This is a genomic window from Acetobacterium sp. KB-1 (genome assembly GCF_003260995.1).
GTDB lineage: Bacteria > Bacillota > Clostridia > Eubacteriales > Eubacteriaceae > Acetobacterium > Acetobacterium carbinolicum.
Genome location: NZ_CP030040.1, coordinates 922,742 through 1,153,427, shown reverse-complemented (window position 1 = coordinate 1,153,427; position 230,686 = coordinate 922,742). Strand labels below are relative to the sequence as shown.

Sequence of the window (230,686 nt, the reverse complement as noted above, 5' to 3'; positions counted from 1 at the left end):
GATTAAGACCACCAGGGTGGTCATCAAAAGTAGTGCAATCAATTTGCTCAGCAAAATTTTCCACCGCGGTACCGCCCGGGTTAACAAAACCTTGATGGTTCCGGTTGAAAATTCACCAGAGACCAGATCGGCTGCGAGGATCACGATGATCAGGGGAATCAGCAGTGAGATGCCCTGTTCGACAAAATCGACGCTGAACTTAGCGGCGCTGGGAGTAATCGGGTTAATATCATTATCGATAAAATAACGCAGTTGCTTGATCTCAATTTCAATGGAGGCAATGCCGTCCTCGGGAATATAGGGGCTATCAAGGCGCTTTTCAAGATCCTCAAGTTGCTGGTTGGCCAGGCTTTTCCAATCGTAATTGCCAGTGTCTGAGAAATTATTGAAGCGGTCAATATTTTTCTCATAGGTATATTGCTGGCCATAGGAAAGCAGGGTAATGAAAATCATCAGCAAGCCGATAATCAGAATCAGTTTTTTCTTAAACAACAGCTTGGTGACTTCATTGCGAATGAGGTTTAGCATGATTTTATCCTTTCTATTGAATGGCTTTATGGTTGGTTAGGCTGAGGAAGAGTTCTTCTAAGGTCGTATTTTTAGCCGCGACTGTTTGCAGTTCCAGGCCGGAGGCGATCAGGATAGCATTGATTTTAGGCAGTATTTCCAGATCGATGGCGGCAATTAGCTCGTTTTGAACCGTGATTCGGGATTCCAGCTTAAACTGCTCACTGAGGATTTTTTGCCCCTGGGCGGGATTGTTTAAAACCCATACGATTTCACCGGTCGATAACATTTCTGACACTGTGCCGTCCCGAACAATCATCCCCTGATTGATAATACAGACTCGGTCACACATCAATTGGACTTCACTGATTAAGTGTGAAGAAATAAGGACTGAAATCCCTTTATCTTTAGCCAGAGATTTGACAATTTCGCGAAATTCATGGATACCCTGAGGATCAAGGCCGTTGGTAGGTTCATCAAGAATCAGTAAATCAGGTTGATGAATCAGGGCCTGAGCTAAACCGATCCGTTGTTTCATGCCCATCGAATAAATACTCACCTTATCATGGATGCGCTTTTCCATACCGACCAGTGCGATGGCATCATCAATCGCGGCCTTGGTAACCTGCTTTGACATGGCGCCCAAGAGTTCCAAGTTTTTATAGCCGCTTAGATACTCGTACAGATCAGGGCCCTCAATGATGCAGCCCACATGTGACATCGCATCGACATAATCATCACGAATTGAATGCCCACAGATTGAAATGGTCCCACTGCTGGGCCGCGACAAGCCGACTAGCATTCTTAACGTTGTCGATTTGCCGGCACCATTGGGTCCTAAAAAGCCTAAGACTTCACTCTTATTAAGCTGAAAACTGATGTCTTTAATAATTTCTTTCTTCTTAATGCTTTTGGATAGGTTTGTAACGTTTAAAACTGGCGTATCCATAAAAACCTCTCTTTATAGCAGATGATTGGAATGTTTCTAATTAACTATATGCCCGGAAAGAGGGCTTTCAAACAACGAAGTTTAGAATACTTTGATGAGATCCCTGCCAGATCGTGGTTAAAGCGAGTCCCATCGCTTTAGCAACAAAAACCTCGGCAATCCTGTTGTCGAGGTCCTTTAGTCGTGGCCATTAAAACGAGATCATTTTTTATTTCCTTCCTAGTATGCTCTCAGTTGATAAGTAAATACTCTTTTCCACTCAGTTAAAAAAATTATATCAACAGCGCGTCACAATTATTAACCAAGACCTGCAGCAGCTCCTGTGTTAAATGTCAAAATGAATTAGTAAGAATTACGCTTAAAATTCCCCATGTTGTCCCGAGCATTGCGCCTCCGAGGACATCCCGTGGGTAGTGCATGCCGACATAAATACGCGTGATCCCAACAAACGATGCCATCAGATAGATAGCCAACCAGATAAAAAAATTGGTGTGATCATAGGGTAATAGAAAAGTTGCCATAAAGAAGGCCTGACTGGTATGTCCGCTTGGAAAAGAACTGCCTCTGGCTTGGGACCCGACAATGCGACTGTTTTCAATCTTTTTATATGGTCGGGTACGATGGATAAGCACTTTTATTGATTCAACCACTAACCACAATGATAAGGTACCTAGTGCAAAGGCATACGCAAGGAAATGACGCCCTGAAAAATATAAAATAATGGCAACACTCATTGCAAAAAGGCCATTGCCAATCTGTGTAAAAAAAAGCATGATCCAATCAAGCCAGACGGTTCGGTGTCCATGCATATTAAAATAGGTAAAAACCCAGACATCAACACGCTGACCAATTGACCATACAAGTGAAATGGCTGTTAAACTAAAAATCAGTACCAGGATAATCAGAGATTTTTGGTTTTTTACGGTCCCTAAAAAAACGATCCATACGTAATCAGGAATGAACAAAAGAAACGAAAAAAAGACAAGGGCTACCATAATTAACCAATAAATAGGTGGAATTCGATGCATTCCAGTGATGAATTTTTGCCATACGTCGTGAATTTTAACCACCGGCAAGGGGACTTTTCTGGTTTTTTTAGTGCCTTTGCCTCTTACGGGCTTATCCGGATTTTTACCCTTCATTTTGCTCTAGAACCGGTATTAAAAATGAGTTTAAGGCGTTTTGGTAACAGATTTGTTTTTAAAATTTTCATTGTTTATTCCTCCAAGGTTTCAGTTTTTTTCATTTCGTTTATCATTTCATCCAACAACATTTTGTCTTCGGTTTTCTTCTTTACCATTAGTCTAAGCGTTTTCTCTAGAAATTATATCATAGCCAACTCAATCCAGCCAACTTACAATATGTTAAGAGATCAAAACCTTTGCAAGACGAAAGTGTTGAGCAGAAAAAGGAAGCAAAATTGTCGGAGCGATTGTGATCGATGAAGTCGTCAAACAGATAAACGAACCAACCGATTAACGATTTAAACTTGTTGTTACACGATCCTAATGCTAAAATAGGTTATTGCTTCTTGCAACCGCAAGCCACCTACAATTGTAATGAGAACTAATAGTCAAAGCTGGATATGGCTAAAGAGCAGGCTCAAATAGGAGGAAACACGAATGAAAGATTATCTAAAACAGGGAGAATTTACTGAGATCGCAGAACTTAAGGATATCAAAGACATTCAGATCACCCAGGAGGTGCGTGATCGTTGTGCCGATAATTATTGCGGATTTTATGGTAAGAATCACATGTGTCCACCGGCAGTGGGAAATCTGGATCATTATCGCCAGATGATTAAACAGTATGATCACGGATTGGTCTTTTCGAAAGCCTATCCGATCAAGTCACGCAGTGATTATAAAGGGATGGTAGCGGCTGGAGTTGCCTTTCGGGAAATCATTCAGGAAATTAACAGGAAGGCAAAAGCAGATCATCAGAATGGTGTTTTTTTTACAGCGGGAACCTGTGGAATCTGTGAAAAATGCGCCATTCTTGATGATGAGCCATGCCGGTTCCCAGATGAGGCGATTCCATCTCTGGAAGCAGCAGGAATTGATGTAGTCCAACTGAGTCGAGATCTGGGAATGAAGTACAACAACGGTGCAGATAAGGTGACGTATTTTGGGCTGGTGGTATATCGGGAAGGATCGGCAAGATGATTTTAAACACCGGCAATCGCACCGATATTCCGGCATTTTATAACGCGTGGTTTTATAATCGTATCCGGGCAGGTGATGTCATGGTTCGCAATCCCTATTATCCCCAGCAGGTCATCCGATACCGCTTGAGCCCGGAGGTGGTCGATTGTCTGGCTTTCTGCACCAAAAATCCGGCTCCGATGCTTGACCGGCTGGCGGAAATCAGTATTTTTAAACAGTTCTGGTTTGTGACTATTACCCCCTATGGCCGGGACATTGAACCCCATGTGCCGGACAAGGTCCAGGTCATTGAGTCCTTTAAACGACTGTCCGAGGCGGTGGGGATTCGGGCCGTGGGTTGGCGCTATGATCCGATTTTTATTTCGGAACAATATCCGATGGAATTCCATTTGGAAAGCTTTGAGCAAATGGCCGCCAGCCTCAGCGGCTATACTGATCAGGCGGTGATTAGCTTTATCGATCTTTATAAAAAAACCCGGCGTAATTTTAATGGTGTTCAGGCGGTCACGGCAGCAGAACGCATTCAAATCGGACAGACTTTTGCCGCTATCGCCGGAAAAAATAAGATGACGCTGCGGACCTGTTGTGAAGGAACGGAGCTGGAACCCTATGGGGTTGACTGTTACGGCTGTATGACAAAGGCTGTGTTGGAGCGCGCTATCGGAGTCAGTTTGAAAGTACCCAAAAACCGTCATAATAGTCGGACAGGCTGTGACTGTCTGCTGGGCAGCGATATCGGGGTTTACAATACCTGTGGTCATGGTTGTCGATACTGTTATGCCAATCACGATGACCAAACGGTTAAGTACAACATGAAAAACCACGATCCAAGTTCGCCTTTTTTAATTGGCAATGCCATGTCAGAAGATGTTATCAAAGAAGCCAAACAGGTATCCTATCTGGATCGGCAGCTGTCATTATTTTTATAAATTGGTTCAGAAATGTTTTTTTCGGTCATTAGGGATTCCTTTTAAATTATAATGGATACTTACTATCATTTTGGGTAGTAAGTGACTAATACGTGTATACTTGTATTTTTGAAAATCATTGGTAAAATGATAACATGAATAGAAGTAAGACATATGCAATCACAAAATTACAATTATAAAATTATTGGAGGAAAAAAATGAGTGCAATTTTTAGTCGAACCAGTGTTAGAAAGTATGAAAATAAAGAAGTGGAAGGGGAAAAAATTGATGCGATTCTAAGAGCCGCGATGGCCGCCCCATCAGCTGCCAATCAACAGCCCTGGGAGTTTTATGTGGTTAAAAAGAAAGAAACCATGGCGGCGCTGGCTGATTGTAGTCCCTATGGTGGATGCATCAAGGATGCCGCCATGGCGATTGTACCAGTTTACCGTAAAGAAATGATGATGCCGGAATTTGCCGATATTGATATGGCTGCTTGTACCCAGAATATACTTTTGGAAGTCACCGAACTGGGTCTGGGTGCTGTCTGGATTGGTATTGCACCGTTGGCAGACCGGATGGAAAATGTCCGAAACGTGTTAAAGGTACCGGATCATCTGACACCCTACGCCATTATTCCAATTGGTTACCCGGTTGCAGAAGCTGATCAGAAAGACCGGTTTGATGTAACCCGAGTCCATTTCGAATAAGTCCAGAAAATTACTATCAAACGATCAAAAGCCGTAGCAACCCCAAAAGGTTGCTGCGGCTTTTTTAGAATTTGCGGATGATCGCCAGAGCCCATCATCGCTATTTTTTAACATACTAGCTATTGACACCGTGGTAAAAAAGTTATAAAATTTAAAAAGAAAACCATTACAATAGAATAGTGTTGGACAAGAGTTTAAGAGATGTCCGTATGATACTGAGGATGAAGCAAACAGGATTGACTGGATTGTGTCCTTTGTATGATGCGGACTTTTTTCATGCTTAGCAAAGAAAAAAGAGAGTCTTTAATGAAAGAAACAGGTGAAATTTATGGTCACAAATAAGTCTGAGACATTACGGTTTAAATCGGTCATTCCTTCTGTACATCAACGGAAAGAGTTACTCTATGCCATGGAAAAAACCGACGCTGATTGGATTATGCTCAAATTGGGAGATGTCAATACTTTGCCCCAATTAGTTAGTCATATCCATCGTTCCGGAAAAAAAGTGATGGTCCATCAGGATTCAATCAAAGGAATTGCCCGAGATAAAATGGGTATTCAGTATATGGCTAACTGTGGTGTGGATTGTGTCATTACGATGAAATCCCCCTGTGTGAAGTATATCAAAGAAACAGGATTGATTTCAGCGTTTGGATTTTTTGTGATCGATTCAAATGCGTGTCGAACTGGCCTTGTGAGCATCAAAGAACATGAACCCGATGTGGTCATTCTAATGCCGGGAACTATTCCGGAAAGAATTATTGGTGACATAAAAAAAGAAACTCAAGCACCAATTATTTTAGGGGGATTAATGACAACTTGTGAGCAGATCAGCGCTGCCATCAAAACAGGGATTGCGGCTGTAGCTACCAGTAATTGGGAACTCTGGAATCTGGAATGCTGAAGCCATTATAATTGGTATCAAAAATTTATATAAGTGGAGGAAAAACGAATGAAAAATGTGATGATTTTTGGTGACTCAAACACCTGGGGGTGGGATCCATCCAATGACCTGGTTTCAGTGATCAAGCGGTGGCCAGATGAAGTTCGGTGGGCAGGAGTATTGCAGGCAGAGTTGGGCAATGACTATAAAGTGATCCCGGAAGGTTTAAATGGTCGGACCACCGTTTGGGATGATCCCATTGAAGAATATCGTTGTGGAAAGCACCATATTATTCCGTTGCTGGATTCCCATGCCCCGCTGGATTTAGTCATTATTATGATTGGTACCAATGATTTAAAATGTCGTTATACCGTTACCGCCCAGGATATTGCCAATGGCGCCAGCATTATTCTGGATAAAACCTTGGCACAGATCGGCGCGTTCGGTGCCAAGGGACCAAAGGTGTTATTCATTGCACCGCCACCACTGGGCCCGATCGAAGATGGTCTTTTTAAGTATATGTTTGAAGGAAACCGAGAAAAATCGGTTCAAATGGCACAATTTTATAAAGGTGTGGCAGAAAGTCGGGGAGTAGCCTTCTTTGATGCTGGAACAGTTGCCAAAGTTAGCGCTATTGATGGTTTGCATCTGGATGCAAGTGGCCACTCGACATTGGGAAAAGCTGTCGCAACTGAAGTTAAAAAGATACTCGAATAGATAAAAAAACAGGCGACCTCGTGTCGCCTGTGATAGTTAAAACCATATTGAACAGAATGAGGAAGGAGTCGGCAATGGAAAATAAACTTGCCCTCATTAATGGAGTTGGTATCACCATGGATAAAGAGCAACCTCTATGCCAGGGTATTTATATCAGCGATGGAATAATTACAAAAATCGGAAGTAGTCAAGAAATAAAAAAACTGGCCGTCCAGGAAAAAGCAGAGATGATTGATCTGGAGGGAAAAACATTTTTGCCCGGTCTTCATGATTGTCATGTTCACATGATGAGCACCGGCTTGTCAGCTTTAGGCATCAATTTGTTTGACTGTCAATCCATTAATGAAGTGATAACAAAACTGAAAAAATCAGCCAAGAAAGAAAATTGGGTATTTGGCTACGGACTGGATGAATCCCGGTTGATTGAGAAAAGGCCACCGAATGCTAAGGAACTGGATGTATTTTTTGGTGAACGGCCTGTGTATCTCATTGATCGGGGATTACATTATACCCAGGTGAATACCCTGGCCATGGAAATCATGGCGTTTACTGGAAATGAAGAAGGGCTGAGCAGGGATAATAATGGGAACCTGACGGGAAGACTTCATGCGTTGGCCAATGCCCATGCCCGAAAATATTTTTTTGATAAGTTAACCTGGGAACAGCGGGAAGAGGCCATTCGTCATACTGCAAAAATGGCGGTGGAAAAGGGTGTAACCACGATTCATGCAATGGAAGGCGGGGATTTGTCGTCAGATGAGGATATTCCAGTATTTTTAGAAATAATAAAAAACTTGCCGATTCATGTGGTACTCCACTGGTGCACCACTGCGGTGGAAAATGTGGTGGAAAAAAACTTGAAAATAATCGGCACCGATATTCTTTTGGATGGTTCTATCGGTTCACGAACGGCTGCTTTTAATGAACCCTATGCTGACGATCCTAGTATCCTGGGTGAACTCTATTACTCCGATGGGTGGATTATCAACTATATTGAATCCGCTCATCGAGCTGGCTTGCAAACGGGTTTTCATGCCATTGGTCAACGGGCGATTGCCCAGGTTTTAAATTGTCTGGAACAGGCGCTGCTTAACTACCCGGTCACTGATCATCGCTTTCGGATTGAACATTTTGGGTTTCCTGATGAACAAGACATTAACCGGGCGGCTGCTCTCGGTGTGGTGATCTCTACTCAGCCAGCCTTTACCTATTTGCGCGGAGGACCGGGTAGTGTTTATGAAAATCGGGTAGGACCAGAACGAAACCAACGGGCCTACCCGATTCGCGATTTTATTACTGCTGGCATCACTGTTAATGGTGGATCGGACTCAAATGTGACGCCAATTAATCCGCTTATGGGGATCCATGCGGCGGTGAATCCACCATATCGCCAGAATGCCATCACTCCCTTTGAAGCAATCCGGTTATTCACCATTGATGGTGCATTTACCGCAAAAGAGGAAAAAATACGCGGTAGCTTAAGCCCCGGAAAAAGTGGGGATGTCACCGTTTTGAATCGAAATCCGCTGGAAGATTCACCCGAAACTATCAAAGATATTGGTGTTGAGATGACAATTTTTAGAGGGAACGTTGTCTACAAAAAATAAAGGAGGATCAGATGAAATATATTTTAGGGATTGACGAAGGAACAACTGGTATAAAGGTGATGATCTTTGATCAGGCAGTTAATATTATTTCACAGGCTTATTCAGAATTTACCCAGCATTTTCCTCAATCCGGCTGGGTTGAGCACGACGCCAATGAAATTTGGGAGGTTACCTTGAAAATGGTAGCTGAGGCACTAAAAAATGGGAACATCAAGCCAGAAGACCTTGAAGCCATCGGTATTACCAATCAGCGCGAAACGACCGTGTTTTGGGATAAAAATACAGGTCAGCCAGTTTGTCGGGCGATTGTCTGGCAGGATCGACGGAGCTTGGCTATTTGTGAAGCATTAGAAGCCAAAGATGGAGCCGGTATTGTGGATCGAACCGGGATGATCATTGTTCCTAATGATGCAGCAACTAAAATTAGATGGCTTCTGGACAATGAGCCCAAGGTTAAGGCCGGAGTCGAAAAGGGCGAATTGCTTTATGGAACCATTGACACATGGCTGGTCTGGAAGCTTACCGCAGGCCGTGTTCATGTAACGGATTATTCTAATGCATCAGTTACTCTGCTACAAAATGCCAGAAACCTTGACTATGACGAATGGATTCTCAATGAATTGCAGATACCCAAAGAAATATTGCCAGAACTAAGAACCTCCAGTGAGGTGTACGGGCTGACCGACCCCACTGTTTTCTTTGGGGCCGAAATTCCGGTCGCCGGGATTTTAGGTGATCAACAGTCGGCTGCCTTTGGTCAGGGATGTCTGGAAAAAGGCATGGCTAAAAACACTTATGGCACCGGGTCTTTTATGGTAATGAATACCGGAGATACTTATGTTCCCCCTTCCGACGGTCTTTTCTCACCGGTTTTATGGAGTGCTAAAGGAAAAACGGATTATGGCTTGGAAGGAATGGCAGATGTTTCAGGTGCGGTGATCCAATGGCTGCGGGATGGTCTGGGCATAATAAATGACGCAAAAGAAGCGGAAGAACTGGCGCTTCAAGTGGAAGACAGTTTAGGGGTTTATTTTGTACCGGCGTTTGTGGGGCTAGGGGCACCCTATTTTGATTCCTATGCCAGAGGTACCATTATTGGTATTTCCAGAGGCACCACCAAGCATCACATTGCCCGGGCGGCTTTGGAATCGATGGCGTTCCAGGTGAAGGATGCTTTTAATGTGATGGAGAAGAAATCCGGCTTTAAACTAACAAAACTCAGGGCTGACGGCGGTGGCGCAAAAAGTGACTTTTTACTTCAGTTTCAAGCCGATATCTTAGGAATTCCTGTTGAGCGGCCAATCATTACCGAAACCACTACCCTGGGGGCAGTTTATGCTGCTGGTTTAGCAGTCGGCTATTGGGATAGTTTTGAAGAAATAAGCGAGTTCTGGAAAATTGAAAAACGATTCGAACCACAAATTGGTGAAGAAAAGCGTCAGGAACTATGTGCGTTCTGGGATAAAGCCGTTAAGCGCTCAATGGATTGGTTGGAATGAGTTTTTTAACAATCTAAACGATGGAAATGAATCACATGAATCAGAAAGCAACTTAACGACCGAAATAAGTAAATACAACGAATTATGAGCATTGAAAAATAAAATTAGGTAAAACGAAGCCGTATTCAACCAGCATTTTGTTGAATACGGCTTTTTAGGCTTTCTTCATGCGCTGAAGCTAAAAGAAAGAAAAACCAGTGTTTTTTTGTCACAAATAACCAGTCTGATTAAAAAATATGGGCATAGTGACCGGCTTTCGTTATCGCAATATTTGTTTTGGTAAGGATTTCTTTCATGTCGTTATAAAAAGACAATCAACTGGAATCAGATCTACTTTTGGTTTGCTTTGGGCAGACAGCCTTAGCTTTTCTTCCAGGGTATTAATCTGTGAGTGACAATTGGCTAGGTGACAAACAAATATTGCGTAGTTCAGGAAAAATTCAAGGTTTGTAGCCATAAGTAGACTCTTGTTAACACTGAACACGTTGACAGAAAAATCATGATGTAATATAATACACTAAATTTAACCGGTAAAATAAATGTGATAAATGAAATTATCGGGTGAAGAAACGTTATTATTATTGGGAGGAAGTTTTGGAAAAGAGAAAAATTAAACTTGCAATTCTGTCGATATCATCATTATTGATGATATCGATGACCGCTTCAGCAATTCTGGCTGATATTCAAGCTTATTTTGTGGGGGTGGACCCGTCGCTGATTTCGATGGTTTTAACCATTCCAGCATTGATGGGGCTGGTGTTTGCCTTTGCATCAGGGCCCTTATCGCTGCGTCTGCCAAAGAAAAACCTGGTGATTTTTGGTCTGGTCTGCGGCCTGGCCGGGGGGATGATCGCCCTGTTTTTTGGTTCAACCAGTATTTATGTGCTGCTGGGCTGCAGTTTGCTGTTGGGGGTTGCTCAGGGGATGAACGCCACGATGTCGATGGCATTAATAGCGGAATACTTTGTGGCGGAGGAAAGTGGTGCTCTGATGGGTCTTCAGTCAGCCTTTGTCAATGGTGGTAGCATGGTACTTCTATTTAGCTCCGGGATGCTGGCTGGGGTTTCCTGGCAAATGTCCTATCTGGTTTATCTGATTTTTATTCCGGTAATTGTTATTGTCATGAAAAATCTGCCTAAAGATAATCCGCCAGCTCATGTCGAAGAAAAACACATCCAAAAAAGTGCCAAGCTTAATGCCCGAGTTTATTTCACAGCCTTGACCATGTTTTTGTTTGGAGTCTTTCTGTTTGTCTTTCAAACAAATATTGCCCTCTATGTCGCTGGTAAGGGTTTGGGAGATGCCTCTACCAGTGGACTCATCAACACCGCGATGTCGGCATCGGGAATGCTTACTGGTATATTTTTTGGACGGATGCAGCGGGTTTTAAAAAAGTTGGTGATTCCGGCATCCTTACTCGTCGGTGGAACGGGGATGTTACTGATCTTTGTCCTGGGCAATCTGCCATCACTGTTTATTGGAGCCATGTGCTGTGGTTTTTGTCTGGCGACCATCAACCCGGCGGGAACCTTTGCTGCAGCCAATGCGGTACATCCTTCTATTAGTTCATTAGCGATTGCGATTGTCACGGCTTCGACTAGTGTGGGGATCTTTGTCTCACCCATCGTTTCTAATGGGGTCGCTAATTTTGCTGGTGGCAACATTGAAATTAAATTTTTGTTGGCGGCCGTCGGGCTCGCTTGTGTAGGGGTGATGTCATTTATTGGTAATGCCATACTGGATCGGAAACAGCTAATTTAACTCACTTGAACGTAAAAAACTCTCGGATTCGATTGTGAATCCGAGAGTTTTTTGTGGTTATGACTAAGTGTTACTCAATTTGGAAATAAGGCTTGAAGGAAAAGGGAACCTGTCTGATGACCTCTTTACTTTCTGCCAGAATGGCATCAATCCGAGCTTTATCAATATGCATCAGTATGAAGTTGAGTCGGGCGATATAATCCAGACAATCTTCCTGGGTGCAATTAAATTCACCACGATCGTAGGCCCATAAAACCGAAAAGGAGGCGCCTCGGGCGGCATTGGCAATCATTGCCAGCTCATCGGTATCATCATGAATATCCAGATGATAACGGCGATCATGAATTTTGTAGAGTCGGATGCTATCTTGACTAAACAGATCTTCATATTTGTCGTCAGCTAGTTCTTTCAAAAACCGCATAGCATTAGGATCGGTGAGAAACATCAGGTTATAGAGCCGAATTTCTACCGCGGTACTGACTTGAAGATCAGCCTTTCGTCCTTTGAAATAATCGGTATATAGTTTAAAAGCGATTTTATTTTTTAGTTCAAACAGGAAAGTATCACTGACTGCCCGGGCTAAGCTGGATTTTGATTTAAAGTAATAAGAAATTAAAGGTTTGGTAATTTCACAGATCTCGGCAATTTGATCCAGGTAGGTTTTTTTATAACCCTGCTCATAAAATAATTGGCTGGCCACCTGGAGAATTTGTTCTTTCTGGTTATTCATGGTCATCTCTCTCATGTTGTTATTTAAAGCTATTATTTAATTTTAACGTTTTTAGTTGATGGATGCAAGTATAATTTAATGAACCGGTTCAAATTAAATTAATTTAAAATATGTTGACAATTCGTAAAAAACCGATTACAATACAAATACTGAACCGGTTAAAATATTTAAACCGGGAGAATTAATCAAAGATAATCCTCGTTAAAATGGGAAATATGTTGTTATTATGCACTTAAATGGTAACAACAAAAGAAATGGAGGTAAAGGTGAGGACTTGCTTTGTTAGTCTCATTTCGTAAAAACATTAAGTATGTTTAAGAGGAGGAAAAAAATGAATCAAACAGTAAAACCTATCTCAACCTTTGCAATTTTGGCCATGGCATTTTTTGGAATGGGTGTCGGCACCATTACCCCTGCCCTTAATGCAATTTTTGTGCAGTTTTCGGATTTACCCATTACCACGCTTCTGCTGGTATCCACCTTACCCTCATTAACTGTTATTCCAGCTACCCTGATTGCCGGATCCGTAGCCGGTAGCAAAGTAAAATACCGGACTTTGGCAGTTTTTGGGATGTCGCTTTTTGTACTCGGCGGTGTAGCCCCCTTTTTTGCAACTGACTTTACTGTAATATTGCTAGAACGTGCCATCTTCGGGATAGGTCTTGGAATGGTGGTGCCTTTGGCTAATTCATTGGTTATGGGGGTATACGAAGGCGACAAAGTCGCAACGATGACAGGAATGGTTACACTCTCTATGAACATTGGCGGAATGGTACTCCAATTCTTGGGCGGTTATTTTGCTGGGATCGGCTGGAACTATAGTTTTTTACCGCATGCACTGGGTATTGTTTCACTGATTATTGTAATCTTTTTCCTGCCAGAGCCACCATCAATTCCAGTTACAGCTGAAAGTCAGGCGGCTCCCAAAGAAAAATTGCCGGTTAAACTGTTTATTATCGTACTGGTATTTGGCCTTTACATTTTGTCAATTTATCCCATGTTGGTTAATATGTCCACGCTGATTGTTGAACGGGGATTAGGAGACACGGCAACTGCAGGGATTGTCCTAGCACTTTTGACCATTGGTGGGATGATCGCTGGCTCGATTTTTGGAAAAGTATTTAAGGTTTCCGGCCGCTTTATTCTGGCGGTGGGCTATGCCTTCGGTTTTGTCGGATTGGCTATGGTCGTATTTGCCTCAAATATATTTATTTTGACACTTGGTGTCTTTCTTGAAGGGATCGCCATGTCGACACTGATACCGGCCAACATGATGATTATTTCGATGACAGTTAAACCGTCTCAAATGGCTTTAAGTGTATCAATGATTATGGCTAGTATGAATTTGTTTGGATTTTTATCAACCTACTGGATCGGCGCCATTGCAGCCATCACTGGGGACGCTGTAACAGCTCCGATCATGGTGGGGACGGTTGTTCTGGGCATCTTCTGTGTTCTATATCTGTTTATAAATCCACTTAAACCGAGTGCACCAGAAGTGGTAAAAGGTGTATGAATCATTAAGAATAGAACGGTTTTCTTAAAAGATAACCAATTAAAGCCTCCCATTATTACAAAATGGGGGGCTTTTACGTGGAATATTGAGTGAATTGTTGATACTTCTACTTAATGCAACAAGAAAGAGAAGGCTTTAAATAGTGATCTATGAAAAAGCTATAAATAGTGATCGTAACTGGAAAATGATTCTTTAATTTTACCATCGCCAAAGTCATTCATGGCCAGGTTGTAGTTAAAAAGAGATAGTTGCTCAAATGCAGATAGTTTATGTTTACTGGCCTTGAGGCATTCATGACATTGAGCGTCATTGGTTTCGGGAATCAAAATATCCTCGGTTCGTTTGACCGTATCAAAATCAATAGTTGTCAGTTTACAGTGACTTTCAATATCGACTTCTGTCCAGATGCTTTTTAAGAATTTCATGCAGGTTTTTTGCGGTTGTTCAAAGAGTTGCTTAATCTGTGATTGATTAAGATTAATCACTTTTTTTTCAAGTTCAGATAGAGAAAATAAGTTGTTTGAAATTAACTGATTCATTTGTAGTCTCCTTTTTTTTTTATATCCGCCAAATCGGTTTGGCTATTATTTTAGATTTTTATTTCCGGTAAAGTCCAGGTGACTGACTAAAGGACTAATTATTTATATTGGGGTCAATCGTCTCTCATTGATAGGGAATCGATTGAATGAATTAATAATAACAGATGAATGTGAATTTTATGTTAACAGATGCTTACGATTTTATGAAGATTTCGTGGCAGTTGTTAAATTTTGAGGATAAGTAGCATTGAGCATGCAAAAATAATTGGCTGGAGCAATTATTGGAATGAAGTTGGCAAAAATAAAAAGAACCATCTCGGGAAAAATTGTTGAAAAATCCCAAAATAGTTCTATAAAATAAGTGTAAAAACATTATATTAGGGGTCTAATCCCTATTAATCGGTGTAAATTCCAATGGCATCGCTCATAAACTGGGCCAAGCCCTCAGCATGGGTGTCAATGTTTTTCTTGAACCGGTCGTCATGAATGTACATCAGCCCCAGTCCGGATAGAATTTCTTTAGTACAGTCGTAGTAGTGCCGGGAGATGTGGGCCTGCCACTGGGCGACCAGATCCTGAACCGCCGGGTCTGAGGATTTCCTGTCCATATTTGCGACAAAACCGGCATAAATGGCTTCTGCTTCGTTGTGGATTGCTTCCCAGTTTTCAGGGGTATAGTTTTTGGTTCTTTTCTGACTTTGGCTGTAGGCGTCAGTTTTGCCCCAACGCTGTTTAACCTCGGTTTCATATTGCTTCTTGTTCGCGTCAATTTCGGTCATATCAAATGGTTTGAAATTCATGGTTTTTGCTCCTTCTAATTTTTGCTCCAGCAAGGCAATCAGTTTGTCCAGACGGCGTCGTTTAAGCATCAGCAGGTGGCGCTGTTTTTTAAAAGCATCCATTTCATCATAATCGGGATTGGCCAGAACTCCTTTGATTTCTTGAATTGAAAAATCCAGCTCCCGTAAGAACAGGATATTCTGGAGCTGCGATAAATTGGTTGCGTCGTAGTATCGATACTTATTTTGTGTGATCTCACTGGGAATCAGAATTCCCTCACGATGGTAGTAGTGAAGGGTGCGCACACTGACTCCGGTAAGCGTTGCCACTTCCTTAACCGTCATTTTCATTTTCGTCTCCTTGCTGAATGTTTTCGGTTTGGCTTTGCCTTACCTGATTCTATCATAAACTATGACCTTAGGTTAGAGTCAAGGGATAAATTAAAAAAGATTTCATTTTAATTCGAATTTCTCAACGATCAAGATTGATTTTTTTCAGGTTTATTGATCTATTTACAGCTTTGTGTCATAATAGATAGTATTCATATTGAAATTAAGAAAGCTTTCATAAGAAGGAGATTAAAATGGGTAAGACAATAGCAGAAAAAATATTTGATGCACATCGGGTAGATGAGCCGTTTCCAGATACACATGTATTAAAACTGGACCGGGTTTTCTGTCACGAAATCACTACTCCAATTGCCATCACCGATCTCATGGCTCGAGGGATAGATCGGGTTTTTGACCCCACCAAGATCAAGGCCGTCATTGATCATGTAACCCCAGCCAAAGATTCAAAAACCGCGGCACAGGGAAAGATCCTTAGGGACTGGGCCAGACGACATGAGATTAAAGACTTTTTCGATATCGGCAAAAATGGCGTTTGTCATGCGATTTTCCCGGAAAAGGGATTTGTCCGGCCAGGTTATACGATCATCATGGGAGACTCCCATACCTGTACCCATGGAGCCTTTGGGGCCTTTGCTGCCGGGATTGGTACGACTGATCTGGAAGTTGGGATCTTAAAAGGAGTCTGTGCCTTCCATTTTCCTAAAACCATTAAAATTGTCCTCACTGGTACATTAAAACCCGGCGTTTACGCCAAGGATCTGATCCTTTTTATCATCAAAGAACTGACTGTTAACGGCGCTACTAATATGGTCATTGAATTTACTGGTCCAGTGGTAGATGCGATGTCGATGGAATCACGAATGACCCTTTGCAATATGGCCATCGAAGCTGGTGGCACCTGCGGGATCTGCTATCCGGATATGACGACAGTCGATTATCTCTGGGATTTCATTCAGGACGAATTTGCCACCAAAGCAGACGCCCTGGCTGATTATTCCAAATGGGTTTCCGATGTTGATGCCGAGTACGAACGGGTGCTGGAATACAATGTTTCGGAACTGCAACCGATGGTTACCGTTGGTTTCAAGCCCGATCAGGTCAAAACTGTGGCTGAGGTGTCCGGCACCAAAGTCGATCAGATCTACATCGGCAGTTGCACCAATGGCCGGATTGAAGATCTGCGCATCGCTGCTGAGGTTCTAAGAGGCAAAAAAATCAGCGATAACGTCCGTGCCATTGTCAGTCCGGCTACTCCAGCTATTTATTCGATGGCCTTAAAAGAAGGCATCATCGAAATTTTCCAGGATGCCGGTTTCTGTGTTACCAATCCCACCTGTGGTGCTTGTCTGGGCATGAGCAACGGGGTGCTGGCTGAAGGTGAAGTCTGTGCTTCCACCACCAACCGTAATTTCAACGGCCGAATGGGTAAGGGCGGGATGGTTCATTTGATGAGCCCAGCATCCGCGGCGGCGGCAGCCATTGCCGGAACGATTGTAAATTCTTTATTATTCAAGGCTTAGAAAGGGGGAACGACATGAAGACATTTAAAGGAAACGTATTATTTTTAGATCGCAGCGATATTAACACCGATGAGATTATCCCGGCCAAATACCTGACTGAAATTACCAAAGAGGCTCTAAAACCGAATCTGTTAGAGGATCTGGTGCTGCCAGGCTTTGCCCGGGCTGACACCCAGGATAAGGCAGTGATTGTGACCCGCGAAAACTTTGGTTGTGGTTCGTCGCGCGAACATGCACCCTGGGCCCTGGAAGTCAATGGCATCAACGTGGTGATTGCCGAAAGCTTTGCCCGAATATTTAGGCAGAATATGTACAACTGCGGGATGTTCGCTATTGAACTGCCCAAGGAAACCATCGACAATTTGTTTTTAAACTATGCCGGCAAAGAAGTGACCATGGCAGTCGATGTAGATAGTAACCAGATTGTCATTCAAGCTGATGGTAAATCCGAAACCATTGATTTCAAGGTTGGCGAATTTGACAAAACCCTGGTTAAAGAAGGCGGCTGGGTTGGCTATGCTGATAAGAATTATTAAACTCACCTGACACGCGATTATGTGATTTTACTAAGGACTGCAAAGGATAATCTTTTGCAGTCTTTTTATTTATAGCGGAAATTGCGAAAAGAAAATGCTGTCGTCTGCTTGAAAGGTCATTTCATACTATCACATAGTGAATTATGGTGATATAATAAAAGAAAAAGTAGCGATCATTGCAGAATAGGGGGAAGAAAGATGCAAGAAAAATATAAAAAAATATTTATCAGTCTGATCATCATTTATGCCGTGGTCTATCTGCTGACCTTTCCGCTGGGGAACCATGCTCTGGTGATACTGCTAAAGCCTGGGGCGGCCCTTTTTGCCTGGTTATCGATGCGTTTTTTTGCACCGCTGATTGAAGTAAACCAATCAGTGAAAAAAATTGTTTCTTATGGTTTTTTAGCCTGGTTCTTAGCTGATGTCTTTGCCATGATGGGGGAAATGGTTGTTTTCATGGGAAACTATCAACAAATCGCTTTGTTTAGCCTTGAAGTCGTATTTTTTGCCATCAGTCGTATTTTGATTCTAGCCACCATTGCCGGACTTTATGGTTTTGTGACAAAGAAAACCAGCCAATTTCAGGTCATCGCCGATTTAATGACGGTCGTTGTCTGTATGGGAATTAGCTTCTGGTTGATATTTTTTAAACCCGAGCCTGGTCTACCTTGGTCGCTGATGATTTCTGGAGATCTGGCGACGATTTTCTCTTTTTTTTATTTAGGACTCAGCCTTTTTGTTCAGGGATTTTTGCTTTTAAACTGGCTTTATTTTAAAGAACGGGCCATTACCATTGGTCATAAAATAAGCCTGATTGGTTTTGCCATTGTTAGTTGGACAGATTTAATCAGTGCCATCTATTCCAATATGATTTATCAGGGTGATTTAATCGAACTGGCCTATCAGATAGGTGTGCTTATGATTGCCATTGGGGGCGTTTATTTTGATCATAATTCGGTCACCCAATTGACCGCCAGAAAAGAAAAAAAGAAAACGGCTACCTGGAAGAATGGTCTCTACTTTCTGGTATATCCGCTATTTGCCTGGTATATTATTGGTTTTGATATTGACATTTTAATTTATTTTTTAGCGATCGCCTTCTATATGGTCAGCTGCTTATACACCCGACAGATTGAAATGACCAAAATTGTACTAGAAAAGGAAATTGCCAGTAATAAAAAATTGAAAGACCAGCATTATTTTACAAACCAGTTACTAGATGCTATGCCCGGTGGTATATTCTATGTATCCCGGGATGATCAGCTGCTGGGAGTCAACAACAAGCTTTCCCGCCACTATGGCCCAGAAGTCGAAGATTATTTAAACCGAGATTTTTCAGAATTTCCCCATATGTCTAAAGCTGACTATCGGGAGTACTGTAAAATGAAGGAAGAAGCACTGTCAACCAGAAAGCCTTCTGTGCGCCAGTCGTCAGTTTTAAGTAGCGGTGGACGAGAGGTGTCGTTATTTAGTCTCAACGTCTATTATCTGGCAGACGGCTCGGTGGGTGGTTTTCTCGGCGTTTTTACGGATATCTCTGAGATCAAAGAAAAAGAAAGAGAACTCAAAGTAGCACTTAAAAATGCCAATGCCGCCACTGAGGCCAAATCGTTATTTCTGGCCAACATGAGTCACGAAATCAGAACCCCGATGAACGCGATTTTAGGGATGTCCCACCTGGTCAAACAGACTGATCTTGATGTTAAGCAGGAAGATTATATCAACAAAATTCACAGTGCGGCCACCTCGTTATTGGGGATTATTAACGACATTTTGGATTTTTCTAAAATTGAATCCGGCAAGTTGGAAATGGAAATCATTGATTTTAATCTAAAAAAGGTAATTAATGATACCATCTTGTTATTTACTGAAAAAATATCCGAAAGGAAAATTGAGCTCTTAATTAATTTGCCGCCACATTTACCACAGTGGTTTCGAGGTGACCCACTGCGATTAGGTCAAGTGCTCACTAATTTAGTGGGAAATGCTGTGAAGTTTACCAGCTCTGGAGAGATTGAAGTAGCAATCAGTCAAGAAGAACACCGGGGAAATATGCAGCAACTTAAGTTTTCTGTCCGCGATACGGGGATTGGGATTGCTCAGAAAAATCTGGAGCAATTGTTTGAGCCCTTCACCCAAAATGATAATTCCACCACCCGTCACTACGGTGGTACAGGCTTGGGTTTAAGCATCAGCCGTAATCTGATTGAAATGATGGGTGGTAAGCTTTGGGCAGAAAGTGATCTGGGGGTTGGTAGCACCTTTAGTTTTACGATCTGGCTGACGAAATCGGTACAACAAGTTAGTGGAAGAGAAACCGCATCGAATCGGGACAAAAAAAAATCGGTATGTCTTGCTGGGCTTAAGATTCTAGTAGCAGAAGATAATCCTGTGAATCGTCAGATTGCCGAAGAATTTCTGAAACAGGAAGGCGCTCTGGTGGACTCTGTAGAAAATGGGGAAGTAGCCTTAAATCGGATTATAGATGCCAATTACAAGGATTACTACGATCTCATCCTAATGGATATTCAGATGCCAGTGATGGATGGGTTCGAGGCAACCCGTAAAATCAGGGTTCTTAATGCGAACATTCCCATTTTGGCTATGACCGCCCGAACCATGTCTTCTGAACGCGATGAATGTCTAAAAAGTGGCATGAACGACCATATTTCAAAACCCATTGATCCCCAGGCATTGTGTCATGTCATTTTGAAATATGTCAAACCGAAATCAAAAGATGGGGTGTCAGATGCCGCAATAGAAGCGAGTGAGCCACCAGTGACGAAGGAAGAAAAATCTGACGCAATCAGAGCTGAAGCAACTAAGATTTTAGAAATCAACTGGGAAATGCTCACAAACCGATTGGGGGATAACCAGGATCTGATTTTAACCTTGCTGACGGTGTTTGCCGAAATCCATTCGGGTATGGCTGATGAGATGGAAACGGCCCTGGAAACACGAAATGAAGCGCTTCTCAAACAAAAGCTACATACCAATAGGGGCGTCTTGGGCAATATCGATGCGACTAATCTTTATCAGCAGGTTTGCAAAATGGAAGCAGAGCTATTTAAATCGGGAATGAATGCCATCTTACAACAGGATCTTATCACGTTTAAAGCGGACTTTAACCATTTTTATGCAGCCATTATGAACTTTCTTGACACCCAGTCGCAAGCGACCAGATAAATTCAAAACAGCTGCTTTTTTTGTCGTGCAGTTTATGCGCGTTATTTTTCACCCCCTTTCTTCATATTCTTTCCTCTTATCAATAAAAGCAAAAGATTTAAAATGATTAAATCATCGTTCATAAACGGAGCGATCAAGTTCGCAAATTATTTAATTTTTGGCAATAGATAGAGTCTACCTATCCCGTTTCTTCGCCATCATTCATGTCAATCAAACCATCGACATAGCCTTCAAGTTTTGTGATGATTTTATCTTGCAATGTTTCATCTTTTATTTTGTTAAAGATCTCAAGCAATTTCTTTTCTTTTTCTGTCAGAGTAGCTGAGATATTCATAAACCTTTTTTTCGAATTAAAAGAATCACTTGATCTTCCGTAAAGATAGTCTAAAGAGACTTCAAAAAAATCAGCGATTTTGTTGATCGTTACGCTGTCTGGTTCACGCTTATTAATTTCATATAGTGAAAGTGACGATCTTGAAATTGACAATCGAAGCGACAATTCAGCTTGAGTTAAATTTTTATCTTTTCTAAGTTTCTTTAGTCTTGTGCCAATCATTTTTTCACCTCTCTGATGCCATTATATCGGTTCGTTTAGTTGCAAACAATGCGTGCATCATAATGTAGCATAATTATACAAAATACCATTGACTTGCTACGTAAAGTAGCATTATAATTGTAATATGATGCACATTGGGTAATGTTTATTGAGAAAAAATAATTGTATGAGGGAAAAGCAAGAAGTATGCTGCGTATAACACTCTAATGTATCGAACTGTCTTGCTGTGGAGAAGATATGAATTGCGAACGTTCAGGAAGAAATGAATTTGATGATCATCAAAAATTAGTCAAGAAAATTGTTCATCTTACCGATTGTTTAAATACGAGTAATATTAAGGCAGCAATGAGCATTCTTGATCAATTAATCCCAATTTGTATGGAGCTTGATTTTAACAGACTAAGGTTACCCGAAATTAAACTGACAGACCGAAAATTATACCGTGAATTAAAACATGCCAAACGTGTTAGCATACATGCCCGTGAATTGGCAAAATCGTTGGCTTGTACGCAAGAGGCGATTAAGGATATCGAAATCGGTGGTTTTGTACACGATGTTGGGAAATTAATAATCGATGAGCTTGTTCTTTACAAAAAGGATCGTTTAAGTCCTCAAGAATGGAAGACAATTCAAGGACATGCATTATCAGGCGGAAAATTACTATCTTTTTCAAAGCAGTTTGCACGTTTTATTCCAATCGCAGAGCAGCACCATGAACGATGGGATGGAAGTGGTTATCCAAAAGGGATAAAAGGGTCGAAAATCCATTATTCAGCCCGATTGATTTCCATTGTTGATGCATTCGATGCCATGACTTGTAATCGTTCTTATCACAAATGTATCCCGCCGCTTCTCGCAATTGAAGAAATAGCCCGTTGTTCAGCCACCCAGTTTGATCCATATATGGCAGAAGTATTCATTAGTCAAATTTCAACGCATCAGAGTTACAATGAAGCATTTTTAGAGAAGCCTAGAATCTATAAACAATCAGATGGGTAAGTCGAGGTATTAAGTGTTGCTATCATCATACGCACTTTTGTTCAAGATATGACTGTTAAGTTTGGCCAAAATTACTTTTGACACCCAAATTTAGAGCATTTTTATTTGAGAAAACTGAAAGGAAGATATGAAATGAAAGTACAAAGAAATGATTCAGTGAACAATCAGAATGAGCACATTGTTATAAAAATGCGCTTAACCACAAAGCTCATCCTGTTAACAGTGTTAACCTTGGCGGCAGCCATTATTACTATGGGGATTTTAGTGGTCAATACTGGAGCAGCGATTATTGATCAGGCAACTGAAGCAGATGCGCTGGAATATGGAGAAGAATCGGCCAGACATATTGGTGCTGTTATCACAGGCAATTTGGAAACTCTGAACGAAATTGCTGTTCGGGAACGCACCGCCAGCATGGATTTTGGGATCCAGGTGGCTTCTATTACTGGTGATGTAGAACGATTGGGGTATCAGGATATGGCTGTGATAGAGACGAATGGTCATGGCAAATATATTGTCGGCGGTGGTGAGTTTGATGTGCTAAATGAGATCTGGTATCAGGAGGCGCTCAAGGGAAAGCCTTACGTGTCAGATGTTTCCATCAGTCAAGTGACTAAACAGCCCGCAGTTTTTGAAGTGGCACCCATTAAAAAGGAAAATCAGGTTGTGGGAGTCCTTTTAGGACGGCGGGATCCTACTTTTTTAAACGCCATCACCAATACGCTCGGTGACGGGAAAATTAAATACGGCTATGTGATTAGTGCCAACGGGACAATAATGGCCCACCCCAGTGAACAGCTTGTTCTGGATCAGTCCAACGTGTTTGACAATATGGAAAAAGATGGACCCCAGGGATTTGCTGCCATGTTCAAAGCACTCGATTCAAATGAAGTTGCTGATTTTGAGTATGAATACGATGGCGATACTAAACTGGCCTTTGTGGCACCAATTCAGGAAACAGATTGGACCCTGGTTATTACCGAATCCAAAACAGCTATGCTGGCACCGATTGTGCAATTGCGTAACACAATTATCATGTTTGCTTTGGTCATTCTGGTTGTCGGAGCTGTCGTCTCTTACATTATTTCCCGACGTATTGCGAAACCGGTGATGGCAGCCAATCTGTTGATCAAAGAAATCAATGCCGGACATCTGAGTGATCGTCTGCCGATTGTTTCTAAAGACGAGGTTGGAGAATTGACCCAGTCGCTTAATCAGATGGCTGATAATCTTCAGAATACCATTATCAGTCTAATGAGGAAGATTTCCAATGGTGATGTCTCAACAGACTTAGTCGTTGTAGATCCCCAAGACGAAATCACCCCGGTGTTGAAACAGACCGTGGAAACTATTCGAGCATTGATTGGTGAAGCGACCATGCTGTCTCATGCAGCCCTGGCCGGTCAGTGGGCGACCCGAGGTGATGAAACGGCTTTTGAAGGCGGTTTTAAAGAGATCGTTCAGGGCGTTAACGCCACTCTGGATACTGTCGTGGATAAGATGGTCTGGTATGAGGCGATTATTGACTCAGTGCCATTCCCTCTGCATGTTACCGATAATGACATGAAATGGGCATTTATGAACAAGGCTTTCGAAGATCTGATGATTGACAGTAAAGTGATTAAAGATCGGAAAGTCGCAATTGGGATGGATTGCTTCAATGCTGGGGCAAGTATCTGTCAAACCGAGAACTGCGGTATCCGTCAACTTGTGGATCACGGCAATGGAGAAAGCTTCTTTGAATGGTATGGACGGAACAATAAGCAGGATACGGCCTATCTAAAAAATGCTAAAGGCGAAAATGTCGGTTTTGTGGAAATCATAACAGATCTGACACCGATGATTCGGGTAAGCAATTACACGAGTCATGAGGTAGCGAGACTGGCCAATAATCTGACTTGCCTATCTCAGGGAAATCTGAACTTTGATCTGCAGATTGGAGCGGCGGATGAATATACATCTGAAGTGAGTGCCCAATTTGCCGAAATCCACAACAGTTTGTCAGACGTGAAAGACTCGGTGGATAAACTGATTGCGGACGCCACCATGCTGGCCCGGGCCGGAATTGAAGGAGAACTGAATACCCGGGCAGATGCCAGTCTGCATCAGGGCGATTTTGCCAAAATTATCGACGGCGTCAACGCTACTCTGGACGCTGTAGTCGCGCCAGTGCAAGAAGCATCGGCCACACTCAAAGAACTGGCTCAGGGCAATCTTGACACGGGTATGGTCGGCAATTATAACGGTGATTATACCCAAATCAAAGACGATATGAATCAAACGGTAGTCTTTTTGAAACGTTATGTCGATGAAATTGCCGACACTCTAAAAGAAGTGGGTGAGGGTAATCTGGATCTGGAAATTACTGGAGAATACCTGGGGGATTTCCAGGCCATTAAAACGGCACTCAACGAGATCACAAACAAGCTCAGTACCACCATGGCGGATATCAATGAAGCAGCCACTCAGGTGGAAGCCGGTGCGATCCAGATTTCAGACGGCGGCCAGGCATTATCTCAAGGAACAACCGAACAGGCCAGTTCCATCCAGGAGTTAACTGCATCAATTGAAGAAGTGGCCAGAGAAACCAAGCAGAATGCTCAAAATGCCAATAATGCCAATGAATTGGCAACTGAGGTTAAAACCAATGCTGAGGTAGGTAACGTTCAAATGGCCGAGATGGTCACCGCCATGATTGACATCAATGAGGCGTCCAGCAATATTTCCAAAATTATCAAGGTCATTGATGACATTGCTTTCCAGACCAATATTCTGGCCCTTAATGCCGCAGTTGAAGCGGCCCGAGCTGGACAGCATGGCAAGGGCTTTGCCGTCGTGGCCGAAGAAGTGCGAACCCTGGCAGCGCGAAGCGCCGAGGCCGCCAAAGAAACAACAACGTTGATTGAGGGCTCGATTTCGAAAACCGAAGCGGGCTCAAAAATTGCCGACCAGACAGCAGACAGCTTAAAGGAAATTCTTAATCAGATCGAAAAGGTGACCGGTCTGGTTGGGGATATTGCTCAGGCATCCAATGATCAGGCTTCAGAAATTGCGCAGATCAATCAAGGGATTGAACAGGTTTCACAGGTGGTGCAAACCAATTCCGCCACTGCCGAAGAAAGCGCCGCTGCCAGTGAGGAACTTTCCGGTCAGGCTGAAATCCTAAAACAGATGGTGGGTGCCTTCCGTCTCAAAGGAAAGAGCTTAAGCAGCATGGAAACGGCGGTACAATCGGCACCAAAGCCGGTAAGCTCATCACAGATTGATATACTCCTGGATGAAGCGGATAAATATTAATTAAATAAATTAAAAAGCAACTTGGGCGCTTAATACGTCCAGGTTGTTTTTTATCAGTGAATTAAATCTTTCAAAATTGCCAGAACCGCCTCCGGTTCCTCAAAAATAGGGCTGTGGGCAGAGTCTTCAAAAAGATAGAAATGTTTTTTCGGGGCCTTGATTTCTTCCAGATAAATTTCCGACAGGTGATAGTTAACGGTGTAATCATAGACCCCGGAGAAAAAGATAACAGGTATCTCCAGCCGGGTAACAAGATCACTGAGATTGGCTTGACGGAATTCTTCGTTAAGCATCGAGCGTTTAGAAAATGCTTTGCCCTGCCAGATCTGAAACTTTTCCTTTAGCATATATTCCCGATTTTTCATCACAGCCAGAAAAATTCCGGTAACCACTGAGTACATCGTGTGGGTGGTACCGATCCCGGCCTCGTGCATGACTCGATCCCGGATTCGTTCGTAGGCAGCGGTACCGTAGGGGGATTTTTTTAGTTGCTCCCGGTTTTTTTTATCATTTGCATAGAAGTTCAACATAAATTCATATGCCAACTCTTCCGATAACGCCAGGTTGACCGACTGTGCCACCCCAATATAGGCACGATAGAGCTCTGGTGCCCGGGCAGCTGCCTGAATACCGATATAGGTGCCAAAGGAATGAGCCATCAGATAGATCTTTTCCTTTTGAAACCGCTGGCACAGATACTTGGTGACTGAAATAGTATCGGCCACCATCTGCTCAGTGGTCATGGTCTCCGGAGGGATCGCAGCACTATAAGACAGACCGGCGCCCCGTTGATCCCACCAGACCACGGTAAACAGTTCTTCAAGGTGGGACGGATGGCTTTCGTTAAGCCAATATTCCGGCATCCCCGGACCCCCATGGATAAAGAGCAGCACCGGACGGGTTTGGTCCCGGGTTTTAATGATCATGCCCATTTCCACCCCGTTGATAGGTATCCAGAATTTTTCTGATAGGCTGTCTGGCTGCACCTGCCCGTTGGCGTCAGTATAGGGAATCATTTTGCCAGAAAAGAAGACCATCAGCAAGGTGGTGACAATACTGATTAAACAAAGTAGCAGAATGAAAAACAAGGCCATGGCTTTTCCCCCTTTCATAAGAAATAGTGATGACGCGGCGATACTTAGGCAACCATCAGTGTGATATTAGGATGTTTCGATTATATCGAAACAATTTGATGGCGTCAAGCGAGAAGGTCGACCGACAGCGTTTTGAGAGCGGGGTTCGCTTAAAACGATACATTAAGGTTTCTAATATTTGCTTACCAATTCGTAAAGATGATGGTATAATTATGACATAAAATTTAGTAATGCGAGATAAAAAAAACGCCTTTTGTACATAACCAAAGATGAATTAAAAATCGACTGCTTCGGTTAAAACGCATAATCGAGTAACAGGGAGATGGCCAATGGAACCATTGCGAAAAAAATACCGATTGATACTAATGGTTATCATTTTAATCCTTGGGGCACTGAGTAGCCTAGCTTTTCTGCTGCTGTCCTTTCAAATGGAGAGTATCTATGAAAGAAATATTGAACGTAGTATTATCGAGGTGAAAAAGACTTTTTTAAAAGACAATGTGGACAATTTGATTTTAAATATTGAGCAGGAACACCAGACGCAGAAAACCTTATTTGTCAGACTCAATCAACTGGCCGAAATCGCGCTGGATGGTTACAATAGCTATAATCCTGAGGCTTTTCTGGAGCAAGCCATCCTTTATTTTGAGGACCCTATTCGCCAGACTTATTTAACGGTGCTGATTACCGATTCGGCCACTGAAAGAATCCTTTATTCTGAAAATATTTCGGATCTGGATCAAAGTCTGTCTTTTTCAGAACAAACAAAACGATTGATACCGCTGATGACATCATCAGTAAAAAAGGATTATGGCGAGTACCAGGTATTTTTTGGGGTGCGTGAAAGTCGGGTTGAAGATATTGTCGAAGAGAATATCCGGGACTTGATTCATGCTTCCCGGTATTCTAACGACGCTTATTTTTGGGTAAATGAGGTAGTCAATAATGAAGGTGGAGATAACTACGCCATCCGTCTTATTCATCCCAATTTAAAAGACACTGAAGGACAGCTGCTATCTACCAATATGACTGATATTAAGGGAAATTACCCCTATCTGGAGGAACTGGAGGGGGTTAAAGCATCAGGCGAGATTTTTTATACCTATTTTTTCAAAAAAATGAATTCGGATGTGGTTTCAGAGAAACTGACTTATGCCCGGCTGTATCCAAACTACAATTGGATTGTGGCCATGGGTGTGCACCTGGATGATATTAGCACCTATGTTACGGCTTCCACTGAAGAAAGTAACAAAAATATTATGTGGATGTTGCTGGCCCTCGCCGGGTTTATTTTTGTCCTGATCGGAATTTTAACGATTGTCATGAACCGGATCGAAAGCTGGTATTACCAGAATTCTGAGCAGGAACTAAAGGCCGCAGTTTATCGGGATCCCCTAACTCACACCTATAACCGGCGGGCAGGAAACGAGTGCCTGGAAAAAACATTCAGAGCCTATAAAATCTCTGGGGAAAGCCCTGCCTTTATTATGATCGATATTGATGATTTTAAAAAGGTTAATGATGAGTGTGGTCACGATGTGGGCGATGCGGTTTTAATTAAGTTGGCAGCAGTTATTAACCAGCGTATCCGTAACAATGACAAACTTTTTCGCTGGGGTGGTGAAGAATTTCTATTGGTCTGTCAAGGGCTTAAAGAGGATAATATTGATGACTTTACCAGAAAACTACTCGATACCGCTGCATCGGTTGATTATGATTGTTGTGGCCAGTCCGGAAAGATTACTATATCCATGGGTGTTTCCTACTGCATCCCCGGTGATGTCGATGAAAAGGATGCGATTAAACGGGCGGATCAAGGACTTTACGAAGCAAAAAGAACAGGCAAGAATCGGAGCTGTTATATCCGGCCCTAGACTTACTGATAATGGCGTTGGAGGCATTCTTAAAGAAACCGTCGGCGATGCGGTAACCGGAGGCTGGTATAACGCCCTCAATGGTGAAAATATCGACCTCAATCAGATGACCCGGATCGTCGGGGAAGAGCTGTCCAGGCTGTGCGGTGAAAAGGGACTGCTTAAAACAGCGTAGGTTGATGTCAAACTCAAAAAAGGATGTAACGCGGAAGCTTTATTATTACAAAATCAGGTTAAAAACTTTTAGTATTGATTGACAGCAGACATTAAAATCCCCCTGACGCCGATAGTGGCTTCAGGGGGATTTTTTCAGGGATGAAACCGGATAATATGAGAGGGACATTTTGCCACGGCATCTTTGATGGCCTGGCCATCGCCGGGAGACAGGGTTTGACTGATAATCGCCGCTTTTTTGTCGACCATTGTAAAATGGCGGGGTGCGATTTTGGTACAAAGGCCACAACCCACACAATAGTCCGGATTCAGCAAAACGAGGCCATCAACAGAACTTGCTGTTTCATTGTCTACAGGAAGATCCTCGGGCTTAACAAACCGGGAGGTGATATAGCCCATCAGAAAAATGGCCAAGGTGGTCAGAATCCAGCGGACGATCATAAATTCTGGGCCGAGAAATTTGCTTTCAGTAATCAGCATGGGAATTTTGATCACTGCCCAGGTGGACAGAATTATGACAATGTTGGCAATGCTGGCTCCTTTGCTAAGCAGCATTTTACAGACTGGAAAGGCGGCGTAAATGGGACCGGCGGAAAAACTACCCAATAAAAAAGCAAACAGTGAACCTTTTATCCCTGAGTTTTTGCCAAAGGCATTTTCGATTGTTTCTTTTGGTACCCAGGCCGAAATCAGCGAAGTTAACAACAGGATCACCGGCATAATCATTAGCATTTCCTTGACATAATACCAGGTGTTGTCAAGGGATGGCAGAAATTTGCTAGGGGCGAATAGGCCAACTGCCACATAAGCCAGAATCACAATTATTAAAAAACGATTGTTTTTGAGTTGGCTTTTTAAAAATGTCATAGAATCACCCCCATAGCAAGAGCAATTGCCAAGGCAAAAGCAAAACTAAGAGAGTTGCGGACCAGCGTGAATTTCAGACCGAACTCTCTTTTTTCAAGCGGAAAGGTCACCACTCCCACCATTGTCAGAGTGGTCAGAAATGCGACAATCGGAACGATACTGGCACCGGCATCCACCAGTGAGGCCACTAGCGGAAAGGCGACAAAGGCGGGGATCAGGGTAATGCTTCCGAGAAACGCAAAAAGTACTGTAGAAACAACTTCGTTAGCTTGGCCGATAGTGCCTTTGATGGCTTCCGGCGGCACAAAAGTAAGAATCAAACCAATTAACAGCAAGATACCAAGGATGTCCCCGGCGATCCCTTTCATCATTCCCCCGGACATCTTAATAGCCTTCAGGGTTTTGTCCTTGTCTTTTTTTAGTGAAAACCCCAGCCATACCAGGGTAATTACCCAGAAAATCAGTGTAAAAATATCCATACTTTAACCTCCAAAGTGATAATGCGAATCGCAGCTTCAAAATTCGAATTTTCTATAGTATACTGTAGATCAGTAAAATAAAAAGTTACCATGGTAACATTTAGGAGATTTATATGAATCACCCGGATTTAATCGCTGTTTTATCGTGTCATGGACTTTTCTTGGATTTTTCAGAAGAAGAGCTGAATCAGGTTTTTAGGGCACATTACTATGAGAAACGAGAGTATGAAAAGGATCAGGTGATCCATTTTCAGAACGAATGCTGTCGAACGATGGATCTGATTCTCAGCGGTCGGGTGGCCGTGCAAAATCTGGATTGCGAGGGGAATGTAATGACCATCAATATTTTTCAAGACGGGGATGTGCTCGGTGCCAATCTGATTTTTTCCAGCCGAAATAATTATCCTATGACGGTATTGGCCCAGTCTCAGGTGGTGATCCTCCATCTTCATAAGGAATTGATTCTGGAACTGTGCCAGATGAATCGTACTTTTATGATCGGTTTGATGAAAGCTATCTCTGATAAGACTTTGATTCTAACTGACAAGATTAGTGCCATCTCGATGAAAAGCATCCGACAGTGTATCATTGATTTTTTACGGTATGAGTCTCAAATTCAAAAAAGTCAGGTGATTCAACTCCCGTCATCAAAAAAAGAGTTAGCCCAGCGTTTTGGTATTCAGCGTTCATCCTTGAGCAGGGAGCTCAATAAAATGCGGCAGGACCAAATGATCGATTTCAATACAAAAACGATTACGATCAAAAATATAAACGGCTAGAACAGGTAGATAAGTGATTTATTAATTGATTATGTTGGGTTAAATTTGAAATTATCTTGACAAAAGAAGAACCTTCGGATAGACTAAAAAAGTCCGAATGCGGACTAAATGGAGGAACTGTGGAAGAAAAAATGCTAATCGAAGAAGAATTGGCCGACTATAATCATATTTTTAAAGAAACTGGGGCCGTATACAATGAACTGGCCAGGCTTAGCAGTTTGCCAACCAGCGAATATTGGGTACTTTATTATCTCTTCGCTTCAAAAGGTCAGTGTACCCAAAAAGATATCTGTGATCAGTATTGCATGAGTAAACAGACGGTCAACACTGCCCAGAAGCATCTTGAGTCAAAGGGTTATCTTAGGCGGCGAATCGATGTTAATGACAAACGAAGTAAGCAGATGATGTTGACTGAAAAGGGCCATGCTTTTGCCAATGAAAGAATCGCACCGGTACTTAAGGCCGAAAATCAGGTGTTTTTGAGAATGGGCGAGGCGGGGCGTCGGCAATTAATTGAAGGTTCCCGGCTCTATCTTAAATTTCTCGAACAGGAAACAAGGGATTTAATCGAATCGGAAGATCCGTTAGGATCGAATCATAACAACGGAAGTTAGAAGTATTTAATAAAAGGTAAGAGGTCATTATGCATATTCAATTGTCAGAAAAATTTACAACCAGAAAACTCCTGCGTTTTACTATGTCATCGATACTGATGATGGTATTCATTTCTATCTACAGTGTTGTGGATGGTTTATTTGTGGGACGTTACGTCGGCAGCAATGGCCTGGCGGCAGTAAACATTGTGTTTCCGTTAATCATGACCATTGGCTCCTTCGGCTTTATGTTAGGCACCGGGGGCACAGCAGAGGTAGCCCGAGCCATGGGGGAAAAACGTGATCAAGCGGCTAATCAGTATTTTTCATTTTTAACTCTGGTCACAGTTCTTATTGGAGTGTTTTTATCTCTGCTCGCCTTCATTTTCATGGAGCCTCTCTGCTACCTTATGGGTGCGAGTGAACGCATTATTGGCGACAGTGTGACCTATGGACGGATCTGTACCCTGGGTACTGTTTTTTTTATGCTGCAGGGTTTTTTCCAGTCCTTTTTTGTAACGGCAGAGCGGCCCAAAATGGGCTTTTATCTCAGTATTCTTAGCGGTGTCATTAATATTTTTCTCGACTGGCTACTGGTTGGGGTTTGGGGAATAGGCTTGCCTGGTGCGGCCATTGCTACGGTTTGCGGATTTATGATTAGTGGGTTAATACCTATTTTTTATTTTTTTTATAAAAACACCAGTCGACTTCAATTTGCAACACCTGTGAAGGATGTGTCAATGCTGTTACGCAGTATGAGCAACGGCGCCTCAGAGATGGTCACGAACATTTCCCGATCGTTAATTACTGTGCTTTTTAATGTTCGGCTGATGCAACTGCTTGGAGAAGACGGAGTTGCAGCTATTTCGGTGATGTTATATATCGAATTTATTTTCACAGCCGTATTGATTGGTTTTTCAATTGGTGCGGCACCAGTGATTGGTTATCATTTTGGGGCCCGAAATGGCGATGAGCTAAAAAAACTTCACCAGAGTTGTTTGAAAATTGTGGGGATGGTGTCAATCGTGATGTTCATTTTATCTGAACTGGCGGCTTCTGTGCTGGTGTCCATTTTCATAGTCAATAATCCGACACTGATCGAGTTGACGGTGCAAGGTTTCCGGATTTTTGCAATATCATTCTTATTTTGTGGGATCAACATTTTCGCCTCAGCCTATTTTACAGCCTTGGGCAATGGTCGAGCTTCGGCGATGATTTCCTTTATCCGCACCCTGTTCTTACAAGTGATTATGATTCTGGTATTACCCCAATTTTTAGGCATTCAAGGGATCTGGATGGCGCTGCCTGTTGCCGAGGCTTTGACCCTGGGTCTGACTTTTTGGTATTTCAAACAGCAGCAGAGCATCTTCAAAATCCGTCCAACGGATCGATAAGTGTTCAAAAGCAATAGCCGAAATGTTGCAAGAATCTATTTTTACCAAAAAAGAACTAGAACCGATTCCGCCATTTAACCTGTGAAACCGGTTTAGTTCACAATCTCAGTCGTCATCCGTTTGGACTCCTTCTTTTGATTTTATCAAAAACCTTCTTTTTCACTTTTCAGTTTAAACATTACTCACTTGAAGGGGTTCCGTCTATAAAAAGATTGCTCTTTTAATAGTTGGAAGATCTGTCTTGATGCAGATCGCTTGCCCGGCTACTTAATCAACTTATTTCATCAGGGTCAAATTTTCACCTTCAACCTCCGGTCGGTTCATTGATTTTATTGCCAGTATCGTAATTGCTTTTAAGTGATTGATACATTGACTCATATCACACATTACTGAAAATGATTGAGTTGATTTTTGATATGAACCTATTATATCACAGTACAAAGAAAAGTAAATAGACAAAATGTAAACGTTTGTATAAAATTCGTATACGCTTATGAACAATATTTCGCTAACAGGGATTATCCTAATTCTGATTTGGTGGATCGTTCTGATGAACAATTGTATGCTGATAAATTGCGACATCAAAAAGCATTTATGATGCTGAAGAGAAAGGCATCTGGATTGGATGGACGGGGTAGCAGTGGAATTTCACTGCTACCCCAGTCTTAGTCGGTAACTTCTTCTTGCATTTCAACTTTATTTTTCTGTCCATTACCGTTGTTCTTGCCTCCCGATCCCTGATCGTTGGTTTTTGAACTCCAGATGCCCAGAGCCATCGATCCGACAATTCCACCGATAAATACAGTCAGCATTACAATCGCCACTACGGCAATGGAAACCTGGGGGCTTTTTTGGGTGGCCTGAACCAGCAGGGTTTCGGCTTTGGGACAATTCCGGTCTGAGGTGCATTCATAACAGCTGATACAACTGAGATTGGAGACTGTTTCATTCCGGCAGACATCAATATTCATCGGACAGCTGCGGCTACATTTCTGACAGCTGACACAAGTCTCTGTTTTCCGGCGAATTTTAAAGATGCGGATCTTGTTAAAAAGACTCAGCAGGGCACCGTAGGGACAGGTATATTTACACCAGGGCCGCTCCACAAACAACGAACCGATGGTGATAAACACCAGCAGAATAAGGGCTGGTAGCGCCACCGTTCCGGTCCAGAATTTAAATAATGCGTGGTAGGGATCGAGATTGGCAAACAGTAGCGTGCCAGAGACTGCCGTTACTGTCAGTACCCAGACCAGCACTCCATAGCGCAAATAGCGCAACACCTTATCCACCTTTGTGGGGACAAAATGGTTATAGCGTTTCTTAAAAAGCTTTTTTCCGATTTTTCCGATCCATTCCTGAAAAGCCCCTAAGGGACAGACCCAGCCACAGAAAACCGGACCAAAGAGCAGCGCCAGCAGAAACACCAGACCCATCAGAATCACCGCAGAGATCTGAGTTTTTGGAATAAACAATCCCGTTGTGACCAAGGAAAAAAAGGTCTCCACCCCGCCGAAGGGGCAAAGAGCATGAAGAGAAGCCGTAGACAGGAAGGGAATCCCCATTCCTGTAGCGGCCAGGGTTTTATTAACCGAAATCAGGGCGATAAGGGTAAAGAAAAAGATCTGCACCATTAGACGCAGGTTGAATTTTTTAGGTTTAGCTATGATGACCACCTCCAATCATTGTATGCCCATTATGATAATCTTTAATCATGTCAAAATGGTGTCAGATTATTGGGACAATAATGCTTCATGGTAATTGATCCAAAAAATCATCAACTACCGCATTAAAAACAACGGGATTATCAACATTTGCATTATGACCGGCGGAGGGGATGATTTTCAGGGGGTATCTGGTTTTGGCGGCCCAGGCCCAGTTGTATTGGGGGACCTTGCCGGTTTTGTCATATTCGCCCAACGTTAGTAGGACTGGAAACTTAAAAGCCGCATCCTGGTTTTCACGGAGAAAGCTGGCATAGGCGATCCCCATGATGCGGCAGAGTTCCGTTTTGCCATAAGGTTTTAGCATCGCCATCATGTTATCATAACCTCGCTTAGTATGGGTGGCCCCTTTAGCAATGGCTGACAGCAGTTGGTCATGAGGATAGCAACGGGACATCCACTCTACCTGCCGCAACCAGAAGCGGTCAGATTGGGAATAGTAGGTAAGACCAAAGGGCGAGGTGTCCACCCCGATAAAGGCCAACACCTTTTCCGGGAAATCCAGGGCATACTGCTGGCTGGCATAGCCCCCCAGCGACTGGCCAATCAGCACTGCCGCTGAGATGTTTTCCTGGGCCAGGATAGCGTCCAGATCGGTAGCGGTGTGATGAAACGAAAAATCCATATAGGGGCGGGAAGCCCCATGGAGTGGCAGGTCCCAGGTGATGACGGTGTAGTGCTTTTTAAAATAAGCAACCTGATGTTCAAACATCAGATGATTGGCAGTAAGCCCGTGGGTGAACACCAGACATATTGCCTGGGGATCGCGGTGTCGGGCGATCCAATAATGAACAGTGCCCCGGGGTGAGGTGATTGTTTTTTCCAGCACAGTAACGACCTTCTTTCGTAGATTTTACCGTTCCAGTGAAACGGGTCTTTTTTTAAAGTTTACCGATAAAAAAAGGGTTCGTCAATGGAAGAATTGTAAAGTCTGGCTGAAATTCGGAGTCAATCTGATTGGGCAATCGCTAAAAATAGCAATTTTATCTTTCAAACTCAAAAAAGAACGAGAACCGATTTCGCCATTTTATATCACGGCGAAGAAGAAAGTAAATTGATAAAGCATAAACGTTTGAATAAAATTGTGTAGAGGCGTATCATAATCCGTTTATAAGTTGAGAAACTAGCGTTCATGATGACAGGTTTTGATTGATCTTTCTCGGGCAATCCTTTAGAATATAGTTAGAATAAACTAACTAGTGTCGAAAATAGCAAGACCAGAATTCAAATGAAAGCAAAGGAGACAGATAATGAGACTGAGCAGAAAAGAATGGGGACTCCAAATCTTAAAAGAGGATGGCCCCGAAACTGTGTATGCCCTGGACCAGCAGCATTCCAGAAGTCGGATCACAGCGTATTCCCTATATGAAGGCATTGAGATACAGTTTATGGACTTTAAAGAAGCCTATAGCTGGTCCGGTGAAGTTGCGAATATGCCCAGATTCTATCAGATTTCATTTTGCGATCAAGGCATTTATCAAATGGAATTAAAAAAGAATGTTTTTACCTATGTGTCACCGGGGAATATCGGAATTTTTAACAATTGTCGCTCCAGCCTGTCTTCAAAAATGATTGAAGACAGCATGCGGGGGTTTAACATTTTAATTTATCCAGATTCGCTGTCGCCAAAGTTAATGGATTTATGGCAAAAAGAATACAACCTGGATTTGCAGCTTTTATTTGATCAAATCGAAAAAATAAATAGCGTCCAGATTTTTTCCTACGGAGAGTATCTATTCAGCACTTGCAAGATGATTAATGAAGGAATGGAAACCCTGGGATTGGGTTTTATAAAGCTAAAACTAACAGAGCTTTTTATGATGATTATTCATGAAGATTTTAGGGTTTTTAGTCAGCGACGCTGTTTTTCAAAAGAACAAATTGACAAAACAAAGGCCATTAAAAAGATGATTGAAACAGATCTGTCGGTGCATCACCCGATTTCAGAGCTCTGCTTAAGCCATGGTGTCTCAACAACGATCTTCAAAGAGTGTTTTAAAGAAATGTTTCAATTTACGCCGTATGAGTATTTGCGAAAGATGCGCATGAATCAGGCTGCTCACAATCTCATCAATACGGACTTATCCATACTGGAAATCGGCCTGATGCTTGGATATGAGAACGCCAGCAATTTTACTCGAGCTTTTAAAAAAAATTATGGGCTGCTACCGAAAGATTTCAGAAAGAAAAATCATCAGCAAGAAAAATGTCCAGCATGACTATTCGGAGTCTGAAAGAGTAGAAGTGAAATAGTGTCAATGATAAAATGCGTATGTTAGAATTATCTAACATACGCATTTTATTTGGAGGTTAGTATGAAAAAGAAATTATCAACAAAAGAGTTGATTCTGGCAGGTGCTTTCGCGGCTATTTTTGTTATGGGGTTAATCGCGATGGCGGTGATTACCGGGTTTACGCCGATTACCTTTTTAATGGTGGCATTTTTAACGGGCATTGTGCTGGGCCCAATTTATATGCTCTATATCAACAAGGTCCCCAAAAGAGGCGCCATTTTGATTCTTGCGGCATTGTGCGGTCTGGTGATGTCGAGTACCTCGTTTTATCCCCTGCTTTTTTCGCTACTCTGCGGATTAGCGGCGGAGGTGACATCGGGTCTGGGGAATTTCGAATCGCCAAAGCACAATGTACTGGGATACGGCTTTTTTTCGTCAATGTTTGTAGGGCCATTTTTGTCGATCATTTTTGCAAAAGAAGCGTTCTTTAAGTCCATGACCCAATATTACGGCGAAGCCTATGTTGCAAATTTTGCCAGCCTTGCTCCCGAGGGGATCATCCTGGGATTAATTCTCTCCGGATTTATCGGCGGCATAATCGGTGGGGTACTCGGAAACAAAGCCCTGAAGCATCACTTTAAACGAGCAGGAATTGTCTAATGCCTGCCATTACACTGCAGTCAAATTCAGTGGTGAAAATTGATCCCCGAACCAAACTGGTTCTATTTGTCCTGATCAATATCATGATGATGGGGAGAAAACCGATAATGGTTGAAGTGCTGCTGGCCGGAATTTCCTGCTTGCTTCTACTTAATGGAAGGTTGATTAAAGAGACCCTGCTTTATGGGGGTCTCTTCTTTCTGCTACTAGCCATTGACAGCGGCTATGGACTACAGGTGTCCACTCCGATTGGCCAGGGTTTGATCATCGCCAGTCGGATGATTCGCCTTTTTTTACCAATGGTGATGTGCTTTACCGTGCTGATGAAAAACACCACGGTAAGTGAATTTATTGCAGCTTTTCAAAAAGCGCATCTACCGATGGGCTTTATCATTCCCTTTGCGGTGATGGTACGCTTTGTGCCAACCGTAAAAGAAGAGTACCAGGCCATCGTTCAAGCCATGTCTTATCGGGGCATCCCCATGGGGATACAAGCAGTGTTGTTTAAACCGTTTATGACCCTGGAATATGTGATGGTGCCCTTGCTGATCTCATCGGCAGGCGTGATGGACGAGTTGGCCGCAGCAGCTATGACCCGGGGCCTGGACCGGGATTCAGTCCGGTCCAATCTGGCGGATGTTAAATTAAGGTTACCGGACTACACCCTGATGGCAGGTGTCATTATCATTTTTATTTTAATGAAGAAAGGATGGCTAGGATGATTCGGCTAAATAATATCTCAGTTGCTTATGAAGGTGGACAAGACAACCCCAGTCATCAAAATGCTCTGGACAATATTTCCCTCACCATTGAAAAAGGCGAATGTATTGTTTTGTGTGGCAAAAGCGGCTGTGGCAAAACCACAATTACTCGGCTGCTCAACGGCCTGATTCCGATGTTTTATCCCGCCGGGCTACAAGGCGAGGTGATGCTAATGGGGAAAAACACTCTGGATATGACCATTCGGGAGATCTCCCAATTTGTGGGCAGTGTTTTTCAGAATCCCAAATCTCAATTTTTCAACGTCGATACCACCGGCGAACTGGCCTTTGGCTGCGAGAATCAGGATTTAAGCCGGGATGCAATCCACCATCGTCTAAAGCAGAGCGTCCAGGATTTCAGCTTGGAAAAGCTCATCAACCGCGATATTTTCAGGCTCTCCGGAGGCGAAAAACAGCGGATTGCCTGTGGTTCGATTTACGCCATGAACCCGGATATTTACGTATTGGATGAACCCTCATCCAATCTGGATCTCCAGTCGATCGGACAGCTTCACAACATTTTAAAACAGTTGAAATCCCAGGGTAAAACCATTATTATTTCAGAACATCGGCTTCACTATTTAAAGAATCTGGCGACCCGATATATCTTTCTTGAAGATGGAAAAATCCTAAACGAATATCGTCCCGCAGAGCTTGAAGCTGTTTCAGAGGCCGATAAACGGAAAATGGGCCTGAGAACCCTGGACTTCGACCAGGTTGACTCAAAAAGAGTCGCAAAGCAACCGCTTAAGGAAGTGGCCATGGGCTTTCAGCAGCTTTTGGTGCGCCGTAACAAGCAGACGATTTTGAAGATGGCGAATCTTCAAATCAGAAAAAATACAGTGCTGGCCATTGTAGGCGAAAATGGCGTCGGCAAGTCGAGTCTGATTGCCTGCGTCATGGGCTTCTTAAATTACCAGGGCGATATCCTTTTAAATGGATCTAAAAAAAATAAGCGGGCCAGACAGGCTGAGAGTTTCCTGGTGATGCAGGATGTAAACAGTCAGCTCTTTGCCCGAACGGTTCTTGATGAAGTGCTGCTTGGGGTTAAATCCCCGGATGTAAAGAAAGCCCATGCCATCCTCGATCAATTGGGGCTGAGCGACCTGTCCCAACGCCATCCGGCTTCTCTTTCCGGAGGGCAAAAACAGCGCTTAGCGATTGCTTCCGCCATTTACGGACAAAAGAAATACCTTTTTTTTGATGAACCCACAAGCGGTTTGGATCGCCAATCAATGGAAGCATTTTGTCAACTGATTCTAGAAAATCGGGAGGTGGTCGATGTCACGGTGATTATTACCCATGATCTGGAGCTGATTCTAGGTTGTGCCGATGAGGTGCTGCTGCTTAATCGGGATTTAAGCATGGATCTTTACCCGCTAGATGAAGCTGGCATAAAAAAAACCAGAACCCTATTTATTAATCTCTATGAGAAACAATTGCAGAAAGAAGGTTTATATGTTTAAAAGAATCATCATTTATGCCGAAGACCAGAAAACGAAAATGCTGTTTGCCACTATTCTTCTAATCCTAAGTGTTCTGGCTGGCGTGTTTCCATTTTTAATGGTCTATCAAATCATTACTCCGTTAATTAATGGCGATACCCTGGCAACCAGCGTCATTCTGATTCGGGTCGGCATGGTATTGTTTTTTCTTGTTTTCCAGGCCGTATTTATGGGGGTTGGATTGGATCTTTCCCATAAAGCCGCTTATGGCACCTTAAAAAACATCCGGATCTCTCTTCAGGAAAAAATGGAAAACTTGCCCCTTGGCGTGATTGAACAAAAAGGCACCGGCCGACTGAAAAAACTCTTTGTGGACGATGTTGACAGTCTCGAAACACTGTTGGCTCATGCCATCCCTGAGGGATTTGCCAACGTGATGGTTCCGGTGGTCATCTACGGCGCTCTGATTATCGTAGACTGGAAATTGGCACTCATGGCGATGGCCTCGGTACCACTAAGCTTATTGGCGATGATGGCCATGTACAGCATTGGTATGAATCGAATGGGGGAATATTTTACCGCTGGTCAAACGATGAATAACACCATCATTGAATATATCAATGGTATGGAAGTAGTCAAAGTGTTTAACCGGGAAGGCGAATCTTATCGACACTTTAAAACCGATGTAAAAAATTACCGGGATTTTACCTTAAAGTGGTTTAAAGCCTGCTGGCCATGGATGGCCGTCTATGGCTGTCTGTTGCCCTATACCCTGATTCTGACCCTGCCGCTGGGATCTTATTTTGTCCTTCAGGGCTATTCCACCCTGCCGGATCTGATCCTTACGATGTGTATGTCGATGGCTCTGGGGATCCCGCTTTTACGGGCGCTGTCGTTTATGTCGGCATTACCACAGCTCAATTATAAACTTGCTGAAGTTGAAAGTGTTATCGATGCAACGCCGCTAAAGGCCGGGACGGCGTCTTTTTTAGGAACCGATCATTCCGTTTTATTTACCGATGTAAGCTTTGGTTATCAGGATGCTACGGTGATTCATCACATCAACTTAGCGGCCAAACCAGGTGAAACCATTGCGTTGGTGGGCGAATCCGGTTCAGGGAAAAGCACTCTGGCCAAATTACTGGTCCATTATTACGATGTCAATGATGGTGAAATTAGCATTGGCGGACAAAATATCTGTACCATGAGTCTGGAAGCTTTGAATGATTGCATTTCATACGTAGCCCAGGATCAGTTTTTATTTAATACCAGTATCCGGGAAAACATCCGTCTGGGCAAACCGGAGGCTGGGGATGAAGCGATTCTACTGGCCGCTGAAAAAGCCCAGTGCCTGGAATTTATCCGGCAGTTGCCAAACGGCATCGATACCTTCGCCGGGGATTGCGGTAATCAGCTATCCGGCGGGCAGAAACAGCGGATCACCCTGGCCCGGGCGATTCTTAAAAATGCGCCGATTCTGGTGCTGGATGAAGCAACCGCTTTTGCCGACCCGGAAAACGAGGAAAAAATGGAAGCTGCCTTGTCAGCGCTGGTGCACGATAAAACAACCTTTGTTATTGCCCACCGACTGACTTCTGTAATGGGTGCCGATCAGATCTATGTGCTTGAAAGTGGTTCCATTTCAGCCCATGGCACCCATCAGGAATTACTTGAAACTTCTTCTTTGTATCAAAAATTATGGATGCATAATCAGAAAAGTGCGGACTGGCAGATGAAAGAGGTAAAAGATAATGATTAGAAAAATGATCAAGCGGATTATCAAGCTGTCCGGAAAATACAGCTGGCGCATCAAAGGCGCTTTTGTTTTCGCCGTGATTGAGGCCATTCTTTCAAAAATGCCCATCTACTACGGTTTTATGTTGTTATCCCGATTCTATGATAACAGCATCACTGCTACCGATTGTCTTTATGTGGGGATTGCACTAGTGGTGACACTGCTGATTCAGATGATTGTTCATCGGGTAACCGACGAATTGCAAAGTGGCGCCGGCTATCTGCTGTTTGCGGATAAACGGATTGAATTGGGGAATCATCTTCGTAAAATGCCGATGGGATATTTTACCGAGGGGAATATTGGTAAAATCAGCTCGGTTTTAAGTACTGATATGGCGTTTATTGAAGAAAATATTATGCATAAGCTGGGAAATATCATGAGCTTTATTTTTTCAGCCGCAGTAATGCTGCTCTTTATGTGTCTGCTTGACTGGCGCCTGGGTGTTATCGCTCTGGTCACCACCGGTGTTGCGGTGGTAGTGGGAGAGCAGATGCAAAAAAAAGTATCGGCCCAGGAGTCAGTTTTGCGTCAGCAACAAAGTGAATTACTTACTGATGCGGTGCTAGCCTTTGTTGAGGGGATTGCCGTGATTAAAAGCTATAATCTTCTGGGTGAAAAATCCGGGGAGCTTCGTCAGAATTTCAAGCGCTCCATGGACAAAAACATTGACTTTGAAAGTGCCATGTCCCCCTGGATTGTTGGTTTGTTTGTTGTCCTTGCCATTGGCATAACCGGGGTATTCGGGATGTCAATTTTCCTCACCGTCAATGGTGAGCTCGGTTTGCCTTATCTGTTGGGAGTACTACTTTTTGTCTTTGAGATGTTTGGGCCCCTGAAGGCGTTGTACCTGGAAGCTCCGGTACTGAATATTATGAATTGCTGTCTTGATCGCATTGAAGCGGTACTCGATGAACCGGAACTGGATGACGGCGGCCAGCAAACCCTCCCGCAGCAGGCCGCCGATGGCATTGAAGTCGCATTTAAGAACGTCCGCTTTGGCTATGGTGAGGAGCTGGTATTGGACGACATTTCCTGTGAGTTAAAAAGCCAGACCATGACTGCACTGGTTGGCCCGTCAGGCGGTGGAAAAACAACCGTGGCCAATCTGCTGGCACGGTTTTGGGATGTCAGACAGGGCGAAATTATGATCCGGGGCGTGGATCTAAAAACGGTTCCCCTCGCGCAATTAATGGAACAAATCAGCATGGTTTTTCAGCGCGTTTATTTATTCAAGGATACCATCTACAACAATATTGCCATGGGTCGCCAGGACGCAACCCGGGAAGAGGTGACAGAAGCCGCCAGAAAAGCCCGCTGTTATGATTTTATCATGGCGCTGCCCGATGGCTTTGATACCCTGGTGGGCGAAGGTGGAGCCAGTTTGTCCGGTGGTGAAAAACAACGTGTTTCGATTGCCCGGTGTATTCTCAAAGATGCTCCGATAGTTATTCTGGATGAAGCAACTGCCAGTGTTGACCGGGACAATGAACGCTATATTCAAGAAGCCATCAGTGAACTGGTCAAGGGAAAAACCCTGCTGGTCATTGCTCACCGCATTCATACCATTAAGAATGCCGATCAGATTCTTTTAATTGCTGACGGGCGGATTGTTGAAAGGGGAAACCATCAGCAATTGTTACAGGGCAACGGGATTTATGCCGGCTATGTAAAAACGCTCAATAAAAAGCAACAGTGGCAGATTAAAAGAAGCGTTGTTTAAGACTTAAAATAATAAAGAAGCTGTTTAGTTCATCTTTAAACGGGTACAATTATATTAAATCAATTTAATATTGGTTAAACGATATAGAATACCAGGAGGTTTATGATGGCAAAAATTGGAATTATTTTAGGTAGCACCCGACCAGGACGAAATGGGGAAGCGGTTGCTAAGTGGGTTGAAAAACTGGCACAGAAGCGATCAGACGCCACATTTGAGTTGGTGGATATTGCAGACTATAATCTACCGCTTTTGGATGAGCCATATCCGGCCATGATGCAACAATACACAAAAGAACATACCAAAGCGTGGTCAAAAAAAATCAGTGAATTTGATGGTTTTATCTTTGTATCTGCAGAATATAATCACAGCATCCCCGGCGCATTAAAAAATGCGATTGACTATTTGAATGTGGAATGGAAAAATAAAGCCGTTGGATTTGTAGCATATGGCAGCGCCGGTGGGACGAGAGCCGTTGAAGCGCTCCGCCTTGTTGCCGGGGAACTCCATATGGCCGATGTCCGGGCTCAGGTGATGCTAAACCTGTTTACCGATTTTGAAAACATGAGCGTTTTCACCCCTGACCCACGTCATGAGGAATCGCTTAATGATGTCTTTGATCAGGTGATTACCTGGAGTGGTGCATTAAAAACCTTGCGGGTTTAGTACAATCATTTTATAAAACGATAGCAGTTTGGTCGCTAAGGTTATAATCTAAAAAGCTGACATCCGAGAAATACACCTCGGATGTTAGCTTTTTTAACGATTATAATTGCGGGCCGAGTGTTCTTAAGATAGAATAAGAAAGGCAGCGAAATGGACATGGAATTTCTGCGGATCACACACTTTTCGAAAAGCAGATCAATTTTTAAAAAGAGAGGAAAAAAATGAAGAACATTATTACGAAAAACCTGGTGTTAAGACCCCTGACCCTGGATGACACCAATGACGTTTTTGATTATTCCAAAAATAAAAATGTCGGTCCGCGGGCCGGCTGGAAACCCCACGAAACCATTGAAGAAACAGAAGTGATCATGGAGACAATCTTTGTTGGTCAGGAAAATATCTGGGGGATTGAATATAATAAAAGGATTATCGGTTCAATCGGGTTGATTGAAGATCCCCATCGCCAAAACGATCAGGCACGGATGCTTGGCTATGCACTGAGCGAAGATTATTGGGGGCAAGGCATTATGACAGAAGCGGCTAAAGCGGTGCTGACATACGGTTTTGACACTCTGGGTCTTGATCTGATCTCGGCAGTACACTACCCGTTTAACCTGGGATCCCAGCGTGTTATTGAGAAATGCGGTTTTCTTTATGAAGGAACAATCCGCCAGGCAGAAAAGATATACACGGGTGAAATCCGCGATGTTAAGGCTTATTCCATTACCAGAGAAGAATTTAGGTAAAGAAAAATCGGAAAAATTGGATTCCGGGAAATCCTATCATAAGAATATTGATTTATGAGTGAAAGTGAGAAAAAATGGGAACGGATGAAAGCTATCAAAATAGTGCAAAGATTTATGATGTATTGGACCGAACCTACTTTAGAAAGGCCGTCTCAAGCCCTCGGAATGCCGTTATTTCGTTATTGGGGGATGAACTATTAACGGTTTTGGATATGTGTACCGGAACAGGGACCAATGCGATTGCCATTGCCGGGACAAGAAGCAATGCCAAAGTGATCGGGATTGATATTTCGGATGCAATGTTACAAAAAGCAGCAGCTAAAGTGGAGAAAGAGGCGATACCCAATGTCAAGCTGATTCATATGGATGCGACAAAGATGTAGTTTCCAGGCGAGAAATTTGATGTGGTACTGATCTCTCTGGTTTTGCATGAGTCAAGTCCTGATCTGGCAGAGCAACTGCTTTTGGAAGCTCGAAGAGTGTTAAAAACAGCCGGAAAAGTGATTGTTGTGGAGTGGGAAGAACCTGCCAGTTTGCTAAAAAAAATCCCGTTTTATCTCATTAAAAAAACGGAACCGATCGGCTTTGAGGATTTTCTAAAGTGCGAAATGCATCGGTATTTTTTTCGGTTTGGTTTTGAAATAACTCAAACAATTCATTGTGATTACAGTAAGGTGATGGTCTTGAAAAAGAATGATCACATTTAATAAACAGAGTTATAAAAATTAATCATGACTAAAATAAATAGAAATCGCTTTCATGAACAAGTCTGATAAAAGTCAGTTGCCTTTTTATTTGATCTGTTATAAGATATAAATAAATATCAATTCAAGACATGAGATGAGTGCAAAGAAGCCGCGAGTGATGGTTTTTTTTGCGCTCTTTTTTTGTTCTGCTTTCTAAGAAATAAGTAAATAGCATAATTGTTAAATAAAAGTAAAAATTGTCTCACAATGAAAACGAGTCGATCAATTTATGCTAGGATACCTACAATAGTTATAAGTAGGTAAAAAAACACATCTTAAAGAAAGGTAGAAATGATATCGAGGGATATCATAAGTGAATGAGAATGAATAATAAGAGAGGTTTACTTGTCCGAATGTTGTTAAGCATCGGGCTACCGGTGGCAATTATTTTTGCAATTGTCGCCGGAATTGTGCTGTATGTTGTGGATCAGGCCATTGCAGAGATTAAAGTCAACGAATTATCAGCCCAGTCTGAATCGGTTTCAAATCAAATTGAGACATACTTTACAAAATATCTGGAGGATGCCAGTCAATTGGCGACAAACCCGGAAATTCAGAGTCTGTTTAATCAGGTGACACCAGGGGTCGGCATTACATCGACAGCTAACTTTCCGGAGATCAAGCAACATTTAGATAATGTGGCTGCGACCGACCCGGAGAACATTCAGGTAACCTGGATTGCTGATGTGGACTCCAGTCAGTTTACCCAATCAGATGGAGTGGTTTCGGACCCATCCTATGACATTAATGTCCGGCCCTGGTTTATGGAACTGGTAGCAAAAAAGAAGGCTTTTATTTCGGAGCCTTATGTGGATATTACTACCCAGAAAATTATCGTCAGCGTCGTTGCTCCGGTGTTTAAACCGGGAACCCAAGAGTTGGTGGGGGCCACCTGTGTGGATGTCTCTATCGATCGGATTAAGGAGATTGTTGCTGAGAATAAAATTGGTGACTCCGGGTTCTTTGTGGTTTCTACCGATAGTGGCATGGTTTTTGATCATCCTAATCCAGATTATAATAACGGTCTACTCAGCGATACGGATATGTCAGAGAATATTATTACCGCACTGATGGACAAAGTTGCTGGACCAATCTCCTATTCAACTGGAGGTACCGAAAGCAGGGGGTATGTTGCTGAAATTGGCGATACCGGGTGGGTACTGGCCACAGGATTGCCAACAACCGAATTCAACAGTACTTTTGCCGGAATTCTCACCATGATGTTACTTATTTTTGGACTGGGACTCATTATCATTGTGGGAATTCTTGTAATTTCCACCGGTAACTTCGTCCGACCCATAACCCGACTGGCCAAAGCGGCTGATCGTCTGGCATTGGGAGATGTGGACATCGATCAGTCGATGGCGCAGGATGTTAGAGAAGATGAAATTGGTGATCTGACACGATCCTTTGTGAATATGGCCGAAAACATCAGGGAACAGGCTGAAGCCGCTCAATCTTTTGCCAAAGGTGATTTGTCCATCGACATTCAGCCTAAATCGTCAGAGGATGTTTTGGGCAACAGTATGGTTTTAATTAAAGAGTCAATTGGTAACCTTGTCTCAGACACCATTATGCTTTCGGACGCTGCCATTCGTGGCGATTTCACCAGACGAGCAGCATTGGACAGACACTCTGGTGAGTATGCCCAAGTTATTTCCGGTGTCAATCAAACCCTCGATACTGTGGTTGACAAGATGTTCTGGTATGAAGCCATCATCGACGGGATTCCATTTCCGGTTCATGTTACCGACAATGATATGAAATGGACCTTTATGAACCGTGCGTTTGAAGATCTGATGATTGAAAACGGCGTAATTAAGGATCGCGTTTCTGCCTGTGGAATGGACTGCCATAATTCCAGAACCAGCATTTGTCAAACACAGAGCTGTGGAATCAGGCAACTAGTGGATCAGGGCGTGTCGGAAAGCTACTTTGACTGGGTTGGCCGCAGCAACAAACAGGCGACCGCTTACCTCAAAAACAGAAATGGGGAAAACGTTGGATTCATTGAAGTAGTTACCGATTTAACACCGATGATTCGGGTCAGTGACTATACCAAAGCAGAAGTAGCTCGTCTGGGTGAAAACCTGATGCGCCTGGCAGAAGGAAATCTGGACTTTGACTTAAATTGCAATGCCGCGGATGCCTATACCTCAGAAGTCAGCGCTCAGTTTAATGAAATCAATAACAGCCTGATGCTGGTCAAAGAATCAATTGGCACCTTGATTGATGATGCCACCATGATTACCAATGCCGTCATAGATGGAAATCTCCAAATCAGAGCCGATGCCAGTAACTTCCAGGGAGCATGGCGGCAAGTGGTCGGCGGCATGAATGCCATTCTGGAAGAACTGAACAAACCACTGGGCGAAGTGATGGAAGTCATGGCCGCCATCTCTAATGGTAATCTTCAGGTACGGATTAATGGTGAGTATCGGGGGGATGTGGATTTACTCAAACAGAGCGTCAATTCCACTGCCACACTGTTGGATGGCGTCGTCGGGGAAATTACTGAAAAAATCGAACAATTATCCCAGGGGAATCTGGATATTGAAAATGCTCAAGCTTTCAGTGGCGATTTTGTGACCATTTCCAACGCCCTGAATGTGATTATTCATTCGCTCAATGAAGTTATGGGTGATATCAATATCGCCGCTGAGCAGGTGAATGTCGGCGCCAATCAGGTGTCAGACAGCAGCCAGGGATTGGCTCAGGGTTCGACCGAACAGGCCAGCTCAATTCAGGAACTGACCGCTGCCATTACTGAAATTGCTGATCAGACCAAAAATAATGCTGTTGATGCCAACAAAGCCAGAGAACTGGCTACTGATGTGATGGGCAATGCAGAAAAAGGGAATCGCCAGATGACCGAAATGCAGCAATCGATGGTGGAAATCAATAAATCATCCGAGGACATTTCCAAAATTATCAAGGTTATTGATGACATTGCTTTCCAGACTAATATCCTGGCGCTCAATGCTGCGGTCGAAGCTGCCCGGGCTGGACAGCATGGCAAGGGTTTTGCGGTAGTTGCCGAAGAAGTTCGAACCTTAGCGGCCAGAAGCGCCGAAGCTGCCAAAGAAACCGCGATTTTGATTGAAGGTTCGATCAACACTGTTCAGGAAGGGACAAAAATAGCTGACGATACTGCTGGCGCTCTTGATGAAATTGTTTCGGGAATTGGCAAGGTTACCAGTTTAATTGGCAATATTGCCGGTGCTTCCAATGAACAGGCCACCGGCATCGCCCAGATCAATATGGGGGTTGAACAGGTCGCCCAGGTGGTCCAGCAGAATTCGGCCACTGCCGAACAAAGTGCCGCCGCCAGTGAAGAGCTTTCTGGCCAGTCGGTTCTATTAAAACAGATGATTGATCAGTTTAAGATTAGAAAGGGCTAGCCGTCTTTTATAAAGATAATCTAATTTTAATCAAACAGAGACCACCTTTTACAAGGTGGTCTCTGTTATTGTCAGACCGTTTATGCTATCATAGACATGGTTAAATAATAACCGCTGAAAGCTTAAGATAAGGCCAGTTTATAAGGAGAAAAATCGTGAAAATAATATGTTTAGGGGACAGTCTGACCTTTGGTTATCAGGTGTCCCGGGAAGAAAAATGGCATGTAATTGCAGAAGAAAAAACCGGAATCCGGATGATCAATCGCGGGGTTAGCGGGGATACCACTGACGGGATGCGAAACCGAATCCAGAAACAGGTCTTTAATGCAAAACCTGATGGGGTGATCCTGATGGGTGGCTATAACGATATCTTTTTTAATCACAGTTGGGAGTGTGCCGCCCAAAATATGATCACCATGGTTGATCAGTCCAGCGCTAATGGTCTTCAGGTCTTTGTTGCCATCCCGCCACCGATTCATCTGCTGGTGACCTTTAAAGAAGGGGGGGTGGTAGTCGATTTTAAAAAATCGGCGGGGATGATCGAGGCTTACTGCCAGTGGTTAAGAGATGATCCGGCATTATCCCGGATCAAAGCTCTGGATTTCAGAGCTGCCATCGACTGGACCGACAAGGATCTGTATCTGGATGGGATTCATCAGAGCCCGGCGGGCCATCGGCAAATGGCAGACAGGGTAATCTCATTTTTTAAAATGGGATAAAAGATCAAAACGGCTATTAATAAAATCAGAAGTATAAGTTCATTGCGACTCAGGATTAATTATTTAATGCGATAATCGGTATTAATACAGATAACATAAAAAAGGAGATGGATGACCGTTTGATTAGATCATCCGAAAAGTAAGATGAAGCAAGTTGCAAAATGGTGTTTCTATTTTTTATTTGCATTCGTACTTAGCATCGGGATTATGCCTAATAATATATTGGCCGCCAGCACCCCAAATGTCAGTTATCGCACCCATGTTCAAAATGTAGGCTGGCAGGATTTTGTGTCAAATGGCAAGATGAGTGGAACCTCTGGTTTAAGTCTGCGCCTGGAGGGGATTGAAATCAAACTTGATTCCCCCGTAACCGATTTGGGGATTACCTATCAAACCCATATTCAGAATATCGGCTGGGAGGCCGATACCGCCAGAGGCTGGAAAAGTAACGGGGGAATGAGCGGAACCTCCGGCCAAAGCCTTCGTCTGGAAGGGATCCAGATCAAACTCACCGGGGCGGATGCCGAGCAGTTTGACGTTTACTATCAGGTTCATGTCCAAAACTATGGCTGGCTGGATTGGGCAAAAAATGGTGAAAGTGCAGGTTCCCAGGGTTATTCTTATCGCCTTGAAGGGATTTATATTGTTGTTCAGCCCAAGGGAACCGCTGCTCCGGGAAAGACGGATACGCCATTTATCGAGGCAACCACGCCTTCTTTTGAAGCTCAGGTGATCGCTCTGGTCAATCAGGAACGGGCTTCCAGAAATCTTGGCCTGGTAAGCAGTGAGGCCACTTTAACACGGGCAGCGCAAATCAGGGCAGAAGAAATTATCCAGTTATTCTCACACACTCGACCAAATCAAAGCAGCTGCTTTACCGTCCTGACAGAACTAGGGATTAATTACCAGGGCGCTGGTGAAAATATTGCCGCCGGTTATTCCAGTCCGGAAGCGGTTATGAATGGCTGGATGAATTCAGAGGGCCATCGAGCGAATATTTTAAATCCGGGATTTAACAAGCTAGGAGTAGGTTATGCCCAATCAGGTTCTGGATACAGTCATTACTGGACCCAAATGTTTATTTCGAATTAAAACGGTGGATGGGATCGATTGACAGCGATTAATGCGGTCAATCCTTTCCAAACATCGGAAAGGATAACATGAAAGACTATACTATTCGGGAAATTAAACCTTCAGAGATACCATTGCTTGCTGATTTTTTATATGAGGCCATTTTTCAGCCAGACGAGCAAAACCGACTGCCAAGGGATGTGATCAAGCAGCCGGAACTGCAGGTTTACATCGAAAACTTCGGCGGAACGGATGACTATTGCCTGGTTGCCGAGTGTGATAATAAAATTGTTGGTGCCGTGTGGACCCGCATCATAGCTGGAGCGGTTCGGGGATTTGGAAATGTGGATGACGAAACACCGGAATTTGCGATCTCACTGTATCCGGAATACCGTAATAGTGGCATCGGCACCGCACTCATGAAACAAATGCTGCAACACTTGACAATAAAGGGCTACCGACAGGTGTCGTTAGCCGTGCAGAAAGACAATTATGCTCTGAGTATGTATCAGGCGGTTGGCTTTTTTGTGATTGATGAACTAGATCAGGAATATCTGATGATCTGTCAATTAGACGGTGAATCTATTCTCAAAGTTTAATACGCTCGATTATGTCTGATTGGGAAAGAAATCTCATGAATTAAAAATAGAAAGGATTAAGGCTAGGATGAGTGCGTTTGAAATAATAGACTTGACTCCCGATAATATTGCGGACTATGGAGTATGCGGTTATAAAGATATCAAGAAACATGTGGAGCTACGAAATAAAATTCAGTGGTTTACCGATTATTATTCGAAAGGTCTGAGAATCAAGGCGGTGCTGAGTGATGAAGGGGGCTACCAGGGGATGATTGAGTACATTCCCGGAAGTTATGCCCATCGACCCGTTGAAGCAGATGGGTATTTGTTTATTCACTGTCTTTATGTTGGGCTGAAAAAACAATATAAAGGGAAAGGTTATGGGACAGCGTTGATTCAGGCCTGTCTCGAGGATGCGAAAAAAACTGAAAAAAAAGGTGTGGCGGTGGTGACTCGAAAAGGTTCATTCATGGCAAATGATGCGATTTTCTCAAAAATGGGATTTGAAGTTGTGGATCAAGTAAAACCAGATTTTCATTTAATGGTCAAAAAGTTCGATGTTAAAACAAATGATCCGAAATTCAAGGAAGCTATGCAGGAAAATCTGAAAAAATTCGGATCAGGCTTAACAATTTTACGTTCACCACAATGCCCCTACACAGAGAAAAATGTTAACGAGATAATGGCAACAGCCAAGGATCGATTCCATTTAGAGGCACAGTTAATTAATCTTTCTGATGCGGCGACGGCACAAAATTCGCCCTGCCCCTTTGGAACATTTGGCATTATTTTTGACGGGAAACTCATTAGTCATCATCCCATCAGCAATACGCGATTTGTGAATATTCTAGAGAAAATAATTAAAAATGTATAATGAAAGGCAAAAATAAAAGCGTTAATCAATAGTTGGTGATTAGATGGGTATATCCTATAACATAGGCGCTTGCAAAATACTGTAAAAAAAGAGATGTTTTGGGATTCCCTAATTGTATGATAGAAAAAAGGAGGACAATAAAATGGTGGAACAAATTTTTAAACTGTCGAGAGGTAATGATAAGGCGGTGGAGAAAGTAATATTTGATGAGAACGTTCATTATCTGCATATGGTATTTAATAAAGAGGAAGGACTTCCTGAGCATTTTTCCAATTCCAACGTCTACATGACTGTGGTCAGAGGAACACTCTCAATTGGACTTGACGATCAGGAGGTTCATGAATACGAAGCAGGAACGCTATTAAAAATACCACTTCAAACCAAAATGAATGTCAAGAATATGCACACCGAAACATTAGAACTAATTGTTGTGAAAGCACCAGCACCAAACAATGCGAAACATTAACTAACGACTCAGAATTAATGATTATCTGCCATATTCATTTTATTATATGTAACTATGAAAATAGTCAAAGTGACATTGGCTTTGGTTGGTTTGTACGATGTTTTTTGAATAACGATGGATTTATGGTATAATATAAATAACGTTAAAACCATGATTAAGGTTAATTTTGACAGTTTGGGGAGGGTGATTATGCTGGGTGCAGCGATTGGGGACAGTGCCAGTTCCCGAAGGATGATAATTAGAGAAGCAACAAAACAGGAACGGGAATTTCTATTTCGCAAGGCGTATCAAGTCTGGCATAAAAGCAGAACTCTGGAAGAGTACATCAAGGATAATTCAAAAGAAGATGCCTTTGGAACACGTTTTGTCATCGATCAAGACGGGCAGCTCGTCAGCTCATTGATTGTGTTGAAATTAGAACCGATTATGGGGAAAAAGGTTTACGGTATTGGTTCGGTTCTCACACCAAAACCCCACACTGGCAAAGGCTACGCGACCATTCTTTTAGAAAATCGTATTTCTAAGATCGAAAAAGATGAGGACGCATTTATTTTTCTTTACTCAGATATTGATCCGGATTTTTATCGTCGACTGGGATTTCGATTACTTCCACAAGAACTTCAGAAAAAAGTGCAAAGCCCATGTATGGTCAGGTGCGGGGAGATGTGTTGGGATAAACTGATCAGGGTTTCGATTGATCGGATTCCGGAATATTTTTAGTCATTGTCACACAATACGTCTTCAAGGGAGGAATCATGAGAATAAACAGAAAAACGGCCGGCAAGGGAATTATTGCCTTGAACATTTTCACAATGTTTGTCTTTCTGTTGGTGATACTAAAAATTCTTCCCTATGAATTCATCAGTGGTGGACTACTGGAAAGTTATGATGCGGCCGTTCAAGCAGCCTCCACCAGCATAATTATGTTGATCTATGGGATCCCGGTAATTGCCGCGGCATCCGGGCTGATCCGAGTAAAAGACTATAGAAACTTCTATAAAGGCTGGCTCTTTTTTGCATTGGTGTTAATTGTCGTTCTTATTTATGAATCTTCGATCACGGGTGTGATTGTGGTGTGTTTCGGCATCCCCCTGATTGCTGTGGCAGCAGGTGCCATTGACGATAAAGAGTTTAACCTGTTTTCGAAAGTTTATCTTTGGTTATCCTTTATGTTTGCCTGTTTAAATACCCTGGGAAATCTGTTGGGGGCCACCTGGTTTGAGAAAATAATTATGGGGTTGGTAACCTTGATGCAGGCAATTCTCTACTTTAATATAGCTACAAGCAAACGAAAAAGAAGACCAAAGAGTAATAATCAAAGGGTCAAAAAGCGGACGAATAAAAAATAAATGGTTTAATATGAAGCTGTGAAACTGACCAGGCAGTCTGGTATAATCATCGGGCATATGGGGTATACTATAATGCAAGAATCGTAGGATAAATAAAACACTTCCTGATCTGCACCACAAATCTGGAAGTGTTTTTAATTGAAAAAATAAGAAATGGAGAATAAATGAGTATTTTAAATGTCGAGAATCTTTCTCACGGTTTTGGTGATCGGGCGATTTTTAATCAGGTATCGTTTCGGTTATTAAAGGGAGAGCATATCGGTTTAATTGGACCAAACGGAGAAGGTAAGTCTACCTTTATGAATATCGTTACCGACAGGCTGATGCCAGATGAGGGCAAGGTGGAATGGGCCAAAAATGTGCGGATCGGTTATCTGGATCAGCATGCGGTTTTGCAATCGGGAATGACCGTCCGGGACGTGCTGACCTCAGCCTTTGATTTTCTACTGGATATTGAGAGCCGGATTGGTTATCTTTATGAAAAAATGGGTGAGGACAGTCCGGAAGAAGTGGAAAAGAGTTTAGAAGAAGTGGGTGACCTTCAGGAATTGCTGGAGTTTCATGACTTTTATCTGGTGGATTCAAAGGTCGAAGAAGTAGGCAATGCCCTGGGTCTCAACGACATTGGTATGGATAAGGACATCACCGAACTCAGCGGCGGCCAGCGTACCAAGGTGTTGTTGGGAAAACTGCTGCTGGAAAAACCGGACATCCTACTGTTGGATGAGCCCACTAACTATCTCGATGAGCAGCATATTGAGTGGTTAAAGCGCTATCTCAATGACTATGAAAATGCCTTTATTCTGATTTCCCATGATCTGCCCTTTGTCAATTCCGTGATTAATCTTATTTATCATATGGATAACCAAAAACTGACTCGTTATGTAGGGGATTATGCTAAGTTCCAGGAAGTGTTAGAAGCAAAGAAGGCTCAGGAACAGGCTGCTTATACTAAACAACAAAATGAAATTGCCGATCTTAAAGACTTTGTGGCCCGAAACAAGGCCCGGGTAGCTACCCGGAATATGGCTATGTCCCGACAAAAAAAACTGGATAAAATGGACATCATTGAGCTGGCATCCGAAAAGCCCAAACCGCGGTTTAATTTTAAGGAAGCCGGTACCACTGGGCGCCGGGTTTTTGAAACTGAAGATCTGATCATCGGTTATGATGAACCCCTGTCCAAACCACTAAATTTAGTCATGGAACGGAAAAAGAAAATCGTTTTAAAAGGTACGAATGGTATTGGAAAAACAACCCTGTTAAAAAGCCTGTTAGGATTGATTCCACCGATCACCGGCACCGTATTACAAGGGGAAAAACTGCAAGTCGGTTATTATGAACAGGAAATGGATCAGGATATCCGAACCAGTTGTATTGACGAGGTATGGAACGAGTTTCCGTCTCTGAATCAGAATGAGGTCCGTTCAGCCCTGGCTCAATGCGGTTTAACGCGTAAACATATTGAAAGTATGGTCAAGGTTTTAAGCGGTGGCGAACAGGCCAAGGTCCGACTATGCAAACTGATCAATCGGGAAACCAACATTCTGGTTCTGGATGAGCCCACTAATCATCTCGATGCCGATGCCAAAGCTGAACTGAAGCGGGCGTTAGAAGCCTATAATGGCGGCATTCTGATGGTCTGCCATGAACCGGAATTCTACGAAAGCTTTGTTAATGAAGTCTGGGATTGCTCCCAATGGACGACCAAGGTTTTTTAAATCATAACAAATGGAGGCTAGAATGCGGCTAAAAGTCATTGTTGATAACAACACCATTATCGACGAATATTACTGGGGTGAGCCCGGGGTGTGCTATTATATTGAGGACGGGGAAGAAGCCTTTCTTTTTGACGTGGGCTACTCGGATCTGTTCATTAAAAATGCCACAGCCATGAATATTGATTTGAATAAGATTAATACCCTTGTACTTTCTCACGGCCACGATGACCATACTCGAGGCTTAAAAAGCCTATTGGATATCAAGAGAAAGCAACCATTTCATATTATCGCTCATCCTGATGCCCTGAATTATAAAGAGTATAACGGTCTGAAAATATCAATCCCATTTACCCGAACAGAACTGGCAGAAAGTTGCCAGCTGAAACTCACTCGGACTCCGGTAAAGGTTACCGAGAACATCACCTTTCTGGGTGAAATTCCTCGGGTGATCGATTTTGAGAAAGCAGAACCGATTGGAAAACAGCAAGTAGGTGATGAACTGACCGATGATTATCTGCTGGATGATTCCGCTCTGGTCTATCAGGGCGAAGCGGGAATTTTCATTATCACTGGATGCTCTCACAGCGGTATCTGTAATATTATAGAATACGCCAAAGCCGTCACCGGAGACCAACGAGTTCGTGGAGTTATCGGCGGATTCCATCTATTTGAGGTCAATGACCGGGTAGTACAGACCATCGATTATTTTAAAAACCATCAAATCGAACAGATCTATCCCTGCCACTGCACCACCTTTGCCGTCAAAGCAGCCATTCACTCACATATTCCTGTGGGTGAGGTGGGGGTCGGATTGGAGCTTTACTGGTAACGATCCAAGTATATTGCTGTTTTAATTTAAGAATTTCGAACGGGAAAATGGTGGTTCAAGGTTAAAAACGGTATCGTCATCGGTTGTTTGTGGTTGGTCAGGTCTACAATGATAAAGTTTTCGAATCAGGTCATTATAAACCCATTCCAAATTATCCAGTTCTTCCAGCAGGGTAAGGGTGTTGGTGATAAGCTCGGCGGCCTCGGTATATTCAGGATTTTTTGAAAGCCGTTCATATTCTTTCTTACTGATGACATCAACCACTTGGCTAGTATGAGCTTTGGACTTATTAGCTGCGAAAATTTTTATGCCCTTATCAAAGTTCTCCTGGGTCAAACTATCTAGATCTTTACAGAGCTTCCTGATTTCTTCAAGCAATTTTTCTGAGATCATAAGGTCCCTCTTTTCATGTTTTTTTTAATGATAACCATCTTTTAAATAAACGTCAAGGATAAAACGTTGTTATTCTGCAAAATGTTGCATGTTTAAACATGTAAATATTTACATGATTTTATTGACATCACTAAAAGATCATGTTAAGATTTTATCAAATCGACCGCTTAATATTGACGGAACCAATCAAAATTCTAAAGGAGAATTGACGATGCAACGAAAATACCCAAATTTATGTAAACCGATTAAAATTGGTAATGTAACCTTCAGAAACAGAATGTTTGGTGCACCCATGGGAGGCACCGACATTACAGCCGATTGTACCATCGGTCCTAAATCGAAAGCTTTTTATGAACTCAGAGCCAAAGGTGGTGCCGCCTCTGTCACTGTTAGTGAATGTGTAGTTCATCCTGAAACAGAAGGCTCCCATATGTATCACCTTGATCTGCAAACGGTTGATTCACTGTCGAGCTTTACCTATACAGCCGATGCAATCCGTCGTCATGGCGCCATTCCCAGTGTTGAACTCTCTCATTCCGGACAATATGCCGGCACCTATCTAACCGACAAAGATAAAAAAGGTGGCATGGCTCAGTGGGGACCCAGCGCCGGAACCCGTCCTGATGGAAGACCGGTTAAAGAACTGACCCAGGAACTCATTGATGATATTGTCGCCGCTTATGGGCGGGTGGCTGGATTGGCAAAACGGGCAGGATTTGAAATGATCATGGTTCATGGCGGTCACGGCTGGCTACTGAACCAGTTTCTTTCACCCTTTTTTAACCACCGAACCGACAAATATGGCGGTCCGCTAGAAAACCGGGCGCGTCTGGCCCTGGAAGTTCTGGACAGTGTTCGTGAAGCTGTGGGATCAGGTTTCCCGATTGAGTTTCGAATGAGTGGCTCTGAATTTTTTGAAGGTGGCTATACCCTTGAAGAGGGTGTTGAAATCGCCAAACTGGTTGAATCCAAGGTCGATCTACTCCATATTACTGCCGGTACTTACCAAAGTGGATTTGGTTTAACGCATCCATCGATGTTTGAACCTCATGGCCGAAATGTCTATTTAGCTGCAGAAATTAAAAAACATGTTTCAGTTCCGGTGGCTACCCTTGGCGGACTGAATGATCCTGCGATGATGGAAGAGATTATTGCTTCCGGGCAAGCTGATATTGTCGAAATGGCTCGGGCACTGTTGGCGGACCCCTTCCTGCCGCGAAAAGTTATGAGCAATCAGGATGCCGATATTGTTAAATGTCTGCGCTGCTTTACCTGCATGGCCGAACGGGCAGTCACATCCACGCGGCGCTGTACCGTTAATCCTTTAATTGGCCGGGAAATGGATGGAACTGAAATTATTCCCACTGCCAACCCGGTAAAAGTATTGGTAGCAGGCGGCGGACCAGCCGGACTGGAAGCGGCGTTAACGGCGGCCAAACGGGGGCACCAGGTTATTCTTTGTGAAAAAGGCGATACCTTAGGTGGAATCTTAAAAGGTGAACAGGCAATACCATTTAAATATGAAATGTACGAGCTGGGTGTTACTCTGGAAAAATTGGCCAGAGATGCCGGTGTAGAGATTCGCTTAAACACACCGGTAACAAAAGAATATGTCGATCAGGAAAACGTTGATGCCCTGATTGTAGCAGTCGGCTCGGAACCGATCGTTCCAGCAATTCCCGGTCTGGACGGCGACAATGTGATTGTCGTCAATGACTACTACAAGAAAAAAGATCAGGTCGGGGATACCGTGGTTGTATTAGGTGGCGGTTTGGCCGGTTGTGAAGCAGCCATCCATTTTGCCCGGGAAGGGAAGACCGTTAACCTCATCGAAATGAGAACGGAATTGGCACCAGACGCAAATTTGCGCCATCGTCCGCTGATGATGAATGAAATCGCAAAATGTGGTATTACCGTCCATACTGAATTAAAAGGATTGCAGGTTACCGATCAGGGGGTTGTCTGTGAAGATGCCAATGGCAAGGAAGTACTGGTTCCAGGAACGACAGCCATCTGTGCTCTGGGACAAAAGCCGCGTCGCAATATTGCCGAAACTTTGGTAGATTGTGCCCCATATGTTATCGAAATTGGGGATTGTGTTAAAGCATCCACCATTACGACTGCCATTTATCAGGGTTACCACGCAGCCCTGGATATCTGATTCGAATTAGAATCGAAAAAATCTGATTAAGCAATTTAAAAAGCCGTACTAAATAAATGAAATGTGATAAATAAAACGCGTTCATATTAACAAAAAACCGCCAGTGGGCGGTTTTTTGCATTTGTTCTGATAACTGGACAGTTGCCATGCAAGAAATATCGAACAATCCATCGACATTTTTCTGTGATTGTGGTATCTTAATCATATGCGATGATGTAAACGAGTAAAAACAGAATGGTACGATACTAAAGATTTTAAAGAATAGCTGCCAATCTCAACAATTCATCAAAATACGGTTTGAAATGGAGAAGAAAATGAAGCGAATATCAAAGTTTTTATCCCTGCTGATGGTTGCGGCGATGTTGTCAATGCTAATTCCGGTCTCAGCTTTTGCCGCTGGAGAAGCGGTAAGTGAAAAAGAACCAACCAACGAATTAGGTCTGGTTTTAGTAACAACTGAAGCAGTCGATACAGAGACTGTAGTAACAGAAGAAACAGCAGGCAGTACCGAAATTGCCCCGCGGCCAGCGGTCGCAACAGCTCCTGCCGACAATAGTATGGAAGTCGAGGTCGTTTCAGAGCAACCGGTAATAGCAAACCTTGAACCAGAAAAGATAGAAACCCAGGCGGCCACATATTTGTGCTTAACCCAGAATGGCGTGATCATTGATGTCCTGGCCACCAATAGCGGATCCGATTATTCATATGATACAGCTGCCAACGAACTGACATTAAATAATTTTGTAGGAGAAAAGCTGGATGTCGAATCGACAGCAGTTCCTTTTAAACTCGTCCTACTTGGTACCAATGTTATTACAACCGATAATGGTTTTGCCGTCAAAGCGGAAGCTGATATGAATGCTAGCGGGACAGGTACGCTGATTGCGAAGGGACAGGCGACCCCTGATTTAATGGGTGGTGGAATCAATGTTGTTGGAAACCTGGTGATTGACAGCGGAACCTATGATATTGCAGCCGTTGGATATGAAAGTTCCAGCTCCGCCGTTGGAATTTTGGCAGGTAATAATGCTGAGGATATCACACCGGGAAATCTCACCATCAACGGGGGAAACATTGCTGTGACCGCTTATAATAGTGATTATGCCGGTGCTTTTGGTTTGTTTGCTTTTGGCGATCTAATTGTCAATAGCGGAAATATTGATGTTTTTACCGATAGTCCAACCAGTTACAGCCGCGGTATCGGAGCTTATGATGAACTGGTATTCAACGGCGGCTATACGGTCGTCGAATCGATTGCTGATCATGGCGATGCCGGCGCTTTATTCTCCTATAATAAAATTATTATTAACAATGGCATTCTTGATTTATGCACATCGGGAGCCGTCGCTAAGGCTCTTGTGGCCGAAGGCAGCATTGATATCAGTCCGATTTATGGGGATGTCGACCGTGATGCGACCTGTTTGTATCTGGAACCGCTTTCGGCGCAAACATTCAAAAAACAGCATGCCAGTTCAGCCAATCCCAAAACTGGGGTAGACACTAGCACATCAGAAGCGGCTGTGGCGGGAGCAGTCCTGATCATGCTGATCGGACTTGCTGTTGCTGTCGGAAAACGAGAGGCACAGGTCTGAAATTTTGCGAATAGAGGGCTGAATCGATAATTATCGACACTGTGTAGCGGCCGTTCTGGCCGCTTTTCTTTTATGGATCTGATAAAAAAATAACTTTTGGGAGCGTAACAAGATGGAAATTATCGAAAATGTTTATCAGCTTGATTGTGCCAGCCATGGGCATGTGTTTTTTATTCGTTCGGATGAAGGGATACTCATTGATACGGGTATGCCGGGGTTGGCAGAGCAAATTCTGGCGGAACTGAAAAGTTTGGATGTAGCGATTCAAAGTATAACGAAAATACTGCTGACCCACCATGATATTGATCATATCGGCAATGCTAAAGCCTTGCAGGAAGCAACTCAAGCTGAGGTTTGGGCACCCCAGCAAGATGTGCCCTATATTATGGGCGAAAAAAATCGACCGGGAATCAAACGAATCATGCAAGCAGTTGTGCACCCTCAAAAACCCAGTATTTCTGGCGTCTATCAGGAGAATCAAAGTTTTGGAGCGGTTCGTGTGATTCACGCTCCGGGTCATACTCCAGGACACTCGATTTTTCATTATAAGAATGTATTATTTATTGGCGATTTATTTCAGGAGTCTAAGGGAAAATTAAAACAATTGCCCCAGTTTTATATCTGGAATAAAGAGGAAGCGAACCGATCAATTTCAATCATCAAAGAGCTCCAATACGATTCGATTTGCCCCTCCCATGGAATGCCAATAAAAAGAGGCGTCGTGACGGAAGACTTTCTAAAAAAATTCTAGTTCAGCCGTAAAATATGATCAGCTATTTAAAATAGAAAACATTATGGGATTTAATTTTGATTTTTACAAAGATGAAATCTACCGAAAGATATGGTATGATCATCAATGAAGCAGATAAACGAATACGTATTATTATATAGAAAGGATCTCGTATTAGCGGTTTGAGAGTTAGAGATCAGCTGATACGATGTGAAAATGATGGTTACTTACATTCACGAAACCGAACTGCATAAGGGCATTGAGGCGGCGATGAAGGCTTTAAACCAGGCCGATGTTGTTATGGGGAAGAATCAGGATCGCGAAGACAGTTTAAAAGAAATTCACCTTCTGATGGATATCGACAGCGTACAGGATATAAGAATTACCATGGCCATGCCAACCGGGCTGGAAACCCTGGTCGACTACGTCCTGGAAATTGTTGAAGGCACCAAGGATTTTGAAAAAGATATGTATGGGTATACCTATCACGATCTGTTTTCCAAAAACATTGATTTTGTTATCAATAAATTAAAAGAAGATCCCGGTACCAGACAGGCAACCCTACATGTGGCCAATCAGGAGGCCGCCAAACTAAATCATCCACCCTGCCTGCAGCTTATTCATTACACTGTTAAAGACGGCAAATTAAATACCGACGTGGTATTTAGAAGCAATGATGGAGTTAAGGCAGTCGCCATGAATGTTTTCGCTCTTATCGAACTGTCAAGAACGATTGCCCGGGAAGTCGGGATTAAAGAACTGGGTTCCTATACCCATCATGCCCTGAGTTTTCACGCCTACAGCCGGGATTGGAAAGCGCTGGAAGGCTATTGCAAATCTTTTGAAGACCGCGATTGCACCATCGATTATGAAGATTATCGGGAAGCCTATGAAGATTATGCCGATGAATGCCGAGAAAATGCAATCAGCCTAAAAAATGCCCAGGAGAAAAAGAATCATTAATACAGCTTTAAAAATAGAACACTAAAACAGCCTTTAAGTAGTCGTCGACTATTTAAGGGCTGTTTTAGTTCAGGTTGTAGCAACAAAAAAACCGACCCTCAATTTTCAAGAGAATCGGTTTGGCTTGTTAAGTGATTCAATTTAGCCTCGGTATTTTGATAGCTCGCTTTGAACGCCGTTGGTTGTCACGGCCAGCAGCAACTCCAGGAATTGTTCGGTCGGCAGGTCTTTGTCATTGGCATACCACTTTGCAATCATGCTGAGCATCGCGGCACTCTGGTATTCCATTAAATAGCTTACTTCCATCAGTTCCTGAGGGGACAGTTTTTTATATATTGATAGCACTGTCGAGGTGAGCTTTTTCAAGACCTTTTGCCTGAAGTGGGGATCACCGTTTTCACCTAATAAAACCGGGAGATAAGTCTTGTTTTTCTCGAAAAATTCAAGAATTAATTTTAAAATGGCTTCCTTGCGATGATCATGAGAAAGATTACAATAAAAAAGGTTCTTAATAACAATGTTCTTAAAATCCTCCACTGTAATGGTCTGTTCTTCAATTTCTGCCAGAATTTCATAGGCATCTTTAAAATAAACATAAAAAGTTGAGCGATTATAGCCGGCTACGTCACAGATTTCCTTGACGGCGATCTTCTCAATGCTTTTTTTGCAATATAACAGCCAAAATGAATCAATTAAGTTTTGGCGGGTAACTTTGGCGGTGGTTGATAAAGTCGTCTTCATGTCAGTTTTACCTCATTCACGGGATCATTCATTTTGATTATAAACGAAGCCGCTGGGATAAACAAGAAAATCCAACAGCTTGAAAAAGACTGTTGGTTGAATTTAAAAAGGAACAGGGCTAAAATGGGGATAATCATAAAATAAAGAAGAGGGACTTAGAAATGAGAATTGAAATTTTAGAAGTTGATAAATCATTCAAAAAACAGCGTGTTTTAGAACAGATTAGTTTGACGATTGATTCGGGTCGGATCTTCTGTCTGCTGGGGGCATCCGGTTCAGGAAAAACAACCTTGCTGCGAATCATGATGGGTGCCATTCCAACGGATGGCGGAATGGTAACAATCGGCGGTATCGCCGTGCCAAACCGTCAGCTGCTTGCACAGATGGGTTATATGCCGCAGAATGAAGCCCTGTACGAAGAGTTGTCAGCCTGGGAGAATCTGAAGTTTTTTGCCGGTCTGCATCGGCAAAGTCGTAAAACATTTGAAGCAAATGCCGAAGAACTACTCCAGATTGTCGATATGGCAGCGTGTAAAAACAAGTTAGTCCGCGATTGTTCCGGTGGGATGAAAAAACGCATATCGTTGGCGGTAGCGTTAATTCACAAACCAAAGCTGCTGGTGCTGGATGAGCCAACAGTTGGGGTTGATCCGGTGCTGCGGCGCAAAATATGGCTATATCTCAGGCAGCTCCGAAATGAAGGAACAACCATTTTGGTTACCACCCATGTCATGGATGAGGTTACCCAATGTGATGATGCCGCCTTGCTTCGTAATGGTCATATCATTGCCAGGGATACGGTTAAAAATTTAATCGCCCAGACTTCAGACGGAAACATTGAAGAATTATTTTTTATCGACAATCAGTCAGAAGCGGAGGTCACATCGTGTTAAGCATTGTCAAACGGATCATTGGCCAAATGAAAAACGATCAGCGATCATTGGGGTTGCTTTTATTTGCACCGCTGCTGGTTTTAACGCTGTTATTTTTTATCCTCGGTGATTCCAATTATCTGCCGAAGATTGCTGTCTATGATATGAATGAAAAATTTGTCACTGAGCTTGAGAATCATGCCGCTGTCAGTGAAGAAACAGAAAAACCCGAGGCCGTAGATTATTTGGAGATTAATGGAATCGATGCGCTGATCTGGAGCGATAGCGAGGGAACGCACATTGAATTACTGGAGAAAAATTCCAAGTCCGCCGCTGCCATAAAAGCCATTACGGATACCAATAAAGCCTTACAACCCGCACAAAACGAGCTGATCATGGATTATGTTTATGAAACATCGGGGGATAATCAACTGGATTCGCTTGCCTATGTTTTTCTGGGTGTGATCTCATTTTTCTTTGTCTTTATTCTTTCCGAGATGTCATTTGTTCGGGAGCGTTTCGGACAGACCTTAGAACGGATGCTGATGACCCCGATCAGCCGGATCGATGTCATCGGGGGTTATACCCTGGGGTATGGTTTACTGGCAGCGATTCAAAGTGTGGTGATTATTTTGTACGCCGTTTATGTACTGCAACTTCAGGTGGAAGGATCGGTCGCCTTATGTACGTTGGTGATGATTTTGATGGCGTTTTCGGCGGTTTCCGTTGGCGCGCTGGTATCCATCTTTGCCAACAATGAATTACAATTGGTTCAGTTTATTCCGGTAATCATCATTCCACAGATCTTTTTTTCCGGACTGATCCCGATTGATACCATTCCCTTTGGGCTGGGAAACCTGTGTTATCTAACGCCAATTTATTATGGCTGCACAGCCCTGGAAATGATTATGATTCAGGGCAAGGGATTTTTAGCGATATGGCCCTGGTTAGTTGGATCGGTCATCTTTATTGGGGTGTTATTTTTAGTGAATGTGACCGCATTAAAGAAATACCGTCGGCTCTAAACTTGTGATTGCGTATCAGACCTGAGTTTGATACGTTAGACTGTCAAAAGATAACCCAGTACCGACAATTGTTACATCATGTTGTACGCATCGGAGCGGACACGACATCGTCTGTCCGACTCCGCGGCGAACAACAGATTAACAATTGGTCGGTACGGTAGTTTAGCGCAACCTCGCGTATCAAACCTAAGTTTGATACGCTTTTTTTAAGTGAGAGTTAGATTTAGTTCACAACCATCCTGGTTTTGTGATATTATTCATTTGTAATGTTTTAAAATAGAATATTATATCAGTACAAAATACAGTCAGAAAGAAGAATAATATGTTAAATCAGGAATACATCGATGCACAAACGATTATGAATCAAGCTAAAAAAGATCTGGAAAACATCTTCGACCAGGTAAAACCGCAAACACCAGAAGATCAGGAAGCGCATAACAGCTTATTAAAACTGATTGATCAATTAAAAAGTATGGATGCTTATTACAATCATTTAAAGACAGCTAAAATCGAAGCGTTGTCTTCAAATGAAAAATTATTTATCAATCTCATCAAGAAAAACAAAGAAAACTTAAAATAAGAGCGTCAATAAAAACAGCTTTAGTGCTCCATTTAAAACGACAGTATTTCAGGACAATCGCGGTCGTCACTTACTTGGCACATAAGAGAATTTGGTTGAAGTATTTTTGATCACAAACTATTATGACAGTAGATCTGCAAAAATATAATCATTGATGCGGTCAATCAATTCTCGTGGTTCAAGCATTTGTTCAATGGTCTTCCTGGTTTGGGTCACGTCGTCGGTAATAATGTTGTCAACACCAATTTTAACCATCTTTTCGGTCAATTCCTGAGATTCTACTGTCCAGGCTAAAACTTCTTTCTTCTCTCGATGGATGGTAGCAACGATCTCCGGGGTGATGAAGGATGACTCAATGCTGTAAATATCGACTGGCAGTTTTTGAATGTCCCCAATGGCCAAAGCGGTAATATAAGCCCGTTTCAAATCTGGATTTATGGAGGCGACTTTTTCTAAGGTTGGATAATCCAGGGAGGCAAGGACACACTGGTTAGAAAAATCATTTTGATCGATAATATCAACAGTCGACTCCACCAAACTTGCTTCATGCCCGGTAGGCTTAAGCTCAATGTTTAAACGTATTTTTCCTTTGCAAAGTTTAATCGCTTCATCTAGGGTGGGGATATGTTCATTTTTAAACTGCGGATCAAACCAACTACCGATGTCCAGATCTTCGATATCCACGTAGTTTGATGACCAGATATTCAAATCCTTTCCAGATATGCGCTTAAGATTATTATCGTGAGAGACAACAATTATTCCGTCTTTAGTTTGAGCCACATCAATTTCAGCATAATCAGCGCTTTGATCAATAGCTTTTTGTAAAGCGGCCAGCGTGTTTTCTGGGGCAAGATTAGAACCTCCACGGTGAGCAGTTATTTGTGGACCCGTTAAAAACTGGTCGTTGAAGGCTTCAGAAAAGGTGTTGAAAATTACAATGCTATTTATTGTTGTAAATAAGAAAACCATGATTATACTGATTGTCACAATTGTTTTTCGTTTTACTTTTGCTTTGTATTTATCTTTGACTAGCGATTCAGAATTAACCTTTAAGTGGGTCGATGCTGAATATGTATAGTAAAACTGGGAAACTACCGCCAAATTGATGGATGTGGTGAGCAATTGAAAGATGGTAAACAACCCAGACACCAAAAAACCGAAAGTAGCAATAAAAATGGATAAAGCCAGCGGGTGTTCCAGGATCTGACCTAAGATAAAGAAAGCGATGACTTCAAGAACAAGCACAACAATAACGAGCAATATCACAATCAGGAGATTAAAAAGTATTACAAAGAAAATAGTTTTCCAAAAATGTCCTTTTATTAGAATGCTGCTTTTTTTAATTGCCGGGAAGAAATCACTGTTTTCCAAAGTGAAATAGTGAAATGAAAAAATCCAGATGACTGAGAGCAAAAACAAAAACAACGACAGTACCGTAAAACCGATTGAGTACAATGGACTGGCGGCGATATAACTCATAATAAATTCAGGAATTGATATTTCCGAAATGAAATTAGAAGATAATGAAAACTCAGTTAAAGGAATAATGATAAGAATAAAAATCACGAATGGTAAATTTTTAGCCTTGACTATTTTGAGTGCTCGTTTAGTTCCCTCTATACATAATGGAATCAGTTGAACTTTTCGTCGGAAATGACTTTCATTAAAAAGAATGATTAATGTGGTGAATTCCAGCAGACCAAAAAAAGCGACGAGCAAAGCAAAGCAAATAAAAGTTAGCAGAAAAAGGGGGTTAGTTAAGGCTTGAGTAAAATTTGAACCGCTTAAATATGGAAAACCCAACAGTGTTATGGCTTTATTAAACAAAAAAAATCCACCGGGATAAATGATCATAGTGCCGGCAACGGTATAGATAGCTTCAAAAAAGAGCAGATGCAGAAAATTAAACTGAATAAGCGTGAGTATTTCTTTGGTTCGACTAAAAATACTAGATTCCTTTTTATCCATGATGATCAGTCCTTTCTCGTTAAAAAAGTATTTTGCGGAAAAGTGCAATGAACTTTTCACTGTCGGAATTGATTTTAAACTGGAAGAATCTCAGGCAGATACATGGAGTCATGCTTTTGTGATTGTATCATGATGAAAACCGTATAACAAGAAAAAAAGCAGGGGTCTTCTTGAAAATTTGGCAAGAATAATCAATGGAATCAAAAATTATAAAAAAAAGTGAGGTCAGCATGAAAGTTATTGCAATCATGGGAAGTCCCCACAAAGGGAAGGGTTTTGAGATCGTACAGAAGATCGAAGTTGAACTCTCTCGTTTGGACGAGATCGAAATAGAGATACTATAAAAACTTCATCCCCGGATAATCTGGGGATTTTTTTGGATATTGTTTTTTGTAAACAACTTGATTAATGATAGACGAGCAGGTATAATTAAACCCAGAGTATAAATAACGAAATGAGGGTTTGATATGGGAAGACGAAAAAAAGAACTAGCTGATTTTCACAGAGACAGCATTATAACAATTGCGGAAACACTCTTTAAAAAAAATGGCGTTGACAATACGACAATGAATGACATCGCAAGGGAAGCCGAATATAGTAAGGCAACCTTATACGTGTATTTTAAAAACAAAGAAGAAATTGTCAATTGCATTATATTTAAAAGCATGAAAATGCTTTATGATCGCATTCAAACTGCAACCCAACCGGGGAATGACCTATTTGCAAGATATTATGTAATTTGCAATGAACTTACCGCCTATTGTGATGACTATCCTTTGTATTTTCAAACCGTACTTCAAGAAATTAATGTGGATGTTAATAATGAAGATACGCCAATGGTTTTTCGAGAAATATTTGAATTGGGCGAGCAAATCAATGAACTGATCGGTACATTTTTTGTGGATGGGATTAAGCAGGGTGTTTTTCGTTCAGATATTAAAATCCCGGAGACCGTGTTTATGTTCTGGGCTAGTCTATCGGGGATCATTCTGATGGCCTGGAAAAAACAGCAATACATTGAACAGGCGATGAATACAACAAAAAAAGATTTCTTGAAATACAGCTTTGATACCTTGCTGAATTCGATTCTGAAGGAGAAACAAAATGTTTAAAATAAAAACGATTGTTTTACCACTAATCATTTCGATTCTGATTATCGGAATCTTTTCTGGTGCCTGTTATCTTAGTGATGTAAACAACTATAAAAAAGCGGTTGCCAGCATTACAATTGCCAACATTGATCTATCGCGAATTCCAGATGGTGTTTATGATGGCTCATATGATGTCGGTTATATATCGGCAAAAGCTGAAGTTATTGTTGCTAATGGAGTAATTAAGACCATCAACCTGATTGAGCATCAGAACGAACGAGGTTCTTCCGCTGAGGTGATTACTGACACCATTGTTAAGGAACAAACGATAGATGTGGATGCTGTTACTGGAGCGACTAATTCAAGTAAAGTGATTAAAAAAGCGATTGAGAATGCTCTCCTTCAAAAATAACAAGATGTCTCCTGCAACTAAAGCGCTTTTACTTTTTATTATAAAAAGATCCTTTTTGGGTGATTTTATTATATAATGAATAGAAATGATCGACAACATAGTTATGGTGTTGATGGGTTGCCTCAAATTTGGGAGCGAAAGGTCGTGAAGTTCGATGATAGCGTTGATACTGGATATATTGAGATATGCAGGAATTGTACTTATCATTTTTTCAATTGTCAGATTGATACAATTAAAAAAGATAGAACTTAATGGAGTTGACGTTGAAGCGGTAGTGGTGCACATTAAAGAAAACAAGGTGCGGAATGGACGACAAGTTTACGATGAATACACTCCGATTCTGGAATACACGATTGCCCAAAAGGTCTATCATAAAGCCGCATTGGCTTCCCAAGGTGATAAACGCTACGATATGGGCGATATTGTTCAAATCCGCTGTAAACCGGATGACCCTGAAGAGTTATTAATTCTTGGAGATCGGCGGTATTATTTTAATCCAGTCTTAATTGGTGTCGCTGGGATAATGTTAGAAATCCTGTTTTTTTTATTGATGCAATATTTTTAAAAAGACATCATTACCTTGATCCGTTGAGGTTTGAATAATTAAAAAAAGAACCAACCACCATTACGTTGATGGCGGTTGGTTCCTTTTTTAAGGATTATAATCCGTTAACAATATTTATAGGGCATTCACCTTTTGATACCGCCAGAATGTTTGTCCAGACCGTTTTATGCATTTTTTCAAAAGCCGGTTTGGTGGTACCGCCAATGTGGGGGCTGAAAAGCAGTTTATAACGACAGCTTTCTGGTAGATTAAGGAGTGGATTATCGGTCATAACCGGTTCCGGGTACAGCGTGTCCAGACCAGCCCCGGCAATCAGTCCGGCTGATAATGCGGCGACCAGATCTTCCTGGACAACCAGCTCTCCGCGGGCAGTATTAATAAGTAGGGATGACGGTTTCATCAGTGACAGCAGTTCAGAATTGATTAGGCCGGTTGTTTCCAGGGTGACCGGTAAATGGAGGCTGATGATATCACACTGCTTGCAAAGGTCTTCCAGAGGCAGATAGCTAAGCCCCAATTTGTGCTCAGCCGCACTTTTTCTAGAACGGTTAAAATAACTGAGCCTCGAACCAAATGACTTCAAACGCTTAGCGGTTTCAAAGGCAATAGAACCCATGCCAACCAGCCCCACATGACAGGAGCCAAGCTCTGGAATACCATCTAGAATAAATGAACCTTTGGCCTGAATCTGCCGACCATCGCGAACCATCTGATCACCTTCCAGGAGTCGTCGCTGGAGGCCTAGCATCAGCAGGATGGTTTGCTCTGCTACCGCACTGGAGTTGGCGGCGGTATTGTTACAAACGTAAATTTTTTTTTCTTTAGCAGCAGCGCTATCAATTTTATTATAACCCACACCTTCGGAATGGATAAGTTTGAGATTGGGCATGCTATCAATCAGGTTTTTGCTGACTTCCCGAATGGCATCCGCAAAAATAAAATCAGCATCACCAGCAGCTTGTAGCACTGCCTGATCAGTATTTAGATCCTCGCCAAAAATTAATTCCCAGTCTTTTGGGATACCGGATAAATCTGAAAATTTGTCCACGCGTTTCGTCGAAGTTAGAATCAGAACCTTTGTCACAGGGATACCTCCATTATGTTAATTACTAGTATTATATAATGACGACGAATTAAGCACAACTAAATTTGCATACAGTTTGCAAAGACATCGGTGCTGCTTAATTATTTAGCTGCGCCGATGTCTTTATACCAGATATTCATGGATTCGATTGATCCTGAAATCTGGGTATTATTATTAAGGGTGCCACCATATTGATAATTTGCTCGGGCAAAGGTTCTATTCATTCCATAAGACGATGCTCTGGCAATGGTATAGAGCAGTCGAAATCCTGCGTTAATCATATATTTTTCCATTTCATTAAGGAGATGGAGGGCCAGCTTATGACCCCGATACGCTGGTAATACTGCAAAATCGGTCATCTCAGAATTTAAATTGTCCAAATCAGTTTCGCTGGAAGAGACGGCGACTAGATGATTATTGTGAAATACACCAAAGTAGGTAACGTGATCAGACATGGTTTCGAGAAGATAGTCTGCATCAAAAATAGGAAAGGGATAGCTTTTAAAAACTGTGCCATAAATTTGTGCGAGTGCGGGTATATCTGATGGCCCTAATTCTCTAATTTTGAATTCTTCTGGCAGGGCTTGGGTTGCAGCTTCGGCACGCTTTTTTATTGCATCGTCAAGAATTTGCTTGATTTCCATGTCATTAGTTAGGTTTTCTCTTTTAGGACAAAGGTACTTGCTCAATAATTTACATGTTTCCTGACCCCGGTAAAAGCCGGGTATCGCGGCTTCTTCTTTGTAACCATCGGCTTTAAAAACGGGATCTTGGGATTCTGGAATCTTGGCAACTATTTTTGAGTAATTTTTATCATGTGCCAGTTGGTTCATGTGTGTGATAAGCGAGTCAGCCTCGGCAGCATCACATTTCATTAAGTAAATCCGATTGCTGTTTTTTCCGTGCTGAATCAGACTATGACCATAGGGTTCAATGATGTCAGTCATTATATTGCCTCATCACTTTGATTTCTTTGGTCGCGTTCAAGGTTTTCAGGAACCAGTGTGATGGTTTCTTCATAATCGCAAAGCAATTTGGAAATGCCGATCGGTTTGCGATCACTTTCCTCGTTATTTAGTTTTAATTGGAGCTTGCAATTCGTACAGTTTAAATCACAGGCTGTGTGTTCATAGGTGTCTGGCATCTGATATGTGGTGATGACGCCTTCATAATTTCTTAAGATAACCTTGTTAGTCGACCAGGAAATGAGGTAGTTAGGCATCACCGGGATTTTACCACCGCCACCAGGGGCATCAATAACATAAGTTGGAATGGCGAAGCCACTGGTATGACCTCTTAAACTCTCCATTATTTCAATGCCTTTACCAACATTGGTTCTAAAATGTTCAAGCCCTTCAGATAAATCACATTGATATAAATAGTACGGGCGCACGCGGTTTGCTACTAATTTATGAACCAGTTTTTTCATGATTTGCGGGCAGTCATTGACGTCTTTTAATAACACTGATTGGTTGCCTAAAGGAATTCCCGCACCAGTTAGTTTTTTTAGCGCATTAATTGAGGTTTTGGTAATTTCCCGGGGATGATTGTAGTGAGTGTTGATCCAGAGATTATCATATTTACTGAGGACTTTTATGAGCTTGTCTGTGATCCGATAGGGAAGAACGACCGGTGTTCGTGTGCCAATACGAATTACTTCAACATGGGGAATTGCAGCAACAAGTCCGAGAATATGGTCTAGCTTTTCGTCGGACAAAAGAAATGGATCTCCACCGGAAAGAAGAACGTCCCGTACGGTGGGTGTATTCTTAATATAGTCGATACCCGCGGCAATCATTTCATCAGAAGGAACGGAGTCCACATCGCCAACTTTTCTTTTTCGGGTACAATGACGGCAATACATCGCGCACACATTACTGACGTGAAAAAGGACCCGGTCCGGATATCGATGGGTAATTCCACAGATAGGACTATCCTTGTCCTCATGGAGCGGATCTTCCATATCAATGGATGAGATGATCAATTCGTCAATACTTGGAAAACTCTGTTTGAAAACCGGATCCGTTTCAAAATCATCTTCGTCGATTAATGATAAGTAGTAAGGTGTAATCGCCATTGGAAATTTATCAATGGTTTCATTAATCTCTTTTTTCTTTTCATCAGAAAATTTAATTCCCATAATTTTTTCAAATGTTTCAACTTTTCGAATCGTATTTTTTAGTTGCCAGCGCCAGTCGGTCCATTTATCCATTAAGTAATCGGAAGATTGGCTGGTATTTAGATGTTCCTGTGTTAATTTAATTGCTTCTTGCATGTTTTGTTCCTTTCAGATTATGTATTATTAACTATATTTGGGTGAATGGGGGGGTGTGAAATAGAGGCGCATCTTTTTATCGCTATGAATAAAATATAAAAAAATGCACTCTAACTCTGCGTTTACAGAGTTAGAGTGCATAGGTTTCGCTAAAAATAACTCACCTTACACCATTCATAATACCCAATAAATATCAGGCAGAATAGTATAGTATATGACCATGTTGATCCTATACAAGCCCCAGTTCTATCCAGGATGTTTTTCAATGTAAATTTCATTGGATTAATAATCGGCTTACTTATTTCCACATTTACTTAGACACGTAAATAAGCTCACAAATAGAATTACTCAATACATATACTTCACATAATGTTTGTTTGATAATATGTATCATAATAGCAAAGAAAATCAAGTTTGTCAAACAAAATTGACTTTCTTAAGCTTAACAGGTGGAGGGTTTTATCATTTTATTGTTAGTATTTGGTGCGGTTACGACAAAATTTAGTGCCTTAAACATCTGGAATTTTTATATTTTTCTTGAACCCTTCATATTATGATTCACATCTGTTACAATGAAAAGTAATAGCGATGTTAGCAAGAAAAATTCTGGGAGTTTTGTTTGATAAATCGGAGCAATCGAATCTAGACGGAATCAAATGATCCATTCTCGTTCTAAAAAAAGGAGTGGCGATGACGCGATTATTTTTAATTATTTTTATTCAGTTACTTTATGTTCCCATGTTGACACTACGCACCATTTGTATGGTTAAAAATTTGAAGGTGTTAACTGGCATTTTTGGATTCATGGAAGCACTGATTTATATTTTTGGCTTGGCGATTGTATTATCAGGAGATCAAAGTATTTTGGAGATGGTTGTTTACGCCATCGGTTTTGCAGTGGGCTTAACCTTGGGCATATACATTGAACAAAAATTAGCGATCGGATTCACCAGTATTCAAGTTAATATCGAACAGGAAAACGCCACCTTGATTGAAGTGTTGAGAAAAGAAGGATTTGGTGTTACCGCCTACTATGGTCAAGGAAAATATGGAAAACGCACCAATTTAGATATTCTTACCAAGCGTAAGTGCGAGAAAAGGTTATTGCGGATTATTGATGAATACGAACCGAGAGCATTTATTATGTCTTTTGAACCTAAAATGTTTCGCGGCGGCTATCTAACTGAAATGATGAATATGCGGTTGAAAATGAAGATGCATAAAAAAAGTCGTGAGCAGGAAGAATTAAAAAGTGTGATCGAGAAAACAGTAGAAGAGATAAAAACCGAAACGGAGACGCTTAAAAATGATTGGTTTGAGGATTAGAAAAATACAGTTACAGAAATAAAAAAATAAATGTTTTAGAAAGATTAAGAAAATATAACCGTTTTATCAAAAAAGATAAACACCAATAAAAACAACGATGCGGTCACATCGTTGTTTTTTATTGGGATCGTTTTTAATTTAGATAGATTTGAATTTTATGGCTTTCATCTGGGTATCAAAGTAGAAATCGGCGGCACAAGAAATCATATCTGACCAGTCAAGAAACTTGCTGTTTTGTCGTACCCATGAATCCATTGCGGTAACTGGGATCGACTCAAAATCCTCCTGAGTGACAGCGGAAAATCCAGCGGATTGTAAAAAATCTTCAAGGCAGGAAAAAACAGTGTTTTTTTTTAGAAATGCAGGGGTTAAGTAGTTTTTAATCAAATTAAGATCGTCTTGAATACGGATCACCGAATCGTCTGCTGTAGGTAAATCTAAATGGCTAGATGGCCCTTTCATTAGCTACCTCCTTAAAATTTGGTATGATTAATGATATACTCATTTTATAGTGTTTAATGGGGTGTGACAAGAAAAATATAATTTTTTTGATAGCGTATACCATATTTATGTTTATGCAACAAACCATTAACCGATAATGTCTTATTGAAGATGAAATATTACCCTTTAAAAGGTAGTGGTTTAGTCGATAGTTTAATAGGGATAAATTCATGTAAATATTATGAGTCAGTATTATAAAACTAGTTTTGTAATGGACTTAGCATTACAGTGTGACCAGCAAAACGTGCCTTTTAAAACTGATGAGTGAAATGGTTTGCTTTTTTAAGTTGGTGGCACTCAACGATGCGAGGTGTACTGTTTATTTATGTAGCCTTATTTTAGAAGTTATGATTTTAATGCTTTTAATGCTTTTAATGCTTTTATTAAGCGAGCAATGAGCAATAGCGATAAACGAAAATTTCCGGAAGAAAACAGCTAGTTTAAACGATCCGTTAGGAAAGGATTATCACGGTATTTTGTAAATTTTAAGGAGAACCAATATGGAGAAAACTCGAACTACACAAAAAAAACAAATGAATCTACTAACCCGGATACTTATTTACATCGGTATTCCGATTGTAATTATTTATGGTGTTTCATCATTCATCACCTTATACAATGTGAATACATCGATTACCGATCTAACTGAGAAACAGCTAGAAGCAGAATCTGACGCGGCCGCCAGTGAAATAGCAGGAGTGTTTAACAAATATCTCGAAATCACAAGACAAATGGCTGTTAACAGCCAATTTGAAGATGTGACAGATGAGATTACGCCAGGCATGGATGCAATGACAGCTCAGGGATTTGCAAAATCAGAAAAGTCGCTTTTCGGTATCAAGTCATCTGATCCAAATATTCTTGATGCCTGGGTAGGTGAACGCGATACGAATCAGCTACTTTTGTCAAAGGGCGTTCATTCTAGTCCCGATTGGATCATGGTTGAACGGCCGTGGTATATTCAAATGATGGACGTTGGTGGGACAACGATGACGTCGCCCTACGTGGATGCATTGACCGGAAAAATGGTGGTAACGGCAGTTTCACCAATTTATCGAACGGGTACAAAGGATGTCATTAGTGCCGCCGGGTTGGATTTCACTCTGGATAGTGTTTCAGCAATGATGAGTGAATATAAACTGGGTGAGACGGGATTTTTTATTCTGGCCAGCGCTGACGGACAGATGATCTATCATACCAACCAGGAGTATATCAATACCCATATCAATGATTCGGATATGTCGGATAACATTAAAGAAGCCGTTTTGAATCAAAACACTGGGGCCATCGAATATACCAGTGGTGGCTCACACAATCACGGCTATGTTGCGATGGTTGGCAATACTGGTTGGACGATAATTACTGGCCTGCCTGATAAAGAGTTTAACAGTGCCTATAATTTAATTCAGTTCATTACTTTTATCATTATGCTGATCGTTATTGCCGGGATGGTGTTACTCACCGTCTTTACATCCAGAAAAATCGCAAAACCAATCAATATGTTGGCGGGGATCGCCAAAAAGTTGGCGGTCGGCAATGTGGACGTGAATATCGATGGCATCGCAGCCATCAGCAGTGAAACGACAGAACTGACAGCGGCATTTAGTGAGATGGCGAAGAATACCAGGGAGCAGGCAATGGCTGCACAACGGATCGCAACAGGAGATTTGACAATGGACGTTATCCCAAGATCCGATCAAGACGTATTGGGAATCAGCATGGCTGATATGATCAAGTCGTTGCGGGAACTGATTCAGGAAACTGAAATGTTGACCGAAGCCGCAGTAGCAGGCAAGTTATCTGTTCGTGGGAATACTGAAACGTTAAACGGAGGTTACCGGGATATCATCGAAGGTGTTAACGCAACATTGGACGCTGTAATTGGACCACTGAACATGGCATCGGGTTATATCGATAGAATTGGAAAAGGAGAAATCCCCGAAAAGATAAACTCAGAAGCCAAGGGTGATTTTGCCGATTTGATAAACAGCATTAATTCTTGTATTGATGGCTTAGGGGCTTTGATAGAAGGCAGGGAAGTTTTGGCTTTGATGAGCAAGAATGATCTAACCCAACGAATCGATGCGAATTACTCCGGAATTTATGGGGAAATTGCCCAATCCATCAATACGATTCAAGATTCTTTAATGATCGTGGTCAAAGCGGTGGATGATATCTCAAATGGAGATATGAAAATGCTGGATGGATTAAAGGCAACGGGACCACTTAGCGAAAATGATCGCTTAATACCGGGTTTTATCAAGCTGATGGAAAACATCATCATGTTACTTGAAGAATCGGACAGTATGGCTAAAGCCGCCGTGGCCGGGGATCTCGATAATCGGGCTCATGCATCCCGATTCCCGGGAGATTATGCCAAAGTAATCAACGGTTTTAATAACACTCTGGATGCCCTAACCGAACCGATGCAGGAAGCCTCCCAGGTGCTAAATGAGTTGGCTCAGGGTAATCTGAGTACGGCGATGACTGGCGATTACTTGGGACAAAACGGTCAGATCAAAGAGGACATGAATAAAACCATTACATTCCTGAAACAATATGTCCAGGAAATTTCAGAAAAACTGGAAAAGGTCAGCAATGGTGATTTTAACCAGGAAATTACCGCCAACTATCTGGGTGATTTTGTTAATATTAAATATGCCATTAATGATATTACCGCCCATCTTAGTGAAATCTTGACCGAGATTGGGAACTCGGCCAATCAGGTGGAAGCAGGCTCCCGCCAAATATCCGATGGTGGCCAGGCGCTGGCCCAGGGAACAACCGAGCAAGCCAGTGCAATCCAGCAATTGTCGGCTTCCATTGAGGAAGTGGCGGAAGAAACTAAGAAAAACGCCCAAAATGCCAATGCCGCTAATGAACGAACCCTTGAGGTTCGGACGACGGCCGAAGCAGGCAACAAACAGATGGGGGATATGGTTAACGCCATGGAAGAAATCAATGAATCCTCCAATAGTATTTCCAAGATTATTAAAGTCATTGATGACATTGCCTTCCAAACCAATATTCTGGCTCTGAATGCCGCGGTCGAAGCCGCCCGGGCTGGTCAACATGGGAAAGGTTTTGCTGTGGTCGCCGAAGAGGTTCGATCATTAGCGGCGCGGAGTGCCGAAGCCGCCCGGGAAACAACCGGTCTGATTGAAGGCTCCATTGATAAGGTAGAAACGGGTACAAAAATTGCCAATGATACCGCCGACAGTTTAGAAGGGATCTTAAAATCAGTGGCCAAAGTAACCGATCTGGTCAGCAACATCGCTGTCGCATCGAATGATCAGGCCACCAGCATTGCCCAGATCACCCAGGGGATTGAACAGGTTTCCCAAGTGGTACAGACTAATTCGGCAACGGCCGAAGAGAGTGCTGCCGCCAGCGAAGAGCTTTCTGGTCAGGCTGAACTGCTAAAGAATATGGTTTCTGAATTCAAGTTAAAGAGTAAAACAAGTAATGAAGCAAGCACGAGAAAAGATGCTTCTGCAAATCCTCAAATAAGAGAAGAACAGGTCGCGCATCAACCAGCAGAACCACAAATTCAACTTGATGATATAGACAAATACTAAAAAGATCGGTGCTAATGACATTGATGCATCTTAAGCTTATTCTGAAAAATAGCTTATCCTAGAAAAAAGCCTTCCAGTGATGTTTGTAGACGTCATCTGAAAGGCTTTTTCTTTAAAAGTAAGTTACTTAGTTTGTGTGAACAACTTCACCCAGGCTGGTAAAGGTGTCGGCTTTTGTAATGGTTGTGGCGGTCATGGTGTAGTGACCGGCGTTGTCATAAGCATAAACATGGACATTGTAGTCACCAAGCTCGGTATTGTGATCACTGTATGGAATAAAACAACTGGCCACATTGTCAGAAACGCTTCCTTCATGCCAGATTAAATCATCCTGCCCACCGTTTTCGGTCCAGACGGGAAAGTAAACCTGGCTGATCCCGCTTAAGTCATCAGAAACCAGAGCGGTGACTTTGATTCCTTCGCTTTGATAGTCAGTAACCAGTACATCTGATAAAGACGGTGGTGTTATGTCCGATGTGGCATCAATGTAGTCGCCGATGTAGATATAACCTTGAAAACCGCCCACCGAGGTAGCATCCTCAGCACCAATGGTATAGGTGTAATTCTGGAAGTATACGCCACTATAGGTGGATTCGGATAGGGTAACCGTATCGCCGTTGATCGCTTCAACAATTGCCACGTGTCCATCTGAACTGCCACCCCAACAGATCACGGCGCCCAGTTTGGGGGTGGATCCGGAGGGGTAATAACCATTGCTTTGATTATCGGCCCACCATGAATTCGCATTACCCATATGTAAATTTGGGGCGGTTCCTAAAATTTCATACGCCCGGCCAAAAGCGTAGGCGGTACAATTCGGCATACCGTAGCCACCCTGGGCATAAGGATTGTTGGCAAAGAAATAAGGATTATCAGCACTCGGTGCTGTTGTTCGCGCTACGAACAAGCTGGGCAGGGGAGCGGTGTTTTTCGCCGTCTCAACTGCCTGGGTGATTTGGGTTAAATCCACTGCGGCTTCTTTTGCCATAACAGTGCCTGGCGCTATACCCAGGCATAAAACAAAGGCAAGACTTACGCATGCGCTTTTTATTAAGTTTTTCTTCATTTGACCTCCAATGTCAAAACATGATGGTGTCACTATTTTTGTTGTGACTTAAATGCATCATTGATTGTTGCAATTTATTTACAAATTGGCAATGCGTATAATACATTATACATGGATATTTTGCAAGGCCATCGTTAAATACGTTTAAGAAAACGCAGTTATAAGGTTTAATAAGAGAGTTAGATAGTATGATGAAACGGCTTTAGAATGGTAAATATTTACGACACTGAAGAAAGGGAGTTATAACGATATCGGAATCATTTGTAAAAATGATTAATTTAGCTTTAAGTTAAAATGAAATGACTTGTCAAAAAGTAAAGAGTGGAGCTTTACATGAGACATGGAGACGTTTACTTTTTTAACTAAATGACATCCGCTTTCAAATAAATCCGCTAAAAAATTTAATTATTCAGGAATGTTGCCTGTCAGTGGACCAATGAAGGGCTTTTGACAGATTTAAAATTGCAAATTAAACATTTGACAGGATAATGTTTGAAGATCTCGCAAAGTATTGGTTAAATGTTTAAAAGGTTGATTCTTTCCGTATTGAATTGGTGATAAGGTCTTCCCGCAGGATTAAATAAAGTGTATAATAGTTAAGTTATGAATGAAGCCACACAGGATCATTCATAGCGTGTAAATATTTGTTAAACAGAAAGGAAATGAATGGAAAAATTAACATCACCAAGAGTCATTGAAGCATTGTTAAAAAAATACGATCTCCACTTCAATAAACGTTTTGGACAGAATTTTTTAATTGATGAAAATATTGTTCAAAAAATTGTAAAAGCTGGAGATGTAAATGAAAGGGATCTGGTGTTGGAAATTGGTCCGGGGATTGGAACCATGACCCAGGCGCTTAGTGAACATGCGGGCAAGGTTATCACAGTTGAAATTGATAAAAAACTGATACCGGTACTCCGGGAGACATTAAAAGCGTGTGACAATGTCGAAATCGTTCAAGGCGATATTTTAAAAACCAACGTAAAAGAGATATTGGGAGAAGATCTTGCTACCATGCCTCTTAAGATCGTGGCAAATTTACCCTATTATATTACCACTCCCATTATTATGGGTTTTCTGGAATCGGACCTGCCTATAGAGAGCATGACCTTCTTGATTCAAAAAGAGGTGGGTGAGCGTTTGTGTGGGGTTCCCAGCACCAAAGCTTATGGATCTTTGAGCATTGTAGCACAGTTTTATGCCGATATTTCCATAGATTTTGATGTACCTTCCCAAGTGTTTATCCCTAAGCCCAAGGTTGATTCCATTGTTGTAACCCTGAAAAAACTGACGGTTCCCAGAATTGAACTGGAAAACAAGGAATTGTTTTTATCAATTGTCAAAGCCAGTTTTTTGAATCGGCGAAAAACTTTAATTAATGGGCTGACCATGAATACCCCATTTGAAAAAGACGTTTTGCTTGAAGTTCTGGAGGTCTGTAATATAGCACCGGGGATCCGGGGAGAAACCCTTACCGGATCAGATTTTGGCCGAATCGCTAATGAACTGAACAAACGGGTTGACAAATCGGTTTAACCTATAAAAAAGCAAGAATAATGTTTGTAAGGAGAAAAAAATGATTGAATTAAAGGATGTTACCCTTAAATATTCAAGCTCTAGAGGCATTTTCAACTTGAATTTTAAAGTTGAAAAAGGTGAGGCGTTTGGATATGTTGGGCCTGACGACGCCGGAAAAACAACCACCATACGGATGCTCATGGGGTTGATCCGGGCGGGACGGGGCAGTGCCACCATCGATGGACTAAACTGCTTTTTTCGAGCTTCAGCGATTCAAAAAAATTTGGGATATGTGCCCGAAGATGTGGTTCTTTTCGAAAACATGCGGGTGAAAGAGTACCTCAATTTTATCTCCCAGATGCGTGGGATGTTTGGACAAAAAGATAACAGACACAGAGATTCACTGATTGAACGATTCGAGGTCGAAACGCGCGGGAAAATTGAAAACATGTCAATGGGCATGAAAAAAAGACTGTCCATTGTCACAGGTCTGATGCATGATCCTCAAACGTTAATTTTGGATGAACCGACCATCAACTTAACCCCGCTGATGCAGTCGCGATTTTTAGACCTTGTGCTGGAAGAAAAACGCCGTGGGAAAACAGTGCTACTTTCGACCCATCGATTTGAAGAAGTGGAACGAACCTGTGACCGGGTGGGGGTTCTCAAGGAAGGTCATCTGGTCGAAGACCGCGATATTGTCAGTCTGCGAGCCGACGAAACCAAGGCCTATCTGGTTAAATTTGCAGCTCCGCCAAATCTTGAGCAGATTAAGAAATACGGTTTCGGCTATCAGCAGTTTTCGCAAAGTGACTACGAAATATTTTCTCCTGGTGATCGGATTGACGTCTTGATGAAGGTTTTGTCTCATGAAAAGGTATTAGTATTTAATTCTAAAAACCAGTCCCTGGAAGAAATTTTCCAGCAACATTACCAGAAGGAAGTCCATCATGAAGCAATCAAAAAAGAAGTGCGGAACAAAGAAGAAAAACCGGAACAGAAGCGTAAATTGATTAAGGAAAAAGTGGCGAAAGGCAAAGCTCGGCCTGATCAGGAAGAAAAAGTCAGAGAGGGGAAAAAAGTATGAGTATTCCATTGTTTCTAAAAAATATCAAGAACAACACCCTGCTACTGCTGGTTTTTATTGCTCTGATGTCCATTTATCTGGCTGTTATTATCTATATCTATGATCCCAATGGGATAGGGGCAATGGTGGATATGATGTCCATCTTACCGACGACTCTGGTTAATGCCATGGGCTTTGGTACTATTGACAGTGGTCTGACCGGATTTATTGCCAGTTTGTTCTATGGCTTTCTGATTTATCTATTTCCCATGGTTTATTGCATTATTCTGGCCAATCGGTTGGTGGCAAAATGGGTTTATGAGGGTTCCTTTACCAGTTTATTGTGTACCCCAAACAGTCGGATTAAAATCATTGTGACTCAGGGAATTTATCTGCTGTCATCCATTGCGGTTTTATTTGTAGTGCTTTTTCTAGTCGGCTATGGCATGAGTGAAAAGTTTTTTCCAGGAATGCTGGAAGTGCGAGTCTTTCTGAAACTGAATGTCGGGGCCTGTTTAATGACGATGACGATTGGCATGTTTTGTTTTTTCTTTTCCTGTTTGTTCAATAGCACCAAGCTATCATTGTTCTTTGGTGCTCTGATTCCGGTTGGATTCTTTATCCTAAATACACTTAGCAAATTGTCCGAGCGAACTGCCTTTTTAGGAAAATTCTCCCTGTACAATGCTTTTGATGGCCTTGCCATCGTCAATGGACAGGCGAATATCAGCCTGATTATCGGTGGATTCAGCATTTTTATTGTGGTATTATTTGTGGCTGCAATAAGTGTTTTTAGCCTGAAACGTTTGCCGGCTTAAATGATTAATAATCGTTTGACTGTTTTGGAAGCAAACAATATTTAATATTATGCGCCATAAAAAGCCAGCATCGCCTCGAGTCTGACCCGGGTGATGCTAGCTTAATATATTAATTTATTCGATGGTGTTTCGCAAGATGCCGATTCGTTCAATTTCTGCTTCAATCAGATCTCCATGTTTAAGAAATTGTGGCGGATTAAGGGCAAAGCCGACACCGGCAGGGGTTCCGGTAAGAATGATATCGCCCGGAAGCAGGGTCATACCCTGGGACAGGTCACTGATAATGGCGGGGATATCAAAAATCATCTGACCCGTATTGGAGTGCTGTCGTATCTCACCGTTGACCCGGCAGGTGATGTCAAGATCGAAGGGGATTTTTAAATCATTTTTATGTAGGATTCTGGGGCCCAGGGGACAAAAAGTATCCAGCGATTTGCCCTTATACCATTGGGAGTGCTTTTTTTGAAGGTCCCGGGCGGTGATGTCATTGGCGATGGTATAGCCGAAAATATAATCCTCAGCTTCTTCTTTTAAAATATCGCAGCCTTTTCTACCAATGACAATGGCCAGTTCCACCTCGTAGTCGATCTGTTTGGTCGCCTTAGCATGGGATAAAATCACGGTATCCGGACCAGTAACCGCGGTCGGCAGTTTTGAAAAATAGATCGGATTTTCCGGCACGTCGCCTAAGGAGGGGATGTTCTTAATTTCTTTAGCGTGATCAGCATAGTTTTTGCCAAGACAAAAAATATTTCTTGGTGGTTTGGGAATCGGCGCCAGCAGTTTTACCAGACCCAGATTAATCCCCAGATTCTGATGCTCAGTCATGACTTTCTCCATATCAGTCAGTAGTTCGTCGGTAGCCATGGGAATAAACTCGATTAAAAGCTCCGGAAATTTAAGACCCATTAGCTTACCAATGGTTGTAATTGGTAAGACCTTTGTTTCATCGGCGGTTAGAACGCCGCCTTCACTAAAAGCGTTATATTGATACGTTACGAAATACATTTAAAACGCCTCCTTTTTTCTTCTCATCATACCATTATCCGCTCCCAAATTCCAGTTAAATCCTTACGCTTGCGCCTATTGAACCAGAAGTCGAAATATTATCTTAAGTTAACGGTTTCTTTTAATCAAAGCCCATTGACAATTCTGCCTAATTAAATTATGATTACTGTAATTAAGTATGCAGGCTTTGTAAAGCGAGGCATAATGGTGCAAAAGAAACGATACATTTAATGGGGGAAAATGCCTGTTTGAAAGTATGCCGCTATTTTTATAAAGCGGCTTGTTTTTTGCCCATAATTGTGTTTATTATAGGAGGAACAATATGTTAAAAGGAAGACATTTAATCGAGCCTGGAGACTTTCAACTAAACGAAATTGAATCGATTATGCAGCTGGCTGATAATATTATTGCAGACCCTGAGGGTTATTCTTTGGTTTGCAAAGGTAAATTATTAGCCAGCCTTTTTTATGAGCCTTCCACCCGGACACGATTCAGTTTTGAAGCGGCGATGCTTCGTCTAGGCGGGGAAATCATCGGGTTTGATGATCCAAATAATTCGTCGGTGTCCAAGGGAGAAAGTCTGGGGGACACCATCAGGACGATCGAGTGCTATTCCGATATCGCTGTGATTCGGCATCCCCGGGAAGGAACGGCTCGGCTGGTCTCTAAATTTGCCAACGAAATGCCGATTATCAATGCTGGCGATGGCGGCCATGAACATCCTACCCAGACCTTAACCGATCTACTGACGATCAGGAAATTCAAAGGCGGCTGCGACAACCATGTGGTAGGGGTTTGTGGCGATTTGCTTTTTGGCCGTACCATTCATTCTCTGGTTAAAATGCTGAATCGTTATAAGGGTGTTCGGTTTGTTTTTATTTCTCCGACAGAATTGAAAATGCCGACTCATATCTTAAATCAGCTGGATTCAAAAACCTATAATGAAACGACCAGTTTGGATGAGGTTATCGGCGAACTGGATATTCTCTACATGTCCCGGGTTCAGCGGGAACGGTTTGTCAGCGAAGAAGAATACCTGCGGTTAAAAAACTATTATATTCTGGATAAGAAGAAAATGAAGGGCGCCAAACAGGATATGATAGTTATGCATCCGTTGCCCCGAGTTAATGAAATTGCTACCGAAGTTGACGAAGATCCCCGGGCTGTTTATTTTACTCAGGCTAAATACGGAATGTATGTGCGTATGGCACTCATTACCAAGCTTTTGGGAGTGGAGGATAGAAAATGATCAATGTATCGAAACTAAAAAAGGGCATCATCATCGACCATATCGAGGCAGGTCACGGATTTGAGATATACAAGGAGCTCCATCTCAATGACATTGATGATGTGGTGGTGCTGCTAAAAAACATTCCCAGCAAGAAAATGAAGCAAAAGGACTTAATTAAAATCGAAACCGACATGCAGATTGATATGACTGTTTTGGGTCTGATTGATCCGAATGTCACGATTAACTTTGTCAAGAATGGTGAATTGTACAAAAAAATAAGTTTGACCCTTCCAAAGGTTGTCAACGGCATTATGACCTGCAAAAATCCCCGTTGCATCACCCAATATGAGGATGTGCAGGATATTAAATTTTTTCTGGTGAACGAAGAGAAAAGACAATACCGCTGTGAATACTGCGACGCCTACACCACTTTTATTGAAGAAGAATAACAAAAGGAGGAAACATGAAAACCTTAATCAAGAACGTTGAAATGGTTGATGCTAACGGAAGACGGTTTGGCAAGGTATTGATTGAAGACGGAAAAATAAAAAAAGTGTATAAAGAAAAAGGGACTGTTAAAACAGCATATGACAAGGAAATCGACGGCCGGGGCTATCAGCTGATGCCGGGATTTATTGATATGCACTGTCATTTGCGAGACCCTGGCTATGAATATAAAGAAACCATGGAAACCGGTATGCAGGCGGCACTAAAAGGTGGGTATACGACACTGGTGGCGATGGCTAATACAAAGCCCATTATTGATGAAGCAGAAGCTCTGAAAACCAATCTGGATAAAGCCGAGGCACTAAACCTATGTAACCTGATCCAGGTGGCGGCCCTGACAAAGGGCTTTAATGATGCCGATTTAGTTGATTTAGAAGTACTGCGGCAATTGACGCCAGTATTTTCCAACGACGGAGTTTCGATTCTGAATTCGGACATCATGGTGGCAGGGCTGAAGGCTTCAAGTGAACAGGATTTTATTTTATTAACCCATTGTCAGCCGGAAACTGAACTGGTAAGTCGGGATGTCAAGTTGCTCGAAGAAATTGGCGGACATCTTCATGTTTGTCATATCAGTAAGAAAGTTACTTTGGATCTGATTGTAGAAGCTAAGGAAAAAGGTCTGGATGTCACCTGCGAGGTCACCCCCCATCATATCTTTGCTTCGGCCATGGACTATAAGGTCAATCCGCCGTTTCGGACTTATCCTGATCGTCGTGCGTTAATTGAGGGGATAAAAGATGGCAGCATTGACATGTGTGGCACTGATCATGCCCCCCACTCGGAAGAGGATAAGCTAAAAGGGGCTCCGGGAATCAACAATTTCGAAATGGCTTTTGCGATGTATTTCACGGTCTTTGATCAGAACGGTATCGGTTTGGAGAAACTCAGTGAGATGCTCAGCGACGCCCCGGCCAAACGCTTAGGTCTTAAAACGGGGCTCATCAAAGAACGGTATCCAGCGGATCTGGTTCTGGTGGATTTAAACTGGGAAGGGAAATTAAACCCCAAAGAATTTGTCTCAAAAAGTAAAAATAATCCCTTTGGTGGTGAGACCCTAAAAGGAAAAGTAATGATGACCATGGTGAAGGGAGAAATTAAATATGATGATAATGGACAGGCTCTATCATGAAGCTGTAAAAAAAGGACCGATCTGTGTGGGTCTGGACTCAACCTTAAAATTCTTACCCAAATATCTACTTAGTAAAGACTGCTCCGATGGTGAGAAAATAACCGAATTCAATAAAAAAATAATCGATGCGACTGCAGATCTGGCAGCCTGCTACAAGGTACAGATTGCCTGTTACGAGTCACTGGGACTAGACGGTATGAAGGCCTATAGCGAAACGGTTAAATATGCCCGGAGCAAAGGTATTGTCGTTATTGGTGATGTGAAACGAGGCGATATTTCGTCCACCGGCGATCAGTATGCCAAAGGTCATTTCACTGGTGATTTTGAGGTAGACATCATGACCGTTAACGCCTATATGGGCGTTGACGCGGTATCACCTTATTACAAGTATATTAAAGAAAACAACAAGGGGCTTTTTATCCTCCAACGAACATCCAACCCGTCAGCGGTGGATCTTCAGAACCTGACGGTGGGTGATGATACCATCTACGAAATCATGGGAGACAAAATCGAAGCCTGGGGAAGCGCCTTCCGCGGAGAAAATGGCTTTTCAGCCATTGGTTCAGTAGTAGGACTGACCCGTCCGGAAGAATTCGAAGCGATTCGGGCCCGTTGTCCCCATACCTTCTTTTTAGTGCCGGGCTACGGCGCCCAGGGCGGAACCGGTGAGGACATTGCCAAGATCCTAAAAGCATCCCGTTGTGCGGTCGTAAACTCATCGCGGGGATTGATTACCGCTCATCAAAAGGCTGGCTGTGAAGATGAGGGCTTTGCAGAACAGATTAGAAATGCAACCCTGGCAATGCAGGAGGATATTCTTAAATGGCTTTAATCCGAAGTAATACGCTTGTGTCACCGGGAATTTATAAAATGACGGTTGCCTTTACCGGAGCAGTAAAACCAGGGCAATTCTTTATGCTGCGAGCCTGGGACAAGGACCCGCTACTATCCCGACCGATCAGCGTTCACGATTACGAACCCGGTCTGCTTACCTTTTTGTATCAGGTGGTGGGAAAAGGAACCGAAATCTTAGCCCGGCTTCAGACCGATGACGATGTGACCATTCAGGGTCCTTATGGCAATGGTTTTCCCGAAATAACCGGCGACTTGTGTGTGGTTGGCGGCGGTATCGGGACAGCACCCCTATATTATCTGGTACGCCATTACCGTAATCAAAACCCCCTTGGTAAATGTCGGGTTTATCTGGGCTTTCGGGATATCGCTTACGGGGTTGACGCCTTTGAAGTGCTGGCAGATGAAATGATTCTTGATGTTGGGGGGATTATCACCCACAAACTTGCGGTTTTACCCGGCGAAACCGTGGTGACCTGCGGCCCGGAAATTATGATGGAAGCGGTAGCTAAAGCCGTGCCAAAAGAGAATCGCGTGTATGTTTCGCTAGAAGCCCATATGGCCTGCGGGATCGGTGCTTGTCTGGGGTGCAGCTGTGAAACCCGATCTGGCAATAAAAAGGTCTGTAAGGACGGCCCTGTGTTTGTCCGCGAGGAGGTCTTTTATGTCTAAATGTCTGGAAACAAAATTTAGTGACATCCGCTTTAAAAATCCGGTGATCCCAGCTTCCGGAACCTTCGGTTTTGGCCGGGAGTATGAAGCCTTTTATGATCTGGCTAAGCTTGGCGGCCTCTGCTCTAAAGGGTTGACCTTAGAACCCAAATCCGGTAACTCGGGCATGCGACTCTGGGAAACCCCGGCCGGACTGATGAATAGTATTGGTCTGGAAAACCCCGGAATTGACGCCTTTATTGAAAATGAATGGCCCCACCTTAAAGAAATCGATACTGTTACCATTGTCAATGTTGGCGGAAAAGATGAAGAATCTTATCTAACTGCTATTGAGAAACTCAATGCCATTGATGTCCAGCTGATTGAACTGAATATTTCATGCCCCAATGTGAAAGCTGGGGGTATGGCTTATGGCATTAAGGCTCAAACCGCTGGTGACATTACCAGAAAGGTGGTGGAACTTTCCCACCATCCGATTATGGTCAAATTATCGCCCAATGGCGAAGCGGTGGCTGACATTGCCCGGGCTTGTGAGGATGCCGGTGCCCAAGGGATTTCACTGATTAATACGCTACAGGGAATGGCCATTGATTACAAGAAAAAAGCCGTTGTTTTTGATAATCTTTATGCCGGCCTGTCCGGTCCGGCGGTGAAACCCATTGCCCTGCGGATGACCCATCAGGTCTGTCGGGCGGTGAAAGTTCCGGTGATGGCTATGGGTGGCATCAGCGATTGGAAAGACGCTCTGGAATTTATTATGGCCGGGGCAACCTGTGTTCAAATCGGCACCATCAATTTTAATAACCCGATGGCACCGATTGAGATCATTGAAGGGTTAGAAGCCTATTGTGTTAGCGAAGGCCTTGTCAATATCGACGCAGTCCGGGGAATCGTTTAATATAAAATACAGAAATGAGGAATAAGATGAGTCAAGAAATATTAGAAATACTTAAAGAAACCGATGCCTTTTTAGAAGGACATTTTTTACTGTCATCAGGGAAACACAGCGATCAGTATGTTCAATGTGCCAAGGTGTTGCGCTTCCCGGATGCCGCCGCCAAGGTCTTAGCGCCGGTTGTCGAGCAGTTAAAGGCACTCGAAATTGATAAGGTTGTGGGCCCGGCCATGGGCGGTGTCATTGTGTCCTACGAAATTGGCCGACAGTTGGGCAAAGAATCCATTTTTACCGAACGTAAAGATGGGCTGATGGAGTTACGACGCGGCTTTGAATTAAAACCCGGCGAACGGGTTATTATCACCGAAGACGTCGTCACCACCGGAAAATCCACCATTGAAACGAAAAAAGTGCTTGAAGAACTGGGAGCGGTCGTCCTCGGTGTCGCCTGCATCGCCGACCGTCGTGCCGCCGGTGTCGAAATCAACATGCCCATTTACTCAGCCATTAAACTGGAAATCACCGCCTGGGACCCGGATGACTGTCCCGTTTGTAAGGCTGGTAAAGTCGCACTAGTTAAGCCCGGTTCCAGAGGGAATGTCTAAAAATAAAAAACAGGAGGAAAACAAGATGAAAAACAAAAAGATTATCGCGCTGATTAGTAATGATTTTGAAGATCTTGAATTGTGGTACCCCGTGCTTCGCTTACGGGAAGAAGGGGTTACCGTTGATGTTGTTGGGGAGGAAGCCGGCAAAAAGTACATCGGTAAATACGGTGTGCCGTGTGTGTCCGACTTGGCTTATACTGACATCAATCCTGACGATTATGACGGAATTCTGGTTCCCGGCGGCTGGGCACCGGATGCGATCCGCCGTTTCCCGGTGGTTTTAGAGATGATCCGCAACCTGGATAGCCGCAAACGGGTCATTGGTGAAATCTGTCATGCCGGATGGGTGCTGATTTCTGCTGGCATCCTCAAAGGTAAAAATGTTACCAGTACCCCTGGCATCAAAGATGACATGACCAATGCCGGTGCAATCTGGCATGATACGCCTTCGATTATCGACGGTCACATCGTCTCAAGCCGTCGGCCTCCGGATCTGCCAGAATATATGATTGATTATATTAAGGTCCTGAAAGCTCAGGATTGATCAGACCTGTTAAATTAAAGATACCGACATTTGTCCTTCGATAGCCAATATGCATCGTAGCGGACTGATGTCGGTATTTTTGTATTAAAAAAAAGCTGACCATAATTAAGCATTGGCTGTGGTCAGCTTTTACATCTGGCTGTTCGTGGCAAAAAAATCTTCCATGGGCAGTCATTTCAAACGTTAATTAATTTTTTTTATAACATGTAATTGCGCTTGAACGATATTTAAGAGATTGATATGATAATTAGATTGGGACAGGTTATTTATTGCTCCACAAAATCGACAATAATTTCGATCAGTTCCATGGCCAGTTTATTGAAATGATCCCCGGTGAGGTCATCGGTGCCTGAATAAATTAAGACAAAAGACTTGGCGTTAAGACCTACGCCAATTTTGATTCGCGGTTTATCTTTAAAGGCGATTGGAATATTGTCATTTCTCAGGGTGATGTACATTTTTTGCTTGTCGGCAAAAAGTTTCACGAGCGTTCGGCCGTCCTCGGCTTTAATACTATAAGATCCGTTAAAGGTAATGACCTTGCTGGTAGTGAGTCGATCGCCAAGAGAGACTAAAAATTCCTCCAAATTCAGCTTTAAATCCGGGTGCCATTGGTCCAGAACAATGGTCCGGATGGTCGGGTCGTTATTGCTGGAGCCGGTTTCTGCGGGCAGATGCAAAACGTTCTCTTTTGCCGTAGAATAATATCCCTTTCGGGCGTTAATAAGGTTTTGTTCTTCTAGCATGGCAAAGGAAATCAATCCAAAAAATTGCTTTTCGGCTCGCCAGCCACTGACACCAATGGGAGGGAGGAAGTTGGCGTTTTTAAAGGGCTGGATGTCGACGGGATCATTGGTTAGGGCGACAAATAAAAAATCCGGATTGTATCCGAATTTGTCAATACAAAGTTTGATCATGACAGGTTTTTTCAGAACCTTTGGCAGATCATGATAGAGCTTGTAGGCTTCATCCACATCTTCAATAAAACCGCCATCCTTCTGATGGTGATAAGCCTTGGCCAGACGATACATCAAAGCCAGACGAATATTGAGTTTATCGCCGATATCTTTGTACTTATTGGGAAAAAGTTTTATGTTCAGTTTCTCCGACGCATCATCATAGGCGGAAATTTTTGATTCGACAAAAATTACATGTCGCTGGAGGCTCTTTTCTTCGGCAATGATGATCAGATTAGGTTTGCCAAACTGCCCCAGTGACGGCTCAATGATAAAGCTTATTTTGACAATGTCCGGCAGCCATTCAGGCTTGAAGTCATCAGTGAATTTAATTGTCTTTAAAAATTTTAATTGTTTCTCGAAATCGGTTTCCATATCAAGTATGATGCTGTTCACAACACCTTGGTTACCGTAGAAAGTGGTTGTCATAAAGAATCCTCCATTTGTAGTGACTTTAGTATACCACGTCAAGCCTAACTATAAAAGGATTTTGATGCATCGACGCGATGAAAATGAAAGGTAAAAATCAAGAACATCGTGAAACAAGCGTCTTCATGCTTTCAATGACCCAGTCGATATCATCTGAGCTGACACCGTGATTGGTAACAAATCGGTACTCACCGTCTTCTTGTCCGCTGATTTTTATGTTTTTTTCTAATAGCCCGGAAACCAGTGTCGATTCGGTAATCACCGATTCGGGTAGGGTGAAAAAAACCATATTAATGTCGAGACGATTCCACATGACCATACAGGATTCAATTTCTTCCAGTCGATTAGCCAGGTAACGAGCATTCTGATGATCTTCTTGCAGGCGGGGGACCATGTCAGTTAGGCTGATAATTCCGGCTGCAGCGAGGATGCCCGCCTGACGAAGCCCGCCGCCCATCAACTTTCTGTTTTTTCGGGCTTTTTTGATAAAACTGGTAGTTCCGAGTAGCAATGAGCCTACCGGTGCGCATAAGCCTTTGGAAAGACAGACATTAACAGAGTCTCCCTGCGCAGCTATTTCTTTCGCCTCAACACTCAGGGCAAGGGCGGCATTAAAAATTCTGGCCCCGTCAATATGAACGGGGATATCTCGAGACTTTGCCAGCGCATACACCGCCTCCATATTGGAGAGTGGAACAACTTTACCGGAAGACTGAGCATTTTCCATGCAGATCAGACCAGTATTCGGAAAATGGATATCATTGCCCCGAAGCATCAGCTTGAGTTTGTCCACATCGATGCCATCAGCAAGAACCGGAAAGGTTCTAATCTGAACGCCAGAAAGAACGGCGGCAGCACCGACCTCGTGCATCAGGATATGACAGGCATCACCGACTAAAACCTCATTTCCTCGTTGGGTATGGGTCATAATTGCCAGTTGATTTCCAAAAGTGCCGGATGGTACAAACAGTGCGGCTTCTTTATCCAGCAATTCGGCAGCCAGTTGTTCGAGCTGGTTGATCGTAGGGTCATCCCGATAGACATCGTCACCCACGGGTGCATTGGCCATGGCAATTCGCATGGCTTGGGTTGGCTGTGTGACGGTATCGCTTCTTAAATCAATAATCATAAATTTTTCACCTCATATAACTAAACTTAGATGCTACTGATATTATATATTTTTAAAACATTTTTTACCAGATTAAAATACAGATCAATAAAATACGAGTCAGCGTTCTGAATTATCTGAAAAAAAGTTAGTCCCATCGAAAAAATGATGGTGTTTTATGTTACAATCGTAACAAAGATATGCTATTATATCATGACACGATTAAAAACGGATGCGTTATCGGAAAGGAAAAAATATGGTCTCTTTATTAGAGTTAACACTTCAACTATCAAGAGCTACAGATATGGTAAGCCCGGAATTACATCATCATCAACGTCTTGTCGCCTATATTACCAATAATTTGGGGGAAGAGTTGAACTTTGAAGAAAAGAAACTAAATGAAGTCTGTGTCGCTGCCGTTTTACACGATATTGGCGGTTTAAGCATGCAGGAACGGATAAAGGTACTCAAATTTGAAGCCATCAATCCCCACCAACATGCCCGGATTGGATGGTTGCTCTTAAAAGACTACCGGGAGTTTTCAGAGATCGCTAAAATTATTAAATTTCACCATGTCGATTGGAACGATGGCGAGGGTTTAATGTTTTGTGGAGAAGCGGTGATGCCAGAAAGTCATCTTATTCATCTGGCAGATCGGATCGCCACTCTTATATCCAAAGATGAAAAAATCATTTACCAGAAGGATCGGATTTTTGAAAAAATTGCCGCTGCTTCGGGTCGAAAATTTAATCCGGACTATGTAAAAGCTTTTGAAAGGCTAAAAGAAAAGGAGTTTTTCTGGTACGATCTGGAATCAATTTCCAGCGCCCGACGGTATTATAAAAATATCCGATTTCAGGATCAACGACTGGATATTGATGAATTAATTGGTATAACCAAACTTTTTGCCCGGGTCATTGACTTTCGGAGCAGATTTACCGCAGTTCACAGCGAAGGGGTTTCATCTGTGGCGAAACGCTTGGCGCAGCACTTGAAATGTGATGAGTTAACCTGTAAGAAAATTCAGGCGGCCGGATATATCCATGATATTGGTAAATTGACGGTACCGACTGAAATTCTTGAAAAGCCGGCGGGACTCTCCCACGCTGAATTTGCGGTGATGAAAGAACATACTTATCATACCTATGTATTACTCTGTCAAGTTACGGGATTTGAAGAAATCAATGAATTTGCCTCCATGCATCATGAACGGCTGGACGGAACGGGCTATCCGTTTAAGAAAAAGGGATCAGAGCTTTCACTGGGAGCCCGAATCATGGCTGTCGCCGATATTTTTACAGCCGTTTCTGAAAACAGACCTTATCGTAAAGGTATGCAAAAAGAAAAGGTTGTTAATATTTTAAAGCAAATGGCAGAAGATAAAAAAATTGATGCGGATATTGTGGCAACGCTTATCACTTACTATCATGACATTAATAATGCCCGAATTAAGGCTCAGAAGAAGGCCAGGATCCGCTACAATGATTTTGCTAAACTATTGACATGATCGGGAGAATCAACTGGAACGGAAAGCATTAAAAATAAGTATCAACTGCAATAAAAAATCCTGTCTGAGTGCTCAGACAGGATTTTTAAAGTACAAGATTTTTTCTGCTAAGATTTTTAGGTTGCTTATTTAATACTTATCAAAGTCCAGATCATCTAAGATTATTTCTGGCTGAGGGGAGGGCTCAGCAAGGATCGTTTCGGTTTGGGCTGTAATTGCTCCAATGGTTGTCTTTTTTGTGGTTTTTAATTTAAATGCATCAACCATTTGTTTTAGCATTTCAGCCTGACCGGAAAGTTCCTCGCTCGCAGCGGCACTTTGTTCAGCAGTGGCTGAGTTGGTTTGAACGACATTCGAGACTTGTTCGATCCCCTTCGTGATTTGGGCAATTTCTGATGCCTGATCATTGGAAGCGCGGGCAATTTTGCCGACCAGACCCGTTACTTTTTCAATTTCGCTGAGAATTTCAATCAGACTTTCAGCCGTTTCATCGGCTATTTTGGTGCCAACTTCCACTTTATCAATGGAGCCTTCAATGAGACCAGTGGTTTCTTTAGCGGCTTCAGCGCTGCGGGCAGCGAGGGTTCGCACTTCTTCAGCAACAACGGCAAAACCCTTGCCATGTTGTCCGGCCCGGGCAGCTTCCACGGCAGCATTTAAAGCTAGAATATTGGTTTGGAAAGCGATGTCGTCAATCACCTTGATAATTTTGGATATACTACTTGATGATTCATTGATTTCCACCATCGCGGTGACCATTTTTGACATCTGTGAATTGCCCACTTCGGCGTTGGTTCGAACTTCGATCGCCCGCTCATTCGCTTCATTGGCGTTTCTGGCATTTCGCTTTGTTTCTGCAGCAACTTCTTCAATCGAGGCGGTGAGTTCCTGGATGGCACAGGCCTGTTCAGTAGTACCTTGAGATAAGGCCTGACCGCCGTCAGAAATTTGAATGGCTCCAGCTTCGACCTGCCCGGCGGCATCATCGATTTCTTTCATCACTTCGCTTAAGTGGCTGGTTATACCGTTAATTGCAAGTTTGATCGCAACAAAATCGCCATGATAATAGGCTTTTATTTCCTGGCTAAGGTCACCATCGCCAACACGTTGAAGGACGGTTGTAATCTCATCGACATACTTCTTCAGGAAGCGGATAGTGCGGTTCATATCTTCTTTAATCTTCCCGTGTTGGCCTTTGAAATCACCGTTCATAGTAAAGTTTAGATTACCCTTTGACAATTCATTAAGAGCTGCGGAAGTAGCCTGGATTGGCTCAATTACCGCATCAAGGGTCTGGTTGAATCCTGAAATAACCTTTGCATATTCGCCCATGAATTTAGAGGGGTCACCCCGATGATCCAGATCGCCTTCGACAGCCAGCTTGGTCATTTCATCAGCTTCGCCAACCAGGGAGTGAATGTTCTCAATCATTTGAATCAGTGTTGGTATAAATTCGTCTTCATCACTACGTTTTCCGATATTGACCAGTTCATCGTAGTCGCTCATGATGCCATTTGAAACATGACTGACAATGGCCTGAATATAGCTAAGCTTCCATTGGATTTCATTTACTGAGGTAGCTAAATCGCCAAACACACCAAGATAGGTCCCTTCCATTTTTGCAGAAAAATCATTAACGAAGAGACGATGGAGCACTTCGCCGGTTTCGGTTAAAGCCCCTAGCCCATCGATACAAGCGTTAATATTATTTTTAAGATCGTTGAAATCACCTTTATAAACAGTGGTTATTTTGGGCGGAATCACCCCGTTGCCGATGCGCTCGATGGCTTTGTTGGCAACCTTGAGGGGTTTAACAAAGGTATTAATGACTGTATTTAAGGATATAATCAGATCTTTGTAAGCGCCGGTGAAGTCATTGGTGTTACCCCGATAATTGAGTTGACCTTCCAAGGCAGCCGTTCCAATTTTCATAATTGCATCGTGAACCCGGTTCATTTCAGTTAGAACGGCAATCATTGAGTAGGTGATAACGTCATCTTCGGATCTTGGCGTGATGGCAAGCTTAAAATCACCCTGGGCCATACGGTGAGCGGCCTCGGCCATGCCCTTATTGTTCTGGATCATCGTTTCAAATGACTTCATCAAATCGCCAATTTCATCATGGGTTGTTATTTCAATTTCAACATCGACTTTACCAACGGCAACCTGATCAGCTATTTCTTTGAGTCTGATGATGGGCTTGGTGAGTTTTTGGGCCAAAACATAGGCAGCAACGCCACCAATTAAGAGAATAACCAATGAGATCAACAGGATCAGATTTTTCAAACTGGTGATTGGATCTAAAACATCATCTTCATACTGGGCAACAATCAGCGTCCAGTTTGTTCCGGGAATGGGTGCGGCGGAGCCAATTTTTGTTTCGCCATCAACAGTATAAGTAAGCATCCCGGCGGTCGGGTTATCGAGTCCTTTTAGAGCTAAGGCAAAACTCTTCCAGGTGCCATCTGTTTTTATGTCATCAAACACGTTAACTTGATCAAGAATCATCACAACGTTAGGGTGGGCCATGATGGCACCGTTTTCGTTGACAACAAAGCCGTATTGGCGTTCACCATCGCCCATGGCATTGGTCGTATTGTTTAAGAAGGTCGGGTCCCGCCGACCAATTAGAAGACCTACAACCTGATTATTATTTTTAATCGGAGCGACATCAAGTACAACGGGTTCCTTGGTGACCTTACTGATGGCAACATCAGAAATAGAAAGATTGCCTTTAAAACCATCTTCGTACCAGAACTCACCAGCAGAATCAAATTCTCCGCCACCTTTAATGTATTTGCCGTGGCCTTCCAGGCTCATGACGGCAATATCCTGATAACCTAATTGTTCGATATTGCTACTAATGGCATCCACCTGGGTTTGCCAGTCCATCGTAGTAACATGGGCTCGGGAGGCTACTTCACTAAGGGTAGACAGGTTTCCGCTAATAATGGCACCAACATGAGAGGCTCCTTCGGTGGTATATTTTTGGGCATCGGTATTAGCCTGACTCGTGAGTGCAGCGGCCCCCAAATTAACGGAGATGATCCCAAGGGAAAACACTGCCAGTGTAATTAGTGAGACAGTAAATACCAATAACTTCGTAGATATTCGCGATTTACGGTGAGTTTCGGCTGGCATAGGTTCAGCTGGTTCTGGTGCGGTGCCTGTTAAATGGCTTGCTTCCGAAACCGGCATCGATTTTTCTTGGTTTTCGTTCATAATAACCCCTTTCAAATATAATCTTTTGTTTAGCCTGCAACAAACTTCTATAAAATTAGTAGAAGTACTGCTAATCAGGGTATAACTCGATTAAGTATAAGTGCGTACTTGCATCACAAACGATTGTGCGCTGTATTATTATAGCTTTTATTACAACAAATATCTACTGTTTAAAAACAAAAATTTATCAGCTTGTAGGGAATCTGATTAGTTGACGCTATGACTGCATAAATGTTATGTATTTTGTCTGGTATTTAATTTTAAGATGAAAACACTGGTTAAATGCAGCTAGTCTTGATACAATAGTTAAAATAGACGACGTTTTCTTATAAGGGAAACGAAATAACAAAAGAGTCAACGGCAGGCGTGATTATGGGTTGGCGGAAAAAAACAAAGTGTAAAACCAGTAAGTAGGAGTTAATTCAATGATCAGCAAGATAATTACGATTAATACGATAGAAATGTTAAATGAATACGTGTTGACTGAAGAATGCAAGAATCATTTGAATTGCTCGGCTTCAGTATTTGTACAAGTATTCTCCGCGGTGCGCGATCCCTGCTGGATGATGGCGATCGAATCGACTCTCCGCGAGTCGATGCCCGGTGGGGTGATTGTCGGTGCCACCACCATGGGTGAAATTGCAGTCGGCCGCCTGCTGATCAACACCACAGTAATTTCCTTCGCATTTTTAGAAAAAACTAAAATTATGGGTTTTTTAGTCAATGGTGATGACGGCAATGAAATAGATTTGGGAACTAACTTTGCTAAAAAAATTGAGCGCTCTTGCCGGGGAATTGCAGGAATTATGCTCTTAGCAACGCCTTTTACCATGGATGTTTCTGTTTTTTTAAACGGTTTTTCTGCCGCTCGAAGCGGTAGGTATCCGGTTTTTGGAGGTGGTGCTGGTGATTATGAAGCTGAACAGGAGCCACTAATCGCCCTAAATGGGAAGTGTACATCAAAAGGAGTACTGGCTGTTGTGTTTATGGGAAATGACATCCAGATCGATATGCATACTTATTTGGGGTGGCAACCTTTAAGTAAAGAAATGGTCATTACTGAAACCGACGGTCTTTGGGTAAAGAAGATTGATGATGAGCCAGCTTATGAAGTGTTTCATCGTTATCTGGATATACAGAATGATGAAGATTTTTTTCTCAATGTTTTGGAGTTTCCCCTGTTGCTAAAACGGAATGGGATTTTGTATGCCAAGGTTCCCATGAGAGTTAATGAGGAAAAAGCCATTAAATTTATCGCTGAGTTGAAAGAAGGTGAGAAAGTATGCATTGGTTATGGTAATCCATCCGTAATGATTGAAAAAGCCAATGATATTCAAAACCGTATTCAGGCATTTAAACCAGAAGCTATTTTTCTTTACTCCTGCATTTGTCGGCGTTATTTGTTGCAAAGCGAGGTGGATCTGGAAACCAGACCCTTTGAGTCCATTGCACCCACATCGGGTTTTTATACCTATGGCGAAATTTATTCGCAGGGTCACTACGTGATGTTGCTAAATGCCACCATGGTGGCGGTCAGCATGAAAGAGCGGAATGGGAATAAACTGATTAAAAAACAAGAGAAGCGGATTGAAAAGCCAAAACTATTGGATCCATTCTCCAGCCAACACTCTCTGATTATTTCCCGATTAGTTAATTTTATCAGAGTGGTAACAGAAGAGTTGGAACAAGCCAACGCAGAAGCCAGACGTTTAGCAGAGCGTGATTATCTGACCCAGGCATATAATCGCATGAAGGCCCACGCGTTTATAAAAAATGAAATAGAAAGATGTGACCGCTATGATCATGTGTTTTCAATTATCATGCTGGATATGGATTTTTTTAAAAAGGTGAATGACACCTTTGGACATAATTTAGGGGACGAAATTCTCATTCATCTGGTAAATCTGCTCTCGCGGGAAATTCGAACAATCGATATGTTAAGCCGCTGGGGAGGGGAGGAGTTTTTGATCATCATGCCGCTGACGGACAGCGATGGAGCCAAGATAACAGCTGAACGGATTCGGATTGTTGTGGAACAGACCCAGTTTACAAGAGGGCTCACTCAAACCTGCAGTTTTGGTGTTACTGCCTATAAAAAGGGTGAATCCATCGAGAGTATGATTGATCGGGTGGATAAAGCTCTTTATGAAGCGAAATTAAGGGGTCGCAACTGCGTGGTAACAAAATAAAAAAACCAGGTGGTAAACCCGGTTTTAGCTGTTACTGATAGCAATTTTATTTCGACCCGTTTTTATGGCGATAGATAAGGCATGATCTGCTTTTTTGATAAGCTTGTCACTGGCGATTTCATCTGTAAGAATGGATGTTACTACGCCAACGGATATTGTGATAACATCTGCCACAGAAGAGGCTGAATTGGGAATGGCTAAATCGATAATCGCATGGCTCATTTTCTGTGCCATCGTTGCAGCACCAGCAGGGTCGGTATCTGAGAGAATACAGACAAATTTTTCATGATCCCATCGGGCGACTAAATCCCCGGCTCTTTTCAGGGTGCCTTGTAGTGAAAAAGCTACCTGACGAAGGCAGTCATTGCCCGATAAAAGGCCATACTTATCAATGTATTCTTTAAAATAGTCAATGTCAATCAAGAGAATCGATAAGTAGCATACCGTATTATGCGATTTTTTGACTGCTTCATTCAGCATGATATTAAATTTCTGGCGGTTGGCAATCTGGGTGAGGCTGTCCAGATCGACGTTAGTTGAAACATCCTTTTTCATGCCATCTTCGCTGTAGGAATCGAAAAATTCATTCATGTTTGAGGGTTCCTTTCTGGTTTCGTCGAAATTGTTGCCTTTTCTTTATTTTATACTCGATTGTGGTTAGCTGTAAAGCTTTTTAATCATAATCTTATCTAAAAAGTGGTGTTTAAACAGAATGTTGATGGGTAAAAACTATGAGTATGATAATAATTGTGTTAATTGAAGTGTTATATTATTGGGGGAACAGAAAATAATTTTAAAACGTCTTAATAATGTGGGACAATGATTAATGATATCAATAAAGGCTGCTGGAAATTAACATGATAAATTAGCAGCACGATAGATAGTGAGGAAAAAATGGATTTTAAAAGCACAAATCTTGTATATTTTACTGGTACGGGAGGGACTGCTCGGGTTGCTGATGCATTTGAACGTTCATTTGTTAAAAGATCAGTAACCGTTACGCGTATAGAATTAAAAGGCGCGGTAAACCCCGTTGTTTCAGGAGAATTATTAGTTTTGCTTTTCCCGGTTTATGCATTTAATGCCCCGAAACCCGTTGAAGAATGGCTGAAAAAAATCCAAACAGTTAAAAAGGGACAGCCGGCAGTAGTGGTTTCGGTATCGGGTGGCGGAGAAATTTCCCCCAACACTGCGTGTCGCCGGGCGACAATAAGGCAGCTTGAGAAAAAAGGTTATGATGTGATCTACGAAAAAATGGTGGTTATGCCGTCTAATTTTATGATCGGCTTTGATGAGAGTCTTTGTGCGATGATCCTTCATGCCACACCGGTAATAGTGGACCGGGTAGTTGAGGAATTGAAATCAGGGCAGCGACATCGTTTGGCATCATATGGGATTGACCGTTTTGCTTCCAGATTGGGATACTTCGAAGTTTTCGGGGGAAGAATTTTTGGTCAACATCTTAAGGTAAATGAAAACTGTGTTGATTGCGGTTGGTGCGAAAAGCTGTGTCCGCGTGATAATATTAAGATTATCGACGGTCAACATATCTTCGGAAATAACTGCGTCATTTGTATGCGTTGTATTTATGGTTGTCCCCAAAGGGCGATTGAACCCGGAATCGGAAAGTTTATGGTGGTGCCGGAAGGGTTTAATCTGAATAAGGTGGAAAATCGCATGGATCATCTAACGGTTTATCCCAAAATCAGCCAGGCGACCAACCATTCTTCGCTCCGTGGAGTAAGAAATTATCTTATTGAGAGTAACTGTTTTGAGATATAAGGAGAACCCCTGATCCGATTCTGGAATTAGGGGTTCTTCATTTTTTAGTTGTCTAAAGACCAAGTGTTTTTAATTCTTACATTTCGTTCTTTAAATTCAGGAATAACAGTTGCGGTGTTTCCGATTTTGGCTTTAAACTGTTTGATGATTCCAAACTCATCCCGAAAATGCATGGGAATCATGACCTTAGGATGGAAGGTTTCAATAAAGTATTGGCCGGCCTTGTAGAAGGAATCGCCGAGACGCGGGTCAACGGGAATAAAGGCAAATTCCATGGGTAGGCTCTTCATTTTTTCCAGTTCAGCCTTAAAGTCTTTTTCTTCCTGTATTGGATCGATGTTTGGCTTTTCGCTGGTGTCCCAGTCCCACCAGTTAAGGTCCCCGGCATGAAAAATACGGTGGGAATTAGTGGCAATATAAAAAGAGATGCCCTGGTCAGTAGACCCAAAGGTTTTGATGTCCATCCCGCCCAACGACATATGCTGGTAGGGACCGATGGCATGGGTTTTGTGGGTAGATGCCTTGGGAATGTCATCACTAATTATGTAGGTAGGGTGATAGATTCGGTTAGTCGAAAAAATATCGACGTTGTAGTGGTCACCATGCCCGTGTGACACAAAGAAAAAATGAGGAATTCCTTTGCGTAGTAAACTGGTGGGAATATGAGTAAAGCAATCAAAAATCAAGGTTTTATCCTCTAATTGGATTAAAAAGCCGCTATGATGCAAATGGAAAATTTTCATACTATTACCTCTCGTGTAACGTTATTTAGTTTTAGTTGGTTGGATAAAACTATATTACCCATTTTCTGAACAATTATACTTCGTATTATATCATACTCGTGAAAAACTTTAAAACTATCGTTGCAGACGAGAAAATAGCGGAGAATAAAAAAATAATCCGAACGTTTTAAAAAATCTTGATATTATTGTTCGGAAATAGTAAAATAAGTTTATCATTAAAAAAGGTGGAAAAATTGTGATAAAACGAATTTTTGTAGAAAAAAAAGACCGGTTTGAAGTTGAAGCTAAATCGCTGACACAAACCTTTCAACGAATTTTAAAGATTTCGAAGCTTAAGTCTATGCGTATCTTATACCGATATGACGTAGAAGGCGTGACAGATGGTTTGTTCAATCAGATTATTGATACCATTTTATCCGAGCCCAATGTCGATCAGGTCTTTGAAGGAGTCCTTCAGATTAACGACGACGAGAACATTTTTGGGATTTCCTATTTACCTGGCCAATATGATCAACATGGTGATTCGGCGATTCAGTGTATTCAGATCGTGTCGGGGGAACGGGCGCTGATTAAGGTAGCTAAAATTGTTGTCCTTATAGGAGAATTGACACAAAATGAACTGAATAGCATCAAGCGCTATATGATCAATCCGGTGGATTCTCAGGAAGCCAGCCTGGAACCTTTTGCCACTTTGGTTGATGAGGTGCGGGAGCCAGCAGATATCAAGCAGTTAGATGGTTTTATTGCGCTGCAGGCAGATCAATTAGAAGCGTTTCGGGTGGACAATGGATTCGCCATGACGACCGAGGATATCTTGTTTGTGCAAAAATATTTTAATAAAGATGAAAAACGAAACCCGACCATTACGGAATTAAAGGTCATTGATACCTATTGGTCGGATCATTGTCGTCATACAACCTTTTTGACTCAAATTAAACAGGTACAGTTTCTGGGAGATGATCCCATTTCACAGGCGATGAAGCGGGCCTATGATGATTACTGTCAGGCCAGAACAGCGCTATACGGAGAAAACACTAAACGACCGATGAGCCTGATGGATCTGGCTGTGATTGGGACGAAAGCCCTAAAGAAACAGGGACGGATACCAGATTTGGATGAGTCAGAAGAAATCAACGCCTGCAGTATTAACATGGTCGTCGATCATGATGGTGTCGATGAAGAATGGCTGTTGATGTTTAAAAATGAAACGCATAATCATCCCACCGAAATTGAACCATTTGGGGGTGCTGCCACCTGTTTGGGTGGAGCCATCCGAGATCCTCTTTCAGGACGAAGCTACGTTTATCAGGCGATGCGGGTTACTGGCGCTTGGGATCCTCGGGCCGCGATTGAAGATACTCTCCCGGGCAAATTGCCGCAGCGTAAAATTTCGACTGAAGCCGCCCATGGCTACAGTTCCTACGGGAATCAAATCGGCCTGGCAACCGGTCAGGTTACTGAAGTTTACGATCCCGGTTTTCTGGCCAAGCGAATGGAAGTCGGCGCCGTGATTGCGGCAGCCCCCAAAGAAAATGTCATCCGCGAACGTCCCACTCCAGGCGATGTGGTGTTGTTAGTCGGTGGACGAACCGGTCGGGATGGCTGCGGCGGCGCTACTGGTTCATCCAAGGTTCACACGGAAGAATCCATTTTAGAAAGCGGTGCAGAGGTTCAAAAAGGGAATCCGGTCGAAGAACGAAAAATCCAGCGGTTGTTTAGAAGAAAAGAACTGGCCAATTTAATCAAGCGTTGCAACGATTTTGGTGCCGGTGGTGTATCGGTAGCAATTGGTGAACTAGCGGACAGCCTGGAAATTGATTTAGACAAGGTACCAAAAAAATATGAAGGTTTGGATGGTACCGAGCTGGCCATCTCTGAATCTCAGGAACGTATGGCCGTGGTGGTTGATCCCAAGAATGTGGACGCTTTTATCACCATGGGAAACGCTGAAAATCTTGAGATTACCCCGGTTGCCACGGTTACTGATTCCGGTCGCCTGATCATGAAATGGCGGGGCACAGAGGTTTTAAATATCTCCCGCGCATTTCTTGAAACCAATGGTGCGCCGCAATTTATTGATGTAGTGATTGAACCGCCGATGGAAATAAAAAGTGATAAAAAAACAGCGGATCAAGATCCTAAAAAAGATGAAAACTTTAATTTTATCAATAAGATCACAGAAACTTTAAAAGATCTGAATGTAGCCAGCCAGCGGGGCATGGTGGAAATGTTTGACGCGACCATTGGTGCCGGTACTGTGGTCATGCCCTATGGCGGCAAAAACGCGCTCTCACCAATGGATGGTATGGTGGCTAAGATCCCGATGATTCATGGCGATACCACCACCTGCAGCATGATGACTTTTGGCTATAATCCGGTCATTGCCAAAAGCAGTCCTTTTCTAGGCGGGATGATGGGGGTTCTTGAATCTCTATCTAAACTGGTCGCCATCGGTGGGGATTACAAAAAAGCCCGCCTCAGTTTCCAGGAATATTTTGAACGATTGGGTCAAGAACCACTTAAATGGGGCCGACCTTTTGCAGCCCTTTTAGGTGCCCATCAAGTCCAGACAGCGATGGGAACACCGGCCATCGGCGGTAAGGATAGTATGTCGGGTACCTTTGGTGAATTGACCGTTCCGCCAACCCTGATTTCCTTTGCGGTGGCGACAGCCCATGTCGATACGGTGATAACCAGCGAACTCAAGTCCACCGAATCATTAATCCAATTATTCGTACTACCGGTGGATGAAAATGGGGTGCCGGAATTAACGGTGGTTAAAGCCGTTTATGATATCATCATCAAAGCTAATCAGGAAGGTAAAATCTTAAGTGCAAAAACCATTGGTTGTGGTGGCCTGGTAGAAGCGATCACAAAAATGGCTTTCGGAAATAGTGTTGGAGTTACCCTTAATGACCGGATCGATCCAGCCTTTTTGTTTAAACCCCTGTATGGCAGTATTTTAGTCGAAAGCTTTGAGATCCTGGAAGGATCAACCCCGATCGGAAAAACAAATGGTGGCGGAGAAATTGTTTATGGCCGTGATGCGATCGCGATTAATCAACTCGTTGAAGTCTGGGAAGCGCCGTTGCGATCGGTGTACCCGGAAAAAATGGAAACCGCTGGAGCAGTAAAAACCTTAAGTTTTAATGCCAAACCTTTTGTTTACAGGAAAGAAAAGCAGCCAAAACCGCAGGTGTTTATTCCGGTTTTTCCGGGAACCAACTGCGAATATGATTCGGTCAAAGCCTTTGAAAACGCTGGCGCAAAACCGTTCACCACCATTTTTAAAAATCAGTCGGCTCAGGATATAACCCACTCCATTGATGATATGGCAGCGCATATCAGAGCCTCCCAGATAATTATGATTCCTGGTGGATTCAGTGCCGGGGATCAACCCAACGGTTCTGGTAAATTTATTGCCGCGGTTTTCAGAAATCAGAAAATGATGGATGCTGTCATGGATTTACTTAATAACCGGGACGGTTTGGTTCTGGGAATCTGTAACGGCTTCCAGGCGCTAATCAAGTTAGGACTGGTACCCACTGGTGAAATCTGTCCGATTACCGCGGAGATGCCAACCTTAACCTTTAATACGATTGGCCGTCATGTTTCGACCATCCCGATGACCCGAATCAGTTCCAATTTGTCACCATGGCTTGCCAACACCAAGGTGGGAGACATCCATCGCATGCCCATGTCTCATGGGGAAGGCCGATTCGTGGCTAATGATGCGGTGTTAAGAACCCTTATCGAAAATGGTCAGATTGCTACCCAATATGTGGATTTCGAGGGTGAAGCCACCCTTTCGGGGTGTTTTAATCCGAACGGTTCAGTTTATGCAGTCGAAGGTATTACCAGCCGGGACGGACGGGTGCTTGGAAAAATGGGTCACTCTGAACGGATCGGCAAGAATCTTTATAAAAACATACCTGGAAATATGGATCAGCAGATTTTTAAAGCGGGCGTTAATTATTTTAAATAAGTGCTGATGTTTATTAATAAGAAATAGTTTCAAACCATAAGGAGAATTAAGAATGAGTAAACCAAAAGTCGCTGTTATTATGGGAAGTGATTCGGATTTTGACATCGTCAAAAAATGTCTGATCGCATTGGAAAAATTTGGTGTTGAATATGATGTTCAGGTTATTTCAGCCCACCGGAATCCGCACAAAATTTTCGAATACGCAACGACAGCTGAAGCCCGGGGTATTGAGTTGTTTATTGCAGCGGCCGGGAAAGCTGCGCACCTGCCGGGAGTCATCGCCGGGATCACACCACTGCCAGTCATCGGTATTCCCATTCAAACTTCTTTTCAGGGAGGACTGGATTCGCTTTTATCGATTGTCCAGATGCCATCAGGCGTACCGGTTGCGACCGTTGCGGTTAATGGTGCTGAAAATGCCGGGATTTTGGCAGCCCAGATGCTATCAATCAAGTATCCGGAGATTCGGGAGAAAATAAAGACCTTTAAAATTCAGTTAAATGATGAAGTTGTCGCTAAAAATGAAAAAGTTCAGGAGATTCTATAAAAATTTGAAACGTACACCCTTGATTCAAATCAATTTTTAAGGAGATTAAGATGGAAAAGTTAGAACAATTATATGAAGGTAAGGCAAAAAAAGTATACAAAACCGATCGTCCCGATGAATTTATCATTGAGTATAAAGATGATGCTACAGCGTTCAACGGCGAAAAAAAGGGGAGTATCGGCGGTAAAGGCGTTATTAACAATAAGATGACCGGCGTTATTTTCACGATGCTCGAAGAAAAAGGCATTCCGACTCATTTTATCAAAGTTCTTTCGGAAAAGGAACAATTGGTTAAAGCGGTTACGATTTTCCCGTTGGAAGTGATTATCCGAAACACCGCCGCCGGTTCTATTTGCAAACGCCTCGGTCTGGAAGAAGGCTTGAAACTAAAGTCACCAATTTTTGAATTCTGTTATAAAAACGATGATTTTGGCGACCCCGTCATCAATGATTATCACGCGATCGCCATGGAATTAGCTACCGCCGAAGAAATTGAAGTGATCCGCGAAATGACCTTTAAAATTAACGATATTTTAAAAGCTTATTTCCTGGAAAAAGGGATTAATCTGGTGGACTTCAAAATCGAGTTTGGTAAAACCAATGATGGACAAATCGTTTTAGCAGACGAAATCTCACCGGACACCTGTCGCTTTTGGGATGTGGAAACAAATGAAAAACTGGATAAAGACCGTTTCAGACGAAACCTTGGCCATATTGAAGACCTTGGCCATATTGAAGACCTTGGCCATATTGAAGAAGCCTATGAAGAGATGCTTAAACGCGTTCAGGCTTAAAACCAATCACAACTCACCTAAAAAATTAAGACATCAGGAAAATTAAAATCTAATACCTGGAGGGTACAACACACCAATGATAAATGACAAGTTTCGCGATGAATGTGGAATAATGGGGGCCTATCTCAAATCCAAAGAGAATAACTGTTCTTCCTATATCTATTATGGACTTTACGCGCTTCAACATCGAGGTCAGGAAAGCGCCGGTATATCGGTTAACAAAGAAGGTAAGATCTCAACCCATAAAGAGACGGGTTTAGTCAGTGATGCTTTTAAAGGCAACGTCCTAAAACAGCTTAAAGGAAATATTGGGATTGGTCACGTCCGTTACTCCACCTCAGGAGAAGATGGGGTTATGAATGCTCAACCACTGACGGTCAACCATAGTGTCGGTCAAATTGCTTTAGCCCACAACGGCAACCTCATCAATGACAGCGCGTTGCGAAACATGCTGGAAGACTCAGGGGTTGTTTTTCAAACCACCATTGATACCGAGGTAATGGTAAATATCCTGGCTAGAGGTCTTAGGCATGGGATGATTGAAGCGATTCAGCGGATGGTAGAAATTATCAAGGGCGCTTATGCCCTGGTTATTACAGTTGGCGATAAGTTAGTAGGCGTCCGTGATCCCTATGGTTTACGGCCTCTTTGCATTGGCAAAAAGGATGAAGATTATTTTTTGGCTTCGGAAAGCTGTGCCTTGGATGCCATCGGGGCAGAACTGGTTCGGGACGTTGAACCTGGTGAAATTGTAGTTATTGATGAAAATGGTTTAAACAGTTACGGACAGAATAACTGGGTGAAAAAGAAAGCCTGTATCTTTGAGTTGATTTATTTTGCCCGACCAGATTCGGTGATGGATGAAACCTCGGTTTATGCGGCTCGTCATAAGGCCGGTGAAATTCTTGCTAAAGAGGCACCGGTTGAAGCTGATGTCGTCATCGGGGTGCCGGACTCAGGGATTGGTGCCGCGATTGGTTATGCGGAAGCATCCGGTATTCCTTATGGCGTTGGTTTAATAAAGAATAAATACATCGGCCGAACCTTTATTCAGCCCAATCAGAAGCTTCGAGAAGAAGGGGTGCGCATTAAGCTAAACCCATTAAAAGAAACCATTAAGGATAAACGGGTCATTATCATTGATGACTCCATCGTTCGGGGAACAACCTCCAAACGACTGGTTGCAATTTTAAGACAAGCCGGTGCCAAAGAAGTACATTTCCGGGTTACCAGCCCGCCGGTTGCGCATACTTGTCATTTTGGGATTGATACCCCCCGGAGAAAATACCTGATTGGTGCCAAGAAAACCGTCGAAGAAATCAGAGAAATTTTAGGTGCAGATTCGCTGGCCTATATTTCTCTGGATGGTTTAAATGAGTCAGTCGGTGGAAAGACAACCTTCTGCCGCGCCTGCTTTGATGGGGAATACCCCATGGAAGTGCCAATCTTAAATGCGAATGACTAAATCGTAAAAATAATTAATGGAACGTAATAAAATAGATGGAGGAAACATGTCAGAAAATCAGATGAAAACAGATGCATATCGACAGGCCGGAGTCGACGTGGAAGCAGGTTACGAATCGGTTAAATTGATGAAGGCCGATGTCAAGCGGACCTTTAATGATCAGGTCCTTTCGCACCTGGGGGGATTTGGCGGACTTTTCGAATTACCGGAAGGGTACCAGAAACCGGTCCTGGTTTCGGGTACGGATGGAGTTGGAACCAAACTGCGCCTGGCGTTTATGATGGATCGCCATGATACCATCGGCGTTGACTGCGTCGCGATGTGTGTTAATGATATCTTATGTCAGGGTGCCCAACCAATGTTTTTTTTGGACTACATTGCCTGCGGTAAAAACTATCCCCTCAAAATTGCCACCATTGTTAAAGGGATTGCTGAAGGCTGTATCCAGGGAAATATGGCTTTAATTGGTGGTGAAACCGCGGAAATGCCGGATATGTACGGCCTCGATGAATATGACCTGGCCGGTTTTGCGGTGGGCATCGTTGAAAAAGATGATATTGTCACGGGTGCAACTATTGCTGAAGGTGATGTTCTGGTAGGCCTGCCATCCTCCGGGGTTCATAGTAACGGTTTTTCGCTGGTGCGAAAAGTTTTGTTTAAGGATCTATCCTTGGACGTCAACACCTATGTGGACGATTTGGGGATGACTTTGGGTGAAGCACTACTGACACCGACCCGAATTTATGTTAAAGCATTGGTTGATTTGATCAAGCCCTGCAAAATCAAAGGCATGAGCCATATCACCGGCGGCGGGTTCTATGAAAATATTCCCCGAATGATTCCTGACGGACTGTGCGCTAAGGTTGACCCCAGCGTGATCGAAACCCTACCGATTTTTAAATTTATCCAGGAAGCGGGAAAAATTCCCGCTGAAAGCATGTATGCCACCTTTAATATGGGAATTGGTCTGGTGGCAGTTCTGCCAGTTGATCAGGTTGAAGCCTTTGTGTCCGGTTTAACAGCCAAGGGCGAAAAGCCGGTTATTCTTGGTTCCATCGTTAAAGGAGAGGAAAAAATCAACTTATGTCTGTAAAAGCTTTAAAAAAAATCGGCGTGCTGGTTTCTGGCGGCGGGACCAATTTTCAATCCTTGATTGATACCATTCATCATAAATATGGTGTAATTGCGGTGGTGATTTCCAATAACCGCCAGGCTTTTGGTTTGGAACGGGGGGAAGCCGCTGGGATTCCGGCAGTGGCCATCAATCCCAAAGGTTATCCCAGCAATGAAGCCTTTGATGAAAAAATTGTCGATATTTTAAGTGGCTATAACGTCGATCTGGTGGTGCTGGCCGGCTATATGAAAATCATTACCCCAGTTTTTGTGAAAGCTTATCCCAACGCCATTATCAATATTCATCCAGCCCTAATTCCATCTTTTTGCGGGGCCGGTTTTTACGGGATGCATGTTCATCAGGCCGTCATCGATTATGGCGTCAAGGTTACTGGGGCAACGGTTCACTTTGTTAACGAAGTGGCCGACGGAGGTCCGGTGATCTTTCAGGAAACCGTTATGGTTGCGGATGATGATACCCCTGAATCGATCCAGCAGAAAGTCCTTAAAATTGAACACGAGCTTTTACCAAAGGCGGTGAAGGCTTTTTGTCTTGACCAATTGACGGTGGATGGTCGAACCGTTAAATATTTAAAGAGTCAAAGTAATCATGAATCAAATTTTTGATTCAATCAAATAAATGTAGGGAACTTGTTAAGTAATAAATTTGGAGGAATACTATGAGAGCTTTATTAAGTGTATCGGATAAACATGGGATTGTCGAATTTGCAACAAAACTGACAGCAATGGGATGGGAAATCCTATCCACCGGGGGAACTGCCAAAACTCTGAGAGCAGCAGGTCTAACGATTACCGATGTTTCAGAGGTAACCGGCTTTCCGGAATGTCTGGACGGACGGGTCAAAACCTTACATCCTAAAATTCACGGTGGAATTTTGGGAATCCGCAACAATCCAGACCACCAGAAGCAAATGGCAGATCTTGACATTACCCCCATCGATTTGTTGGTCATTAACCTCTATCCATTTAAAAACACCATTTTAAAAGAAGGCGTCGCCTTTTCCGATGCGGTCGAAAATATTGATATTGGAGGACCAACGATGCTGCGCTCGGCGGCCAAAAACTTTAATGATGTAACCGTAGTTGTGGATCCGGAAGACTATGCTATGGTGCTATCTGAGCTGGAAGCAAACGGCAAAACAAGCGATCAAACTCGCTATAACCTGGCTCTAAAAGTGTTTGAAACAACCGCCAACTATGACACGATGATCGCCGATTACTTAAGAAAAAGGGCGAACGGGGAAGTCTTACAAGACACCATTACGATGACCTTTAATAAGGTTCAGGATTTGCGCTATGGCGAAAATCCGCACCAGAAAGCTGCTTTCTATGGTGAAGTGGTTCCCGTTAAAGGCGCCCTAACCGCAGCCAAACAACTCCAGGGTAAAGAACTTTCCTACAATAATATCAACGATACCAACGGGGCCCTGGAAATATTAAAGGAATATGGGGACGAACCCACGATTGTCGCGGTTAAGCATGCTAATCCTTGTGGTATTGCCAGCGATGACGAAATTGCCGTGGCCTATATAAAAGCCCATGACAGTGATCCGGTTTCCATCTTTGGCGGCATTATCGCATCTAATCGTCTGATTGACGAAGCCGCTGCCAAAGAAATGATTAAAACCTTCCTGGAAGTGATCGTCGCTCCAGGATTTACACCAGAGGCGTTGGCTGTTTTGGCAGCGAAGCCAAACCTGCGTTTATTAGAGCTTTCTGACATCACGTACAACGAACCGAGCTATGAAGTAAAAAAAGTCATCGGTGGACTGCTGGTACAGGAACGCGATACCAAGCTTTATAATGAGTTGAAAGTGGTCACGAAACTTAAGCCCAGTGAAGCTGAAATGGATGAATTGCTGTTTGCCTGGAAAGCGGTTAAGAACACTAAATCCAACGCCATCAGCCTGACTAAAGATAAATGCCTGATCGCCAACGGACCGGGCCAGGTCAATCGGGTTGGTGCTCTGGAAAACGCCATCCGTCAGGCCGGCGAAAAGGTCAAAGGGGCAGTGATGGCGTCTGATGCCTTCTTCCCTTTTGACGACAGTGTCAAAGCTGCCGCTGCCGCTGGCATTATCGCCATTATTCAACCCGGTGGGGCGGGACGTGATGCGGATTCAATCAAAGCCTGTGATGAGGCAGGCATTGCGATGGTATTTACCGGCATGCGCCACTTCAAACACTAATTTTTACCACAGAATTGCTTAATCACTGCGTTGGAAATAGTTTTGTCCTTGGTCACGTATGTAAGATACGCTCCCTTCGGACAAAACTATTTCCGCCTTGTGCTAAAGCAATTCTGAAGAAAAAAATTGGGTTAGCATGAATTATTTTGAATTGAACAATACTCTTAGCAAAACGGGTTTTGATTCATTTTGTAGGGGCGATCCGTGATCGCCCGTTTCCCGTTCTTCACGAAGATTTGAAAAACAAAAGCGAAACAAGGAGAAACAGATGAAAGTATTAATGATTGGATCCGGTGGCCGGGAGCATGTTCTGACATGGAAGCTTGCCCAAAGTCCCCGGGTTGACAAAATATATGCCGCCCCGGGTAACGGCGGGATGGCAGAATTGGCCGAATGTGTGGATTTATCGGTTGAAGATATTGCGGGCTGTTTAGCTTTTGCCAAAGAACACCAGATTGACCTCACCGTTGTGGGTCCTGAAGTTCCCCTGGTGATGGGGATGGTTGACGCGTTTGAAGCTGAAGGCTTAAAAGTCTTTGGTCCCAACAAGCATTGCGCCCAGTTTGAGGGCAGCAAAGCCTTTACCAAGGAGTTTTTATTCCGTCACAAGATTCCTACTGCGGCCTATAAAGAATATACCGATTTTGATGAAATCATCAAAGATTTAGGGGTTTACGGTTATCCCATGGTAATCAAGGCTGATGGCCTGGCCGCCGGCAAAGGTGTACTGATCCCTGAAAACGAAGCCGCTGCCCGAGAAGGCATGGAAATGATTATGAAAAAGCGAGAGTTCGGAGAAGCTGGCAATAAGGTGGTTATCGAAGAATTTCTAACCGGTCAGGAAGCCTCGATGCTTTGTTTTGTCGATGGTAAAACCATTGTTCCGATGGAAAGTGCTCAGGATTATAAACGGGCTTATGACAATGATGAAGGGTTAAACACCGGCGGTATGGGAACCTATTCTCCCAATGTACTGTTTGCTGATGAAGCCTTAAATAAGCGCATTAAAGCAGAAATTCTCGATCCGATTATTGGCGGTTTTATTGCCGATGGCATGAACTTTAAAGGAATCCTGTTTATCGGACTGATGATCGAAAGCGGTGTGCCAAAGGTTCTGGAATTCAATGTCCGCTTTGGCGATCCCGAAGCCCAAAGCGTCCTGATGCGAATGGAATCTGATCTGGTCGACATCATGGAAGCCGTTATCGATGGCAAGCTGGCTGACTGTGAGATCAAATGGAGTCACAAAGAAGCCGTTTGCGTGGTGATCGCCTCTGGCGGCTACCCCGGCACTTACAAAAAAGGCCAGGTCATCACCGGTATCGATGATGTGAAAGACTGTGTCGTCTTCCACGCCGGTACCAAACTGGTCAACGGCGAACTTAAGACCAATGGCGGCCGGGTTCTCTGTGTCACCGCCTTGGGCGAAACCCGTGAAGCAGCTAGAAAAACCGTCTACGCCAACATCGGCAAAATCCACTTCGAAGGCGCCCAATATCGAACCGATATTGCCAAATTTAGCTAAAATTAAATAACTCAACTTAGAATTTATATGGAGGGCTACCATGCAAAAGAGTATTATCAGCGCCATGATGGCATATGTTTTATGGGGAATCCTCCCGATTTATTGGAAGGCACTCAAAGAAGTGTCACCGCTTTATATCCTGGCTTCGCGCATTTTCTGGTCTTTTATATTTTGTGTAATTTTTGTTACCATCATTAAAAAATGGCCAGAAATAAAAACGGTACTATTAGATAGAAAAAGGTTCATTTATTGTATCCTCAGTGGGATCATGGTGTCGCTTAACTGGTATACCTATATCTGGGCTGTGAATGCCAATTTTATCATTGATGCCAGTCTGGGCTATTATATCAACCCACTGGTAGTGGTATTATTCAGTGCCCTATTCTTTGGGGAACGTTTTAACAAATGGGAAAGTCTGTCAGTCTTACTCGCATTGGTCGGAGTTGTCTTCATTACCCTAAAAATCGGCAAATTTCCAGTGGTAGCCATCGTTTTGGCACTTACCTTTGCCTTGTATGGCGTCTTTAAGAAGAAACTTAATGCCAGCCCGATTGTCTCACTAATTCTGGAAACGGCTGTCGTGGCACCGTTTGCCTTTGTTGCGATGATTTATATTGAAAGTCAGGGACAAGGTGTGATAGCGCTTGGCAGTCCGGTGGTGACGGCATTGGCTGTTTTGGCGGGGGTTGTTACCGCGATTCCGCTACTACTTTATGCCAAAGGGGTTCAGGACATATCTTTTTCACTACTGGGCTTTTTTCAATATATCACACCTTCCATTATGCTGTTTCTGGGGGTATTTCTTTATGGAGAAATTTTCACGATGGTAGATCTCATTGGTTTCGGATTTATTTGGGTGGCATTGATCATCTTTACCATCTCGAAGATCTATAACGGTAGCAAAGAAATTGTCGAACCGGATCTATAAAAACAAACAAGCGAAAATTATCTGATCAACCCATTAATTTAAGAATTAGTGGGTTTTTCTATTTTAGGTTTGCACTGGGTTGAATTAAAGTCTAAAATAGAGGGTATAAAGATTATGTAAAAATTAATCGGCAAAACGGTTTATGATCAGTCGATGTGTGTAAAAGAATGATTTGATAACGAACGGTCGATTACAAACAGTACATTAGCATAAGATGATAAGGAGTTAAAGTGAAAAATAAAATTGGTTTTATTGGTTGCGGAAATATGGCAAAGGCCATGATTGGTGGTTTGGTGAGAGGGGAATTGTTTCTACCGGAAAATATTTTATGCTTTGATCCCTCTTCTGAAGCAAGGGATCAGGTAGCCAAAGAATATCGGGTTAACATTCAAAAATCCAATGTGGCAGTAGCGGAACAAGCTGATTATCTGGTTTTAGCAGTGAAGCCTTTTTTGTATTCTAAGGTGTTGGAGGAAATTGCCGGAAGTATCAAACCATCGGTGATTATCATCTCTATTGCAGTGGGCGTTGGTTTTGAAGACATTAAGGAGTTTTTGGGCCGGGATGTAAAAGTAATCAGAACCCAGCCCAGCACCCCGGCATTCGTAGGTGAATCCGATTCCACCCTCTGTCCGGATGGGCACATGACACCAGAAGATATCCAGGATGTTATCGCGATTTTTGAAAGTTTTGGCAAGACTGAAATCATTAGCGAAAAACTGATGGATGTGGTCCCCGGGATTGCCAGCTCAGCACCAGCTTATACGATGCTGCTCATCGAGGCCATGGCTGATGGGGGAGTACTTCATGGTTTCCCCCGTGATCAGGCCTATCGGCTGTCAGCTCAGGCAGTTTATGGTGCTGCTAAACTGGTTCTTGAGTCCGGCGAGCATCCGGGAAAATTAAAAGATCAGATCTGTACGCCTGGTGGAACTACCATTGAAGCCGTTCGGGTTCTGGAGGCTAAAGGTTTTAGAGATGCCATCATTTCGGCGGTTGATGCCTGTGCTAAAAAATCCTTGGCAATGCGTAAAAAGAAAGCATAACGTTAATAAATCTAGTTAATCCATTAAGGAGATGTTGTAATTATGGATGAAGGATTAATTAAAAAAATACGAAGAAATATGAGTCTGGAAGAAATGGTCTCGCTTTGTTCGGGCCGAACTGACTGGGAAACGATGAGTTACTCAAAGTACGGCATCGAGCCAGTGTTCATGGCTGATGGCCCCCATGGTATGCGCGTAGTTGAAACGGAGGGAACCTTGGGAATACCTCAGGGAAGACCTGCTACCTGTTTTCCTCCAGCAGTTCTTACCGCCTGTTCCTGGGATGAAGGGCTACTTGAGTTTGTAGCCAGAACTATCGCCCTGGAGGCCAGAGCAATGGGTGTCGATCTGATACTAGGACCAGGAATTAATATCAAACGATCGCCTCTTTGCGGTCGGAACTTTGAGTATTTTTCGGAAGACCCGTTATTGTCTGGTCGCTTGGGAAAAAGTTTTATTATCGGAGCCAAGGAGCATGGTGTGGGAACCACGGTCAAGCATTTTCTGGCCAACAATCAGGAAACCCGGCGTATGACGGTGGATGAAAAAATTGATATTCGGACGCTGCGGGAAATTTACTTAAAACCTTTTGAGATTGCCGTAAAAGAAGGTAAACCAATGGCGGTGATGTGTTCCTATAATAGTATCAATGGCAAGTTTGTCTCTCAGAGTAATTATTTTCTGACCCAACTGCTCAGGAAGGAGTGGGGGTTTGAAGGGATCGTCATGTCCGATTGGGGCGCTGTCTATGATCGGGTCAGAGGCGTGTTCGCCGGACTGGATCTGGAAATGCCTGGTAATGGTGGCGTCAATAACCAAAAAATATTTAATCGGGTTAAAGAAGGCAAGCTTAAGATTACGGTTTTAAATGAAATGGTGGAACGGTTGATTCGGTTTTCGTTTCTGGCTCAGGAAAATCGCAGAAACTATGCCACACCGACAGAAATTGAACCTCAAGGCCACCATAAAATTGCCCAGTTAGCGGCAGTTGAGAGCATCGTGTTACTAAAGAACGAGGATCACATTCTGCCGATTGACGGGACTAAGATAAAGAAACTGGCGATTATCGGTAGTATGGCATTTGATCCTCGGTATCAAGGTAGTGGCAGTTCGAAAATCAATCCTTATCATATCGATTCGCCTTACGAACACCTTAAAAAACTGATAAAAGGTGAAATTCAATTATTTCCTCATCAGGGTTATATCCATGATGAGGTGGCAGAACAAAAACATCTGGCCGCACAGGCGGTGGAGGTGGCAAAAAATTCGGAAATGGCCCTGTTATTTGTGGGCTTGCCGGATCACGATGAGTCAGAAGGTTATGACCGTACTCACTTGAAGCTGCCTCAAAAACAGCTTGATCTGATTGGTGCGATCTGCAAGGTTCAGCCTAAAACAGTGGTAATTGTTCAAAATGGTGGCATTGTGGATATGAGCTGGGAACACCAACCCAAGGCCATCATTGAGATGTTTTTAGGCGGTCAGGGTGGCGGTGATGCGATTGCTAAACTCTTAGTTGGAGAAAATAATTTTTGTGGCAAACTAGCAGAAACCATTCCCATGCGTTTGGAGGATACCCCGGCTTACATTAATTTTCCCGGTATCCACGATGAGGTGGTGTACGGTGAGAGTATTTTTGTGGGGTACCGCTATTACGACTTTACGAAAAAGAAGGTCCGTTTTCCCTTTGGATTTGGGCTTAGCTATAGCCATTTTGACTATCAACCGATCGAAGAATCCGAGCTGACAATCGATGCCGAAAAAACGGTCACGGTTAAATGTCAGGTCACCAATACCGGCGTGATGAACGGCAAAGAGATCATACAACTTTATACTGGAAAATCCGATACGGCCATCCTTCGTCCAATTCGGGAACTCCGTGGATTTAAGAAAGTCTTTATCCCCGGAGGGCGTTCGGCTGAGATAAGCTTTGAGCTGGGACTCAGTGACTTTACTTACTACAATCCCACCACCAAATCCTGGGAACATGAGTCAGGCAGTCACCAGATCTATATCGGGTCATCCAGTCGGGACTTACCAATTGTTTATTCGGTTCAGATTACCAAAGATCTGATCCATCCCATTAACCCGTTATCCTATCTCAGTGATTTTGAAAAAACGGATCGGGGACAAACCATTCTAAAACTATTGCTGTCTGGTTTTGAAGAGATTATGGGAAATGACCATAATAGAGAAGACGATTTTTTTATGACCATGTTAGCCAACACCCCGTTGCGTAAGTTAGTCGAGTTTTCTAATGGGATATTTACTGAGGAGTGTATTGATAAGATTATTGAACTGGTCAATTCAGATGAGTCCTTGGTGGGGATTACCTTTGAAAAATTGGTTAATTGCACTGAAAAGAAAAAGGGCTTTTTCAAAAGTCTGTTTGGCGGCCATGATGAAGAGTACCTCGGCATCCACTCTAAAGTACGGGAGCTGGTCGACGATGACGATGTCATGAAGATTTTAAGAAATTATTTTGGCGATGAAACTTTTGAAAGTGACTATCTGCAGATGGCCATCAAAATGGGGATCTGTTTTGATAAGGCTCAGAAATTACTTCCCGACGAGTTTTTCTCCGACGAAAAACTAAAACAAATTGATAAAGAGTTGACTGCACTCGCAAAGCTTAAAAAGAAATAAAGAAATTTAATGAGAAAGCGTACCGATCACTAATAAGTGATGATCGGTACCTTCTCTTTGTAAAATAGAAGAATTTTCAAAAGTTTAATGATAATATAATTTGAGAAGGAAAGATAAAAAATGAATACACTCACCATTGATACATCGACCATTGTGGCATCGGTTGCCATATTAAATGAAGAAAAATTAGTTGGCGAAATGATTATTAATCATCAAAAAAAACACTCGGAGAAACTGATGATTGCTATTGATCATTTGCTCAGTGATGGGGGGCTTTCCATAGCGGATATTGATGTTTTTGGCATTGTTTCCGGTCCGGGTTCTTTTACCGGGCTGCGTATTGGCATGGCTACTGTTAAGGGATTTGCCCAGGCCCTCAATAAACCGGTGGTCGGGGTGTCCACCCTGGAAGCCCTGGCGATGAATATTCCCTTTGCCAAGGGTCTGATTTGTCCGCTCCTGGATGCCCAGAGAAACCAGACCTATACCGGGGTTTTCCATTTTGAGGACGACCAGCTGGTTCGGGATATGGCCGATGCAGTGATGGAAATTGATGATCTCATTGCTTTTTTAAAAGCGAGAAATGAGACCATCTATTTTTTGGGTGATGGCTTACCGCGGTTTTCACAAATCCTGCAAGAAGCCCTTCCAACCGCCCGGCTGGTACCTAATTATCTCAACATGAATCGGGCGTCATCAGCGGGTGCCCTGGTCTTGGAGCGAGCATTAAAAGGCGAAACCAGCCATTATCTGGAAGTGGAACCCTCTTACATCCGGCCTTCCTACGCCGAAGAGCATAAAAAATGATGGTCCGCTATCGTTTAATGAGGTCCCAGGATGTCCCTGGGGTTTTTAAGGTGGATCAGGCTTGTTTTTTACATAATTGGACCCAGGATTCCTATCATGCCGAAATAAAAAACTGTCTCTCAAATTATATTGTGGCCGAAGCGGACGGCGAAATTATAGGGTTTGGCGGTTTTTGGCAGGTAATTGACGAAGCGCACATAACTAATATTGCGGTGCTAGAAGCTTATCGACAGATCGGGGTTGGGCAAAGCATTATGAATGCGATGCTTGCTCTGGCACAAGAGAAAGGCTGTGTGGGAATGACCCTGGAAGTAAGAGGGGATAATCAGCCGGCCCTTAATTTTTATTTAAAAAATAAGTTTACCCGGGAGGGTCGACGTAAAGATTACTATGGCCTGGGAATGGACGCAATCATCATGTGGAGGTATGGACTTGAATAAAAGCATTAAAATATTTTCGGTGTTGCTGGGAATTTTGTTTCCAGTAATAATTTTTATCAGCGGCATTGAAGTGGCAGTCTTTGACAAAGCGTTTTATATGGACCAGATGGAAAAGAATCAGGTCACTAAAAACACTGGTGTTTATCCCCCGGATATGGAGTTGGTGGTCACTGAAATGATCAGCTACTTAAAGGGAAACCGGCAGGATTTTGACATCAAAGCCCGTTTGGCTCCGGAAAATGCCAAAAACGTAGTGGATTATGTGTCTGTTTTCAACGAGAAAGAAATCACCCATATGGATGATGTCAGAGATCTGCTGTTATTCTTTCTTGGCCTTCGAAACGCGGCGATGAGTCTGGCACTGATAGCCTTTGTGATTCTTTTAAAATACAACAAGAAGGCCATACTCAAGGCTTTATTTTATGGATCGATTATTTTTATGGTGATCTTTCTGATTATTGGCGCATGCTTTATTTTTAATTTTAGCGACACGTTCATTCTTTTCCATCAGTTGTTTTTTTCGAACGACTTATGGATTATGGATCCATCAACTGACCGACTCATCTGGATTGTACCCGAGCCTTTTTTCTTTACCATGATCGGTCGAATGGTCGCCTACATCCTGGTACCTCTGGGGCTGACGACCCTCACAACGGGGCTGGTGTTATTTAAACAAACACGAACAAATAAATTGTAAATTTAATCGAGGTAAACATGAAAATTCTTAGCATTGAGACATCCTGTGACGAAACATCTGTGGCCATTGTAGAAGATGGTCGAAAAATACTGACCAATCGGATTTATTCCCAAATTGATATTCATCAAAAATATGGGGGCGTAGTGCCGGAGATTGCTTCCCGCAATCACGTGACCAAACTGCCTTATATCATCGATGAAGCCCTGGAAGAAAGCCGGCTGACCCTGGCTGAGATGGATGCCATTGCCGTGACCAACGGTCCGGGTTTGGTGGGGGCACTGCTAATTGGTCTCTCAACGGCAAAAGCGATGGCTTACAGTCTGGGAAAACCGCTGATTGGCGTACACCATATCGAAGGTCACATTGCGGCTAATTTTCTGCAGTATCCAGAGCTTACACCGCCCTTTCTGACATTGGTAGTATCTGGTGGCCACAGTCATCTGGTATTAGTGGAAGATTACCAGACCTTTAAGGTTTTGGGACGAACCATTGATGATGCCGCCGGGGAAGCCTTTGATAAAATTTCCCGAGTTTTGGGGCTGGGATATCCTGGTGGTCCGGCCATTGATGCGGCGGCAAAAAATGGCAACCCCGACGCGATCCCTTTTCCGCGGGTGATGCTCGATAAAACCCAGTATGATTTTAGCTTTAGTGGCTTAAAATCAGCGGTGCTTAATTATCTCAATGGCAAAAAAATGAAAACCGAAGCGATCAATCCCAATGATGTGGCGGCTTCTTTCCAGATGGCTGTTATCGAGGTGTTAGTGAGCAAAACCATCGCCTGCGCCAAAAGCATTGGCATGAAGACCATCTGTATGGCCGGAGGGGTATCCTGCAATTCGCTATTGCGTGAAATGATGGGGCAGGCAGCAGCAGCAGCAGGCATGACCCTGTTCTATCCTGATCCCATTCTCTGCACCGATAATGCCGCCATGATCGGTTCGATGGCTTATTATAATTATATCAATGGGGAAGAAAGTGACCTGAGTCTTAATGGCATTCCAGGTTTAAAAATTGGTACCCGGTAATGAAACGAGTCAGGGAAGAATGCTTAAGTTAAAAGGGTAAACGCATTTATATAAAGAGAACTGTATCCTCTTTAAAAATTAAAACAATCTTAAAAAAAATTAAGATCAACAAAAAGGGAAAAAACACTTGCAATCAATCTGCAAATCATTTAAAATACTATTAGCACTCAGGATGAATGAGTGCTAATAAAAGAAAAAAAGGTACAAGGTACCCAATATAATCAAATGGAGGAAAAAATGAGTTTAAGACCTTTAGGTGACAAAGTAGTTATTAAAGTTAAAGCTGAAGAAGTAAAAACTTTAGGTGGAATTGTTTTACCAGGATCTGCCCAGGAAAAACCACAGCAGGGTAAGGTAGTTGCAGTTGGAACTGGAGAAATTATTGATGGCAAAAAAGTGCCATTGGATGTTAAGGTAGATGATGAAGTTATCTATTCCAAATACTCCGGTAATGAAGTGAAAATTGGCGATGAAGAGTTTTTAATCATCCGTCAAGCTGATATTTTAGCAATCGTAGAATAATAAAATTTAGAAAAACAGGAGGAAAATAATATGGCTAAAGAAATAAAGTTTCGTGAAGATGCCAGAGAATCACTGATCGCTGGTGTAGACAAATTAGCAAACACCGTTAAGGTAACATTAGGACCAAAAGGAAGAAATGTTATTTTAGCAAAATCATATGGTTCACCAACCATCACCAATGATGGGGTAACCATTGCCAAAGAAATTGAACTGGAAGATGCCTTTGAAAACATGGGTGCTCAGCTGGTTAAAGAAGTCGCTACCAAAACGAATGACGTTGCTGGTGATGGAACAACCACAGCCACCTTATTGGCTCAGGCAATTGTTCGAGAAGGTAACCGTAATGTTGTTGCCGGTGCAAATCCAATGGTCCTCAAAAAAGGAATTGAAAAAGCAGTTGTGGCTGTTGTTGAAGAATTAAAAGCAAACAGCAAAAAAATCGAAAGCAAAGAAGCAATCGCTCAGGTTGCATCCATTTCGGCAGCTGATGCTGAAATTGGTAAACTGATTTCCGAAGCCATGGATAAAGTTGGTGATGACGGTGTTATCACAGTTGAAGAAGGCAAAGGCATGGGTACTGAACTGGAATTTACCGAAGGGATGCAATTTGACCGTGGTTACTTATCAGCCTACATGGCAACGGATACCGAAAAAATGGTTGCCATCCTTGATAATCCATATATCTTAATCACAGACAAAAAAATTACAAATATTCAAGAAATTTTACCGATTCTGGAACAAATCGTTCAATCTGGCAGCAAACTGTTAATCATTGCGGAAGATGTCGAAGGCGAAGCATTAGCAACATTGGTTGTTAATAAATTACGAGGAACCTTTAACTGTGTCGCTGTAAAAGCACCCGGCTTTGGCGACCGACGTAAAGCAATGTTGGCTGATATTGCGGCATTAACGGGTGGCGAAGTTATTTCGGATGAACTAGGTCTGGAACTCAAAACTACCACCATCGAACAATTAGGTCGTGCCCGTCAGGTTAAAGTTGATAAAGAAGATACTATTATTGTTGAAGGTAGCGGAAACAAAGACGCGGTGGCCGAACGAATTCGTCAGATCAAAGCGCAGATTCCAGAAACTTCTTCAGAATATGATAAAGAGAAATTACAGGAACGTTTGGCTAAATTATCTGGTGGCGTAGCGGTTATTCAGGTTGGTGCAGCCACCGAAACTGAACTTAAAGAAATCAAATATCGAATTGAAGACGCCTTGAATGCGACTCGAGCAGCGGTTGAAGAAGGCGTTGTATCCGGTGGTGGTACTGCTTATATCAATGCGATTCCAAAAGTTGATGCTTTAATTGAAACCCTCGAAGGCGACGAAAAAACTGGCGCTTACATTATCCGTCGGGCCATCGAAGAACCAATGCGTCAAATTGCTGATAATGCTGGTCTTGAAGGCTCTGTTATTGTTTCGCAAATGGCTGGTAAAAAAGTTGGCGTTGGTTATGACGCTGCTAAAGGTGAGTTTGTTGATATGTTCCAGGCTGGAATCATTGACCCAACCAAGGTAACCCGTTCTGCGATTCAAAACGCAGCCAGTGTTTCGGCAATGTTCTTAACGACTGAAGTAGCAGTTGCCGATCTTCCTAGCGAAGATGCCGGTATGGGCGGAATGCCAGGCGGTATGGGCGGAATGCCAATGATGTAAGCCTTAAGGCTACATCATTACGATTAATCGATTTAAATAAAATAAAAGGCAGTCTCATTCGAGGCTGCCTTTTATTTTTAAGGATTTAGAAACGTTTAGTCAACATCGTAGGGGATACCAGCAAAAAGTACTTCCATTTCTGGTTGTTCCAATTCAGCCAGTTTGACAATCAGACCGTTAAGCAGGGTGATCATTGCCTGGGCATCCGGGGATTCGTCATCAGTTGGTTTAGCGGCGTACAGGGCAATCAGCATAGTATTTCTGGTGGTGCCTTTCACATCTTTAAACAGGGTATTTAAGACTCTTTTTTCATTCGTTGTTAGTTTCATTGTTTCCTCCAAAATTTTTTAAAGTATTTTACAAAATCACAGTTGTGCATTAAAGTTTACTCGTTTTCCAGAGCCATCAGGGCGATCTCCCAGGAATCAGTCAGTTCAGACAGCTGTTGCTTGTGCGCTTCATAGGTGAGATTGATTTCTGCTGCCAGGGTGAGATTATCGTAGAAATCCGGGGCACACATCGCGGCTTCAATGGACTCGATTTTTTGTTCCGTTGTTAGAATGTCTTCTTCGATTTCTTTAACTTTTTTCTTTAAGAGCCGCATTCTGGCTTCTTCTTCTTTTTGTTTCTTGCGATCCGTTTTCTGTTGTGTTTTAGTTGGGACGGTTTTGTTTTCAGCCGCAATAACCGCTTCCCGTTCGGAAGCATCGGTCTTATGTTTTACATAGTCGTCATAGTTGCCCAGATGGATTTCCATACCATCGGCAGAAAATTGGTAGATCTGTGTTGAGATCCGGTTAAGAAAATATCGATCATGCGAGATAAATAGTAGCGTTCCTTCATATTGGCTCAAGGCACTTTCAAGAATTTCCTTGGTATCCATGTCGATATGATTGGTGGGCTCATCCATCAGCAGGAAGTTCGATTGGGAGATCATCAGACGGGCCAGTAGCAATCGTGCCTTTTCACCGCCGGATAGGGTGTTGATTGGTTTGAAGACCTCGTCACCCACAAATAAAAAGGCTGCCAGGATATTTCGCAGTTCGCCTTCAGTCAATTTTGAATCAACATCCCACAGCGCTTCTAAAAGATTTTCGTTGTAGAATTTCTTTAGATCCTGATGCTCCTGATCGAAATAGCCGATATGAACTTTTTGACCCCGGCGAATTTCACCAGCATCAGCGGCCAGTTTTTCTTGCAAGATGCGAAAGAGGGTCGTTTTACCAGCGCCATTGGGTCCGATAATACCGATTTTGTCGCCGCGATGAATTTCGAAATTCATATTTTGAAAAAGCAGACGATTATCAAAGGATTTTTTGAGCCCGGTTACCGCTAAAACATCATTGCCACTTTTAACCCGGGGAATAAAGCTAAAATGGCTGTTATGAGTAGTTTCGACTTTATCGAGTAGCTCAATTTTGTTTAAGGCCTTTTCCCAGCTGGAAGCCCGTTTAGAGCTTTTAATGGAGTTATAGGCCCGAAACCGATCAATGACTTCCTGCTGGTGTTTGATTTCTTTCATTTGTTGCTGATATTGGTGGTTTTGTTCCATCAGATCCTGACGTTTTTTAACGGCGTATTGGGTATAATTGCCATGATATTCCTTAACATTTTTCTGCGTCACTTCGATAATGGAGGTACATACCTTGTCAATGAAATAGCGGTCATGGGACACGATGATAAAGGTTCCGGGGTAATTCTTCAGGTATTGTTCCAGCCATTGCAGCGCATCGATGTCTAAGTAGTTGGTCGGTTCGTCGAGTAAGAGCAGTTGCGGTTCCTGAAGCAGAATCTGACCCAGAGTAGCCCGCGTTTTTTCACCGCCGCTGAGCATTGAGAAGGCTTTGTTCTGGTCTTCTGCCTTAAAGCCCAGGCCATTGATAACCCCGCGGATGCGACTGGGGTATTCGTAGCCATGATTTTTGGCAAAGCTTTCCTGAAGCTCCCCAAACTCCAGCATCAGTTTTTCCTGATCCTCACCAGAAGCGCGCGTAATGGCATCACCGATCTGTTTGATTCGCTTTTCCATCTTGATCAGCGGTTTAAAAACATCGGTAAGCATCTCAAGCAGCGTGGTATTTTCGGCGACATTGGATTCCTGGGATAAGTAGCTGATCGATAGTCCGTTTTTTATACTGATTCGCCCGGTGTCGGGAATCAATTCTCCGGTAATCAGTTTTAAGAGGGTTGATTTCCCGGTGCCATTTCGGCCGACCAGACCGATTTGCTTTTTTTCGTTAATGGAAAGATTGAGTTTATTAAAAATTTCATGGATGCCATAACTAAAATGCAAATTTTCTATATTGATTAACATTATTTCACCTGTTTTCGTTTTAGTTCAGTTATTTTAGGTTCACTTTTACTATTCTATCAAAAAAATCCACAAATTAAAATGAATAATTTGACGTAATTGATACATATTGATATAATTAATCATTATCCGAAAGAAAGGAGAAGTTATCATGCATCGCTTCTCAAAAAAAGTTTCTATGACCGTTGTTAAACGGTTGCCAAAGTATTACCAATATTTAAGTGATTTACAGCTCAATGATATCGAAAAAATATCATCCCGAGAACTAGCAAGTTTAATGGGACTGACAGCTTCTCAAATCAGGCAGGATTTAAATTCCTTCGGAGGTTATGGTCAGCAAGGTTATGGCTATAACGTGGGAGAATTAAAGGAAGCGATCAAGGAGATTCTTGGTCTTGATAGTGAATATAACTGCATTATTATCGGTGCTGGAAATATGGGTCATGCCATAGCCAATTATGAACGCTTCAGGCGGGAAGGTGTCATCCTAAAGGGCGTCTTTGATGTTGATCCACTCATGGTTGGGACTGTCGTTGGTAGTGTGGTTGTAAAACATATGGAAGAACTGGGTGCTTTTGTTAAGTCCAATGAAATCGATATTGCTATTTTGTGCGTACCCCGGGAGGTGGGCCAGAAGGTGGCGGCTCAGGTAACCGAATTAGGGGTGAAAGGGATTCTTAATTTTAGTCCATTGGATTTGGATGTCCCCAGTGATGTTGTTGTCGAAAATGTAAATATTACAGATAGTTTGTTTACCTTAACCTATCTGCTGGGCGAGTAACGACGAGCTAAGAATAGTAAGAGTTTGATTGACAATCAGACTCTTTATATTTTTGCGTGAAATAAAAAAAACTAAAAAAGAAACACGGATTCCGTGTTTCTTTTATTTATAACAAGCTATGTAAACATAATTTTCATCGTTTTTAATTACTTCCCGCTGGAACTCTTAAAATTAATAAAATCAAGAACTTCCTGCTTGTAGCTTTCAGGGAAAGAGAAGTAAGAAGAAAAAGAATCAACTTCTTCGTTGGAAAACACGTAAGATTTTAAAAATTCTTCACAGGTCATCGGTTTGGGATTGCTTGGTAAAAGTTTTGGCTGGTCGGTTCTGCATAATAAATAGTCAACAGAAACTTCAAAAAAATCAGCGATCTTAATCAGTAATTGGTTTTCCGGTAAATTCTTATCTTTTTCATATTTAGAGATAGAGCTTTTGTTAAGATAGAAAAGATTGGCAAAATTTTCCTGAGTAAGTCGTTTAGAAATTCGCAACGCCTTTAATCGAGTACCAAAAGTATTATTTTCCATTATTTTCACCTTCTTTCAGCTTAGAATTGTTGGCATAAATGCACTGGCCATTGCTTTATTATAACACAGCTTTAACATTTGTCAAGAATTTCAGTTGAATTTAAGTAATAAAATTTAAATTGGTAAGGCATCAAAAGGGCGATCTCGCTTCTCTTAGTAGTCGCAGACACTCCTCGTATTTGGCTTTCTCATGGATTGCATCATTGGCAGGAAATGCTGATTCCAGGGATTGATTATTGACTGCTGTTTGAGTTATTGTGTCAAATAAAGCATTAAAATCTGCGTTTTCCGGAGAATCAGTTGATTTGCGTTTTGATTTTCCGTCTTCGGTTATAATTTCATCGTAATTAAGAGCAGTCAAAGTTGAACCATTAAAAGTGGCTTCAAGGACCCCTTGATAGCCATCATGATCGGGTGGGGTGATGATCGTGTAGGTATCAAGGGTATCAATTTTTATTGGTTCTTGATCACCTTTTTTAGCTTGAGCAAAAATTTTCTTTGCTAATTTTACATAGCGTTCAGATGTTTGGGTCGCCCCAGAGATAGCATCTATTTCATCAGGGTTTTGAGAAGAGATCAGTTCGTTATAAAGCCGGAGGTAAAGGCTACTTAAATTCGTTACAACTAAATTTGGCCAGGTTTTATCGGGGCCATCCACAGCCAAGCGATCAGTTTTACTTCGATCAATTTCTTGAAAATTCACCTTGGTAATGAGGCCGTTCTTGATGAAAATATTTAATTGTTGAGCGTAACCTCTACCATCATAGTAGCTTGTCGTGGCTGTATACTGGCCGTCGATCAGGGTTTCTAAATTTTTAGTAGGCATAATTGCACCGGTTGTGGGATCGTTAATCAGTTCTTTTTCCACACATCCGGTTAATAAAAGCGGTATCAAGGCAGCAGCCAGGATAAAATTGCCAAGGCGAAAAGCGCTACCAGTTTTAAATTTATTGTTTTGCATCATCATCACCAATTTTCATAGTATCTGTAGTCAGTGCCTATCCAGTGTTTGTTCAGTACTGGCACTAATAAGCTGAGGCGTTCATCAATGGCGGAACGATCTGTTTTTTTCTCGAAAAAACGCCATTCATGTATTTACTGAATTCCCCGGGTTGGAAACCGAACGCCAGCTGAGCAAGATTTTTAGCGTCCCCGGCGATGATCAACTCGGTTCCTCCTAAGATAATGTCGGTGACCATTAAAAGGGTCAGATCCAGGTGTTCTTCCTCACACAATTTATTCATTTCCAGTAGAACCCCATCCAATTTATTAAATATTCCCCGGAAATCCCCAGTGTTAATTTGAGATACCCCAATTTTATAGGACCCCATGGTAAAGAGTTTCCGGTCAGTGGATAGGATTTCAAAAGGGTGCATTTCTTTTAAATTACTACCGGCCACGAGCATTTTTTCACCGTAGCTTTTAACGTCAATCGCAAGCATTTTACCCAATTTCCTGGCGATTGTCCGATCCTCTTTGGTGCAGGTGGGTGAATTAAACAGTAGCGTATCAGAGATAATGGCGCTGAGCATCAGACCCGCCATCACACGAGGGATCGGGATTTTATTTTCATGGTACATTTTTGCAACGATGGTTGCTGTACAGCCAACCGGTTCAATGCGAAGATAGAGAGGTGTGGCGGTTTGTATTTCGGCCACGCGATGGTGGTCGATGACTTCAATGATCTCAGCTTCCTCGACACCAATAATGGATTGATTCCGCTCATTGTGGTCTACCAGAATAACCTTCTTGCGGCTAAAGTCAATCAGGTTACTCCGGGAAATGGTTGAAATGACCTTTCCGTCTTCATCTACTACCGGGAAGCGATCATGATCAGAGGTCAGAATATTTTTTTTGACATCATCGATGGTTTCATAGGTCATAAAATACTCCAGATTATTTTTCTGGTAATATTTTTTTATCGGAATTCCCTGACATAGAAGACGGATAACTTCAAAGGGACCAAAGGCAACGGTTAGAATAGTCCCCTGATAGTCGTTGGAAATTGGCATGTCAAACTCCGGAGACGCGTTTGAAACAATAATGATGCCAGCACCGGTGGATAAAGCCCGGTTTAGATAAATATCCTGCTCAACGGTGACCAGAATGTCCTCGCTTCCCAGGGTTTGACCCGCCTTTATTTCGGTGATGGTGTACACATCCCCGTGCACCAATTCGGATTTGATTGATCCGTAAACACGGGCGCTTAGCAATTCAATAATGTTTTTCAGCGGGGTTTCGCTGTCCCGTAGCAGGGATTTTGAAAAAGCATCTGTGTAAGCTGGAATAATGTCTGACAGGGAAACCATACCGATCAGTTTGTTGTCATCGCTGACCACTGGCAGGGAGCGGCCGGGATGATCGATGATCTGCCCCATCGTTTTGGAGACGGAGTCCTTCTCATTGGCCATCGAAAAATCGGTGAGAACCAGATCGGAAACCTGGGGCTTGACATCTTTGATCAATTCGGGCAAATCTGCCCCAAAGGTATCCAGAACAAATTGGGTTTCTTTATTGATCGGCCCCAATCGGGCTGGGAAGACCTGGGGATGTCCCAGGGTTTGTTTTAAGTGGGCATAAGCAATGGCAGAACAGATGGAATCGGTATCTGGATTGCGGTGCCCGAAGACATATACTTTATGGGTCATCGAGGGACCTCCTTTTTGTTTAGATAGTTTATTAGGCATTCAAAAATCGTAGTACGTCCCGATAGACAAGATCTCGTTTATCTTCATTAAGAATTTCATGTCGCATCAGTGGATAGAGAATGAGATTAACCTCTAAAGCGCCAGCATTTTTTAATTTTCGGGTGATATGAACCACTTCTTTGCCCATCCCCCCGACAGGGTCATCCCGACCAGCTAAAAAAAGGAAGGGGAAATCGCTGGGGATTTTTTTAAGGTTGGACGCCTTTGCTGAGTAGTCAATACCATAAAATAAATCGCGGTAAAATCCGGCACTGCAGGTAAATCCACAAAGAGGATCCTCGATATAGGCATCGACATTGTTTTTGTTCATGGAAATCCAATCGTATTCGGTGCGGTTGGGTTTGAATTTTTTATTGTAGCTGCCAAAGGAAAGATCAGAAAGCAGTTTAGAAGGTGTTTTCTCACCCTTTTTTCGGATCTCCCAGCGGGCAATAAGGCTGGCCGTTTTACGCATAAATCTGTTGATGCCGATGGTGGTGCCAATAATAACAGCCCCGTCATAGAGTTCGGCGTGATCGATGACAGCTGTTCGGGTTACCACTGAACCCATGCTGTGTCCGACGATAAACAAGGGTAGATCCGGGTAGATCTCTTTAAGCATGCCGGAGATCTCTCTAACATCTGCGACAACGCGTTTCCAGCCATTACTGCTGTCAAAAAAACCGGGATTGCCAGAATCTATGCCAGTTTGACCATGCCCTCGCTGATCGTGAATGACAGCCAGGTAGGAGTGGCAATATAAAAAGTCCATAAATTCATGATAGCGTCTGGCATGTTCGGCCATGCCATGAACAATCACAACGACACCCTTTGGGTTGGCAGGGCAGGGTGTTTCATAATAAGTCAGCTTCACTTCATCGGAGGCATAAAAACGATTGGTTGTTAAATTAATCATTGGCTGTCCCTTCTTTCGGATTGTCTTTAATCTATTTTCATATTATAACAAAATATCTTAAAAAAAACAGGGTTACCCGTACTAAAAAGAAGATAATCGGTGTATAATTAAGATAAAATTGTTAGGAGTATTGAAAATGAAATTAACGGTACTTGGTAATAAGGGACCCTTTAAGGTTATTTAAATGAAGCGACCGTTATTATGGGGATTTATTACCCTAAGTATGGGTATTGCCGGAGTTTATTATCATTTACCGCCTTGGGTGATGCTTGGTTTCATCGGCTTTCTGGCAGGAGTGCCGTTCTTTCTCAAAAATATCAAAATCGCCCAGATGGTATTCGTCCTTGGGTTATTCGGGGCAGGTGTTATTTTGGGCTACGGAGCCTTTCCGGAGTCGGATGCGTTGGAAACCTTCTATGAAAAAGACGTTTCGCTTATCGGGATAGTCACCGATTATCCGATTCGCTTTGAAAATCGCTTAACCATCAATCTAACGACTAAAGAACTGGTCACGACTGCAGAGAAGAACAATCGTCTTGAGGACGCAAAGGGGATCCGAGCAACGCTCTACTATCAGGCAGATGCGAACGCGACCGACGAGAATGAAGCGTTAGCGACTGCCACAGATCAGCAATTAAACCTTGTACCTGGTGATGTGCTGTTATTACAGGGTAAACTGTCAAAGCCGGCCGGAAAAAGAAATCCTGGCGGTTTTGATTATGGCCTGTATCTAAAATCCCGGTCTATTGACGGGTTGCTGACGATCAAACCCGACAATCTTTTACACGTCGGTCAGGAAACGACAGTATTCTACCAGATATTGGGTATTAAAAGAGCCTTGGAAAATCAATTGGAGGTCAGCTTTTCACAGGATGTGTCAGATTTGCTCAAGGGTGTGGTTTTTGGTGAAAAAAATATCAATGAGAATCTGACGAAGCGCTTTCAAGATGCCGGCGTCACCCATGTTTTATCGGTTTCTGGACTCCATGTGGGGTATGTGTTCCTGGCGCTGTCCTTGCTGCTGATAATGGCAAAGATAAAAAAGCGTTATTGGATCATTTTTCTGACCCCGGTTTTACTGTGTTACATTGCCATCACCGGGTTCGCACCATCGGTGATCCGGGCGTCGATTATGCTCCTGTGCCTGACTTGGGGACAGGGAATTCATCGGGAACGGGATGCCTTGAATCAACTTAGTTTGGCCGGACTGGTGATTTTAGGGATCTGGCCGGCACAACTATTTCAAGCCGGTTTTCAACTATCGATGGGTGCGGTACTCGGGATTATCCTGTTTTATCGTCCATTACTGTATTTGTATGAGAAATGGCGTAATAAAAAGCGGGTGCACAATAAAATAAAATCCGGCCCGGTGGTTCAGGGCCTGGTCTTGACTTTTTGTGCCACAGTGGGCACAATGCCGATTCTTTTATACCATTTTAAGAGCTTTACATTGATAAGTTTCTTATCTAATTTGCTGGTAGTCCCCTTGATTGGCGTATTTTTGCTAGCCGGGATGGGTTTTCTGATGATCATTTCGATCGTGCCCGTTTTAGCTCCTGTTTTGTCCCTACCGGTGGCATTCTTAGGGGAGTCTATTATTGTCGTGCTGGATGGAATCAATGATCTGGGAAAGGTTGCAAATATTTTGTGGATAAACCGTGGCGGATTATCCCTGGCTGAAACGGGACTGTTTTTACTGCTGGTCTTTCTGATTTCAGGCTATTTTTATCTCCGCCAGCCTTATGTTCGAAACACGGTAATGAGTTTGGGACTAGTGCTGGCGCTAATAGTGATGGCAACGTCGCTGTTTCCCAAAAATCTGGTAGTAACGGTTCTTGATGTCGGTCAGGGTGACAGTATTTTGATTGAGACCCCGGGCGGGCTGAACTATCTGGTCGATGGCGGCGGCTATCTCTTTGAACGATCCAATCGGGTTTCAGATCAGGTGCTGTATCCCGCCTTGTATTCAAAAAACATCCGAGCTCTGGATGCCATCTTTTTAACTCACAACCATGTGGATCATAGTCAGGGGGTTGAGGAACTGGTCTTTGATGGTTATCCGGTTAAAAATTTATTTATGAGTATTCATACGAATAATGAAGCGCTTCTTGATCAGCAGTTGGCTCCGGTTTCTTTGTTAAAAGAGGGATCAGTCATTGAAGGGAGTGACGGTGTGACCATTAAGGTATATAATCCCGAAGGGACAATCATCCCCAAAGAGGACGAACAACAGAATAATGCCTCGCTGGTGATGTCAGTTTCCTATCAAAAGTTCAATCTGCTTTTATGTGGCGATATTGAAGCCGAGGTTGAAGAAAAACTGGCAAAAGAATTTCGTGCCCTTAGCAGTCAACAAGATTTTCAAATCATCAAAATTCCTCATCATGGTAGCAAAACTTCATCCAGTCTGGCATTTCTTCAGGCGGTTGATCCGGAAATAGCAGTGATTTCGGTCGGGGCTAATAATTTTTTTAACCATCCCAGCGATGTGGTAATGGATCGTTTAGCCGCGCAAGAAATGATGACACTGCGAACCGATGAAAGAGGCGCTGTGGAAATTACCAGCAACGGAGAATTTATCCGTATCAATCACTATGTGAATTAAACTTCAACGAATCGTATCCGTCATTAATAAGACTCAACTTAAACTAATGGAGAAACGCTGTGAATTATAAAGAACTAAGTAAAAGTGTAAAAAATAAGGAAATAAGCCCGGTCTATTTATTCACCGGCCCAGAACAGTACATCGGTCATATGATGGAAAAAACGCTGATTGGTACTGAGATAGCAAAGGGTCTGGAACCCTTGAATCTAACCACCTACAGTGATAAAAACGTGGATGTGTCGGAACTACTGGCAACCTGTGAAACCTTGCCGATGATGAGTAATAAGCGAATGGTTATCATTCGGGAAGAGGCACAGCTCGATAAAATCACCGATAAAAAAGCTCTGGATCGGATTACCGCTTACCTGGAGAAACCCAGTCCATCGACACTTCTAATTATCTACTGGGAACAGCCGGACAAGCGCAAAAAACTGTACAAAAGTCTAACCAAGGCCGGTTCTCTGGTGGTGTTTGAAAAACTCGATGCCAGTGATTTGACAGCCTGGATTACCCGGCGGATTAAAAATGCCGGAAAAAAAATCAGCCGTTCCGAATTGGAACTTTTTATGCAGCGGTCGATGTATTTAATGAACGAGAAAAAAACCATGGAAATGGTGGATAATGAACTCAACAGCCTGATTGATTATACTGGGGACCGCAATGAGATAACCAGGGAAGACATTTTGTTGATTCTACCCCAGTCTACTGAAGAGGGGATTTTCAAGCTGATCGACTATGCGGTCAGCGGGCAAAAAGATCAGGCCCTGCTGATGCTCAACCATTTTTATCTTGAAGGGGAATCTCCCTTTGGGGTTTTTAGTCTGCTGCTACGACAAATCCGGATGTTGCTGATGGTCAAAATTTACAACGCCCGGGGACTGTCGGCCAAAGCGGTAGCGACTGAAATGAAACTGGCTCCTTTTATTGTCAACAAGATCTTAAAAAACGGGAAAAATTATCCCATCAATAATTTATGGGAGGTTATGGTGATCGGGGCAGACCTGGATGCCCAGATGAAATTGGGGGAGATTGATCAAAATTTTGCCCTGGAATTGTTTTTGATGAAGATCAGATAAATCCTGATCACTTCGTACCGATGCAAAAAAACATCGGTACGATACGAGCGGGGTGTCGATATAATACAAGCAAGCTTGTGATGGGCTCGTTGCCTTCGCGCAAAAAAAAGATGTACCTGAGTAAGTACATCTTTGGATAGACCCTAGAGACACGGGTTTTGGGAATATATAAATGAGGTAATTAAGCAGTCATCTTGTTTAAGATTCTAGCCAAAGTACTTTTTTTACGTGCTGCAGTGTTTTTATGTAAAACACCTTTTGTAACAGCCATATCAATTTTCTTTGCTGCTAAACGAAAAGCTTCTTGCGCTGCTTCTACGTTACCTTCAGTAACTGCAAGATCAAAGGTTTTTACAGAAGTCTTAAGATTAGTTTTCACCATCTTATTTCGCAGACGACTGATTTCATTTGTTTTAGCTCGTTTCATAGCCGATTTAATGTTAGCCATGGGTTCACCCCCCTCATTTATTTATAACATAGCAATTCTAACACATTTAAAGCGGATTATCAAGAAAAAACGTGACAAAAAAAATATTTCTTGATAGAATATGAATCTAGGTATAAAAATTAGTGATATAAAGAACCGTTTAACCATTGATATAGATTTGAAAGTAGAGGATAATAAAATTGACAAATAAACAGCACCATACACGAAATTTTTCCATCATTGCCCATATTGATCACGGTAAGTCAACCCTGGCGGATCGACTCATTGAAGACACCGGGTTGATGAGCAAACGCGACATGGAAGAGCAGTTTTTGGATAATATGGATATTGAACGAGAACGGGGTATTACCATTAAGCTTCAGGCCGTCCGCTTGCTCTATACCGCTGATGATGGTGAAGAATATATCTTAAACCTAATTGATACTCCCGGTCATGTGGATTTTACCTATGAGGTTTCCCGCAGTCTGGCGGCCTGTGAAGGGGCACTGCTGATTGTGGACGGCTCCCAGGGGATTGAAGCCCAGACCATAGCCAATGTTTATTTGGCGATGGACAACAATCTGGAGGTTATTCCTGTCATTAACAAGATCGATCTGCTAAGTGCCGATCCCCAGCGGGTCAAGGATGAAATTGAACATGTCATCGGTATTGAAGCCCAGGATGCGCCGCTGATTTCGGCTAAAGCCGGGCTTAACATCCGTGAGGTACTGGAGGCAATTGTCAAAAAAGTGCCGCCACCAAAAGGCGATGTTGATGCACCATTACAGGCACTGATTTTTGATTCTTATTATGATCAGTATTTGGGGGTTATTGCCTCAGTTCGGGTGGTTCAGGGAAAAATTAGAAAAGGCATGAAAATTGATATGATGGCCGTGGGGAAAACCTTCGAGGTTAATGAGGTCGGCGTTTTTGGCAAAGGGTTGTTCCCAATCGACGAACTCTGTGCTGGCGATGTTGGTTATGTCAATGCTGGAATAAAAAATGTTCGGGATACCCGGGTTGGCGATACCATCACCGAAACCGGCAACCCAGCCAAAGAACCCTTGCCGGGTTATAAAAAAGTCACTTCCATGGTTTTTTGTGGTATCTATCCGGCTGACGGTTCCCGTTATGAAGATTTAAAAGAAGCTTTGGCTAAGTTACAACTTAATGATGCATCGCTGCTTTATGAGGCCGAAACATCGATGGCCCTTGGTTTTGGTTTCCGCTGCGGCTTCCTTGGTTTGCTCCACATGGAGATCATTCAGGAACGATTGGAACGGGAATTCAATCTTGATTTGGTCACTACGGCCCCAAGCGTTATTTACAAGGTCATCAAAACCGATGGCACTGAACTATGGGTGGATAATCCCGCCAATCTTCCCGGTCCGGTTGAGATTAAAACCATGGAAGAACCGATTGTCAATGCCGCCATCATGGTGCCGTCGGAATACCTGGGCGCCATTATGGAATTGTGTCAGGAACGTCGGGGTGTCTACCTGACAATGGATTACGTTGAAGAAAATCGCGTTATCCTGAAATATGAATTGCCCCTTAATGAGATTATTTATGATTTCTTTGATGCCCTTAAATCCCGGACTCGGGGTTACGCATCGTTTGATTATGATATCAAAGAATATCGGCCATCGGATCTGGTTAAATTGGATATTCTGCTCAATGGCGAACTGGTGGATGCCTTATCTTTTATTGTTCATCGGGACAAAGCGGCAAATCGGGGACGGTTGATTGCCAAAAAATTAAAAGAAGAAATTCCAAGGCAGATGTTTGAAATTCCCGTTCAAGCCGCGATTGGTACCAAGGTCGTTGCCCGAGAAACAATCCGGGCGATGCGTAAAGATGTTCTGGCCAAATGTTATGGCGGTGATATCAGCCGAAAACGAAAACTGCTGGAAAAACAGAAAGAAGGCAAGAAACGAATGCGCCAGGTTGGTAATGTTGAAGTACCGCAAGAAGCATTTATGGCCGTTCTAAAATTGGATTCCTGATTAAATAAAGGCTGTATTGGATGAATTGCTCATCCAATACAGCCTTTATTGTGATTAACGACAAATTAACGAGAAGAAAGATCAGTGTAAAACGCAAAGGCTTCGGCACCGGTAAAACCTTCATGAACTACCTTACGGATGCTCTGGATCATTGCCGTCGGATTACCCGCCTGGAAGACATTCCGCCCCATATCGACTCCGGCAGCACCTTTTTGAATCGCCTGATAGGTGATTTCCAGGGCGTCCTTTTCGGGAACTTTTTTACCACCGGCAATAACAATGGGGACCGGACAGGCCGCTGTAACTTCTTCAAAGTTATCGCAGTAATAGACCTTCACAATCTGGACCCCGAATTCAGCCAGCATCCGGGTGGCCAGAGAAAAGTATTTGGTGGTTCGCTCCATTTCCTTACCCACCGCCACCACGCCCAGGGTAGGGATGCCATATCGGTTGCCAGCATCCACGGTTTTGATGATATTTTCAATACTCTGGCATTCGTGTTCAGACCCGATAAAGGCCTGAATCGCCATGCAGGTTGCATTCATCCGGATCGCGTCTTCGACATTGACACCGATGATTTCCTTGCTCATATCCTCCTTTAGAACCGAACTTCCGGCAGAACAACGCAGGGCGATGGCTTTGTTATGATCCGGTCGGATACAGGTTCGCAGAGCGCCCCGGGTAGCCATGAGGACGTCCGCATAGTCTAAAAGCGGTGGGATGGCCAGATCCATGCGCTCCAATCCCTGGGTAGGCCCCATGATATAACCGTGATCAAAGGCCAGCATAATGGTATGACCACTGCGGGAGTCAAATATTTTTGACAATCGGGTCTTCATGCCCCAATCCACATCATCCATTCCTTTGACATGAAAATTCCGTTTCGCCATTGGACGGTCAAACCCAAAGTCCTTGGCTTTTTTGATTGAATCCTGATCTGCCATCGCTATCGACTCAAATACGGCGTTTTTGCCGGAGCTTCCCAATAGGCCAGTTTTTCCGGATCCATACGAGCAAAGAAAAGCTGGAAGCCGGCTTGTTCCTGGACTGTTAAAACTTCTTCGACCCAACTGGCGACAATTTTAATACCCTTTTCGCTGAGATAGTGGTGAACCCGACGGAAAACCAGTAGCATCTCCATAATGGTGGTGGCACCGGTACCATTGACAATGACCATCACCTCTTCGCCGGATTTCAGAGCCAGATCTTTAAGGAGTGCATCGGCCATAATCACAGCAGTTTCGTCGGCAGTAGCCATTTTTTGACGCCCGCCACCGCCTTCACCATGCTGGCCCATGCCAACCTCCATTTCATCTTCACCAAGTTCGGCAAAGGATGCACCATTCTGGGGATGGGTGGCAGTTTTGCAGGCAACGGCAATGGTAGCCATATTGTCGGCAAAATCCTGAGCAATCGCGGCCACTTCTGTCAACGATTTACCCTGCGCGGCAGCGGCACCACAGATTTTATAAAGCGGCACACAGCCAACCAGCCCACGGCGGTTGGCAGCGTCAGAGCGGGGCGCATTGGCGATGTCTTCCTGAGTGACCACCTTTATGACGTTTAATCCCAGTTTTTCGACTTCTTTCATGGTTCGGTCACCGGCTAACATATCTCCGGCATGGTTTAACACCACAAAAAGTACACCCTTGCCCTTATCAGCCAGTTTCAGCGCTTCCAGTACGGCTTTGTAACCGGGAGCCGCAAAAATGTCCCCAACAACGGAAATATCAATCATTCCTTCGCCGACAAAACCTTCTAAAGCCGGTTCATGACCGGCACCGCCGATGGTGACAATGGTAACCCGATCGGCAGTCGAAAGACCTTTGTTGATGATCAAATTATGTTCGGTCACCTCAAGGATTTGTGGATTGGCCAGAGCCAGACCTTCTAATAATTCAGCCGTGATATTATCCGGATTGTTAATAAACTTTTTCATTGTCATTACATTTTCCCCCTTTAATAATTATTTAGAACAGTTTAAATTTATTTTATTTCCATCAATTCAATAACCGTGCCATCGACTTTGACAAATGCAATGTCCAGATGTTCGTCAACCGTCATCCGTTCGTTTAAGACAAGGGCCTGATGATCCTTGATAAAGGTATCGATATTGGGAACCTTGTAGGCAATATGGTTAAAATTAACGACATCAGGATGAAGGGGGGTGCCTTCTTCAAATCTCAGATACTCAAACTTGAAAGGGTTGTTGTCTGGCCCTGAAATATGAACCTTTAATCCCTCGGCGTAAAATTCTTCCAATACCGGTTCCGTAACGGGAACACCTACGTGCATAATTTCGTACATTTTTTTCTCCTTTTTAATTTTAGTTTTATGCTAAATATCCTTTGGCCAGCCCTTCGTAGAAAAAGGCGAAGGTAACCGAGCCAGGATCCTTATGACCTAAACAGCGGTCGCCAATGTATCGGGCCCGCCCAAATTTTGCCAGCATCCCGGTCGTGTTATCAGATCCGGTTCGGGCTGCCTGAGCAGCTTTTTTAAGAGTCGTTTTCATGTCTGCGGTGGAACTGCGGATTACCTCGGTGGCCGGGTAGATGGCATCCATCATGGTTTTATCGCCAACAACCGCTTTGGAGGTGGCAAAGAATTCGTCATAGGCTCCGAGCAGAATACTTTTTATGAATGTATCGGTATTAGGTGCATCAGGATCGGCGGCTTCAGCCATACCATAAATAAAAGCGCCAAACAGAGGGCCAGCTGAACCACCACTGACGTCTTCCAAGGCATCAGTGAGGGATTCTAACCCTGTTTTCAGGTTGGTGGTTTGATTCCAGGTTTTTATTTCGTCAAACATGACATTTGTCAGTTTTTTCATGGTTGTACCATGATCCCCATCACCGAGAGCGCAATCCAGTTCAGTTAGGATTTCAACATGATCGGCAATTTCGCCGGCCGCGGCAAGGAGTAAGTCTTTGATTTTCAAGGGTTCCAGTGGCATTAAATCACCTCCACAATCGTTTACATATTTGCCATTAGTATAACAAGTGTCGATCAATAAGTCAAACAAAAATAGCATATGTTAGTCAAAAAAACGGATAAATTTCGAAATATTTTATTAATCAGACAAAAACTTGACATATGTAGAATATTGTTATATATTAAACAAATAAAGACTGACATATGTAAAGAAATGGAGTGAACAAATGAAAGAAAAAGAACTAATACGATTGATTCACATTTCAAAATTATATTATGAAGAGAACAAGACACAGGCAGAAATTGCCAGGATTTTGGATATTTCCAGACCCTCAGTGAGTAGTTTATTGAGTAAGGCCAGAAAAGAGGGGATCGTAAGAATTGAGATCCTTTCGTATCAACAATCCAACATCGGTTTGAGTCAGGGCCTATGTCGCCGTTTTGATCTAAAAACCTGTCATGTGGTGGCATCGGCAGAGGCTTTCCATCAGGAGGCGGCAACGGTCTTATTAAGTTTTCTTGAGAAAAGCAAGGTTTTAGGCCTGGGATGGGGATATAATATCAATAAAATCATTGACGCCTTGCCCCAGACAAATATTCGCGAAACGGCCCATGGCATTGTCTGTCCCCTAATTGGAACTGCGACTGTGCCCCATCGAGGATATCATCCCAATGAGTTGGCCACTGATTTATCACATAAAACAGGGTTTCAGGCAGAATATTTAATTAGTCCAGCTTTTCCAACTACCGAACAAGATCAGGAGTTATTCATGAATACCAATAATTATCTAAATATTCTTGAGCGCTGGCGGAAAATGGATACAGCAATTATGACGCTGGGTAGTTTTCCGCTGGTTCCAGACCATGGGACGGCGCTGCGGTTTGGTAAGAAACTCATTCAGGAAAAAGCGGTCGGAAGTCTGCTATCTTATTTTTTTAATGTGCAAGGCGGACAGATTTCCGGAGATGATGATTATGCCATTCAAATTCCTTTAAGACTTTTGACACGGATCAAACATGTTATTGGTATTGTTCCTCCAGAATCCAACACCAATGCAGTTATCAGTTGTTTGCAGAGCGGTTATGTCAAACATCTGGTGATCACAGAACAAAATGCAAAGGACGTTTTGAATCAAATTGAAAGCAATTGACACGTGATTCTTTTGATTAACTTGATGCGGTTATGCTTGCTTTAAAAATGATTTGTAGGTACAATTTATATATCATTGTATACTCTGGTCTTTAGCAAAATATAGTATCCTTGATAATCTGTGAAACTTAGTTTGGGTAAATAACGATATTGAGTAAGGAGAAAACAGATGTTACATATTGACCGCAGAAAAGAAATATTAAACACAATTATGAGCAAAGGTTCGGTTAAGGTGGCCAGTCTTTCAGAAAAGTATGGTGTCGGCGAGGCGACAATCCGACGGGATTTAAAATATTTAGCTGAGGAGTATGGGATTACCTTGTCCTATGGGGGAGCTTTTCGAAAAGAAAAAATTAACTATCAGACGACGTCCGAAATGGATATTTATAAAAAAAGGACCCAGAATATTGAAGAGAAGCGGTTCATTGCACAAAAAGCCGCCAAGCTTATTAAAAACGGCGATACGATCGCATTGAATTCCGGTAGCACCGTCGAACTGATGCTTGACTATCTTGAAAACATCAAAGATATTAATTTAATTACGCTCTCTTTAAGTGCCGCATTAAAGGCATCCGCTATTTCTGGGATCACGGTTTATATGCCGGGCGGGAAGCTTCGCAGTTTTTCTGGTGCATTTTACGGTAAAAAGGCCAATGAATTTTTAAAAAGTTTCAATATTGATAAGGCATTCATAGGGGTGATGGCGGTGTCAATTGATAAAGGGATTACGCATGGTGCTTTTGAAGAGATAGAAATCAATCAGACAATTCATGAAATCAGTCGCAAGCGTTACCTCATGGCAGATTACTCGAAGTTTGATAAGGTCTCGCTGACAAAAATGATTGATTTGAATGTTTTCGACGGTTTTGTCTTGGATGATAAAGTCCCAGAGATATACAGGGAATACTGTAAAAGTAATGGTATTGAGATGATTTAAAGTTTAAAAATAAAGAACGTCGCGAATCTCGTTTTTGATTCGCGACGTTCTTATTTTGTTAATAAGCAGGTTAGGAGTGGCTAAAACTTTAAAAGAATCAGGTCTTTATCGCACCAGATAAGGCGTACGTGCCGGTGCATTCCAATACCAGAGGTTTTGTGCATTCATGCGGGCAAAAAACAATTGAAATCCGGCTTGTTCCTGAACGGTTAGAACTTCTTCAACCCAATTTGCCACAATTCGGATCCCTTTCGCACTTAGATATTTATGAACGCATCTAAAAATGATCAACATCTCCATGATCGTAGTAGACCCCGTACCATTGACAATCACCATAATTTCTTCGCCAGCACAGAGGTTTAAATCGGTAATAAGCAAATCGGTCATCAGAATGGCCGTTTCATCGGCATTCTTCATTTTTTGACGGTCACCGCCACCTTCGCCATGCTGGCCCATGCCAATTTCCATTTCATCAGTCCCAAGGACCGAAAAAGCGGAACCGTTTTGAGGATGAGTAGCTGTTTTGCAGGCGACGGCTATGGTAGCCATATTATCGGCAAAGTCTTGAGCAATGGCAGTAACATCCTGAAGGGATTTCCCCTGGGCGGCGGCTGCGCCGACAATTTTATAAAGGGGGACACATCCCACCAGACCGCGGCGTCTGTCCGCAGCGGTACGGGGGGCGTAGGCAACATCCTCCCGGGTAACAACCATCGATACCGCGATTCCGGCACGACGTGCTTCTTCTAGGGTTTGGGTTCCAGCCAGCATATCACTGGCATGGTTTAAGACAATTAAAACAATACCCTTGCCCTTGTCGGCAAGACGAAGTGCTTCAAGAACAGCCTTATATCCAGGCGCAGCAAAGATATCACCAACAACAGCAACATCGATCATGCCTTCGCCAACAAATCCTTCAAAGGCAGGTTCATGACCAGATCCTCCCAGGGTTACAATCGTAACACGATTGGCCGTTTTAAGTCCTTTGTTGACGACAAGATTATGGGGTTTTACCTCGAGAAGAAATGGATTGGCCAGTGCCAAACCTTCTAGTAATTCGGAGGTTATGTTTTCCGGTTTATTAATGAATTTTCTCAGCGTCATGACGGGGTTCCTTTGTATTTTAACGTTTTGATTGAATAATTCCAACTGATGTTTTGAGGTAATATTATAATCACAATTTACCAAAAACTTAAATCGAATGGGAATAATTAATACTAGCAAATTTTGACGTTTAAAACAATAATGATGTCACGAAAACAAAGTTTGATGTCATCAAAAATAACAGAAAGAGGAGAAATGAGAGTAAAAGATTGTAACAAGAACATTTATACGATATAATAATTCATTGAAAAGTTCAGTTTCGGCTGGAATAAAAGGTGAAAAGATGTTAAAAATTGCAGTCTGCGAAGATGAGGAACAACATAAAAAAATACTGGTAGATCTGATTAGTCGATATCCATTTAAAACCGATTATTGTTTAACCACATTTCAGTATGGCTATGAACTTATTGCAGCAAGTAACCGTGGTAGTGCGTTTGATGTTATTTTTCTAGACATGCGCTTAGATCAGGAAGATGGGATTGATATCGCAAATGAAATCAGAAAATCGGGTAATACTGCCCGTATTATTATTACAACATCCTTAATTGAATATGCTGTTTTGGGTTATTCAGTTAGCGCCAGCGATTTTTTATTAAAACCATTCCCGCAAGAAAAATTATTTCAAGTTTTAGAAAAACTGGAAAATGACATAAAAAACGCAAGATCTAATTTTTATGAAATTGATATAAACAATGAAAAAATATTTTTAAAAAGTGATGAAATACTATACTTTGAGAGTCTTGGCAGAAAAATGAAAGTCGTTACCTTTGATGAGGCGTATGAATACTACGATAAGATCACAGCACTACAAAAAGAGCTTGATCCAGTTCGCTTTGTTTTATGTCATCGATCTTATATTGTTAATCTCAAGAATGTAAAAAGCATCAAGATGAAAATGGCAGTATTAAAAAATGGTGTGATGATTCCAATCAGTCCCAAAAGAAATCAGAAAGTTTACGATGCCTTCACGCGGTATATGGCGGGATCGATGGAATGAAGAATTCTTCAATCATTCGAAATATTATACTGATTAGTATTCCGGTTATCAGTTTAATTGTCGGCATGAACCTTTATCTTATTGATGTTCATGTTGAAGGTCGGCATTTGGTAGGATTCGCTTCACTGGGTGCCCTGGTCTATATCAATGTGGTTATTTTCATAATCTTTAAAGTATGGGATCATGAGTCTAAAAAGACAAATGAATATAAGACGGCAAATGTTCAGTTGGAACTCCAACAAAAACACTATAAAGAAATGCTGGAAAAGAACTATGAGGTAAGAGGATTATGGCATGATATGAACAACCATATCATTACCATGCAGTATTTAATCAAGAATCAGGCTTTTGATGAAATCGAAGATTACCTGAAGCAGTTTCACGAATTGCTTCAGAATGCGGTGGATCATAATCGTTCTGGAAATTATGTGGTCGATGCATTGCTAAACTATAAAATCAAGGTTGCATCTGATCATCAGATAAATTTTGATCATTACATTGCGATTCCGGAAAACCTGAAAATGAACAGTATCGATCTGTCGATTATACTGGGGAATGTTCTGGACAATGCCATTGAGGGATGCCTGCGGGATGCCCGGCAGAATCATGATAAAATTATCAAGTTTAATATGTACTACAAGCGGGAGAGCTTGCTCATTGACATTGAAAACACCATTGATCGGACAACGATTCAAAAAGCGGGGAATAACATGGTCAGTAGCAAACGGATTGAGGACAATCAAAGTGGTTATGGTATTTCTAATGTTAAACAGGTTTTGAAAAATTACGAAGGAAACATGGTGACTCAAATCCTCGATGATCGCTTTAAATGCACAATTTTGATTCCTCTGGACTAAATTGTAAGGAAATCCGTAAAATTGACAAAAGCTGATGAATGGGTTATATTATATCTGCATTTAAAGCGTCAAGGTGAGGTGATTTGTTGAAAGAAAAAGAATTGTGCCGTTTAATACATGTTTCTCAATTATATTATGAGGAAAACAAAACCCAGTCTGAAATTGCCAGAGATCTAGATATATCACGTCCTGCGGTCAGTTATCTTTTAAATAAGGCCAGAAAAGCGGGGATCGTAAAAATTGATGTACTTTCCTACCATCGTACGATCAGAGGAATCAGACATGAATTGTGTCACCTTTTTAACTTAAAAAGCTGTCGTGTGGTGACGTTGCCGGACGATCTTTATCAAATTGGGGCAGATGTGCTCGTGGAATTCTTGCCCAAAACAAAGATACTCGGTTTGGGTTGGGGTTATAATATTGATAAGATTATTGCCAAATTAAAAAAAAGTCCGGGAGAACTTAATAGCGGTGTAATCTGTCCGCTTATTGGCGCAATAACGGCGCCCCAGCGTGGTTATCACCCAGATGATCTGGTCAAGGCGCTCGCTCAAAAAACTGATCGCCTCGGTCAAGTTCTTAATTGCCCAGCCATTCCCGCCACCGCCAAAGAGCAGGCTCAGGTGATGGCGACTGAAGATTATAAACGCATCGAAGACTATTGGAAAAAGACGACAACAGCACTGATAACCCTGGGAAGCTTTCCCTCAGTACCGGACCATGGTTCAGCAATGCGGTTTGGCAGAAAACTAATCAAAGAAAAGGCTGTCGGTTGCCTGCTCACATATTTTTTTAATCCTCAGGGGGAATTAATTCAGAGTGAGGATGACTTCGCCATTCAAATTCCGTTAGAGCAGTTAGCCCGAGTTAGAGATGTCATCGGATTTGTGCCTCAGGAAGCTAATGGAGATGTCATCGGATTTGTGCCTCAGGAAGCTAATGGAGATGTCATCGGATTTGTGCCTCAGGAAGCTAATGTTGCTTCGATTATCAGTGGGCTGAAAACCGGTTATTTTAAGCATCTGATTATTACTGAAACACTGGCAAGTGAAATAATTAACAAAATGGACGAAAACAAAAGTGTTTAGTAAGGAAACAAAAAAGAGGAAACTAAAAAAACGTCGGATCATCAAAATGATTCGACGTTTTTTTGGTAAAATATTGTTTCAAAATGAAATGGTCATCGGTATCTTCAGCCGGTTTAGATTTTAGAGAAAGGGTGATTACCAGCTACCACCGCCACCGCCACCGCCACCGCCGCCGGAGAAACCGCCACCGCCGGAGAAACCACCACCGCCGAATCCACCGGATCCGGAATTGGGTGGAACAATAATATCAGATGCGATACTGTTCATACTCCGTGTTAAACTTGAAACGAACAATAACGAGGTGAAATTATTGCCATAGGTGGTACCATAATACCAACTGGGTTGTTCAATGGCAATGGACTCAAAATTCTTGGCCCACTTATCAGTGACTCCCAATACATAGGCATAGGGTAGAATATTGAAAAAATACTGGGGATTTTCATTGACTAAAGTAAGAATCCGATCCTTTTCGGCTTTTTCAATGAAATTTTTAAAGCCCAGAACCTGTCCCAGCCATAGTCGTCCCGTTTCCGTCCGCCTGGTTGCAATTATCTGGAAAAAGGCGGTGCCATAAGTAGTCAGTAGTGCCAGCAAAGCCGGGAGCAGGGAATTGTATTCCAGCAGGATGTTAATAACGATCAAAATCAATGCTGCTACGATCAAGATAACGATACCCAGAATCATCTGGCCCACTGTTTTTTTTCTGGACACTCCGTTGCGGTTGCGGAGTGCTGATGTTATGATATTAGCACCCAAAACGGTGGGAGCAACGGCAAAGCAGGAGACAATGCCGACAAAGATTAATCCTTCAAAAAAGGGCGTAAACATGCCGATTTTATAAGCGCTATTGATAACATAAGCCAGTAGTGGTAGGGCCATAATGATACTGATAATTGCCAGACCAACCTTTGAAGCCAGGGTAAAGATCTGATTGTTCGGGATATCAAAATAGCCTTTGATTTGTTCCTTGGTTGCTACGATGGTATCGTAGAAGCTGTCGGGAACACTAGCAGTTGAAAAACTGTCTTTCTGATCAAAAATGCCGTTAAAAAAGGTGTGCTCAAAATCCTCGGATGTTTCCGGCAGGTTTTTTACCTTATGAAAGATGAACTTTTTCTTATCCACCTGTTCAATGGTCATATAGCCCTTATCGGCCCAATACATGAGCAAGGACATTACTTCAGGTTTATCCAAGGCACCATCGACAATAAAACCGATTTGTGAGGGGGTGAAATTCTGTGGTGGATAAAATTCCACTGTTTCCACCGGTCTCTTATCGCGGCCGGCGAAAAACCAGATTAGGGCACCGCCAAGCAGTGATAGACCAAAAATGATATACATAAATGGTAAGAATTCGTCACCGGTATAAGCACCGACAAAATAACCATCTGGCAGATTGATTTTAAGTGTAACGCCCTGATAATTCGAAAGGGGTTGTTTCAAGGTTCCTTCAATAGTGTTTCCGGTGACAGTAAAATCAACTGCATCAGTGACGGTGCTGCCGTATCCGCCGGAGATGAATTCCACTTGGGTCGGATCGAAGGGTTTTGGCATCACAATTTTAAAATGGGCGTTTTCAATGCTGGTATCCCAATTTTGAGGAACAATGTTAAAATAGACATCATCCATGCTGTCGATCTTGTCATCCCCAGGGTTCCAAATATAAGAAATCGGATAGGTTTGGGTTCCGCTTACGTATTCATCGGCATTACCAATTTTGATAACGACACTATCGTCCTCAGTTGAGGTTTCAAAATTGAAATTAGCAACCTTTACATTGGTCAGTCTTGCTGTGTAGGATGTCTCGACTGGCTGTCCGTTTACTTCCCGGTAAAAACTACCACGATAGGGGATATAGCGAAAGATTCCACGGCGTTGTTCGGAAAAGGTGACAGTGATGTTTTCCTGAACCTCATAGGCATGATTTTCTTCGACATTCATGGTAACATCGTACTGATTGATAATAAAATATTCCTGGGCAAAGGTGCTTCCGGGAAAAAGAATTCCTAAAAGAAGAAGGCTTAGAAGTATCAAGGTGCTTTGCTTTTTCACATGGTTTACCTCCCATAAATTTTAACTGACAGCGCTTTAACGCGCCGTCAGTTTTGCTGTAATAAACAAACTTTTAAATGCATTCGACTTGCTTAGTTAAATTTAACCTGAACGTTTTCCCGTTCTTCGGCAGAACCAACCTCAAAGAAGGGTTGTTTTTTGAATCCGAACATACTGGCAACCAGATTGCTGGGGAAAGATTCAACCTTGGTATTCATGGTACGTACAACCGCATTATAATATTTGCGAGAGTTGGCAATTTCATCCTCCAACATTTTTAACTGTTGTTGCAGATCCAGAAAATTTGTATTCGCCTGAAGTTGGGGATAAGCTTCCGCCACTGCAAAAAGACTTTTCAGGGTGCCGGATAAAGCATTTTCATTGGCGATTTTTTCGTCAATGCTGGTTGAATTCATGGCCGCTGTTCGGGCAGCCGTTACCTTGGTGAAGGTTTCAGATTCATGGGTAGCATAACCCTTGACTGTTTCAACTAGGTTGGGAATCAGATCGTATCTCTTTTTAAGATAAACATCCATGGTGGAAAAAGCTTCTTCAACCTGATTTTTAATACTGACAAAGCTATTTCGAGATAAAATAAGCCACAGACCGATGATCACAATAAGACCGAGAATAATTGGTATAGCAATCATTTTTATAATCCTCCTTAAATAATTTTGGTGTTGATATTATATCACGTCCCCATACTGGCTACAATATAATAAAGGGATACTTTTAGATAGGAACATTTAACCAATTTTCTAAGAAAATGTCGGTGTTAAACGATTTAATCCAGTTAAGTGTAATATTTTGTCTTGTTGGATAGGCGTATCTATATTATAATTAATCAAATAACACAGTCTGATGTTTTAAGAAGAATGTTTGCAAAAGGAGATGTAATGTACTACTCACACATATTATTTGACCTGGACGGAACCCTTGTTAATTCAAAGGAAACAATACATAATTCTTTTGAATATGCGCTAAAAAAAATGAAGGTTTCCAATCCGAAAATTCTGGATATCGAACCGCTGATTGGGCCACCGATTCTTAAAACATTTCAGGAAGTTTATGGGTTTTCTCTCGATGACGCCAGAAAAGGCTATGAATTTTATCTTGAGCAGTATGTTGGTAATGGCGAAATGTTTCGGGCCAAGCTTTACGAAGGCGTCGAAGAGACGGTTCGTACCCTCTATCAAGAAGGCTGTTTTCTGGGTGTGGCGACAACTAAAAATGAAACCAATGCCCGGAAAATAATTGATACGCTCAATCTTGATATCCAGATCGACCGGGTATATGGTACCTATAATGATGGTACCCGTAGCAATAAAAAAGAAATCATCACTGATCTATTAGAAGATAATGATGTGCAAAGTTTAGAGCATGTCCTGATGGTGGGAGATCGGCACTATGATATTATTGGTGCCAAAGAAGTTGGCATTGACTCGGTTGGCGTAACCTATGGTTTTGGAAGTGAAGATGAACTAAGGCAGGCTGGGGCGACCCACCTGATTACCAGCATTAACGAATTAATAGCGATAATAAAATAGGAGGCCATCATGGAATCGAAAAACATTAATTTGGAACGAACGGCTTTGATCAAAGGCGATTTAAAATTTACAAGCTTTGGGCAACTGATTAAGTCAACTCTTTTTAAGAAATTAGTTAGAACCTTTATCGACGAACTCACTGTAAAAAAATCCTATCTGATCAAGACCTTAGAACCCTTTGAAAATGAGAAAGGCGAATTTAACGAAACGGCATTCGTCGATTTTATTTATCTACTTAATATTAATCCCTTAGAAGAGATCATCAAATCAGGCTATTTTGATATTCAAGTCACACATGAAGAGTATTCGCAGCTATTCTTAGGATTTTTGGAAGGATTTTATAACTATTGGCGAACGATCAAGCGGTTCATGATTAAAACCGATGAGTATAGTGCTGACGAGAATACTAAACGTTCCAAGGCGTATTCATTGGCGTCTAATAATGATGCCTTCAAAAAGATGGTCTTGGATTTATATCGAAACATTCATTTCAATGTTACCGGAAAAAGCGTCAGTATCTACCGGCAACTGCCCAGCGGGGCTCAGGTGGCGTTTTTAACGGATAAATTTAAATTTGATCGTGAAGTAAAAAGTAAAAATGATTCATTGTATAAGGTGCCCTATATCTGGGAGGCGATTTTTGAACCACCCGTTATTTTCTATACCCAATCCAGTAAACGCGATGGGGTCTTTCCGGTAAAAGACAAACGGATCTTGCAGAAATTCTATCTGGACTGTGACGAATGGTTTGCCATTCCCGTGAAGGTGGGTCGTTTGCTTTCTATTGTCTATGTTCAAAAAGAATATCTGGCTCTAGGGGCTGGCTTGTTTAATCTCTTTGAAATGGCGACGCCGGAAGAATTTACCAAACAAAAGCCGGATGCGGTAGTTTTCTTTGGCCTGGATGAGTCGATTTTTGAAGACGATGAAAAACTGGGATTTGTTGCCAAAGAAGACGAGGTATATTATGGACTTTTACCAGATAGCCCTCAAATTGACTATTTTGGTTATATGAAAAAAATGATGCTTACCCTTCATAATATCATCCAAATCGAAAAGAAAGCCATGCCAGTTCACGGCGCCTTTGCCAAAATTCGGCTTGGTGGAAAGAAATCAGCAAATATCATGCTAATTGGCGATAGTGGCGCTGGCAAATCAGAAACCTTGGAAGCCATCAATAAACTCCCCAAGGAGTTGGCTTGCGATTTTGATATTCTAATTGATGATATGGGTTCTCTCCACTTTAATAAGGAAGGGGAGTTAATGGCTGTAGGAACTGAAATTGGCGCCTTTGTTCGGTTAGATGATCTTCAGCCCGGATATGCCTACAGTACCATGGATCGTAGTATTTTTATGAACCCGAATATTGTTAATGCACGGGTTATTGTACCGCAAATGTCTTATGAAGAAATATCAAAATCGACTCGGGTTGATTTTGTCTTCTATATTAATAACTACGAAGAAATTAGCGACACGACACCGCCCATCGAAATGTTTGATGATTTGGATGAGGCCTACGCAGTATTTTGTGAAGGTAAGCGGATGGCCAAGGGTACTACCGGAGAAGTGGGAATAACAACCACCTATTTTGCCAATCCCTTTGGCGCAGTACAGTTTAAAGAGGAACATGAAAAGATCGCCAAAAAGACCTTCAAGAAAATGCGCGAAACCGGCGTTGAAATTGGGATGATTAGAACCCAGTTGGGGATTCCCGGTTATGAACAGAATGGTCCTTTTTTGGCGGCCCAGGCGCTTATTCAGTTTATTGACCAGTTAAATAAACCCGAATGATCAAGAATGTTTAAATTTTGTGAAATCGGGTATATATTGAAAGTAAGTTTATAATCATTATAAAGGAGAAAAAAATGGGTAAATTAAAAGGAACAAAAACGTTAGATAATTTGATGGCATCTTTTGTTGGCGAGTGCCAGGCAAGAATGCGGTATACGTATTTTGCATCAATCGCCAAAAAAGAGGGCTATGTTCAAATCAGTGAATTCTTCACAGAAACCGCAGGTAATGAAAAAGAGCATGGTGAATTATTTTATAAACATATTACAGATAACGAGTATACCATGGGCAACGCGATTGAACTTTCAGTAAACGCCACTTATCCAGTTGCTCTTGGAGACACGAAAAACAATTTGCTGCATGCCGCTTCAGGAGAAAATGAAGAATGGAATGAGCTTTATCCAAAATTTGCTGAAATCGCAAAACAAGAAGGCTTTGATGAGATTGCCGAGACCTGGCTGGAAGTATGTATTGCTGAAAAAGCCCATGAAACCCGCTATTTAAAATTAGCGGCTAACATTGAGCTGGGTCGAACCTTCAAACGGTTTAGCGATGTGAAATGGAAATGCGGTAATTGCGGTTATATTCACGAAGGTTCCGAAGCACCAGCTGTATGTCCGGCCTGTAAACATGCCCAGGCTTATTTTGAACTATTTGCTGAAACCTATTAGAAAAATTTAGCTAAGATAAACAAAAAAGAAACGGCTTTGACGCCGTTTCTTTTTTGTTATCATCGTTATCTAATTATTTTTCAAATGGGAAGTGGTACTGATCTAAACCCAGCTCCGCCTTGATGTCGAGGATATCTTTAATTAAAGCATCATTGACCGGTGTCCCCTTATCTTTGCGATCCAGCCAGGCATCGTATTCTTTTTCACCAGCAGTGTAGATTCGTTCCTGCCCGGGCATTTTTTCAGAGGCTCGCAGGTCTCTTAAGATATCGCCAGTAATTTTCTTAAAAGATTCTGGCTCGGTAAAGTTCTCAATGTTGATGGCGATAAAGAAATGACCCAGGTGGTAGGGCTGGGCCTTGCCGTTGGCATCAAAACCCAGCAGTCCTTTTAAGAAAGAACCACTTTGGAGAGCTGCCGAGAGGATTTCGACAAAGGTGGCATACCCATAACCCTTATAGCCGCCGGTATCTTCGCCGATGCCACCAAGTGGTGTTAAGGCCGCCTCGCCTTTGACTAAATCGATGAGGATCTGTTTGGTATCAGTTCGGCTGTTTCCCTGGCGATCGATGACCCAGCCATCAGGTAGGTCCTTGTTTTCGCGGTCATAGACTTCTATTTTACCCCGTTGGGAAACTGAGGTAGCGCAGTCCAAAACGAAGGGAAAGGGTTCATCACTGGGTACACCAACAGTGATCGGGTTGGTTCCTAACATGTTTTCGACGCCAAAGGTTGGGGCAATAGACGGACGGGCATTGGTGCCGGTCATCCCGATCATGTTGTTTTCGATGGCCATCAGCGGATAGTAGCCAGCGAAACCATAATGAGTGGAATTTCGGACCACGGTCATCCCCATGCCGTAAACCTTGGCTTTATCAATGGCCATTTGCATCGCTTTTTTTGCGATCACATGGCCCATGCCATCGTGACCATCAATGACGGCAGTGGTGAAGGTGTCTTTGACCACTTCAAATTCAGTTACGGGCTTTTGAATGCCTTGCTTGATCCGGTCATAGTAGATCGGTTTTAAACGGCCGATGCCGTGAGAATCAATACCACGTTTATCGGAACTGATCAATATATCCGCACAGATTTTGGCATCTTCTTCGGGAACCCCGATGCCTTTTAAGGCGTCGGTCATGAATGCTTCTAAAACGTCAAAGGGGATACGATAGTTGGTTTCGTCTTTCATCAATAATTCTCCTTGTTTAATTCTTTTTATTGGGTGATTATAATTTTGTCAACATAGGATGAGGTAGCGGCGTGAAGAGCACCGACGTAGTCGCAGCGTAAGCTGATGATGTCGCCAACCGTATAGGTGGCTTTAGCATCGGTGACGTCGATAACCAGATGGTCGGAACTGGAGCCAACGATGGTTAGTCCGGGAACCACAGGAAAGATGTGGTCGGTGTCAGTGTCCTGACGACCCAGACCACAGATGGCCCGGCGCCGGATTCCCTTGTCCTCAAAGGTGGGGATTTCGCCAAAAGCGTTGCGGCCGATTTCGCCAACCGGATAGGTGGGTTTATCTTGCAGCTCGAGGATTTCCACATCCAGAATAAAAGCATCCTGATGGAGATAATCATAGCAATGATAATAGGCGGATTCCCGGCCAAAGAGAATCACATCTCCCAGCCTGAGATTATTAATTTCGGCGGGCAGGGTTTCATTATCGACCAGATAATAAGCGCTGGAATTACCACCGGAGACGATCTCACAGGGAAGCTGATATTTTTCTTCAAGTATTTTTTTAACCTTGAAAAAAGCCCCGAAAGTCAGGGGAGTAGGAATTGTGGCACCAACGCAGGTGGCGTTGGTGGCGATGCCTCGAAGGTGGATGTTTCCCATGGCCTTAATTTCGCCAAGATCCTGATCGAGCTTTGTAAAAGAGGCTGAAATTAACGCCTCGATTTCAGGACTTACCGAATTGCCATCACCGATAAAGAGTCCTTCACGCAGATCGCCAAGGTCAAGCATATAGAGGATGCCATGGATTTTGCCCTGGGCTTTTGCCGCCTGGTTTAATAGCCGGATGGTTTTTATTTCACTGTTTACTGATAGGGTAGCATAGGCAACAGTAGGATTGACCTCGCTGGGCATGGGGACCCGGATTAGCCATTTTTCACAGGCTAACGGGGCTAGATTTTTAAGATTTTTAATACGGGAATCACCAATCGAAGTGGCACCCCCATCAAGGAAGGCCTGGGCAACTTCTAAGTTTCCGCCACTACATTTGGTGACGGCGGTGACCGCAACATTCATTTTTTTGGTCCGTTTTATTATGGCTTTAGTATTGTCTAATATCTTTTTCTTATTGATTTTAAGTAAGGGATACATAAATGCTCCTTTGTAAGTTTTCTGTGGTACAGTATACCATAAGCGAAAAAAAAGCACAAATCATTGACAGCGGTTCCGCCCTTATTTATAATGAGGAATGAAGATCATTAGGAGACAGGAAAAGTTCGTCCCTTATCGGGGGAGCGGATTTTTTTTTCGCAGTTGGTTAAGGTGTGCGAATTATAAAAAACAGCGAAAACTGGTAAATTATAAATAGAAACGAGTAAATGGAGGAAATATGTCAACGTATGAGCATAAACGAATAGAGGAACAGTGGCAAAAGTATTGGGAAGAGAATGAAACGTTTCGGACCGAAGAAAACTCAAGCAAAGAAAAATTTTATGGGTTGGTTGAATTTCCTTATCCTTCCGGGGTGGGGCTCCACGTTGGTCATGTTCGAGCTTATACATCGCTAGAGGTGATTGCCAGAAAACGTCGTATGGAAGGATTTAATGTCCTCTTTCCGATTGGTTGGGATGCCTTTGGTTTACCAACTGAAAACTACGCCATTCAAACTGGTCGTCATCCCCGGGAAGTGACCGATGAAAACATTGCCGTATTCACTAATCAACTAAAACGGATTGGTTATGCCTTTGACTGGGATAAAGAAATTGATACCACCGATCCGAAATACTATAAATGGACGCAATGGATCTTTTTACAGTTGTTTAAGCATGGTTTGGCGTTTCGAGACCGGACCTATGTCAATTTTTGCAACGGCTGCAAAGTGGTTCTGTCCAACGAGGATTTCCGGGACGGGAAGTGTGATCGTTGTGGTAGCGAAGTGGTGCAAATGGAAAAAGATGTATGGTTCCTGAAAATCAAGAACTATGCCGAAGAGCTGTTAAAAGGTCTGGATGACGTCAACTATCTGCCTCGGATCCGTCTGGAACAGGAAAACTGGATTGGCAAGTCAGTGGGGGCGGAAGTCGATTTTACCATTGCTGGCTATGACAAAGCCCTGCGTGTATTTACGACTCGACCGGATACCTTATTTGGGGCGACTTTTATGGTTATTGCCCCCGAACATCCGCTGATTAGTGATCTTTCTGAATCGATTACCAATTTGACTGAACTGGTCGCGTACCAGGAACAGGCCAAGCGCAAAACAGAATTTGAACGGGTTCAGCTGGCTAAGGATAAAACTGGGGTGCGGATTTTAGGCATCCAGGCTATTAATCCGGTGACCAATACCGAAATTCCGATTTTTATCGCCGACTATGTCATGATGGGATATGGCACCGGCGCGATTATGGCCGTTCCCGGCCATGATACAAGAGATTGGGATTTTGCCAAAAAATTTGCCTTACCCATCATTGAAGTTATCAAAGGCGGGGATGTAACCGAAGCGGCTTATACCAATACTGATTCGGGTGAAATGGTCAATTCCGGCTTTTTAAATGGAATGGAAGTCAAGGATGCGATCCAGAAAACAATTGACTTTTTAGAACAGGAAAAATTGGGCAAACGGACCATTAATTATAAAATGAAGGATTGGGCTTTTAATCGTCAGCGTTATTGGGGTGAACCAATTCCGATTGTTCACTGTCCAAAATGTGGGATGGTACCGGTGCCGGAGGATCAATTGCCGCTGGAATTGCCGGTGGTCGAAAGCTACACCCCCACGGATACCGGCAAATCCCCGTTATCCAACATCCCGGAATGGTATGAAACGACCTGCCCGGAGTGTGGTGGTCCGGCGGAACGGGAAACCGATACGATGCCCCAGTGGGCGGGTTCCAGCTGGTACTTCCTGCGCTATTTTGATAACAAAAACGACGAAGCCTTTGCTTCCCCCGAAAAACTGAAATACTGGATGCCGGTAGATTGGTACAACGGCGGGATGGAACACGTCACGCGGCATCTACTCTATTCCCGGTTCTGGCATCAGTTTTTATTTGATATTGGTTGTGTGCCAGTACGTGAGCCCTATGCCAAACGAACCGCGCAGGGATTGATTCTTGGAAACGACGGCGAAAAAATGTCGAAATCTAAAGGAAATGTGGTCAATCCCAACGTGATCATTGAGGAATATGGGGCCGATACCTTAAGAACCTATATTATGTTTATCGGCGACTATGAAAAATCTGCTCCCTGGTCGGATAACGGCGCTAAGGGCTGTCGACGGTTTCTGGATCGGGTCTGGAAACTTCAGGAGATTGTCAGTGATGAAACCGGCTATGGCAAGGACCTCGAATCGACCATTCATAAAACCATTAAGAAAGTTAATGATGATTATGAAGAAATGAAATACAATACCGCGATTGCTGCCTTGATGACGCTATTAAATGAATTCAACCGCATTGGTTCCATCACTAAAGATGCCTTTAGGACCTTTTTGCAATTACTTTACCCGGTAGCCCCCCATATCAGTTCAGAAATCTGGCAGAATCTAAAGATGGGTGGAACGCTTGATGATGCGGCCTGGCCTCAATATGAAGACGCCAAAACCGTCGATGATGTCATCGAAATGGCAGTTCAGATTAACGGCAAGGTCCGGGGAACCATTACCATTCCGGTTGCCGCCGATAAGGATGAAGCCAAGGCGATTGCTCTGGCTCAGGAGAACATCGTCGCCTATACCCAGGGTAAAACCATTATCAAAGAGATCTATGTCCCGGGAAAAATTTTCAATATCGTGGTAAAATAGGAAGATCATGAAAGTAATTCATCTCTATACCGATGGTGGTTGCCGCGGCAATGGCAAAGAAGGTGAAAATCTGGGTGCCATTGGTGGCGTACTGATTTACCCTGAAAAAAATGTCATCAAAGAGTACAAACGGGCCTATGAAAACACCACCAACAACCAGATGGAGTTGTTGGCGGTGATTGAAGGCTTAAAGTTGCTAAAGGAACCTTGTGAAGTTCATATCTACAGCGATTCTGCCTATGTTGTTAATGCCTATCTGCAGAATTGGATTGGTGGATGGAAGGCAAAAAACTGGACCCGGGGAAAAGCCGGGGCGCTAAAAAACCGGGAAATCTGGATGGAACTTGATCAACTGGTTAATCAACATAAGGTGACCTTTCATAAGGTCAAGGGTCATGCCGATAACCCCTATAATAATCAGGCGGATTTATTAGTAAACCAGGCCATGGATGCATACGTGCTTTGAATTGAAACAATAATCTAAAAAGACTTAAACCAGATTTCTGGTTTAAGTCTTTTTAGATGCGCTTTATATTTTGTGATAAACTTAATGAGTTGATTAAAAGGCTAGTAACAGCCCTTTGTCGTTGGAATAGTAAGTGGTTAAGCCGTGCATCGGAAAAATATAAATCTCTTTGAGTTCAAAGCGTTTCTCCAGTAAATCTTTGAGGATTTCAGCCTGACTAAGATTATTGCAATGAGTAATGACCACAGGAAACTGAGGCTGCGCTTTGGCCTTATCCTCAACCATATTGGCAAGGCTTGACAAGGCTTTTTTGATGCCGCGGGCTTTGGTGACCAATTGAATTTCACCCTTTTCATCAGATTTAAAAATCGGCATAATCGAGAGCACTGAGGCAACGGCGCCGGCTACCCGATTCATTCGTCCACTTTTAACCAGGTTGGATAGGTCCTGAAGCAAGAAACGCAGATTTAAGGTCTCAAGATAGGTTGCCAGCTTATCACTGATGGTGTCAAAATCCATCTCACCAGCTTTTATGAGATCGCGGAGCTTCATCACCATCAAAATCATCACCGGCGAGGTTGAGTGGGTATCAAAGAGACTTATTTTCAGAGAATCATCTTCCTCAAGGACCATGTTTCTGGCAACCCGGGCACTGTTATAGGTACCGCTTAGGCCGGAAGTCATCGTGATTACATAACTTTCTTTATTTTTTCGAAGTTCGGCGGCAAAATCTTCGGGGGATGGGCATGAAGAAGAGGTTGCTGTTTTTTCAGCCTTCATGGCGGCAATCAGTTCCTTGGTATTTAGAGTCTCATCATCTATAAATTCATGATCGCCAACAATTATTTTCAGCGGGACAAGTGAAAAATCGATACCGTCCTTTTCCAGAAAATCCTTGGGCAAATCACATGAGCTGTCGCTGATAATTCGTGGTTTCACATTAATTTCCTCATTTCAATCATTTGTCTCTTAAGATTTTTCTTTATTAGGCTGATCAGATGATCAGCCAACAGCACTCTTCATCTGTTGTGATAACAATAAAATGGTAAACTAAAATGCTTAAAAAGATCTTTTGCTGTCTTAAATGGATTCGGTCAGATAGGGTATGGCATCAGGGATATTTAACTGGGTTAAAACGTCCTGGGTGATCAGGTTGGTTGCATGACCATTGTAAATCCGGCCAAGATTGTTCTTAATCGAAAACCGTTTGATGTCATTTTCTTTGAGCGCATCAATGGCCAGAACCAGTTCATTAAAGTTATGAGCAACGACAGCAGCACCCTGGCTTTTAAACCACTGGGCATTTTCGCCTTCCTGACCGGGAGTGGGATTGTATAAAATGACCGGAATTTTTTTAGTCACCACTTCACTCAGGGTAATGCCCCCAGGCTTAGTTACCATTAAATCACCGACAGAATAAAATTCGTGAATATCCGGAACAAAACCAAAAATTCTTGTGTTGGTCAAGTTTTCCTGCTCTAGCTCCTGTTGGAGATGCAGGTTTTTGCCACAGATTACAACGGTCTGGAGGTTATCCATTTTATCTGCCTGCTGACAGATCTCTTTGATATTCTTAAGAACTCCGTAGGTGCCGGCAAAAATAATCAGTATTTTTTTATGAGAATCCAGATTATATTTACTGAAGATACGATTACGGTTTTCCCGGGCATAAAAAGCGTCTCGCACAGGAATACCAGTTTTCAAGATTTTTTCCTGGGGAATTTCTTCCTTGATCAGGGTTTCTTCAACGTTTTCACAGGCCACATAGTAGCGGTCGATATCCTGATGGATCCAGGGTTTAGGAATACAAAAATCGGTGACCACAGTAAAAAGCTTAATATGCGGATAGTTTTCTTTTTTCAGGATCGCTGAAATAGTATAGCCGTAGGTGTTGATGATACAATCTGGCTTAAACTGCTCAATCATTTTTAATAAGGCTTTGCTGGTTAAGTGCCAAAGGTTGTACATAAATTTATTATGGGCATACTCTTCCACATCATAATAAACGCGTTCGTAAAAACTACTCCCAATGGAATAGGAAAGTAGGTAGGATTTTTCGATCATCCGGTTGAGCGTGGGGTTGGTTTTGTCAAACAGATCCTCAACACAGACAAGATGTCCCCGAGCCTCAAAGCTCTCTTTAAGGGTTTGGGCTACCATTTTATGGCCAGACCCGTGGGAACAGGTTAATATGAGTATTTTTTTGGGTTTTAACATGGTAATCCGTCCTTTCCGGAGATTATTTGCAAAAATCTCCAAATAACATCATGCCAATAGTTTATCCATAAATGATTAGATTTCCATTAGAAAGCTAATCATCAACTTCAATGCCCAAAATACAGATATCATCAGACGGAGCCTGGTCCTGCTTAAAATCGACGCAGGCGTCAATGATATGACTGCCGATAAGATTAATCGGGGAATCCGCGTTTTTATTAATGACAGATATCACCCGTTCCATCGAAAATTCTTCTCGGTTGGGGTTTTTGGCGTCAATGAGACCATCCGTAAAGAGCAGCAGTTTATCACCCTTTGAAAAATTAATTCGCATATCAAAATAATGCATAGTCGTCATAAATTGCTGCAATCCCAACATCGGAAGGTTGGGTTTTAGTAATTCGACCTGGCGGTTGGACTTAAGAAGAATCGCATCAGGGTGACCGGCATTGGCAAAGTACAAGACTCCCGCTTTAGGATCGAGTACGATAGCGATGGCAGTAAAAAAGGTATTATCCATTTGCTGACAAATATCGGATTCAATTTGCTTTAATATAAGGCTGGGGGATTGATTAATACGGCTGTCTTTCATGGTATAGGAATAACTCAGTTTAACCATACTGGTGATCATGGCAGCATCAATCCCATGGCCGGTCGCATCAGTGATGATTAGACTGATTTTTTCGTTGTCCAAAAAATGAAAATCGAAAAAATCACCGCCAACTTTTCGAAAAGGTCTCAAATAACTATAAAAATGATAATGATTTGAAACAAATGACCCAGGGGAAGGAATAATTTTGCGTTGAAGGTTCTGGGCGAATTCTAATTGTTTATCAAAAAGAGAGACAAGGGATTCGTAGTGATCCGAACTATTCAAACATGGACCTCCTTAGTCGGTTGATTTTTTTTATTATAGCATACTATTTTGAAATGTTATGCCAATTTCTTTAAAAATGATTGAAATTATTGATACTTACCCTTATAATGAAATTATCAATATGAAATGAGGTGTCTAAAATGATTGAATTTGTATACGGTTCAAAAGGAAGCGGCAAAACAAAGAAAATGATTGACATGGCAAACAACGCACTGGAGACCTGTGAAGGGGATATCATTTTTCTTAACGACAGAGACAAATATCGAGTAAAAGTAGATACTAAAATCAGATTTACAAACTTGGAGGAGTTTGGCATTGTCGGAACAGATCAACTTTTTGGTTTTATCAGCGGGGTTATTGCAGAGAATTATGATGTAAAGATTGTCTTTATTGATAACACATTAAGACTGATTAACTATCAAACAGCAGAAGACATTTGTGCAATCGTCAGTAAAATACAACAGCTTAATGAAAAACATGACATAAGATTCGTGCTCAGTTTAAGTTGCGAAAAAGAAGAACTACCAGAATGTGTTACAAAATTAATATAATAAATTTCAGACGAACCTGATTAAAAATCAAGAAGGTTCGTCTGTTTAATCTTGTTGAGGAAAATTGTAAAAAAATGACAGAAAATCTGTATAATATCTATTCAGTCTGGCTAAAAGAACGATATGGTGAAAAAGTCTATAAAATTCCGGTTAATATTCCAGTTACCTGTCCCAACCGTGATGGTTCTAAAGGCAGCGGTGGCTGTGTCTATTGCGGGGCCAAAGGTGGGGGAAACGAAACCCTGTCCGATTTGCTATCCGTTACTGAGCAAATTGAAAGAAATACGGCGTATATCGGAAAACGATATCATGCAAAAAAATTCATCCCCTATTTCCAGAGTTTTTCAAATACTTATTGTGAATTTTCAGATTTTAAAAAATGGATTATTGAAGCGATCCGCCCGGATGTGGTCGAAATTTCTATTTCAACCAGGCCGGACTGCATCACCGACGAACAACTGAAATTTCTAGAAAAAGTAAAAAAAGATGACGCCGTCGAAGTGACCATTGAATTGGGGTTGCAAAGTGTTAATGAAGAAACCCTGAAAATTATTAATCGTGGACACACTTTGGCTGACTATAATCAGGCTATCGATCGGATCAAGGCGGCAGGTCTGTTAAGCTGCACCCATATGATTCTGGATTTACCCTGGGACAGTGAGGAAGACGTTACTAAAGGTGCCCAAGTCCTATCTGATAAAGGAACCGATTTCGTTAAATGTCACAGTCTGTATATTGAAAAAAACACCCTTCTAAAGCATTGGTATGATCAAAAGCAAGTGACGCTTTTAACAAAAGAAGATTACATTACCCGGGCCATTCTATTTCTGGAATATTTAAATCCGGAAATTGTCATTCAACGGCTGATTGGTCGGGTACCAAAAGAAGATTCGGTCATTACCAATTGGAACACAAGTTGGTGGAAAATTAAAGATGAGCTTGAGGCTCATATGAAGTATGAAAATAATTACCAGGGAAGAAAAATTTCTGGGATGAATAATAAGAGGTAAAGTCCTTGGGAACAAAATATTGGCAGGAATTTCTGATTCCATATCATCAGGCTGTGGATGAGATCGTCTTAAAATTTTCAAGTTTAAAAGAGCAGTACGAAAAAATCGGAGAATATTCACCCATCGAGTCCGTTTATGGCCGGGTGAAGAGTGTAGCTAGTATTCTGGAAAAAATTAATAAATATGGTGTTGATATCGAAGCCCTAGAAGAAACCATTCAGGATATCGCCGGGATTCGGATCATGTGTCAGTTTGAAGCTGATATTTACGAAGTTGTGGAACTGATCAGAAAAAGAACTAATTGTGATATGGAAGTCGTTAAGGTAAAAGATTATCTCAGTGAAGCCAAGGCCAGCGGATATAAGAGCTATCACTTGATTATCCGGTACCCTGTTTTTTGCATGTCAGGAAGTCAATCGGTTTTAGTTGAGATTCAGATTCGCACCCTGGCTATGAATTTTTGGTCTGTTATTGAACATTCCTTAAATTATAAATACAAGGAAAACATTCCGGAAGAAATTAAAGAGAGACTAATCAATGCCGCCAATGCGGTGAACGAGGTGGATCGGGAAATGGCATCAATTCGCGAAGAAATTCAAAGCGCTCAGCGGTTGTTTGGCCTGAAATCGAGCTTAGTTACCAGTATTCTTGACAACATTGGGCATTTATATAAATTGAATCATGGGGAGAAAGCATCTCGTTACGAGAAGATTTTTGATGATCTTTTTGCTCAGGAAGATCTGATTCAATTGATACTTTTAAGAAAAGAACTGGAATCGGAAGTGAATTTGATTGAGTCTGAGGTTTAAGAAATAAAAAACATGTTTGTTAAAAAAGGACAATATGTTATAATAGCACATTGTAAATGTTATAATTATCAAGGAGGTTGTCGATGTCAGGACATTCGAAATGGTCGACTATTAAACACAAAAAAGGAAAAGCAGATGCGAAACGTGGTCAAATCTTTACCAAGTTAGCGAAATATATTGCGGTTGCATCCCGAGAGGGCGGCAGCGATCCGGATATGAATGCAAAATTGAAAGAAGCCATCGTAAAAGCGAAGGCTGCCAATATGCCCAACGAGAACATTGACCGGGCAGTTAAAAAGGGTGCCGGGGAATTACAAGGTAGTGTCTATGAAGAAATAAGCTACGAAGGCTATGGACCGGGTGGCGTTGCGGTGATTGTCGAGACGTTGACCGATAATAAAAATCGGACGGCTGGGGATGTACGTCATGCTTTTGATAAAAATGGCGGAAATTTGGGAACCAGTGGTTGCGTGGGGTTCCTGTTTACCAAAAAAGGGCAGATCTTTATTGAAAAAACAGATCGCTTTGATGAAGAATCGCTGATGATGCTAGCCCTGGATGCGGGAGCAGAAGATATTGAAAGTTCTGAAGAAGGTTATGAAATCAGCACTGAACCGATCGATTTTGGCCAGGTATGTGATGCTTTGAAGCAAGAAGGATACGAACTGGCTTCGGCAGAAATTGCCATGATTCCATCGACTGAAGTAGAACTCACAGATGCCAGCGAAATCAAAAAGATGTTGAAAATGATCGACATGTTTGATGACAACGAAGATGTTCAGGCAGTATGGCACAACTGGACAGGTGAGGCAGATGAATAAACGAACCCCATTCAAACGGTTTAAAGATGTGATTCTTTACATTGTCTTTACAATTTTTCTCATTTTTTTAACCTCATCCTTTGTTATTGAGGATGTATATTCGGCCGCTGACCAGCTTTCGATGGAAGAAAAAGGGATTTCTGATGTTTATTCCATCGCTGTTGGTATGAAGCCGGCAAAACTGACCGTCAATAAGGATAAAACGGATGAGGATCAGAAAACAACTGAAATAAAAACTGATGACGGAACAACCATTGTTATTACCGAGTATAAGCTCGGGGATACCAATGATGAAATCCAGGAATATCAGCAAATTTTGTATTCGCTTGGTTTCTTAATCAGTCAGCCGTCAAATCAATTAACTGAAGACGTACAGACTGCGTTAAAAACGTATCAGGCCATGAAGGGTCTGGAACAAACCGGTAATTTGGATCGGTCTACCATTATTTCTCTGGTAGCAGAAGATATTAAATTCGAAAAAGGTGATAGCGGCAAAGTGCTACAAACCTATCAGCAGATTTTAGTAGCGCAAAACTATCTGGCGGCCGAGTCGGCAACCGGAACCTTTGATGATGCCACAGAAACGGCAGTAAAGGCTTTTCAAAAAGCCAATGGTCTTACTGAAAACGGAAAAATGGATGCCAAAACGGTCAAAGCATTGGACGCATTAAGACAAAAAAATTAGTTAAAATTAAATTTAAACATTTAGCCGTCAATTAATTGGCGGCTTTTTTCGTCTTACGGTTTACAAAAGGTTTCTATTTGATATAATGACAATTAATCATTCGATTATTTTCACACATGGGAAAAGAGGAAGGAAATGAAAGTTGTAACACCAAAAGAAATGGCCGTTATGGATCGCCATACTATTGCAGCTGGTACACCTGGCGTTGAGTTAATGGAACGAGCAGGTCACGGATGTGCCGAAATTATCAAGACAGAGCTTGACGCTGATGCTCAAGTTATTGTTCTTTGCGGACCAGGTAACAACGGTGGTGACGGTTTGGTTATTGGCCGGTTACTGATTGAAGAGGGCTTCGCGGTGCATCTTTTTTTAACAGAAACCGAAGCAAAGTTGTCTGAAGACAGTCTGATCTGCCTGAAACAGCTGGACGATAAGAATATACCAATCCGATTGATTCAAAATAATTCGGATTTAGAGGATCTCAGTCTAATATTAAAACGTGCCACCCTGGTTGTCGATGCGATTTTCGGAACCGGTTTGGCAGAAAAAGAAATGCCAGAGAAGTATCACAAAATATTTGACCTGATTAATGGTTTCGAGAAAAAAATTGTAGCCATTGATATCCCGTCGGGTTTACGAGGGGATATTGGCCTGACGATTGGCAACGCAATTTTTGCGGACAAAACCATTGTCATTCAAAATTATAAAACGGGATGTCTGTTAAATGACGGTCCTGACTATGCTGGGGAAACGGTTCTGATTGACATCGGAATTGATGAAAACAGCATCCCCAATGAAAAATACTATACCCAGGAAAATGATCTGAAATTTCCCCAAAAGCGAAAAAAGAATACCCATAAATATGACTATGGCTCGGTTGTTGTGATTGCCGGATCAAAGGGTATGAGTGGCGCTGGTATTCTTTCGGTGGAAGGCGCTTTAAAAAGCGGCGGCGGACTGGTTACCTGTTATGTTCCTCATGATATCTATATTCCGGTAGTGGCTCGGGCACCGGCAGAAGCTTTGGTTAAAACCTATGACTGTAATATTACATCCGAAGATATTAAAAATGACCGAAAAAAGGTGATCTTAATCGGACCGGGAATTGGCCGGGCAAAAAATTATAGTTTTATTTTGGAGCATTTACTAGAAGGCAGTCTGCCAGTGGTGATTGACGCCGATGGTCTTCATCATCTGGCTGTGATAGTGGATACTTTAAAAGAATCCCGAACTCCGGTGGTTATTACCCCCCATTTTGCCGAGTTCTCCAAGCTCATCGATGTGCCCCGGGAAGAGATACTAAAAGACCCCGTTGGATATGGTCAGAAATTCGCCATGGAATACCATGTCGTGGTGGTTTTAAAAGGCTATCGGACCATGGTGTTTGGAACCAATGGCGAAATATGGTTTAATTCTACCGGTAATCCGGGGATGGCCACTGGCGGTAGCGGCGATGTACTGGCTGGGATGATCGCCGGCATTGCCGGGCAAAACGTGGATCTGTTTGAAGCTGCCCGGGCCGGGGTGTTTTATCACGGTAAGGCCGGGGATTATTATGCCGAACACTATGGTCAAAGTACCCTGACCGCTCACAGCATCATTGAATCCTTAAAGTATGTTTTGAAATAAGTGACGAAATGAAAAAAAATCCTGGTCAGACCAGGATTTTTTTCGCTTTGGTTTGTGATTTGATGATTTTAGGTTATAATGATTAAATAGATAATTAAGTAAATTTTGATGGTCCCGGTGACCGGATGGAAATAAACTAAACCAGAAAGGTAATGGCTTGTGACAAACATAGTAATACGAAAACTGATAAAAAACTTCGAAAATACCAGTAATTCCAGAGTCCGGGAAAATTACGGCAAATTGGCTAGCATCATGGGTATTGGGTCAAATCTACTCCTGTTCATCATTAAAATAGCCGTGGGCCTGCTGTTTAACAGCATTTCGATCACCGCTGATGCAGTCAACAATTTGTCAGATTCCGGATCTTCACTGGTAACCTTGCTGGGATTTAAACTGTCCGGCAAACCGGCGGATGCCGACCATCCTTTTGGTCATCAGCGAATGGAGTATATTTCCGGTCTGGTAGTTTCGTTTATTATTCTTTTTTTAGGGCTTCAGCTGATTCAGAGCTCGTTTGATAAAATTATCCATCCGGAACTCCCTCAATTTAATATCATTAGCGTGGTCGTTTTGATCGTGGCGATTTTAATCAAGGTCTGGCAATGTTTGTTTTATCGAAAAATCGGGAAAACCATTAATTCACTGACCCTGATGGCCACTGCAATTGATAGTCGCAATGATATTATGGCGACCTCCGCCGTCTTGGTAGCGACCATTGTCACTTACTTAACCGGCTTTGATTTGGATGGCTATATGGGGTTGGTGGTGGCCGTGTTTATTATTATCAGCGGCATCAATCTGATTAAAGAAACCATCAGCCCGCTACTGGGAACGGCCCCATCCAATGAACTGGTGGATCAGATCTACAAAAAGATTCTTAGCTATGAGCATATCATTGGGCTGCATGATTTGATTATCCATAGCTACGGCGAAAGTAAAACCTATGCCTCGGTTCATTGCGAGGTACCGGCAGAATTGGACTGTCTGATTAGCCACAGTGTGATTGATAAAATTGAGCGGGACGTTCTAAAGGATATGGACATCAATCTGATTATTCATCTAGATCCGGTAGTGATCACCGATGAAAGAACTAATGCGTTAAAAGAACAGGTGGAACAGACCATTGAAACACTTTTACCAGACATTCACATCCACGATTTTCGGGTGGTTTGGGGATTTGATCACTCGAATCTTATTTTTGACGTAGTGGTACCCTTTGATGTTGAGTGGAGTGATGAAGAATTGACCTTGATGATCTCCAATGAAATTTACAAAATAAATCCGACTTATCACGCCGTTGTTACCATTGATCATAATCACTATGTTCCCAATGAGGATGAATTAGATATCTAAACAGTGCCATGGAAATTTAAACAGTAATAATTATTAATTTAGTCAGATCTTAGGAGAAACAAAATAGCATGAGCAAAAAAAAACCTGCAAAACGAATCATAAACAACCCCTCCCGTACTTTTCGTATTTTTACCTTCGGATGCCAGATGAATGAAAACGACTCGGAAAAAATATCCGGGATGTTAAAAGCTCTAGGCTACGTGGAAGAAATGGATGTAAATAAAGCTGGCCTGGTAATCCTTAATACCTGTTCGATTCGGGAAAACGCCGATGAACGGGTATTTGGCAATATCGGCGCCTATAAAACCGTCAAAAAAATCAATCCGGATTTAATTCTGGCCGTCTGTGGCTGTATGATGCAGCAGCCGGAAATCGTCAATCAGATTGTCACCAAGTATCCCCAGGTAGATCTGGTTTTCGGTACCCATAATCTTCACCAGTTTCCGGAGTTGCTTAATAACTACATGGTCAACGGTAAACGGCTAGTAGAAGTCTGGGATGATTCAGACACCATTGTGGAAGATCTGCCGGTCGACCGCAAATATCCCTTTAAGGGTTTTGTGACGATCATGAACGGCTGCAACAATTTCTGCACCTATTGTATTGTGCCTTACACCCGGGGCCGGGAAGTAAGCCGCCAGCCCGATAAAATTTTTGATGAGGTTAAAGCTCTGGTGGCCGACGGTTGTGTTGAGGTAACCTTGTTAGGACAAAATGTCAATTCTTATGGCAATGATCTTGGAGAAGCGGTCAATTTCGCCAGTCTGCTTAGGCAACTCAATACCATTGAAAACCTCAAGCGAATTCGCTTTATGACTTCTCATCCCAAAGATCTTACTGATGCGGTTATTGATGCCATTGCCGCCAGCGATAAGGTCTGCAATTATATTCATCTGCCGATCCAATCCGGCAGCACTCGAATCTTAAAGGCGATGAACCGCAAATATAGTCAGGCCGATATACTAAATCGGGTTAAGGCAGTACGGGAAAAAATCCCCGGCGTAGCGATTACGACCGATCTGATTGTCGGCTTTCCCGGTGAAACCGAAGCGGACTTTTTGGAAACCCTCAAAGTCATTGAGCTTTGTCAATTTGATTCGGCTTTTACCTTTTTATATTCGATTCGCACCGGTACTCCGGCGGCTACGATGGGAAACCAGATTGCCGATGCGGTTAAACATGACCGAATCAACCGCTGTTTGGAAGTGCTTCATCAGATCAGTCACGATATCAATCAGACCTATCTTGATCAGGTGGTGGAAGTGCTGGTCGAAGAACCTAGCCGCAACAACCCCGAGCGGATGACCGGCCGAACCCGGACTGGCAAACTGGTCAATTTTCCCGGTGATCCAGCAGATATCGGCAAGCAGGTGATGGTCAAGATCACTGCTGCCAAAACCTTTAGTCTCGATGGCAAAAAAACGACACAGGAGGACACCGATGGCGCAGCTCACACCGATGATGACCCAATACCTGCAAATTCATGAGGAGGTTCCTGATGCCCTCCTTTTCTTTCGTATGGGCGACTTTTATGAAATGTTTTTTGACGATGCTCTAACAGCTTCCCGGGAGTTAGAAATAGCTCTTACTGGTCGGGATTGCGGGCTGGAAGAACGGGCTCCGATGTGTGGGGTACCCCATCATGCCGCCCAGAATTATATTACCCGGCTGGTGGAAAAAGGCTACAAGGTAGCTATCTGCGAGCAGATGGAAGACCCCAAGGAAGCCAAAGGGATCGTCCGTCGGGAAATTATTCGGGTCATTTCTCCGGGTACCATTTCCGAAGGAAAATTACTGGAATCAAAGAAAAACAATTATCTGATGGCTCTCTTTCTGGAAAACAATACCCTGGGACTGGCCAGTCTGGATGTCTCGACCGGGGATTTTTATGTTACCCAGATCGAGGCTAAAACCCGGGAGCAATGGCTGTCTCAGCTGTCCGACGAAATCGGTCGATTATTACCGGCCGAGGTGATTCTTAATCCGGCTTTGTTTAAAGATTCCCAAGCACTGGCGATGATCGAAAACAGTTTTGGGATTCTGGCCAGTCTTTATCCGGAAAAATACTTTTCGGTCAAAAACGGCAGTACACGGATTATCGATCAGTTTGAGGTCTTTGCCCTCGGTGCCCTGGATCTGGAACGCCGGGATCATGCCATCGCCGCTGCCGGGGCCTTGTTGCTCTATCTGGATGAAACCCAGAAACGGGCCCTGACTCATATTAAAACCATTCGTTATTACAACAGTAAGGATTATATGGTGCTGGATTTATCCACTCGGCGCAATTTGGAGCTGACCCAGACGCTTAGAACTCTGGAAAAAAAAGGTAGCCTGTTAGGGGTGCTGGATAAAACCGTCACTGCCATGGGGGGGCGAACCCTGCGGCGCTGGGTCGAAGCGCCGCTTTTAAATCGCGACAGTATTCTTGCCCGACAGGGTGGCGTGTCGGCTTTTTACAATAATGCAGCCCATTTGCCTGCCTTTAAAAGCATGATGACCAAGGTTTATGATCTGGAACGGCTCTGCGGCAAGCTATCCTTTGGGACCATCAACCCACGGGATCTATTGGCACTTAAACAATCACTGGGGGCGCTGCCTCTGATTCGCGATTTTGTGGAGCTGTTGGGCTCACAGCAATTGCGCAGTCTGTTTGACACGAATGACTTGCTCAATGATGTCTGGGAGCACATTGAAAAAGCCATCGATGACCAGGCCCCGCTGGTTCTTAAGGATGGTCATGTGATCAAAACTGGTTATCATCAGGAAATTGACGAATTTCGGGAAGCTGCTGAAAAGGGTCAGGACTGGATTCGCGATCTGGAATGTCGGGAACGGGAGCGCACCGGAATTAAAAATCTGAAGGTGAAATATAATCGGATTTTTGGGTATTTTATTGAGGTAACCAAAAGTAATTTTGATCAGGTGCCGGAAGACTATATTCGCAAACAGACCCTGGCTAATGCCGAGCGGTACTTTACCCCGGAGCTAAAAGAGATGGAAAACAAAATTCTCGGTGCCCAGGAGGGCTTACTCCGCTGTGAAACCCAAGTGTTTTCGGAAATCCGGGACGGTCTGCTTGCAGAGATCCCCAGAATTCAACAGAAAGCTAGAGAAGTAGCGGAGTTGGACGCTATTTATTCGCTAGCCACCGTGGCTTTGCAGAATCGCTACGTTTGCCCGGAAATTACTGAAGACAACACCCTGCTGATCCAAAACGGTCGACATCCAGTGGTGGAGGATATGATTGGGACCAATTTTTTTATCGGCAATGATTGCACCCTCAATCAGGATGATCAGCGGATGCTGATCATCACCGGGCCGAATATGGCCGGGAAGTCCACCTTTATCCGCCAGGTGGCGATCATTACCCTGATGGCCCAGATTGGCTCCTTTGTCCCGGCGGATGCCGCCGCTATTGGGGTGGTCGACCGGATTTTCACTCGGGTCGGCGCCAGTGATGATCTGGCCAGCGGTCAGAGTACCTTTATGGTAGAAATGACTGAGGTGGCCAATATTTTAAAAAATGCCACCAGTCGCAGTCTGGTGATTCTGGATGAAATCGGCCGGGGTACCTCCACCTTTGATGGCATCAGCATTGCTTGGGCGGTGGTGGAATATCTCCATAACCAGGACAGCATTGGGGCTAAAACCCTGTTTGCCACTCATTATCATGAACTCACTGAACTGGAGACCCTAAAGCCCGGGATTAAAAATTTCAGCATCCGGCTCAAGGATACCCCGGATGGGGTGATCTTCTTACGAAAAATAATCCCTGGACCAGCCGACCAGAGCTATGGTATTGAGGTGGCCAAGCTGGCCGGTTTTCCGGTGGGGGTAACCAGGCGGGCCCAGGAAATTCTGGGTCACCTGGAATCGGGGGAAGATACCTACCGGCAGGAGCTGCTGGTGAAAGAACCTACTGTTTTAGAGGGTGGAAAAGGTGCCCAACTAAACTTTTTTGATGTGACCAAGGGCATGACTGCGGAAGAAGAAGCGGCCCTGGGGGTAATCAGAGAAATGAAAATCGACGAAATGAGCCCTATGGAAGTCATGATTGTGATTGATCAATTGCGAAAAAAAATTTAAGGTGATCGGAGAAAATATGAAAACCAAAGAATTAAAACGGATTGTTAGACGTTTAATGAATGACAAAAAATATCGGAATATGACCTTTGATCAATTGTCGGACTTTATCGGTCTTTCAAAAAAGAAGGATCGACAGATGCTGTCTCATGTCCTGAAAGAGCTTGAAATAAAAGCTAAAGTTGAAAAAGATAGTAACGGGTGCTATCAGAAAACCGATGATTGCCCCAAAATTGTAGGAGTCCTTCGCGGCAATCAGCGTGGTTTTGGTTTTGTTATTCCTGACTATACTATTTTTTCTGAAGATGTGTTTATTCCTGAAAAGTATCTCCATGGTGCTCTGGATATGGACACGGTCTGGGTGCGACTTACCTCCAAACCGGGGGATAAAAGACCAGAAGGGGAAGTGGTGGAAATCATTGACCGGGGTCATAAAAAAATTATTGGACGTTATGAAAAGGGCAAGGGCTTCGGTTTTGTAGTACCGGATAATGATCGCCTTTGTAAGGACATTTTTATTCCCGAACGCCGGGGTAAGAAGGCGATTAACGGTGATAAGGTGGTTGCCCAGATTGTCTCGTGGTCGGATGTGGGAAAAAATCCGGAAGGAGAAATCCTGGAAATTTTGGGAAATGAAGATGAACCGGGTATTGACATTCTTTCTGTATTGAAAGGATATGATATCCCCATGGATTTTACAACGGATGTGGAGCGGGAAACGAATCAGATAAATGACCGGATTGGCTCTGAAGAACTAAAAAAGCGAAAAGATCTCCGGGACGAGCAGATCTTTACCATTGATGGTGATGATGCCAAGGACTATGATGACGCGGTATCGATCCGGAAAAAGAAAAATGGTAACTTTGTACTAAGCGTTCATATTGCCGATGTCAGCCATTATGTCCGACAGGGCAGTGAGATTGATAAATCTGCATTGGATCGTGGTACCAGCGTCTATGTGGTCGATCGGGTGGTCCCGATGTTGCCTTTTAAACTTTCTAATGACGTCTGTAGTCTGGTGCCAAACAAGGACCGGCTAACCTTCAGTTGTGAAATGGAAATCGACAAAAACGGTCAGGTGGTGGATTATGATATTTTTAAATCAGTAATCTGTTCCAAAGCCCGGATGACTTATAAAAAAGTCGATGCCTTACTGGAAGATCGAATCGATAAGGCGGCTGATCTAAAACCGTTTCGATCGGATCTGGTCTTAATGGAGGAACTCCACGAAATTCTGCGTGTGAAACGCCGGCTAAATCGGGGCGCCATCAATTTTGACTTTCCTGAAGCCAAGATTATATTGGATAAACTCGGTTTTCCGGAGGAGGTCATCATTGATGAACGACTAATATCGCATCGTATTATTGAAGAGTTTATGCTGGTCTGTAATGAAACCATTGCTGAACATGTATCCAAACTGGATGCCCCTTTTATTTTTAGAAACCATCCCGAGCCGCATCCGGAAAAACTGGCAGCTTTTCGAACCTTTATCAATCGATATGGGTTTAAACTGGGAAAAAACGATGATCAGGTCCCATCGGGCCACGATTTCCAGCAACTGGTTACCAATATTGCCGGTAAAAATGAAGAGCGGGTCATCACCTTGCTGATGCTCCGAACCATGCAACAGGCTGTTTATGAGGGACACAATCTGGGCCATTATGCCCTGGGAGCAAGCTTCTATACTCACTTTACTTCACCGATAAGGCGCTACCCGGATTTGTTTGTCCATCGCTATTTAGCGAAGGCAATTGCCGGTAAAATTAACAAAAAGTCCCTGGATTATCTGGAAGCGAACATTGAATCTGTTGCTAAACAAGCCTCGGAAACAGAGCGTCGCTCCGAAAACATTGAACGGGAAATTACCAAGCTCAAGATGACCGAATATATGACGCGGCACCTGGAGGAAGAATTTACCGGTCGAATCAGTGGCGTTACCTCCTTCGGTTTTTTTGTTGAACTGGAAAATACCATCGAAGGGTTAGTCCGGCTCCAGGATCTAAAAGATGATTTCTACAACTATGACCCTGAACTCCATCAGCATATTGGAGAGCATCGGGGAAAAATATTCAGACTAGGCCAGGAAATCAGAATAAAAGTGGCAAAGGCCGACGTGAGTTCCAAACAAATCGATTTTGAACCTGTTGAATAATTAAGAAAACTATGCTATAATAAAAAACTAGCTAAGAACAGAGGAGTTGCACATGGGAGAAAATATTAAAATTGTGGCCAAAAATAGAAAAGCACGTCATGATTTTGCCATTGAAGATACCTATGAGGTGGGTCTGGTTTTGGCCGGGACGGAAGTGAAATCCATCCGAGGCGGAAAAGTCAGCCTGAAGGAAAGTTTTGCCGATATCTATAATGGCGAGATTTTCGTTTATCAGATGCATATTGATCCTTATGAGCAGGGGAATATTTATAATAAAGATCCTTTGCGCATTCGTAAGCTCCTGATGCATAAACAGCAGATTAGAAAACTGGTTGGGCTGAAGCAACGGGAAGGCTACACTCTGGTGCCACTGACGCTTTACTTTAAAGATGGTCGGGTTAAAATGGAACTGGCTTTGGCCAAAGGCAAGAAGCTTTATGATAAGCGACACGCCATTGCCGAGCGGGATTCTGACCGACGGATTCAAAAAAGTATGCGGCATAATGGCTAGTTAATTATTTGGGGGCGTACTGGTTTCGACGGGGGTTTTGAAGCTTGAGTAGCGAGTCGATGTTGCCAATCATCGTTAAAAATGGCGCATAAATATAAACGCAAAAACAGAAAAAAGTTACGGGTTAGCTTTAGCAGCGTAATACGCTCTAAAGTTTAATACTAAGACTTCGCAGCATAATTAATGCTGCACGCCTCCCATCTCAACCTGTGGTTTTGGCTTAAGGCGTTCATTGAAGCAGGGAACCGTTTTTGGTAGTGTCTCGCACCATTAACGATCAAGAGGCTGGTTCCTCTTTTTCTATGTCATTGGAGAATGAGGGGAATGAGAAAATAAACAATGACTGCACTCGGAGAAGCTCCTGTGAATGGATTTTCGGACAGGGGTTCGACTCCCCTCGCCTCCACCAAAATAGTACGTAGAAATTAATACCATTAAAGGCCACCTTGTGATGAGGTGGCCTTTTGTTTTGTGGTTCAAATGGCTTTACAAAGGGGTTTCAGAGCTGATGAAATTTTGATGAAAATAAAAGATTTGAAAGTCGAAACCTATATTCAAATTCCATGTGTAGAAAATATTTTCTACAGAGTAGGGGTGTGCAAAAGGGTGCATTTTTTAATAGGGGTGTGCATTTTGGAAATTTATGAAATCCACTCCTAACAATTTTTTCTTCCAATAGGAGCTTTAACTCTAATTTATACGTCCCTTTTCTTTTCTCCACTCATAAGTATCCCACAAGTAGTTAACAAGAGTAATACTTCCCCCAACAGCCAATTTTGCATGGCGTACAGTTAATCCTATGTAACTAGCGCTTTTGCCATGGCCGCTTCCGTATGCATTTCTTAGCTCAGCGATATTTCCAGCTATTCCATGAAGATTCCCTAAAATCGCTTTAACTGTTTTACTTTCAGACGTGTTGTCATCGACATTATCAGTGGCGATCTCCAGGAACTTCATAGTTGCTTTAACTAATTGACTAACACTCCAATCTTTTTCAATAGTTTTTTCGCCTCCTTCAAGTATGGTTTTACAGCAGCTTTCAATAAATTCTTTTGACTTTCCGATAGCTTCTGTTGGATTTTCATATTGCATTTTTAGCATACAGTCGATTTGCATAGAAATGTAATCACTTGAAAATTTCTCTTTTAATACATTTCCAGCATCTTTAAATGAAGTTATGTTGTCTTCAATTCTATGCATGATCGTTAAGCATTCTTTATAATGTGTTTGATATTCTTTCTTTGATCCACTACAATAAAAATCTTCATCATTTATCTCAGATTGATAGTTGTTTTCATAATATTTAAGCAGATCCTTAAATAGCTTAATTACGTCACTTTCACCGGCTTCATTAACATAAGTAGTTAAAGATTTTCCTTTCGATAATCCATAGTAGTTGCATAAAGCACGACCAACACTTTTTTGTGTGAACACATCGAATGAATCCGTAGAAAAATTAAGTACATAACCACCGCGATTAAATAAGCTTAGGAACGCACCCTTTTCAATATCTGTGATTTTTGCCATAAATCAATTCTCCATAATCATAATTAATATAACCTCATAAAGCTTTGAATGAATTTTTTCTTAACTACAACTCCAGCATCAGTTGTTCAGGCCTTACGTGATTTTTCATCAGATACATGAAACTAGATTGTAAACGAACCTGGTCATGTGATACTAGAGCATAAATCCATTGTTTACCGCCGTTCCTAGAATTCCACTCCGAAACTGCACGACAATATTCAATCGCGGCAATGGTCTTTTCTTTTACAACCTTGCTACTTATTTCGTTTGAAGCTTTTGTTTCCACCATATAGATACTCTCTGCTGTTTCAACGATGAAGTCCGGTTCATATTTATTCGCCCCGCTAGGCCCGTAGTAGATGTTAAATTGCTTTGCGCTGGGACGCAGCCATTTTAATACAGCCGTATCGTTCTCGAGGACAATGGCGAAAACACGCTCTGTGTTGCTATCAAATTTGTATAATGTATGGCAGGCCTTATTAAAACCTTTAAACACCTTTGATTTAACGTCGGAGGCAGGCATATCCGCACGCAAATCATAGAGATCATCGGATTTAAATTTACCCCCGAAACCAGATTCTATTCTTGTAAAGGGTCTCATACCGGAAGCTTGATAGCTCGTTTCTTCTTTATAAAAATGCTGATTCATCTGGGTATATATGGTTTCAGATAGGCTTCGTTGCCGATTACGCATAACCTTTTCCGTTTCTTCAGCATTTAAGTACGACAAAAAGTGCTGTTTAGCATCAGCAATAAGTGAATAAATGAGATCCGAGCAACTACTATAATCAATATTGTCATGAACGATGATATGTCGTACGATCTCATTTTCAACTGTATCGGCCTTGGGGAATAATGCGAGATCTGTCTCGTATTCGAAAGTCTCACCACCGTCCTGTAGCTCAGTACCGATAAGTGTATCATCGGAGGGGTGCCATCCTAAACTCCGAGTATCCAAGGTAAAGTCATAGAATCCGTGTTTGACCTCGGTGAAAGGTTGAACTACACCTTGTGGAATAGGAATTACTTTGTCAGTAAGTGTTTGTACACAGGTTTCTATGGCAGTACCGACTACAACTTCCAGATCCTCATGTTTAAGTTTGAATGTCGGGAATTGGCGGATGGTTTCACCAACGATACTTGAGCGAACCATATGCATTATTTCCTCGTCCTTAGTTGCATCAAAAGTTTTAACTTGTTTTCCGAGTTCAATAACTGATTTGGACGCAAGGTGTGCAACAAATCGAGCTACCTGAACGGTTTGTTCAGGAGTCTTGCTAGTAGTATAGTTCTGACTAGCTGTTTCCCGAATGGTAAAAATCAGCTGTTCAGTAAAGCTCGAGGATTGCGTTATCTCATCATAAGTACTTGGAAGTTCTACAGTTTCACGTTGTTCTTCATTTTTCGACTCATTCTGATCGATATAAAAAACACGTCGCACCAAAGAATCTGGATTATTGGCAAGTCGCACAATGTCTTCATAACGATCATGACTTACAATTGATAACCGGTCAACCTCATCAACATCCGTTCTTTGTCCATAAGGTAAACGGAGGCCTCGTCCAATTGTTTGTTCAGTAAGGGTTTCGGATGCAGAAGCCCGAAGAGGAATGATAGTATATAGATTAGTTACGTCCCAACCTTCTTTAAGCATATTAACATGGACTACAATTTCGATATGATTTTCGGGATTCTCTAAGGATAAAAGTAGTTCAATGTTTTCATTTTTTTCAGCACCTCGTTGAGCTGAGTTAATTTCCAATACTTTGTCTTTATAATAACCACGAAAGAAATCGGGTGAAGTCAAGTATTCACGAATTTGGCGAGAGTGATCCATGTCTTTCGCAACAACTAGTACAAAAGGTTTAACGAGTGTTTTGCCCGTACTTCTAGAATAAACATCCAGACGGTTTTTTGTTTCTTCATGCAGTCGAATGCCATCGTTTAATTTTTCATGATCAAGTTGCTCTGGAGTATATTCTTCCGGACGGAAGTCCTTTCTGGTGAATACAACTGGCACTTTAACGTAAAGACCGTCGTTTAAGGCATGAGCAAGGGAATATTCATAAACTACATTTTTGAAATCGATTTTCCGTGTGCCCTTTTGTATTTGCGGTGTAGCTGTGAGTTCTATCCCTAACACTGGTTTTAGCTCATTAATGACATCAAAGCTACGGTCAGCGTGGTAATGATGACTTTCATCCATCAGAACACAGAGATCGGGTAAGTTTTGCAAATAAGAAAAATACGACTCTCCTAGAACTTCAGTTAGACGCTTAATACGAGCAGGCTTGCCGTTTGCCGTTTTACTTTCGGAATTTAACTTTGAAATATTGAAAATGTTAATAATAACCTCGTTTACACCAAATTTGCCTTGTCTAAATTCGGCATAGTTGTCTCCGTCTATGATACGAGGAGGCGTTACAAACTTGTCTAAACCAGCAAAAACATATTTTCCGCTTGACGGATCACCCAAGTCTTTCTTTAGCTTGTTATAAATAGTGAGATTAGGTGCCAAAACGAAAAAATTTTTTATGCCTTTTTCATAGTATTGATAGGCAATGAAGGCGCCCATTAATCTAGTTTTCCCTATACCTGTAGCAAGCGCAAAACAAATTGAAGGAAAATCGCGTTCAAATGAAGTCAGAGTAGGGAATATCTCTTTGATTTTTCTCAGTTCGATATCTAATTCTGATTCCTTTGAAAGAGAAAGAATTTCGCAAATCTGTTGAAATCGCTCTAAGCTCTCTTTCTGAGGAGGACGCAAGGCAAGACGGTTATTAATATATTTCGCATTACTATTCAACATCATCACATTCCTCCTCGTTGAACTCTGGTGGATTTACGATGTTCAAGTTATAGCTTTCCACACCGTATTCGCATTTTGAAAGCAAAGACTGCGGGATTTTGCGCACATCGATGTTTTCGTAGCGTTTACTAAGTCCAGTATCGAATGCTGGTGCGCATATGAGTAACTTTTCAAATTCTGGCATGTCGCGGGCGATGTCGTCTAATTCTTTAGCTGTAAGGTATTGAGTGGTAACATAAATATAGCTATTCCCCTGTGAGATGCCCTGTTTCCAGAAACATTCAACATCGGGCGAATAGATAAAGCCGTTTAGTTTTGCGACCGCAGCGACTAACATTTCCACATTGTACTTATCAGAGAAGACGGGATTGCCGTGACCATCCTTGATAATCAATGTAGGAGCAAGTTCGTAAAACTTGTAACCACTGCCACCTTGCCAATCTGCATCTTTTGAGATCCCCGTATCGTCAGTTCCGTTTATAATACTATTTAGTCTTGGTTGACATAAGGTATACGCATGATTACCCATTTCTATACCAATCCAACGACGTCTCATCTTTAAAGCCACAGCAGCGGTTGTACCTGAGCCTAAAAAACTATCTAGCACGATGTCTCCCGGTTCAGTGGCTAATTCAAGAATTCTTTGGATCAAAACTTCCGGTTTCTTTCCCCCTGAGAAAACGACACCACCCTCTCGATTAACATTATTCCAGTTAAGATCATTCCAAAGAGAACCAACTTTTTCTTTTTTAAAAATATATCCGCGTTCCTTCACACATACATTTTTAAACCAACTTACAAGACGTTTGTTTCTTCCGACAAAATGAACGGTAGTCAGTTTTCCTTTATTGCGTCCAGATACAGGATAATAATCAATAGAATACAAATTATCCTCAGTATCTGTCGCTTCTTGGACTCGTGATCTAATAGAAGTCTGTGCGTTTTCGGTAGTACATACATACTCATAATACTTGTTAAATGCTTCAATTTCAGAAATATCATCTTCTTTAGCAAGCTGACGTACACTTTTCGTCTCATATCCAGAATGAGCATAAATAACAATGTCATTTCCACTGCCATCCATAATTGTTTTATAGTAAGTGCGCTCACCAAGATTAGTAAATACCATTGTATACTTGAAACTTACTCCATTTTCACGCATGTTTTCCAAATATTTCGAGAGTTCTGTTGTTGTATACACCGGATTAAACTTCTTAAACATTGGGTTCCCATAGCACAAAATAAATTCAATATTTTTCTTTAACTTTCTATCTTCTCCGCCTCCACTTGCACCAGAAGAATTCTTGGTTTTGACGGCAACTAAATTAATGAAATTTTTGCGTCCAAAAATTTCATCCATTATGACTTTACAGTAATTCATTTCTTCATCATTTAGCTGTACGAAAATAACCCCGTCCTCAGACAGTAAATTTTTCAGCAAGCTTAGTCGACTATACATTAAATGTAGCCAAATAGAATGCTCCAAGTTATCATCATATTCATCAAATGCTTCACCTGTGTTATAAGGTGGGTCGATGTAGATACATTTCACTTGACCCGAATACTGTTGTTCTAAAGCTTTTAAAGCCAGCAGATTGTCTCCGTGTATTAAAATATTATCAGTATCAGAGTCGCCGTAATCTTTTGATGAATCGTGAAGAAGAATACGAGGTTCTACCTTTGGTTCTTCGCCTTTTCCAATCCATGTTAATTCAAGTCTTTGCATCGTATAACCTCCGTATTTTACACAATCTCAAAAGAGATAGTCATAATATGTTCTAAAGCAGCCGCGCCTTCCAATTTTGCTCGAATTTCTTCTTGCAGTCGTTCGTTTTGTGTGTCAATTTCATCTTCACGATCATAAATCTCGCGACGCAGTTTCTTTCGTTTTTCTTCTAGATGAGTTACTTCTTCTTTCATTTCTAACATTTCAGCCAATGTCTTATCAGTACTTGCTTTGAAAATTCGCTTTTTTTCTTTGATTTCTTTATTAAGATCCTTAAGTTCTCTCTGTATTCCTTCCTTAAGATCTTCACTGAAGGCATCAAGTTTTTCACATTCCGCTAAAAAGTATTCTTTGTTAATCCTTTCAATTTCAAATTTTTGCATCTCAGTATTAGCTTTTCGAAGAGTATCTAAATCTAAAATCTCATTTACTGGTTCATCAGTAATTTCGGATGGCAGTTCCATGATGCGGTTAATCATGTCATCATCAATTAGCGTACCGTCGTCAGTAACAATAGATATAATTAAATGTTCTTCAGTGTCAAAGCCACTATAAATTAGCTTGTCTACAGAAAGAACACCAGATAAGTTTGGGTGTTTCTCTAAAAAACTAATATGATGATCAGGTGAATTAGTATGATCAAAACGGATCGTTACAAGCGGTAATGTAGTTGCAATGGCTTCTGAAAGCCATTGTTGACACATTGGATCCTCACGTCTCAAAAATATGTCACCTTGCCGTTCCGCATCTTTCCATTGTACATTATAGGTTTCCTCTGATCCGTTCAATCGATAGGAAAAACGCCATTGATCCAGTGGCTTAACCCGCTCTGCACCTTTCATAATAAAAAAGTTGCATAGCCATCGGGTGAATTTATCTAACCCAGCAAGAGTGTCTTCTTGGCAACCCTTGAGACGAGCGGCGACCTCTTCATCAAAATTTTCAAGAATGGACTGCCGAGCCGCCATTATCTTTTCGTTAATGTGCTCGGACAATTCTTTCTGGAGTTGATCAAATTCTCCTTGTATCTCATCTGTAGATTTACAGGTCTGATATATTCTTGCAATGCGTTTTTCAAAATCAATTCCTGATTCAATTGAACCTAGAACATCATCTGAAGAGCCAAACAAGCCACTAAAAAGTCGAAATTTTTGGTCAAGGAGTTCAAAGACCCGGACATCGGCAGCATTATTTCTATTCAAAAAATTTATGACGACAACATCGTTTTTCTGCCCATAACGATGACATCGGCCAATACGCTGTTCGATACGCTGTGGGTTCCAAGGTAGGTCATAATTAACAATTAAACTGCAAAACTGAAGATTAATACCCTCTGCGGCAGCTTCAGTTCCAATCAAAATACTTGCCCTATCACGAAATTCTTCTACAACAGCCGTTTTCATATCAGCTTGACGTGAGCCTGAAATGATACCATCATGTTTGTGCCGATCTTTCCATTCTGTATAAATGCGTCTAGATATTGCATCATTATTTGTACCATTCAAGAATACGATATCGTCAGAATATCCATGGTTTGACAAAAGATTTAGTAGGTATTCTTGAGTTCGTCGTGATTCTGTAAAAATAACAGCTTTGCGCTGACCTCCACGTTTTTCGGTTTCATCAAAACCTTTTTGTAGTGCAATCAGTAGATTATCACCTTTTGAATTATTAGTAATACTTTTAGCTAGTTCTGCAAATCCTCTCAGTTTGTCAAGCTCTTGAGAAACAGAGGCACGATCCTGTTCGAGGTCTGCGAGTAGAAGATTGTCGGATTCTTCTTGTTCCTCGACCAACTCATCAAAGGTATCATAATCATCCTTGAATTCAAGTTGGGTATCTAAACCTTTTAGGAGAGCTTCCAGGCGATCTATCAAGGAGTTCAAGGTGCCGGAAATAGCGAAAGAAGATGACGCAAGAAGTTTTCTTAATACTAGAGTTATCAGTGCTCGCTGTCCTTGAGGAAGAGCAAAGAGCCTTTCGGTCTGCAAATAGGAAGAAACTAGATTGTATAACTTTTCCTCATCGTCGGTCGGGGTATATTCCTGCAAAATAGCGATACGATTTGTGTAATTGACATACTCCGTTACTTGATTGCGCAGAGTACGCTTGCAAAACTGTCTCAAGCGAGTCCTTAAAGCGAGATTTCTAATCTCCTCATTAGAAACAGATACATACATATCTCTAAAGGTCCGAGCATCACCAAAAACATGTTCATCAATAATACTAACTAAGCCGTATAATTCCATCAGATTGTTTTGAAGAGGAGTAGCGGTGAGTAATAGTTTTCGTTTGCCAGAGAGGGCTCGTTTTAGGCGTTTACCCATGATATTACTCGATTTATAAACATTTCGGAGGCGATGTGCTTCATCAATAATAACGAGATCCCAAGAAGTTGCGTAAACTTCATTCTCTTTTAATGATGCAAAATTATAAGAGCAGATCACGACTTCATCCTTAATCTCGAAAGGGTTAAGTACACCTGACTTCTTTAGTTTATTAAATTTTGTGGATTCAAGTATAGTAGATTTTATATAAAATTTTTCATCGAGTTCGGCTCGCCATTGTGTGCGTAGTGATGCCGGAACAATTAGTAAAATGCGACGTTTGCGCTCCGACCAAAATTGTGCAAGGACCAAACCAGCTTCAATTGTTTTTCCCAAGCCAACCTCATCCGCCAAAAGAGATCCATTAGAAAGGGGCGATTTCAAAGCGAACAATGCCGCATCAACCTGATGAGGATTTAGGTCAACTTTTACGCCTGACATGGAAGAGGCAAGTCCGTCAATACCCGATTGCGGACGTTTCAGCATAATCTGTTCAGCAAAATAACGGGTTTGGTGTGGTGTATATCTCCCCATAAATTAATCTCCATTTCCTATAGCTTTTAATCATTGACTATTTCCATGATGTCAGCAATATCACAATTAAGTGCCTTACATATTTTTTCAATAATCTCTGTGTTCACATTTTCATTTTTACCGAGCTTTGTAATTGAGGCCGAACTAATACCTGCCATTTTCTGGAGATCTTTTTTTTTCAAGTCTTTGTCGATAAGAAGTTTCCATAATTTTTTGTAACTGATAGCCATATCGCTCACCTCATTCGGTTTAATAAATATTTTCATACGGTAAAAGCATAGCAGATAAAAAATGAAATAGCAAGAATAACACAAGCGATCACAGGAATAGGTGAAGGTTTCTCTTGATTTATTTTGATGAAAGTGATATTGTAACATCAATGGAGGATATTCTAATGATTTTTATCGGGGGAATACATGGTGTCGGAAAATCGTTCTTTTGTGAGCATGTTAGAACCGTACTTTTTATCGAAACTCATTCAGCAAGCGGACTGATCGCGAAACAAAAAATGTCTTCTTTCTCGAGTGATAAATTGATTCCTGACATTGATGATAATCAACAATACTTATTGACGGCTATAAATGACCTGAATTCATCAGGAAAACAATATCTTCTTGATGGCCACTTTTGCTTACTGAATGGGCGGGGTCGGGTAACACGCATTCCTGAAGAAACTTTCTATTTATTACGTCCAGAGGCAATCGTCCTACTTACTGAAAAGCCAGAAATAATTGCAGAGAGACGAAAGCAACGTGATGATAGAAGTTTTAATCTAAATGAATTAGAAAAATTTCAAGAAGAAGAAATCACCTTCGCATCTGAAATCGCTAAAACGCTTGAGATTCCTTTGCTGGTTTCCTCTGGTGTTGATGATTTAGATAGAACGGTTGACTTTTTGCGAGAGAATATAGGAAGGAAAAATGATGGCGGGTAAGTTTACGTTTAAAAAGTTCTCTGAATTAGATTTATGCGATCCATTTTTTGATACCCTCAAGGAAGACTATCCAGAGGATATGGTTAATATTGGTTTTGCAAAATGGTTCCAAAAGAAATCTGATGCTGGTTCAACTGCACTTGTGTTCGATGACGAGGAAGGTTTAGGCGCATTCGTTTGCCTCAAGGAAGAAAATGAATCAATTGAAATGATTGAAGAAGTTCTTCCTGCAAAGCCGAGAGTCAAAATCAGTACACTTCGTCTAGCCGAGCGATTCCGCGGACAACGTCTTGGCGAAGGTGCTATTGGGTTAGCTCTTTGGAAATGGCAACAATCTATGGTGGATGAAATTTATGTAACGGTGTTCGAAAAGCATGATTTGTTAATCATCCAGTTAGAACGTTTTGGTTTTAAATTGGCAGGACATAATCTGAATGATGAGTGTGTATATGTAAAAAGCAGAGATAAAGTAGATTATAGTGATCCGTATAAGTCATTTCCGTTTATTGATCCGGAGTTTCGAAATGCTGGCTATCTGATCGTCGAAGATGTTTATCATGACACTTTATTTCCTTACTCTGAATTGAAGAATACACTTCAAGAGCAAGTTGGCCTTGCTGTGGCGAATGGATTAACAAAAATTTATATTGGTTCTCCAACCAGTCGATTACCTTACCGTGTAGGTGAACCCATTCTTATTTATCGAAAATATACTGGTTCTGGACCAAAAGGATATAAATCTTGTGTTACTTCTTATGCCATTGTCTCTGATGTAATAGTCGTGAAGGAAAATTACCGTTTTAATATTAAATTAGAAGAATTACTAAACCGAATTAATAATAAATCAGTTTTTGATGAAAATGAAATTCGAGTTAAATATAATAATGAACGAAATCTAGTTGTAGTAGAGATGTTGTATTACGGCTTTTTTGGAGCCGGAAATAATGTTAATTGGATGTGGTTAAAGAATAATGGTCTTTGGCCAGACTCGTATCCAACAACCGCTCGGTTAACACCTGAGCAACTCGACGTTATACTAAGGGAGGGCGAAATCGATGTGTCAAATGTTATTATCAATTAATCCTGAGCATGTTCAAAACATTCTCAGTGGAAAAAAGCACTTTGAATTTAGAAAGGTACGATGTAAACCAGAGATTGATAAGATCATAATATATGCGACGGCTCCACACAAAATGGTAGTAGCCGAAGCCGAGATTGATGAAATTATCGAAGATGATAAAAATGAAGTTTGGAAACAGACCAAGGAGTTCTCTGGAATAACTTATAATTTTTTCCGTGCCTATTATAAAGGTAAAAAGAAAGCGGTCGCATATAAGCTTAAAAATGTAGAAGCTTATGATGAGCCCAGGAAGCTTTCGGACTATGGAATTAAATATGCTCCTCAGTCGTTTATATATTTAAAATCTTCAACTGAGTAGTTATCCGCATGGACCATTAAAAGAGAAATATTTACAGTCGCACTGATAAATCAGCTGCGACTGTTTTTAGCTTGACATAAGAATGATATTGTGATACGCTAATAAGCGTAGTAGCTAATATGCGAAATGCATTATTTTGAAAGGAGGGCTAAAGTATGGCTGGTGAATTCGGAAAATTCATTGATATAAAACGTCGAGGACGTGCGGCTGATGGTGGAGATATCCTATTGAAGGATATCGCAAAAGCGATGGAAATGACAGCAACATATCTCTCAGATATCATTAAAGGGAGACGGAATCCCCCCGAGATGAAATTACTTGAGAAGATTGCTAATGTACTTAATCTATCTCCAGAGGAAAGAGCAGAAATGTTTGATCTTGCTGGTCGGGAACGTAATGAAGCAGCTCCTGATCTGCCGAATTACATCATGGATGAGGAGATCCCACATGTAAGAGTTGCTTTAAGAAGAGCGAATGATAAGAAACTAGGAGACGATTTTTGGAAAAGAATTGTTGAAGAAATGGACGACAAGGAGTGAATCTATGCCTTCAAATGGAAATCTAAAAGATTATGTACCTCGTATAAGCAAGGCTGAATTTGATCAAGAGGCCACGAAATTCCTGTCAACTTACTATCCAGAAGCGCTCGTGATACCGATGGCGGTACCGATTGAAGAGATTGCAAAAAAGAAGCTGGGACTTACAGTCGTTGAAAGACGTCTCACTGAAGATTTCAGTATATTGGGACAGATGTGCTTCACTGGAGGATTGGCTGAAATCTATGAACGTGATAACGATGAATATAGAGAAGTAAGAGTTAAGCCGGGGACAATGATTATTGACCCAGATACTCTTACACTTCGTAATCTTGGCAGCAAACGAAATACCGTTGCCCATGAATGTGTTCATTGGGTCAAACATAGGAATTATCACATTTTAGCGAGTGTTATTGAAGGAAACACCGCTGTTGCCTTTCGATGTCCGGTTGACATTAAGAACGATGATTACAGTGCTGAATGGACCGATGAAGATTGGATGGAATGGCAAGCAAATGGAATTGCGCCACGTATACTTATGCCTAAAGATATGGTAGAAATCGTATTCGACAGAAAACTGGCAGAGAGTAATGAAAATCCTTTTATTGCAGCAAATCTCTTATCGCCTAGACGTTGGATTATAGAGCAGATCGCTGATTTCTTTCAGGTCTCAAAACAATCTACTGAAATAAGACTAATTGAATTGGGGCATTTACTACAATAGGAAATGCTTCAATTATAAACACAAATTTTAAGCAATTAAACTTCGCATATAAGCGGAGTAGCTATATTGCGATAAGGAGGAATGCCTATGAAGAAAATGAAATGTCCTAACTGTGGCCGCAGAGCCTTCGATATATCTAATATCCCTAAAGAAAATGTTGAAGTGACTCTTAAATGTCCACATTGCAGAAAATTTGTTACAGTTCCCTGTAACGTAAAATCAGAACTCAAAGTATCCTAGTTGTTGCTATGAGATTAGATAAGGAGGTGATTATCGTGGCTAAGCGTAATAGTAAGCAAACATCCTCCTCAGTTGCGCGCAAAGCGTCTTCTCTTTTAAGAGATGGTAGAACCAGTTCAAAGACCAAATTAGTGGCTGGGAGTGCATTATCACAGACAAGACCGTCATCGAAAAAAAAAATAAGTCAATAAATTCATACCGAGCAACGGAGTCAATATGAGCTACCAAATAGCCGGATGATTTACGAAACGAAAGTTTTGTAGTCATCCGGCTTTTTATTTTGCCCAAAACTGCTAAGATTCATGGAAAATATGCAACTTCATTTATAAACCCCGTTTCAATGTTCATCGCCTGATCAGCGGTGCCCAGAGCAGCGAAACGGACACAAAATTACAGTCAACCCACTGGGAGCGGTTGGCCATTTAAGAAGTGAGGATTCATTCTTATGGCCAATTATTATGGGAAGTCCTGCGTGGATTCTCACTTCGATTTTCAGATCGAAGGAGGATCATCACAATGGACAAAAGTGAAAATCTACAGACAAACAACGACAGTAAACAGTATTACATCCCAATGGAAGTAACAGCAGAAACCATTAAAGATTTCGGCATTAACCCATCGGATGTGGTTTGGACGAAAATTGGGAACAAACGCAAGAAGGTGATTATGATTTCCGTAACTAAGGAGCAGTATTACGAGTATATGCGTCCGATTTGGCGCGAGGATAAGCGTGAACAGCGTCAGGAGCCAATGCCTTCACTGGATAAAATGTACGAGGAAACTGAGTACGAAACCGCTGATACCTATGACCTTGAAGCAAATGTTATGAAGCAGGTCATGATTGATGAGCTGCATAAGGCGCTCGATGAATTGGAAGAAATTGATCGAACCATTATGGAAATGTACAGTCATGACCATAGTGAAGCGGAAATTGGACAAGCTATTGGTATGAGCCAAAAAGGTGTCAATAAGCGTAAGAACAATCGCAGCCGATACAATTTGGAATCGCCGCCGCCAGCGGCGCACATCTCATACAAACCGGAGATGGTGGGACAACAATTCGGTTGGGTGAAGATTATTTCATCCGAGAAACGTTGGAACAAAAAAATGAATCATTGTTATGTGCTGACCCAGTGTACAGGGTGCGGAAGCATTCAGTGGCAGCTGTATTCCAGTTTAAAAAGCGGGAAATCGAGAGGTTGTCAAAGTTGTTCTCAACCAAGGCAGATTCCGCTCTGGTTGGATCGAAGACTTGCGGCAGCAAAACAACGTTGCGAAAATCCAAACGATGGAGGTTATCACAATTACGGTGCGAGAGGAATAAAATTTGCTTTTACAAGTGTTACCGAAGCTGGTCTTTATTTAATAAAAACATTTGGCTTACCACCAAAAGAGTTGGAAATCGATCGGATAAACAACAATCTGGATTATGCACCTGGCAATCTCCGTTTTGTAACACATTTAGAGAACAACAGAAACAAAAGATGTACGGTTCTCAGTCATTTTTCTCAGGAATATTGGCCTTACGTAAGAAATGTGGTTGTCCGAAAATTATCTGTGGGATTAAGCAGGGACGAAATAATTCAGGATGCCGAAACAGCAGTATTCGAAAAAAGGAAAAATTGGAAATTAATCAGTGCAAGGCTCGACTTTATGACATACGAAATGCCGGACCACATCACCGTTTTACCGTATCGGGAAAACTCGTCCACAACTGTGGGTATGGCGGATCAGTCGGAGCGCTAAAGGCAATGGGAGCTCTAGAATCCGGTATGCAGGAGGATGAGTTAAAGCCACTGGTTGATGCCTGGCGTCAGGCTAATCCAAATATCGTTCGTTTCTGGTGGGCCGTGGATCGAGTTGTAAAAGAATGTATCAAACAAAAAACGACATCAGAAACTCACGGTATTTACTTTTCTTATCAAAGTGGCTTTCTATTTATCACCCTTCCTTCTGGCAGAAAACTGGCTTATGTAAAGCCTCGAATTGGGGAGAACCGCTTTGGTGGCGAGTCTGTTTCCTATGAAGGGGTGGGCGGCACAAAGAAATGGGAGCGGATTGAAAGCTATGGTCCGAAATTTGTTGAAAATATCGTTCAGGCAATTAGCCGAGACATTTTATGCTTTGCTATGGAGACATTAAAGAGCTGCTTCATTGTAGCTCATGTCCATGATGAAATAATTATTGAGGCGGATATGCGCATGTCACTTTCTGCTGTTTGCGAGCAAATGGCAAGAACACCACCCTGGGCAAAAGGCTTGTTACTGCGAGCCGATGGTTACGAATGTCAGTTTTATCAAAAAGATTAACTTTTAAAACCTCCCTAGGCTAATAGGTGGAGATTAATTCTCTCTGAAAAATTGGGATGTAACGAATCACAAATATGTGATCCGTAAAGATAGCAAAAGAAATATGGTCATCAGCTGATGAAGCACTTGGCCAAAATTTGATTTCATAAATTTTTTTCAAAAAGATTAGAAAAATGGTTCTTAAAACATTGGGTTTTGTCCTTTGACTATTAGAGGGCAAAACCCTACTTTTATGAACGGAGGTATTTCAATGAAAGAATTGATACCTAAAGATGAATACGGAATTTTTGCTGACAAATCACCCACCAAAATGATTGCGCCTAAACAATGGATATACATCATTGAAAAAGAGCAGAACCGCGTGAAGGTTGGTGTGTCGGTAATGCCAGAGGAACGAATAAAAGTTTTGGAGAGAGCTGGAGGCTTTAAAATTTTGAGGAAGCGGCTGTTGGGGCCATTTCAAAATAGTTATCAAGTGGAGTGTGAAGTGCATAGAAGAATGCGTTGTGAAAAAATAATTTCCGAATGGTTTTCAATACCATTTGAAACTGCAGTAGTTGTTGCAGAGGAGGTTGCAGAAAGCAGAGGAGATATTAATTCAAAGCAACAAAGCGAATCCCCAGATATGGCAGAACTAATTTCTTGTTTCTGCCCCCAGTACACTGAATTATTCGAGTTTTATGAAGCTCTTAATGATGCAGATATTGCTATTTATAAAGACGAGAACGGGAAGATCTGGTTTGAATCAGAAGATTTTGGTATGTTCACAGCAGAATTTTTAAATGCATTTATGAAGATTAACAAAACCAGATTAGAGGAGGACAAATAAAATGTTTTATGTGAAAGAACAGTTAAACGATGCGATAGAGGTTTCCATTGAAATAAATGATGAGAATGTTTTCTGTCGCTGCCCGCACTGTGGCTCGGAGGTCCAGGTCGACTTGGCCAATGTGTTTGCCGATGGGGAGATTGACCTTTTTGGTACATCCGTACTTTGTGACAACTGCAGCAAAGAATGGAAGAGAGGAAGGGCTTGTGGGTGTGAGCATGTATAGCCGCGAAGGCAATCCTGATCCGACTATTTACGGTGGTTTAACCAGTCTTGAAAAACCATCAAGAGCGTACAGACAGATGGTGTATGTATGCTCCCCTTTTTCTGGGGATGTTGCCCGGAACATTGAAAATGCACGAAAGTACAGCCGGTTCGTTGTAGAGCAGGGATGTATACCAATTACACCGCATTTGCTGTTTCCGCAGTTTCTTAATGATAATGACTTGACGGAGCGAGAACTGGGCCTGCATTTTGGGAATGTGCTGATGGACCATTGCAGTGAGGTGTGGGTGTTCGGAGAAATCATATCAGACGGAATGGATTCTGAAATAAAAAGAGCCCGAAGAAAAAATATCAAACTGCGTTATTTTAGCAGTGATTTGAAGGAGGTAATCAATCATGCGTGATTTAAATATTGCATATGGAAACAGCAGGAGAGCGAAGTTCTGGTCGAACAAGACCATAAAATTTGATGAATTGTGTGACAGGCTGCGCAGTCCGATTTATACATCGGAAACGGCAGAGGAATATCCGAAACTCCCCAAGGGTCAGCGTGATGATATTAAGGACAAGGGCGGTTTTGTGGCGGGTCATTTGAGCGGCAACCGCAGACAGGCAAACAAGGTGGCGTGCCGTTCAATGCTGGTCTATGATCTTGACAGCATTGAAGTCGCTTTTTTAAGGGACATTAGCAGTAAGGTGCATAACAAGGGCTGCTATTACACCACCCACAGTCATAGGGCAGATAATCCGAGAGCGAGAATGATTATTCCAGTTAGCCGTGATATGACACCCGATGAGTTCAATGCAGCGGCGAGATATTATGCCCAGGATAATGGGTTCATTACCATGCTTGACCCATGCTCATTCTCCCCACATCAGCTGATGTATTGGCCAACCAGTCCTTCCAATGGAGAGTACCTGTTTGGTGAGATGGATGGTGATTGGCTTAACCCCGATGATATTTTTGCAAAACACCCCAATTGGAGGGACTGTTCTCTGCTGCCCACGACACCAAAAGAAAGCAAGGCAACTGACCACAATGTGAAACAGCAGAAAGATCCGCTCGAAAAGGACGGTGTGGTTGGAGCAGTATGTCGATGCTATACGGTACAGGAGGTCATGGAGAATTATCTTTCAGATGTTTATACTCCAACAGCAGATGGATCAGGAAGATATGATTATATTCCCGGAGAAGGTTCTGCAGGCGTTGTCATCTATGAAGATAAGTTTGCATACAGCCACCATGCAACAGATCCGGCGGGAGGGAAGCTTTGTAATGCATTTGATTTAATTCGAGTTCATCAATTCGGTGATTTGGATGATAAAAAATCCTATACCGAAGCTGTAAAATTTTGGCTATGTAAGGACAGAATTAATGAGCAGCTTTTAAAGGAAAAGCAGGTAAAAGCAAGTCAGGAGTTTGAGGACTGGACGAAAGGACTTCAGCGTGAAAAGAATGGTAATCTCTGCAATACTCTTCAAAATCTGACTTTAATTCTTAAAAATGATGATAATCTTCGCGCCATTGTATTTAATCAGCAACTTGATGGGATGGAAATTAAAGGTGAGGTACCATGGAAGCATCCATCAAAATACTGGAGAGATGCAGATGATGCTCAGTTAATCAGCTACATTGATACAAACTACGGTACATTCTCGGATAGAAATTATAAGATCGCAGTAACAAAGGTAACGGACGACCGTTCCTACCATCCTATTCGAGAGTTTCTGAGTGCACTCCCTGATTGGGACGGTGAACAACGAGTAGACACTATATTAATTGATTATCTCGGTGCTGTTGACAACAAATATGTACGTGCTGTTACTAGAAAATCCTTTTGTGGAGCAGTCAAAAGAGTTTTGGATCCCGGATGCAAGTTTGACAGTATGATCGTATTGAATGGTCCGCAGGGCATTGGAAAAAGCACATTGATTTCGCTGCTAGGCGGTGAGTGGTTTTCTGACTCATTAAGTCTCAATGACACAAAAGATAAAACAGCAGCAGAAAAACTGCAAGGATATTGGATATTGGAAATTGGAGAGCTGGCTGGACTTCGCAAAGCAGAAGTAGAAACACTGCGCTCATTTATCTCTAGGCAAAATGATATTTACAGGGCAGCGTTTGGTAAGAGAGCAACACCACATCCGCGGCAGTGTATTTTTATTGGAACGACGAACGCTGAGTCCGGGTATCTTCGCGATACTACGGGAAATAGACGATTTTGGCCAGTTAAGACGCCTGGCAGTGGGAAAAAACATTCATGGGAATTGACTGTATATGATGTACAGCAAATCTGGGCAGAGGTTTTGAAAATGGTCGAAGCTGGTGAAAAACTTTACCTGACACCGGAGGAAGAGAGAATGGCAAAAGATGAGCAGCGAGCAGCTCTGGAGTCAGATGAACGTGAGGGATTGGTGCGGGAATATCTTGATACATTACTCACAGATAGCTGGGATGATATGGATTTATTTGAACGCAGGAATTTCTTAAGTGGGAATGAACTGGGTGAAATCGGTAAAAGAGGCACGGTACAGAGAAATCAGGTCAGCAGTATGGAAATCTGGTGTGAGTGTTTTGGTAAAGAAAGAGCCAATATTGGACGTGCAGATTCTAATGCCATTGCTGCAATTCTAATCAAGCTTGGTTGGGAGCGTATGCCGAATAAAACCAGGTTGCCAATGTATGGACCACAATATATTTTTGTTCCTAAATGTGTTCCTGGCGATGTTCCCCAAAAACTGTAATTTTCGGAACTGTTCCTCATCTTTTCTTCTGTTCCGAAAAAGGCAGACAGGAACAGATTGAGGAACACCTCAGGGGCGCGGGCGGTAGCCAATTTTACTGCTTTTGTGCCTGTGTTCTTAATAATTATATTAAATATGAAATTGTAGTAATAGAGAGTATATAGCAAAAAATCCCGCGTATTCGCGCGTATAGGGATTTTTGAGTACCTGGAACAGGAGTAAAAATGCGAGAAAAAACGATTGAACAAAAACTTGTAAAGGCGGTTAAAAAGAATGATGGGATTTGCCCCAAGTTGACTTCACCAGGTTTCGATGGTATGCCAGACCGTTTGGTGCTTCTTCCTTTTGGAAGGATTGCCTTTGTAGAGGTAAAAGCATCTGGAGAAAAGCCACGACCATTGCAGCTGGCAAGGCATGGTATGTTACAGCAACTCGGCTTTCGAGTGTATGTGTTGGATGATGAGAAACAGATTGGAGAAATGCTTGATGAGATTGGAGGTGATGCCGAATGAAGTTCATACCACATGATTACCAGAATTACGTAGTCGATTATATTAAGAGCCGTAAGATTTCTGCTGTCCTCCTTGATATGGGCTTGGGTTGAGGTAAGACAGTGATTACCCTTACTGCTATAAATGATTTACTGTTTGACAGCTTTGAGGTTCATAAAATTTTGATTATAGGACCACTTAGAATAGCAAAAATCCAGTGGGGTTCTGAAATCAAAAAATGGGAACACTTGCATATGCTGAAATATTCCGTAGCAGTTGGAACGGAAGCTGAAAGATTGGCAGCTCTCAGAGCACAGGCAGATATTTATATTATCAACCGGGAAAATGTACAATGGCTGATTGAAAAAAGTGGTCTTTCCTTTGATTTTGATATGGTGGTTGTGGACGAGCTTTCGTCTTTTAAAAACCATCAATCCAAGCGGTTTAAGTCTTTGATGAAAGCTAGACCAAAGGTGAAACGAATAGTGGGTCTGACAGGAACCCCAAGCAGTAATGGGCTAATGGATTTATTTGCAGAGTTTAAACTGTTAGATATGGGTGTTCGGCTTGGCAGATTTATTGGCCAGTACCGAACTGCCTATTTCTCACCGGATAAGCGAAATGGTCAAATTATTTACAGCTACAAGCCACTGCCGAATGCCGAACAGCAGATATATGAAAAAATCTCTGACATTACCATTTCCATGAAATCCAATGACTATCTTCAAATGCCTGAACTGATCAGTACGCAGACAGAGGTTGTACTGTCTAAAGAAGAATCGAAAAAATATGAGGAACTAAAAAAAGATCTCGTATTGCAACTGCCGGATGGAGAAATAACCGCAGCCAATGCCGCTTCGCTTACAGGAAAGCTTTTACAGATGGCTAATGGCGCGGTTTATGGAGATGATGATCGCATTTTAGAGATACATCAGAGAAAGCTGGATGCATTGGAAGATTTGATTGAGTCTGCCAATGAGAAGCCCTTGTTGGTGGCCTATTGGTACAAACATGATAAAAGTCGAATTCTTAAACGATTTAATGCCAGATGCATTGATTCGTCACAGGATATAGCAGATTGGAATGCTGGGAAAATACCAGTGGCACTGATTCACCCGGCATCTGCCGGTCACGGATTAAATCTTCAGGAGGGTGGGTCGACGATTGTCTGGTTTGGATTAACCTGGTCGCTTGAGCTATACCAGCAGCTCAATGCAAGACTTTGGCGGCAAGGACAAAAGAATACCGTGGTGATTCAACACATTATAACAAAAGGGACCCACGATGAAGATGTCATAAAAGCTTTAAAAAACAAGGATATTCAACAATCATCGTTGATTGAAGCGGTGAAAGCCAGAATTGGATTTGATAGATTGGAGGTACAAACTCATGTATGTCGCCCAGAAAAACGTTCAACCTGCTAATGAAGAAGAAATATATCGGGAACTTGGCAATGGCATTATTCTACAAGCGGTTAGAGATTATCGCAAAGCATTGAAGAAATTGACAAAATTCCCAGAGGATGAAGTCTCAAAGTATACCAAACGAGAGGTGGAGAGATTTTTTAGGAGTAGCTTATATTCAGCTATTACAGATATTCCACCTGAGATGCTGATTAAAAAACTCAATGAGGAGGTCAACGATTATGAATGAGGTAATGACGGCAAAAGAATACTTGGGACAGTCTTATCGCTTAGATGAGCGTATCAATAGTAAAATTGAACAGGTTGATACACTCCACTCGCTTGCCTGCAAAGCGACCAGTACGATCAGCGATATGCCTGGCAGTCCTTCGAGAAAAACACACCGGATGGAGGATATTGTTATTAAGATCATTGATCTTGAAAATGAGATCAACGCCGATATCGATTTACTCGTGGCATACAAAAAAGAAGTTCCACAGGTAATTGAAAGTGTCAGCAACATGGATGAACAAATGGTTTTGCATTATCGTTATGTTCACAACTTTACTTGGGCTAAAATCGGGGAAGTCATGGGTGTTAATGAGCGTACCATCCGTCGATGGCATGATTTGGCAATAGATCATATAAAAATACCAAAAAAAATTACAAAAATTTAAAATGTGCCGTGGATATCAGTGGATGTCCACGGGGGTAATGTGTTATTATTATACTAGAGAAAATATATCAAAATAAGCAAAGTCTTGTTGGAACAATCCAGCAGGACTTTTTTATTGAAAAAAATGAGGTGATGATCATACCAAGAAAACCAAAGCGCCCTTGCAGTCATCCTGGTTGTGGTGAATTAACGGACGGACGATTTTGTGAGAAGCATCAAAAATTGTATGACCAACAATACAATAAGTACGACCGCGATCCAGAAACACGGAAACGCTACGGCTGGGCCTGGAAGAAAATCAGAAACAAATACATTAAAAACAATCCGCTCTGTGAGCAGTGTATAAAAGAAGGACGGCTAACCCCGGCACAAGAAGTTCATCACATCAAGCCCCTGTCAAAAGGTGGTACCCACGATGAGAAGAATCTTATGTCCCTATGTAGCAGTTGTCACTCAACCATAACCGCCAGAGAAGGCGGCCGATGGGGGGTGCAAAATCGCTAAAACGTGTTGCAAATGCAACGGGCAGGGGGGCACGCGCGAAAAAAACGGAAATCAAAGGGGGTATTAACCCCTGAAAGAAAAAGGCAGGTGAAAATGATGGCAAAGGACGGGACAAACCGCGGCGGAGCTCGAATTGGGGCCGGGCGGAAATCAAAGGCTCTTACAGAAAAAATAAGCGATGGCAGGCTGGATGGCGCAATGGTGCTACCCGAGCCTGCCTCTTTTATTGGAGCCGATGTTCCGCCGGTGAAAGAATACCTGAAAGCGACCCAGAAAAATGGTAAAAACCTGTGTGCAGAAGAAATCTTCAACGAAATCTATCTATGGCTGAAAGAACGGGAATGTGATCAACTGGTTAGCAGGCATCTGATTGAGCAGTACGCCATGAGCGTTTCCCGCTGGATCCAGTGTGAAGAATGTATTTCTGAATATGGATTTCTAGCCAAGCACCCTACAACTGGTAATGCCATTGCCAGTCCCTACGTTTCCATGTCCCAGCAGTATTTAAAGCAGTCCAATCAGATCTGGTATCAGATACACCAGGTCGTAAAAGAAAATTGCTCCGTTGCCTACAGCGGTGGAACTCCCCATGATGATATGATGGAGCGCCTACTGTCAGGCCGGAAATAAAAAGGTGGTGATCCAATGAAAAAAACAATAACTGAAATGCAAATGGTAGAAACCAATAAACTGGTCCCTTACGTGAATAATGCTCGGACGCATTCAACTGAACAAATTAATAAGCTTCGTTCCTCTCTCCGGGAGTTTGGATTTATTAATCCAGTTATCATTGATAGCAATCACGGGATAATTGCCGGACACGGCAGAGTGATGGCTGCTCAGGAAGAAGGTATTACTGAAGTACCCTGCGTACGCGTTGATCATCTGACTGAAGCTCAGAAGAAAGCCTACATCATTGCTGACAACCGATTTGCTCAGGACGCTGGCTGGGATGAAGAACTTTTAAGAATTGGAATTGAATCTTTGCAGGGGGCCGATTTCGATGTATCCCTTACCGGTTTTGAGGAAGATGAAATTGCGGATTTGTTCAAAAGCGAAAATGATGAAGAAATTCAGGAGGATGATTTTGATGTTGATGAAGCGCTGGATGGACAAAGTTTTGTAGAACCCGGCGATGTCTGGTTGTTGGGTCGTCACCGCCTTTTATGTGGAGATTCAACAAAGTATGAGGATGTAGCTACACTTATGGATGGTAAAAAAGCAAATCTGTGTATTACCGATCCACCATACAACTGCAGTTACCAGGGCGGGACCGGGATGAAAATTATGAATGACAGCTGGTCCGACAGCGAAAAGTTTTATCAATTTCTTTTAGACGCACTTACAAATGCATATCAACATCTTGCTGATGGGTCCCCGATTTATATTTTTCACTCGGATGCCGAAAAAGTTAACTTCTTTAATGCCACAGTCAATGCTGGCTTTCACTATTCGACAACCTGTATCTGGGTCAAAAATGCGCTGGTGATTGGTCGGATGGATTTTCAGATGCGCCATGAACCAGTTATTTACGCATTCAAAGATACATCAAAACACAAATTTTATGGCGACCGTAAACAGACAACCGTATGGGAATTTGACAAACCGACAAAATCAAAACTACATCCGACGACGAAACCGCTTCCTCTGATTGGTTATCCAATGGGACTTTCATCCCAAGAAAACGGAATCGTGCTGGACTTATTTGGTGGAAGCGGTTCAACCCTAATCGCAGCTGAACAGATGAACCGAACAGGGTATTTGATGGAGATGGATCCCAAATATGCCTCGGTAATTGTCAAACGATATGCAGCACTAAAAGGGAATACTGATGATATCAAAGTCATCAGAAATGGAAAGACCCTTGATTGCTCTGCGCTTTATAATCAAGATTCAGAAGAGTTTTCTTTTCAAGACGGAACCGTTAATGATATTCAGAAAGGCAAAAAAAATAAGGATTAATGTGAAATATAGCTTGCTATTATAGACCTTTTCAGTGATATATAGACACAACAAAAACTACACTAAGGAGAATGATCATGAAAAAAGGTACATTATTAATGACTGGAGATGGAAAGAAAACTTATCAGATTATTGGACTCTGGGGTAAAGATTTAGTTTTAGCCGAAACAAGTGGAGCCAGTGACCAGGTATTAATTTACGGACCTGACGAACTGCAAGACCTCATCGAAGAAAAAAGATTTCAAATTCTTTCAAAAGCCCCTCAAAACGGTGAACGATCATGACCAGAAGATTCCAGTTAATCGATAGTGATCGTAAAGCGCTAATCGCTGCTATTGGAGAAATCCTTGAGACAAAACCTATCTATCTAGGAACACCAAGCTTCTCGTACACTATTGGCGATTTTGAAGTTGACAAACAGGGAGGATTAATTATTTCTGAAAGTATTGAAAAGTCTGCAAGTGAGAGTTTACTAGAAAGCTTACAATCAAAGGGATTTACTTTTGAAACTCCAGAAACTCCGGATGAAGAAGATGACGAACTCATCATTGAAATTCCAAAAGAAGGATTTACGGATGAAGCGATTCATAACCTTGAAAACCTGATTATTAGTAAATGCCATTTGATTAAAAAAGCCCTTGGCGGCGATTCATTACACCTCGAAAAAACACCGGATACCCTTCGATTCCCTTGGTTCTCAGCAAATGCTGAACCCGATGCCATCAAAGCTTACACACAATTTATTGCAGCCATTTGTGATATGGCCAAGAATCAAAAGCGCATTTCAGCAACCGTCAAAACAGTTGAAAATGAAAAATATGCTTTTCGTTGTTTCCTGCTGCGGCTTGGCTTTATTGGGGATGAGTATAAAACAACCCGGAAGATTTTACTTTCAAACTTATCTGGCAGTTCTGCTTTTAAACACGGTACTAAAAAAGACGACATCTGATTCTACGCTATTTTGTGTATATAACTTGCTATTAGTGTGACATAGAGCTAATATGTACACAATAAAAAAAGGGGCCAACGCCATGCAGGAACAAAAAATTAGCAAGAAAGATTACGAAGCGCTTTTGGAAATTGCCAAGGAAGCATTTTACAGTATTGAACAAAGAGGAGACCTTGAAACAAGGCACAGCGATCATGAAGATTTCCTGGACATTTCAGTTTGGGGTCTTAAAGAAGTTTTGATTCAGGCCTTTGAATACGGTAAGAAAATGAATTAAAAGCTTTTGAAAAGGGCGATAAAGGGCCTTTTTCTCGTACAGATTTATAAACAGAATACAAAATTTTTACTGCAGCTCATGATGAGGTGCTTTTTTGTTGCCCATTTTTTGCGGCCAACGAGGAAAGGAAAGAACGATGTTTTTAAAAATTGGAAGTATGGGCAGTGAAGTTGCCCAATTACAACGGGATTTAAACTTCTGCGCCTATGATGCCGGAGAAGTTGATGGCGACTTTGGGAGTCTAACCCAAAAGGCGGTGCTGGCCCTTCAGGCCTACCATGGTCTGGCACAGGATGGCATCTATGGCGATCAGTCTGATACTGCTCTAATGAGTGAAATTAAATCGATCCAGGAAGCGCTGAACAAAAATGGTTATCCGGTAGCCGTTGATGGTGCAATCGGAAATGAAACATTAGTTGCGATGTCAGCATTTCAAAAGGACAAAGGTTTGATCGTTGATTGTATTGTCGGCAATGAAACCCTTAAAGCTTTAGGATTGGAAGGTATCGCGTATCAAAATCAAATACCTGCTGCCGCGCCTATATCAAATCCCAATCCAGTTGCTAATGGGAACGGCAAAATTGTGTGTATCAATCCTGGCCATGGTGGATCAGACCCGGGAGCCTGTGGTGATCTGCAGGAGAAAGATATGAACCTGGTTGTCAGCTTGCGATTAGGCCAACTCCTTCAAGAGCGTGGTTTCAAGGTTGTTTATACCCGAACCGATGATCGATGGATGGCTTTAAGTGATCGACCTGTCATTGCCAATCAAAACAATGCGGATATTTTTGTCAGCATTCATCACAATGGCGCATCTGATTTCAATGCCAGCGGAACACTGGTCATTTGTTATCCCGGCAGTACAGAAGGTTTAAAACTTTCCCAGCTGGTGTTGAATGGAATGTGTAACCAGATGGGATTATCCAATCGGGGAATCGTTCAAAGGGATGATTCCGATGTCACGTATTCTAATATGCCAGCAGTTATCACAGAAGCTATGTTTGCCACCGCACCAATTGACTGTCATTTCTTCAATAATGGCGGTGCAGAACTGGAAGCCCATGGCATACTGGAGGGAATTTTAGCTTATTTCAACTGATAAAAATCTTATTCTGAGGAAAGGAGTTAAGTTTTATGCGGCCACTGGAAATCTATCAGGAAAGCCCATTTAAAAAATCAACATCGATTTATGATCAAAGCCGCGCTGATTTGGCGGTTTCTTTTATCAACTGCTTAAAGCACACCAAAGGTCAATGGCATGGTCAGTCCTTTGAACTGATCGATTGGCAGGAACAGATCATTCGGGATGTCTTTGGCATGATTAAACCCAATCAGGCCAGGCAGTTTAATACCGCTTATATCGAGATAGCCAAAAAACAAGGCAAATCTGAGCTTGCTGCCGCTGTCGCACTATTATTAACTTGCGGTGATTTTGAACATGGTGGTGAAATTTACGGCTGTGCTTCTGACAGACAGCAGGCTTCCATCGTTTTTGATGTAGCCGTTGATATGGTGGAACAGTGTCCGGCGCTCAAATCGCGGATCAAACCAGTTCTTTCTCAAAAGAGACTTATTTATAAACCACTTGGCAGTTTCTACCAGGTATTGTCTGCTGAGGCGTATACAAAACACGGACTAAATGTGCATGGTGTTGTATTTGATGAGTTGCATGCGCAGCCAAACCGAAATCTTTATGATGTTATGCTGCATGGTTCCGGGGATGCCAGAAAACAACCCTTGTATTTTTTAATAACCACTGCTGGAACAGATCGCCATTCGATTTGTTGGGAAGTGCATCAGAAGGCTGAAGATATTTTAGCGGGAAGAAAGATTGATCCAACCTTTTATCCAGTTATTTATGGTGCTGGTGAAAATGAGGATTGGACGGATCCAAAAGTTTGGGAGAAGGCTAATCCTTCAATGGGGATTACGGTTGATATTGAGAAAATTCAGATTGCCTGTGATAATGCCAAAGCTAATCCTGCTGAAGAAAACCTCTTTCGACAGCTTCGTCTTAATCAATGGGTCAAACAATCTGTCAGGTGGATGCCCATGGAAAAATGGGATTTGTGCGATGAAGAAATTGATCCGGATGTACTAATCGGTCGAGAATGTTATGGTGGCTTAGATCTTTCCAGCTCCATTGATATCACGGCTTTTGTTTTGGTTTTTCCACCCAAATACGATGGTGAAAAGTATGTCATTATGCCTTTCTTTTGGATACCGGAAGAAAATATTGAACAGCGAGTCAGACGGGATCATGTGCCTTATGATGTGTGGGAAAAGCAGGGCCATATCCAGACCACTGAAGGAAACGTGGTTCATTACGGTTTTATCGAAAACTTTATCGAAGAATTGGGAACCAAGTATAACATCAGAGAAATCGCATTTGATCGTTGGGGTGCAGTTCAGATGGTGCAAAATTTAGAAGGTTTAGGATTTACAGTCGTTCCCTTCGGACAGGGTTTCAAAGATATGTCACCTCCAACCAAAGAGTTGATGAAACTTACCTTGGAGGAGAACATTTCCCATGGGGGGCATCCAGTCTTGAGGTGGATGATGGATAATATTTTTGTAAGAACTGATCCAGCTGGAAACATCAAACCGGATAAAGAAAAGTCCACCGAACGAATTGATGGTGCAGTAGCAACGATTATGGCACTGGATCGGGCAATAAGAAATGGTGGAGTTACTTGTGGAAGTGTTTATGATGAGCGAGGGATTCTAATACTGTAATATTAATTAAAACGGTTGATAGTTTTGCTGCAATAATCACGATAAGCGGTATTTACATTTACGACTATACGAGCATATGATAAAATTAAAAGAAATTTCTATTTCTAAATTTTAGGAGAAGTGATGAAGGATAAATTAATAGAGGCCGTAATTAATAACAAGAATCATATTCCTTATATCAATTTGACAGAAGATAATAAATACAGAGGTTGGACATCTGATTTCAGAATTTCAATAAACGCTGAAAAAAATATGTTTCTTGATTTGTCTAAGGAAAACGATCTCTTTCTGTTGTTTATTCTTGCATCATTTTGGTCAAGATCAACCAATTGGGAGAATGCTGCTTTTTTTACAACTTATCTAAAAGCAAATAAACTCGATATTCCAAACATCTGGAAAGATAAAGAACTTGTTTTGTATGAAACAACTCACTGTAAAGAAAACGCAAAAAAAACGATACAATCTTGTACAGGCGTTGTTCCAAGAAAAAAGGTGTCTTTTAGATCAGATATTTTTGCAAGCATTGAAGTGATAGTTGAACACTGGGATGAAATAATATTAAATTTGGAAGGAGCTAATCGAAAAAATAATTATTTACCGTTCATTATGTATATCAGTGAAATAAAAGGGCTAGGATATGGTGAAAAAAGAATGAAAATAAAAGTACCGCTAATTTTGAGAGAATTAAGATGTCAAAATATTTTTTTAAATATACCTGGCGAATATTGTTGTGTTCCAGATAAAAGAGTAGTTGTTACTGCCAAAGAAATAGGTTTTTATTTACCAGTAATTAATTCAACCAAAAGCATTCTGAAAGCATCGAAACTTATCTATGAAAATTTTGGAGATTTATACGATATACCATTATTTGCATATGAAGATATTAAAGAACAAATTAAATAACTGATAGATCATTTCAATGCATCTCACAAGAGGTGCTTTTTTAATGCCCATTTTAAGGAGGAACAATGAGTCGATTAAGAGATCTATTCCATTCACGAGATAAACCAAAGAATTATCTTGATAACAATCCCTTCAGTTTTTTCTTTGGTGGAACCACTGCCGGAAAAAATGTCAATGAACGAACAGCGATGCAAACAACAGCCGTGTATTCCTGCGTGCGGATCCTGGCTGAAACAATCGCCAGTCTGCCGCTTCATACTTTTGAGTACACTGATGTAGGTAAACAAAAGGCTATGAACCACCCCTTATACCAATTATTATACAACGAACCAAATCCAGAGATGACTTCCTTCGTGTTTCGAGAAACACTGATGAGTCATCTTTTATTATGGGGCAATGCCTATGCCCAGATCATTCGCAATGGCCGTGGACAGGTTATGGGGTTGTATCCCTTATTACCAAGTAAAATGACGGTCGATCGAGCTGTCAATGGAGAGCTTTTCTACAAATATCAGAGTGACAAAGGGGAAGTGGTGCTTGCTAAAGAAATGGTGCTTCATATCCCTGGCCTTGGTTTTGATGGTCTCATCGGTTATTCACCGATTGCCATGGCTAAAAATGCCATTGGAATGGCTATTGCCACTGAAGAGTATGGCTCATCCTTCTTTGCCAACGGAGCCAATCCCGGAGGCGTTCTTGAACATCCGGGAGTTGTTAAAGATCCTAAGCGTGTCCGAGAAAGTTGGAATGCGGTTTATCAGGGATCAGGCAATGCACATCGGATTGCTGTACTGGAGGAGGGGATGCGCTTTACTCCGATCGGAATTCCTCCAGAACAGGCACAGTTTCTAGAAACCCGGAAATTTCAACTAAATGAAATCGCCCGTATTTTTAGAATCCCACCCCATATGATTGGAGATCTGGAGAAGTCCAGTTTCTCAAATATTGAACAGCAATCTCTTGAATTCGTGAAGTACACCCTGGATCCCTGGGTGATTCGCTGGGAACAATCCATGCAGAAAGCACTACTCAGTGAAACGGATAAGCAGAAATATTTTATTCGCTTTTCTGTGGATGGGCTTTTACGTGGGGACTATGAATCCCGAATGGCTGGTTATGCGACAGGCCGACAAAACGGTTGGCTCTCTGCCAATGATATCCGGGAACTTGAAAACTTAAATCATATCCCAGAAGAACTGGGTGGAGACTTATACCTAATTAACGGTGCCATGACAAAACTCCAAGATGCTGGTGCCTTTGCTAATACAGAAAGTGAGGAAACAAATGAAGAAATTCTGGAACTGGATTAAAAATGAAGATGAACAAAGAACCCTATATTTAAATGGGGCAATCGCGGAAGAAAGCTGGTTTGATGACGACGTTACCCCGCAGCAGTTTAAAAACGAATTAATGTCTGGCCAGGGAGATATTGATATTTGGATCAATAGTCCTGGTGGTGATTGCATCGCAGCCAGTCAGATCTATAATATGCTGATGGATTATAAGGGCAATGTGACGGTCAAAATTGATGGGATTGCAGCCAGTGCGGCATCAGTGATCGCCATGGCTGGGACAACCGTTAAAGTATCACCTACCAGCCTGATGATGATTCACAACCCTTTAACAGTGGCCATTGGTGACAGTGCGGAAATGAAAAAGGCCATTCAGATGCTTGATGAAGTGAAGGAAAGTATCATCAATGCATATGAGTTAAAAACTGGCCAAACCAGAGAGAAACTCTCTAAATTAATGGACGGTGAAACCTGGCTCAATGCCAATAAAGCCTTAGAGCTTGGCTTTGCCGATGAAATGCTCTTTGATGAACGGGAAGTATACGAAAATGTCGAGAATTACAGCTTTTCAAGACAGGCAGTGACCAATTCCTTGATCGAAAAGTTGATACCAAAACCCCAAAAAGAAGTAGGAATACCGGTTGATATCTTTGAAAAAAGACTAAATTTAATCAAATAAATGGAGGAAACCATGAATAAAATTTTAGAATTACGTGAGAATCGAGCCAAAATCTGGGAAGATGCAAAGAAATTCCTGGATGAAAAAAGAAATCAGGACGGCTTATTAGCTGCTGCTGATATTGAAATCTATGAAAAAATGGAAACGGATGTTGTAAATCTGGGAAAAGAAATTGACCGCCTTGAGCGTCAACAGGCCATGGATCTAGAGTTTGCCAAGCCGATTAATACCCCAATTACCGAAAAACCTGCAGGACTTCCTGAAGCCAAAACCGGACGGGGTAGTGATGAGTATTCACAGTCCTTCTGGAATGCCATGCGCAATAAAAGCCTGAGCTTTGAAATCTCTAACGCATTGCAAATTGGGAGTGACAGTGAAGGGGGATATCTGGTTCCAGATGAATTCGAACGGACCCTGGTGGAAGGTTTGGAAGAAGAAAATATTTTCAGAACCCTGGCCAAAGTGATTACTACTGCCAGCGGAGATCGTAAAATCCCAGTTGTTGCTTCAAAAGGATCCGCATCGTGGATTGAAGAAGAAGGGGCAACTCCAGAGAGTGATGATTCTTTTGGACAGGTTTCCATCAGTGCTTATAAGCTGGGAACATTGCTTAAAGTGTCTGAAGAACTCCTGAATGATTCCGTCTTTAACCTGGAATCCTACATCGCCAAGGAGTTTTCACGACGAATTGGGGCAAAGGAAGAAGAAGCTTTCTTTATTGGCGATGGCCTTGGTAAACCAACCGGGATTTTTAATGCGACAGGTGGCGCAGAGGAAGGGGTAACCGCTGCCAGCGCAACAGCCATCACCGTTGATGAGATCATGGATCTCTATTATTCGCTTAAATCCCCGTACCGAAAAAACGCAAACTTCATTTTAAATGATGCTACCATCAAAGCCATTCGAAAACTGAAAGACGGGAATGGCAATTATATCTGGCAACCATCAATCACTGCCGGTACACCGGATACCATTCTTAATAGCCCAGTTAAAACATCGTCCTATGTTCCCACCATTGCAGCTGGCGCAAAGACTATCGCTTTCGGGGACTTTAGTTATTACTGGGTAGCCGATCGTCAGGGTCGTTCATTCAAACGACTTAATGAACTTTATGCCACCACCGGACAGGTAGGATTCATGGCTACCCAGCGAGTGGACGGGAAACTGATTCTTCCTGAAGCCATTAAAATCTTGAAACAGAAGGCGTAAAAAATGAGCTATACAACTAAAAACTATACTGAGCAGGGCGGCGCAAAGACCGTCATTGGCGGTACCCTCGAAATCAAAGAAGGTGCTCTTTTATTGGGAATGCCCCAGGCTGATTTTCAGGCAGACAGTACTGCTGCAACTGTCACAGAGTTGGTAACGGATTTTAATGCTCTGCTATCAAAACTAAAATCAGCCGGCCTAATGAAAACGGAATAAGAATTGAGGTGGATGGATGCTGTTAGAAAAAGTTAAAGCCAATCTGATACTTGAACATGATGAAGATGATGCCCTGCTGGAAGAACTGATTTTGACCGCGGTATCATATGCAGAAAGCTATCAAAAAAAAGAAGATGGTTATTATTCGCAAAACGATATGCATCCTACCACTGAACGGGCGGTCATTATGTTGTCATCTCATTTCTACGAGAGCCGGGATGGCAGCACCGCCGGATTTTTTTCTGATAATATCCAGGCCAGTAATCAGGTATGGATGGTTGTGAATCGGCTTTTGGATCTCAATAAAGACTGGAAGGTGTAGGATGAGTTTTGGAAAAATGAAAACCCAAATTGATCTGATTACTCTTGAACCCATTAAAGATGAACAAGGTTTTGCAACAACCGGTGAAACAATCGTTTCATCAGTTAGAGCTTACAAAGAAGATCGTAATGGGAATGAAAGCTGGAAAAATCGGGCAGTATTCTCGAAAGCTTCAGCACTTTTTCGATTCAGGGCTATTCCGAGTCTTACGGTAACAACCAATATGATAATTGCCTGTGAAAGCGGTCGGTACAACATTATTTCAGTAGAAAACGTGAAAGGTCGAGGGATGTATCTGGAAGTCCTGTGTGAAAAGGTGGAAGTAAGTGGCTAAAATTGAACTTAAAATGCCGGAAGATTTTCTGTTAAAGGTTTCCAAGCTGGCAGAAAAAACAGATGAAATTCTGCCAGAAGTTTTAGAAGCCGGTGGGGAAGTCGTGCTTGAAAAAGTCAAACAAAACCTCAGTGCGGTTGTAGGCGATGAAGTCAAACAAAAGAGTCGAGCAACCGGAGAACTGGAAAAAGCACTGGGGATGTCACCGGTCAAGAAAGACCATCAAGGGGATTACAACTTAAAAATCGGTTTCTCAGAACCTAGAACCGATGGCGAAAGCAATGCTAAGATTGCTAATATTTTGGAGTTCGGAAAAAGTGGGCAGCCGCCTAAACCCTTTTTAAAACCAGCCAAATCAAAATCCCGCAAAGCCTGCATTGAAGCCATGAAAAATAAACTTGAAAGTGAGGTGTCAAAGCCATGAATGCGCTGATAGAACTAAACCAGATTTTTAGTGATCTTAACATCTCGGCTGAAACCGGGAAATTTTCTAATGAAGCGCCATATGAATATCTGGTCGTTACCCCACTTACAGATGATTTTACCTTATTCGGAGATGATAAGCCGCTTCGAACCATTGAGGAGGTGCGCATTTCCATTTTTTGCAAGGAGAATTACAATGCATTAAAAAACCGGCTCTTAAAAAGCCTTTTGGCATCTGACTTTGTCATTACCAGTCGGCATTATGTCGGGCATGAAGATGACACCGGCTATTATCATTATGCCATTGATGTGGCAAAAGATTATGAATTGGAGGAAAACTAATGGCACAAATTGGACTAAAATATCTCATTTGTTCAAAGCTGACTGAAACAGAATCCGCTGCTACCTATTCAGATGGCCGTGTAATGGCTTATGCGATCAAGGCTGAAATGAACATCGAGATTAATGAAGGGGTGCTGCGTGGTGATGATCGTATCATTGAGAATATCAAAGAATTCAAATCCGGAAAATTGACCCTTAATGGGGATCATCTGGACTATGAAACAAGGGCTTTGATTCTTGGACACACCCTGTCAACCATTGATTCAACGACGAATAAGCAATTGACCTCAAAAGGATCGGATGATGGATCTTTTGTGGGGGTTGGCTTTTATGCCACCAGTATTAAAAATAATGTTCGTGGCTTTCGAGCCATCTGGCTGACTAAAGTGAAGTTTGGTGTGCCTTCAGAAAGTATGGAAACCCGTGGAGAATCCATTAACTTTCAGACACCGACTATTGAAGGTACCATCTCAACCAATGTTTTGGATGTCTGGAAAGAAGAAGCAACCTTTCCAACGGAAGCTGAAGCCAAAACCTGGTTGGATACTATGGCAAGTATTGGAGGAACTGAAGGATGATAAACGATGATAGAAGTGCGGTAGTTAGAATTGGCGGTGTCGACTATCCACTGACATTTACTACCAAAGCAACCAAGGAAATCGCCAAACGCTATGGTGGTCTTGCAAATCTTGGAGAAACCCTGATGAAATCAGAAAACTTTGAGATGGCATTAGATGAAGTCATTTGGCTGATCACTTTGCTGGCTAATCAGAGTATCCTGATTCACAATCTTCAGAATGAAGATAAGAGATCCTTACTGACTGAAGAAACTGTTGAACTTTTAACCACACCCTTGGAGCTTTCTGATTATAAAAATGCGATTACCGAAGCCATGGTTAAAGGAACTAAAAGAAATATCGAAAGCGAAACACCCATAGCGGATGGTGGACAATTAAAAAACGCCAAAGTCGAGTAGATGATGAAGTTTTATTTACTCGACTTTTATATTATGGCACGGTGCATCTAAACCGTACTGAAAATGAAGTATGGCTGATGCCTTTGGGGCAGCTACTCGATTTGTGGACCTGCCACAAGCAGTTCCTAGGAATCAAGAAGCCTCAACGAGAATGGACCATTGATGAAATTATTCCAGAAATTTAGTGAATTACCATCGAATTGATGTTTTTTTTACGCCCAAAATCAGGAGGTGATCAATATTGGCAGATAATTTCGGCTTGAAAATTGGCATTGAAGGCGAAAAAGAATTTAAGAATGCGCTGCAGGATATCAATCGAACATTCAAAGTTTTAGGCAGCGAAATGAAACTGATGGAATCCCAGTTTGATAAACAGGATCAGAGCCTTGAAGCAGTAACCGCCAGAAATGAACAGCTAAATAAAGCCATTGATGCCCAAAAGGACAAGATCAAAACCCTTGAAAAGGCACTTGATAATGCTGCTACCTCCTTTGGTGAAAATGATCGCCGGACACAAAACTGGGTGATTCAGCTTAATAACGCCAAGGCCCATCTCAATAAGCTTGAAAATGAAGTCAACAAAAATGAAAAAGCCCTGGATGGGCTTGAAGATGGCTTTAATGATGCCGAGCGCCAAGCTGGTCAATTTGAAAAGGCCATTGACCGGGCAGGTAACCAGGCCGATAATTCTTCAAATAAATTTAGTTCGCTCGGCGGGATCCTAAAAGGGGTTGGCATTGCCATGGGATCAGCTTTTGTCGCCGTTGGCGCGGCGGCGGTTTCTTCTGCTAAATCCCTAACGGATATGACTGTCGGTGCTGCTGCTTATGCTGATGAAATGATCACCACTTCTACTGTTGCCGGGGTATCGGTTGAGAGCCTTCAGGCCTATCAGTATGCGGCTGAACTGGTGGATGTTTCCATGGAAACTCTGACCGGCTCCATGGCCAAACAAACAAGGTCCATGTCTTCAGCCCGGGATGGTTCTGCAGATATGATTGCTGCTTATGAACGTTTGGGTGTTTCTGTATCAAACGCCGATGGGACGCTTCGAAACGGTGAAGATGTCTATTGGGAAACAATCGATGCGCTTGGCCGAATGGAAGAAGGTGCTGAGCGTGATGCTCTGGCCATGGAGATTTTTGGACGATCCGCCCAGGAATTAAATCCCCTGATTGCTCAAGGCTCAGCTGGTATTGCTGAACTAACCGATGAAGCCAAACAAATGGGGGCTGTGATGAGTGATGAAACCATTGCTCAGCTTGGCAAATTTGATGATACTCTGCAGCGCTTGAACGCTGGCAGTTCAGCTGCTAAAAACGCGCTTGGGACAGTCCTACTTCCACAACTGCAACTCCTTGCTGACGATGGCGTTACCCTTCTTGGTGAATTTACCAAAGGACTCCAGGAAGCGGGTGGCGATTTTGATAAAATTTCTGAAGTGATCGGCGAGACGGTCGGCGGACTGGCAAATATGTTTCTGCAGAATATGCCTCAGGTCATTGAGGTTGGCATGGAGATTGTTGGAGCCATTGGAGGAGCAATGCTTGAGAACCTGCCAATGCTCATCGATACCGCCAATCAACTTATTTTTACATTACTCGAAGGTTTATTAGAAGCTCTTCCACAGCTAACGGATGGGGCACTCCAACTAGTCCTCTCACTGGTTCAGGGGATTCTTGATAATCTGCCAGCAATTCTTGAAAGCGCTATGGTGATGGTTGCAACCTTAATTGAGGGGATTGCTCAGGCGCTGCCGGAGCTAGTACCTGAGATTGTTGAATGTGTCATGCTGATGGCCCAAACCCTGATTGATAATGCTGGCTTACTGCTTGAAGCAGCCTTAGCCCTCATCACTGGTTTGGCACAGGGATTGATTAATGCCTTACCGATTTTAATTGAAGCGCTGCCGCAGCTGATTGAATCTTTTATCAACTATTTTGTTTCCAACCTTCCTCTGGTGATTGAAACAGGAATTAACCTGATCATCGCCTTAATTACAGGCCTGATTACAGCCATTCCCAAACTCATCGAAGCCTTACCACAGATTATCATTGCTTTGGTAAAAGGATTTGGTCAGGCCGTTGAAGCCATTTATGATGTTGGCATTAACCTGGTTAAAGGTTTATGGAACGGGATTGTCTCAATGGGGCAATGGATTAAAGAAAAAGTAAAAGGTTTCTTTGGCGGGGTGGTCGACAATGTCAAAGATCTTTTAGGCATTCATTCTCCGTCAACCGTCTTTGAGGACATTGGTGAAAATATGGGGGCAGGTGTTGGCATCGGTTTTGTGAATGCTATGGATAAAGTTGCAACTGATATGCTTCAGGCCGTCCCGACCACTTTGGATGTCAATATGCAAACCGGATCAAGCAGGTCAACCAGTCAGGCAATTGAAGCGACTGGCGCAGGGAATGTTCCACCCATCTATATTTACACGACTGTTGAACTGGATAAAAAAGCCGTTGGCCATTCCTTGACCCCAATTGTTTCTAAAGACCTGGCATTTAGTTTACGGGGAGGTAAAATCTGATGGCTGTTTGTGAAATTGAAAATAGTAGTGGAGCCGTTTTACTGGAAAGTTTCAACGCTTCCTATGCCAGTTCCCAGTATGCACCGGGTGATTACAAACCTTCATACTTCTGGCCAGAAAATGCAGACCTTCCTATCTACTTTGATTCAAAAGAAGATTTTAGTCAGCTCACATTGGTCTGTTATTTTAAGAATGCCAAGCTTTCGGATATTGAAGCCCTTAAAAAGGTGCTTAAGAAGTGTGTGATCACCATCAATAATCATTTACTTGATGGCAGACAGTTTGACTGTATGTTAATTGGCACTCAAATATCAGCCATCTCAACACATCATTACAGCGCTATTTTTACATTTGATTGCCTAATACTTTCAGTGACCTAAGGAGCAATTTATGAATCTATATAATCAAAGCGGTCTCTTAATCGGAGAATTAAGCCAGTATAGAGAATTGTATCTCACTGAGCTTCTTCAAACCGGTCAAGATACCCTTTCTTTTGAAATTTATATTAGACACCCCCTTTATAAATATCTGGTTGAAGAAAATCTGATTCTGACTGACGAAAACCGATATGTGATCAAAAGTATTGATGAACGTGGACAAACCACTATTATTGGCTGCCAGCTGGATTTATCCGATCTTTCGGTTGACGGTTATTACAATTTCTTGATCGAAGATGCGACTTTGTCAATGGTCTTAAGCCAAGTTCTGGGAAGTCTCGGTTGGAGTTTTTCAGGTGCTAATATTTCCACAATTCAAAACTTTTCTTTTGAATCCGGAACAACCCTGGAACTGCTTGAGCAGGTAGAAAAGGCCTATGGAGTAGTTTTCAGATACGATTGTATTGGCAAAAATATCCAGGTTACTACCATTTCTGGTTACAGCAATAAAGGGGTTTATTTCTCCGATGAATTAAACGTCAAGGAATGTGAGCTTAGAGGAGATAGCTGCGATCTGGTGACCCGCCTTTATGCCTTTGGCAAAGAAGGTCTTACTTTCGAAGAGATTAACTCTGGCCGCGCTTATGTAGACAACTTCCAGTATACCTCCAAAGTGATCACACATGTATGGGTTGATACACGTTATGAAATAGCTGAAGAACTCTTGGCTGCGGCTACTAAAAAGATAGAAGCTTTATCAATTCCCAATCGGGTTTATACTGCATCAGTTGTCGATCTGGCCAGTCTTTTGCCAGATCAATATGGAGATTTATCTATCTCCATTGGTGATAAGGTAACGCTGATTGACCGGATTCGTGGGATTGAGATTGAACACCAGATTGTTAAGCTGATTACTTATCCGGATTCCCCCGAAAAGAATGTAGCTGAGTTGGGCCGGATTTCAACCGATTTTGAATCGACTATCACTAAGCTAAAGAATGAAGAAATCAAAGAAGTCGTGGATGATACTGTGCCTGAAGCAGTTGATACTTATATTTCGGAACATTACGGCAAATGGGTCTGTGTAGAAGAATACCCGGAAGTGATGGAAGACAATACCCTATATTTAAAATACGTTTCTAAGTGAGGCAAAGATGGGAATACGATTTAATAACCGTGAGATTGGAAGCCTATATGCCAATGGACATAACATTATTGAAGCCATGATAAATGGGCGGATTGTCTGGCCAGAAGAAGAATATCACTGGCAGCCTAATGCAGATATGGTCTGGGCCAGAAGCCAGTGGGAAGCATTGTCAGGCGGTCAATCCGGTTATCTCAGAATGCATTATTCTACAGATCTGGTTAATGACATATTTTTCGATGTGGGAACGGTCGTTACTTCAGATGGTTCCACATACGAGCTTAATTGGGATAATGTACCAGCTGATCATATTTGGGATTATTCAAATAGTCGTCAAAGTGAAGTATATCCCGAGACAAAAGTTGTCTGGACGATGTTTTTTCCAAGCGAATCATATGTGTACCCTCATGAACTTGAAACCGGTGAAAGTTATTACTGCTTTGATGGCATTGATTTCGAATGGACAAACTTGCTGTGGACCGATATTGCCTATTTTGATTTGTTAAACGGTGCAACACCGTATTTCGATTCGAGCTTAGATGAATATCCGAGAGGATTTTTTATTGGTTGCGAAAAACTTCAAGCTATTCCCAACGAATTTAATTTTAAGCTAAGTGCCTATCGAATTGAAACAATTTTTTCAGAATGTTATTCATTGATTTCTGTTCCTTATTTAGATTTAGAAAATGCTTATTGGGGAATAGGAATGTTTGATTTCACAAGTAGACTAAGAGAACTCAATTTAGTCAATATAAATGTAGCAATTGATTTGACTCCCTGCCCAAACTTAACAAAATCCAGTTTAATAAATGTCCTCCATGGATTAATGGATAGAACCGGACAGGAAACACTGCAAATCGGATTTGGAGCAACTAATCTTTTAAAACTTACACAGAGTGATTTGAATATAGCTACTATTAAAAACTGGGAAGTTGTAGAAACTGTTACTGAATGGCCGGAATGGCCGGAATATTAAATGAATAATGGAGGTTGATGAAAATGAAAATATACAAAGTTACTATCAAAGATAAAGCACTTATTTATGATGCCATTCGCATCAGCCAGTATGATCATCAGGTTCAGTGTCTAGAGTTTTCGATCCCTTTAGTAAACGATGGACTCAATGTTGAAGACTTCAATATTCATGTCGAGACTCAGATTGGCAGCCATACTGACCGGATTCTGATGCGGCCAGAAATCTCAGATAATGTGATCAGTTTTAAATGGCTTTTAACAGCTACGGTTACTCAATTTTCTGGACGATTGGCATTTGAAATCCAGTTAGAATGTAAAACAGATCCAGACATTTCAGTCTGGCAGAGCGCAAAGGGCTTGATTCAAATAACACAATCCATCAATGGTGAATCCCAGGAACTTATCGGTCCATCATTGCTGACTCAATGGGAGCAGCAAATGTTAAGTCTTTCAGAAACTGCAGAACAAGCCAGTGAAGAAGCACTTCTCATTGTAGAGCGCGCCGACGCAGGAGAATTTATTGGTGAAAAGGGCGATGCTGGTCCACAGGGGATGCCTGGTGAAGCTGGTCCTCAAGGAAATCCTGGAATTCAGGGATTAACAGGTGCAACAGGGCCACCGGGAGAAACTGGTGCACAAGGTCCAAAAGGGGATCAAGGAGAGACCGGTATTCAAGGTCCCACAGGTCCAACAGGCGACAAAGGTGTTCAAGGAGATACAGGTATCCAAGGACCTGCTGGTGAGAAAGGCGAACAGGGAATTCAGGGACAACAGGGACTAACCGGAGAAACTGGTCCGCAAGGTGTACCTGGGATTCAAGGCCCAAAAGGCGATCAAGGCGAGCCTGGTGTTCAAGGTCCTATTGGTGAAAAAGGTGACCAAGGGATTCAGGGGCTCCAAGGATTAACAGGTGAAACTGGACCGCAGGGTGAAACAGGCTTACAGGGTCCAAAAGGAGATCAAGGCGATCAGGGTGAGCCCGGTATTCAAGGTCCTGCTGGAGAAAAAGGTGATCCGGGAATTCAAGGCTTAACTGGTGAAACTGGACCACAAGGTGAAATGGGCTTACAGGGGCCTAAAGGCGATCAGGGTGATCCTGGTATCCAAGGGCCTGCTGGTGAAAAAGGAGAGCAAGGGCTCCAAGGTTTAACTGGTGTGACTGGACCACAAGGTGAAACCGGATTACAGGGGCCGAAAGGAGATCAAGGCGATCCTGGGATTCAAGGCCCTGCCGGTGAAAATGGTGCACAAGGCGAACAAGGACTTCAAGGATTAACCGGTGAAGCTGGTCCACAGGGTGAAACCGGCGCATTAGGCCCAAAAGGGGACCAGGGTGATACCGGTCCAGCTGGTTATTCGCCGGTAAAAGGCGTCGACTATTTCACGGAAGAAGACAAAGCTGAATGGTTTGACCCACTTGGCACCAGACTTTCTACAGTTGAATCAGGCCTTGAAACCATAACAACTCAAATTGGAACACTCAATGACCAACTGGAGGGAGCATTAAATGGCGAGTAATACCTTAAGTCAAAATATTAATCAGGTAATTGCTGATCTTTCAAATATTAAAACGTCTTTGATCGGAAAAGGTCAGTCTATCCCTGATGGAACACCTATAAGCAGCTACTCTGGAATCATCGACAGCTTACAGATTGGTACCAATGCCAGTGCTGAATTTAATATTCACTTTGGTGACACTGCTCCTGAAGATCTGACAAAACTTTGGGTTAAAACCTCGCTTCCACCCAATATTATTATCAATACCGATATCAGTACCGTTTTAAATGAGGCAACATTAGTTAATCCTGTCGCCACAGCAGATAGTGTGATTTGCAGTGGACGGAATTTAAGTGCAGAAAGAATTGATGAAAAAGTCTACCTTTTCGGTGGATATGATGAGAGTCCAGAAATTCTAATCTATGATCTGATCACCTGTCTGACGACTTCAAGCGGTGTCAGTATGCCAACCGATAGAATTTACCAGCACGCTACCGGACAACTTGACGATGAAATTTTTCTGATCGGTGGCCGGAATTCTTCTGGTGTTACCAATAAAGTTTATTGCTTTGATGTGATCGCAAACACTTTAAGCGATACCGGGTTAACAGTTCCGCTTAATGAAGGCTTTGGTTATCATGGCTTTGGCTTTGCAACAGTCGGGACTAAAATATATTTCTTCGGAGGCTATCAGACCACAAGTTCCTCATCAATAGTTGAAACTGCTTTTTGCTTTGATATGGAAACAAAAGTATTCTCAGCAATTTCTGAATGGCCATATGGTGATAGTGCTTTGATGTCCTGTGTTGTCATTGAAACAGATATTTTTATTTGTGGTGGATACGGCACGACTTCCACCAAAATTGTGAAATATGATACATTAACTGGGGCCTATCTGACTGTAGCAACAATGCCTGCAAGCATTATTTATTGTCAGGCGGTCAGTATTGGAACAGATATTTATGTATTTTATGAATATGGCATTTATAAATTTGATTCGGTCACAAGCGAAGTGACAACCATTACGACTGAAAGTGTTCAGCGATATCGACAGGGTTTTATGCTCGCATATGGTCCAGATGTTTTATCATTCGGCGGCTATTACCTGACCAACCAGGTCGTTAAAATGGCTTGTGATGTAGAGCTTGAGCAGAACCATCTGCAGATTGCAAGTTTACGATCAGGTAAGAAGGTTGAGTTATTTAATCAAAACGGGATTGAACTTAAAATGCCGGTTTCGGATGTATTTAAAGGTAATTCGAACAATTTGGCTCAAAAAGTTGAAGCCTACTATTATGATAATGAACAGTGGAATTTAATTTAAGAACCTTCGGGTTCTTTTTTAAATATAGAAAATAATTTTAAGGAGAAAGAAAATGGAATATTTAGAAAAGTTGAAAGTTGTTGTTGTACTTGCTTTTACCGTTTTATCCGGCTGGTTAGGAATTCTTGCCATTCCGGTTTTACTGCTGTTTGTCCTCGCATCATTCGATTATGTGACCGGGTTGATGGCCGCAAAGTATCGGGGAGACAAGGTTTCTAGTTATAAAGGATTTCGAGGAATTATGAAAAAAGTCTGTCTGTTTTATCTGATTGCTGTTGGGGCAATTCTTGATTACACGCTTCTTTATGCCAGTCAGTATATTGGTGTAGATGCGCATGTCAATTTTGTCATCGCATCCTTTGTCGCGGTTTGGCTCATTTGTAATGAAATCATCAGCATTCTAGAAAATATGAAAGATATGAACGTCAAATTTCCAGCATTTCTAGAAAAACTGACCCAGAATATTCGTACCCAGATGGAGAATGAAACAGGCGCCCAAACAATTGATGAAAATGAAGACGGTGAAGATAATACAAAGTAATAGCGTTTTAGGAGGTTGTGATAACTAAATCACTGCCTTCTTTTTTTATGGGAGGCTTATGATGACAAATGAACAAAAGGACCAAATCCACGAACTTCGTATTCTTGGAATCAGTTATTCTAAGATTGCAGATGATCTTAATCTTTCAGAGAATACCGTCAAATCCTATTGTCGGCGACATAATCTAGGGAAAGACATGATTAAAAAGTCTACAGCTGTTCTAGATGAAAAAGATACCTGCAAACAATGCGGTAAACCATTCAAACAGGAATCCAAAGGCAGGCATAAAAAGTTTTGCTCTGAAAACTGTCGAAGGCTTTGGTGGAAAACCAACGAATCACAAATCAAACGAAAATCCTATTATTCCCAGGTTTGCCTTGAATGTGGAAAAACCTTTAAAAGCTATGGAAACACTAAACGCAAGTTTTGCAGTCATGACTGTTATATCAAACATCGATTTGGAGAAAGGCCAGGTAATCAATGACAAAAGAACAGTTGGAGCAAGAAAAGAATTATCACATTTCGATGAGTATTTCAAAAGTATTGTTGACTGAAGGGCTGCTTACCGATGATGAATTCAAGCAAATAAAAGAGTGGTTACTTGAAAAATATTGTCCCATCATTTCTAGCTTATAATGGCTTAATAACTTGATTTGTATCAACATTCGAGGTAACATCACAGCTGGAAAGGAGTGGAATAATGCGAAAAATTATTAAAATTGAACCATCAGTGTTAAAACTGCCAGACAAAAAACGGGTAGCTGCTTACGCCAGAGTCAGTAGCGGAAAAGATGCGATGCTTCATTCATTGTCTACTCAGATCAGTCATTACAGTGAATTTATTCAAAACCATCCAGGCTGGGAGTACGTCGGTGTTTATGCAGATGAAGCCGCAACTGGAACCAAGGATAAGCGAGCAGAATTTCAAAAGCTTCTGGCTGATTGCAGAAATCATAAGATTGACCTGATTATTACCAAGTCAATCTCACGATTTGCCAGAAATACGTTAACCCTTTTAGAAGTAGTCCGGGAGCTCAGCAGTCTTGGCATTGAAGTCTATTTTGAAAAAGAAAATATCTATAGTTTAAGCGGGGATGGAGAGTTGATGCTCACTATCCTCGCTTCTTTTGCGCAGGCGGAAAGTCTTCAGGTTAGCGAGAACTGCAAATGGCGAATCAGAAAGGGCTTTCAGGAAGGCGAACTGGTTAATCTCAGATTCATGTACGGTTACCGGATTAGTAGAGATGGGATTGAGATTGCTGAGGACCAGGCTGAAATAGTATGCATGATTTTTGATGACTACCTGAGTGGCAAGGGCTTCAATCTGATTGCTAAAAAGCTAAGAAAAATGGATGTAGAAAAACTCAGAGGTGGCATATGGACGCCTGAAAGAGTTGGAGAAATATTAAAAAACGAGAAGTATGCTGGCAACTCGCTTGCTCAGAAAAAATACGTTTCAGACCACTTATCTAAAAAACTGGTCACTAATTGGGGCCAACTACCCAAGTATTATGCAGAAAACACCCATCCATCCATTATCGATCAGGAGACATTTGATAAAGCCCAAGAGATTCTTGCAAGCAGAAGAAAGTCTTCTGGTAAAAAGAAAAGGCCTGTATATCCCTTTACTCAAAAGATTGTCTGCGATAAATGTGGCAAACATTATAACCGGAAAGTAACCCATGGCTACACCTATTGGAATTGCCGAACCTATTTGCACTTTGGAAAATCAGTATGCCATACCATTCAGATTCCAGAAGAGATTCTCATGGATGTTTCTGCAGAAGTTTTGGGATTGGATCATTTTGATGAAGTGGTCTTTAGCGAAAAGATTAAAGAAATACGGGTACCGGATGACTTCAAGCTACTCTTTGTCTTTAATGATAACCAGATTTTAGAGAAAACCTGGAGTCATAAATCCAGAAAAGAAAGCTGGGATGAGAAGAAAAAACAGGAAGCCAGAGAACGACAAAGTCTGATAGTGGAAAGGGGAATGGCAAATTGAATGGTGCAAGAAATGTAAGATCAGTAACGGTTATTCCGGCAACACCTGAGTTATTCAATCAGATTGAAGAAGTTAATTCCCGAAAAAAGCGGGTGGCTGCATACGCCAGAGTATCCACTAATTTAGAAGAACAACAAAGCAGTTTTGAAGCTCAACTTGATTATTACACCAAGTATATCAAAGGTAAAGAAGAGTGGGATTTTGTAGAAGTCTATACGGATGAGGGTATTTCAGCAACCAGCACTAAAAGGCGAGATGGATTTAATCGTATGATAAAAGATGCTCTGGATGGCAAGATCGATTTAATTGTTACTAAATCAGTTTCACGATTTGCCAGAAATACGGTTGACACGCTGACAAATGTTCGATTACTGAAAGAAAAAAATATCGAAATTTACTTCGAGAAAGAAAATATTTATACCCTCGACAGCAAAGGGGAGCTATTAATCGCGATTATGTCAAGCTTGGCTCAAGACGAAAGCCGCTCAATATCCGAAAATGTGACTTGGGGGAAACGAAAGAGCTTTTCAGACGGAAATATTTCCTTACCTTACAAGAGTTTCCTAGGATATGTTAAAGGAGAGAATGGACTTCCGCAAATAGTTGAAGAAGAAGCAACGACCATACGACTTATTTATAAGCTCTTTCTGGAAGGCTACACCCCTTCAGCTATTGCCAAAAAATTGATGGCGTTAAAAATCCTTACCCCAACAAAAAGAGAAAAATGGTCAGTATCAACGGTGATTAGCATCCTTCAAAATGAGAAGTACAAGGGCGATGCAATATTGCAAAAACGCTATACGACGGACTTTTTAACTAAAAAAACAAAGACTAATGAAGGGGAAGTTCCCCAGTATTATGTCGAAAACAGCCACCCAGCGATCATTCCCCCAGAAACCTTTGGCTTGGTGCAGGAGGAGTTTGCCAGAAGAAAATCCAAAGGCGGTTATACAAGTAGTCAGAGTTGCTTCTCCACTCGAATTATTTGTGGCGATTGTGGCAGCGCATATGGCAGTAAAGTCTGGCACGCTGGCAGTAAATATCAGCGTATTGTTTGGCAGTGCAATCAAAAATTTAAACAAAAAGATAAATGTATCACGCCGCACTTGTACGATGAAACCATTAAAAAACTGTTCGTGGAGGTCATGAATCACCTCATCAAGAATAAAGCCGAGATTTTTGAGAATTACCGCCTTTTGATTGAGAAGCTAACCGATTCTCAGGACTTAAAAGAAGAACTGAAGCAAGTTGATGAAGATTGTAGCTCCATCGAAATGATGGTTGATGCCTTTGTCAACGAAAACACACGGATTGCGATGGACCAAGATGAGTACCAGCGCCGCTATAACGCTTATGCTGAGAGCTATGATAAACTTCGCAATCGCCATATGGCATTATCCGAGGAAATCAGAAAACGAAAAGCTCGAAAAAGCCAGATTCATGCCTTTCTGGATATCCTTGAACAGCAGGATCAGCTTCTCTCAGAGTTTGATGAAACCCTCTGGCGTCGGACTATTTTAGAGACGGTTGTTCTCTCCAAGGATGAAGTCAATTTCCGGTTTAAAGATGGAGCGGAGATAAAATGGCCAATGAAAGGAAATATTTAGTTGCAAGGCAAGCGTTTTAAACCAATTAATAGTGAAGGCATTACGCAAAATCTCTAAATACCGCATAATAGCACAAGCTGCTCAGTTTATACCTGATGTTTTTACCTACATGGATGATATTGCTTCAGTCATCAGTCCGATGATCTCACCTAATACCTACCGAGAACTGTTTAAAGAACATCATGCCAGAATTATTCAGGCGATCAAAGATAACGGAATGATTGCAAAACAACATATTTGTGAAAAATGGGATCTTCTGGTTGATGATTTTGTTGAGATTGGAATCCAGAGTTTCTTCCCAGCTCAGCCTTCCAATAATTTTCGAGCCATCCAGCAGAAATATCCGGAGTTTGTTATTCACGGTGGGGCTGACTCCCAGTCACCAATTTTTTCAACGGATATTACTTACGAAAAGGGAGCAGCTGAAGCTAAACGCTGCATTGATCAGTATGCAGGAAATGGCCGCTATATGGTTTACATTTCGTGTCCAGGCACGCCCAATGCGGCTCATCAAGGTTTTTTTGAAGAAGCCTGACGACTGGGCCATGAGATTTAAGTAGGGTTTACTGAACGGATTGAAATCCATAACCAGCAACCAAATTTACAGCTTGCATTAAGTCGATGAAACGAATCCAAAATTGAGACAAAAAGAACCGCATCCTCCGGTTCAGATTCATTACCAGAAACTGTAAAATAATGGCGCTTTTGGTTGTGTCCTCAAGTTTAGTTCTGACGAGGCCAAAGCCATATTTTCGTTTAGTGACACCATAAGAGCCTTCGATTGTGTTGCGCTCGCCATTATCGGCACGTTCCACTTGCTTAACTTCAGAAGATACCACTTTCGGTTTGCGCCCCAGCTTCGGGCCACTGATTCGAATGCCCCGAAGCTTCAGCCAGGCCAGGTTCTCACGGTTACGAAAGATTGAATCTGCCAACACCGCCTCCGGATAACAGCCAAAGCGCATCAGGTATTATAAAACCGCTTCCTGCAATAAAGTTCCTTCATTGAAACTCTCAAAGTCAAGCTTCTCAATGAAGGTATAGCCGTCAACAACGCTTGTCATTACTTTACACCCGAACTCAACGTCTGAGCCGGCTTTTCCTCTGAAAATTGGCAGGATGTGAGGTTGTGAGATGCTCACAATCCGGTTTGGGACAGAGTGCGTTTTCGTCTCATACATGGTGTTCTGTTGCTCATAAAGCTTTCGGATGGTCTCGAGTTCGCTGTGCTGGCGTTTTGTCAGAAGTTCGGCTCTGGCAGCGTCTTTCAGGTAAGTCTCGACGTATTCCAGATCCCGTTTCACATACCCCAGCTGTTTTCGAATTGCTTTACGGACTGTTTTGCTGCGCTTTTTGCGCTGCTTTTCGATGGACAGATAGTTTTTTCGGGCCCTATTGCGGTAAGTTCGGGGTTTGGCAACAAGAGCGATATCCGGCGTATGCAGAACGTCAATCATCATTTCAAGTTTTTCACGTGCCTCATTGAGAAGACGCAAATCGGTGGGAAAGCGGATATCACCTGGCGCACAGGTTGCATCAAGAATCAGTTTACCTTTCTTCGGGATATTAGAAAAGCTGATTTGACTTCCTTCATCGGATGGTTCTGATGGGCCGGGGGCATCGTGATGATCATCATCCTCGCCTTTGTCTTCTACAGCTTCAAACTCCTTCATGGCGATCATGTTGTTGATCTCCATGAGAATATCTGGCGTAAAGCGTTTTCTGAAGTGCGTGATCAGTGATGCATCAAATGGCGGGCGGGTATCTTCAAAACCGTCAAAGCCCAGAAAATACTGGAGATAGGGATTTTCCATCACCTGTAACGGCACTTCAGCATCAACCAGTTTTAAACGGGTCTGCAAAATCAGTGTTCCCAGAGCAACCCGGACTGAGAACGCTTCTTCGCCTCTCGTTGAAGATTTAAAGTTCCTGGCGTAGGCATCCTCAAAATCAGACCACGGAATCATCTCCGCCAGTTTGACCCAGCGGTTGTCTTTGTTAAGTTTTCCTCCGAAAGGAAGAAAGAAATCATCCGAAAACTTGATTTGGTCCGTCTTTCTGATATACATAAGGCACCTCCATCTGCAAGGGTTTTATGGTAAAAAAGTAATTATCTTTGCACTTATTATACTAAAAATATGCCTCAAAGTCAGCATTTAAGCGATTTTTGATTTGTTCAGTAAGCCCTATTTATGTTTTTGCTTTGTTACTGGATGGATAAAGTCCCAGCATGGTTTAGCTGTATTTAACGGTCTCAGCTTATTTTTGGGGGTATATTTTACGGCCGGTTACTACACTAAGGTCGGACCAATTGAAAACCCATACTGGGTTATTTTCACAAGTCTGATATGGGTTATAATAATGGGGTTATTTGGCTGGGTGTTAGGATGGATTAATGTTTCATTGACTTTTCCGGTCAAAGAAAAGTAAGTTCATACGAAGCGAATGATTAATTGCTTGAAAAACAAAGAACGATTGGCGAAACTCCAATCAACTTAGAGATTGCGATAAATACTGAGGAAGATCTGGTTTTGCCGGGTCTTTTTCCTTATAGACTTGAGTCTGTTTCGTACGCAAAGCGCGCGAAACAGTAAACCACTTATTATGTGATGAAATGTAAAAATTATAGGCATTAATAACCTTTTATGCAAGGAAAGTCATATAATTTTTGTGTAACAATGGCTTAAAATAATAAGTTGTATTAAAAAGGATTGTATGGATAACTTTTGAATTTTTCGCCAAATTGATGCTCTTTTGGCTCACGATTCTTCCTTGTTTTGAAAAGTTTTTATTGCGGTTTGGATAAAGTTATGAATAAGAGGGTTTGAGTTGTCATAGCGGTAATATAAGCACATTTTCACGATAAATTCATGCCCTATAAGCGGAATAGTTTTAATATAATCTCTATCCATATGACGTACACTATATGGCATAATGCTGATGCCTCCAGTTTTACGGATAGCAAGACCCAGTGTATCGACTTGTTGTGTGAAAATAGTCTTTTTTGGCGAAATGCCGAAACGAACAAAGATTGAGAGAATTTCAGCATTGAAATCTCGATATCCGGCGTTGTTGTCTAAAAAAATAAAGGTTTCGTTGACTAAATCTGTCGGATTAATGAATGACTGATTGGCAAGTGGATGCATAGAAGGAAGTAAAACAGCGAGTATTTCAGAAGCAAAAGGTATTTGCCGAAGTTCGCTATTCGCCGTCAAACCAGTGTTAGTTGTGAGAAAAAGATCGCTGTTTCCCGTCAGCAGACTTTTAAGACCTTCAATCGGTTGACAGGATAATATTTGCACATCACATTTTGGATAAGCCAAAGAGAAACGTTCGACGATTGGTTCGGTAAAATCAGATGTGTAGTAGTAGGGACTACTGATTTTAAGGCTCCCTAATTGACCGGAGGTGAGAAGTTTTATCTGTTCAAGTGCAATATGGTATTGCGTAAGCATAGCAGTAAAATTTTCATATGCCACTTTTCCTGCTTCAGTGAGTACGACATGTCTGGTATTGCGCTGCAAAAGTTTGGCTCCCATTTCTGCTTCAACGATTGCAATGTGTCGACTAAGAACAGGTTGGGTAATATACATTATTTCAGCTGTCTTTGAAAAATTAAGCGTCTCAGCCAGTTTTAGATACTCTTCAATATAGTGCAGTTTCAAAGTGGTACCTCCAGTTTTTATTTTGAATATATCAGTAAAAAAGTGCACTGGCAAGTTATTTATGCTTTATTGACATAAATCCCGTTAATATTGGCATTTCTCAAGAATTAAAAAAAGCACTATAATGAAAGCATAAAAGGTAATTACTTTGATAAAAACAATTTTAGGAGGAAGTGCGATGTTTACAATTGACAGTGCAGTAAATAAAGATTGCCCCGTATTGATTAATTGGGGAAAAGACGGCGGGATTTATCCCTATGCATTCACATCCAGTGAGGATGAAATGCTCGCCTGTCGAGAATCAGCGTGGTTTGGTTGCTTTTTAAATTGTTCGCCGGTGTATGATATTTCTGGGCCGGATGCCGTTAAGTTACTCAACTATGTCTGCGTTAACCGGGATTTCGAAAAACTAAAAATCGGTGGGTCAAGACACGCCTTAATGTGTAATGATAGAGGTCAGCTGTTGGCAGACGGTTTAATAATCCGAACTGGAGAAGATACCTTTAGAACCTATTGGCTGGCTCCGATTGTATCATTTTATGTCGATACATTAGGTATGAATGTGACTGGAAATTGGGTTTTTGACGAGTATTTTTACCAGATTGACGGCCCAAAATCATTGCAAATTATGGAGAAAGCTTCACAAACTGATTTACATGACATAAAATTTGCAGGAAGAAAAAATATAAAAATCGCAGGTACTGACGTAACAATAGTGAGACTTGGGATGTCTGGTGCGCTGGCTTACGAAATTCATGGCAGCACTGATCATGCTGATGCTGTTTATGATGCAGTAGTAGCAGCCGGAGCAGAATTTGGTTTAAAGCGCCAAGGCGTCAGTAATTATTGTAGAAGCCATACCCAGGGTGGTTATCCCAATCAATGGATTCATTTTTGGTATCCTTGGCGTTCCAGCGGCGAACAATTGTTGAAATATATTGAGACGTGTCCATATATTTTTGAAGGTCACAAACAATATCCATTCTTTGGAAGTGCAAGCGACAACTCTGAAAATGCCTTTGTAACGCCGTTTGATGTGGCTTGGGAATATTTAATTAACTATGATCATGAATTCATTGGGAAAACAGCGCTTCAGGAAATTGCTAAAAATCCGCCTAAAAAATGTGTGACACTGGAATGGAATTCTGAAGATATTGGGAAAGTTTTTGCAACGCAGTTTAATGGAACAAAGCAAGCAACTGCTGAAGAGATTACGCGTGTCGGTGATGGCGGGGAAGCACCTTTTGTGATCAGCAAGGTTTTAAATAACGGAAATATGGTAGGTATGACCGCAGGAAGAACAAATGACTATTATCATCAAAAAATGATTTCTTTGGCTTTTGTTGAGAAGGATTATGCAATTGAAGGCAAGGAACTGATAGTGATTTGGGGTACCGCAGAAACATCACAGCTTGAGATACGCGCAACGGTTGCACCGTTTCCTTACTATAATGAAGAGTATCGAAATGAAACCTTTGATGTGGAAAAGATACCGCATCCAGTTTTTGAATAATGCTAACTGAGCCACTCACCTGGTTATTCATTCAAATTTAAAATCAGATATTTGAAACAACAAAATGTGTCGTTAATTTTCAGCACCGTTTTTATTAACCTGATTATACAACAACGGGGCAAGAGGTTAAATTAAAGCCTTTGCCCTTTATTAGATACGACGGTTTGACTTTAATTTCACTTTTTAAGGCTTTGACTGAATAATAAAATTAATAAAAGCAAACAGTTAGGTTTAGAACAAAAGGAGGGGAATGTCGGGTATTCTACTCGGTGATCACATGAACTATTATAATATTGGTGATAGAGATTCTGAGCAGTTTAATCGCATGTTGGTGGAAAGTCTTTCTGAGATGATATCTATCTCAGTCCGTGGACCGGATAAAAAGTTTGTTTTTGTTAGTGAAGAATTTTTGAAAGGTCTAAAGCTAAAACCCGCTGATGTTGAGGGCAAAGGTTCTACAGAGTTAATCCAGGAAAAATTATATGAATCATCAGCCAGTGAAAGAGCATTTTCTGAAGGAACTGACGCAAAAGAGTTTTTTCATGCGATCGATGACCAATGGGTGTATTCCGAGAGTAAAATTATAAAAGATTTTAAGGGTGAATTAGAATATGTAGTAACATATAGTGTGCTACCTCATGAACTTTTAAAAGAAATTGATAAAATGCGGCTCCATTTGGAATATTATAAGCAAGAAAATAAGCAGCTATATAATTACCTTATTAAAAATGATAACATTCATGTTTTTGCAGACAAAAGTATGAGTAAAATTGTTAAAAATGCGGTAAAAATTGCCCCAACAAATGCTAGTGTGGTGATTACAGGAGAATCAGGTGTAGGTAAGGAAATAATTGCAAAGGTCATTCATGAAAACAGTGATCGTCGTGAAAAGCCATTTGTTGCTGTTTGCATACCCCAAATGTCACCCGCCTTAATGGAGTCGGAGTTATTCGGTTATGAAAAAGGCGCCTTTACTGGAGCACTAAGTTCAGGACATGAAGGTTTGTTAGAAAGTGCTAATGGTGGCACGGTTTTTTTGGATGAGATTGGAGATATATCGCTTGATCTGCAGGTAAAACTTCTTCGTGTCTTGGAAAACCTCAAGTTTACGCGAGTAGGTGGCACAAAAACGATTGAGCTTGATGTTCGCTTTATTGCAGCGACTAACAAGAATCTTAAACAAATGGTGAAGGATAATAGCTTCAGAGAGGATCTGCTTTACCGTATTGGAGTCATTTTTCTTAATATTCCTCCGCTACGAGAACGGAAAGACGATATTATTCCATTGGTTAATCATTTCGTTTCACTACTGAATAAGATTTATTGTAGTCATCACAGAGTTGCTGAAGATGCATATCATTTGTTTAGAGAATATGCATGGCCTGGAAATGTAAGAGAACTACGTAATTTAGTAGAGAAGCTGGTAGTGTTATCAGAAGAGAACCTTATTAACGCACAAATGGTTAATAGACTACTTCAAGGTGAAGACTTTTTAGTAGCAGACACTACAATCGGCACTCGTCAAGATCATGAGGCGATATGGGAAGAAAATACAGTTATAGATAAATATAACCAAATCGAGTCCGATAAGATTCTTACGGCGTTAGTAGAGGCCGGTGGAAACCGTACAATAGCGGCAGAAATACTAGGTATTTCGAGAAGCACATTATATCGTCGTTTGAAAAAACACCCTATTAATAAATAAACTCGAATATTGGGATATTCTCATAAAAAGCTTGTAATGACTTCACTGTCATTACAAGCTTTTTTTAGTCGCCCGGCATGGGCGCAATCTAACGGGTGAAAGTCCCGAGCACGGGTAGGTAGTGCCAAGTGAATAGCTTAAGGCAAGGGTGTCCCCGGCGACGGGGAATCTGAAGGAAGCCGGCGGCAAACTTCCGGTCTGACGAACAGAAATCACATCAGGCATTATCAACTGGGTAAGGTTGCTAAGCAAACCAAAGCCCTAAAACTACCCGGAAGTTGATGGTGTAAATGTGGCAGATAGATGGAAGGAAAGATTGCGTTCTTACCCAGGGAGATCTCACGGACGTGTGGAAACAGAGTATGAAACACGGTTGAAATAAGATTTATCGTGAGAAGTCAGCCGAAGCCATAGTACGGAGACAATCTAGATGTCGAAGGAAGGGCTGAACCAGAGGAGGTGAAGATCAATGAAGATTACTGACGGTGATAAAATAAAACACAGAAAACTTCAAAATGAAGACGATCTGCAAAAGATATCTGCGGAACAGAAAAGATATGCAGACGTGTGTGCGTCACCAAAGATAATTGAAACCGAAATCACCAACACAAACGAGCAGATGGATGGACTGCTGGAGAAGATTTTAACCCGGGATAATCTGAACCTGGCCTATAAGCAGGTGAAGAAAAACAAGGGTGCAGGTGGAATTGACGGGATGCAGGTGGATGAACTTCTGCCCTACCTGAAAGAAAACCGGAATGAACTCATTGAAGCCATCCGAAGTGGTAAATACAAACCACACCCCGTCAGACGGGTAGAAATACCAAAAGATAACGGGAAAACACGAAAATTAGGAATCCCAACTGTTGTGGATCGACTGATCCAACAGGCAATCATGCAGGTGTTGACGCCGATATTCGAGCAACAATTCTCAGACAACAGTTTTGGATTCAGACCGGGGCGCAGTGCCCAAGGTGCCCTGAAACAATGCCAGCAAAATATCCACGACGGATATAAATACGTCGTGGATATGGATCTGGAGCGGTACTTTGATACTGTCAATCACAGTCGACTGATACAGATTCTGTCTGAAACCATCAAAGATGGTCGGGTCATTTCCCTGATCCACAAATATTTAAACGCTGGCGTGATGTCAGGCGGTGTGTTCGAGAGAAGTGAGGAAGGCGTACCGCAAGGCGGCCCACTCAGCCCAATTCTTGGTAATATCATGCTTAATGAATGTGACAAGGAACTGGAACGTCGTGGACACCGTTTTGTCCGGTATGCGGATGATCTGATGATTTTCTGCAAAAGTCGGAGAGCTGCCGAACGAACCCTTAAAAACATCGCACCGTTTATCGAAGGGAAATTGTTTCTTCGAATAAATCGGGAGAAAACAAAGGTGGCCAACGTCACAAAAGTAAAATTTCTCGGATACGGATTCTATATCTACCGGGGACAGGGAAGGTTGCGAGTTCACCCCCAGAGCATCGGTAAGCTGAAGGATAAAATCCGACAGATTACCGGACGCAGTAATGGGATGGGAATTCAGAGACGAAAAGAAAGACTGCTGCAAATCGTGCGGGGCTGGGTCAATTATTTCAAGCTGGCGGATATGAAAAAGATCCTCAAACCGCTGGATGAATGGATGAGAAGCCGGATCCGGATGGTTGTCTGGAAACGATGGAAGAAAGTGAAAACCCGATTTATCAATCTCAAGAAATTGGGACTGGATGAAGAACGGGCCTGGATGTGGGCAAACACAAGAAAAGGCTATTGGCGAACCGCCCATAGCCCAATCTTACTGAGAACCCTTTCTAATGACCGCTTGAAGCGGGCAGGATATCCCAACTTTTATGATTATTATCTGCAAGTAACCGTGTAAACTTTGGAACCGCCGTATACCGAACGGTACGTACGGTGGTGTGGGAGGTCGGTTGATCAATTAATGGTCAGCCTCCTACCCGATTGGTGGAAAATCATCGTTATTTTATAGTGATATCAGCATCTCCGTAAAATAATCGGGGACATGAACGCGTGTCAAATTGTTTCAACTTCGTTCAGAGGCATTGACATTAGTGTATCAATTTGTCTTATAAAAAATAAAATATGCAAACAGTAATAAAGCATTATGAAGGAGCAGATTCGAAATAAATCGCTTTGCTCCAGGATTATTAAATTGTACATTGTCATAATTTAGTTTTGAATAAAAGTTGGCATATAAATTGCTAATATATAAATTACTTCATATTGCAATGTTAAAAATATGTGAACCACAGATACAATCCCAATTTACTGAATGAATTTATTATTTCAAATCGCTAAGAGGAAAAGAAAATATCTTAATTATTAAATTGCTTTATTTAGAAATGAGATTTTTAGATGTAACAGCCCTTTGTTTTTAATATATCAAGACTAGAAGGAGGTTCAGTGAGCGGAAAAAAGCGCTATTCCAGCTGAAATGAGTAATTTTTATGAATGTAATAAAAAATTTGTCATTATGGTTATAGCTCAATAATGAGTAAAAAAGATATTTTTGATCGATGTGGGAAGATATTTAATTGCTATAAAGTGAGGTTACAGCGCCATGTGCATGAGATAAAGCACTGTTGCCATGTAAAAAAGAATAAGATGAAAGGAAAAGTATGACTATCACTTTGGGTATTTCATACGAAATTATTTATGGAAGAGAGTAATATTACTGTTGTAAAGGAAAATGGTATAGCAACAATTCGAATTAATCGACCTAAATTTCTAAATGCGTTAAACAGCACAATTAGCAAAGAAATATTAAATGAGCTTGAAAAAATAAAGCTTGATTCGTCCATTCGGGTACTGATTGTAACCGGCACTGGTAGATCTTTTGTGGCTGGAGCAGACGTAAAAGAAATGTCTGATTTTCCGCCACGCAAGGCAAGAGAATTTTGCACAGTAGCAATTGATATTAATAATGAATTGGAAAGTATGCCAATCCCTACTATCGCA

204 protein-coding genes, 1 other RNA gene and 4 pseudogenes (2 of these 209 cut by a window edge) are annotated in these 230,686 nt (G+C 42.2%); 157 read left to right on the top strand and 52 right to left on the bottom strand.

Annotated elements, in window-relative coordinates:
* From DOZ58_RS05315 to DOZ58_RS05305, 3 genes are all read right to left on the bottom strand, one after another.
* Positions 1-528, bottom strand: the 5' portion of a protein-coding gene (locus DOZ58_RS05315) for an ABC transporter permease (RefSeq protein WP_111887367.1). It extends 474 nt beyond the left edge of the window; the window shows 528 of its 1,002 coding nt (coding positions 1-528); the start codon lies at positions 526-528; the stop codon falls past the left edge of the window.
* 13 nt (positions 529-541) lie between these two features.
* Positions 542-1,456, bottom strand: coding sequence for an ABC transporter ATP-binding protein (locus DOZ58_RS05310; protein WP_111887366.1), 915 nt, complete (start codon positions 1,454-1,456; stop codon positions 542-544).
* Positions 1,457-1,788: 332 nt separating this feature from the next.
* A complete protein-coding gene (locus DOZ58_RS05305; protein ID WP_111887365.1) occupies positions 1,789-2,598 on the bottom strand; it encodes a phosphatase PAP2 family protein in 810 nt (269 codons plus the stop codon).
* Positions 2,599-3,078: 480 nt separating this feature from the next.
* On the opposite strand from DOZ58_RS05305, the gene DOZ58_RS05300 reads away from it, so the two are divergent.
* The 8 genes from DOZ58_RS05300 (at position 3,079) to DOZ58_RS05265 (ending at position 11,706) form a co-directional block, all read left to right on the top strand.
* Positions 3,079-3,621, top strand: a complete 543-nt coding sequence (locus DOZ58_RS05300) for a DUF2284 domain-containing protein (RefSeq protein WP_111887364.1) — start codon at positions 3,079-3,081, stop codon at positions 3,619-3,621.
* On the top strand, positions 3,618-4,550 hold the full coding sequence (locus DOZ58_RS05295; RefSeq protein ID WP_111887363.1) for a DUF1848 domain-containing protein: 933 nt from the start codon (positions 3,618-3,620) through the stop codon (positions 4,548-4,550). The genes DOZ58_RS05300 and DOZ58_RS05295 overlap by 4 nt, the downstream gene beginning before the upstream one ends.
* Positions 4,551-4,747: 197 nt before the next feature.
* A complete protein-coding gene (locus DOZ58_RS05290) occupies positions 4,748-5,239 on the top strand; it encodes a nitroreductase family protein (RefSeq protein ID WP_111887362.1) in 492 nt (163 codons plus the stop codon).
* A gap of 328 nt (positions 5,240-5,567) precedes the next feature.
* The gene (locus DOZ58_RS05285) at positions 5,568-6,143 is read left to right on the top strand and encodes a glycerol-3-phosphate responsive antiterminator (RefSeq protein WP_111887361.1); all 576 of its coding nucleotides are present in this window, start codon (positions 5,568-5,570) and stop codon (positions 6,141-6,143) included.
* Between the two features lie 48 nt (positions 6,144-6,191).
* Positions 6,192-6,839, top strand: a complete 648-nt coding sequence (locus DOZ58_RS05280; protein WP_111887360.1) for an SGNH/GDSL hydrolase family protein — start codon at positions 6,192-6,194, stop codon at positions 6,837-6,839.
* A 74-nt stretch (positions 6,840-6,913) separates the two neighbouring features.
* Positions 6,914-8,446, top strand: a complete 1,533-nt coding sequence (locus DOZ58_RS05275; RefSeq protein WP_111887359.1) for an amidohydrolase — start codon at positions 6,914-6,916, stop codon at positions 8,444-8,446.
* Positions 8,447-8,457: 11 nt separating this feature from the next.
* On the top strand, positions 8,458-9,945 hold the full coding sequence (glpK, locus tag DOZ58_RS05270; protein ID WP_111887358.1) for a glycerol kinase GlpK: 1,488 nt from the start codon (positions 8,458-8,460) through the stop codon (positions 9,943-9,945).
* A gap of 594 nt (positions 9,946-10,539) precedes the next feature.
* Entirely contained in the window at positions 10,540-11,706 is a 1,167-nt protein-coding gene (locus DOZ58_RS05265; RefSeq protein WP_111887357.1) for an MFS transporter, read from the top strand.
* A gap of 70 nt (positions 11,707-11,776) precedes the next feature.
* On the opposite strand, the gene DOZ58_RS05260 is transcribed toward DOZ58_RS05265, so the two are convergent.
* Positions 11,777-12,436 carry a TetR/AcrR family transcriptional regulator gene (locus tag DOZ58_RS05260; RefSeq protein ID WP_242988611.1) on the bottom strand — a complete coding sequence of 220 codons (660 nt, stop codon included), beginning with the start codon at positions 12,434-12,436 and terminating at the stop codon, positions 11,777-11,779.
* A gap of 331 nt (positions 12,437-12,767) precedes the next feature.
* Between DOZ58_RS05260 and DOZ58_RS05255 the strand changes: the two genes are divergently transcribed.
* On the top strand, positions 12,768-13,952 hold the full coding sequence (locus DOZ58_RS05255; protein WP_111887355.1) for an MFS transporter: 1,185 nt from the start codon (positions 12,768-12,770) through the stop codon (positions 13,950-13,952).
* Between the two features lie 158 nt (positions 13,953-14,110).
* Here DOZ58_RS05255 and DOZ58_RS05250 read toward each other — a convergent pair whose 3' ends face one another.
* Positions 14,111-14,491 (bottom strand): hypothetical protein, encoded by a 381-nt coding sequence (locus tag DOZ58_RS05250; protein ID WP_111887354.1) that lies wholly within the window; start codon positions 14,489-14,491, stop codon positions 14,111-14,113.
* A 395-nt stretch (positions 14,492-14,886) separates the two neighbouring features.
* Positions 14,887-15,621 carry a MerR family transcriptional regulator gene (locus tag DOZ58_RS05245; protein WP_111887353.1) on the bottom strand — a complete coding sequence of 245 codons (735 nt, stop codon included), beginning with the start codon at positions 15,619-15,621 and terminating at the stop codon, positions 14,887-14,889.
* A gap of 233 nt (positions 15,622-15,854) precedes the next feature.
* On the opposite strand from DOZ58_RS05245, the gene DOZ58_RS05240 reads away from it, so the two are divergent.
* The 3 genes from DOZ58_RS05240 (at position 15,855) to DOZ58_RS05230 (ending at position 20,863) form a co-directional block, all read left to right on the top strand.
* Positions 15,855-17,141 carry a 3-isopropylmalate dehydratase large subunit gene (locus tag DOZ58_RS05240; protein ID WP_111887352.1) on the top strand — a complete coding sequence of 429 codons (1,287 nt, stop codon included), beginning with the start codon at positions 15,855-15,857 and terminating at the stop codon, positions 17,139-17,141.
* A 14-nt stretch (positions 17,142-17,155) separates the two neighbouring features.
* Entirely contained in the window at positions 17,156-17,677 is a 522-nt protein-coding gene (locus tag DOZ58_RS05235) for a 3-isopropylmalate dehydratase small subunit 2 (protein WP_111887351.1), read from the top strand.
* A 198-nt stretch (positions 17,678-17,875) separates the two neighbouring features.
* A complete protein-coding gene (locus DOZ58_RS05230; protein WP_111887350.1) occupies positions 17,876-20,863 on the top strand; it encodes an ATP-binding protein in 2,988 nt (995 codons plus the stop codon).
* Between the two features lie 178 nt (positions 20,864-21,041).
* On the opposite strand, the gene DOZ58_RS05225 is transcribed toward DOZ58_RS05230, so the two are convergent.
* Positions 21,042-21,419: a helix-turn-helix domain-containing protein gene (locus DOZ58_RS05225; RefSeq protein WP_111887349.1), complete on the bottom strand. Its 378-nt coding sequence runs from the start codon at positions 21,417-21,419 to the stop codon at positions 21,042-21,044.
* A gap of 237 nt (positions 21,420-21,656) precedes the next feature.
* Between DOZ58_RS05225 and DOZ58_RS05220 the strand changes: the two genes are divergently transcribed.
* Together DOZ58_RS05220 and DOZ58_RS05215 are read left to right on the top strand one after the other, a co-directional pair.
* A complete protein-coding gene (locus DOZ58_RS05220) occupies positions 21,657-22,418 on the top strand; it encodes an HD-GYP domain-containing protein (RefSeq protein ID WP_111887348.1) in 762 nt (253 codons plus the stop codon).
* Positions 22,419-22,550: 132 nt separating this feature from the next.
* Positions 22,551-25,715, top strand: a complete 3,165-nt coding sequence (locus tag DOZ58_RS05215) for a methyl-accepting chemotaxis protein (protein ID WP_111887347.1) — start codon at positions 22,551-22,553, stop codon at positions 25,713-25,715.
* Positions 25,716-25,768: 53 nt separating this feature from the next.
* On the opposite strand, the gene DOZ58_RS05210 is transcribed toward DOZ58_RS05215, so the two are convergent.
* Positions 25,769-26,827 carry an alpha/beta fold hydrolase gene (locus tag DOZ58_RS05210; RefSeq protein ID WP_111887346.1) on the bottom strand — a complete coding sequence of 353 codons (1,059 nt, stop codon included), beginning with the start codon at positions 26,825-26,827 and terminating at the stop codon, positions 25,769-25,771.
* Between the two features lie 311 nt (positions 26,828-27,138).
* Here DOZ58_RS05210 and DOZ58_RS05205 point away from each other — a divergent pair, with 311 nt between their 5' ends.
* Both DOZ58_RS05205 and DOZ58_RS18490 read left to right on the top strand, forming a co-directional pair.
* The gene (locus tag DOZ58_RS05205) at positions 27,139-28,683 is read left to right on the top strand and encodes a sensor domain-containing diguanylate cyclase (protein ID WP_111887345.1); all 1,545 of its coding nucleotides are present in this window, start codon (positions 27,139-27,141) and stop codon (positions 28,681-28,683) included.
* Positions 28,604-28,858, top strand: a complete 255-nt coding sequence (locus DOZ58_RS18490; RefSeq protein WP_204355475.1) for a hypothetical protein — start codon at positions 28,604-28,606, stop codon at positions 28,856-28,858. The genes DOZ58_RS05205 and DOZ58_RS18490 overlap by 80 nt, the downstream gene beginning before the upstream one ends.
* 134 nt (positions 28,859-28,992) lie before the next feature.
* On the opposite strand, the gene DOZ58_RS05200 is transcribed toward DOZ58_RS18490, so the two are convergent.
* On the bottom strand, positions 28,993-29,724 hold the full coding sequence (locus tag DOZ58_RS05200) for a permease (protein WP_111887344.1): 732 nt from the start codon (positions 29,722-29,724) through the stop codon (positions 28,993-28,995).
* Positions 29,721-30,203: a permease gene (locus DOZ58_RS05195; RefSeq protein WP_111887343.1), complete on the bottom strand. Its 483-nt coding sequence runs from the start codon at positions 30,201-30,203 to the stop codon at positions 29,721-29,723. The genes DOZ58_RS05200 and DOZ58_RS05195 overlap by 4 nt, the downstream gene beginning before the upstream one ends.
* A gap of 113 nt (positions 30,204-30,316) precedes the next feature.
* Between DOZ58_RS05195 and DOZ58_RS05190 the strand changes: the two genes are divergently transcribed.
* From DOZ58_RS05190 to DOZ58_RS05180, 3 genes are all read left to right on the top strand, one after another.
* Positions 30,317-30,982, top strand: coding sequence for a Crp/Fnr family transcriptional regulator (locus DOZ58_RS05190; protein ID WP_111887342.1), 666 nt, complete (start codon positions 30,317-30,319; stop codon positions 30,980-30,982).
* 119 nt (positions 30,983-31,101) lie between these two features.
* Positions 31,102-31,596, top strand: coding sequence for a MarR family winged helix-turn-helix transcriptional regulator (locus DOZ58_RS05185; RefSeq protein ID WP_111887341.1), 495 nt, complete (start codon positions 31,102-31,104; stop codon positions 31,594-31,596).
* A 29-nt stretch (positions 31,597-31,625) separates the two neighbouring features.
* Positions 31,626-32,969: an MATE family efflux transporter gene (locus tag DOZ58_RS05180; protein ID WP_111887340.1), complete on the top strand. Its 1,344-nt coding sequence runs from the start codon at positions 31,626-31,628 to the stop codon at positions 32,967-32,969.
* 665 nt (positions 32,970-33,634) lie between these two features.
* On the opposite strand, the gene DOZ58_RS05175 is transcribed toward DOZ58_RS05180, so the two are convergent.
* Both DOZ58_RS05175 and DOZ58_RS05170 read right to left on the bottom strand, forming a co-directional pair.
* A complete protein-coding gene (locus DOZ58_RS05175) occupies positions 33,635-34,603 on the bottom strand; it encodes a 4Fe-4S binding protein (protein WP_111889684.1) in 969 nt (322 codons plus the stop codon).
* A gap of 118 nt (positions 34,604-34,721) precedes the next feature.
* Positions 34,722-35,522 (bottom strand): alpha/beta fold hydrolase, encoded by an 801-nt coding sequence (locus DOZ58_RS05170; RefSeq protein ID WP_111887339.1) that lies wholly within the window; start codon positions 35,520-35,522, stop codon positions 34,722-34,724.
* A gap of 421 nt (positions 35,523-35,943) precedes the next feature.
* Here DOZ58_RS05170 and DOZ58_RS05165 point away from each other — a divergent pair, with 421 nt between their 5' ends.
* From DOZ58_RS05165 to DOZ58_RS05070, 19 genes and pseudogenes are all read left to right on the top strand, one after another.
* Positions 35,944-36,912 (top strand): AraC family transcriptional regulator, encoded by a 969-nt coding sequence (locus DOZ58_RS05165; protein WP_111887338.1) that lies wholly within the window; start codon positions 35,944-35,946, stop codon positions 36,910-36,912.
* 96 nt (positions 36,913-37,008) lie between these two features.
* Positions 37,009-37,587 (top strand): MptD family putative ECF transporter S component, encoded by a 579-nt coding sequence (locus tag DOZ58_RS05160; protein ID WP_111887337.1) that lies wholly within the window; start codon positions 37,009-37,011, stop codon positions 37,585-37,587.
* Positions 37,587-38,309, top strand: coding sequence for an energy-coupling factor transporter transmembrane component T (locus DOZ58_RS05155; RefSeq protein WP_111887336.1), 723 nt, complete (start codon positions 37,587-37,589; stop codon positions 38,307-38,309). Before DOZ58_RS05160 ends, DOZ58_RS05155 begins: the two co-directional genes overlap by 1 nt.
* Entirely contained in the window at positions 38,306-39,814 is a 1,509-nt protein-coding gene (locus DOZ58_RS05150; protein WP_162624432.1) for an ABC transporter ATP-binding protein, read from the top strand. Before DOZ58_RS05155 ends, DOZ58_RS05150 begins: the two co-directional genes overlap by 4 nt.
* Entirely contained in the window at positions 39,807-41,552 is a 1,746-nt protein-coding gene (locus DOZ58_RS05145) for an ABC transporter ATP-binding protein (RefSeq protein WP_111887334.1), read from the top strand. Before DOZ58_RS05150 ends, DOZ58_RS05145 begins: the two co-directional genes overlap by 8 nt.
* Complete coding sequence (locus DOZ58_RS05140) at positions 41,545-43,308, top strand: ABC transporter ATP-binding protein (protein ID WP_111887333.1); 1,764 nt, start codon at positions 41,545-41,547, stop codon at positions 43,306-43,308. The genes DOZ58_RS05145 and DOZ58_RS05140 overlap by 8 nt, the downstream gene beginning before the upstream one ends.
* A 102-nt stretch (positions 43,309-43,410) precedes the next feature.
* Positions 43,411-43,971 (top strand): NADPH-dependent FMN reductase, encoded by a 561-nt coding sequence (locus DOZ58_RS05135; RefSeq protein ID WP_242988610.1) that lies wholly within the window; start codon positions 43,411-43,413, stop codon positions 43,969-43,971.
* A 221-nt stretch (positions 43,972-44,192) separates the two neighbouring features.
* The gene (locus DOZ58_RS05130; RefSeq protein WP_111887331.1) at positions 44,193-44,717 is read left to right on the top strand and encodes a GNAT family N-acetyltransferase; all 525 of its coding nucleotides are present in this window, start codon (positions 44,193-44,195) and stop codon (positions 44,715-44,717) included.
* A gap of 74 nt (positions 44,718-44,791) precedes the next feature.
* Positions 44,792-45,424, top strand: a pseudogene (locus DOZ58_RS18865) (class I SAM-dependent methyltransferase).
* Between the two features lie 362 nt (positions 45,425-45,786).
* Positions 45,787-48,864: a methyl-accepting chemotaxis protein gene (locus DOZ58_RS05115; protein WP_162624431.1), complete on the top strand. Its 3,078-nt coding sequence runs from the start codon at positions 45,787-45,789 to the stop codon at positions 48,862-48,864.
* 155 nt (positions 48,865-49,019) lie between these two features.
* The gene (locus tag DOZ58_RS05110) at positions 49,020-49,583 is read left to right on the top strand and encodes a GDSL-type esterase/lipase family protein (RefSeq protein ID WP_162624430.1); all 564 of its coding nucleotides are present in this window, start codon (positions 49,020-49,022) and stop codon (positions 49,581-49,583) included.
* Between the two features lie 144 nt (positions 49,584-49,727).
* Positions 49,728-50,675: a CAP domain-containing protein gene (locus DOZ58_RS05105; protein ID WP_111887326.1), complete on the top strand. Its 948-nt coding sequence runs from the start codon at positions 49,728-49,730 to the stop codon at positions 50,673-50,675.
* A 68-nt stretch (positions 50,676-50,743) separates the two neighbouring features.
* A complete protein-coding gene (locus DOZ58_RS05100; RefSeq protein ID WP_111887325.1) occupies positions 50,744-51,253 on the top strand; it encodes a GNAT family N-acetyltransferase in 510 nt (169 codons plus the stop codon).
* A gap of 67 nt (positions 51,254-51,320) precedes the next feature.
* Positions 51,321-52,106 carry a GNAT family N-acetyltransferase gene (locus DOZ58_RS05095; protein WP_111887324.1) on the top strand — a complete coding sequence of 262 codons (786 nt, stop codon included), beginning with the start codon at positions 51,321-51,323 and terminating at the stop codon, positions 52,104-52,106.
* A 142-nt stretch (positions 52,107-52,248) separates the two neighbouring features.
* Positions 52,249-52,572 carry a cupin domain-containing protein gene (locus DOZ58_RS05090; RefSeq protein WP_111887323.1) on the top strand — a complete coding sequence of 108 codons (324 nt, stop codon included), beginning with the start codon at positions 52,249-52,251 and terminating at the stop codon, positions 52,570-52,572.
* A gap of 189 nt (positions 52,573-52,761) precedes the next feature.
* A complete protein-coding gene (locus tag DOZ58_RS05085) occupies positions 52,762-53,292 on the top strand; it encodes a GNAT family N-acetyltransferase (protein WP_242988609.1) in 531 nt (176 codons plus the stop codon).
* Between the two features lie 35 nt (positions 53,293-53,327).
* Positions 53,328-53,921 (top strand): hypothetical protein, encoded by a 594-nt coding sequence (locus DOZ58_RS05080; protein ID WP_111887322.1) that lies wholly within the window; start codon positions 53,328-53,330, stop codon positions 53,919-53,921.
* Positions 53,922-54,085: 164 nt separating this feature from the next.
* Entirely contained in the window at positions 54,086-55,642 is a 1,557-nt protein-coding gene (locus DOZ58_RS05075) for an ABC-F family ATP-binding cassette domain-containing protein (RefSeq protein ID WP_111887321.1), read from the top strand.
* A 22-nt stretch (positions 55,643-55,664) separates the two neighbouring features.
* Positions 55,665-56,471: an MBL fold metallo-hydrolase gene (locus DOZ58_RS05070; protein WP_111887320.1), complete on the top strand. Its 807-nt coding sequence runs from the start codon at positions 55,665-55,667 to the stop codon at positions 56,469-56,471.
* A 21-nt stretch (positions 56,472-56,492) separates the two neighbouring features.
* On the opposite strand, the gene DOZ58_RS05065 is transcribed toward DOZ58_RS05070, so the two are convergent.
* Positions 56,493-56,864 (bottom strand): hypothetical protein, encoded by a 372-nt coding sequence (locus tag DOZ58_RS05065; RefSeq protein ID WP_111887319.1) that lies wholly within the window; start codon positions 56,862-56,864, stop codon positions 56,493-56,495.
* 211 nt (positions 56,865-57,075) lie between these two features.
* Here DOZ58_RS05065 and DOZ58_RS05060 point away from each other — a divergent pair, with 211 nt between their 5' ends.
* The 4 genes from DOZ58_RS05060 to DOZ58_RS05045 all read left to right on the top strand — a co-directional run bounded on the left by DOZ58_RS05060 (position 57,076) and on the right by DOZ58_RS05045 (position 62,310).
* Complete coding sequence (locus DOZ58_RS05060) at positions 57,076-59,025, top strand: FAD-dependent oxidoreductase (protein WP_111889682.1); 1,950 nt, start codon at positions 57,076-57,078, stop codon at positions 59,023-59,025.
* Positions 59,026-59,339: 314 nt separating this feature from the next.
* A complete protein-coding gene (locus tag DOZ58_RS05055) occupies positions 59,340-60,617 on the top strand; it encodes an LPXTG cell wall anchor domain-containing protein (RefSeq protein ID WP_162624429.1) in 1,278 nt (425 codons plus the stop codon).
* A 112-nt stretch (positions 60,618-60,729) separates the two neighbouring features.
* The gene (locus tag DOZ58_RS05050; protein ID WP_111887317.1) at positions 60,730-61,368 is read left to right on the top strand and encodes an MBL fold metallo-hydrolase; all 639 of its coding nucleotides are present in this window, start codon (positions 60,730-60,732) and stop codon (positions 61,366-61,368) included.
* A gap of 195 nt (positions 61,369-61,563) precedes the next feature.
* Positions 61,564-62,310 carry a thymidylate synthase gene (locus DOZ58_RS05045; RefSeq protein ID WP_111887316.1) on the top strand — a complete coding sequence of 249 codons (747 nt, stop codon included), beginning with the start codon at positions 61,564-61,566 and terminating at the stop codon, positions 62,308-62,310.
* Positions 62,311-62,451: 141 nt separating this feature from the next.
* On the opposite strand, the gene DOZ58_RS05040 is transcribed toward DOZ58_RS05045, so the two are convergent.
* Positions 62,452-63,051 carry a TetR/AcrR family transcriptional regulator gene (locus DOZ58_RS05040; protein ID WP_111887315.1) on the bottom strand — a complete coding sequence of 200 codons (600 nt, stop codon included), beginning with the start codon at positions 63,049-63,051 and terminating at the stop codon, positions 62,452-62,454.
* Between the two features lie 161 nt (positions 63,052-63,212).
* Here DOZ58_RS05040 and DOZ58_RS05035 point away from each other — a divergent pair, with 161 nt between their 5' ends.
* The 3 genes from DOZ58_RS05035 (at position 63,213) to DOZ58_RS05025 (ending at position 65,528) form a co-directional block, all read left to right on the top strand.
* A complete protein-coding gene (locus tag DOZ58_RS05035; RefSeq protein WP_111887314.1) occupies positions 63,213-63,944 on the top strand; it encodes an ABC transporter ATP-binding protein in 732 nt (243 codons plus the stop codon).
* A complete protein-coding gene (locus DOZ58_RS05030; RefSeq protein WP_111887313.1) occupies positions 63,938-64,948 on the top strand; it encodes an ABC transporter permease in 1,011 nt (336 codons plus the stop codon). The genes DOZ58_RS05035 and DOZ58_RS05030 overlap by 7 nt, the downstream gene beginning before the upstream one ends.
* A gap of 322 nt (positions 64,949-65,270) precedes the next feature.
* On the top strand, positions 65,271-65,528 hold the full coding sequence (locus DOZ58_RS05025) for a hypothetical protein (protein ID WP_111887312.1): 258 nt from the start codon (positions 65,271-65,273) through the stop codon (positions 65,526-65,528).
* Between the two features lie 120 nt (positions 65,529-65,648).
* On the opposite strand, the gene DOZ58_RS05020 is transcribed toward DOZ58_RS05025, so the two are convergent.
* Positions 65,649-67,496 (bottom strand): glycerophosphodiester phosphodiesterase, encoded by a 1,848-nt coding sequence (locus DOZ58_RS05020; RefSeq protein WP_111887311.1) that lies wholly within the window; start codon positions 67,494-67,496, stop codon positions 65,649-65,651.
* Between the two features lie 467 nt (positions 67,497-67,963).
* Between DOZ58_RS05020 and DOZ58_RS05015 the strand changes: the two genes are divergently transcribed.
* From DOZ58_RS05015 to DOZ58_RS05005, 3 genes are all read left to right on the top strand, one after another.
* On the top strand, positions 67,964-68,608 hold the full coding sequence (locus DOZ58_RS05015) for a TetR/AcrR family transcriptional regulator (protein WP_111887310.1): 645 nt from the start codon (positions 67,964-67,966) through the stop codon (positions 68,606-68,608).
* A complete protein-coding gene (locus DOZ58_RS05010; protein ID WP_111887309.1) occupies positions 68,601-68,999 on the top strand; it encodes an FMN-binding protein in 399 nt (132 codons plus the stop codon). Before DOZ58_RS05015 ends, DOZ58_RS05010 begins: the two co-directional genes overlap by 8 nt.
* Before the next feature lie 154 nt (positions 69,000-69,153).
* Positions 69,154-69,564, top strand: coding sequence for a DUF3592 domain-containing protein (locus DOZ58_RS05005; RefSeq protein WP_111887308.1), 411 nt, complete (start codon positions 69,154-69,156; stop codon positions 69,562-69,564).
* A gap of 94 nt (positions 69,565-69,658) precedes the next feature.
* On the opposite strand, the gene DOZ58_RS05000 is transcribed toward DOZ58_RS05005, so the two are convergent.
* The 3 genes from DOZ58_RS05000 to ablA all read right to left on the bottom strand — a co-directional run bounded on the left by DOZ58_RS05000 (position 69,659) and on the right by ablA (position 72,923).
* Positions 69,659-70,648: a 2-hydroxyacid dehydrogenase gene (locus DOZ58_RS05000; RefSeq protein WP_111887307.1), complete on the bottom strand. Its 990-nt coding sequence runs from the start codon at positions 70,646-70,648 to the stop codon at positions 69,659-69,661.
* Positions 70,649-70,749: 101 nt separating this feature from the next.
* Positions 70,750-71,595, bottom strand: a complete 846-nt coding sequence (gene ablB, locus DOZ58_RS04995; protein ID WP_111887306.1) for a putative beta-lysine N-acetyltransferase — start codon at positions 71,593-71,595, stop codon at positions 70,750-70,752.
* Positions 71,595-72,923, bottom strand: coding sequence for a lysine 2,3-aminomutase (gene ablA / locus DOZ58_RS04990; RefSeq protein WP_111887305.1), 1,329 nt, complete (start codon positions 72,921-72,923; stop codon positions 71,595-71,597). The genes ablB and ablA overlap by 1 nt, the downstream gene beginning before the upstream one ends.
* Positions 72,924-73,613: 690 nt before the next feature.
* Between ablA and DOZ58_RS04985 the strand changes: the two genes are divergently transcribed.
* Positions 73,614-74,249 (top strand): DUF2179 domain-containing protein, encoded by a 636-nt coding sequence (locus DOZ58_RS04985; protein ID WP_111887304.1) that lies wholly within the window; start codon positions 73,614-73,616, stop codon positions 74,247-74,249.
* A 138-nt stretch (positions 74,250-74,387) separates the two neighbouring features.
* On the opposite strand, the gene DOZ58_RS04980 is transcribed toward DOZ58_RS04985, so the two are convergent.
* Positions 74,388-74,711 carry a hypothetical protein gene (locus DOZ58_RS04980; RefSeq protein ID WP_111887303.1) on the bottom strand — a complete coding sequence of 108 codons (324 nt, stop codon included), beginning with the start codon at positions 74,709-74,711 and terminating at the stop codon, positions 74,388-74,390.
* A gap of 539 nt (positions 74,712-75,250) precedes the next feature.
* Here DOZ58_RS04980 and DOZ58_RS04975 point away from each other — a divergent pair.
* The gene (locus tag DOZ58_RS04975) at positions 75,251-78,328 is read left to right on the top strand and encodes a methyl-accepting chemotaxis protein (RefSeq protein ID WP_111887302.1); all 3,078 of its coding nucleotides are present in this window, start codon (positions 75,251-75,253) and stop codon (positions 78,326-78,328) included.
* A gap of 127 nt (positions 78,329-78,455) precedes the next feature.
* On the opposite strand, the gene DOZ58_RS04970 is transcribed toward DOZ58_RS04975, so the two are convergent.
* A complete protein-coding gene (locus DOZ58_RS04970) occupies positions 78,456-79,394 on the bottom strand; it encodes a CHAP domain-containing protein (protein ID WP_111887301.1) in 939 nt (312 codons plus the stop codon).
* 666 nt (positions 79,395-80,060) lie between these two features.
* Here DOZ58_RS04970 and rsmA point away from each other — a divergent pair.
* From rsmA to DOZ58_RS04955, 3 genes are read left to right on the top strand one after another with little or no spacing between them, the layout of a single operon-like run.
* The gene (rsmA, locus tag DOZ58_RS04965; RefSeq protein WP_111887300.1) at positions 80,061-80,933 is read left to right on the top strand and encodes a 16S rRNA (adenine(1518)-N(6)/adenine(1519)-N(6))-dimethyltransferase RsmA; all 873 of its coding nucleotides are present in this window, start codon (positions 80,061-80,063) and stop codon (positions 80,931-80,933) included.
* A gap of 40 nt (positions 80,934-80,973) precedes the next feature.
* A complete protein-coding gene (locus tag DOZ58_RS04960) occupies positions 80,974-82,002 on the top strand; it encodes an ABC transporter ATP-binding protein (RefSeq protein WP_111887299.1) in 1,029 nt (342 codons plus the stop codon).
* Complete coding sequence (locus DOZ58_RS04955; RefSeq protein ID WP_111887298.1) at positions 81,999-82,799, top strand: hypothetical protein; 801 nt, start codon at positions 81,999-82,001, stop codon at positions 82,797-82,799. Before DOZ58_RS04960 ends, DOZ58_RS04955 begins: the two co-directional genes overlap by 4 nt.
* Positions 82,800-82,913: 114 nt before the next feature.
* On the opposite strand, the gene DOZ58_RS04950 is transcribed toward DOZ58_RS04955, so the two are convergent.
* Complete coding sequence (locus DOZ58_RS04950; RefSeq protein ID WP_111887297.1) at positions 82,914-83,807, bottom strand: fumarylacetoacetate hydrolase family protein; 894 nt, start codon at positions 83,805-83,807, stop codon at positions 82,914-82,916.
* Positions 83,808-84,129: 322 nt separating this feature from the next.
* On the opposite strand from DOZ58_RS04950, the gene pyrB reads away from it, so the two are divergent.
* Genes pyrB through DOZ58_RS04910 form a run of 8 tightly spaced genes read left to right on the top strand, consistent with a single transcriptional unit; the run spans position 84,130 to position 90,248 of the window.
* The gene (gene pyrB, locus DOZ58_RS04945) at positions 84,130-85,056 is read left to right on the top strand and encodes an aspartate carbamoyltransferase (RefSeq protein ID WP_111887296.1); all 927 of its coding nucleotides are present in this window, start codon (positions 84,130-84,132) and stop codon (positions 85,054-85,056) included.
* Positions 85,053-85,487 carry an aspartate carbamoyltransferase regulatory subunit gene (locus tag DOZ58_RS04940; protein ID WP_111887295.1) on the top strand — a complete coding sequence of 145 codons (435 nt, stop codon included), beginning with the start codon at positions 85,053-85,055 and terminating at the stop codon, positions 85,485-85,487. The genes pyrB and DOZ58_RS04940 overlap by 4 nt, the downstream gene beginning before the upstream one ends.
* Positions 85,488-85,501: 14 nt before the next feature.
* Complete coding sequence (locus DOZ58_RS04935; RefSeq protein ID WP_111887294.1) at positions 85,502-86,677, top strand: dihydroorotase; 1,176 nt, start codon at positions 85,502-85,504, stop codon at positions 86,675-86,677.
* Positions 86,649-87,509, top strand: coding sequence for an orotidine-5'-phosphate decarboxylase (gene pyrF / locus DOZ58_RS04930; RefSeq protein ID WP_111887293.1), 861 nt, complete (start codon positions 86,649-86,651; stop codon positions 87,507-87,509). The genes DOZ58_RS04935 and pyrF overlap by 29 nt, the downstream gene beginning before the upstream one ends.
* Positions 87,500-88,201, top strand: a complete 702-nt coding sequence (locus DOZ58_RS04925; protein ID WP_111887292.1) for a dihydroorotate dehydrogenase electron transfer subunit — start codon at positions 87,500-87,502, stop codon at positions 88,199-88,201. The genes pyrF and DOZ58_RS04925 overlap by 10 nt, the downstream gene beginning before the upstream one ends.
* A complete protein-coding gene (locus tag DOZ58_RS04920; RefSeq protein ID WP_111887291.1) occupies positions 88,194-89,099 on the top strand; it encodes a dihydroorotate dehydrogenase in 906 nt (301 codons plus the stop codon). Before DOZ58_RS04925 ends, DOZ58_RS04920 begins: the two co-directional genes overlap by 8 nt.
* A gap of 26 nt (positions 89,100-89,125) precedes the next feature.
* A complete protein-coding gene (gene pyrE, locus DOZ58_RS04915) occupies positions 89,126-89,701 on the top strand; it encodes an orotate phosphoribosyltransferase (protein WP_111887290.1) in 576 nt (191 codons plus the stop codon).
* Positions 89,702-89,726: 25 nt separating this feature from the next.
* Positions 89,727-90,248 carry a type 1 glutamine amidotransferase domain-containing protein gene (locus DOZ58_RS04910; protein ID WP_204355473.1) on the top strand — a complete coding sequence of 174 codons (522 nt, stop codon included), beginning with the start codon at positions 89,727-89,729 and terminating at the stop codon, positions 90,246-90,248.
* A gap of 266 nt (positions 90,249-90,514) precedes the next feature.
* On the opposite strand, the gene DOZ58_RS04905 is transcribed toward DOZ58_RS04910, so the two are convergent.
* On the bottom strand, positions 90,515-91,633 hold the full coding sequence (locus tag DOZ58_RS04905) for a hypothetical protein (RefSeq protein ID WP_111887288.1): 1,119 nt from the start codon (positions 91,631-91,633) through the stop codon (positions 90,515-90,517).
* 97 nt (positions 91,634-91,730) lie between these two features.
* Complete coding sequence (gene ltaE, locus DOZ58_RS04900) at positions 91,731-92,762, bottom strand: low-specificity L-threonine aldolase (protein ID WP_111887287.1); 1,032 nt, start codon at positions 92,760-92,762, stop codon at positions 91,731-91,733.
* A 283-nt stretch (positions 92,763-93,045) separates the two neighbouring features.
* On the opposite strand from ltaE, the gene DOZ58_RS04895 reads away from it, so the two are divergent.
* Complete coding sequence (locus tag DOZ58_RS04895) at positions 93,046-94,248, top strand: HD-GYP domain-containing protein (RefSeq protein ID WP_204355472.1); 1,203 nt, start codon at positions 93,046-93,048, stop codon at positions 94,246-94,248.
* Between the two features lie 129 nt (positions 94,249-94,377).
* Here the strand turns inward: DOZ58_RS04895 and DOZ58_RS04890 are convergent, their stop codons facing one another.
* Complete coding sequence (locus DOZ58_RS04890; protein WP_242988608.1) at positions 94,378-97,470, bottom strand: methyl-accepting chemotaxis protein; 3,093 nt, start codon at positions 97,468-97,470, stop codon at positions 94,378-94,380.
* 425 nt (positions 97,471-97,895) lie between these two features.
* Here DOZ58_RS04890 and DOZ58_RS04885 point away from each other — a divergent pair, with 425 nt between their 5' ends.
* Positions 97,896-99,659 (top strand): diguanylate cyclase, encoded by a 1,764-nt coding sequence (locus DOZ58_RS04885; protein ID WP_111887285.1) that lies wholly within the window; start codon positions 97,896-97,898, stop codon positions 99,657-99,659.
* A gap of 24 nt (positions 99,660-99,683) precedes the next feature.
* On the opposite strand, the gene DOZ58_RS04880 is transcribed toward DOZ58_RS04885, so the two are convergent.
* Positions 99,684-100,250: a diguanylate cyclase gene (locus DOZ58_RS04880; RefSeq protein ID WP_111887284.1), complete on the bottom strand. Its 567-nt coding sequence runs from the start codon at positions 100,248-100,250 to the stop codon at positions 99,684-99,686.
* A 303-nt stretch (positions 100,251-100,553) separates the two neighbouring features.
* On the opposite strand from DOZ58_RS04880, the gene DOZ58_RS04875 reads away from it, so the two are divergent.
* On the top strand, positions 100,554-101,441 hold the full coding sequence (locus tag DOZ58_RS04875) for an EFR1 family ferrodoxin (RefSeq protein ID WP_111887283.1): 888 nt from the start codon (positions 100,554-100,556) through the stop codon (positions 101,439-101,441).
* Between the two features lie 44 nt (positions 101,442-101,485).
* Here DOZ58_RS04875 and DOZ58_RS04870 read toward each other — a convergent pair whose 3' ends face one another.
* On the bottom strand, positions 101,486-102,184 hold the full coding sequence (locus tag DOZ58_RS04870; protein ID WP_111887282.1) for an MBL fold metallo-hydrolase: 699 nt from the start codon (positions 102,182-102,184) through the stop codon (positions 101,486-101,488).
* A 235-nt stretch (positions 102,185-102,419) separates the two neighbouring features.
* On the opposite strand from DOZ58_RS04870, the gene DOZ58_RS04865 reads away from it, so the two are divergent.
* The 17 genes from DOZ58_RS04865 to groL all read left to right on the top strand — a co-directional run bounded on the left by DOZ58_RS04865 (position 102,420) and on the right by groL (position 123,599).
* Complete coding sequence (locus DOZ58_RS04865; RefSeq protein ID WP_111887281.1) at positions 102,420-106,169, top strand: phosphoribosylformylglycinamidine synthase; 3,750 nt, start codon at positions 102,420-102,422, stop codon at positions 106,167-106,169.
* A gap of 52 nt (positions 106,170-106,221) precedes the next feature.
* Entirely contained in the window at positions 106,222-106,716 is a 495-nt protein-coding gene (purE, locus tag DOZ58_RS04860; protein WP_111887280.1) for a 5-(carboxyamino)imidazole ribonucleotide mutase, read from the top strand.
* A gap of 50 nt (positions 106,717-106,766) precedes the next feature.
* Positions 106,767-107,510, top strand: a complete 744-nt coding sequence (gene purC, locus DOZ58_RS04855) for a phosphoribosylaminoimidazolesuccinocarboxamide synthase (RefSeq protein WP_111887279.1) — start codon at positions 106,767-106,769, stop codon at positions 107,508-107,510.
* A 76-nt stretch (positions 107,511-107,586) separates the two neighbouring features.
* Positions 107,587-108,975, top strand: coding sequence for an amidophosphoribosyltransferase (gene purF / locus DOZ58_RS04850; protein ID WP_111887278.1), 1,389 nt, complete (start codon positions 107,587-107,589; stop codon positions 108,973-108,975).
* Between the two features lie 46 nt (positions 108,976-109,021).
* Positions 109,022-110,068 (top strand): phosphoribosylformylglycinamidine cyclo-ligase, encoded by a 1,047-nt coding sequence (gene purM / locus DOZ58_RS04845; RefSeq protein ID WP_111887277.1) that lies wholly within the window; start codon positions 109,022-109,024, stop codon positions 110,066-110,068.
* The gene (gene purN, locus DOZ58_RS04840; protein WP_111887276.1) at positions 110,059-110,715 is read left to right on the top strand and encodes a phosphoribosylglycinamide formyltransferase; all 657 of its coding nucleotides are present in this window, start codon (positions 110,059-110,061) and stop codon (positions 110,713-110,715) included. Before purM ends, purN begins: the two co-directional genes overlap by 10 nt.
* Positions 110,716-110,768: 53 nt before the next feature.
* Positions 110,769-112,298, top strand: coding sequence for a bifunctional phosphoribosylaminoimidazolecarboxamide formyltransferase/IMP cyclohydrolase (gene purH / locus DOZ58_RS04835; protein ID WP_111887275.1), 1,530 nt, complete (start codon positions 110,769-110,771; stop codon positions 112,296-112,298).
* A 268-nt stretch (positions 112,299-112,566) separates the two neighbouring features.
* The gene (gene purD, locus DOZ58_RS04830) at positions 112,567-113,823 is read left to right on the top strand and encodes a phosphoribosylamine--glycine ligase (RefSeq protein WP_111887274.1); all 1,257 of its coding nucleotides are present in this window, start codon (positions 112,567-112,569) and stop codon (positions 113,821-113,823) included.
* 40 nt (positions 113,824-113,863) lie between these two features.
* Complete coding sequence (gene rarD, locus DOZ58_RS04825; RefSeq protein ID WP_111887273.1) at positions 113,864-114,751, top strand: EamA family transporter RarD; 888 nt, start codon at positions 113,864-113,866, stop codon at positions 114,749-114,751.
* Between the two features lie 230 nt (positions 114,752-114,981).
* Positions 114,982-115,797 (top strand): pyrroline-5-carboxylate reductase, encoded by an 816-nt coding sequence (gene proC / locus DOZ58_RS04820; RefSeq protein ID WP_111887272.1) that lies wholly within the window; start codon positions 114,982-114,984, stop codon positions 115,795-115,797.
* Positions 115,798-115,839: 42 nt separating this feature from the next.
* Complete coding sequence (locus DOZ58_RS04815) at positions 115,840-118,443, top strand: glycoside hydrolase family 3 C-terminal domain-containing protein (RefSeq protein WP_111887271.1); 2,604 nt, start codon at positions 115,840-115,842, stop codon at positions 118,441-118,443.
* Positions 118,444-118,563: 120 nt separating this feature from the next.
* On the top strand, positions 118,564-119,250 hold the full coding sequence (gene tsaB, locus DOZ58_RS04810) for a tRNA (adenosine(37)-N6)-threonylcarbamoyltransferase complex dimerization subunit type 1 TsaB (RefSeq protein WP_111887270.1): 687 nt from the start codon (positions 118,564-118,566) through the stop codon (positions 119,248-119,250).
* On the top strand, positions 119,247-119,690 hold the full coding sequence (rimI, locus tag DOZ58_RS04805) for a ribosomal protein S18-alanine N-acetyltransferase (protein WP_111887269.1): 444 nt from the start codon (positions 119,247-119,249) through the stop codon (positions 119,688-119,690). The genes tsaB and rimI overlap by 4 nt, the downstream gene beginning before the upstream one ends.
* Positions 119,683-120,387 carry a TIGR01906 family membrane protein gene (locus DOZ58_RS04800; RefSeq protein ID WP_162624426.1) on the top strand — a complete coding sequence of 235 codons (705 nt, stop codon included), beginning with the start codon at positions 119,683-119,685 and terminating at the stop codon, positions 120,385-120,387. Before rimI ends, DOZ58_RS04800 begins: the two co-directional genes overlap by 8 nt.
* 17 nt (positions 120,388-120,404) lie before the next feature.
* A complete protein-coding gene (tsaD, locus tag DOZ58_RS04795) occupies positions 120,405-121,415 on the top strand; it encodes a tRNA (adenosine(37)-N6)-threonylcarbamoyltransferase complex transferase subunit TsaD (protein WP_111887267.1) in 1,011 nt (336 codons plus the stop codon).
* A 237-nt stretch (positions 121,416-121,652) separates the two neighbouring features.
* Positions 121,653-121,937, top strand: a complete 285-nt coding sequence (gene groES, locus DOZ58_RS04790) for a co-chaperone GroES (protein WP_026394612.1) — start codon at positions 121,653-121,655, stop codon at positions 121,935-121,937.
* Positions 121,938-121,967: 30 nt separating this feature from the next.
* Positions 121,968-123,599, top strand: a complete 1,632-nt coding sequence (groL, locus tag DOZ58_RS04785) for a chaperonin GroEL (protein WP_111887266.1) — start codon at positions 121,968-121,970, stop codon at positions 123,597-123,599.
* Between the two features lie 95 nt (positions 123,600-123,694).
* Here groL and DOZ58_RS04780 read toward each other — a convergent pair whose 3' ends face one another.
* Together DOZ58_RS04780 and DOZ58_RS04775 are read right to left on the bottom strand one after the other, a co-directional pair.
* On the bottom strand, positions 123,695-123,928 hold the full coding sequence (locus DOZ58_RS04780; protein WP_111887265.1) for a hypothetical protein: 234 nt from the start codon (positions 123,926-123,928) through the stop codon (positions 123,695-123,697).
* 56 nt (positions 123,929-123,984) lie between these two features.
* Positions 123,985-125,913, bottom strand: a complete 1,929-nt coding sequence (locus DOZ58_RS04775; RefSeq protein WP_111887264.1) for an ABC-F family ATP-binding cassette domain-containing protein — start codon at positions 125,911-125,913, stop codon at positions 123,985-123,987.
* Positions 125,914-126,061: 148 nt separating this feature from the next.
* On the opposite strand from DOZ58_RS04775, the gene DOZ58_RS04770 reads away from it, so the two are divergent.
* On the top strand, positions 126,062-126,691 hold the full coding sequence (locus DOZ58_RS04770) for a redox-sensing transcriptional repressor Rex (RefSeq protein WP_111887263.1): 630 nt from the start codon (positions 126,062-126,064) through the stop codon (positions 126,689-126,691).
* Between the two features lie 146 nt (positions 126,692-126,837).
* Here DOZ58_RS04770 and DOZ58_RS04765 read toward each other — a convergent pair whose 3' ends face one another.
* From DOZ58_RS04765 to DOZ58_RS04750, 4 genes are all read right to left on the bottom strand, one after another.
* Complete coding sequence (locus DOZ58_RS04765; protein ID WP_111887262.1) at positions 126,838-127,218, bottom strand: helix-turn-helix domain-containing protein; 381 nt, start codon at positions 127,216-127,218, stop codon at positions 126,838-126,840.
* A 130-nt stretch (positions 127,219-127,348) separates the two neighbouring features.
* Positions 127,349-128,086, bottom strand: coding sequence for an FMN-binding protein (locus DOZ58_RS04760; protein ID WP_162624425.1), 738 nt, complete (start codon positions 128,084-128,086; stop codon positions 127,349-127,351).
* Between the two features lie 157 nt (positions 128,087-128,243).
* Positions 128,244-129,866 (bottom strand): putative manganese-dependent inorganic diphosphatase, encoded by a 1,623-nt coding sequence (locus tag DOZ58_RS04755; RefSeq protein WP_111887260.1) that lies wholly within the window; start codon positions 129,864-129,866, stop codon positions 128,244-128,246.
* A 31-nt stretch (positions 129,867-129,897) separates the two neighbouring features.
* Positions 129,898-130,821 carry an alpha/beta hydrolase gene (locus DOZ58_RS04750; RefSeq protein WP_111887259.1) on the bottom strand — a complete coding sequence of 308 codons (924 nt, stop codon included), beginning with the start codon at positions 130,819-130,821 and terminating at the stop codon, positions 129,898-129,900.
* Positions 130,822-131,005: 184 nt separating this feature from the next.
* Between DOZ58_RS04750 and DOZ58_RS04745 the strand changes: the two genes are divergently transcribed.
* Positions 131,006-133,426: a DNA internalization-related competence protein ComEC/Rec2 gene (locus DOZ58_RS04745; RefSeq protein ID WP_111887258.1), complete on the top strand. Its 2,421-nt coding sequence runs from the start codon at positions 131,006-131,008 to the stop codon at positions 133,424-133,426.
* Between the two features lie 59 nt (positions 133,427-133,485).
* Positions 133,486-134,502 (top strand): DNA polymerase III subunit delta, encoded by a 1,017-nt coding sequence (gene holA / locus DOZ58_RS04740; RefSeq protein WP_111887257.1) that lies wholly within the window; start codon positions 133,486-133,488, stop codon positions 134,500-134,502.
* Between the two features lie 181 nt (positions 134,503-134,683).
* Here the strand turns inward: holA and rpsT are convergent, their stop codons facing one another.
* Positions 134,684-134,950, bottom strand: a complete 267-nt coding sequence (rpsT, locus tag DOZ58_RS04735; protein WP_111887256.1) for a 30S ribosomal protein S20 — start codon at positions 134,948-134,950, stop codon at positions 134,684-134,686.
* A gap of 179 nt (positions 134,951-135,129) precedes the next feature.
* Here rpsT and lepA point away from each other — a divergent pair, with 179 nt between their 5' ends.
* Positions 135,130-136,935: a translation elongation factor 4 gene (gene lepA, locus DOZ58_RS04730; protein WP_111887255.1), complete on the top strand. Its 1,806-nt coding sequence runs from the start codon at positions 135,130-135,132 to the stop codon at positions 136,933-136,935.
* A gap of 65 nt (positions 136,936-137,000) precedes the next feature.
* Here the strand turns inward: lepA and lsrF are convergent, their stop codons facing one another.
* The 4 genes from lsrF to DOZ58_RS04710 are packed head-to-tail and all read right to left on the bottom strand — an operon-like array spanning position 137,001 to position 139,894.
* Positions 137,001-137,879, bottom strand: coding sequence for a 3-hydroxy-5-phosphonooxypentane-2,4-dione thiolase (gene lsrF / locus DOZ58_RS04725; protein WP_111887254.1), 879 nt, complete (start codon positions 137,877-137,879; stop codon positions 137,001-137,003).
* Between the two features lie 2 nt (positions 137,880-137,881).
* Positions 137,882-138,880 carry a dihydroxyacetone kinase subunit DhaK gene (locus DOZ58_RS04720; protein ID WP_111887253.1) on the bottom strand — a complete coding sequence of 333 codons (999 nt, stop codon included), beginning with the start codon at positions 138,878-138,880 and terminating at the stop codon, positions 137,882-137,884.
* A gap of 41 nt (positions 138,881-138,921) precedes the next feature.
* Positions 138,922-139,242, bottom strand: coding sequence for a VOC family protein (locus DOZ58_RS04715; RefSeq protein ID WP_111887252.1), 321 nt, complete (start codon positions 139,240-139,242; stop codon positions 138,922-138,924).
* Positions 139,243-139,267: 25 nt separating this feature from the next.
* On the bottom strand, positions 139,268-139,894 hold the full coding sequence (locus tag DOZ58_RS04710) for a dihydroxyacetone kinase subunit L (RefSeq protein ID WP_162624424.1): 627 nt from the start codon (positions 139,892-139,894) through the stop codon (positions 139,268-139,270).
* Positions 139,895-140,099: 205 nt separating this feature from the next.
* On the opposite strand from DOZ58_RS04710, the gene DOZ58_RS04705 reads away from it, so the two are divergent.
* Positions 140,100-141,023 carry a sugar-binding transcriptional regulator gene (locus DOZ58_RS04705; protein ID WP_111887250.1) on the top strand — a complete coding sequence of 308 codons (924 nt, stop codon included), beginning with the start codon at positions 140,100-140,102 and terminating at the stop codon, positions 141,021-141,023.
* A gap of 168 nt (positions 141,024-141,191) precedes the next feature.
* Positions 141,192-141,959, top strand: coding sequence for a DeoR/GlpR family DNA-binding transcription regulator (locus tag DOZ58_RS04700; RefSeq protein WP_111887249.1), 768 nt, complete (start codon positions 141,192-141,194; stop codon positions 141,957-141,959).
* Positions 141,960-142,064: 105 nt separating this feature from the next.
* On the opposite strand, the gene DOZ58_RS04695 is transcribed toward DOZ58_RS04700, so the two are convergent.
* A complete protein-coding gene (locus DOZ58_RS04695; RefSeq protein ID WP_111887248.1) occupies positions 142,065-143,063 on the bottom strand; it encodes a dihydroxyacetone kinase subunit DhaK in 999 nt (332 codons plus the stop codon).
* 283 nt (positions 143,064-143,346) lie between these two features.
* Here DOZ58_RS04695 and DOZ58_RS04690 point away from each other — a divergent pair, with 283 nt between their 5' ends.
* The 3 genes from DOZ58_RS04690 to DOZ58_RS04680 all read left to right on the top strand — a co-directional run bounded on the left by DOZ58_RS04690 (position 143,347) and on the right by DOZ58_RS04680 (position 146,005).
* The gene (locus tag DOZ58_RS04690; RefSeq protein ID WP_111887247.1) at positions 143,347-144,060 is read left to right on the top strand and encodes a LytTR family DNA-binding domain-containing protein; all 714 of its coding nucleotides are present in this window, start codon (positions 143,347-143,349) and stop codon (positions 144,058-144,060) included.
* The gene (locus tag DOZ58_RS04685; protein ID WP_111887246.1) at positions 144,057-144,917 is read left to right on the top strand and encodes a sensor histidine kinase; all 861 of its coding nucleotides are present in this window, start codon (positions 144,057-144,059) and stop codon (positions 144,915-144,917) included. The genes DOZ58_RS04690 and DOZ58_RS04685 overlap by 4 nt, the downstream gene beginning before the upstream one ends.
* A gap of 86 nt (positions 144,918-145,003) precedes the next feature.
* A complete protein-coding gene (locus DOZ58_RS04680) occupies positions 145,004-146,005 on the top strand; it encodes a sugar-binding domain-containing protein (protein ID WP_162624423.1) in 1,002 nt (333 codons plus the stop codon).
* 135 nt (positions 146,006-146,140) lie between these two features.
* Here the strand turns inward: DOZ58_RS04680 and DOZ58_RS04675 are convergent, their stop codons facing one another.
* Both DOZ58_RS04675 and DOZ58_RS04670 read right to left on the bottom strand, forming a co-directional pair.
* The gene (locus DOZ58_RS04675; protein ID WP_111887244.1) at positions 146,141-148,057 is read right to left on the bottom strand and encodes a DUF2207 domain-containing protein; all 1,917 of its coding nucleotides are present in this window, start codon (positions 148,055-148,057) and stop codon (positions 146,141-146,143) included.
* A 92-nt stretch (positions 148,058-148,149) separates the two neighbouring features.
* The gene (locus tag DOZ58_RS04670) at positions 148,150-148,707 is read right to left on the bottom strand and encodes a LemA family protein (protein WP_111887243.1); all 558 of its coding nucleotides are present in this window, start codon (positions 148,705-148,707) and stop codon (positions 148,150-148,152) included.
* Between the two features lie 246 nt (positions 148,708-148,953).
* On the opposite strand from DOZ58_RS04670, the gene DOZ58_RS04665 reads away from it, so the two are divergent.
* From DOZ58_RS04665 to rbr, 3 genes are all read left to right on the top strand, one after another.
* Positions 148,954-149,604, top strand: a complete 651-nt coding sequence (locus tag DOZ58_RS04665) for an HAD hydrolase-like protein (protein ID WP_162624422.1) — start codon at positions 148,954-148,956, stop codon at positions 149,602-149,604.
* 9 nt (positions 149,605-149,613) lie between these two features.
* Positions 149,614-151,395: a hypothetical protein gene (locus tag DOZ58_RS04660; protein ID WP_111887241.1), complete on the top strand. Its 1,782-nt coding sequence runs from the start codon at positions 149,614-149,616 to the stop codon at positions 151,393-151,395.
* A gap of 74 nt (positions 151,396-151,469) precedes the next feature.
* Positions 151,470-152,066 carry a rubrerythrin gene (gene rbr / locus DOZ58_RS04655; RefSeq protein ID WP_111887240.1) on the top strand — a complete coding sequence of 199 codons (597 nt, stop codon included), beginning with the start codon at positions 151,470-151,472 and terminating at the stop codon, positions 152,064-152,066.
* A 73-nt stretch (positions 152,067-152,139) separates the two neighbouring features.
* Here rbr and DOZ58_RS04650 read toward each other — a convergent pair whose 3' ends face one another.
* The gene (locus DOZ58_RS04650) at positions 152,140-153,258 is read right to left on the bottom strand and encodes an Ldh family oxidoreductase (RefSeq protein WP_111887239.1); all 1,119 of its coding nucleotides are present in this window, start codon (positions 153,256-153,258) and stop codon (positions 152,140-152,142) included.
* Between the two features lie 26 nt (positions 153,259-153,284).
* On the bottom strand, positions 153,285-154,403 hold the full coding sequence (locus DOZ58_RS04645) for an alanine/ornithine racemase family PLP-dependent enzyme (protein WP_111887238.1): 1,119 nt from the start codon (positions 154,401-154,403) through the stop codon (positions 153,285-153,287).
* Positions 154,404-154,641: 238 nt separating this feature from the next.
* Here DOZ58_RS04645 and leuS point away from each other — a divergent pair, with 238 nt between their 5' ends.
* A complete protein-coding gene (gene leuS / locus DOZ58_RS04640; protein WP_111887237.1) occupies positions 154,642-157,053 on the top strand; it encodes a leucine--tRNA ligase in 2,412 nt (803 codons plus the stop codon).
* A 7-nt stretch (positions 157,054-157,060) separates the two neighbouring features.
* Positions 157,061-157,519: a ribonuclease H gene (locus tag DOZ58_RS04635; RefSeq protein ID WP_111887236.1), complete on the top strand. Its 459-nt coding sequence runs from the start codon at positions 157,061-157,063 to the stop codon at positions 157,517-157,519.
* A gap of 93 nt (positions 157,520-157,612) precedes the next feature.
* Here DOZ58_RS04635 and DOZ58_RS04630 read toward each other — a convergent pair whose 3' ends face one another.
* The 3 genes from DOZ58_RS04630 to DOZ58_RS04620 all read right to left on the bottom strand — a co-directional run bounded on the left by DOZ58_RS04630 (position 157,613) and on the right by DOZ58_RS04620 (position 160,613).
* Positions 157,613-158,458 carry a DegV family protein gene (locus tag DOZ58_RS04630; protein ID WP_162624421.1) on the bottom strand — a complete coding sequence of 282 codons (846 nt, stop codon included), beginning with the start codon at positions 158,456-158,458 and terminating at the stop codon, positions 157,613-157,615.
* A gap of 141 nt (positions 158,459-158,599) precedes the next feature.
* Complete coding sequence (locus tag DOZ58_RS04625) at positions 158,600-159,679, bottom strand: glycosyltransferase (RefSeq protein WP_242988607.1); 1,080 nt, start codon at positions 159,677-159,679, stop codon at positions 158,600-158,602.
* Positions 159,680-159,830: 151 nt separating this feature from the next.
* Positions 159,831-160,613, bottom strand: coding sequence for a PP2C family protein-serine/threonine phosphatase (locus DOZ58_RS04620; protein ID WP_111887234.1), 783 nt, complete (start codon positions 160,611-160,613; stop codon positions 159,831-159,833).
* 140 nt (positions 160,614-160,753) lie between these two features.
* On the opposite strand from DOZ58_RS04620, the gene DOZ58_RS04615 reads away from it, so the two are divergent.
* The 12 genes from DOZ58_RS04615 to ssrA all read left to right on the top strand — a co-directional run bounded on the left by DOZ58_RS04615 (position 160,754) and on the right by ssrA (position 174,626).
* A complete protein-coding gene (locus tag DOZ58_RS04615) occupies positions 160,754-161,164 on the top strand; it encodes a hypothetical protein (RefSeq protein ID WP_111887233.1) in 411 nt (136 codons plus the stop codon).
* Positions 161,165-161,238: 74 nt separating this feature from the next.
* On the top strand, positions 161,239-162,174 hold the full coding sequence (locus tag DOZ58_RS04610; RefSeq protein WP_111887232.1) for a TIGR01212 family radical SAM protein: 936 nt from the start codon (positions 161,239-161,241) through the stop codon (positions 162,172-162,174).
* A gap of 5 nt (positions 162,175-162,179) precedes the next feature.
* Complete coding sequence (locus DOZ58_RS04605; RefSeq protein ID WP_111887231.1) at positions 162,180-162,983, top strand: GTP pyrophosphokinase family protein; 804 nt, start codon at positions 162,180-162,182, stop codon at positions 162,981-162,983.
* A gap of 83 nt (positions 162,984-163,066) precedes the next feature.
* Positions 163,067-163,804, top strand: coding sequence for a YebC/PmpR family DNA-binding transcriptional regulator (locus DOZ58_RS04600; protein ID WP_111887230.1), 738 nt, complete (start codon positions 163,067-163,069; stop codon positions 163,802-163,804).
* A complete protein-coding gene (locus DOZ58_RS04595) occupies positions 163,797-164,489 on the top strand; it encodes a peptidoglycan-binding protein (RefSeq protein ID WP_162624420.1) in 693 nt (230 codons plus the stop codon). Before DOZ58_RS04600 ends, DOZ58_RS04595 begins: the two co-directional genes overlap by 8 nt.
* A gap of 135 nt (positions 164,490-164,624) precedes the next feature.
* Entirely contained in the window at positions 164,625-166,118 is a 1,494-nt protein-coding gene (locus tag DOZ58_RS04590) for an NAD(P)H-hydrate dehydratase (protein WP_111887228.1), read from the top strand.
* A 159-nt stretch (positions 166,119-166,277) separates the two neighbouring features.
* On the top strand, positions 166,278-167,471 hold the full coding sequence (locus DOZ58_RS04585) for a cation diffusion facilitator family transporter (RefSeq protein ID WP_111887227.1): 1,194 nt from the start codon (positions 166,278-166,280) through the stop codon (positions 167,469-167,471).
* 68 nt (positions 167,472-167,539) lie between these two features.
* Complete coding sequence (miaB, locus tag DOZ58_RS04580; protein ID WP_111887226.1) at positions 167,540-168,958, top strand: tRNA (N6-isopentenyl adenosine(37)-C2)-methylthiotransferase MiaB; 1,419 nt, start codon at positions 167,540-167,542, stop codon at positions 168,956-168,958.
* Positions 168,912-171,557 carry a DNA mismatch repair protein MutS gene (mutS, locus tag DOZ58_RS04575; RefSeq protein WP_111887224.1) on the top strand — a complete coding sequence of 882 codons (2,646 nt, stop codon included), beginning with the start codon at positions 168,912-168,914 and terminating at the stop codon, positions 171,555-171,557. Before miaB ends, mutS begins: the two co-directional genes overlap by 47 nt.
* A 16-nt stretch (positions 171,558-171,573) precedes the next feature.
* Positions 171,574-173,706, top strand: coding sequence for a ribonuclease R (gene rnr, locus DOZ58_RS04570; RefSeq protein WP_111889679.1), 2,133 nt, complete (start codon positions 171,574-171,576; stop codon positions 173,704-173,706).
* Between the two features lie 52 nt (positions 173,707-173,758).
* Positions 173,759-174,217, top strand: coding sequence for an SsrA-binding protein SmpB (gene smpB / locus DOZ58_RS04565; RefSeq protein ID WP_111887223.1), 459 nt, complete (start codon positions 173,759-173,761; stop codon positions 174,215-174,217).
* 10 nt (positions 174,218-174,227) lie between these two features.
* Positions 174,228-174,626, top strand: a transfer-messenger RNA (tmRNA) gene (ssrA, locus tag DOZ58_RS04560).
* A 281-nt stretch (positions 174,627-174,907) separates the two neighbouring features.
* Here the strand turns inward: ssrA and DOZ58_RS04555 are convergent.
* From DOZ58_RS04555 to DOZ58_RS04535, 5 genes are all read right to left on the bottom strand, one after another.
* Entirely contained in the window at positions 174,908-175,744 is an 837-nt protein-coding gene (locus DOZ58_RS04555) for an abortive infection family protein (RefSeq protein WP_111887222.1), read from the bottom strand.
* A gap of 64 nt (positions 175,745-175,808) precedes the next feature.
* Positions 175,809-178,556 (bottom strand): DEAD/DEAH box helicase, encoded by a 2,748-nt coding sequence (locus tag DOZ58_RS04550; protein ID WP_111887221.1) that lies wholly within the window; start codon positions 178,554-178,556, stop codon positions 175,809-175,811.
* Entirely contained in the window at positions 178,543-180,279 is a 1,737-nt protein-coding gene (locus tag DOZ58_RS04545) for a site-specific DNA-methyltransferase (protein ID WP_111887220.1), read from the bottom strand. The genes DOZ58_RS04550 and DOZ58_RS04545 overlap by 14 nt, the downstream gene beginning before the upstream one ends.
* A gap of 17 nt (positions 180,280-180,296) precedes the next feature.
* Positions 180,297-183,140 (bottom strand): SNF2-related protein, encoded by a 2,844-nt coding sequence (locus DOZ58_RS04540; protein ID WP_111887219.1) that lies wholly within the window; start codon positions 183,138-183,140, stop codon positions 180,297-180,299.
* Between the two features lie 26 nt (positions 183,141-183,166).
* Entirely contained in the window at positions 183,167-183,370 is a 204-nt protein-coding gene (locus DOZ58_RS04535) for a helix-turn-helix transcriptional regulator (protein ID WP_111887218.1), read from the bottom strand.
* Positions 183,371-183,534: 164 nt separating this feature from the next.
* Here DOZ58_RS04535 and DOZ58_RS04530 point away from each other — a divergent pair, with 164 nt between their 5' ends.
* The 46 genes and pseudogenes from DOZ58_RS04530 to DOZ58_RS04305 all read left to right on the top strand — a co-directional run bounded on the left by DOZ58_RS04530 (position 183,535) and on the right by DOZ58_RS04305 (position 221,353).
* Positions 183,535-184,074, top strand: coding sequence for an ATP-binding protein (locus DOZ58_RS04530; RefSeq protein WP_162624419.1), 540 nt, complete (start codon positions 183,535-183,537; stop codon positions 184,072-184,074).
* Positions 184,061-185,155: a hypothetical protein gene (locus tag DOZ58_RS04525; protein WP_111887216.1), complete on the top strand. Its 1,095-nt coding sequence runs from the start codon at positions 184,061-184,063 to the stop codon at positions 185,153-185,155. The genes DOZ58_RS04530 and DOZ58_RS04525 overlap by 14 nt, the downstream gene beginning before the upstream one ends.
* The gene (locus DOZ58_RS04520) at positions 185,130-185,513 is read left to right on the top strand and encodes a hypothetical protein (protein WP_111887215.1); all 384 of its coding nucleotides are present in this window, start codon (positions 185,130-185,132) and stop codon (positions 185,511-185,513) included. The genes DOZ58_RS04525 and DOZ58_RS04520 overlap by 26 nt, the downstream gene beginning before the upstream one ends.
* 155 nt (positions 185,514-185,668) lie before the next feature.
* Entirely contained in the window at positions 185,669-186,052 is a 384-nt protein-coding gene (locus tag DOZ58_RS04515) for a helix-turn-helix transcriptional regulator (RefSeq protein ID WP_111887214.1), read from the top strand.
* 4 nt (positions 186,053-186,056) lie between these two features.
* Positions 186,057-186,773, top strand: coding sequence for an ImmA/IrrE family metallo-endopeptidase (locus tag DOZ58_RS04510; protein WP_111887213.1), 717 nt, complete (start codon positions 186,057-186,059; stop codon positions 186,771-186,773).
* A 756-nt stretch (positions 186,774-187,529) separates the two neighbouring features.
* A complete protein-coding gene (locus DOZ58_RS04505) occupies positions 187,530-188,759 on the top strand; it encodes an RNA polymerase sigma factor (protein WP_111887212.1) in 1,230 nt (409 codons plus the stop codon).
* Positions 188,732-189,322 (top strand): annotated as a pseudogene (locus DOZ58_RS04500) (hypothetical protein); the annotation flags it as partial. The gene DOZ58_RS04505 and the pseudogene DOZ58_RS04500, both read left to right, overlap by 28 nt.
* Before the next feature lie 250 nt (positions 189,323-189,572).
* Positions 189,573-190,151 carry a GIY-YIG nuclease family protein gene (locus DOZ58_RS04495; RefSeq protein WP_162624418.1) on the top strand — a complete coding sequence of 193 codons (579 nt, stop codon included), beginning with the start codon at positions 189,573-189,575 and terminating at the stop codon, positions 190,149-190,151.
* A 206-nt stretch (positions 190,152-190,357) separates the two neighbouring features.
* The gene (locus DOZ58_RS04485) at positions 190,358-190,780 is read left to right on the top strand and encodes a DUF4406 domain-containing protein (protein ID WP_111887208.1); all 423 of its coding nucleotides are present in this window, start codon (positions 190,358-190,360) and stop codon (positions 190,778-190,780) included.
* Positions 190,773-193,121 (top strand): virulence-associated E family protein, encoded by a 2,349-nt coding sequence (locus tag DOZ58_RS04480; protein ID WP_111887207.1) that lies wholly within the window; start codon positions 190,773-190,775, stop codon positions 193,119-193,121. The genes DOZ58_RS04485 and DOZ58_RS04480 overlap by 8 nt, the downstream gene beginning before the upstream one ends.
* 224 nt (positions 193,122-193,345) lie before the next feature.
* Positions 193,346-193,633 carry a VRR-NUC domain-containing protein gene (locus tag DOZ58_RS04475; protein ID WP_111887206.1) on the top strand — a complete coding sequence of 96 codons (288 nt, stop codon included), beginning with the start codon at positions 193,346-193,348 and terminating at the stop codon, positions 193,631-193,633.
* Positions 193,630-195,036, top strand: a pseudogene (locus tag DOZ58_RS04470) (SNF2-related protein). Before DOZ58_RS04475 ends, DOZ58_RS04470 begins: the two are co-directional and overlap by 4 nt.
* Complete coding sequence (locus DOZ58_RS04465; RefSeq protein ID WP_111887205.1) at positions 195,002-195,265, top strand: hypothetical protein; 264 nt, start codon at positions 195,002-195,004, stop codon at positions 195,263-195,265. Before DOZ58_RS04470 ends, DOZ58_RS04465 begins: the two are co-directional and overlap by 35 nt.
* On the top strand, positions 195,258-195,692 hold the full coding sequence (locus DOZ58_RS04460) for a sigma factor-like helix-turn-helix DNA-binding protein (RefSeq protein ID WP_242988606.1): 435 nt from the start codon (positions 195,258-195,260) through the stop codon (positions 195,690-195,692). Before DOZ58_RS04465 ends, DOZ58_RS04460 begins: the two co-directional genes overlap by 8 nt.
* Positions 195,693-195,829: 137 nt before the next feature.
* Complete coding sequence (locus tag DOZ58_RS04455; RefSeq protein ID WP_111889677.1) at positions 195,830-196,195, top strand: HNH endonuclease; 366 nt, start codon at positions 195,830-195,832, stop codon at positions 196,193-196,195.
* Between the two features lie 96 nt (positions 196,196-196,291).
* Positions 196,292-196,825 (top strand): P27 family phage terminase small subunit, encoded by a 534-nt coding sequence (locus DOZ58_RS04450; RefSeq protein WP_111889676.1) that lies wholly within the window; start codon positions 196,292-196,294, stop codon positions 196,823-196,825.
* 15 nt (positions 196,826-196,840) lie between these two features.
* Entirely contained in the window at positions 196,841-198,157 is a 1,317-nt protein-coding gene (locus DOZ58_RS04445; RefSeq protein WP_111887204.1) for a site-specific DNA-methyltransferase, read from the top strand.
* A gap of 77 nt (positions 198,158-198,234) precedes the next feature.
* Entirely contained in the window at positions 198,235-198,441 is a 207-nt protein-coding gene (locus DOZ58_RS04440; protein ID WP_111887203.1) for a hypothetical protein, read from the top strand.
* Positions 198,438-199,106: a virulence protein gene (locus DOZ58_RS04435; RefSeq protein WP_111887202.1), complete on the top strand. Its 669-nt coding sequence runs from the start codon at positions 198,438-198,440 to the stop codon at positions 199,104-199,106. The genes DOZ58_RS04440 and DOZ58_RS04435 overlap by 4 nt, the downstream gene beginning before the upstream one ends.
* 52 nt (positions 199,107-199,158) lie before the next feature.
* Positions 199,159-199,383, top strand: coding sequence for a hypothetical protein (locus DOZ58_RS04430; RefSeq protein ID WP_111887201.1), 225 nt, complete (start codon positions 199,159-199,161; stop codon positions 199,381-199,383).
* 136 nt (positions 199,384-199,519) lie between these two features.
* Positions 199,520-200,482: an N-acetylmuramoyl-L-alanine amidase gene (locus DOZ58_RS04425; RefSeq protein WP_111887200.1), complete on the top strand. Its 963-nt coding sequence runs from the start codon at positions 199,520-199,522 to the stop codon at positions 200,480-200,482.
* A 35-nt stretch (positions 200,483-200,517) separates the two neighbouring features.
* The gene (locus DOZ58_RS04420; RefSeq protein ID WP_111887199.1) at positions 200,518-202,119 is read left to right on the top strand and encodes a terminase large subunit; all 1,602 of its coding nucleotides are present in this window, start codon (positions 200,518-200,520) and stop codon (positions 202,117-202,119) included.
* A gap of 123 nt (positions 202,120-202,242) precedes the next feature.
* Complete coding sequence (locus tag DOZ58_RS04415) at positions 202,243-203,022, top strand: hypothetical protein (RefSeq protein ID WP_111887198.1); 780 nt, start codon at positions 202,243-202,245, stop codon at positions 203,020-203,022.
* A gap of 65 nt (positions 203,023-203,087) precedes the next feature.
* Positions 203,088-204,332: a phage portal protein gene (locus tag DOZ58_RS04410; protein WP_111887197.1), complete on the top strand. Its 1,245-nt coding sequence runs from the start codon at positions 203,088-203,090 to the stop codon at positions 204,330-204,332.
* The gene (locus tag DOZ58_RS04405) at positions 204,307-204,993 is read left to right on the top strand and encodes a head maturation protease, ClpP-related (protein ID WP_111887196.1); all 687 of its coding nucleotides are present in this window, start codon (positions 204,307-204,309) and stop codon (positions 204,991-204,993) included. The genes DOZ58_RS04410 and DOZ58_RS04405 overlap by 26 nt, the downstream gene beginning before the upstream one ends.
* Before the next feature lie 12 nt (positions 204,994-205,005).
* Positions 205,006-206,202 (top strand): phage major capsid protein, encoded by a 1,197-nt coding sequence (locus tag DOZ58_RS04400; protein ID WP_111887195.1) that lies wholly within the window; start codon positions 205,006-205,008, stop codon positions 206,200-206,202.
* Positions 206,203-206,205: 3 nt separating this feature from the next.
* On the top strand, positions 206,206-206,418 hold the full coding sequence (locus tag DOZ58_RS04395; RefSeq protein ID WP_111887194.1) for a Head fiber protein: 213 nt from the start codon (positions 206,206-206,208) through the stop codon (positions 206,416-206,418).
* Between the two features lie 16 nt (positions 206,419-206,434).
* Complete coding sequence (locus DOZ58_RS04390) at positions 206,435-206,740, top strand: head-tail connector protein (RefSeq protein ID WP_111887193.1); 306 nt, start codon at positions 206,435-206,437, stop codon at positions 206,738-206,740.
* 1 nt (position 206,741) lies between these two features.
* Complete coding sequence (locus tag DOZ58_RS04385) at positions 206,742-207,074, top strand: head-tail adaptor protein (protein ID WP_111887192.1); 333 nt, start codon at positions 206,742-206,744, stop codon at positions 207,072-207,074.
* Positions 207,067-207,498 carry an HK97-gp10 family putative phage morphogenesis protein gene (locus DOZ58_RS04380; RefSeq protein ID WP_111887191.1) on the top strand — a complete coding sequence of 144 codons (432 nt, stop codon included), beginning with the start codon at positions 207,067-207,069 and terminating at the stop codon, positions 207,496-207,498. Before DOZ58_RS04385 ends, DOZ58_RS04380 begins: the two co-directional genes overlap by 8 nt.
* Positions 207,495-207,839 (top strand): hypothetical protein, encoded by a 345-nt coding sequence (locus tag DOZ58_RS04375; RefSeq protein WP_111887190.1) that lies wholly within the window; start codon positions 207,495-207,497, stop codon positions 207,837-207,839. The genes DOZ58_RS04380 and DOZ58_RS04375 overlap by 4 nt, the downstream gene beginning before the upstream one ends.
* Positions 207,839-208,417 (top strand): major tail protein, encoded by a 579-nt coding sequence (locus DOZ58_RS04370; RefSeq protein WP_111887189.1) that lies wholly within the window; start codon positions 207,839-207,841, stop codon positions 208,415-208,417. Before DOZ58_RS04375 ends, DOZ58_RS04370 begins: the two co-directional genes overlap by 1 nt.
* Positions 208,414-208,815 carry a hypothetical protein gene (locus DOZ58_RS04365; protein WP_111887188.1) on the top strand — a complete coding sequence of 134 codons (402 nt, stop codon included), beginning with the start codon at positions 208,414-208,416 and terminating at the stop codon, positions 208,813-208,815. Before DOZ58_RS04370 ends, DOZ58_RS04365 begins: the two co-directional genes overlap by 4 nt.
* Positions 208,791-209,000 carry a hypothetical protein gene (locus DOZ58_RS19245; protein ID WP_111887187.1) on the top strand — a complete coding sequence of 70 codons (210 nt, stop codon included), beginning with the start codon at positions 208,791-208,793 and terminating at the stop codon, positions 208,998-209,000. Before DOZ58_RS04365 ends, DOZ58_RS19245 begins: the two co-directional genes overlap by 25 nt.
* Positions 209,001-209,056: 56 nt before the next feature.
* On the top strand, positions 209,057-211,348 hold the full coding sequence (locus tag DOZ58_RS04355) for a phage tail protein (RefSeq protein ID WP_111887186.1): 2,292 nt from the start codon (positions 209,057-209,059) through the stop codon (positions 211,346-211,348).
* On the top strand, positions 211,348-211,728 hold the full coding sequence (locus DOZ58_RS04350; RefSeq protein ID WP_111887185.1) for a hypothetical protein: 381 nt from the start codon (positions 211,348-211,350) through the stop codon (positions 211,726-211,728). Before DOZ58_RS04355 ends, DOZ58_RS04350 begins: the two co-directional genes overlap by 1 nt.
* A 10-nt stretch (positions 211,729-211,738) precedes the next feature.
* Positions 211,739-212,872, top strand: coding sequence for a phage tail spike protein (locus DOZ58_RS04345; RefSeq protein ID WP_111887184.1), 1,134 nt, complete (start codon positions 211,739-211,741; stop codon positions 212,870-212,872).
* 7 nt (positions 212,873-212,879) lie between these two features.
* Complete coding sequence (locus tag DOZ58_RS04340; protein ID WP_111887183.1) at positions 212,880-213,845, top strand: hypothetical protein; 966 nt, start codon at positions 212,880-212,882, stop codon at positions 213,843-213,845.
* 23 nt (positions 213,846-213,868) lie between these two features.
* A complete protein-coding gene (locus DOZ58_RS04335) occupies positions 213,869-215,362 on the top strand; it encodes a hypothetical protein (protein WP_204355471.1) in 1,494 nt (497 codons plus the stop codon).
* The gene (locus DOZ58_RS04330; RefSeq protein WP_111887181.1) at positions 215,352-216,665 is read left to right on the top strand and encodes a kelch repeat-containing protein; all 1,314 of its coding nucleotides are present in this window, start codon (positions 215,352-215,354) and stop codon (positions 216,663-216,665) included. Before DOZ58_RS04335 ends, DOZ58_RS04330 begins: the two co-directional genes overlap by 11 nt.
* A gap of 52 nt (positions 216,666-216,717) precedes the next feature.
* Entirely contained in the window at positions 216,718-217,206 is a 489-nt protein-coding gene (locus DOZ58_RS04325) for a phage holin family protein (protein WP_111887180.1), read from the top strand.
* A 58-nt stretch (positions 217,207-217,264) separates the two neighbouring features.
* Positions 217,265-217,690 carry an RNA polymerase subunit sigma-70 gene (locus tag DOZ58_RS19240; RefSeq protein ID WP_371414193.1) on the top strand — a complete coding sequence of 142 codons (426 nt, stop codon included), beginning with the start codon at positions 217,265-217,267 and terminating at the stop codon, positions 217,688-217,690.
* Positions 217,687-217,842 (top strand): SHOCT domain-containing protein, encoded by a 156-nt coding sequence (locus DOZ58_RS19235; RefSeq protein WP_371414192.1) that lies wholly within the window; start codon positions 217,687-217,689, stop codon positions 217,840-217,842. Before DOZ58_RS19240 ends, DOZ58_RS19235 begins: the two co-directional genes overlap by 4 nt.
* Before the next feature lie 64 nt (positions 217,843-217,906).
* Positions 217,907-219,211 (top strand): recombinase family protein, encoded by a 1,305-nt coding sequence (locus DOZ58_RS04315; RefSeq protein ID WP_111887178.1) that lies wholly within the window; start codon positions 217,907-217,909, stop codon positions 219,209-219,211.
* On the top strand, positions 219,208-220,818 hold the full coding sequence (locus DOZ58_RS04310; protein WP_111887177.1) for a recombinase family protein: 1,611 nt from the start codon (positions 219,208-219,210) through the stop codon (positions 220,816-220,818). Before DOZ58_RS04315 ends, DOZ58_RS04310 begins: the two co-directional genes overlap by 4 nt.
* A 109-nt stretch (positions 220,819-220,927) precedes the next feature.
* Positions 220,928-221,353 (top strand): uroporphyrinogen decarboxylase family protein, encoded by a 426-nt coding sequence (locus tag DOZ58_RS04305; protein ID WP_111887176.1) that lies wholly within the window; start codon positions 220,928-220,930, stop codon positions 221,351-221,353.
* 28 nt (positions 221,354-221,381) lie between these two features.
* On the opposite strand, the pseudogene DOZ58_RS04295 reads toward DOZ58_RS04305, so the two are convergent.
* Positions 221,382-222,887, bottom strand: a pseudogene (locus DOZ58_RS04295) (IS5 family transposase).
* 690 nt (positions 222,888-223,577) lie between these two features.
* Positions 223,578-224,483: a LysR family transcriptional regulator gene (locus tag DOZ58_RS04290; RefSeq protein WP_070372599.1), complete on the bottom strand. Its 906-nt coding sequence runs from the start codon at positions 224,481-224,483 to the stop codon at positions 223,578-223,580.
* A gap of 178 nt (positions 224,484-224,661) precedes the next feature.
* On the opposite strand from DOZ58_RS04290, the gene DOZ58_RS04285 reads away from it, so the two are divergent.
* The 4 genes from DOZ58_RS04285 to DOZ58_RS04270 all read left to right on the top strand — a co-directional run.
* A complete protein-coding gene (locus DOZ58_RS04285) occupies positions 224,662-225,996 on the top strand; it encodes an aminomethyltransferase family protein (protein WP_070372598.1) in 1,335 nt (444 codons plus the stop codon).
* A gap of 250 nt (positions 225,997-226,246) precedes the next feature.
* Positions 226,247-227,701: a sigma-54-dependent Fis family transcriptional regulator gene (locus DOZ58_RS04280; RefSeq protein ID WP_111887173.1), complete on the top strand. Its 1,455-nt coding sequence runs from the start codon at positions 226,247-226,249 to the stop codon at positions 227,699-227,701.
* A gap of 469 nt (positions 227,702-228,170) precedes the next feature.
* Positions 228,171-229,586 carry a group II intron reverse transcriptase/maturase gene (gene ltrA / locus DOZ58_RS04275; protein WP_111887172.1) on the top strand — a complete coding sequence of 472 codons (1,416 nt, stop codon included), beginning with the start codon at positions 228,171-228,173 and terminating at the stop codon, positions 229,584-229,586.
* Positions 229,587-230,383: 797 nt separating this feature from the next.
* Positions 230,384-230,686, top strand: the 5' end (the start) of a protein-coding gene (locus DOZ58_RS04270; RefSeq protein ID WP_070372596.1) for an enoyl-CoA hydratase/isomerase family protein. 618 nt of this gene lie beyond the right edge of the window; only the first 303 of its 921 coding nucleotides appear in the window; the start codon lies at positions 230,384-230,386; the stop codon falls past the right edge of the window.

Excerpts from the sequence above, each read along its gene's own strand:
- DOZ58_RS04520 (WP_111887215.1), top strand. The coding sequence starts at position 185,130 with ATGTGTCAAATGTTATTATCAATTAATCCTGAGCATGTTCAAAACATT.
- DOZ58_RS05100 (WP_111887325.1), top strand. The coding sequence starts at position 50,744 with ATGAAAGACTATACTATTCGGGAAATTAAACCTTCAGAGATACCATTG.
- DOZ58_RS05015 (WP_111887310.1), top strand. The coding sequence starts at position 67,964 with ATGGGAAGACGAAAAAAAGAACTAGCTGATTTTCACAGAGACAGCATT.
- DOZ58_RS04720 (WP_111887253.1), bottom strand. The coding sequence starts at position 138,880 with ATGACAATGAAAAAGTTTATTAACAATCCGGATAATATCACGGCTGAA.
- DOZ58_RS04350 (WP_111887185.1), top strand. The coding sequence starts at position 211,348 with ATGGCTGTTTGTGAAATTGAAAATAGTAGTGGAGCCGTTTTACTGGAA.
- purE (WP_111887280.1), top strand. The coding sequence starts at position 106,222 with ATGAGTAAACCAAAAGTCGCTGTTATTATGGGAAGTGATTCGGATTTT.
- DOZ58_RS05200 (WP_111887344.1), bottom strand. The coding sequence starts at position 29,724 with ATGACATTTTTAAAAAGCCAACTCAAAAACAATCGTTTTTTAATAATT.
- DOZ58_RS05305 (WP_111887365.1), bottom strand. The coding sequence starts at position 2,598 with ATGAAGGGTAAAAATCCGGATAAGCCCGTAAGAGGCAAAGGCACTAAA.
- DOZ58_RS05115 (WP_162624431.1), top strand. The coding sequence starts at position 45,787 with ATGAATAATAAGAGAGGTTTACTTGTCCGAATGTTGTTAAGCATCGGG.
- pyrB (WP_111887296.1), top strand. The coding sequence starts at position 84,130 with ATGTTAAAAGGAAGACATTTAATCGAGCCTGGAGACTTTCAACTAAAC.
- DOZ58_RS05010 (WP_111887309.1), top strand. The coding sequence starts at position 68,601 with ATGTTTAAAATAAAAACGATTGTTTTACCACTAATCATTTCGATTCTG.
- lsrF (WP_111887254.1), bottom strand. The coding sequence starts at position 137,879 with ATGGCAGATCAGGATTCAATCAAAAAAGCCAAGGACTTTGGGTTTGAC.
- ablB (WP_111887306.1), bottom strand. The coding sequence starts at position 71,595 with ATGACTGACATCATTGAACCCTATGGTCATAGTCTGATTCAGCACGGA.
- DOZ58_RS05245 (WP_111887353.1), bottom strand. The coding sequence starts at position 15,621 with ATGAAAATGACGGTTAAGGAAGTGGCAACGCTTACCGGAGTCAGTGTG.
- DOZ58_RS05045 (WP_111887316.1), top strand. The coding sequence starts at position 61,564 with ATGATGGTTACTTACATTCACGAAACCGAACTGCATAAGGGCATTGAG.
- DOZ58_RS05290 (WP_111887362.1), top strand. The coding sequence starts at position 4,748 with ATGAGTGCAATTTTTAGTCGAACCAGTGTTAGAAAGTATGAAAATAAA.
- DOZ58_RS04980 (WP_111887303.1), bottom strand. The coding sequence starts at position 74,711 with ATGAAAGGGCCATCTAGCCATTTAGATTTACCTACAGCAGACGATTCG.
- DOZ58_RS04625 (WP_242988607.1), bottom strand. The coding sequence starts at position 159,679 with ATGGTAGCCCAAACCCTTAAAGAGAGCTTTGAGGCTCGGGGACATCTT.
- DOZ58_RS05300 (WP_111887364.1), top strand. The coding sequence starts at position 3,079 with ATGAAAGATTATCTAAAACAGGGAGAATTTACTGAGATCGCAGAACTT.
- DOZ58_RS18490 (WP_204355475.1), top strand. The coding sequence starts at position 28,604 with ATGCGATTAAACGGGCGGATCAAGGACTTTACGAAGCAAAAAGAACAG.
- DOZ58_RS19235 (WP_371414192.1), top strand. The coding sequence starts at position 217,687 with ATGACAAAAGAACAGTTGGAGCAAGAAAAGAATTATCACATTTCGATG.
- DOZ58_RS05310 (WP_111887366.1), bottom strand. The coding sequence starts at position 1,456 with ATGGATACGCCAGTTTTAAACGTTACAAACCTATCCAAAAGCATTAAG.
- DOZ58_RS04765 (WP_111887262.1), bottom strand. The coding sequence starts at position 127,218 with ATGGAAAATAATACTTTTGGTACTCGATTAAAGGCGTTGCGAATTTCT.
- DOZ58_RS04440 (WP_111887203.1), top strand. The coding sequence starts at position 198,235 with ATGAAAAAAGGTACATTATTAATGACTGGAGATGGAAAGAAAACTTAT.
- rpsT (WP_111887256.1), bottom strand. The coding sequence starts at position 134,950 with ATGGCTAACATTAAATCGGCTATGAAACGAGCTAAAACAAATGAAATC.
- DOZ58_RS05040 (WP_111887315.1), bottom strand. The coding sequence starts at position 63,051 with ATGAAGACGACTTTATCAACCACCGCCAAAGTTACCCGCCAAAACTTA.
- DOZ58_RS05255 (WP_111887355.1), top strand. The coding sequence starts at position 12,768 with ATGAATCAAACAGTAAAACCTATCTCAACCTTTGCAATTTTGGCCATG.
- ltrA (WP_111887172.1), top strand. The coding sequence starts at position 228,171 with ATGAAGATTACTGACGGTGATAAAATAAAACACAGAAAACTTCAAAAT.
- DOZ58_RS05075 (WP_111887321.1), top strand. The coding sequence starts at position 54,086 with ATGAGTATTTTAAATGTCGAGAATCTTTCTCACGGTTTTGGTGATCGG.
- purD (WP_111887274.1), top strand. The coding sequence starts at position 112,567 with ATGAAAGTATTAATGATTGGATCCGGTGGCCGGGAGCATGTTCTGACA.
- DOZ58_RS04495 (WP_162624418.1), top strand. The coding sequence starts at position 189,573 with ATGAAAGAATTGATACCTAAAGATGAATACGGAATTTTTGCTGACAAA.
- DOZ58_RS05165 (WP_111887338.1), top strand. The coding sequence starts at position 35,944 with ATGAGACTGAGCAGAAAAGAATGGGGACTCCAAATCTTAAAAGAGGAT.
- DOZ58_RS05235 (WP_111887351.1), top strand. The coding sequence starts at position 17,156 with ATGAAGACATTTAAAGGAAACGTATTATTTTTAGATCGCAGCGATATT.
- DOZ58_RS04875 (WP_111887283.1), top strand. The coding sequence starts at position 100,554 with ATGGATTTTAAAAGCACAAATCTTGTATATTTTACTGGTACGGGAGGG.
- DOZ58_RS05005 (WP_111887308.1), top strand. The coding sequence starts at position 69,154 with ATGATAGCGTTGATACTGGATATATTGAGATATGCAGGAATTGTACTT.
- DOZ58_RS04590 (WP_111887228.1), top strand. The coding sequence starts at position 164,625 with ATGAAAGTTGTAACACCAAAAGAAATGGCCGTTATGGATCGCCATACT.
- DOZ58_RS04985 (WP_111887304.1), top strand. The coding sequence starts at position 73,614 with ATGACGCGATTATTTTTAATTATTTTTATTCAGTTACTTTATGTTCCC.
- DOZ58_RS05205 (WP_111887345.1), top strand. The coding sequence starts at position 27,139 with ATGGAACCATTGCGAAAAAAATACCGATTGATACTAATGGTTATCATT.
- DOZ58_RS04505 (WP_111887212.1), top strand. The coding sequence starts at position 187,530 with ATGGACAAAAGTGAAAATCTACAGACAAACAACGACAGTAAACAGTAT.
- DOZ58_RS04415 (WP_111887198.1), top strand. The coding sequence starts at position 202,243 with ATGAAGGATAAATTAATAGAGGCCGTAATTAATAACAAGAATCATATT.
- glpK (WP_111887358.1), top strand. The coding sequence starts at position 8,458 with ATGAAATATATTTTAGGGATTGACGAAGGAACAACTGGTATAAAGGTG.
- DOZ58_RS04895 (WP_204355472.1), top strand. The coding sequence starts at position 93,046 with ATGGTAAGCCCGGAATTACATCATCATCAACGTCTTGTCGCCTATATT.
- DOZ58_RS04375 (WP_111887190.1), top strand. The coding sequence starts at position 207,495 with ATGAATGCGCTGATAGAACTAAACCAGATTTTTAGTGATCTTAACATC.
- DOZ58_RS05025 (WP_111887312.1), top strand. The coding sequence starts at position 65,271 with ATGTTAAATCAGGAATACATCGATGCACAAACGATTATGAATCAAGCT.
- DOZ58_RS04335 (WP_204355471.1), top strand. The coding sequence starts at position 213,869 with ATGAAAATATACAAAGTTACTATCAAAGATAAAGCACTTATTTATGAT.
- DOZ58_RS05210 (WP_111887346.1), bottom strand. The coding sequence starts at position 26,827 with ATGAAAGGGGGAAAAGCCATGGCCTTGTTTTTCATTCTGCTACTTTGT.
- DOZ58_RS04710 (WP_162624424.1), bottom strand. The coding sequence starts at position 139,894 with ATGCCACTGGAACCCTTGAAAATCAAAGACTTACTCCTTGCCGCGGCC.
- DOZ58_RS05275 (WP_111887359.1), top strand. The coding sequence starts at position 6,914 with ATGGAAAATAAACTTGCCCTCATTAATGGAGTTGGTATCACCATGGAT.
- DOZ58_RS04695 (WP_111887248.1), bottom strand. The coding sequence starts at position 143,063 with ATGACGCTGAGAAAATTCATTAATAAACCGGAAAACATAACCTCCGAA.
- DOZ58_RS04445 (WP_111887204.1), top strand. The coding sequence starts at position 196,841 with ATGAAAAAAACAATAACTGAAATGCAAATGGTAGAAACCAATAAACTG.
- DOZ58_RS05155 (WP_111887336.1), top strand. The coding sequence starts at position 37,587 with ATGCCTGCCATTACACTGCAGTCAAATTCAGTGGTGAAAATTGATCCC.
- DOZ58_RS04780 (WP_111887265.1), bottom strand. The coding sequence starts at position 123,928 with ATGAAACTAACAACGAATGAAAAAAGAGTCTTAAATACCCTGTTTAAA.
- DOZ58_RS04755 (WP_111887260.1), bottom strand. The coding sequence starts at position 129,866 with ATGACCCATAAAGTATATGTCTTCGGGCACCGCAATCCAGATACCGAT.
- DOZ58_RS04715 (WP_111887252.1), bottom strand. The coding sequence starts at position 139,242 with ATGTACGAAATTATGCACGTAGGTGTTCCCGTTACGGAACCGGTATTG.
- DOZ58_RS04670 (WP_111887243.1), bottom strand. The coding sequence starts at position 148,707 with ATGATTGCTATACCAATTATTCTCGGTCTTATTGTGATCATCGGTCTG.
- DOZ58_RS05225 (WP_111887349.1), bottom strand. The coding sequence starts at position 21,419 with ATGATTGGCACAAGACTAAAGAAACTTAGAAAAGATAAAAATTTAACT.
- DOZ58_RS04480 (WP_111887207.1), top strand. The coding sequence starts at position 190,773 with ATGCGTGATTTAAATATTGCATATGGAAACAGCAGGAGAGCGAAGTTC.
- DOZ58_RS04920 (WP_111887291.1), top strand. The coding sequence starts at position 88,194 with ATGTCTAAATGTCTGGAAACAAAATTTAGTGACATCCGCTTTAAAAAT.
- DOZ58_RS04700 (WP_111887249.1), top strand. The coding sequence starts at position 141,192 with ATGTTACATATTGACCGCAGAAAAGAAATATTAAACACAATTATGAGC.
- DOZ58_RS04660 (WP_111887241.1), top strand. The coding sequence starts at position 149,614 with ATGGAATCGAAAAACATTAATTTGGAACGAACGGCTTTGATCAAAGGC.
- DOZ58_RS04685 (WP_111887246.1), top strand. The coding sequence starts at position 144,057 with ATGAAGAATTCTTCAATCATTCGAAATATTATACTGATTAGTATTCCG.
- DOZ58_RS04885 (WP_111887285.1), top strand. The coding sequence starts at position 97,896 with ATGATCAGCAAGATAATTACGATTAATACGATAGAAATGTTAAATGAA.
- DOZ58_RS19240 (WP_371414193.1), top strand. The coding sequence starts at position 217,265 with ATGATGACAAATGAACAAAAGGACCAAATCCACGAACTTCGTATTCTT.
- DOZ58_RS05215 (WP_111887347.1), top strand. The coding sequence starts at position 22,551 with ATGAAAGTACAAAGAAATGATTCAGTGAACAATCAGAATGAGCACATT.
- DOZ58_RS05285 (WP_111887361.1), top strand. The coding sequence starts at position 5,568 with ATGGTCACAAATAAGTCTGAGACATTACGGTTTAAATCGGTCATTCCT.
- DOZ58_RS04450 (WP_111889676.1), top strand. The coding sequence starts at position 196,292 with ATGGCAAAGGACGGGACAAACCGCGGCGGAGCTCGAATTGGGGCCGGG.
- DOZ58_RS05060 (WP_111889682.1), top strand. The coding sequence starts at position 57,076 with ATGCAACGAAAATACCCAAATTTATGTAAACCGATTAAAATTGGTAAT.
- DOZ58_RS05135 (WP_242988610.1), top strand. The coding sequence starts at position 43,411 with ATGATGGCAAAAATTGGAATTATTTTAGGTAGCACCCGACCAGGACGA.
- pyrE (WP_111887290.1), top strand. The coding sequence starts at position 89,126 with ATGAGTCAAGAAATATTAGAAATACTTAAAGAAACCGATGCCTTTTTA.
- DOZ58_RS05080 (WP_111887322.1), top strand. The coding sequence starts at position 53,328 with ATGAGAATAAACAGAAAAACGGCCGGCAAGGGAATTATTGCCTTGAAC.
- DOZ58_RS04395 (WP_111887194.1), top strand. The coding sequence starts at position 206,206 with ATGAGCTATACAACTAAAAACTATACTGAGCAGGGCGGCGCAAAGACC.
- mutS (WP_111887224.1), top strand. The coding sequence starts at position 168,912 with ATGGCGCAGCTCACACCGATGATGACCCAATACCTGCAAATTCATGAG.
- DOZ58_RS05145 (WP_111887334.1), top strand. The coding sequence starts at position 39,807 with ATGTTTAAAAGAATCATCATTTATGCCGAAGACCAGAAAACGAAAATG.
- DOZ58_RS04880 (WP_111887284.1), bottom strand. The coding sequence starts at position 100,250 with ATGAATGAATTTTTCGATTCCTACAGCGAAGATGGCATGAAAAAGGAT.
- tsaB (WP_111887270.1), top strand. The coding sequence starts at position 118,564 with ATGAATACACTCACCATTGATACATCGACCATTGTGGCATCGGTTGCC.
- DOZ58_RS04635 (WP_111887236.1), top strand. The coding sequence starts at position 157,061 with ATGAAAGTAATTCATCTCTATACCGATGGTGGTTGCCGCGGCAATGGC.
- DOZ58_RS04690 (WP_111887247.1), top strand. The coding sequence starts at position 143,347 with ATGTTAAAAATTGCAGTCTGCGAAGATGAGGAACAACATAAAAAAATA.
- groL (WP_111887266.1), top strand. The coding sequence starts at position 121,968 with ATGGCTAAAGAAATAAAGTTTCGTGAAGATGCCAGAGAATCACTGATC.
- DOZ58_RS04315 (WP_111887178.1), top strand. The coding sequence starts at position 217,907 with ATGCGAAAAATTATTAAAATTGAACCATCAGTGTTAAAACTGCCAGAC.
- DOZ58_RS04390 (WP_111887193.1), top strand. The coding sequence starts at position 206,435 with ATGCTGTTAGAAAAAGTTAAAGCCAATCTGATACTTGAACATGATGAA.
- DOZ58_RS04410 (WP_111887197.1), top strand. The coding sequence starts at position 203,088 with ATGAGTCGATTAAGAGATCTATTCCATTCACGAGATAAACCAAAGAAT.
- DOZ58_RS05105 (WP_111887326.1), top strand. The coding sequence starts at position 49,728 with ATGAAGCAAGTTGCAAAATGGTGTTTCTATTTTTTATTTGCATTCGTA.
- DOZ58_RS04975 (WP_111887302.1), top strand. The coding sequence starts at position 75,251 with ATGGAGAAAACTCGAACTACACAAAAAAAACAAATGAATCTACTAACC.
- DOZ58_RS04910 (WP_204355473.1), top strand. The coding sequence starts at position 89,727 with ATGAAAAACAAAAAGATTATCGCGCTGATTAGTAATGATTTTGAAGAT.
- rbr (WP_111887240.1), top strand. The coding sequence starts at position 151,470 with ATGGGTAAATTAAAAGGAACAAAAACGTTAGATAATTTGATGGCATCT.
- DOZ58_RS05280 (WP_111887360.1), top strand. The coding sequence starts at position 6,192 with ATGAAAAATGTGATGATTTTTGGTGACTCAAACACCTGGGGGTGGGAT.
- DOZ58_RS05085 (WP_242988609.1), top strand. The coding sequence starts at position 52,762 with ATGCTGGGTGCAGCGATTGGGGACAGTGCCAGTTCCCGAAGGATGATA.
- DOZ58_RS05175 (WP_111889684.1), bottom strand. The coding sequence starts at position 34,603 with ATGGTGCAGATCTTTTTCTTTACCCTTATCGCCCTGATTTCGGTTAAT.
- pyrF (WP_111887293.1), top strand. The coding sequence starts at position 86,649 with ATGATGATAATGGACAGGCTCTATCATGAAGCTGTAAAAAAAGGACCG.
- DOZ58_RS04460 (WP_242988606.1), top strand. The coding sequence starts at position 195,258 with ATGAATGAGGTAATGACGGCAAAAGAATACTTGGGACAGTCTTATCGC.
- DOZ58_RS04330 (WP_111887181.1), top strand. The coding sequence starts at position 215,352 with ATGGCGAGTAATACCTTAAGTCAAAATATTAATCAGGTAATTGCTGAT.
- DOZ58_RS04870 (WP_111887282.1), bottom strand. The coding sequence starts at position 102,184 with ATGAAAATTTTCCATTTGCATCATAGCGGCTTTTTAATCCAATTAGAG.
- DOZ58_RS05295 (WP_111887363.1), top strand. The coding sequence starts at position 3,618 with ATGATTTTAAACACCGGCAATCGCACCGATATTCCGGCATTTTATAAC.
- DOZ58_RS04815 (WP_111887271.1), top strand. The coding sequence starts at position 115,840 with ATGGATGAAGGATTAATTAAAAAAATACGAAGAAATATGAGTCTGGAA.
- DOZ58_RS04970 (WP_111887301.1), bottom strand. The coding sequence starts at position 79,394 with ATGAAGAAAAACTTAATAAAAAGCGCATGCGTAAGTCTTGCCTTTGTT.
- DOZ58_RS04430 (WP_111887201.1), top strand. The coding sequence starts at position 199,159 with ATGTACACAATAAAAAAAGGGGCCAACGCCATGCAGGAACAAAAAATT.
- tsaD (WP_111887267.1), top strand. The coding sequence starts at position 120,405 with ATGAAAATTCTTAGCATTGAGACATCCTGTGACGAAACATCTGTGGCC.
- DOZ58_RS05250 (WP_111887354.1), bottom strand. The coding sequence starts at position 14,491 with ATGAATCAGTTAATTTCAAACAACTTATTTTCTCTATCTGAACTTGAA.
- ablA (WP_111887305.1), bottom strand. The coding sequence starts at position 72,923 with ATGCAAGAAGCAATTAAATTAACACAGGAACATCTAAATACCAGCCAA.
- DOZ58_RS04435 (WP_111887202.1), top strand. The coding sequence starts at position 198,438 with ATGACCAGAAGATTCCAGTTAATCGATAGTGATCGTAAAGCGCTAATC.
- DOZ58_RS04615 (WP_111887233.1), top strand. The coding sequence starts at position 160,754 with ATGATTGAATTTGTATACGGTTCAAAAGGAAGCGGCAAAACAAAGAAA.
- DOZ58_RS04595 (WP_162624420.1), top strand. The coding sequence starts at position 163,797 with ATGAATAAACGAACCCCATTCAAACGGTTTAAAGATGTGATTCTTTAC.
- miaB (WP_111887226.1), top strand. The coding sequence starts at position 167,540 with ATGAGCAAAAAAAAACCTGCAAAACGAATCATAAACAACCCCTCCCGT.
- DOZ58_RS04515 (WP_111887214.1), top strand. The coding sequence starts at position 185,669 with ATGGCTGGTGAATTCGGAAAATTCATTGATATAAAACGTCGAGGACGT.
- DOZ58_RS04465 (WP_111887205.1), top strand. The coding sequence starts at position 195,002 with ATGTATGTCGCCCAGAAAAACGTTCAACCTGCTAATGAAGAAGAAATA.
- groES (WP_026394612.1), top strand. The coding sequence starts at position 121,653 with ATGAGTTTAAGACCTTTAGGTGACAAAGTAGTTATTAAAGTTAAAGCT.
- purC (WP_111887279.1), top strand. The coding sequence starts at position 106,767 with ATGGAAAAGTTAGAACAATTATATGAAGGTAAGGCAAAAAAAGTATAC.
- DOZ58_RS04530 (WP_162624419.1), top strand. The coding sequence starts at position 183,535 with ATGATTTTTATCGGGGGAATACATGGTGTCGGAAAATCGTTCTTTTGT.
- purH (WP_111887275.1), top strand. The coding sequence starts at position 110,769 with ATGAGAGCTTTATTAAGTGTATCGGATAAACATGGGATTGTCGAATTT.
- DOZ58_RS04345 (WP_111887184.1), top strand. The coding sequence starts at position 211,739 with ATGAATCTATATAATCAAAGCGGTCTCTTAATCGGAGAATTAAGCCAG.
- DOZ58_RS05095 (WP_111887324.1), top strand. The coding sequence starts at position 51,321 with ATGAGTGCGTTTGAAATAATAGACTTGACTCCCGATAATATTGCGGAC.
- smpB (WP_111887223.1), top strand. The coding sequence starts at position 173,759 with ATGGGAGAAAATATTAAAATTGTGGCCAAAAATAGAAAAGCACGTCAT.
- DOZ58_RS04750 (WP_111887259.1), bottom strand. The coding sequence starts at position 130,821 with ATGATTAATTTAACAACCAATCGTTTTTATGCCTCCGATGAAGTGAAG.
- DOZ58_RS04555 (WP_111887222.1), bottom strand. The coding sequence starts at position 175,744 with ATGGCAAAAATCACAGATATTGAAAAGGGTGCGTTCCTAAGCTTATTT.
- DOZ58_RS04550 (WP_111887221.1), bottom strand. The coding sequence starts at position 178,556 with ATGATGTTGAATAGTAATGCGAAATATATTAATAACCGTCTTGCCTTG.
- DOZ58_RS04285 (WP_070372598.1), top strand. The coding sequence starts at position 224,662 with ATGTTTACAATTGACAGTGCAGTAAATAAAGATTGCCCCGTATTGATT.
- DOZ58_RS04705 (WP_111887250.1), top strand. The coding sequence starts at position 140,100 with ATGAAAGAAAAAGAACTAATACGATTGATTCACATTTCAAAATTATAT.
- DOZ58_RS05140 (WP_111887333.1), top strand. The coding sequence starts at position 41,545 with ATGATTAGAAAAATGATCAAGCGGATTATCAAGCTGTCCGGAAAATAC.
- DOZ58_RS04305 (WP_111887176.1), top strand. The coding sequence starts at position 220,928 with ATGGATGATATTGCTTCAGTCATCAGTCCGATGATCTCACCTAATACC.
- DOZ58_RS04665 (WP_162624422.1), top strand. The coding sequence starts at position 148,954 with ATGTACTACTCACACATATTATTTGACCTGGACGGAACCCTTGTTAAT.
- DOZ58_RS04600 (WP_111887230.1), top strand. The coding sequence starts at position 163,067 with ATGTCAGGACATTCGAAATGGTCGACTATTAAACACAAAAAAGGAAAA.
- DOZ58_RS04925 (WP_111887292.1), top strand. The coding sequence starts at position 87,500 with ATGGCTTTAATCCGAAGTAATACGCTTGTGTCACCGGGAATTTATAAA.
- DOZ58_RS05070 (WP_111887320.1), top strand. The coding sequence starts at position 55,665 with ATGCGGCTAAAAGTCATTGTTGATAACAACACCATTATCGACGAATAT.
- DOZ58_RS04475 (WP_111887206.1), top strand. The coding sequence starts at position 193,346 with ATGCGAGAAAAAACGATTGAACAAAAACTTGTAAAGGCGGTTAAAAAG.
- DOZ58_RS04370 (WP_111887189.1), top strand. The coding sequence starts at position 207,839 with ATGGCACAAATTGGACTAAAATATCTCATTTGTTCAAAGCTGACTGAA.
- DOZ58_RS05130 (WP_111887331.1), top strand. The coding sequence starts at position 44,193 with ATGAAGAACATTATTACGAAAAACCTGGTGTTAAGACCCCTGACCCTG.
- DOZ58_RS05020 (WP_111887311.1), bottom strand. The coding sequence starts at position 67,496 with ATGGATAAAAAGGAATCTAGTATTTTTAGTCGAACCAAAGAAATACTC.
- DOZ58_RS04325 (WP_111887180.1), top strand. The coding sequence starts at position 216,718 with ATGGAATATTTAGAAAAGTTGAAAGTTGTTGTTGTACTTGCTTTTACC.
- DOZ58_RS04510 (WP_111887213.1), top strand. The coding sequence starts at position 186,057 with ATGCCTTCAAATGGAAATCTAAAAGATTATGTACCTCGTATAAGCAAG.
- DOZ58_RS04890 (WP_242988608.1), bottom strand. The coding sequence starts at position 97,470 with ATGAACGAAAACCAAGAAAAATCGATGCCGGTTTCGGAAGCAAGCCAT.
- DOZ58_RS04420 (WP_111887199.1), top strand. The coding sequence starts at position 200,518 with ATGCGGCCACTGGAAATCTATCAGGAAAGCCCATTTAAAAAATCAACA.
- DOZ58_RS04950 (WP_111887297.1), bottom strand. The coding sequence starts at position 83,807 with ATGTATTTCGTAACGTATCAATATAACGCTTTTAGTGAAGGCGGCGTT.
- DOZ58_RS04610 (WP_111887232.1), top strand. The coding sequence starts at position 161,239 with ATGACAGAAAATCTGTATAATATCTATTCAGTCTGGCTAAAAGAACGA.
- DOZ58_RS04385 (WP_111887192.1), top strand. The coding sequence starts at position 206,742 with ATGAGTTTTGGAAAAATGAAAACCCAAATTGATCTGATTACTCTTGAA.
- DOZ58_RS04535 (WP_111887218.1), bottom strand. The coding sequence starts at position 183,370 with ATGGCTATCAGTTACAAAAAATTATGGAAACTTCTTATCGACAAAGAC.
- purF (WP_111887278.1), top strand. The coding sequence starts at position 107,587 with ATGATAAATGACAAGTTTCGCGATGAATGTGGAATAATGGGGGCCTAT.
- ltaE (WP_111887287.1), bottom strand. The coding sequence starts at position 92,762 with ATGATTATTGATTTAAGAAGCGATACCGTCACACAGCCAACCCAAGCC.
- DOZ58_RS05065 (WP_111887319.1), bottom strand. The coding sequence starts at position 56,864 with ATGATCTCAGAAAAATTGCTTGAAGAAATCAGGAAGCTCTGTAAAGAT.
- DOZ58_RS04425 (WP_111887200.1), top strand. The coding sequence starts at position 199,520 with ATGTTTTTAAAAATTGGAAGTATGGGCAGTGAAGTTGCCCAATTACAA.
- DOZ58_RS04940 (WP_111887295.1), top strand. The coding sequence starts at position 85,053 with ATGATCAATGTATCGAAACTAAAAAAGGGCATCATCATCGACCATATC.
- rarD (WP_111887273.1), top strand. The coding sequence starts at position 113,864 with ATGCAAAAGAGTATTATCAGCGCCATGATGGCATATGTTTTATGGGGA.
- DOZ58_RS05150 (WP_162624432.1), top strand. The coding sequence starts at position 38,306 with ATGATTCGGCTAAATAATATCTCAGTTGCTTATGAAGGTGGACAAGAC.
- DOZ58_RS05220 (WP_111887348.1), top strand. The coding sequence starts at position 21,657 with ATGAATTGCGAACGTTCAGGAAGAAATGAATTTGATGATCATCAAAAA.
- DOZ58_RS05190 (WP_111887342.1), top strand. The coding sequence starts at position 30,317 with ATGAATCACCCGGATTTAATCGCTGTTTTATCGTGTCATGGACTTTTC.
- DOZ58_RS04545 (WP_111887220.1), bottom strand. The coding sequence starts at position 180,279 with ATGCAAAGACTTGAATTAACATGGATTGGAAAAGGCGAAGAACCAAAG.
- DOZ58_RS04955 (WP_111887298.1), top strand. The coding sequence starts at position 81,999 with ATGAGTATTCCATTGTTTCTAAAAAATATCAAGAACAACACCCTGCTA.
- DOZ58_RS04280 (WP_111887173.1), top strand. The coding sequence starts at position 226,247 with ATGTCGGGTATTCTACTCGGTGATCACATGAACTATTATAATATTGGT.
- rnr (WP_111889679.1), top strand. The coding sequence starts at position 171,574 with ATGAAAACCAAAGAATTAAAACGGATTGTTAGACGTTTAATGAATGAC.
- rimI (WP_111887269.1), top strand. The coding sequence starts at position 119,247 with ATGATGGTCCGCTATCGTTTAATGAGGTCCCAGGATGTCCCTGGGGTT.
- DOZ58_RS05240 (WP_111887352.1), top strand. The coding sequence starts at position 15,855 with ATGGGTAAGACAATAGCAGAAAAAATATTTGATGCACATCGGGTAGAT.
- DOZ58_RS04935 (WP_111887294.1), top strand. The coding sequence starts at position 85,502 with ATGAAAACCTTAATCAAGAACGTTGAAATGGTTGATGCTAACGGAAGA.
- DOZ58_RS05230 (WP_111887350.1), top strand. The coding sequence starts at position 17,876 with ATGCAAGAAAAATATAAAAAAATATTTATCAGTCTGATCATCATTTAT.
- DOZ58_RS04400 (WP_111887195.1), top strand. The coding sequence starts at position 205,006 with ATGAATAAAATTTTAGAATTACGTGAGAATCGAGCCAAAATCTGGGAA.
- DOZ58_RS04745 (WP_111887258.1), top strand. The coding sequence starts at position 131,006 with ATGAAGCGACCGTTATTATGGGGATTTATTACCCTAAGTATGGGTATT.
- DOZ58_RS05160 (WP_111887337.1), top strand. The coding sequence starts at position 37,009 with ATGAAAAAGAAATTATCAACAAAAGAGTTGATTCTGGCAGGTGCTTTC.
- DOZ58_RS04645 (WP_111887238.1), bottom strand. The coding sequence starts at position 154,403 with ATGTATCCCTTACTTAAAATCAATAAGAAAAAGATATTAGACAATACT.
- DOZ58_RS04405 (WP_111887196.1), top strand. The coding sequence starts at position 204,307 with ATGAAGAAATTCTGGAACTGGATTAAAAATGAAGATGAACAAAGAACC.
- DOZ58_RS04525 (WP_111887216.1), top strand. The coding sequence starts at position 184,061 with ATGATGGCGGGTAAGTTTACGTTTAAAAAGTTCTCTGAATTAGATTTA.
- DOZ58_RS04650 (WP_111887239.1), bottom strand. The coding sequence starts at position 153,258 with ATGAAAGACGAAACCAACTATCGTATCCCCTTTGACGTTTTAGAAGCA.
- DOZ58_RS04365 (WP_111887188.1), top strand. The coding sequence starts at position 208,414 with ATGATAAACGATGATAGAAGTGCGGTAGTTAGAATTGGCGGTGTCGAC.
- DOZ58_RS05195 (WP_111887343.1), bottom strand. The coding sequence starts at position 30,203 with ATGGATATTTTTACACTGATTTTCTGGGTAATTACCCTGGTATGGCTG.
- leuS (WP_111887237.1), top strand. The coding sequence starts at position 154,642 with ATGTCAACGTATGAGCATAAACGAATAGAGGAACAGTGGCAAAAGTAT.
- DOZ58_RS04770 (WP_111887263.1), top strand. The coding sequence starts at position 126,062 with ATGCATCGCTTCTCAAAAAAAGTTTCTATGACCGTTGTTAAACGGTTG.
- DOZ58_RS04905 (WP_111887288.1), bottom strand. The coding sequence starts at position 91,633 with ATGACAACCACTTTCTACGGTAACCAAGGTGTTGTGAACAGCATCATA.
- DOZ58_RS05090 (WP_111887323.1), top strand. The coding sequence starts at position 52,249 with ATGGTGGAACAAATTTTTAAACTGTCGAGAGGTAATGATAAGGCGGTG.
- DOZ58_RS05260 (WP_242988611.1), bottom strand. The coding sequence starts at position 12,436 with ATGAATAACCAGAAAGAACAAATTCTCCAGGTGGCCAGCCAATTATTT.
- purM (WP_111887277.1), top strand. The coding sequence starts at position 109,022 with ATGTCAGAAAATCAGATGAAAACAGATGCATATCGACAGGCCGGAGTC.
- DOZ58_RS04340 (WP_111887183.1), top strand. The coding sequence starts at position 212,880 with ATGGGAATACGATTTAATAACCGTGAGATTGGAAGCCTATATGCCAAT.
- DOZ58_RS05035 (WP_111887314.1), top strand. The coding sequence starts at position 63,213 with ATGAGAATTGAAATTTTAGAAGTTGATAAATCATTCAAAAAACAGCGT.
- purN (WP_111887276.1), top strand. The coding sequence starts at position 110,059 with ATGTCTGTAAAAGCTTTAAAAAAAATCGGCGTGCTGGTTTCTGGCGGC.
- DOZ58_RS04775 (WP_111887264.1), bottom strand. The coding sequence starts at position 125,913 with ATGTTAATCAATATAGAAAATTTGCATTTTAGTTATGGCATCCATGAA.
- DOZ58_RS05180 (WP_111887340.1), top strand. The coding sequence starts at position 31,626 with ATGCATATTCAATTGTCAGAAAAATTTACAACCAGAAAACTCCTGCGT.
- DOZ58_RS05055 (WP_162624429.1), top strand. The coding sequence starts at position 59,340 with ATGAAGCGAATATCAAAGTTTTTATCCCTGCTGATGGTTGCGGCGATG.
- DOZ58_RS04540 (WP_111887219.1), bottom strand. The coding sequence starts at position 183,140 with ATGGGGAGATATACACCACACCAAACCCGTTATTTTGCTGAACAGATT.
- DOZ58_RS05050 (WP_111887317.1), top strand. The coding sequence starts at position 60,730 with ATGGAAATTATCGAAAATGTTTATCAGCTTGATTGTGCCAGCCATGGG.
- DOZ58_RS04960 (WP_111887299.1), top strand. The coding sequence starts at position 80,974 with ATGATTGAATTAAAGGATGTTACCCTTAAATATTCAAGCTCTAGAGGC.
- rsmA (WP_111887300.1), top strand. The coding sequence starts at position 80,061 with ATGGAAAAATTAACATCACCAAGAGTCATTGAAGCATTGTTAAAAAAA.